The sequence below is a fragment of the Paenibacillus sp. 1-8 genome, assembly GCF_056316205.1.
The window spans coordinates 230,343-425,000 of sequence record NZ_CM149995.1 but is presented as its reverse complement, the minus strand read 5'-3'; the positions used below and the strand labels follow the sequence as shown (position 1 = coordinate 425,000).

The 194,658-nt window shown below is 45.6% G+C and carries 160 protein-coding genes, 1 other RNA gene, 8 pseudogenes and 1 CRISPR repeat array (1 of these 170 cut by a window edge); of the genes and pseudogenes, 74 read left to right on the top strand and 95 right to left on the bottom strand.

Annotated features, from left to right (window positions below):
• Nucleotides 1-85 precede the first annotated feature (85 nt).
• The 11 genes from AC0WRU_RS01870 to AC0WRU_RS01820 all read right to left on the bottom strand — a co-directional run bounded on the left by AC0WRU_RS01870 (nucleotide 86) and on the right by AC0WRU_RS01820 (nucleotide 12,344).
• Nucleotides 86-1,696 carry an FAD-dependent oxidoreductase gene (locus tag AC0WRU_RS01870; protein ID WP_476127000.1) on the bottom strand — a complete coding sequence of 537 codons (1,611 nt, stop codon included), beginning with the start codon at nucleotides 1,694-1,696 and terminating at the stop codon, nucleotides 86-88.
• Nucleotides 1,697-1,721: 25 nt separating this feature from the next.
• Nucleotides 1,722-2,657 (bottom strand): ROK family protein, encoded by a 936-nt coding sequence (locus AC0WRU_RS01865; protein ID WP_476126998.1) that lies wholly within the window; start codon nucleotides 2,655-2,657, stop codon nucleotides 1,722-1,724.
• A 138-nt stretch (nucleotides 2,658-2,795) separates the two neighbouring features.
• Complete coding sequence (locus tag AC0WRU_RS01860; protein WP_476126997.1) at nucleotides 2,796-3,635, bottom strand: MurR/RpiR family transcriptional regulator; 840 nt, start codon at nucleotides 3,633-3,635, stop codon at nucleotides 2,796-2,798.
• Nucleotides 3,613-4,332, bottom strand: a complete 720-nt coding sequence (locus AC0WRU_RS01855; protein ID WP_476126996.1) for an N-acetylmannosamine-6-phosphate 2-epimerase — start codon at nucleotides 4,330-4,332, stop codon at nucleotides 3,613-3,615. Before AC0WRU_RS01855 ends, AC0WRU_RS01860 begins: the two co-directional genes overlap by 23 nt.
• Nucleotides 4,333-4,337: 5 nt before the next feature.
• Nucleotides 4,338-5,879: a DUF4127 family protein gene (locus AC0WRU_RS01850; RefSeq protein WP_476126995.1), complete on the bottom strand. Its 1,542-nt coding sequence runs from the start codon at nucleotides 5,877-5,879 to the stop codon at nucleotides 4,338-4,340.
• Nucleotides 5,880-6,030: 151 nt separating this feature from the next.
• Nucleotides 6,031-7,860, bottom strand: a complete 1,830-nt coding sequence (locus AC0WRU_RS01845) for a protein O-GlcNAcase (RefSeq protein ID WP_476128536.1) — start codon at nucleotides 7,858-7,860, stop codon at nucleotides 6,031-6,033.
• Between the two features lie 52 nt (nucleotides 7,861-7,912).
• Nucleotides 7,913-8,803 carry a carbohydrate ABC transporter permease gene (locus AC0WRU_RS01840; RefSeq protein WP_476128535.1) on the bottom strand — a complete coding sequence of 297 codons (891 nt, stop codon included), beginning with the start codon at nucleotides 8,801-8,803 and terminating at the stop codon, nucleotides 7,913-7,915.
• On the bottom strand, nucleotides 8,803-9,684 hold the full coding sequence (locus AC0WRU_RS01835) for a carbohydrate ABC transporter permease (RefSeq protein WP_476126994.1): 882 nt from the start codon (nucleotides 9,682-9,684) through the stop codon (nucleotides 8,803-8,805). The genes AC0WRU_RS01840 and AC0WRU_RS01835 overlap by 1 nt, the downstream gene beginning before the upstream one ends.
• A 64-nt stretch (nucleotides 9,685-9,748) precedes the next feature.
• Nucleotides 9,749-11,023, bottom strand: a complete 1,275-nt coding sequence (locus AC0WRU_RS01830) for an ABC transporter substrate-binding protein (protein ID WP_025684668.1) — start codon at nucleotides 11,021-11,023, stop codon at nucleotides 9,749-9,751.
• 186 nt (nucleotides 11,024-11,209) lie between these two features.
• A complete protein-coding gene (locus AC0WRU_RS01825) occupies nucleotides 11,210-11,773 on the bottom strand; it encodes a DUF420 domain-containing protein (RefSeq protein WP_025684669.1) in 564 nt (187 codons plus the stop codon).
• Between the two features lie 295 nt (nucleotides 11,774-12,068).
• Nucleotides 12,069-12,344, bottom strand: coding sequence for a GNAT family N-acetyltransferase (locus tag AC0WRU_RS01820; protein ID WP_476126993.1), 276 nt, complete (start codon nucleotides 12,342-12,344; stop codon nucleotides 12,069-12,071).
• A 139-nt stretch (nucleotides 12,345-12,483) separates the two neighbouring features.
• On the opposite strand from AC0WRU_RS01820, the gene AC0WRU_RS01815 reads away from it, so the two are divergent.
• From AC0WRU_RS01815 to AC0WRU_RS01805, 3 genes are all read left to right on the top strand, one after another.
• Nucleotides 12,484-13,443, top strand: coding sequence for an ATP-dependent DNA ligase (locus AC0WRU_RS01815; RefSeq protein WP_476126992.1), 960 nt, complete (start codon nucleotides 12,484-12,486; stop codon nucleotides 13,441-13,443).
• A gap of 111 nt (nucleotides 13,444-13,554) precedes the next feature.
• On the top strand, nucleotides 13,555-14,097 hold the full coding sequence (locus tag AC0WRU_RS01810) for a MarR family winged helix-turn-helix transcriptional regulator (RefSeq protein ID WP_025684672.1): 543 nt from the start codon (nucleotides 13,555-13,557) through the stop codon (nucleotides 14,095-14,097).
• Nucleotides 14,082-15,005 carry an alpha/beta hydrolase gene (locus tag AC0WRU_RS01805; RefSeq protein WP_476126991.1) on the top strand — a complete coding sequence of 308 codons (924 nt, stop codon included), beginning with the start codon at nucleotides 14,082-14,084 and terminating at the stop codon, nucleotides 15,003-15,005. The genes AC0WRU_RS01810 and AC0WRU_RS01805 overlap by 16 nt, the downstream gene beginning before the upstream one ends.
• 80 nt (nucleotides 15,006-15,085) lie before the next feature.
• On the opposite strand, the gene AC0WRU_RS01800 is transcribed toward AC0WRU_RS01805, so the two are convergent.
• Nucleotides 15,086-16,021 carry a manganese-dependent inorganic pyrophosphatase gene (locus tag AC0WRU_RS01800; protein ID WP_476126990.1) on the bottom strand — a complete coding sequence of 312 codons (936 nt, stop codon included), beginning with the start codon at nucleotides 16,019-16,021 and terminating at the stop codon, nucleotides 15,086-15,088.
• Between the two features lie 361 nt (nucleotides 16,022-16,382).
• Between AC0WRU_RS01800 and AC0WRU_RS01795 the strand changes: the two genes are divergently transcribed.
• Nucleotides 16,383-20,669 (top strand): S8 family serine peptidase, encoded by a 4,287-nt coding sequence (locus tag AC0WRU_RS01795; protein ID WP_476126989.1) that lies wholly within the window; start codon nucleotides 16,383-16,385, stop codon nucleotides 20,667-20,669.
• A gap of 81 nt (nucleotides 20,670-20,750) precedes the next feature.
• On the opposite strand, the gene AC0WRU_RS01790 is transcribed toward AC0WRU_RS01795, so the two are convergent.
• Nucleotides 20,751-22,241: a sensor histidine kinase gene (locus AC0WRU_RS01790; RefSeq protein ID WP_476126988.1), complete on the bottom strand. Its 1,491-nt coding sequence runs from the start codon at nucleotides 22,239-22,241 to the stop codon at nucleotides 20,751-20,753.
• Nucleotides 22,238-22,924: a response regulator transcription factor gene (locus AC0WRU_RS01785; RefSeq protein WP_192511729.1), complete on the bottom strand. Its 687-nt coding sequence runs from the start codon at nucleotides 22,922-22,924 to the stop codon at nucleotides 22,238-22,240. Before AC0WRU_RS01785 ends, AC0WRU_RS01790 begins: the two co-directional genes overlap by 4 nt.
• Nucleotides 22,925-23,213: 289 nt before the next feature.
• Here AC0WRU_RS01785 and AC0WRU_RS01780 point away from each other — a divergent pair, with 289 nt between their 5' ends.
• The 5 genes and pseudogenes from AC0WRU_RS01780 (at nucleotide 23,214) to AC0WRU_RS01760 (ending at nucleotide 28,931) form a co-directional block, all read left to right on the top strand.
• Complete coding sequence (locus tag AC0WRU_RS01780; protein WP_476126987.1) at nucleotides 23,214-25,523, top strand: glycosyltransferase family 39 protein; 2,310 nt, start codon at nucleotides 23,214-23,216, stop codon at nucleotides 25,521-25,523.
• 17 nt (nucleotides 25,524-25,540) lie between these two features.
• Complete coding sequence (locus AC0WRU_RS01775) at nucleotides 25,541-26,632, top strand: glycosyltransferase family 2 protein (RefSeq protein ID WP_476126986.1); 1,092 nt, start codon at nucleotides 25,541-25,543, stop codon at nucleotides 26,630-26,632.
• Nucleotides 26,633-26,635: 3 nt separating this feature from the next.
• Nucleotides 26,636-27,058 carry a GtrA family protein gene (locus AC0WRU_RS01770; RefSeq protein ID WP_476126985.1) on the top strand — a complete coding sequence of 141 codons (423 nt, stop codon included), beginning with the start codon at nucleotides 26,636-26,638 and terminating at the stop codon, nucleotides 27,056-27,058.
• Nucleotides 27,055-27,929 (top strand): annotated as a pseudogene (gene galU / locus AC0WRU_RS01765) (UTP--glucose-1-phosphate uridylyltransferase GalU). The gene AC0WRU_RS01770 and the pseudogene galU overlap by 4 nt, the downstream one beginning before the upstream one ends.
• A 174-nt stretch (nucleotides 27,930-28,103) precedes the next feature.
• The gene (locus AC0WRU_RS01760; protein WP_476126984.1) at nucleotides 28,104-28,931 is read left to right on the top strand and encodes a class I SAM-dependent methyltransferase; all 828 of its coding nucleotides are present in this window, start codon (nucleotides 28,104-28,106) and stop codon (nucleotides 28,929-28,931) included.
• 165 nt (nucleotides 28,932-29,096) lie between these two features.
• Here AC0WRU_RS01760 and AC0WRU_RS01755 read toward each other — a convergent pair whose 3' ends face one another.
• The 5 genes and pseudogenes from AC0WRU_RS01755 to AC0WRU_RS01735 all read right to left on the bottom strand — a co-directional run bounded on the left by AC0WRU_RS01755 (nucleotide 29,097) and on the right by AC0WRU_RS01735 (nucleotide 36,631).
• Nucleotides 29,097-29,843: a glycerophosphodiester phosphodiesterase gene (locus tag AC0WRU_RS01755; RefSeq protein ID WP_476126983.1), complete on the bottom strand. Its 747-nt coding sequence runs from the start codon at nucleotides 29,841-29,843 to the stop codon at nucleotides 29,097-29,099.
• An 88-nt stretch (nucleotides 29,844-29,931) separates the two neighbouring features.
• Nucleotides 29,932-30,993, bottom strand: a complete 1,062-nt coding sequence (locus AC0WRU_RS01750) for a hypothetical protein (protein ID WP_476126982.1) — start codon at nucleotides 30,991-30,993, stop codon at nucleotides 29,932-29,934.
• Between the two features lie 26 nt (nucleotides 30,994-31,019).
• Nucleotides 31,020-32,915: an HSP90 family protein gene (locus AC0WRU_RS01745; protein WP_476126981.1), complete on the bottom strand. Its 1,896-nt coding sequence runs from the start codon at nucleotides 32,913-32,915 to the stop codon at nucleotides 31,020-31,022.
• A 420-nt stretch (nucleotides 32,916-33,335) separates the two neighbouring features.
• Complete coding sequence (arfA, locus tag AC0WRU_RS01740) at nucleotides 33,336-34,850, bottom strand: arabinosylfuranosidase ArfA (RefSeq protein ID WP_476126980.1); 1,515 nt, start codon at nucleotides 34,848-34,850, stop codon at nucleotides 33,336-33,338.
• A 216-nt stretch (nucleotides 34,851-35,066) separates the two neighbouring features.
• Nucleotides 35,067-36,631 (bottom strand): annotated as a pseudogene (locus AC0WRU_RS01735) (sulfatase family protein).
• Between the two features lie 135 nt (nucleotides 36,632-36,766).
• Between AC0WRU_RS01735 and AC0WRU_RS01730 the strand changes: the two are divergent.
• The 3 genes from AC0WRU_RS01730 (at nucleotide 36,767) to AC0WRU_RS01720 (ending at nucleotide 40,468) form a co-directional block, all read left to right on the top strand.
• On the top strand, nucleotides 36,767-37,636 hold the full coding sequence (locus tag AC0WRU_RS01730; protein ID WP_476128534.1) for an Rpn family recombination-promoting nuclease/putative transposase: 870 nt from the start codon (nucleotides 36,767-36,769) through the stop codon (nucleotides 37,634-37,636).
• 220 nt (nucleotides 37,637-37,856) lie between these two features.
• Nucleotides 37,857-39,539, top strand: a complete 1,683-nt coding sequence (locus tag AC0WRU_RS01725) for a ParB N-terminal domain-containing protein (RefSeq protein ID WP_476126979.1) — start codon at nucleotides 37,857-37,859, stop codon at nucleotides 39,537-39,539.
• A gap of 5 nt (nucleotides 39,540-39,544) precedes the next feature.
• Nucleotides 39,545-40,468 (top strand): ParB/RepB/Spo0J family partition protein, encoded by a 924-nt coding sequence (locus AC0WRU_RS01720; protein ID WP_476126978.1) that lies wholly within the window; start codon nucleotides 39,545-39,547, stop codon nucleotides 40,466-40,468.
• Nucleotides 40,469-40,702: 234 nt separating this feature from the next.
• Here the strand turns inward: AC0WRU_RS01720 and AC0WRU_RS01715 are convergent, their stop codons facing one another.
• Genes AC0WRU_RS01715 through AC0WRU_RS01705 form a run of 3 tightly spaced genes read right to left on the bottom strand, consistent with a single transcriptional unit; the run spans nucleotide 40,703 to nucleotide 43,750 of the window.
• Complete coding sequence (locus tag AC0WRU_RS01715; RefSeq protein ID WP_476126977.1) at nucleotides 40,703-41,563, bottom strand: carbohydrate ABC transporter permease; 861 nt, start codon at nucleotides 41,561-41,563, stop codon at nucleotides 40,703-40,705.
• Between the two features lie 12 nt (nucleotides 41,564-41,575).
• A complete protein-coding gene (locus AC0WRU_RS01710) occupies nucleotides 41,576-42,460 on the bottom strand; it encodes a carbohydrate ABC transporter permease (RefSeq protein ID WP_025684426.1) in 885 nt (294 codons plus the stop codon).
• Nucleotides 42,461-42,496: 36 nt separating this feature from the next.
• Nucleotides 42,497-43,750 carry an extracellular solute-binding protein gene (locus AC0WRU_RS01705; protein WP_476126976.1) on the bottom strand — a complete coding sequence of 418 codons (1,254 nt, stop codon included), beginning with the start codon at nucleotides 43,748-43,750 and terminating at the stop codon, nucleotides 42,497-42,499.
• A 489-nt stretch (nucleotides 43,751-44,239) separates the two neighbouring features.
• Between AC0WRU_RS01705 and bglX the strand changes: the two genes are divergently transcribed.
• The 3 genes from bglX to AC0WRU_RS01690 all read left to right on the top strand — a co-directional run bounded on the left by bglX (nucleotide 44,240) and on the right by AC0WRU_RS01690 (nucleotide 50,957).
• On the top strand, nucleotides 44,240-46,414 hold the full coding sequence (gene bglX, locus AC0WRU_RS01700; RefSeq protein ID WP_476126975.1) for a beta-glucosidase BglX: 2,175 nt from the start codon (nucleotides 44,240-44,242) through the stop codon (nucleotides 46,412-46,414).
• 13 nt (nucleotides 46,415-46,427) lie between these two features.
• Complete coding sequence (locus AC0WRU_RS01695; RefSeq protein ID WP_476126974.1) at nucleotides 46,428-49,868, top strand: GH36-type glycosyl hydrolase domain-containing protein; 3,441 nt, start codon at nucleotides 46,428-46,430, stop codon at nucleotides 49,866-49,868.
• Between the two features lie 81 nt (nucleotides 49,869-49,949).
• Nucleotides 49,950-50,957 (top strand): LacI family DNA-binding transcriptional regulator, encoded by a 1,008-nt coding sequence (locus tag AC0WRU_RS01690; RefSeq protein WP_476128533.1) that lies wholly within the window; start codon nucleotides 49,950-49,952, stop codon nucleotides 50,955-50,957.
• Between the two features lie 100 nt (nucleotides 50,958-51,057).
• Here the strand turns inward: AC0WRU_RS01690 and AC0WRU_RS01685 are convergent, their stop codons facing one another.
• From AC0WRU_RS01685 to AC0WRU_RS01640, 10 genes and pseudogenes are all read right to left on the bottom strand, one after another.
• Nucleotides 51,058-51,735 (bottom strand): hypothetical protein, encoded by a 678-nt coding sequence (locus tag AC0WRU_RS01685; RefSeq protein ID WP_476128532.1) that lies wholly within the window; start codon nucleotides 51,733-51,735, stop codon nucleotides 51,058-51,060.
• Between the two features lie 95 nt (nucleotides 51,736-51,830).
• A complete protein-coding gene (locus tag AC0WRU_RS01680; RefSeq protein WP_476126973.1) occupies nucleotides 51,831-53,054 on the bottom strand; it encodes a stalk domain-containing protein in 1,224 nt (407 codons plus the stop codon).
• A 353-nt stretch (nucleotides 53,055-53,407) separates the two neighbouring features.
• On the bottom strand, nucleotides 53,408-53,893 hold the full coding sequence (locus tag AC0WRU_RS01675) for a cytochrome c biogenesis protein CcdC (RefSeq protein ID WP_476126972.1): 486 nt from the start codon (nucleotides 53,891-53,893) through the stop codon (nucleotides 53,408-53,410).
• Between the two features lie 37 nt (nucleotides 53,894-53,930).
• Nucleotides 53,931-54,698, bottom strand: a complete 768-nt coding sequence (locus AC0WRU_RS01670; protein ID WP_476126971.1) for an ABC transporter permease subunit — start codon at nucleotides 54,696-54,698, stop codon at nucleotides 53,931-53,933.
• Nucleotides 54,695-55,407 (bottom strand): annotated as a pseudogene (locus tag AC0WRU_RS01665) (ABC transporter ATP-binding protein). Before AC0WRU_RS01665 ends, AC0WRU_RS01670 begins: the two are co-directional and overlap by 4 nt.
• Entirely contained in the window at nucleotides 55,404-55,817 is a 414-nt protein-coding gene (locus AC0WRU_RS01660) for a GntR family transcriptional regulator (RefSeq protein ID WP_354454782.1), read from the bottom strand. The pseudogene AC0WRU_RS01665 and the gene AC0WRU_RS01660 overlap by 4 nt, the downstream one beginning before the upstream one ends.
• 306 nt (nucleotides 55,818-56,123) lie before the next feature.
• Nucleotides 56,124-56,450: a hypothetical protein gene (locus tag AC0WRU_RS01655; protein WP_025684437.1), complete on the bottom strand. Its 327-nt coding sequence runs from the start codon at nucleotides 56,448-56,450 to the stop codon at nucleotides 56,124-56,126.
• Nucleotides 56,451-56,880: 430 nt separating this feature from the next.
• Entirely contained in the window at nucleotides 56,881-57,096 is a 216-nt protein-coding gene (locus AC0WRU_RS01650) for a cold-shock protein (RefSeq protein ID WP_430041587.1), read from the bottom strand.
• 131 nt (nucleotides 57,097-57,227) lie between these two features.
• Complete coding sequence (gene cspD / locus AC0WRU_RS01645) at nucleotides 57,228-57,428, bottom strand: cold-shock protein CspD (protein WP_013308356.1); 201 nt, start codon at nucleotides 57,426-57,428, stop codon at nucleotides 57,228-57,230.
• Between the two features lie 398 nt (nucleotides 57,429-57,826).
• Nucleotides 57,827-60,265 carry a LamG-like jellyroll fold domain-containing protein gene (locus tag AC0WRU_RS01640; protein ID WP_476126969.1) on the bottom strand — a complete coding sequence of 813 codons (2,439 nt, stop codon included), beginning with the start codon at nucleotides 60,263-60,265 and terminating at the stop codon, nucleotides 57,827-57,829.
• A 396-nt stretch (nucleotides 60,266-60,661) separates the two neighbouring features.
• On the opposite strand from AC0WRU_RS01640, the gene AC0WRU_RS01635 reads away from it, so the two are divergent.
• From AC0WRU_RS01635 to AC0WRU_RS01610, 6 genes are all read left to right on the top strand, one after another.
• Nucleotides 60,662-62,257, top strand: coding sequence for a spore germination protein (locus AC0WRU_RS01635; protein ID WP_476126968.1), 1,596 nt, complete (start codon nucleotides 60,662-60,664; stop codon nucleotides 62,255-62,257).
• 40 nt (nucleotides 62,258-62,297) lie between these two features.
• Nucleotides 62,298-63,500 (top strand): Ger(x)C family spore germination protein, encoded by a 1,203-nt coding sequence (locus AC0WRU_RS01630; protein ID WP_476126967.1) that lies wholly within the window; start codon nucleotides 62,298-62,300, stop codon nucleotides 63,498-63,500.
• Between the two features lie 23 nt (nucleotides 63,501-63,523).
• Nucleotides 63,524-63,775, top strand: a complete 252-nt coding sequence (locus AC0WRU_RS01625; protein WP_476126966.1) for a hypothetical protein — start codon at nucleotides 63,524-63,526, stop codon at nucleotides 63,773-63,775.
• Nucleotides 63,776-63,790: 15 nt separating this feature from the next.
• Complete coding sequence (locus AC0WRU_RS01620; RefSeq protein WP_476126965.1) at nucleotides 63,791-64,942, top strand: GerAB/ArcD/ProY family transporter; 1,152 nt, start codon at nucleotides 63,791-63,793, stop codon at nucleotides 64,940-64,942.
• Nucleotides 64,932-66,053, top strand: a complete 1,122-nt coding sequence (locus AC0WRU_RS01615) for a GerAB/ArcD/ProY family transporter (protein WP_476126964.1) — start codon at nucleotides 64,932-64,934, stop codon at nucleotides 66,051-66,053. Before AC0WRU_RS01620 ends, AC0WRU_RS01615 begins: the two co-directional genes overlap by 11 nt.
• A 257-nt stretch (nucleotides 66,054-66,310) precedes the next feature.
• Complete coding sequence (locus AC0WRU_RS01610) at nucleotides 66,311-66,712, top strand: hypothetical protein (RefSeq protein WP_476126963.1); 402 nt, start codon at nucleotides 66,311-66,313, stop codon at nucleotides 66,710-66,712.
• Between the two features lie 69 nt (nucleotides 66,713-66,781).
• On the opposite strand, the gene pyk is transcribed toward AC0WRU_RS01610, so the two are convergent.
• Nucleotides 66,782-68,197 carry a pyruvate kinase gene (pyk, locus tag AC0WRU_RS01605; protein ID WP_476126962.1) on the bottom strand — a complete coding sequence of 472 codons (1,416 nt, stop codon included), beginning with the start codon at nucleotides 68,195-68,197 and terminating at the stop codon, nucleotides 66,782-66,784.
• Between the two features lie 176 nt (nucleotides 68,198-68,373).
• Here pyk and AC0WRU_RS01600 point away from each other — a divergent pair, with 176 nt between their 5' ends.
• The 3 genes from AC0WRU_RS01600 to AC0WRU_RS01590 all read left to right on the top strand — a co-directional run bounded on the left by AC0WRU_RS01600 (nucleotide 68,374) and on the right by AC0WRU_RS01590 (nucleotide 72,961).
• Nucleotides 68,374-69,162, top strand: coding sequence for a helix-turn-helix domain-containing protein (locus tag AC0WRU_RS01600; RefSeq protein ID WP_476126961.1), 789 nt, complete (start codon nucleotides 68,374-68,376; stop codon nucleotides 69,160-69,162).
• Nucleotides 69,163-69,448: 286 nt separating this feature from the next.
• A CRISPR array of direct repeats spans nucleotides 69,449-69,951; the repeat unit is 32 nt; unit sequence GTCGCACTCCATGTGAGTGCGTGGATTGAAAT.
• Nucleotides 69,952-70,049: 98 nt separating this feature from the next.
• Nucleotides 70,050-71,176 (top strand): IS3 family transposase gene (locus tag AC0WRU_RS01595; RefSeq protein WP_476126960.1). Its coding sequence is split into 2 segments (ribosomal slippage): nucleotides 70,050-70,299 and nucleotides 70,299-71,176, totalling 1,128 coding nucleotides; the frame shifts between segments, so codons are not numbered across the junction.
• Nucleotides 71,177-71,542: 366 nt separating this feature from the next.
• Complete coding sequence (locus AC0WRU_RS01590) at nucleotides 71,543-72,961, top strand: transcriptional regulator (RefSeq protein ID WP_476126959.1); 1,419 nt, start codon at nucleotides 71,543-71,545, stop codon at nucleotides 72,959-72,961.
• A gap of 346 nt (nucleotides 72,962-73,307) precedes the next feature.
• On the opposite strand, the pseudogene AC0WRU_RS01585 reads toward AC0WRU_RS01590, so the two are convergent.
• From AC0WRU_RS01585 to AC0WRU_RS01550, 8 genes and pseudogenes are all read right to left on the bottom strand, one after another.
• A pseudogene (locus AC0WRU_RS01585) lies at nucleotides 73,308-73,572 on the bottom strand (PTS transporter subunit EIIC); the annotation flags it as partial.
• Between the two features lie 139 nt (nucleotides 73,573-73,711).
• The gene (locus tag AC0WRU_RS01580) at nucleotides 73,712-74,068 is read right to left on the bottom strand and encodes a hypothetical protein (RefSeq protein WP_476126958.1); all 357 of its coding nucleotides are present in this window, start codon (nucleotides 74,066-74,068) and stop codon (nucleotides 73,712-73,714) included.
• A 107-nt stretch (nucleotides 74,069-74,175) separates the two neighbouring features.
• On the bottom strand, nucleotides 74,176-74,694 hold the full coding sequence (locus tag AC0WRU_RS01575; protein WP_476126956.1) for a hypothetical protein: 519 nt from the start codon (nucleotides 74,692-74,694) through the stop codon (nucleotides 74,176-74,178).
• A gap of 423 nt (nucleotides 74,695-75,117) precedes the next feature.
• Entirely contained in the window at nucleotides 75,118-76,536 is a 1,419-nt protein-coding gene (locus AC0WRU_RS01570) for a sucrose-specific PTS transporter subunit IIBC (RefSeq protein ID WP_476126955.1), read from the bottom strand.
• Nucleotides 76,537-76,605: 69 nt separating this feature from the next.
• Nucleotides 76,606-78,081: a glycoside hydrolase family 32 protein gene (locus AC0WRU_RS01565; RefSeq protein WP_476126954.1), complete on the bottom strand. Its 1,476-nt coding sequence runs from the start codon at nucleotides 78,079-78,081 to the stop codon at nucleotides 76,606-76,608.
• A gap of 183 nt (nucleotides 78,082-78,264) precedes the next feature.
• A complete protein-coding gene (locus AC0WRU_RS01560) occupies nucleotides 78,265-79,296 on the bottom strand; it encodes a LacI family DNA-binding transcriptional regulator (RefSeq protein ID WP_476126953.1) in 1,032 nt (343 codons plus the stop codon).
• Nucleotides 79,297-79,466: 170 nt separating this feature from the next.
• Nucleotides 79,467-80,309 carry an aldo/keto reductase gene (locus AC0WRU_RS01555; protein WP_476126952.1) on the bottom strand — a complete coding sequence of 281 codons (843 nt, stop codon included), beginning with the start codon at nucleotides 80,307-80,309 and terminating at the stop codon, nucleotides 79,467-79,469.
• A gap of 24 nt (nucleotides 80,310-80,333) precedes the next feature.
• Nucleotides 80,334-81,539 (bottom strand): MFS transporter, encoded by a 1,206-nt coding sequence (locus AC0WRU_RS01550; protein ID WP_025683669.1) that lies wholly within the window; start codon nucleotides 81,537-81,539, stop codon nucleotides 80,334-80,336.
• 145 nt (nucleotides 81,540-81,684) lie between these two features.
• Between AC0WRU_RS01550 and AC0WRU_RS01545 the strand changes: the two genes are divergently transcribed.
• Nucleotides 81,685-82,050, top strand: coding sequence for a winged helix-turn-helix transcriptional regulator (locus tag AC0WRU_RS01545; RefSeq protein ID WP_025683668.1), 366 nt, complete (start codon nucleotides 81,685-81,687; stop codon nucleotides 82,048-82,050).
• Nucleotides 82,051-82,167: 117 nt separating this feature from the next.
• Nucleotides 82,168-83,004: a carbonic anhydrase gene (locus tag AC0WRU_RS01540; RefSeq protein WP_476126951.1), complete on the top strand. Its 837-nt coding sequence runs from the start codon at nucleotides 82,168-82,170 to the stop codon at nucleotides 83,002-83,004.
• Nucleotides 83,005-83,117: 113 nt separating this feature from the next.
• On the opposite strand, the gene AC0WRU_RS01535 is transcribed toward AC0WRU_RS01540, so the two are convergent.
• Nucleotides 83,118-84,404, bottom strand: coding sequence for a Gfo/Idh/MocA family protein (locus tag AC0WRU_RS01535; protein ID WP_476126950.1), 1,287 nt, complete (start codon nucleotides 84,402-84,404; stop codon nucleotides 83,118-83,120).
• A 138-nt stretch (nucleotides 84,405-84,542) separates the two neighbouring features.
• Between AC0WRU_RS01535 and AC0WRU_RS01530 the strand changes: the two genes are divergently transcribed.
• From AC0WRU_RS01530 to AC0WRU_RS01505, 6 genes are all read left to right on the top strand, one after another.
• On the top strand, nucleotides 84,543-85,379 hold the full coding sequence (locus AC0WRU_RS01530) for a helix-turn-helix transcriptional regulator (protein WP_476126949.1): 837 nt from the start codon (nucleotides 84,543-84,545) through the stop codon (nucleotides 85,377-85,379).
• A 578-nt stretch (nucleotides 85,380-85,957) separates the two neighbouring features.
• Nucleotides 85,958-86,113 carry a hypothetical protein gene (locus tag AC0WRU_RS01525; RefSeq protein WP_431091101.1) on the top strand — a complete coding sequence of 52 codons (156 nt, stop codon included), beginning with the start codon at nucleotides 85,958-85,960 and terminating at the stop codon, nucleotides 86,111-86,113.
• A 2-nt stretch (nucleotides 86,114-86,115) separates the two neighbouring features.
• A complete protein-coding gene (locus AC0WRU_RS01520; RefSeq protein ID WP_476126948.1) occupies nucleotides 86,116-86,589 on the top strand; it encodes a recombinase family protein in 474 nt (157 codons plus the stop codon).
• Nucleotides 86,590-87,189: 600 nt separating this feature from the next.
• Entirely contained in the window at nucleotides 87,190-87,885 is a 696-nt protein-coding gene (locus tag AC0WRU_RS01515) for a response regulator transcription factor (RefSeq protein WP_476126947.1), read from the top strand.
• A 1-nt stretch (nucleotide 87,886) separates the two neighbouring features.
• Nucleotides 87,887-88,942, top strand: a complete 1,056-nt coding sequence (locus AC0WRU_RS01510; RefSeq protein WP_476126946.1) for a HAMP domain-containing sensor histidine kinase — start codon at nucleotides 87,887-87,889, stop codon at nucleotides 88,940-88,942.
• A 221-nt stretch (nucleotides 88,943-89,163) separates the two neighbouring features.
• Nucleotides 89,164-90,324 carry an alpha/beta hydrolase family protein gene (locus tag AC0WRU_RS01505; protein ID WP_165149242.1) on the top strand — a complete coding sequence of 387 codons (1,161 nt, stop codon included), beginning with the start codon at nucleotides 89,164-89,166 and terminating at the stop codon, nucleotides 90,322-90,324.
• Nucleotides 90,325-90,606: 282 nt separating this feature from the next.
• Here AC0WRU_RS01505 and AC0WRU_RS01500 read toward each other — a convergent pair whose 3' ends face one another.
• The 5 genes from AC0WRU_RS01500 to AC0WRU_RS01480 form a co-directional block, all read right to left on the bottom strand.
• Nucleotides 90,607-90,777, bottom strand: coding sequence for a hypothetical protein (locus AC0WRU_RS01500; protein WP_476128530.1), 171 nt, complete (start codon nucleotides 90,775-90,777; stop codon nucleotides 90,607-90,609).
• Between the two features lie 60 nt (nucleotides 90,778-90,837).
• Nucleotides 90,838-91,245, bottom strand: coding sequence for a LytR/AlgR family response regulator transcription factor (locus AC0WRU_RS01495; protein WP_476126945.1), 408 nt, complete (start codon nucleotides 91,243-91,245; stop codon nucleotides 90,838-90,840).
• A gap of 413 nt (nucleotides 91,246-91,658) precedes the next feature.
• Nucleotides 91,659-92,957: an ABC transporter substrate-binding protein gene (locus AC0WRU_RS01490; RefSeq protein ID WP_476126944.1), complete on the bottom strand. Its 1,299-nt coding sequence runs from the start codon at nucleotides 92,955-92,957 to the stop codon at nucleotides 91,659-91,661.
• 238 nt (nucleotides 92,958-93,195) lie between these two features.
• Nucleotides 93,196-95,868, bottom strand: coding sequence for a pyruvate, phosphate dikinase (gene ppdK, locus AC0WRU_RS01485; RefSeq protein WP_476126943.1), 2,673 nt, complete (start codon nucleotides 95,866-95,868; stop codon nucleotides 93,196-93,198).
• Between the two features lie 270 nt (nucleotides 95,869-96,138).
• On the bottom strand, nucleotides 96,139-96,696 hold the full coding sequence (locus AC0WRU_RS01480; protein WP_476126942.1) for a GNAT family N-acetyltransferase: 558 nt from the start codon (nucleotides 96,694-96,696) through the stop codon (nucleotides 96,139-96,141).
• Nucleotides 96,697-97,180: 484 nt separating this feature from the next.
• Here AC0WRU_RS01480 and AC0WRU_RS01475 point away from each other — a divergent pair, with 484 nt between their 5' ends.
• From AC0WRU_RS01475 to AC0WRU_RS01465, 3 genes are all read left to right on the top strand, one after another.
• Complete coding sequence (locus AC0WRU_RS01475) at nucleotides 97,181-97,513, top strand: sigma-70 family RNA polymerase sigma factor (protein ID WP_476126941.1); 333 nt, start codon at nucleotides 97,181-97,183, stop codon at nucleotides 97,511-97,513.
• Nucleotides 97,465-97,680 carry a helix-turn-helix domain-containing protein gene (locus AC0WRU_RS01470; protein ID WP_476126940.1) on the top strand — a complete coding sequence of 72 codons (216 nt, stop codon included), beginning with the start codon at nucleotides 97,465-97,467 and terminating at the stop codon, nucleotides 97,678-97,680. Before AC0WRU_RS01475 ends, AC0WRU_RS01470 begins: the two co-directional genes overlap by 49 nt.
• 375 nt (nucleotides 97,681-98,055) lie before the next feature.
• Nucleotides 98,056-98,520 carry a hypothetical protein gene (locus tag AC0WRU_RS01465; protein WP_476126939.1) on the top strand — a complete coding sequence of 155 codons (465 nt, stop codon included), beginning with the start codon at nucleotides 98,056-98,058 and terminating at the stop codon, nucleotides 98,518-98,520.
• A gap of 73 nt (nucleotides 98,521-98,593) precedes the next feature.
• Here AC0WRU_RS01465 and AC0WRU_RS01460 read toward each other — a convergent pair whose 3' ends face one another.
• Nucleotides 98,594-99,088 carry a hypothetical protein gene (locus tag AC0WRU_RS01460; RefSeq protein ID WP_476126938.1) on the bottom strand — a complete coding sequence of 165 codons (495 nt, stop codon included), beginning with the start codon at nucleotides 99,086-99,088 and terminating at the stop codon, nucleotides 98,594-98,596.
• Between the two features lie 647 nt (nucleotides 99,089-99,735).
• On the opposite strand from AC0WRU_RS01460, the gene AC0WRU_RS01455 reads away from it, so the two are divergent.
• The gene (locus AC0WRU_RS01455; RefSeq protein WP_476126937.1) at nucleotides 99,736-100,623 is read left to right on the top strand and encodes a copper amine oxidase N-terminal domain-containing protein; all 888 of its coding nucleotides are present in this window, start codon (nucleotides 99,736-99,738) and stop codon (nucleotides 100,621-100,623) included.
• Between the two features lie 575 nt (nucleotides 100,624-101,198).
• Here AC0WRU_RS01455 and AC0WRU_RS01450 read toward each other — a convergent pair.
• From AC0WRU_RS01450 to AC0WRU_RS01410, 9 genes are all read right to left on the bottom strand, one after another.
• Nucleotides 101,199-101,657 carry a hypothetical protein gene (locus tag AC0WRU_RS01450; protein WP_476126936.1) on the bottom strand — a complete coding sequence of 153 codons (459 nt, stop codon included), beginning with the start codon at nucleotides 101,655-101,657 and terminating at the stop codon, nucleotides 101,199-101,201.
• Between the two features lie 43 nt (nucleotides 101,658-101,700).
• Nucleotides 101,701-102,687, bottom strand: a complete 987-nt coding sequence (locus AC0WRU_RS01445) for an ABC transporter ATP-binding protein (protein ID WP_476126935.1) — start codon at nucleotides 102,685-102,687, stop codon at nucleotides 101,701-101,703.
• Nucleotides 102,659-103,696 carry an ABC transporter ATP-binding protein gene (locus tag AC0WRU_RS01440; RefSeq protein WP_476126934.1) on the bottom strand — a complete coding sequence of 346 codons (1,038 nt, stop codon included), beginning with the start codon at nucleotides 103,694-103,696 and terminating at the stop codon, nucleotides 102,659-102,661. The genes AC0WRU_RS01445 and AC0WRU_RS01440 overlap by 29 nt, the downstream gene beginning before the upstream one ends.
• A 61-nt stretch (nucleotides 103,697-103,757) precedes the next feature.
• Entirely contained in the window at nucleotides 103,758-104,603 is an 846-nt protein-coding gene (locus AC0WRU_RS01435) for an ABC transporter permease (RefSeq protein ID WP_476126933.1), read from the bottom strand.
• Nucleotides 104,604-104,607: 4 nt separating this feature from the next.
• Nucleotides 104,608-105,558 carry an ABC transporter permease gene (locus AC0WRU_RS01430; protein WP_149095462.1) on the bottom strand — a complete coding sequence of 317 codons (951 nt, stop codon included), beginning with the start codon at nucleotides 105,556-105,558 and terminating at the stop codon, nucleotides 104,608-104,610.
• A gap of 73 nt (nucleotides 105,559-105,631) precedes the next feature.
• A complete protein-coding gene (locus AC0WRU_RS01425; protein ID WP_476126932.1) occupies nucleotides 105,632-107,251 on the bottom strand; it encodes an ABC transporter substrate-binding protein in 1,620 nt (539 codons plus the stop codon).
• Between the two features lie 160 nt (nucleotides 107,252-107,411).
• Complete coding sequence (locus AC0WRU_RS01420; RefSeq protein WP_476126931.1) at nucleotides 107,412-107,774, bottom strand: DUF1304 domain-containing protein; 363 nt, start codon at nucleotides 107,772-107,774, stop codon at nucleotides 107,412-107,414.
• A 131-nt stretch (nucleotides 107,775-107,905) separates the two neighbouring features.
• Entirely contained in the window at nucleotides 107,906-109,417 is a 1,512-nt protein-coding gene (locus AC0WRU_RS01415; protein ID WP_476126930.1) for a methyl-accepting chemotaxis protein, read from the bottom strand.
• Nucleotides 109,418-109,676: 259 nt separating this feature from the next.
• Nucleotides 109,677-110,930, bottom strand: a complete 1,254-nt coding sequence (locus AC0WRU_RS01410; RefSeq protein ID WP_476126929.1) for a cation:dicarboxylate symporter family transporter — start codon at nucleotides 110,928-110,930, stop codon at nucleotides 109,677-109,679.
• 212 nt (nucleotides 110,931-111,142) lie between these two features.
• Between AC0WRU_RS01410 and AC0WRU_RS01405 the strand changes: the two genes are divergently transcribed.
• Entirely contained in the window at nucleotides 111,143-112,447 is a 1,305-nt protein-coding gene (locus AC0WRU_RS01405) for a sensor histidine kinase (protein ID WP_476126928.1), read from the top strand.
• 5 nt (nucleotides 112,448-112,452) lie between these two features.
• Entirely contained in the window at nucleotides 112,453-113,382 is a 930-nt protein-coding gene (locus AC0WRU_RS01400; RefSeq protein WP_025686352.1) for a response regulator, read from the top strand.
• Nucleotides 113,383-113,468: 86 nt separating this feature from the next.
• Here AC0WRU_RS01400 and AC0WRU_RS01395 read toward each other — a convergent pair whose 3' ends face one another.
• The gene (locus AC0WRU_RS01395; protein ID WP_476126927.1) at nucleotides 113,469-113,981 is read right to left on the bottom strand and encodes a MarR family transcriptional regulator; all 513 of its coding nucleotides are present in this window, start codon (nucleotides 113,979-113,981) and stop codon (nucleotides 113,469-113,471) included.
• Nucleotides 113,982-114,057: 76 nt separating this feature from the next.
• Nucleotides 114,058-115,578 (bottom strand): monooxygenase, encoded by a 1,521-nt coding sequence (locus AC0WRU_RS01390; protein ID WP_476126926.1) that lies wholly within the window; start codon nucleotides 115,576-115,578, stop codon nucleotides 114,058-114,060.
• Between the two features lie 440 nt (nucleotides 115,579-116,018).
• Between AC0WRU_RS01390 and AC0WRU_RS01385 the strand changes: the two genes are divergently transcribed.
• Entirely contained in the window at nucleotides 116,019-116,516 is a 498-nt protein-coding gene (locus AC0WRU_RS01385; protein ID WP_476126925.1) for a DinB family protein, read from the top strand.
• Nucleotides 116,517-116,753: 237 nt separating this feature from the next.
• Here the strand turns inward: AC0WRU_RS01385 and AC0WRU_RS01380 are convergent, their stop codons facing one another.
• Nucleotides 116,754-117,575, bottom strand: a complete 822-nt coding sequence (locus AC0WRU_RS01380) for an endonuclease/exonuclease/phosphatase family protein (RefSeq protein ID WP_476126924.1) — start codon at nucleotides 117,573-117,575, stop codon at nucleotides 116,754-116,756.
• 5 nt (nucleotides 117,576-117,580) lie between these two features.
• Nucleotides 117,581-119,245 (bottom strand): PTS transporter subunit IIBC, encoded by a 1,665-nt coding sequence (locus AC0WRU_RS01375; protein ID WP_476126922.1) that lies wholly within the window; start codon nucleotides 119,243-119,245, stop codon nucleotides 117,581-117,583.
• 242 nt (nucleotides 119,246-119,487) lie between these two features.
• On the opposite strand from AC0WRU_RS01375, the gene AC0WRU_RS01370 reads away from it, so the two are divergent.
• The 3 genes from AC0WRU_RS01370 (at nucleotide 119,488) to pgmB (ending at nucleotide 123,631) form a co-directional block, all read left to right on the top strand.
• Nucleotides 119,488-120,510, top strand: a complete 1,023-nt coding sequence (locus AC0WRU_RS01370) for a LacI family DNA-binding transcriptional regulator (protein WP_476126921.1) — start codon at nucleotides 119,488-119,490, stop codon at nucleotides 120,508-120,510.
• Between the two features lie 139 nt (nucleotides 120,511-120,649).
• Complete coding sequence (locus AC0WRU_RS01365; RefSeq protein WP_476126920.1) at nucleotides 120,650-122,932, top strand: glycoside hydrolase family 65 protein; 2,283 nt, start codon at nucleotides 120,650-120,652, stop codon at nucleotides 122,930-122,932.
• A gap of 24 nt (nucleotides 122,933-122,956) precedes the next feature.
• Nucleotides 122,957-123,631 (top strand): beta-phosphoglucomutase, encoded by a 675-nt coding sequence (pgmB, locus tag AC0WRU_RS01360; protein WP_476126919.1) that lies wholly within the window; start codon nucleotides 122,957-122,959, stop codon nucleotides 123,629-123,631.
• A 306-nt stretch (nucleotides 123,632-123,937) separates the two neighbouring features.
• Here pgmB and AC0WRU_RS01355 read toward each other — a convergent pair whose 3' ends face one another.
• Nucleotides 123,938-124,195 carry a hypothetical protein gene (locus AC0WRU_RS01355; protein WP_025686343.1) on the bottom strand — a complete coding sequence of 86 codons (258 nt, stop codon included), beginning with the start codon at nucleotides 124,193-124,195 and terminating at the stop codon, nucleotides 123,938-123,940.
• Between the two features lie 546 nt (nucleotides 124,196-124,741).
• Nucleotides 124,742-124,921 (bottom strand): hypothetical protein, encoded by a 180-nt coding sequence (locus AC0WRU_RS01350; protein WP_025686342.1) that lies wholly within the window; start codon nucleotides 124,919-124,921, stop codon nucleotides 124,742-124,744.
• A gap of 749 nt (nucleotides 124,922-125,670) precedes the next feature.
• Here AC0WRU_RS01350 and AC0WRU_RS01345 point away from each other — a divergent pair.
• The 3 genes from AC0WRU_RS01345 to AC0WRU_RS01335 all read left to right on the top strand — a co-directional run bounded on the left by AC0WRU_RS01345 (nucleotide 125,671) and on the right by AC0WRU_RS01335 (nucleotide 130,807).
• Entirely contained in the window at nucleotides 125,671-127,347 is a 1,677-nt protein-coding gene (locus tag AC0WRU_RS01345; RefSeq protein ID WP_476126918.1) for an SWIM zinc finger family protein, read from the top strand.
• On the top strand, nucleotides 127,344-130,361 hold the full coding sequence (locus tag AC0WRU_RS01340; RefSeq protein ID WP_476126917.1) for a DEAD/DEAH box helicase: 3,018 nt from the start codon (nucleotides 127,344-127,346) through the stop codon (nucleotides 130,359-130,361). The genes AC0WRU_RS01345 and AC0WRU_RS01340 overlap by 4 nt, the downstream gene beginning before the upstream one ends.
• A gap of 101 nt (nucleotides 130,362-130,462) precedes the next feature.
• Nucleotides 130,463-130,807 (top strand): hypothetical protein, encoded by a 345-nt coding sequence (locus AC0WRU_RS01335; RefSeq protein ID WP_476126916.1) that lies wholly within the window; start codon nucleotides 130,463-130,465, stop codon nucleotides 130,805-130,807.
• 105 nt (nucleotides 130,808-130,912) lie between these two features.
• Here the strand turns inward: AC0WRU_RS01335 and AC0WRU_RS01330 are convergent, their stop codons facing one another.
• Complete coding sequence (locus AC0WRU_RS01330) at nucleotides 130,913-133,006, bottom strand: pectate lyase family protein (RefSeq protein ID WP_476126915.1); 2,094 nt, start codon at nucleotides 133,004-133,006, stop codon at nucleotides 130,913-130,915.
• Between the two features lie 277 nt (nucleotides 133,007-133,283).
• Here AC0WRU_RS01330 and AC0WRU_RS01325 point away from each other — a divergent pair, with 277 nt between their 5' ends.
• The 9 genes from AC0WRU_RS01325 (at nucleotide 133,284) to AC0WRU_RS01285 (ending at nucleotide 146,428) form a co-directional block, all read left to right on the top strand.
• Nucleotides 133,284-133,805, top strand: a complete 522-nt coding sequence (locus AC0WRU_RS01325; RefSeq protein ID WP_476126914.1) for a ClbS/DfsB family four-helix bundle protein — start codon at nucleotides 133,284-133,286, stop codon at nucleotides 133,803-133,805.
• A 75-nt stretch (nucleotides 133,806-133,880) separates the two neighbouring features.
• Nucleotides 133,881-134,516 (top strand): uridine kinase, encoded by a 636-nt coding sequence (udk, locus tag AC0WRU_RS01320; protein WP_476126913.1) that lies wholly within the window; start codon nucleotides 133,881-133,883, stop codon nucleotides 134,514-134,516.
• Nucleotides 134,517-134,757: 241 nt separating this feature from the next.
• Nucleotides 134,758-136,317: a response regulator transcription factor gene (locus AC0WRU_RS01315; RefSeq protein ID WP_476126912.1), complete on the top strand. Its 1,560-nt coding sequence runs from the start codon at nucleotides 134,758-134,760 to the stop codon at nucleotides 136,315-136,317.
• A gap of 39 nt (nucleotides 136,318-136,356) precedes the next feature.
• Nucleotides 136,357-138,168, top strand: coding sequence for a sensor histidine kinase (locus tag AC0WRU_RS01310; RefSeq protein ID WP_476126911.1), 1,812 nt, complete (start codon nucleotides 136,357-136,359; stop codon nucleotides 138,166-138,168).
• Between the two features lie 401 nt (nucleotides 138,169-138,569).
• On the top strand, nucleotides 138,570-139,859 hold the full coding sequence (locus tag AC0WRU_RS01305) for an ABC transporter substrate-binding protein (RefSeq protein ID WP_476126910.1): 1,290 nt from the start codon (nucleotides 138,570-138,572) through the stop codon (nucleotides 139,857-139,859).
• Between the two features lie 101 nt (nucleotides 139,860-139,960).
• A complete protein-coding gene (locus tag AC0WRU_RS01300) occupies nucleotides 139,961-140,857 on the top strand; it encodes a carbohydrate ABC transporter permease (protein ID WP_025686098.1) in 897 nt (298 codons plus the stop codon).
• A complete protein-coding gene (locus tag AC0WRU_RS01295; protein WP_134911599.1) occupies nucleotides 140,854-141,678 on the top strand; it encodes a carbohydrate ABC transporter permease in 825 nt (274 codons plus the stop codon). The genes AC0WRU_RS01300 and AC0WRU_RS01295 overlap by 4 nt, the downstream gene beginning before the upstream one ends.
• Before the next feature lie 54 nt (nucleotides 141,679-141,732).
• Nucleotides 141,733-144,783 carry a beta-galactosidase, LacZ type gene (gene lacZ, locus AC0WRU_RS01290; protein ID WP_476126909.1) on the top strand — a complete coding sequence of 1,017 codons (3,051 nt, stop codon included), beginning with the start codon at nucleotides 141,733-141,735 and terminating at the stop codon, nucleotides 144,781-144,783.
• 421 nt (nucleotides 144,784-145,204) lie between these two features.
• Nucleotides 145,205-146,428: an IS110 family RNA-guided transposase gene (locus AC0WRU_RS01285; RefSeq protein ID WP_025684813.1), complete on the top strand. Its 1,224-nt coding sequence runs from the start codon at nucleotides 145,205-145,207 to the stop codon at nucleotides 146,426-146,428.
• A gap of 159 nt (nucleotides 146,429-146,587) precedes the next feature.
• Here AC0WRU_RS01285 and AC0WRU_RS01280 read toward each other — a convergent pair whose 3' ends face one another.
• The 3 genes from AC0WRU_RS01280 to hxlB form a co-directional block, all read right to left on the bottom strand.
• Complete coding sequence (locus AC0WRU_RS01280) at nucleotides 146,588-147,130, bottom strand: GNAT family N-acetyltransferase (protein ID WP_476126908.1); 543 nt, start codon at nucleotides 147,128-147,130, stop codon at nucleotides 146,588-146,590.
• 763 nt (nucleotides 147,131-147,893) lie between these two features.
• Nucleotides 147,894-148,649: a DeoR/GlpR family DNA-binding transcription regulator gene (locus AC0WRU_RS01275; RefSeq protein ID WP_476126907.1), complete on the bottom strand. Its 756-nt coding sequence runs from the start codon at nucleotides 148,647-148,649 to the stop codon at nucleotides 147,894-147,896.
• 34 nt (nucleotides 148,650-148,683) lie between these two features.
• The gene (hxlB, locus tag AC0WRU_RS01270) at nucleotides 148,684-149,241 is read right to left on the bottom strand and encodes a 6-phospho-3-hexuloisomerase (protein ID WP_476126906.1); all 558 of its coding nucleotides are present in this window, start codon (nucleotides 149,239-149,241) and stop codon (nucleotides 148,684-148,686) included.
• Nucleotides 149,242-149,419: 178 nt separating this feature from the next.
• Between hxlB and AC0WRU_RS01265 the strand changes: the two genes are divergently transcribed.
• Genes AC0WRU_RS01265 through AC0WRU_RS01250 form a run of 4 tightly spaced genes read left to right on the top strand, consistent with a single transcriptional unit; the run spans nucleotide 149,420 to nucleotide 152,159 of the window.
• Entirely contained in the window at nucleotides 149,420-149,941 is a 522-nt protein-coding gene (locus AC0WRU_RS01265; protein WP_476126905.1) for an RpiB/LacA/LacB family sugar-phosphate isomerase, read from the top strand.
• Between the two features lie 59 nt (nucleotides 149,942-150,000).
• Nucleotides 150,001-151,362, top strand: coding sequence for a PTS galactitol transporter subunit IIC (locus tag AC0WRU_RS01260; protein ID WP_476126904.1), 1,362 nt, complete (start codon nucleotides 150,001-150,003; stop codon nucleotides 151,360-151,362).
• A gap of 24 nt (nucleotides 151,363-151,386) precedes the next feature.
• Nucleotides 151,387-151,683, top strand: a complete 297-nt coding sequence (locus tag AC0WRU_RS01255) for a PTS sugar transporter subunit IIB (RefSeq protein ID WP_025686081.1) — start codon at nucleotides 151,387-151,389, stop codon at nucleotides 151,681-151,683.
• Between the two features lie 20 nt (nucleotides 151,684-151,703).
• Complete coding sequence (locus AC0WRU_RS01250; protein WP_476126903.1) at nucleotides 151,704-152,159, top strand: PTS sugar transporter subunit IIA; 456 nt, start codon at nucleotides 151,704-151,706, stop codon at nucleotides 152,157-152,159.
• 179 nt (nucleotides 152,160-152,338) lie between these two features.
• On the opposite strand, the pseudogene AC0WRU_RS01245 reads toward AC0WRU_RS01250, so the two are convergent.
• The 3 genes and pseudogenes from AC0WRU_RS01245 to AC0WRU_RS01235 form a co-directional block, all read right to left on the bottom strand.
• Nucleotides 152,339-152,758 (bottom strand): annotated as a pseudogene (locus tag AC0WRU_RS01245) (reverse transcriptase domain-containing protein); the annotation flags it as partial.
• A gap of 649 nt (nucleotides 152,759-153,407) precedes the next feature.
• The gene (locus tag AC0WRU_RS01240; protein WP_476128529.1) at nucleotides 153,408-154,490 is read right to left on the bottom strand and encodes an RDD family protein; all 1,083 of its coding nucleotides are present in this window, start codon (nucleotides 154,488-154,490) and stop codon (nucleotides 153,408-153,410) included.
• A gap of 35 nt (nucleotides 154,491-154,525) precedes the next feature.
• Nucleotides 154,526-155,404, bottom strand: coding sequence for a LysR family transcriptional regulator (locus AC0WRU_RS01235; RefSeq protein WP_476126902.1), 879 nt, complete (start codon nucleotides 155,402-155,404; stop codon nucleotides 154,526-154,528).
• A 135-nt stretch (nucleotides 155,405-155,539) separates the two neighbouring features.
• Here AC0WRU_RS01235 and AC0WRU_RS01230 point away from each other — a divergent pair, with 135 nt between their 5' ends.
• Entirely contained in the window at nucleotides 155,540-156,529 is a 990-nt protein-coding gene (locus AC0WRU_RS01230) for a zinc-binding dehydrogenase (RefSeq protein ID WP_476126901.1), read from the top strand.
• A gap of 86 nt (nucleotides 156,530-156,615) precedes the next feature.
• On the opposite strand, the gene AC0WRU_RS01225 is transcribed toward AC0WRU_RS01230, so the two are convergent.
• Complete coding sequence (locus AC0WRU_RS01225) at nucleotides 156,616-158,007, bottom strand: MATE family efflux transporter (protein ID WP_476126900.1); 1,392 nt, start codon at nucleotides 158,005-158,007, stop codon at nucleotides 156,616-156,618.
• Between the two features lie 163 nt (nucleotides 158,008-158,170).
• Nucleotides 158,171-158,419, bottom strand: a pseudogene (locus AC0WRU_RS01220) (MFS transporter); the annotation flags it as partial.
• A 134-nt stretch (nucleotides 158,420-158,553) separates the two neighbouring features.
• On the opposite strand from AC0WRU_RS01220, the pseudogene AC0WRU_RS01215 reads away from it, so the two are divergent.
• Nucleotides 158,554-158,721: pseudogene (locus tag AC0WRU_RS01215) on the top strand (helix-turn-helix domain-containing protein); the annotation flags it as partial.
• 113 nt (nucleotides 158,722-158,834) lie between these two features.
• Nucleotides 158,835-160,235, top strand: a complete 1,401-nt coding sequence (locus AC0WRU_RS01210) for a phytase (protein ID WP_476126899.1) — start codon at nucleotides 158,835-158,837, stop codon at nucleotides 160,233-160,235.
• Between the two features lie 435 nt (nucleotides 160,236-160,670).
• Here the strand turns inward: AC0WRU_RS01210 and AC0WRU_RS01205 are convergent, their stop codons facing one another.
• The 7 genes and pseudogenes from AC0WRU_RS01205 to AC0WRU_RS01175 all read right to left on the bottom strand — a co-directional run bounded on the left by AC0WRU_RS01205 (nucleotide 160,671) and on the right by AC0WRU_RS01175 (nucleotide 165,402).
• Nucleotides 160,671-160,802 (bottom strand): hypothetical protein, encoded by a 132-nt coding sequence (locus AC0WRU_RS01205; protein WP_476128528.1) that lies wholly within the window; start codon nucleotides 160,800-160,802, stop codon nucleotides 160,671-160,673.
• 138 nt (nucleotides 160,803-160,940) lie between these two features.
• The gene (locus AC0WRU_RS01200; RefSeq protein WP_476128527.1) at nucleotides 160,941-161,933 is read right to left on the bottom strand and encodes an SPFH domain-containing protein; all 993 of its coding nucleotides are present in this window, start codon (nucleotides 161,931-161,933) and stop codon (nucleotides 160,941-160,943) included.
• A 19-nt stretch (nucleotides 161,934-161,952) separates the two neighbouring features.
• Nucleotides 161,953-162,744, bottom strand: coding sequence for a TPM domain-containing protein (locus AC0WRU_RS01195; protein WP_476126898.1), 792 nt, complete (start codon nucleotides 162,742-162,744; stop codon nucleotides 161,953-161,955).
• The gene (locus AC0WRU_RS01190; RefSeq protein WP_476126896.1) at nucleotides 162,741-163,775 is read right to left on the bottom strand and encodes a TFIIB-type zinc ribbon-containing protein; all 1,035 of its coding nucleotides are present in this window, start codon (nucleotides 163,773-163,775) and stop codon (nucleotides 162,741-162,743) included. The genes AC0WRU_RS01195 and AC0WRU_RS01190 overlap by 4 nt, the downstream gene beginning before the upstream one ends.
• Before the next feature lie 26 nt (nucleotides 163,776-163,801).
• Nucleotides 163,802-164,458 (bottom strand): PspA/IM30 family protein, encoded by a 657-nt coding sequence (locus AC0WRU_RS01185; RefSeq protein WP_476128526.1) that lies wholly within the window; start codon nucleotides 164,456-164,458, stop codon nucleotides 163,802-163,804.
• Between the two features lie 220 nt (nucleotides 164,459-164,678).
• Nucleotides 164,679-164,828, bottom strand: a pseudogene (locus AC0WRU_RS01180) (aldo/keto reductase); the annotation flags it as partial.
• On the bottom strand, nucleotides 164,824-165,402 hold the full coding sequence (locus AC0WRU_RS01175; protein WP_476126895.1) for a TetR/AcrR family transcriptional regulator: 579 nt from the start codon (nucleotides 165,400-165,402) through the stop codon (nucleotides 164,824-164,826). The pseudogene AC0WRU_RS01180 and the gene AC0WRU_RS01175, both read right to left, overlap by 5 nt.
• A 229-nt stretch (nucleotides 165,403-165,631) precedes the next feature.
• Here AC0WRU_RS01175 and AC0WRU_RS01170 point away from each other — a divergent pair, with 229 nt between their 5' ends.
• Nucleotides 165,632-166,858, top strand: a complete 1,227-nt coding sequence (locus AC0WRU_RS01170) for an MFS transporter (RefSeq protein ID WP_476126894.1) — start codon at nucleotides 165,632-165,634, stop codon at nucleotides 166,856-166,858.
• Between the two features lie 434 nt (nucleotides 166,859-167,292).
• Here the strand turns inward: AC0WRU_RS01170 and AC0WRU_RS01165 are convergent, their stop codons facing one another.
• The gene (locus tag AC0WRU_RS01165) at nucleotides 167,293-167,691 is read right to left on the bottom strand and encodes a DoxX family protein (RefSeq protein ID WP_025686067.1); all 399 of its coding nucleotides are present in this window, start codon (nucleotides 167,689-167,691) and stop codon (nucleotides 167,293-167,295) included.
• A gap of 66 nt (nucleotides 167,692-167,757) precedes the next feature.
• Nucleotides 167,758-167,985: a DUF896 domain-containing protein gene (locus AC0WRU_RS01160; protein ID WP_476126893.1), complete on the bottom strand. Its 228-nt coding sequence runs from the start codon at nucleotides 167,983-167,985 to the stop codon at nucleotides 167,758-167,760.
• Nucleotides 167,986-168,115: 130 nt separating this feature from the next.
• Here AC0WRU_RS01160 and AC0WRU_RS01155 point away from each other — a divergent pair, with 130 nt between their 5' ends.
• Nucleotides 168,116-168,388, top strand: a complete 273-nt coding sequence (locus AC0WRU_RS01155) for a hypothetical protein (protein WP_476126892.1) — start codon at nucleotides 168,116-168,118, stop codon at nucleotides 168,386-168,388.
• Between the two features lie 54 nt (nucleotides 168,389-168,442).
• Here AC0WRU_RS01155 and AC0WRU_RS01150 read toward each other — a convergent pair whose 3' ends face one another.
• The 4 genes from AC0WRU_RS01150 to AC0WRU_RS01135 all read right to left on the bottom strand — a co-directional run bounded on the left by AC0WRU_RS01150 (nucleotide 168,443) and on the right by AC0WRU_RS01135 (nucleotide 173,395).
• Complete coding sequence (locus AC0WRU_RS01150) at nucleotides 168,443-169,207, bottom strand: hypothetical protein (RefSeq protein WP_476126891.1); 765 nt, start codon at nucleotides 169,205-169,207, stop codon at nucleotides 168,443-168,445.
• A gap of 383 nt (nucleotides 169,208-169,590) precedes the next feature.
• Complete coding sequence (locus AC0WRU_RS01145; protein ID WP_476126890.1) at nucleotides 169,591-171,606, bottom strand: hypothetical protein; 2,016 nt, start codon at nucleotides 171,604-171,606, stop codon at nucleotides 169,591-169,593.
• Between the two features lie 399 nt (nucleotides 171,607-172,005).
• Complete coding sequence (locus AC0WRU_RS01140; protein ID WP_476126889.1) at nucleotides 172,006-173,004, bottom strand: restriction endonuclease; 999 nt, start codon at nucleotides 173,002-173,004, stop codon at nucleotides 172,006-172,008.
• 64 nt (nucleotides 173,005-173,068) lie between these two features.
• The gene (locus tag AC0WRU_RS01135) at nucleotides 173,069-173,395 is read right to left on the bottom strand and encodes a hypothetical protein (RefSeq protein WP_476126888.1); all 327 of its coding nucleotides are present in this window, start codon (nucleotides 173,393-173,395) and stop codon (nucleotides 173,069-173,071) included.
• A gap of 236 nt (nucleotides 173,396-173,631) precedes the next feature.
• On the opposite strand from AC0WRU_RS01135, the gene AC0WRU_RS01130 reads away from it, so the two are divergent.
• Nucleotides 173,632-174,525, top strand: coding sequence for a DNA cytosine methyltransferase (locus tag AC0WRU_RS01130; protein WP_404520870.1), 894 nt, complete (start codon nucleotides 173,632-173,634; stop codon nucleotides 174,523-174,525).
• An 11-nt stretch (nucleotides 174,526-174,536) separates the two neighbouring features.
• On the opposite strand, the gene AC0WRU_RS01125 is transcribed toward AC0WRU_RS01130, so the two are convergent.
• The 5 genes from AC0WRU_RS01125 to AC0WRU_RS01105 form a co-directional block, all read right to left on the bottom strand.
• On the bottom strand, nucleotides 174,537-175,475 hold the full coding sequence (locus AC0WRU_RS01125; RefSeq protein ID WP_476126887.1) for a hypothetical protein: 939 nt from the start codon (nucleotides 175,473-175,475) through the stop codon (nucleotides 174,537-174,539).
• A 284-nt stretch (nucleotides 175,476-175,759) separates the two neighbouring features.
• On the bottom strand, nucleotides 175,760-177,322 hold the full coding sequence (locus AC0WRU_RS01120) for a DUF6119 family protein (protein ID WP_476126886.1): 1,563 nt from the start codon (nucleotides 177,320-177,322) through the stop codon (nucleotides 175,760-175,762).
• Between the two features lie 862 nt (nucleotides 177,323-178,184).
• Entirely contained in the window at nucleotides 178,185-179,390 is a 1,206-nt protein-coding gene (locus tag AC0WRU_RS01115) for an MFS transporter (RefSeq protein ID WP_476126885.1), read from the bottom strand.
• Entirely contained in the window at nucleotides 179,365-180,447 is a 1,083-nt protein-coding gene (locus tag AC0WRU_RS01110) for an AAA family ATPase (protein WP_476126884.1), read from the bottom strand. The genes AC0WRU_RS01115 and AC0WRU_RS01110 overlap by 26 nt, the downstream gene beginning before the upstream one ends.
• A complete protein-coding gene (locus AC0WRU_RS01105) occupies nucleotides 180,434-181,528 on the bottom strand; it encodes a ThiF family adenylyltransferase (RefSeq protein WP_476126883.1) in 1,095 nt (364 codons plus the stop codon). Before AC0WRU_RS01105 ends, AC0WRU_RS01110 begins: the two co-directional genes overlap by 14 nt.
• Nucleotides 181,529-181,979: 451 nt before the next feature.
• Here AC0WRU_RS01105 and AC0WRU_RS01100 point away from each other — a divergent pair, with 451 nt between their 5' ends.
• The 3 genes from AC0WRU_RS01100 (at nucleotide 181,980) to AC0WRU_RS01090 (ending at nucleotide 183,977) form a co-directional block, all read left to right on the top strand.
• Nucleotides 181,980-182,375 carry a hypothetical protein gene (locus AC0WRU_RS01100; RefSeq protein WP_476126882.1) on the top strand — a complete coding sequence of 132 codons (396 nt, stop codon included), beginning with the start codon at nucleotides 181,980-181,982 and terminating at the stop codon, nucleotides 182,373-182,375.
• Nucleotides 182,348-182,863, top strand: coding sequence for a hypothetical protein (locus AC0WRU_RS01095; protein WP_476126881.1), 516 nt, complete (start codon nucleotides 182,348-182,350; stop codon nucleotides 182,861-182,863). Before AC0WRU_RS01100 ends, AC0WRU_RS01095 begins: the two co-directional genes overlap by 28 nt.
• 85 nt (nucleotides 182,864-182,948) lie before the next feature.
• Complete coding sequence (locus tag AC0WRU_RS01090; RefSeq protein WP_476126880.1) at nucleotides 182,949-183,977, top strand: hypothetical protein; 1,029 nt, start codon at nucleotides 182,949-182,951, stop codon at nucleotides 183,975-183,977.
• 48 nt (nucleotides 183,978-184,025) lie between these two features.
• On the opposite strand, the gene AC0WRU_RS01085 is transcribed toward AC0WRU_RS01090, so the two are convergent.
• Nucleotides 184,026-184,355: a helix-turn-helix domain-containing protein gene (locus tag AC0WRU_RS01085; RefSeq protein WP_476126879.1), complete on the bottom strand. Its 330-nt coding sequence runs from the start codon at nucleotides 184,353-184,355 to the stop codon at nucleotides 184,026-184,028.
• 243 nt (nucleotides 184,356-184,598) lie between these two features.
• On the opposite strand from AC0WRU_RS01085, the gene AC0WRU_RS01080 reads away from it, so the two are divergent.
• Entirely contained in the window at nucleotides 184,599-185,012 is a 414-nt protein-coding gene (locus AC0WRU_RS01080) for a hypothetical protein (RefSeq protein WP_476126878.1), read from the top strand.
• A gap of 111 nt (nucleotides 185,013-185,123) precedes the next feature.
• Nucleotides 185,124-185,423, top strand: a complete 300-nt coding sequence (locus AC0WRU_RS01075) for a hypothetical protein (protein WP_476126877.1) — start codon at nucleotides 185,124-185,126, stop codon at nucleotides 185,421-185,423.
• A gap of 110 nt (nucleotides 185,424-185,533) precedes the next feature.
• Here AC0WRU_RS01075 and AC0WRU_RS01070 read toward each other — a convergent pair whose 3' ends face one another.
• Nucleotides 185,534-185,974, bottom strand: a complete 441-nt coding sequence (locus AC0WRU_RS01070) for an arginine repressor (RefSeq protein WP_476126876.1) — start codon at nucleotides 185,972-185,974, stop codon at nucleotides 185,534-185,536.
• A gap of 609 nt (nucleotides 185,975-186,583) precedes the next feature.
• Between AC0WRU_RS01070 and AC0WRU_RS01065 the strand changes: the two genes are divergently transcribed.
• The 5 genes from AC0WRU_RS01065 to AC0WRU_RS01045 all read left to right on the top strand — a co-directional run bounded on the left by AC0WRU_RS01065 (nucleotide 186,584) and on the right by AC0WRU_RS01045 (nucleotide 191,904).
• Nucleotides 186,584-187,132 carry a bifunctional DNA primase/polymerase gene (locus AC0WRU_RS01065; RefSeq protein WP_476126874.1) on the top strand — a complete coding sequence of 183 codons (549 nt, stop codon included), beginning with the start codon at nucleotides 186,584-186,586 and terminating at the stop codon, nucleotides 187,130-187,132.
• A gap of 11 nt (nucleotides 187,133-187,143) precedes the next feature.
• Nucleotides 187,144-189,015: a DNA primase family protein gene (locus tag AC0WRU_RS01060; protein ID WP_476126873.1), complete on the top strand. Its 1,872-nt coding sequence runs from the start codon at nucleotides 187,144-187,146 to the stop codon at nucleotides 189,013-189,015.
• 401 nt (nucleotides 189,016-189,416) lie between these two features.
• Nucleotides 189,417-189,866: a JAB domain-containing protein gene (locus AC0WRU_RS01055; RefSeq protein ID WP_476126872.1), complete on the top strand. Its 450-nt coding sequence runs from the start codon at nucleotides 189,417-189,419 to the stop codon at nucleotides 189,864-189,866.
• 100 nt (nucleotides 189,867-189,966) lie between these two features.
• Nucleotides 189,967-190,134 (top strand): hypothetical protein, encoded by a 168-nt coding sequence (locus AC0WRU_RS01050; protein ID WP_192512699.1) that lies wholly within the window; start codon nucleotides 189,967-189,969, stop codon nucleotides 190,132-190,134.
• Nucleotides 190,135-190,344: 210 nt separating this feature from the next.
• Nucleotides 190,345-191,904 carry a recombinase family protein gene (locus AC0WRU_RS01045; protein WP_476126871.1) on the top strand — a complete coding sequence of 520 codons (1,560 nt, stop codon included), beginning with the start codon at nucleotides 190,345-190,347 and terminating at the stop codon, nucleotides 191,902-191,904.
• On the opposite strand, the gene ssrA is transcribed toward AC0WRU_RS01045, so the two are convergent.
• The 3 genes from ssrA to rnr all read right to left on the bottom strand — a co-directional run.
• Nucleotides 191,865-192,229, bottom strand: a transfer-messenger RNA (tmRNA) gene (gene ssrA, locus AC0WRU_RS01040). The genes AC0WRU_RS01045 and ssrA overlap by 40 nt on opposite strands.
• A 339-nt stretch (nucleotides 192,230-192,568) precedes the next feature.
• Nucleotides 192,569-193,048: an SsrA-binding protein SmpB gene (gene smpB, locus AC0WRU_RS01035; RefSeq protein WP_014279183.1), complete on the bottom strand. Its 480-nt coding sequence runs from the start codon at nucleotides 193,046-193,048 to the stop codon at nucleotides 192,569-192,571.
• Nucleotides 193,049-193,314: 266 nt separating this feature from the next.
• On the bottom strand, nucleotides 193,315-194,658 hold the 3' portion of the coding sequence (gene rnr / locus AC0WRU_RS01030) for a ribonuclease R (RefSeq protein WP_476126870.1). 1,284 nt of this gene lie beyond the right edge of the window; only the last 1,344 of its 2,628 coding nucleotides appear in the window; the start codon falls outside the window, past its right edge; its stop codon occupies nucleotides 193,315-193,317.

Here is a 194,658-nt window from a genome sequence, read left to right as displayed (position 1 = left end):
CTTAGCAAGTACTTTTTTTTATTAATTATTAAAATCATCTTTTGACCTTATCAAAGTCAGCCAAGGGGCAGTAGCCCCTCACGTTTTAGCTGGTGACTCCTTCGGGTTCAAATACTTCCGCAGGCCAGTGTAACTCCACACCTTGGCAAAGAAGCCTGCTCTGAAAACGCCCCAGATGCTCTGCCGATTCGCTGACTTCTATCGGAAATACTCCGTTAGAGACACAATAAGCCGCGAGACTACCCGCTGATTCACCTATATTCCACTCCGTGGGGTGCAGCCGATAGCAACCATTTGCGATTTGAGTCATCCCTATATTTTTACAGGCGGGAAGCAGATTACGCACTCTTACCGGAATAAGGGAGCCTAACGGAATTTCATAAGGGTAATTAGGAATGTAAAATGTCCGCTGAGATACAGTGGTCGGATGGAGGTCCAAATGATAGCTGCCTACACCTACGCTGTCCGCGTATCGTTTGGGCCCATCCGTTCCACGAAGCTCACGACTTACATCGAATTCTGATATCGTATACTTCGCTTGAATTCGACGCGATTCGCGAATATAGGGGGCTTTAGCCAGACCATCTGAGGTACCAAGGAAATCTCCACGGGGCCGAATGCCCGGATAACCGAATCCTCCATCTAACCGGGGTGCTTCGGTCTGGAGCCAATAGATTAAAGAACGGGTCAATTCACGGGCTCCTTCCCTATGTCTTTCCTGCTCCTGAGCGGTGACACCGATCAACGGACCGAGGTAATAATCATTTTGCGCCCAATTTAAAAGAGTTACCTCTCCATCATTTAATGGTTTGCTCCATATAGAAGGGTCCACAATGCGACGGTAATCCCATAGTGATACAATGCCCTGATCGTTAGGAAACAAAGTGAACTGTTTTAGTTTGCTGGTATCATCCGCATCCGTAGCAAACCAGCTCAAAATCGGGAACCGGGAAAAGGAAGGAATATAATTTCTCCAAAAATCGTATTGTTGCGGCCGCACTATAATGAAGCTTCCATGCGGAATGTAATCTACGGCTGCTACATGTGTGATGGATTGCATATCCATAGGGTCAGCGCACTCCAAAGCATGAGGCTCACCTGTATCATCCCGCGACTCTGCTCCACTCGTATGCTCCACCCCCGCCATCGGAAGAAGATCCCCGCACTCTGTGGCATCCAAATAAAACGTTCCGCGCAGCACCATAACCCGACACCCATCATCAAGGCTATCCGAGGTACGAACAGTTACGGAAGAAATGCAGTCTCCATCCGTTTGAGCAGCTACGGGCACGGTGTGGTAATATACGCGAACACGCCCCGTATTCAAATAGGGAGCAAGCATATCCTCAAGCACCCGCAAAGCTACTCGTGGTTCATGAGCCAGACGGCTTACCCAACCATTGCCGGGATTAAGAATCGGGTCATTTTGGGCTTCTTCCGTTAAAGGATAGTTCTGACGGTAATAGTCACGTACACGATTACGGAACTCACGGTATGTTGCTGTGCAGCCAAACTGTTCGATCCATCGATGCTCATCCGGGGGGACGGCCTGTGAAGTCAACTGTCCTCCCAACCAGTCCGTCTCCTCCGTTACGATGACTCTCATGCCAGCCTTCGCTGCCGCAAGAGCTGCCGATGTTCCTCCCAGACCTCCGCCAATCACTACAATGTCGGTATCAAGCCGATTTTGCGTCATGGTTCGTTCCCCTTTCATGCTTGTTCTAGGAATCTACTAGTTCAAAAGCAAGCCGTCCCGCACCGATGATTCCAGCGCGATTACCCAATAACGCCCGACTTACTTCCGTTTGTACTCCCAGCTGTTGTAGATGCTTTTCTAGCAAGGGCCACCAAACTTCTCCCGCCTCTGCTACCCCTCCGCCTACGATAATAGCCTCGGGATCAAGGGTGACCGAGATATTGGCCAGAAGTACGGCTAAATCTGCGGTGTAATCGTCCAGTACCTGAAGCGCCTCCGGGTGACTGTGAGCGGCCTCCTTCATGATCTCGACTCCCGAGCGATACTGTATACCTGTGTATTCTCTGCCCCGGCGTAACAGTGCGCTACCTGATACATACTGCTCGGCGCAGCCCTTTTTTCCACAATTGCAAGGAAGGCCTCTTGGGAATAAAATACTATGCCCCCAATCGCCGCCGCTCCAATGAGCCCCTCGGCACAACAAACCATCTTCCATATATGCGCCACCGACGCCTGTTCCCAAGGTGAGCATGACCAAGCGTCGCTTGCCCCTCCCCGCTCCCTGCCATGCTTCTCCTAGCAAAGCGGCGTTCGCATCATTGTCAGCAACAGCACGTAAGGCGAGATTCTCCCTCGCCCATGTTACCAAGTGTGTACCTTGCCAGCCGGGGAGATTATCCGTGGCATACACGACTTCACCGCTCTCCACGTTTACTCTGCCAGCCGTAGCAATCCCTAGAGCGCCGATGTCGTTATTGCCAATGGTGCTGATGTCTCTCAAGGAGCGTTTCAGTCCTTCCACAGCTTCGGATACCCGTGAGAGTACCCAATCACGCCCGCGAGAAGCATCCGTATCCAGCCGGATTTCATCCAGCACCGCACCATCCCGTGCCACTACGGCTGCCTTCACCGATGTACCTCCAATATCGATCCCTATGACTCTGTTCACAGCATCTGCCACTACAGCGTCCTCCTTGTTGCCAAACGATATCTACAAACACGCTCTTTTACGTAAAGCTTCAATAATAGCAAGTCATATACCACAACAATAACTAACGATAGGACACAGCCTAATAGACCAGTTCTCCGCTTTAAAACCTCAATAGCTTCGTTCAATGACCGCCCTCGCTGTTTTTTCCTTCATCACTTTGGTATGACTCGTGTGCTTGCGAGCAAGCCCTTCGCAGATGAGGTCAATGACGAATAGCTGCGAGATTTTGGCTCCAATCGAACCGCCCTCGATCGGAGCTTCCTTACCTGCGGTGAGCAGCACGATATCCGCAATGGAGGTGATGGGCGATTTTGCATAATTGGTGATCGCGATAATGGTCGCGCCGTTTTGCTTGGCTTTGTGCAGCATGTCGTTCGTATCCAGCGTACTTCCCGAAACACTGATACCAATAGCCACATCTCCGGGCTTCATGGACACCGCCATCATCGACTGAATATGTCCGTCTGCCACGGCTTCGGCACGCCGCCCGATTCGTAAGAAACGGTTTTTGGCATCCTGCGCGGAAATTCCCGAAGCACCTACACCAAAAAATTGAACATAGCCTGCCTGTTCGAGACACGCTATCGCACGCCCAAGCTCTGAACGGTCCAGCAGTCCCATACTAGAGTGCAAAATATCGAGCATATTGTGATACACCATGCGAGTAATATCATGTTCGTTCTCCGGGTCGGTGTTTTCCCCACCCGTATCGGTTTTGCGATAAGTCTGGTTTTGCGCCAGGGACAGTCGGAAATCCTGATAACCTTTAAAACCGATTTTCCGGCAAAAGCGCATGACGGTCGTCTCGCCTGTACCTGCAAAATCAGCTAACTCCGTCACGGAGAAATATATGATATCTGCCGGGCGCTCCAGTACGCACAATGCGACCTTTTGTTCCGATTTTGTTAATGAAGGAAAGTACGTATTAATTCGGTCGTTCATCTCCATAGATGTATTTCACTGCCTTCCTTGCGGCATCGGCAAACCGCTGCGTAATCAATTGGGGTCTGGTAATCGCCGAGCCTACAACCACTGCATATGCGCCCTGCCGGAATGCTTCCTCCACCTGCGCCGGCTCATGAATTTTGCCCTCCGCAATTAAAGGCACAGGAACCAGCTCTGACGCTCTCCGAACCAGCTCCAGATCGGGTCCATCGATCTGAGCAGAGTATGGCGTATAACCGGATAACGTTGTGGATACGCAGCTTATACCGAGGGAAGCGGCATGAAGCGCCTCCTCCAGTGTGGATATATCCGCCATGGAAACCACTCCATGTTCATGGGCGTAATCTATAAGCTGCTTCAGCTTGCATCCTCCCGGGCGCGGACGTGATGTAGCATCCAGGGCGATGATATCCGCGCCCGCGTCCACCAGTTCCTCCATCTCACGGAGGGTGGGCGTAATGTAAATATCGGAATCAACATAATCCCGCTTGATCAGACCAATGACTGGCAGGGAAAGCGCCTGTTTGATCGCACGCACATCTGCTGCGCCATTGGCGCGAATGGCCACGGCTCCGCCCTGCTGAGCGGCGCGTGCCATTTTGACCATGGAATCCGATCCGTGCAGCGGTTCATCGGGTAGCGCCTGACAGGATACGATCAGGCCGTGCTGAACTTTTGATAATACAGCTTCCATTCCCATTGGGATCACCCTCTCTCTTCGACATGATGCCGTACGGTCAATCCAACTTCAAAGGTGCGGTTCCACGGCATATAGCAATCTGTAATTTCCACATGGCCCTCCGGTCCGTTTACATATTCGTCGAGCGCCTGCTCCAGTCGTCCGCGAATGACCGCAGCAACCGAACCTCTCTGTCCATCGAGCATAAACTTATCGAAACCCATTTGTTCCACAATTCCATTATTCATGGCGGTACGCACCACGGCGCAATAACATGCATCTTCGGCGTAACGCAACGCCAGAAAATCCAGATGCTCTGTTGTAGGCCCGTAGTGGCTATACAGCATAGACTGGGCAATGACGGTTCCCAGCGTATTGGAGCTGGTGTTCCAGCCTGCATAACCTGCCAGCTCAAAAAGCAACCCTTTTTGCTTTAATAGTCTAAGCAGCTTAAGATCAGCTCCGTTGGCATAGCCTACATCAGCCACTGCAATGTTTTTACCTGTATGTCGCAGCATATGGACGCCGTATTCGACCAGCTCCACCACGTTTCGGTATACATCATATCCGGCCATTGCACGCTGTTGAGATGATGCTTCTGCCATCGTGTCTCCGGGCGTGTTAGCCAACAAAATCAAATCAGCCTCTGCCGCTGAAGACGCGATCAATCCGCCTGCCGCCATAATCTGATATTTTAATGTTTCATAAAAATAACGATCCTCAAAAAGCGGAATCACGAATGCTCCCTGCAAAGCGGACAGCCTTGGATAGACAAGCGGCACAGCATTCTTCACCTGGTTCACCCACCGCGCCAGCAGCGTACAGCCCACTTCGTCTGCCCCCGGGTACATGTACACACTCAAATCCAGCCCAAGATCGGAAATACGATTTCTTAGCCGCTGCTGATCCTTGGCGGTATAGCCGTAGGGAGCAGAATCATCTTGTGGAATGATCATAAAATCAATGATACCCTCTGCTACCAGCTCCAGTGCGGCTTCATTAGCTTCCAGATTCACACGGCGACGTCCCAGGTAATCCTCCAGTATCTCTACAGGCAGACGTTCGTTGATGTCGGATAATTCAAGAAGCTCCTCTGCCGTGGCAATACCCAGCTCCTGACGATGCTCAATAAAGCCCTTCCTGAATATCTCGCGCCCCCAATCGGCGTAGTAATCCGGTTCTTCGTCAGCCAAAGAATATTGCGGACAACGCATAATCAGTTGAAAAGCATATAAGGTCATCTGCGGATAAAGCCGCTTGAGCCTGCGAAGTCGATTCACCTTGTCACCGACCTGCTCACTTGTCATTCCATGCAGCCGGGACGGTACGATTCCGCCGTACAGCAGCGTATCCATCGCAATAATGGCTCCATCGGCTCCCGCTGCACGTTCTTCTAGCCAAGCCCACAGTTGGGTCGTATCACCGGGAATTTTCTTTTGTCCCATCCATTCCATAGGGGGACGCTCGATTTCCAAATCTGTGCCTTGCGCCAGCAAATAAGGAAATTCATAATTACAGGGCCTTTCATCCAGCGGTACAAAAAGCACACGAGTGTTTGTCTTCACCACACGCATCCACCTCTCCTGAAAATACCGTTATCCTAACGGCAAATGGTTATTTTCAGGGCAGCTAGGCTGCCGTTTTTCCGTTAACTCAAAGACATATCATTATTTTCAGGGCAGCTAGGCTGCCTTGGTTTCTTGATCCATCAGCAAATGCTCACAAGATCAGTCGATACTTGCCTTGTTCATCCTGACCGACGTAGCCCCACCGCTCGGCTGCACGGATCGCCGGATCACTCCCGAGCCGAGCCTCCGTCTCCAGACAGGCAGTGATACAGCGCCGGAGCTCCACCACGACTTCGTCCGTCAGGAGCACAGGTCCTTGCCCGCCGACCACTTCCTGCGGCGTACTGCTCTCCTCGACCTGCTGCGCACCGCTCTGCCGCTTGCTGCTGACCACAGCTTGGCGCAGCGTACGCCACAGATCAGCGTCCAGTTCGGCGCGTTCCAGCCACGGCGCGGCCTGTGCTACGAAGCCTGCCGCCAGATCATCGGCGGGTACTTGCCGCAGGACGCTCACAGCTTGGAGCAGCCGCTCAAAGTACATATCGAGCGCCAGGATATCGCGCAATTGCAAAGCAAGGTCCACGTCCTCATACGTGCTGCCGCCCAGTCGGCTGTTCCTGTTTTGACGGCAGAAAAACATCAGTTCCTCCGCGCGCGCTCCCGCTAACTCCCGCACAGCCCAAGCCCAAGAGAGTTCAGGCATGTACCGCTCACTGTTCCACATATAGTGGGACATCGTAATGAGCGTCACTTTGGAGCATTCCCACTGATTCATCGGGTTGGCTACCATACCGGTATGTCCGCAGTCTGGAAGCCCGGAATACCGCCCGCGCAGCGGATCGAGGAATAAGCGGTCACGGTCACAATCATTCACTGGAATGTTATCCCACAGCCACAGCTCATGCCCAAAGAACGCATGATTATCGGCAGCGTGCTTCCGACCGATATGCGGAGCAAACACAAAGTATCCGGTCCAGAACACCTTAATCTCCGGGTGCAGCCGCTCACGGAAATCCTTTTTGTATTCGGTATCCCAGTACGACCAATATTCCGAAGGACAGACTGTCAGCGTAAATTCAGGCAACCGCTCCGCCAGCCATGCATGCACCTTGTTCGTCAAAAAGACATGAGCGTGGCCCGAGCGGCCCAGCAAATGTCGATTTTCTCCTTTTAGCACATAATCAATATCATCCATTAATATGGAAAAATGGCGTACGCCAATGGCAATCACAGCTGCCAGCTTTTCCGTCAAACTGAGGAAATCCTCATCGCTGCCAAAGCTCAGGTCGTTCCCCGGACTGATGCAGTAATGAAAATCCACCTCATGCTGATCGCAGGTTTCCTTTAATTCGCTAATCTGCTCAAACGTGTCTTCCGGGTACGGCTCCCGCCATAATTCACGATGATACGGATCATCCTTGGGAGCATACATGAATGTGTTCATCCGATGCGCAGCCATAAAACGGACGGCATCCAGCCGATCCGCCAGGCTCCACGGTTCTCCGTAAAAGCCTTCAATAATCCCTCTGACCGGAAAAGAAGGCTCATCGCGAATGGACACTACAGGCAGTGTACATCGCTCCTGTTCGACTAGAAGCAGCAAATGCAGGGCATCCATGCCGTACTTGAGCCCTCTTTTATTAGCAGCATGGATTTCAATTCGACCTTCCTTGTGAATCTCCAAACGGTAGCCGTCTGCAACGAGCGCTCCATCGTACTCCAGTACCAGTTGCACGCTTCCCCGTGTTTCGGTCGGTACACCCGGTCCCGAAGGCAAGATCAGCTTGATCGGCCCGTCAGGGTCCAGAACGCCTTCATATTCCTGATTCATCCCGAAGCGGGAGGACAGCTCGCAAATCAAACGCGGTTCGGGTATAACCAGCTTTTCTCCACTGTCATACACATCACGAAAATAATATTGAGTCTCCTGCGTTGTTAGCCCCACACGGGAATGGGGCCGCGTTCCTTTCGCCAGCACCATGGTAACCGTCTCCCCTTCATTCACGGATCGTCCGTATCCGATATTTTCCGGTCTATCCTTTGACTGCACCCGCCAAGCCTTCCATATAGTAGCGCTGTGTGAACAGGAACAAGATAATGATCGGCAGTACCGAAATCATCGTGCCCGCTGCAATCCAGCCGAAGTTATAGGCAAATTGACCATTGAGATACGTCAGCGCAGCCGCCAGCGGGTATAGCTCCGTGTCGTTCAGAATAACGATAGGCCACAGGAAGCTGTTCCAGAACGACATGGCCTCCAGCAAAGAAATAACGGCGAGCGCCGGCTTCACCAGCGGTAGCACCAGCTGCCACCAGATTCGGAATTCCGAAGCGCCGTCCATTTTACCGGAATCACGCACATCGGTAGGAATATGGATAAACGTCTGACGCATAAGAAAAATGTTGAATACGGAGACAGCTCCAGGCAGCACCACACCCAAATACGTATTGCCCAGATGAAGCCCTTGAATGGTCAGGTAATGTACGATGAACGACGTATATGAAGGAATAATCATGGTGGCAATCAGTAGCGTGAACACCAGATTTTTACCCTTAAAACGAAATACAGCCAAGGGATATCCCGTCAGACTGGCGAGCACCACATTGAAAATAACGCCAAGCGTCGTAATGATCACCGTGTTCAGCATATACTTCGGAAAGTTCATAAACTGCCACACCTGAACATAATTATCAAAATTAATAAAGGTCGGGAAAATGGCGGGCGGCGATGAAAAAATGTTGCGGCCCGGCATGAGTGATACGCTGAGCAGCCAGAGGAACGGTCCCATTAAAAAGAGAGCGAGTAGCACTAGAAGCACATAGATTACCGTCATCCTGAGCATTCGACCAAGACTGCGCATGATGCGGCTGCTTTCCTTTTTAGGAAGAGACGAGCGTAGCACTTTGTCATCCTGTAGATTCATCAATAGGGATTGACACCGCCTTTCCTATTGAATCGGAATACGATAATACTGAGCACCGCAATCATTGCACCGACAATTAAGCCAAGCGCCGAGGCATAACCAAAGTTAAACTGCTCCATCCCCTTTTGGAAAATATACAAGCTGGAGGTCAGCGTGGCTGTTCCCGGCCCTCCCTTGGTCAGTACATATACCTCATCGAACACGCGAATAGCCGCCATGAGCGAAATGAGTGTGCAGAACAGAATGTAGGGTCTTAATAACGGGAGGGTAATATGGATGATCAGCCGCCAGCGGCTTGCTCCATCCACTCTGGCGGCTTCGTACAGGTCTTGTGGAATGTTCTGCAAACCAGCCAGATAGAGCATCATATAATACCCGAGTCCCTTCCACATCGTGATAAACATGAGTACATACAGGGCCAAAGAACTGTCCGATAGCCAGTGAATGTCCTTACTGATCAAGCCTGCCTGCATAAGCAAATAGTTTACAACACTGTTATTGCCAAGCAACCAGCTCCAAATCAAGGCCACGGCTACCATAGAAGTTACGACCGGGATGTAGTAGGTCGTACGAAATATTTTAATTCCCGGTATACGGCTGTTCACCAGCACAGCCATCAGGATGGAGAAAATTTGGAGAAAGGGAACAATGAGCACGTACACTAATGAGTTCCAGATCGAAATGAGAAAGTTGCGGTCCTTAAACGCTGCCTCGAAATTATCCAGACCGACATAATGGGTATCCGATATGACCGAGTAGTCCGTCAATGCCAGCGGAATGCTGTAAATAATAGGCCAAAATACAAAGACGGCAAGTAATAACAGTCCCGGCGTCATAAAGGCCCAGGCCGTAAAGGATTCCGACCTCAACCATTTGATCATGCTGCATCACCACCCGATTTTGATAAATGAACAGGAGAGTCTTGATATGACTCCCCTGCTGTACCTATTGCTTTAAAATATCATTCACTTCCTGCTCCAAGGTAGTAAGCGTCTGTTTCGTGTCCGTTCCGTTCAATAAAATATTTTGAAAAGCACGCGTGATAGCACTGTTCACGTCCTTGGCATTTGGCACACCGACCATGTAGTCTGTCGCCTTATCCAAACTTTGCGCGGATACCACTTTCGCTTGTGCTTCCAGCGATTTGTCCGACTGTGTGAAGTACGGATCTTTAATGGAATCCTTCGTGGAAGGCAGTGTATTAGCCGCTTTGGAAAAAGCCGTCTGGCTCTCTGCATTCGTCAGGAAAACAGCAAACTTCACCGCTTCATTCACATGTGCAGACTTGGTCGGTACGACCAGATCCATGGAGTTGGATAGCCGTACATCGGCTTTACCTGTAGGTACAGGAACGGCGATGGTGTTCTTGTATACGTCCGGCGCAGCCGTTTTGATAAAGTTGATGAACGTCGGGCCTGCCAGCTCGAAAGCAACCTGTTCACCCGCGTAATATTTCACTTGCTGTGAAAAATCAGCGTCCTCTTTGAGCACGACACCATCTTCCATCTGCTTTTTGAGATTATCAATCATGGTGACTGCTTCCGGTGTATTGAACGCCGCTGCTGTCTTTTCTTTATTCAAAATCGGAATCCCGTCTATGGCAAAAAGCTTGGATACAAGCTGCTGCACATAGCCTGCTTTGCCAATTTTTCTATTGATCTGGCGGCCCCACTCAGACAGTTCCGCCCGCGTTTTGGGCGGATGGGCAGGGTCTAATCCGGCAGCCTTTACCAGCTTCGTATTCATGTAGAGCACTTCCGTGCCGGTATACCAGGGTAGTGCGTAAGCCTTGCCATTAATAACGGTAGAATTATAAATACCCTCGAAATATGCAGCCTTTTCCTCCGGAGACAAATGCTCATTCATATCCACCACAGCACCCTTGGAGCCCATTTGGCTGGCAAATTCCGTATTGAGATTCACCACATCCGGACTGCTGCCGCTGGCGATACTCGTCAACAGCTTGTTGGTCACTGCGTCATAAGGGTAATCCTTCCAGTCAATTTTGACATTGGGATTCTTCTCCTCATAATCGGCAATCACCCGATTGAAATATGGGGTGAATGTAGGCTGTAGCGCAATGGTCCAAAATTGCAGTGTCACTTTTCCTCCGTTTACGTTGTTCGGGTTTGAGCCTCCGCCTCCGCAACTGCTTAGCAGCACAACCAGCGCGAGCATGGAAACAAGCAACCGTAACCTGCCTTTCGCTTTCTTCGTCACATGGTGACCCCCTTATTCTTAGTTGATTAAGGCAAATTATAGCAGAAATACCGTTAGAGAAGGAACGTTTTTTCAATAAAATAAATTTGGAAGGAATAATTTTTCTTTTATTAGGCATAAAAAAGACGTCTCTGTTAGAAGAGACGCCTTCTTTCCTCATTGAACCTGCTGAGGGTTCAAGTCTATTTAATAATACGGGGCCATGAATACGTACACGAGTACCCCAGTTAAGCTGACATACAACCAGATCGGCATGGTCCAGCGTGCAATTTTACGGTGTTTCGCTACCTGCATCGTCCATCCCCATACAACTGTGAACAGGGCTAGTGGTACGATAATGGCAGCCAGTATGCTGTGTGAAATCAGCAACGTAAAGTAAATCGGCCGAATTATACCCACCCCGCCAAATTTTGCAGTGTCCGGCGAAATATAGTGGAAGGTCAGGTAAGAAAACAAAAATAAAACGGTACTGGCGAAGGCCAGCAAAACAAAAGTTTTATGCACCTTAACATTCTTCTTGAAAATAGCAACCAGCGCCGCCACCAGGAAAATAAACGTGAAGCTGTTAAAAATCGCATTCAACCTCGGGAAGATGGTGATATCGAAGCTAACACTACCCTGGTATCCAATCGGCGAAAAGAACAGGAGTAAAATAATCACGTTGGCTATGATGGAAACGGTGATAATCAAGGCTGTGAAATTACGCTTGCTCGTTGGAACGTACTGCTTGTCCTCACTCGCTTTATTCATAATGAGCGTCTCCTTCGTTTAAATTCAAACTTTTCATTTTCGGTTGTGGTAATAACCATACTATATTATATAGAACCTAAGGACGGCCTGTGAAGTGACAACAGTATGAACAATTTCACAGCCAAGGATTTGAAAATGTGCTTTAGCATCTTGGAAAAACCATTTTCTTAACATATCAATAATAGAATACGGCCATTTCAGAGGCTTTATACACGCAAAAAAACACCGGGAAGGCCTGAATACCTGTCCCGATGTTGTGGTGTTTATGCACTTGTGGCGCGAGCGTTCCCCTTGTTTACTGCTGCCAGACGTCACTATATTCTTGATGACGCTTGAACAGGGCCAGTGCGTACGAGCAAGCGGGAACGACCTTTTTATGCTGATCCCTCGCCATTTGCACGACTTTGTCAATCAGCTCCTTGCCGATCTTTTGCCCCCGCAGCTTTTCGGATACAAATGTATGGTCAATGACCAACGAATGGTCATCTATGGTTTTATAGCCTACTTCCGCAACCACCTGTCCATCATCCACCATGACTACCGCATGGTCCTCCTCGAGAATTTGTCTCATGAAACCGAGCCCCTTTCTGCCGACGATTAGATATCCTCATCATTCCCCGATTTGAGGTCCAACGAAACATCTCATACATAAAAAGAAGCCTGTCGTCGACACTATCCTTATTCCAAAAAGGCGAGGCGAGGTGTTGTATTTGCGTTCGGAAATGAAACCCGTTATCCCGTTTGAACCTGTGCAAAGTGAACGAATCCCTACGGAGGGCCTGTGGCGGTACGAAATAAAATGGGATGGCACGAGAATTTTGACATATCACAATCAGGGTAGCACACGCCTGTTTAACCGGAAGCAGCATGAACGAACGCTTTTATATCCTGAACTCGCTTCATTCCCCTCATATTGCCAGGCTGAATCGATAATTCTGGACGGGGAAATGATCGCACTGGGAGCCGATGGGAAGCCCTCGTTCCATGAGATTATGCGACGCGACCTGATTCGCAGAACGGATCGGATTCAAGCGGCTTATAAAGCTGTGCCCGCTACATATATGCTATTTGATATCGTGTATCTGAATGGCGTATGGGTTCATCGCAAACCGCTGGCAGAAAGGCTCGAATTATTGCATCAGGTCATCCTTCCGAATGAACGGGTTCAACTGGCTCCTGCTCATCCTGATGGACAGACTCTGTTTCAGGTGATGCGCAGCCAAGGAATGGAAGGTATGGTATGCAAACGTTTGGACAGTCCTTACACATTTGGCGGGAAGGATGGGCGATGGGTCAAGGTCAAGAATTACGGCGATAGCATCGCTGTCATTGGAGGCTACACTTTAAACGGAGGCGTCATCAATGCTGTGTTGCTGGGGCTGTACGACAAGCAAGGAAGGCTGCGCTACATTGGACATGCAGGCACAGGGAAGCTTACGCGAGAGGACTGGCGTCAGCTTACGGAGCGACTGAGACCGCATACCATTTCAGCGCGGCCTTTTGTCAATGAGCCGGAACGTCATCGGGATGCAATATGGGTACAACCTATGTATACCGCCAAGGTTCAATACAGTGAGTGGCGATGGCAGGAAGGGCGTACCCTCCGCCAGCCCTCTATACAGGCTTTTGTAAATCAGGACGCAGGGCAGTGCATTGGACCTTGGTCATGATAAGTTGTGCAAATATATTTTAAAAAAAGCGGAATAAAGTTTGTATAAATCATTGCAACCAGTGGTTAATTAAATTACAGTTAACTAATTAACTACATCGAGGTGGATCGCATGTTCTTTTTCTTGGACTCCGAAATTCGTCAACTGGCCTATAATCTGTTCCCAGGTGGCAATAAACCAATTGGTGTTTTGGTAGAGCTATTTTCTATAACGTATGAAATTCGTAAAGGCATGGAGAAACGTTCACGTGAATTCGGGCTCTCCTATGGGCAATATATAGCGCTTTGTGTGCTTTCTGCGCAGAGAGACGAAATGTCATCCCCTTCTGCATTGGCTGAGAAGATGGGTGTGAGCCGGGCAGCGATCAGTTCCATGGTCATTTCCCTTGAACAAGATGGCTACATTAACAAATACGATGATCCGAATGACAAGCGTGGCGTCTTTGTTTCTCTGAACGATAAAGGAAGAGGCAAGATCAATCAAATGGACCCTTTTTTCATAGGACTGGCCTCACGCCTGATGTCGGACTTTAGCGAATCGGAAATCTGCGAGTTTCAAACCTATCTGTCACGCGTACGGTCTGCATTTGAAGATGTGAAGGGTTCGCGTCTAACTGATCCCAGGGAGGGAGAAGAAAAATGGTGCGAAGACTGAAACAAAGGCTGTTCGTCAAGCTTGCTCGTATATCCGCTGGCAGAATGGTGGCGGCGTCTGATTTCAAACCATCTCATTCTCCGAAGGTACACCGGGAAGAACGAATCATCCCCACTTCTGTAGGTGACTCCAGGGTACTTGTATATGAGCCCGCCAACCGGACTGGCGATCCACTGCCTGTATTCGTCAATTTTCATGGTAGCGGCTTTGTGATGGGCAGTGCAGAAATGGATGATGCCTGGTGCCCGGTCATTGCCGAACGTGCCAATTGTGTCGTCGTTAATGTCGATTACCGCTTGGCACCGGAGTATAAATTCCCCATTCCGTTACAGGAGAGCTATGATGTTACCAAATGGTTGTACAAGCATCCTGATGTACTGAACGTCAATCCCCAACTCATTGCCGTCGGAGGACATAGTGCGGGCGGAAACCTTGCCGCAGCGATTTGTCTAATGGCCCGGGATCGCAAGGAATTTCCCATCGTATATCAGGTGCTGGATTATCCTCCTCTGGATATCGCCACCGATCCGAAGCTGAAGCCTCAATTCAAGCAGGCGATTCCGCCGCGTATCGCAAAAATTTTTAATGACAGCTATTTGCACACGCCGGATGAGGCACGAAACCCGTTGGTTTCGCCTGTTTATGCAGAATCACTACATAATCTTCCACCTGCACTGATTATAACCGCCGAGTTGGACTCCTTGGCCGACGAAGCCGAGTTATACGCCAAACGGCTGATTGAAGCGGATGTACCCGTGACCTATAAAAAATATATGGGCGCTGCCCATGCCTTTACACATAGCGGTGATCTCGCCCTAGCCGAGAGCGCCTGGCATTTGATGAGCGATCAGTTGAAAATGGCCTTTGAATTTCGCATCGGAGATGTACTGTCGGAACTAAAGAAATAAAAAAAGAAGCCCCTGCCTCCGCTGCTATAATGCAGTGCTGGATTCAGGTGGCTTCTTTTGTATCGTAGCCTGCTTCCGAATTACAGACTGTTAAAAGCGTCTGTCAATACAGGTACGATCTGCGATTTGCGGGATACGACACCTTTCAGAACCGCTTTATTGTCGTCGAGCTGCACATTGTAGGCTTTTTCGACCGCTTGTGCTTGGCTTCCCAGCGCAATACCAATGGAATCACTGTTCACAATATCTGTAACGACGAACAGGAACAGGTCCAGGTTTTTAGCTGCAATTGTTTGGGACAGCGCTACTTCCAGCTCGGACTGACGGGACAGCACGTCGTTCACGTCTACCGCGTTCACTTGTGCAATTTCCACTTTGCGTCCGTTCATCTGGAATTCCTTCGCATCCAGACTCACTAACTGCTCAATCGAGTGACCGCTTAGATCAGCTCCTGCTTTCAGCAGATCAAAACCGTAGCCATCTGCATCCACACCAGCGATTTCAGCCAGTTCACGGGCAGCAGCTACGTCTTGGTCGGTGCAGGTTGGGGATTTGAACAACAGAGAATCGGAAATGATCGCGGACAGCATCAGACCTGCGATTTCTTTCGGAATCGCTATCCCGTTTTCCTTGTACAGCTTGTTCAAAATTGTGGCTGTGCAGCCTACAGGCTCGGCGCGGAAGTACAACGGCTGGCTTGTTTCAAAGTTAGCGATCCGGTGATGGTCGATGACTTCAGTTACACGCACTTTGTCAATGTCAACCGCGCTTTGCTGGCGTTCATTATGATCGACCAGAATAACGCTGTCTGTTTCCGCAGCAACCTGTTCAACCAGACGCGGCGCACTCACTTTGAAATAATCCAGTGCATACTGCGTTTCCCCGTTTACCTCGCCCAAACGAACTGGCTCCACGTCCGCACCCAGTTTGGTTTTCAAGTCTGCATAAGCAATAGCTGAGCAAATCGTATCCGTATCCGGATTTTTATGCCCGAAAATCAATGTTTTTGCCAACATAATCGACTCCTTTGCACTAAGCATTTTACATCCTCATAAAATATCAACAATTCCAATGCAGATTATATCATTAAATCTCGTATTCTCCCATTCCCCTTTAAATGATTTCAAAAAAAATCTAGTAAATTCATAACATTTCCATGGAATATGTGCGTGAAGTTAACCTTATTTTTTCTAAAAATATAAAAAACATATAGTAATATATCCCACCAATATGGTAAGATATTCCTCAAAACTAGCAAGTTAGCCACCAGTGGTCAATTCTATCATTTGAATCTTGAGGGAGGCGTGAGAACTTCGACAGTGGCTTCAAATCCTAGTATGTAGACAAATCATATTTTGATTGAAAAGAGGGAAATCTTTGAAAAAGCCGATCATTTCGAGAAAAATTCCTGTCGTAACACTCGCTCTTGCCTTGACGGTAAGCTTGTCTCTTCCATCTGTCAGTTCTGCTGCTACCGTAGACCTGCAAACCCGTTCATTTTTAGAAGCACAGGAAGCTTTGACTTCCGAAGCAACACCGGCGTTCATTTCGCCAGAGCTGAGTACCACTTCCTCCCAGCAGGTCAGAGTCATCGTACAGCTTGATGGTGAACCGCTAGCCGTGGACAAATATGCGGCACGATCGGTCAATCAGTCTTTCACAGCTCGATCCGAACAAAAAGCGGAAGCCGCTATCGTCAATGAGCAAACAACGTTCGTGGATAGAGCGGCAGAGCACAGCATTCCCCTTCAGGTGAATTACCAGTACAACACGGTACTTAATGGCTTGGAGGTTACGCTGCCAGCCAATAAAATTCCGGAACTGGCAAAGCTGCCAGGCGTAAAATCCATCCACGAAAACAAAACGTACTATTCCATCCCCGTACAGGACCCGCCGACACTCACCGCCAGCGAAGCAACGTATGATAACGCACCGCTGGATCAAATTGGCGTTCCTGAAGCCTGGGCTAAAGGTTGGACAGGCGAAGGGATTAAGGTTGGGGTTATTGATACCGGGATCGATTATGAGCACCCGGATTTGAAAGCAGCTTACAAGGGTGGATATGACTCTTTTGAGCAGGACAACGATCCATACGAGGAGCCTTTCCTTGAAAAAGAGAATGACCCGTACGGCACAGGTTTTGCCGGAACAACTCACGGTACGCACGTGTCCGGTACGATTGCTGGCCAGGCCGCTAATAAAACGGCAGATATTGTACAAAAGGGTATTGCCTATAAATCGGACTTATACGTGTATAAAGTACTTGGACGTAATACCAAGACGGGGCGTTCCTCCGGTTCCTCCGCACAGGTCATTGACGGTATTGAACGCGCTGTCAAGGATGGCATGAACGTGATTAACCTGTCCCTCGGCTCAGACTCCGAGAAGGACCCGAACTCTCCGGACTCCATTGCGATCAATAATGCGGTGCTTTCCGGTGTAGTTGCTGTCATTGCGAATGGCAATGCGGCACAAGACGGGAATTATTATTATTCGATGGGTTCCCCTGCATCATCCCAGCTGGCGATTTCTGTCGGTGCTGCCACTTCGCCGAGCAAAAGCTTCTCAGGCACAGCTTCAGTTACCCGTGATTCCTATTGGGAAGCGAATGGTGAATTGAAGAAAACAGTGACCGCAGATGCTTATGCACATTACGCGTTTAATCTGATGGGCTGGGGGACAGGCCAAGAGGATTTTGCTTCAATTCTGGGAACTGCCCCTTATGAGCTGGTATATGCAAATTTGGGGCAGCCTGATGATTTTGAAGGAAAAGATGTAGCCGGAAAAATTGTCCTCGTGTCACGTGGAAACCTGGCATTCGTGGATAAAATTGAAAATGCCAAGGAAAGTGGCGCAAAGGCTGTAATCATTTTTAACGGGAATACAAAAGCAGGCGACATCACGAAAGCTGATTTGGGCGTCAGCATTCCGGATCGAGATGACTATGTAAACGCTAACCAGGGCGACAGCTTTGATTTTATTCCGACCTTTGATATGAAAGGTAAGGAAGGTCGCGCGCTGGCTAAACAACTCGTCGACAACGCCGGAGAAAAGTTCTCTGTCTCCTTCGGAGAGAAGTTTATTCGCACAGATAATGCAGGCAATACGATGGCTGGATTCAGCTCCCGTGGGCCGAACGGCGACGAGCTGCTCAGCATCAAGCCTGATGTGAGCGCGCCAGGAGTTAGTATTATGTCAACCTATCCTGCCTTCGCCAAGTTCTATCCGGATGCCTCTTATGATCATGCTTACAAACGTAGCAACGGAACCAGTATGGCTTCTCCGCATGTAGCCGGACTTGCTGTATTGCTGAAGCAGCAGCATCCAAACTGGACGCCGTTCGATATCCGTGCTGCTCTGGCGAACACGTCGGATACGCTTTACGATGAGGATCAAATCCAATACGATGTGTATTCCCAAGGTGCAGGACTTGTCAACATCGCCAATGCGATTCAGACACCAGCCCTGCTGGAAACTGTTGAAAAGATTACGATTCTCGATAAGAACTTCAATCGGCAGGAGGTCGTGAACTACAATCCTTCCGCCAGCTTCGGGGTGTTAAAACCAGGCAGTGATGCAAAGCAAATTCAATTGCAGCTTAAAAATCTGTCCGCAAACAGCGTACAGTATGAAGCCAGCTACATTTTGCATGATCATGTAACCTCTGATCCTGCCAAGCCCGTTGCCACGCCTGACGTGAGCAATATCGCTGTTCAGTTGCAAGGTGTCGGCACGAATGGGGCAATCTCGGCAGAAGCGGGTAAATCCCAACCGTTCTTTCTGTCCGTACAGCCAAGCTCAAGTGCAGCTACAGGTGTATATGAAGGAGAAGTCATCCTGAAAAGCGCCGGACTGCCTACATTGCATCTGCCATTCGTCGTTCATGTCGGCAAGGAAAATCCGACCACAGGTTTCGGCTTGCAGGATCTGAGTATAACCAACTCGATTATTTATCCAAACCGTACAGGCGCTCAACGTTCAACAGATCTTGCTTTCCGTCTGACCACGGATAAAACCAACCAAATTGCACTCTATGTATACGGCATAGATGATAAGCTAATTGGTCTTATTAATGGAATTACGATTTCCAAGGAGCAAGGGGTTAACGCTCGTCTCAAGCAAGGCGCATACTCCTTCAAAGGCATTGACGGAAGCTATGTCGAATACGATGCCAACGGAAAGCCTGTTCTGGATGCCAGCGGTCAGCCCGTTATTCAGCATTTGAAGGACGGTGTGTATAAGCTGGAGGTTAATTCGCCGGAACTGAATGCGAAAGGCGAAGTCGAGACCAATACTGACGGCCCTAAATTCTTCACCGCTATGAAGGCCATTCGCATCGACAATAGTGCCGCTTCCGGTAGCGGTGGAGGCAGTGGTGGAGGTGGCGGCAGAAGTAATACTACACCTTCCGCTTCAACCACCACATCCACCCCTGTCGCTACATCTGCACCTTCACTTCAATCCGTGGTGAAGCAAGGACAGGCGGTAAAAGCGGTAGCCACAACCGTCGTGGTTAACAATAATGTACAGTCGCTGACTGTAAGCGATACAGACTTGCAGACAGCTATCACAGCAGCGGGCTCCAGCCCAGCAGCCATTGTCCTGTCGGCCAGCAGCCAAGCAGGTCAAACGACCAAAGCAGCGCTGACTTCCGCCCAACTGACAACGCTGGGCAAGGCTCCGGCAGGAAGCAGCCTGATAGTGAGTAACACAGGAGCTTCCCTGGCTTTGCCGATATCTGCTCTGAAAAATGCCCCTGCAGGTGCAGGCATTGAAGTTGTAATCAGTAGCCAGGCACAGGAAAGCAACACATTTACGAGCAAGCTGAAAGGGTCGACTGTGATTGGCACCCCTGTAGGGTTTGAAGCTAATGTTGTCACTGGGGGCAAGAGCGAACCACTTAAGGTTGCTCCGGGACAGTTCATTAGCCGTTCCTTTACTGTACCTGGCCAAATTGAGTCGAATACGGCCGGTGTTCTCTATACAGCTAACGGAAATGTCTACCCGGTTCCGTCCGTCTTTACCAAGCAGGCAGATGGATCAACAGTCGTTAAGGTAAGCCGTCCGGGCTTCTCGACGTATGCAGCGGCGACTCGTCAGGTTAGCTTTGAAGATATTTCATCGTCGTATGCTCAATCCGAGATTCAGTCGCTAGCGAACAAGCTACTGATCAACGGCACCACAGACACGGCCTTCTCACCGAAAAAGAACGTGACACGCGCAGAATTTGCAGCCTTGGTAACCCGGGCCCTTGGCCTGACACCGGGTACTGCCGCACCATTCGGGGATATTCCAGCAGGTAGCTGGTATTCTGGCGATGTGGCAGCCGCTTATGAGGCCGGATTGATCACAGGTCGCAGCGGCGACAAGTTCGATCCGAACGCTAACATCAGTCGTCAGGAAATTGCAGTCGTGCTGAGCAAGGCAGTAGACCTGCTCCAGATCAAAGCGTCTGTCGATGGCCCTGCGCGCACACCGTATCATGATGCTGCATCCTTTGCAGGCTATGCCAAGGATAGCATTGAAAAAGTGAGCGCAGCCGGCATTATCAACGGGGCAACCATCAAGGGCTCCTCCTACTTCCAGCCGAATGCGCCTACAACGCGTGAAGCATCTGCCAAGGTGCTGCATGTGCTTTTACAAAAGGCTGCATTAATTAACTAATTCAAAAAGCCTCCCGAGCCGCGTTATAAATAACGTTGCCGTTCGGGGGGCTGTTTTTATGTTATACCATAATTTACAATGTTATACGGCCCTCGCTAACGGCAGCGTAACCTTGAATACACTACCTTCTCCCTGCGTACTTGCAGCGGTGATTTTTCCGCCGTGTGCTTCCACAATGGACTGTGTAATCGCCAGACCGAGACCGGCTCCGCCCGAGCTGCGTGTACGTGACTCATCTCCACGGTAAAAGCGTTCAAAAATCCGCTCCAACTGCTCTTTGCTCATACCTGGCCCGTTATCACGAATCTGAATATCCGCCAGCTTTTTCCCGGCAGACAAGTTTACATGGATCACACCTCTTTCCATATCCGTATGCTGAACAGCATTATGGAGCAGGTTGAGCAAGACCTGCTTGATTTTATCCCCTTCCGCCAGCACTCGCACACCCGCCGTCATATCAAAAATCACTCTTCGCTTACCCGCCAACATCAGAAGCTGCGGCTTCATTTCCAGCAGCAACGCATCCAGCAACATATCTTCCAGCTTCAGTTCCGGCGTCCGGTCCAGCTTAGCCAGCAACAGTAAATCGGAGACAAGCTTATTCATCCGCTTGGATTCACCATACATACTCTCTAGCGCAGATTGAAGCTGCTTTGGATTAGATGCCGCTCCACGAAGCAGCACCTCCAAGAACCCGTGAATTGACGTGAGCGGGGTGCGCAGTTCATGGGAAGCATCCGCGATAAACCGTCTCATCTGCATCTGCAGCTCACGCTCGGCAGCAAAAGAATGCTCTAACCGTTCCAGCATCCCGTTAAAGGATACCGCCAAGCGGTCTATCTCATACTGCCCCTGCTCTGCGTCAAAGCGCTCGGCCAGATTGCCCGCATCAATGCGTTTGACCGCCTCGACCATCCTCGAAAGGGGCACCAACGTTCGCCGCAGCACAGGAAGCATTAGCGCCAGACCAATCGCAAGCGCAATCAGAGACAGTAAAATAAAGGTGCGTAGCTGGTTAATCAGCTGCTCTTGCAAGGAAGTTGTGGAAACGCCCATTTGAAGTAAACCTGACGAACGGTCAGGTGGACCGAGCGGACGGAATACGACCAGTTGCTCGTTCCCTTGTGCATCCGTGAGCAATTGATAGTCATGACGCATGCGCCTGTTCTGCTGCATCGAATTATACTGCTGAGTGGTGAGACGCGGTGGCGTAAGTCCATTTTCGCTGGACAAGCTCAAGAAGGTTCCGTCTTTACCTATGGAAGCGAGCGACATATCCGGCCAAAATAGAAACGGCCCCGGTCGATCATCCCTCCGATTGGTTCCTTCTTGGGGAGTGGAGCCTCCGCTCTTCTCTTGCGAATTCTTAATCAATAAATCGGCAGGAATTGAACCTAATTGCGTTCCCATCGCATCCGCCCGACTGCGGTACAGAAAATCTTTCATCAGGAAATATTGCAGAAAGCCGATCAATACGAGCAGCAGAGCCAAAATGAGTAACGTTCTGGCTAAAAGCTGGGACCGGAGAGAACGGAACGCAGTTCTTCTCCGGCTTTTCCCCCTCGCCTTCATAGCAAATCCACCCGGTATCCGACACCGCGTAGCGTACGAATGACCCGATGCTCCTTATCTTTGAGCTTTTCACGCAAGGAGCGGATATACACCTCGACAATATTGTCCTCGCCCCCAAAATCGTACCCCCATACTCGATCCAGGATGCGACTTTTACTAAGAACAATCCCGTTATTCAATACCAGAAATTTCAATAGTTCATATTCGGTAGGCGACAGTTCCAGCACCTGATTTTGGTAGCGAATTTCCTTGCGGCGATCATCCACCTGAAAGGGCCCGTGAACCACTTCTCCAAGCAGATCGGGAAACTGATTCCGCAGACGCGCTTCAATGCGAGCCAGCAGTTCATTAAAACTGAAGGGCTTCACGATGTAATCGTCCGCGCCGATTTTCAATCCCTTCACCCGATCATCTACATCATCCTTGGCCGTCAGCATAATGACCGCGATGTTATCCTCCGTCTCCTTGAGACTCTGGCATACCTCAAATCCGTTCATTTCAGGCATCATGACATCCAATACCGCAACATGAGGGCGAAACTCTCTCGCTAAATCCAACGCATCACTGCCGTTCTCGGCTGTTTTGACCTCATACCCTTCATTAATCAGCCCAAGCTCCAAAAATTGCAAAATGTGCGGCTCATCATCCGCCAGCATAATTTTAACTCCATGTATCGGATTCATCGGTTATCTTTCCTTTCATGACACCATTTTTTTTCTTAATAAAAGATCGATTCATTTTCGCCTGTATCTAATATACCTGAATATTTCCGTAAAAAAGCATCCATATCCAGCTTTCAGCTAACATTCAGGGAGCGCTCATAACCATTTCAGCTACGTCAGGCATGATAATAGCAAGCCGGTAGTTCACCGGGCCCAAGATCGGAAGTGGCTGATCATTCCGCAGTCCTGAAGATAGCGGCTGGAACAAACGGAATAAATACAAAGAATTTTCACAGGGAGTGGAATGTACATGATTAAGAAATGGTTTAAGAGCAGGGCAGACGTCCCCCTCATCATCATCATGCTGATATCTGCGATTTTGAACGGATACAACATCTGGCAAGACAAATATGTTAACACCTATTACACGACGGCCGTAGCGAGCATGCTACAAAGTTTTCACAACTTCTTCTTCGCATCACTCGATTCGGCAGGGTCGGTAACGGTAGACAAACCGCCTGTGGTGTTCTGGATTCAAACGGTCAGCGCCTACATTTTCGGACTTCACGGCTGGAGCGTTATCCTGCCGCAAGCGCTGGCGCAAGTCGGATCGGTATTGCTCATTTACCTGCTCGTCAAGCCGAGATTCGGTACGATGGCCGCTCGATTGGCTGCCTTCGCAATGGCAATCACGCCGGTAGCAGTAGCCGTAAGCCGCACGAACAACATCGACGCGATGCTGGTTTTCACACTGCTGCTCGCAACATGGTTGCTGTTCAGAGGGATTAGAAACCACAAATGGGGGCCGATCCTCTGGGCTTTTACAGTCGTAGGTATCGCCTTTAACGAAAAAATGCTTCAAGCCTATATGGTTGTTCCCGCTTTGGGACTCTTCTACCTGCTGGCCTCCAAGTTTAACTGGAAGCGAAAAGCGATAACACTGGCAGCATCGGCAGTCGTGCTCATGGCTGTGTCGCTCTCCTGGGCAGTCGTGGTGGACTCCACTCCGGCAGACCAACGCCCTTATATGGGAAGCAGTGGTACGAACTCCGTGCTGAATTTGGCCTTTGGCTATAACGGCCTCTCCCGTCTGACGGGAGACCGAGGAACAGGCGGCGGCGCTGGTGGTGGTCAACGCTCGGAGTGGAGACAAAATGCTTCAACCAACAGCGATACCAATTCGGATCAAGCTCAAAAAGCTACCTCATCGGATAGCACTGCAACAACAGGTGGCAACGCCACGGGGGGTCAAATGCCACCGGGCGGATTCGGCGGTAACGGTCAGGGTGGCCCTGGTGGTGGACCGGGTGGAAATTCCGGTGGCGGCATGTTCGGCACTGGTGAAAAGGGACCTCTACGGTTGTTCCAATCTGCACTGTCAGGCCAAGCCAGTTGGTTGCTTCCATTCGCATTGATTGCTTCGATCGGCCTGCTTGCAGGCATTCGACGTCGTAATATCACGCAAAAACACAAAGAGGCCATCTTCTGGCTGGCCTGGCTGATTCCCGTAGCTGCATTTTTCAGCGTAGCAGGTTTCTTCCATCAGTATTACCTGATTATGCTCGCACCACCGATTGCAGCGCTCTTCGGAGCCGGATTCGTGGAATTGTGGGAGCAATATCGCGAGCGTTCCGGCCGGCTCTCCTGGCTGTTACCCGCAGCGGTACTGGCAACCTCGGTATTTAGCTGGTTCGTCCTGCAAAATTACAACGACACTATCGGCAGTGGCTGGTCCATCGCCGTATTGATCCTCGGCATCATCGGCACGGCGCTACTGGTAGTAGCACGATTGAAATCTGAGAAGTTAACGAGATATGCCATCATTGCAAGCGTACTCGCTATGTTCATCGGCCCTGTGTACTGGACATTGACACCAATCACCTACGGGGGGAACAGCATGATCCCGCAAGCCGGACCGACACAATTTGGCGGCGGCGGTGGTGGCGGAATGCCAGGAGGTAATTTTGGCAACCGAGGCCAGGGTGCAAATGGTCAAGCAAATGGACAACAACCTGAAGGAACTCAAACGAATAACCAATCCAATAATGCAGAGCAATCCAGCTCTGATGGTATTACTTCAAGCACAGGAACAAGCACAGACAGGGAACAGAGATCTTCTACCCGCTCCAGAGGAATGGGTGGACCAAACGGTGGTCAAAGCTTAGACCAAAAAACGTTGAGCTATTTGCAAAAGCATAACACAGGTGAAACCTACCTTTTCGCAGCAAGCAATTATTCAACAGCCGCTCCTTACATGATTGAAGCTGGACAAAAAGTGATTATTATGAACGGCTTTGTATCCTCCGATCCGGTGTATACCGTCGATAAGATCAAGGCACTGGTAGAAAGCGGTCAAGTGAAGTACTTCATGATCTCTGGTGGAGGCGGCGGTGGACCGGAAAGCGATAACTCCGAAGTCACAGCATGGATCAAAGAACATGGCAAAGTGATTCCTACAGATGAATGGAAAACAACAACTGGCGAAACCAGTACCAATGCTGAAGCATCCAACAGCGGAAGCGACACCACGAACAGCAACTCGAACGCTCAGGATGGTCAAGGCGGACCGGGCGGAGACGAACGTGGCGGAAGCGGTACATTATACGAAATCACATTATAAATGAGGAGGAGCTACCAATGAGTGAACAAATCCGTTTTTCCATAGTTATTCCGATGTACAACGAGGAAGCCGTCATTACCGAAACCTATCGGCGGCTAAAACAAGTGATGGGCTCGATGGGCGAGCTCTACGAGCTGATATTCGTAAATGACGGCAGTTCGGACCGCAGCGTCCAGTTAATCAAGGAATTCAGTCTCAGAGACGATACCATTGTATTGATTGATTTCTCCCGTAATTTCGGTCATCAGCTAGCGATTACCGCCGGGATGGATTATGCGGTGGGAGAGGCGGTCGTCGTTATTGACGCCGACCTCCAGGACCCGCCGGAGCTGATCGTAGAGATGGCCAACAAGTGGAAGGAAGGCTATGAGGTAGTCTACGCCAAGCGGTTGAAACGCAATGGCGAAACTCGCTTCAAAAAGTGGTCTGCCAGCCTCTTCTACCGTGTACTGAAAGCATCAACGGATATTAATATCCCGGTAGACACCGGCGATTTCCGCCTGATGGACCGCAAGGTAATAGACGAATTGAAACGGCTGCCGGAAAATAATCGGTTTGTCCGTGGACTCGTTAGCTGGATCGGCTTCAAGCAGACGGCTGTTGAATATGAGCGCGATGAGCGGCTCGCAGGCGAAACCAAGTATCCGCTGAAACGCATGATCAAGCTCAGTCTGGACGGAATCACATCCTTTTCCATTAAACCGCTCAAGCTGGCAGGTTATATCGGCGCACTTCTATCCATGTCCGGCTTCCTGTATCTGATGTACGTATTGTTTCTCAACTTTTTCACCGATTCCTATGTCATGAAGGGCTGGTCTTCCATGATTAGCATCAGCCTGATCTTTGACGGAGTGATCCTGATCATTCTCGGTATTATCGGTGAATATATCGGACGGATTTATGACGAAACCAAAGCCCGCCCGCTCTACATTGTCCGTGAACATCTGGGTGGACAATACGAAAACGGCCCAACACATGCCATGAAGGCCCCTGAACAACGCGAATCCCTGTACATGCAAGGTTCCCGTAACAGCCTGATATCCGCCAGCCGCACCGTACGCGGCAACAGCGCGGCATATACCGGACCTAAATCCGGTCACGGAGCATAACCCATGAAAAGCCGCATGGCCCAGATACTCCCTATGATCCGTTTTGGCATGGTAGGACTGGTGAATACGGGCGTAGATTATATCATTTTCATGCTGCTGGCTTGGGCCGGAGTTCCGATTGTGCTGTCGCAGATCATTTCATATAGCTGCGGCACAGCCAACAGTTACATTTTGAACAGCAAATGGACATTCAATAAACAACCAGCACCCGATACTCACAAACGTCAATTGCCTAAATTTATCGTCGTCAACCTGATTGTATTGGGACTGACCTCCTTATTATTACAAATGCTTCACAGTGGAACCGAGCTGCCGCTTGCCGTATGCAAGCTGATCGCCACCGCAGCCGGAATGATTATCAACTATATCGGGAGCCGATACTGGGTATTCGGTTCCCCATCTCGAAAGGGAAGTGAATCTCCATGAGAAAAATTACAAAAGCCGTTATCCCAGCCGCCGGATTAGAAACTCGTTTTTTACCTGCTACTAAAGCTTTACCTAAAGAGATGCTTCCGATTGTCGACAAACCAGCTATTCAATATATTGTCGAAGAAGCCACCAAATCCGGGATTGAAAGCATCATTATCGTGACTGGACGTAATAAAAAAGCCATCGAGGATCATTTCGACAAGTCCGTGGAATTGGAACAAGTGCTGGAGAGCAAAGGCAAGTATGATCTTCTGCGCGAGGTTCAAAGCATCGGGGGCAAAGCGGTCATTCACTATATCCGCCAAAAAGAACCCCTCGGTTTGGGACATGCGGTACGTTGTGCCCGTCAGTTTATTGGGGATGAGCCATTCGCAGTGTTGCTGGGCGATGATATTATGAATTCCTACACTCCGGCGATTCGCCAAATGATGGATGTCTACGAAGCGACTGGCAAGCAAGTGGTCGGCGTACGCACAGTGGAAGAACAGGATGTAAGTAAATACGGCATTATTGACTCCATCCATCAGAACGGTCTTATTCATGAAGTCGGCGGACTTGTTGAAAAACCATCCCCTGCGGAGGCCCCTTCACGGCAGGCAGTCATTGGGCGGTATGTATTGGAGCCTTCCATTTTCTCGATATTGGAGAACCTGTCCACAGGTGCGGGCGGCGAATATCAACTGACTGACGCCCTTCATCAGGTAGCATGCAGAACCAACTTCTGGCACTAGAACTGGAAGGCACACGTTATGATATCGGTGATAAAGCAGGATACCTGGAAGCCGTACTCCACATGGGTATGCAGCGCGAGGATCTTCGTCCAATGCTTGATTCCATGATGCGCGAGTGGGCACTGGCTTCACGATAAAATAGGCACACAGGGTTGCACCTATTCCCTCTTCCTGTGCATATTCTGATATCTGATCCATGTTGTGGAACCACAAGAGTAGATGGATAAACACATAAACCTGTACAATGTAAAAGTACAGTACCATGGGAATATGCTCGGCTGTCCGCCGAAATCAGGGAGGAAAAAGTCCATATGATACCTGAGGGGAATTTGCAAAGTAATGTAGACCGTTTCAACGGCTTTGCCGATGACTACGACCAACACCGGCCAGAAGCACCGTCGCTCGTTGTCGAGATCATTACCCGCTATCTGGAACGAAAAGTGGAGCTTGTGGCCGATATTGGCTGTGGAACAGGGCTTTCGACTTTCATTTGGAAAGACGCGGCCCGGCAAATTGTCGGCATCGAACCCAACCCGGACATGAGAGGAAAAGCACAGCGCAAGCTGGAGACAGCAGGAGCAACAACGGCAGACACCATCTCCTTCAAAAGCGGATTCTCCAACAACCTGCCCTTTGAGGATGGAACTGTAGACGTCATCACCTGCTCTCAATCCTTTCACTGGATGGACCCCGACAGCACGCTTAGGGAAGCGGGAAGAGTCTTGGCTCAAGACGGGGTATTCGCCGCCTTTGACTGCGATTGGCCTCCGGTGCTGCAATGGGAGATAGACCAAGCTTATGTACAGCTGATCGCCAAAGCAGATGAGATTCTGAATCGGGAAGCACCTGTAGAGCAGCAAGCCCATAAATGGAGCAAGGAACAGCATTTGCCTAATCTACAGCGCAGCGGACAATTCCGATATACTCGGGAGATTGTCTTCCATAACCATGAGCAGTGTGACGCAGCTCGTTATATAGGGCTTGTTCTTAGTCAAGGCGGTATACAAACGCTATTCAAACTCGGCAATCGAGCGCTTGATGAGGATTTGGCCCGCTTTGTGAAGCTCGTAGGAGATCATTTTCAGGACAGAACATTGGATATCCTGTTCAGCTATCGTATGCGGCTTGGCGTCAAATAGAAAGGATTATCGTGACGATATATTCTTCAGCTCAAGCCCAAAAAAGACTCTCCTTCGCCTCGTAAAAACGATTGCGTACAGGAGAGTCTTTTGGCTTCAAAAAAATAGCCACACTCATGTCCCAGCGAATCTTAGTCGCAGTTCCGTGGTATCTTCGGCTTCGGCTTAGGAAGAGCGGACAGCCAATAGAGATGCCAAGCGATCAGGGTAGTCGGTGATAATACCGCTCACCCCCGCCTCCAGCAGCCGCTTCATTTCTTCCGGCTCATTCACTGTCCACGGGTGATAGACTACACCTGCAGCCAGTGCCTCAGATACTCCCTCCGGTGTGACGGAATGCTTGTAAGCATGCAGTGCTGTGACCCCGAATCGACTTGCATACTCCGCCGGGCGAACCATAATCTCGATATACAGCGCCCCCGTCCTAATCTCAGGGGCCAATTGCGCACAGAGCGCCAGGGATTCATGATTGAAGCTGGAGATAATCACCCGCTGTTCTAATCTGAAACGCCGTACAGCGGCGATTACCTCTTCTTCCATACCGGGATAGAGGTAAATGCTATTTTTTAATTCCAGATTAATGATTGCATCCGAAGACTGTGCCAGTTCCAGCAGCTCATCCAGCAGCGGCACACGCTCACCCCGGAATTTCTCATCAAACCAGCCGCCTGCATCTAACCCATTCAGTTCTTCTAGTGTAATATCACGTACATCCAGCGGGGAACCTGTCGTGCGTTCCAGTGATTCATCGTGAATGAGCACCAAATGCCCATCCCGGGTACGCTGCACATCCGTCTCTATGCCGGTTGCCCCCAGCTCCAAAGCGTGGCGGAACGCCGCCATCGTATTTTCAGGGCATACACCCGAAGCACCGCGATGTGCAAAATTAATCACTTTCTCGGTTACAGTCACTACATAACCCCTCCTGTCATTTCACAGGAACATTATACCGCCTCATTGTTTGGGCTGTATAAAATGTTCGTTACTGGTGCGTCTTCTTCTATGCCGTTTGAACAATCTTCCCGATCCAGTCGGTATAAAATGTATTCCCGTTCCGTCGATCAAACGCATCCGCCGCCGACTCTGCCAGTGGTCTGAAATACCCAATGATTTCTGTTAACGTACGCTCCTCTTTGCCCCACTCCAAAGAAGCAGGCAGACGGATCAGCCGATTTTCTCCCGAAGTATCCAGCTTTTGCAGCAGACCCACCATTGCAGCGTAGAAATACATTTGCTCCAGCCCGCTCTCATAGTCCAACGCCATGTGCAAATGACGCTCCACCACTTCGATTCCCTGCACCGGGTCCACAACCGCCAAATACTCGATATGCTCGGCTATCGTTTTCAGAAAATCGCGGTCATCCCGAATCAGACGATATCCTTTACGATGATTTTCCTTCGCCTTGTCCACTTCTCCCTGACGATAAAGTGGCAATAGCACCTGCGAGAGCGTCACATGCGGTACTTCTGCACATTTCATGCGCCCCGACAAAATCGGTTTGGCCACGGCAAGCGCCTGCTCGTCCTCTCCGGTCAAATAATAAAACCGCACGATCTGGCTCTGCTCGCAGGCTTCACAATCACTCATGCTATCCCGCTCAATCGAACGGAAGGTATCGAGATGCTGACGTGCTTCCTCCAGCTTTCCCATATCCATCGCGATACGGAACTTGTAATAATGATATGGGCGCTCATTATACCCGTATTCGGCATAACGTTTGCGCATATCCTCTACAAGATCCTCCACCTGGATTTTCGGTATATTAGGAAAGCTGCACACTTTGCCGAGTATCCATTTATAATTCCACAGCAGCTCATCCGGCTCATACTCCTCCGGGTTTTGATCAAATTGACCCAGTTGCCACGAAAAAGCGATCAGCGCCTTCAACGGATATCCATTAAAAATAGCGCAGTCCACAATCTCTCCACGGACTTCGTAAGCGAGTTCCTTCAACCCGGAAGCATCCGCCAAACGGGCAGCCTCCTCCAAAATCGCCAGCTTTGCCGCCCCTCCGGGTAGATCCTGCGCCTGTTCCATCAAATCATATATCGTATCTTCCATTCGGCTAGCCTCCTGTAATTACGCAATTACGTATTTTGTCCGTTCCCTAATCCCCAATTGATAAAATGCAGTACACTCCGATTCATCAGCCCCAACTCATTGCGATTCATCGGATAATGGCCCATCATAAGTGCGTTCACATACATCATTTCCGTTGCAGCCGTAATCATCTGCGTATCGGTAGCTTCAAAAATACGCGCCACCACCGGATTGTTCAGATTAAAATATAAGGTCGAGTAGCCCGCATTTTGCTGGACCCCCGCTTTCAGACTATCGAGTACATTGGAAAAAAGCGCGGTTGTTTCCTCGACGGTGTTTTCCATCGAGCGCAAGGTTAGCGCATCCTGCGAAATGGTATACAGCACAGGCAAGCTCGCAGGCTCAAAACGCTTCAACTCCGTACGGCAGCGCATCGGTTGCAAAGCAGCATCCATCACACGTAGCACGCTGTAATACTGCTCACGTTCTTCCTGCGTCAGTCCGGTAAACGACATAGATACATCCTCGGGACTAAGCCGCTCGGTTTGCAGAGCAGGGTCGATCCAATGCAGCCTTTCCAAAATTTCCGTATCGTAAATATAGCCGCCATTGATCACCAGCATGGATTGTGCCGCCGCCACATGGGTAATCTGGCGATACTCATCAACCGTCGATGTGTAATGGAGCGGACGCCCGCCCGCCTCGCGGATCAGTTCACTCAGCTCCCGTCGCCCAAATGTGCTTTCAAAGGAAAACCAGCGGTGCATAATTCGCAGAAATTCATCATCCTCCACCGCGAGCGCCTTCATAGACAACTCATGCAAACGAATCCAGTGCTGCAAGCGGTCCGGCTCATACTCCGCCATGCGTAGCAGCTCTTGCCGAATACAGGTTCCCAATTCAGAGCGAACACCGTCAAGCTGCTCATTTTCATAAAAATATTCACGTGATGCCGTCGGCTGCAATTCATCTGTCCAGATCAGACTTTTAATGAAAAAAGCCCACTCCGGCAATACATTTTCCGCTTTGTCCGACACTAGCATATGCTTCAGATACACCCGATGCAGCCGCTTGCTGTTCAGATTAATGCTGCGTGGCAAAATGAACGCAATCCCGCCTGTTCTGCCCGATGCCGTCCGCAGTGGAATAAAATCGCCAAAGCGTTCACCCATCAGGCGATAGCCCAAGTCCAGCACCTCAGCCCGGCGACTGCGCAATTGTTCCGGGTCCTGCATCCAGCTAGTCGATGGAAGATTGACGCGCTTGGTCTCCCCGTCTACAGACAGCATGACCGGATACGGCAGCAACGCCCCATAATAAAATAGAGACTCCTCCACCTGCGCTGGCTCATAATAAAACTCGCTCCCCGGCTTGCAGCGCAAATAAATTTGCGTACCTACGGGCAGTTCCGTCTCCAATCGACGGATCGTATACGTTCCGTCCGGTTTCCCTCTCCATTCCATGGAGACGCCTTCCTTTACCGAGCGGGTTAGCACCACGATTTCGTCGCTCACCATAAAGCAAGACAGCAAGCCAATCCCAAATCGCCCGATAAATGATGTCTCCGAGGTCAGTAAATCCGTCCCCTTCTTCGAAGACTGGCCAATGATCGACAGAAAGCGGTGAATATCCTCTTCCGTCAGTCCAATGCCGTTATCCTGAATCATCAATACCTGTTGTTCCCCGAAACCAGATAACTCCACGATGACTTTACCTTCATAGTCGTTACTCTCAGAAGCTGTATCTTCATGGGCCTTGTCTTTTTTTAATACTTTACTTTCAGCAGCAACCTTCCGCAGCTCCTTGCGAGCCGTAATTGCGTCTGTTGCATTTTGCAGAACCTCACGTATAAACACGCGTGGACTGCTATATAAATGATTGGCCAAAATATCAATCATACCGCCCAGGTTCACTTGAAAACGATGTTGGTCTGTCTGACTCATACAAATCATTCCTTTCTCGAAATGCTACAACCATCACCTGGTTTTAAATAGACTGTCTTTTAAAGTATAACGTGGATTTAAGTTGGATTGCACACTCTGCATTTCAGGTATCAGTACGTTGACAACGATATAATAGGGTCTTTTTTCACCTGGGAAGTCTGAAACTGGGTCTAATTAACTTCATAAAAATGTACGGAGTACGAGCACTTAGTGAATAAGGATCATCTTTGTCTAGTTAAATTTAGTAATAAACATAATATTTATTTAAAATCCATCCTTCTCTTAGAACCCTATATCTATGGAGGGACAAATGGCTCATTTTATACTAAAAGCCCGCATTGCTACTCCTGTATACCCATACAAGAGAGAATGCGGGCTTTTTCAGGTACAGCCGGGGCTGTACCTTTTGCAGAAAAAGGATTAATGAGACTTGGCGAGACGGATTACGTTCCACGAGGCTTTGCCTAAATGAGCTTTGACGATGCCATCGTCGAGCTTGGCATTACCGCCGTTGTGAGGCGTAACCTTTTCTCCTGCCGGGCTGTTGGTCGCTTTGAGATCGTCATGCTCCAGCACCGTATGCTCCACAATGCGATAGCCCTCGAAGCTACGCACATCCATCGTCAGCTCCAGCGACTCGGACAAGTGGCGGTTTACCGCAAAGACAGTCAGAGCGTCTCCCTCTTCATCATAAACCACAGCGCTATCCAGATAAGGAATGTCTGTGAAATCCTTGGAATCGTATTTTTCCGAGTCTACTACCGGCATCAACGATACACCGCGGCCATAACGGGATGCATGCAGATACGGATAGAAAATAGTCTGTTTCCACGCTTTTCCGTTATTTTCAGTCATGATTGGCGCAATAACGTTGACCAATTGGGCAAGGCAAGCCATTTTCACACGGTCAGCATGACGCAGGAACGTAATGAGCATGCTTCCCACCAGCAGCGCATCCTCGAAGTTGTAAATATCCTCAAGCTGCGGCGGCGCCACAGACCACGGATCAATTTTGCTGTCCGCATCGTTGGAGTGGTACCATACATTCCATTCGTCGAAGCTGAGCATCATTTTTTTCTTGCTGCGTTTCTTTGCTTTGATATAGTCACAGGTCGAAATAACCGTATGAATAAAATGATCCATATCCATGGAACGTGCCAAATAATTGGCCGTATCATTGTCGTGGTTGCCATAGTATTGATGCAGAGAAATATAGTCGGCTACCTCATAGGTATGATCCAGCGTCGTCGCTTCCCATTCAGGGAACGTCGGCATTGTCGAACTGGAACTGCCGCAGGTTACAAGCTCAATGTCAGGGTCAATCAACTTCATCGCTTTTGCGGACTCTACCGCGAGACGACCATACTCTTCCGCTGTCTTGTGTCCGATCTGCCACGGGCCATCCATTTCGTTGCCGAGACACCAGGTTTTAATCTTGTGCGGTTGCTCTACACCGTGACTGCGACGCAGATCACTCCAGTAGGAGCCGCCCGGATGGTTGCAATATTCCACCAGATTACGTGCCGCATCAATACCGCGTGTACCCAGGTTAACCGCCATCATGACCTCTGAGCCGATATCTTTTGCCCATTTGAAAAATTCGTTCGTACCCACTTCATTCGGCTCGACCGTTCTCCACGCCAGCTCTAGCTGTCTAGGTCTGGACGCGACAGGGCCAACTCCGTCTTCCCAATTGTAACCGGACACAAAGTTACCTCCCGGATAGCGTATAATAGGAACGTCAAGCTGCTTCACCAGCTCTTTTACATCATTACGGAAACCGCTTTCATCACTGGTTGAATGAGTAGGTTCATAAATACCGCCATATACGGCACGCCCCAGATGCTCTACAAAAGAACCATAAATGCGTTTATCGACTTCAGCAATACGGAAAGACTTGTCTACGATCATCTTTGCTTTTATAGCTGCTGCCACCTAAACCATCCTCCCTGAATACGAAAATGTTGTCTGCTTCATATAAGGATTACGAAATCGTGGTTGTTCACAATCCGACTATACCATAAAAAAAGAATTATAGTCAATAATAATATTAAATACTTAATATAAATATTAATCACAGAACGGTGAATCCCCCTTTTTTTAGAAACCAATCCTTTTTCGATGACCCGGAAGGGGGGAAACGCTTGTTTTTCACCACATGCCTGATTGAGCGGGATATAAACGTTTTTGTTTACGTTGTTCCTCCAGTACATGCATCATCCGTTGTTGAACGCTTCTGGTCTGCTGCGTTGCAAATGCGGGATGAGCAAGGTTACATGTTTCCAAAGGGTCGTAATTACAGTCTCGACATGATTGGGCTGAATAACCGATGGATATGCCTCTCCCAGTACATTGATCTGCCGCTGTCCTCGGGTCACATCATCGTCGGTCATAAAATAAACGGGCTGGTCAGCTATCTCCCCGTGGTTCTGTCCGCGAATAACAGGGGTAAGATCACGTCCGACCAAGGGACGGGCTTCGCTGAAGCTGTTTTGCAGGCGGCTCTGGATCGCAGTAATATCAACATTCGCTAGTCCAAGCATGGTAGGCAGGAGATCCACGTGGTTTGTCAGGGTATGTTCGCTTTTATATTGAGGAAACAGATGTTTGTTATGGATAACTAAAGGTACATGCACAATCTCTTCGTAGGAACAGTAAAATTTTTGATGAAGATTGCCGGGGGCGCCTAGCAGGTCTCCATGATCAGATGTAAAAATCACAATGGTATTATCGTAAAAGGAAGAACGAGTCAGTGCTTCAAATACCTTCAGCATCTGACGGTCTGCATTTTTTTGCAACTGGTAGTACAGCTTGCGGTAAAAGGGCTGATCAATAATGGGCTGGAGCGCTCTAGGGTAAATATCTCGAAAGCTTGCCTGACAGCGCGGCTTTGTAGCCAGCCATTCGTTAATTGTCGGAGGGGGAGTGATATCTGGCATCGGTTCCACCTCAAATCGAAACATGGGCAACCGCGCAGTAATAGCACCATATAAAACAATATCATGCGGATTCACAAATGAAGCTACGACTAACCAGGGCTTTGCTCGGTTGTCATGTTCCTTCCGGCGGTCAAGCGCTTCGATCAGATCAACGGTTTCCGCAGCATATACCTCGTCTCTCCCACTTAAACCAAAAGCGGCAGAGGAAGCGGAATTTCGCGGATTTTTCCCATGAGGCTCCGGACCGATCCACCCGGAAAAGCCGAAGTTGTCCAAGCGGTCAGCTCGATCATATATGTCTTCCCGTCTTCTGTCGGGTACACCCGTCAGAGGATGATAGCTAGGGAGGGCTTTGTGCGTGCCTGGGATGATAATATCCTCATCGGATATATGCCATTTTCCTTTATAATAAGTTTGGTATCCGGCTGCGCGAAAATAATCTCCCATCGTAGGCACTGTGTTTCTATCCAGCCAGAACATATCGGAGTCGAATGCTCCCTTGGCCACCCCATCTGTCTGAGTGACACCATGGAGTGACGGGTAATGGCCGGTAAACAAGGTTGTCCTGCCGGGGCTACATGCAGCACTTCCAATATAATGCCTGTGAAACTCCAGCCCGTGAGACCTCAAGAGTCCTTGCGTAACCAGATTTTGTCTGCTCCATTCTTTGATTTCCGGGTTTTCATAAACCGCAGGATACCGTTCCTCATCCACAAGGAGTATCAGAAAATTAGGTTTTTCAAAGGGGCGGGGTGAAAAAAATGAGATATCGTTCATTTATACACATCCTAGGTTGGTTTTTACCCTAAGATTATGTTGTGAAGCCCAAAAACAGTATCATTCGGAAAAGAAGTTCAGACATTCTGATATCTTAAAAAAGATGATATAATTAATACTAAACGGGAGCTGGTCATCATGGAGTTGCTTGATCCGCGAGTAGACTTTGTGTTTAAAAGGATTTTCGGTAGTGAGAATAATAAAGACGTTTTGCTGGCATTTCTCAATCGTATATTCATGGAAGCTGGAGAAGCTCAATTAACCGAAATTATTTTAATGAATCCCTATACGGATAAGGACGATCCGCTCGACAAGCAGTCTATTTTTGATGTCTATGCCAAGACCGCAGAGGGCAAACTAATTGATATCGAAATGCAGCTTTTCAACAAATATGATATTGAGAAGCGAACGTTATTCTATTGGAGTAAACGGTATGCAGGGCAACTTCATGAGGGCGAAAAATATCAGGAATTAAAGAAATGTGTGACCATTAACATCTTGAACTATTCTTTCTTATCTAACGATGAATATCACAATGTATTCCATTTACGTGAGGACCGCACAGGGATATCACTTATTGATGATATTGAAGTACACTTTTTGGAACTGCTGAAGCTGGATGAGCAAACCGCATCCTTCGAAGAAGGAGGGCTTGTCAACTGGCTGTTGTTTCTCAAAGGCGCAGATCCATCCAAATGGGAGGTTTTAAAAATGAACGAGCCAGGACTGGAAAAAGCCATGGACACACTGCAATTCTTAAGTCAGGATTCAGAAGCAAGACGTCTGTATGAAGCTCGGCAGAAATACCTGCACGATGAAGCTTCCATGCTCGATAGAGCAGAGTCTGTCGGTATGGCGAAAGGTTTGGAGAAAGGTTTGGAGAAAGGTAAAGAAGAGGGCAAACAGGCCGTAGCCAAAAACATGCTTTCCATGGGTCTGGACATAGCTACCATTGCAAAGGCTACCGGATTAACTGAACAAGAAATTAAAACGATTCAAGTATAAATTTTTTTTCCATACACTTAAAATGTACTCTACGAAGAGCACCATTAAAACGGTGCTCTTTTTGTTCACCTTTCATTAAATATTGGCATTATTATTAACATATTAGAGAATTAGTATCTGTGAAGTTATGCATTAAGTAATTTAGGAACCTTTGTCGAATGAAAAAAAGAAGCAGGAAAAAGGTTATGAATAGCGAATCAAAACTGAGGACAAGAAAATTTTGAATAAACATGAAGGAAGGGATCTTTATTTGAAGCGCTATTGTAATAAATTAGAAATCTCTGATGAAGTTATAATAGCTTACTCCAAACATATAGAAAAAATCGCCCATACATTCATTAAACAAAGCAGGAATCGAAAAGAACTAAAAAATGATTTAGTCCAACAAGGATACCTTGGACTACTAGAAGCTCGTAAGAGGTACGATGCTAGTATAAATACGTATGGCTTTTGGCCATATGCCAGCAAATTTGTATATGGAAAAATGAAGGATTTCACAATACATTATACTAATCAGATACGTCCAAGTAAAAGTTTAAACTCTATAACGCTTAAAATATATAGGAATAATTTGATCACTCACTCTCCTGAATATATAGCTGATTTTTTAGAATGCACAATTGGTATGGCAAAACATGCAATTGATTTCATTAATCTTCGTAATATTAAATCCCTATATCAACCACTACCTTCCCCAGAACCTTCAGATAACTCAGAACTGATTGACTCCATACAAATAAACGAAGATCCTGATACTATATTCCAAATTGAAGTGATGAATTCTTTGTCTTCTTTAGAACAAAGTATCGCACTAATGTTAATAGATGGATACAGTGTCATTGATGTTTTAAGGCATTACAAAATGTCAAAACGTAGTTTAAAAGAAATACTAAAGAAGATATTGAGTAGTTGCGGACGCGATTGTACAACTAAAGGGCATGGAAATGAGGGATGGTTAATGGAATTGGATAGATTGGATTTAGAACCTAATGAATTTGAAAATTCAACAAGAGCGAAGCTTGAGTTGGTTCATATAGATCGTGTATTACCTAACCCCAAAAATCCCAGAAAGGACCCCGCTATTAATACAAAACAAATGCAAGAAATTATAAAAACTAATGGCTGGGAAGAACCCATCACTTGTTACCAATCTGGTCACAACTATATTATTTTATCAGGTCACCGTAGATGGTATGCTGCAAAACAGATAGGGGAAACAATGATTCCTTTATATATCGTGGAAGCTCCAAAAAGCGACTCAGAAGAACTAGATCGTATAGGATCAGTGCAAGGAGGGCAAGTTGAATGGAGTCAATATGAATTAGTTAAATACACCTATGATAGATGGATTTCATCGGGGAAGAAGCCTATTAATATTCTCTGTAAAGAACTTAGGATTACTGAAGGATTAGCAAAATCGCAAATTCGTGTATATCAATATTATCCCCAGGGCGAGATTGAAGAAAAGCTTACAAATCGTATGTATTCCTTAACAATGCTGGACTATATACTTACGTGGATTAAACGATTAAAGAAATACCATCCTGATATTGTGGATTCTTTGGGGGAACATTACATTAGACGATTGATGTTAAAAAAATACGAGAACCGTTGCTTTAACAGCCAATTAACACATGATAGAACGTTTGTTGTACACGCTTCCTCACAAGCCATTACTGAGTTCCTGACAGATGCAAATAAAAAACTTTATGATTGCCAGATTGAACTAGCTTATATAAATGCAGAGAACTGCAATCCCACTCAGATTATTTCTGATATACAAGCTATCCAAGTTGAAGTAAAAGTTGATGCTGTAGAACTATTACACGAACTGGAAAAATTGATGATTCGTATTGAAGAAAAGAAGATGTATTTAGATAACAATTATAAGTTAGTGAGGTAAATATTATGGATAACATAAAAATGATTTGGGCTAAAATTAACGATGTTGTACCAAACCCTAGAAACCCTAGGAGAGACCTCTCTGTAAAGTCAGAAGAAATGCAACAAATCATTAAAAATAAAGGTTGGGAAACGGGAATTACATGTTACGAGAAAGATTCCAAATATATAATTCTTTCTGGACACCGAAGATGGTTCTCTGCAAAAAAACTTCACATAAAAGAATTGCCTGTTATTTTGGTAAGAGCGCCTGCATCTGTAGATGAGGAATTGAAACGTTTAGGTAGTGTCCAAGGCGGTAAAGATGATTGGAGTACCTATGAGTGGGCTAAATACGCATATGAAATGTGGATAGTTTGGAAAAATTGCTCATTTAAAGAATTATCCCAAAAAATGAGAAGAAGAAGCAGATGGGTTGCGGAAAGAGTAAAGGTATTTCAATATTACCCCCACGATGAAATACAAGAGAGTTTCGTCGACGGAACTTTTAGTTTAACTGCATTGTATCATTTGATCGGATGGTTGGAAAAGTTAGAACATTATAAATCTGAGATTGTGGAGTCCTTTTCAAAAGATTTAATTAGAACAACCATGCTAAAAAAAATCGAAAATAAATTAGTTAAAGTCTCGGATTTGAAAAACGAATCATTCATTCGAACATCTAGTAATGAACAACTGAAAACCTTCTTACTAGATCCTAAAATGAAACTATCAGGAGTCCTCTCCGAAGTAGAAGGGAATAACACCCGATCCAAAAAGAAAGAACTAGAATTGCACCAACGTCACATTAAAGACACAATAATATACTTGAACAATTTGAATATAGAAAACATAGAAGATCGTAAGAAATCATTAATGAATATTGATAATATTAGAAATGAAGTTTTGAAAAAACAGCTTGAATTAAAAACCTTTATAGAAGCTAACTAAAGAAATCATATTATCACTCCCTTTTCTACCATTATTTTCTTTTATCATTTAACTTCATTTATATTACCAAACTTCTGGGCTCTACTAAAATGTTTCTTCTTTGACTATCCTAATCATGTTTCTTTCGATTGAATAACCCCTAGCATAAATTCATGAGTTAAAACGGCGGAGTTCCTCGGTATTAAACCAAGAAACTCCGCCGTTGCTATGTGTAGCCTATAACCCGCTACATCACTACTTAATACCCGAAATCGTATAATTTTCGATAATATACTTTTGGAAAACAATGAATATGATCATGATCGGTACGACCATGAAGGTCGAGCCTGCCATTTGAAGCGCGAATTGGCTCGCATTCTGGCCCTTGAGTAGCGACAGTCCGACGGATAACGTATACAGCTTCTCATCGTTTGCAATAATGAGCGGCCACAGGAAGCTGTTCCAACCGCCGATAAAGGTCAGAATGGCCTGTACTGCCAAAACCGGTGTTGAGATCGGCAATACGATTTGCAGGAAAGTACGAAACTCTCCTGCTCCATCAAGACGTGTCGCCTCCAGCAGCTCTTCCGGAATATCGGACATGAACTGCCGAAACAGGAAAATGGCGAAGGCTCCAACCAAGCCAGGAAGTACAATCCCCATCATGGTATTAGTCAATCCCATTTGATTCAAAATTAGATACACGGGAATCATCGTTACCTGTCCTGGAATCATCATCGTGGCCAGCACCAGATAGAACAGGAACCCTTTGCCCTTAAACTTGAACTTGGCAAATCCATAGCCTGCCATCGCATTCAGGAACAAACCGAAAAAGGAAGTCAAAACGATGACCAGGGTATTAGCCAAGTACGTACCAAAAGCCATGCTATCGAACAGTGCTTTAAAATTGTCCAGTGTGAAATGCTGCGGCCAGAGGGTTGGAGGAATTTGCATGACCTCTACCTCGGTCTTAAAGGAGGATAAAATCATCCACGCAAAAGGCAGCACCATCAACAGACCTCCTACGGTTAGGAGAATCGCCACGAACCACTGAAATGTTTTTTCACCGTTGCGCGAATTGGCGCGGACTTGCTGAACAGCTGTTTTCACGTTCATCACCTCTCTCTATCAGGACTCCGCTTTATTCTGCAAACGGAACTGAATCAGCGTCACCGCGATGATCGCGAAGAACAGAATGAATGATCCCGCTGCGGCATAACCGAATTTACTAAATTGGAAGCCGTTATTATAAATGAACAGGGATGCCGACAACGTGCCGTCGAGCGGCTGCCCTTTGGTCATCACGAACGGTTCCTCGAAAAATTGCAGCCAGCCAATCATCGTCGTGATGGATACGAAGAAAATAGCGTACCGGAGCTGCGGAAGTGTAATATAACGAATTTGTTGCCATGTGTTGGCCCCGTCAAGCTGAGCCGCTTCATAGTAAGAGCCTGGAATCCCTTTAATGGCAGCAATAAAAATGATCATGTTCAAGCCTATGCCCCGCCATACCGCCAGCACAATCAACGATATTTTCGCAATCGTAGGATCGGTCAGCCATGGAACGGGACCCAGATTCATCAAACCGAGTACATAGTTGAATAACCCGAGCGTCGGATTGTACAGATAGCTCCAAACGACTGCAACTGCGACCACGTTCGTTACAGACGGCAGATAGAACACGACGCGAAATACTTTGAAAGCACGTGATTTTCCCATATTAATGAGAATCGCGATACTAAGTGAAAAGAGCAGCACCAGCGGAACACCGATGATGACGAAGAACAGGGTATTCCCAATGGATTTTAGAAAGGACGGGTCTACCAGCACGTTCTTGTAATTTTCCAGCCCTATAAACTGAATGCTATGATAATTAACCAGTCCCGACAGATCCATATCCGTGAAGCTGATTACGAGTGCCAGTATAATCGGCAGCAGCGAAAACAGCGTCAGCAGGATGATGGAGGGACCGATAAACAAGTATGGCGCAAGCTTCTGCGAGCTCCCTTTCATGCCTTCACTCCCTTTGACAAAGACGGATATGGATCATTATTTCTTCATAATACTTGCAGCCTGTTGGTTAAAGCTGTCCAATTCCTTTTGTACGTCGGCTTGACCACGGTAAATGCGCTCGAAGCTCTTGATGAATTGCTGAGAAACCTCTTCCCATGCTGCCAGTTGCGGTAATGATGCAGAGTGCTCGAGCTGTTTGCGAATCGTTTGAAGCATTGGATCACTCTTCAGCTTGGCATCGTCCCATGGCTTGGTAGCAGCAGGCAAGGTACTGGATAATTCCGTCCATTTCAGCTGCGTTTCCGGTTTACTCATGAAAGCCAGGAATTTGGCCGATTCCTCTGGGTGCTTGCTAAACTGCATAATCGAAAGGTTCGACCCTCCCAAAACAGACAGGTTGTTTACTTTGCCAGGAACCTCAGCTATATTCCATTTTCCATCCAGCTCAGGTGCTTTGCTCTTGATTTCTCTAATCATATAAGGACCGCTGATAAACATAGGAACGATACCATCACCTTGCAATCCCTGAACGGAATCTATCCCAAGATCGAGGGCATTGGAGCCATTTTGGAAAAAGGTGTTCAAATACTTCACAGCTTCTACAAACGGTGGCTGGTTGAACAGTGGATTGCCCTGCTCATCGACCAGCTTGGAGCCGTTCTGAAGAGCAAACATAAAGCCCAGAGACTGTTCTTTGGTATTAATGGCAATTCCGTATTTCCCTTTGCCACGAGCTGCCAGCTTTTGAGCAGCGTCGGAAAGCTCCTCCCACGTTTTAGGTGCTTCATTATATCCGACCTGCTTCAATAGATCTGAACGGTAGAACAAAATTTTCGTTTCAGTATACCAAGGAACACCTACAGGTTTCCCCTCAAATTTCGCCGTATCCACAGCACCCTTGAAGAAATTATCCGGTGCCAGCTCAGAATGCTTGCTGACATAAGGAGTAATATCCATCAACGCACCCGCAGCTGCAAGCTCCGGTACCCATGACGTGCCCAACTGAACTACATCCGGGCCAGATTTGGAGGCAACTGCTGTTAACAGCTTATCGTGAGCGTTATCCCAAGGCAGCGCCTGCACATCGACATGAATATCGGGATTTTCCTTCTCAAAGTCCTTTACAATCTCAGGCAGCAGCTTTCCTTCCGCCCCCATGCCCCATAGTGTAATCGTCGTTTTGCCATTCGCATCCTTACCGGATGATTCGTCCTTGGATGAACAGCCTGCCAACGCGCCCCCCAGTAATAAGGTGCTTGCCAAAATGATCCCTAACGTTCTTTTCATCATAGAAATTCCTCCCGAGATGACCGGCTTACCGATCATGCAAATATGATAGCGGATCCAATTACACACATTAAAGCATACAGTGTTTAAAGCCAATTAAAGCCTGCCGTTATAGAAAATATGTGGAAGAATAAGGACCATACTCATCAATAGAAACGTTTCGATAGTCATTATAAAACAAATTGAAACCGTATTCAATAGGGATATTATTTTTTATTCGTCCAGAATCATGCCTCATTTTCTTTCATTTCATCTATAAATCGTTGTTTTTCAGGTAAAATAACCCCCCATTTCGATTTGACTCTCTATTTGAAAGCGTATATAATCCAACTGAGTTCAACAATAGAAACGTTTCGATTAATAATACAACAGGATATTAAGCTTCTATGTAAAGTATTAGCCTGTTCGTCGCTTCTTTGAATCAGTCTCAACAAAAAATCTCATGGATCTGAAAAAGAAAGCTGCTATCAAAGCAGCCTACGGAGGATTATAATGGAACAACAACTGAATTCCTACCTGCAAAATATGACACTTGAAGAAAAAGTCGATCAACTGCTCCAACTCGTGGGAGCCTTTTTTGAAGATGCAGAAACGGACGGCCAAATTACCGGACCGATGGCATCTCTAGGGATCACAGAAGAAACGGTCCGTAACGTCGGATCGGTGCTAGGCATCGCAGGAGCCGAGGAAGCTATCCGTGTTCAACAAGCACATCTGAGCAAAAACCGTCTGGGCATTCCGCTTCTCATTATGGCAGACATTGTACACGGCTTCAAAACCATTTTTCCCATACCGCTGGCTATTGGCTGTTCATGGAATGTGCAGCTCGCAGAAGAGAGCGCTACCATTGCTGCCAAAGAAGCTTCTGTGTCCGGTGTTCATGTCACCTTTGCCCCGATGGTGGACCTGGTGCGTGACCCGCGCTGGGGCCGTGTAATGGAATCTACAGGGGAAGACCCTTACCTCAACAGTGTATTTGCCCGTGCTTTCGTACGCGGCTTTCAAGGCAAAGACCTGACGAACGATACGGACCGGGTGGCGGCGTGCGTGAAGCATTTTGCCGCATATGGCGCAGGCGAAGGCGGAAGGGATTACAATACCGTCGATCTGTCTGCATGGCAGTTGCGCGAGTATTATCTCCCCTCCTACAAAGCTGCGCTAGATGAAGGCTGCGAAATGGTAATGACCTCCTTCAACACCGTAGAGGGTGTAGCTGCGACGGGCAACAAGCGCCTGATGCGCGATTTGCTTCGCGACGAGTGGGGCTTTGACGGTGTGCTCATCTCGGATTGGGCCGCTATCAAGGAGCTTATTCCCCACGGCATTGCCGAGGATGAGCGCGAGGCAGCACAGAAGGCACTGCTGGCAGGCGTAGACATTGAAATGATGACCTCCTGCTATAACGGGCATCTGCCTGAGCTGGTTCGCAGCGGGCAGCTGGATGAAGCGCTCGTCGATGAAGCGGTCATGCGCATATTGAAGCTTAAGCAAAAGCTGGGCTTGTTCGACAATCCGCTGCGCGGTGCAGACCCTGAGCGGGAACGTGAAATCGTGTTCTGCGAAGCTCACCGGGCGGTTGCCAAGGAATTGGCGATCAAATCATGCGTGCTGCTCAAAAACGATTCCGTTCTTCCATTGAATCGCAGTCAGCATATCGCGCTGATCGGGCCTTTTGCAGAGATCGGTGATATTCTTGGCTCCTGGTCGTGGAGCGGTTCGCAAGAAGAGGCTATTCAAGTCATTGACGGATTCAAATCGAAAATATCCTCCTCGCTGCTCTCAGTAGCGACTGGATGCTCTATAGATGAAATATCCGAAGAACAATATGCAGAAGCGCTGCAAGCTGCCAGCCAGGCAGAGGTCATCGTACTGGCGCTCGGCGAGCGTTCGGATATGAGTGGCGAAGCGGGTAGCCGCTCGGATATTCGCCTGCCACAAGCCCAACTGGAGCTGGTGAAACGCCTGAAGACACTGAACAAGCCTATGGTAGCCGTGCTGTTCAATGGTCGTCCACTGGATCTGCATGGTGTCATTGAAGAAGCAGACGCCGTACTGGAAGCCTGGTTCCCCGGCGGTGAAGGCGGCGCGGCTATTGCCGATCTTCTGTACGGCGATGCCGAACCAACGGGTCGTCTGACGATGTCCTTCCCGCAATCGGTGGGGCAGGTGCCTGTGTACTACAATCACTTTAATACAGGACGTCCACAGTTGGACCCGAATACAAAGGAACGCTACGTGTCCCAGTACCTTGACGTACCGAACGAACCTTTATTCCCGTTTGGCTATGGCTTGAGCTATACAAAAGTAGCCTATGATAGCGTACAGCTTTCCAGCGACACCCTCACTCCCGGTCAAGCACTGACCGTGAAGGTACGGGTAACGAACACAGGAACACGTCCTGTCGAGGAAACGGTTCAGTTCTATGTCCGTGATATCAGCGGAGATACGGTTCGCCCGATGAAAGAGCTGAAAGATTTCCGCAAGGTTCTTCTTGCCCCGGGCGAAAGCCGGGAAGTGGAATTTGCATTGACCGAGCCTCAGTTGCGCTATCACCATGCAGACCTGAGCTTTGATAGTGACAGCGGTGAATTCGCCGTCTTTACAGGACCTAACAGCCGAGATACTACCGAAGGACGTTTTCGTTTAGTGAAAGAAACAGGAAAGTGAGGCGTAACCTTTGATGAATACAAGTCTGGATCAAAATATTTTGCTACGGGTTGGAGACCTGTCCTTCACCTTCTTGAGCAGCGGTGATGTATACAAAATCGCCCACGGCTCAACCATGATCAATCAACTGCTGACCAATTCCGTCGACGGTTCCCTGAACAACCTGTACTTACGACTGTACCGTCCGTCCGGCGTCAGCATCACTCCCCTGCTTGGAGTCCGTTCACCCGGAGTAGTACGACAAACGGATCAACAGATTATTTGGGAAGGCATTACGTCAGGTGTCGGCTATCAGGTGACATTCACGCTAAGCCGTCTCGGGGTATGGTTCTGGGATGTAACTCTACAGGGCGATGACGTGGAAGCTGATATCGTGTACGGTCAGGATATCGGCATTGCGGATACAGCGGCTGTACGCAGTAATGAAGCTTATCTGTCTCAATATATCGACCATACCGTCTACCAGGACGAACAAAGAGGCTATACGGTTTGCTCCCGTCAAAACCAGCCGCAAAGTCAGGCGTTCCCTTACATCCAGCAAGGCTCGTTGACTCGCACCGTCGGTTATTCGACGGACGGATTTCAGTTCTTTGGGCTTTCGTACAAAGAAACGAACGAACCGGAAGCACTGCGCCGTGATTCGCTCGCCAATGAAGTGTACCAGTACGAATTCGCCTATACGGCGCTGCAATCCGAGCGGGTAAAGCTCGCCGGGGAAGCACGCTTTACCTTTTACGGCCTGTTCCAGCCCAATCATCCGACTGCCGTTACAAAGCTGGAGTACCAGGAACTGGTGACGAAAGCACGCGAAGAAGTAGCAACTATTATGGAGACTGCTTCCGAGACCGCTATCCCGGCACACGCCACAAGGAATCTCCAAACTGGGCGTGTGGCCCCAGCCCGGAACATCGGGGAGCCACTACGCACGCTGGATATGACCGCAGCCGAGTTGGATCAGCTCTTCCCGAAACGACAGGAAGAAGAGCATGACGGCAACACGTTGCTCTCCTTTTTCACGGACAGCTATGAACATGTCGTACTCAAATCCAAAGAGCTTCGTGTAGAGCGTCCCCACGGGCATATTTTAATGGGCGGGCATTACGCGGGAGGTAAGGAAGAAACCATTACAACCACCTCCTATATGTACGGGGTGTTCAACTCCCAGCTTGTGATCGGCAACACAAATTTCAATAAAATGATCACAAACGCGCGTAATGCGCTCAATATTCCAAAAACATCCGGTCAGCGTATCTATGTCGGAATCGGTGGGAAATACCGTTTGCTCACGATGCCTTCCCTGTTCGAGATTGGCTTTAACTATGTGCGCTGGTATTACAAAACCGCTGACGATACGCTCATCATTACAAACCATACCAACGCCGATACGCCAGAAGTACGGCTTCACGTACGCTCGGCAAGCGGCAAAGCCTATCCGTTCCTCGTGACTCAGCAAATGTCCATGCATGTGAACGAATATGAGCTTCCGTTCCATATGGAACGGGATGGCGAGGCCCTGCTCTTCCGCGCAGATCCATCCTCCCTGAGCGCCGAAGCCTATCCGGACCTGTTGTACCAAATGCAGGTACAAGGCGCTCCGTTACAGCAAGTGAGCGACGCTCACACACTGCTACAGGGTACAGCCTTCCCCGATGCATCTCTGGTCGTACTGGAGCTGGGCCACAGCAGCGAATGGACCTGCACCGTGCAAGGCTGGCTGCATGGGCATTCGGCCGGAAAGGGCCAAGCACACGTGGAACGCGATGCCTCTTTCGAGGCTGAGCGTGAGCGCTATCGGCAATATTTTGCCGAGCTGATGAACGGCTTCCATCTGACGCGTAGCGGACATGAAACGAGCGAGCTGTTCCGTGTGAATGCGGTGGCCTGGTGGTATACCCACAATATGCTTGTTCACTATTCCGTGCCTCATGGTCTGGAGCAATACGGTGGTGCAGCTTGGGGAACACGCGATGTATGTCAGGGCCCGGTGGAATATTTTTCGGCCGTACAAAAGTTTGACGAAGTCCGTTCCATTCTGCTGACCGTGTTCAGTCATCAGTACGAGGATAGCGGAAACTGGCCGCAATGGTTTATGTTCGACAACTATACTCGCGTTCAACAAGAAGAGAGCCACGGTGATATTATCGTCTGGCCGCTCAAGGTGCTGGGAGATTATTTGACCGCTACCCGGGATTACAGTATTCTGGAAGAAAATGTACCCTACACCAACCGGCATAGTTTTGATTATACAAAACAGACCGCGACCCTCATGGAACACGCGATGAAGGAAATCAAATATATTCGAGCGAATTTCCTTCATGATACACATTTGTCGGCCTACGGCGACGGCGATTGGGATGACACGCTCCAGCCAGCCAACACCCAACTGAAGCAGTACATGGCGAGCAGTTGGACCGTTGCACTCACCTATCAGGTGGTTAGCAACTTTGCTGCTGCGCTGGAACAGGCCCCGGCAGGCGTCGTAAGCGGAGCCGCCGGGATCGCACAGGAGCTGCACCAGATGGCCGAAGGCATCCGCAAGGACTTTAACCGCTACATGCTGGAGAGCGGTATTATCCCGGGCTTCGTGTATATGGAAGAGCCCGGTCAGCCCAAGCTGATGCTCCATCCGTCCGATACGGAGACGGGGATTCACTACCGCTTGCTGCCGATGACACGCAGCATGATCAGCCAACTGCTCACGCCGGAGCAAGCATTGGCTCATGAGCAGCTCATCCGTGAGCAGTTCCTGTGCCCGGATGGCGTGCGTCTGATGAACCGCCCTGCACAGTACGATGGCGGTGTGAGTTCGCACTTCAAGCGCGCAGAGCAAGCGGCCAACTTCGGACGCGAGGTCGGGCTGCAATATGTGCATGCCCATATCCGCTTCGCGGAAGCAATGGCCAAGCTCGGTCGCAAAGATGACGCCTGGCACAGCCTGAAGCTCATCAACCCGGTCGGCATTCGAGCGTCCGTACCAAACGCCGAATGGCGCCAGAGCAACGCGTATTTCAGCAGCTCGGACGGCAAATTTAATACCCGCTACGAAGCACAAGAGCGGTTTGGTGAACTGCGTGAAGGAGCCGTTCCTGTCAAAGGCGGCTGGAGAATCTATTCCAGCGGTCCAGGGATTTATATGAATCAGCTCATTTCGAATGTCCTTGGTATCCGTCAGTCGGGCGAAGACCTGATCCTGGACCCTGTACTTCCGGATGATCTTGACGGACTGGAATTTGAATTTTCTTTTGCCGGGAAACCCGTTACCTTCGTTTACCGCCTGCTGCAAGAGCATAACAGCGGTGAGCAAGGCCGCGCGGTATTGAACGGAACACCGCTGGAGAGCGAGCCAGCCGACGACAATCGCTACCGTTCGGGTGCCCTGCGCATCAAGCGCAAGACCTTCGAGCAGGCGCTAGCAGAACATGACGGTGTACACCGTCTGGAGATTATTTTATAAATCAGGCATAGAGGCAACAAAGCGATGGCGATCTTGCGGGATCGCCCTTTGCTGCTTGCCCGTCAAGAAGGAGGAAACGATGTGGTCAGCATTAAAGATATCGCCAAACAGGCGGGCGTTTCCATATCTACCGTTTCATACGCTTTGAACGGCAGTGATAAGGTAACAGAAGAGACCTGCGCACGTATTTTAGCCATTGCCAAAGAGCTTAACTATGTGCCGAATGCCGCCGCACGTAATCTCAAAAAAAGGGAAACCAAAATTATCGGCGTCTTCCTAACCGATTTCCGCGGAGACGTTTATGGAGATTTGCTGTATGGCATCAAGGAGATTTTGAACCGAAAAGACTATGACCTCATCGTATGCAGCGGCAAGCAATCCCACCGAATGCTGCCGGAGCGCATGATCGATGGAGCCATCATACTGGATCAGACGTTCGATAGTCAGGAACTGCTGAACTACGCCGAGCGTGGGCATAAAATTGTCGTACTTGACCGCGAGTTAAATCATCCCAACATTAACCAGGTGCTGCTGGATAACAAAGCAGGTGCCGCTCTCGCGGTGGAGCATCTGCTGGAAATGGGACACCGCAAGCTGTATGTTGTCACTGGACCAGACGGCTCTTATGATTCATGGCAGCGTATGCAGGCGGTCAAACAGACGATCGAGCGCAGCGGCACCGCCGAAATGATCGAAATTGGCGGCGATTTTGAGAAATCGGGCGGCGAACAGGCGGCCGAGATCATTTTGCAGCAACATGCCAGCCCGGATTCGGGACCCGTCGCGGTATTCTGTCTCAATGATGAGATGGCAGTAGGCTTTTACAATCGAATGGCTCAGTCGGAGCTTACCATCGGCAAGGACATTCATATCGTCGGCTTTGATAATATCGAGCTGGCACAATATATTCAGCCCCGTCTGACGACCATTGACTATTCCAAGCGCAAATGGGGCGCTGTAGCTGCCGAGCAGGTTCTCAAAATCATTGCCGGGGAAGACGACGTGGAGCATGAACGGCTGTACGTTACACTCGTCCAAAGGGAATCCGCAGGCGCAGCATTCAGCAATCCAGATCAACAGAATGCCTGATGAACACAGCAGAAGCCTCCAATTACACGCTATCCTGCAAAAAAAGAACTTCCACTGCCCCGGAACACGGGTTGGAAGTTCTTTTAGTCATGCTTATTTTTCAACCTAACCAATCCTCAAGCAAATTCATCAACGACCGTAAGGGATTGCCAATCGCCTGACCCGTCTCCAGTTCCACCTGCAATGCAGCATCAACCATAGATAACTGCGCCACAGCCAGGGTTCTGTCTGGATCAGCCTCTCTCAGTTCATGCAATGCACGAACCAGCACTTCCATATATTCGTCTTTGCGACCTTGCATAATCAGTTCAAAAGCGTGCTCCACCACCTTGACCTCTATCAACGAAGAGATATCTGGCTTGCCTAACAGGGCCGCTATATGATAAAGACGCTTCATCGTTCCCTCTACAGTAGCCGGATTCGTAAATACCAAGGTCCGTGGCAACAGATCATCGCATATCTCATGGAAAAAGGGCTCATCCAGCGTTATCACGGGTGTAGGTATTGTCAATTGAACCTTTTCCGCCAAGACTATATAATTCGTGCACGTAATCAAAATTACATCTACGCCGCTTTGGCCCATCCATTCTAGCTGCTCTTCTACCTTCCGACTGGCATCCGCTGCCGAAAAGTCTGGATCAGATGAAACTCTGTACATGAGTGCAGGGTCCACAAAATGCTCCAGTTCTACCTCATAAGGAGCAAAAGCCCGTTCCACATAGGCAATATTCGAGTGATGCGCATGCAGGCAGCCTACCCTCTGTTTAAAACTTCCCATCATCCCATCCCCACTCATCATGTTTCCATCATTTTAGCAGGGATAGGGTAGTTAGGGAATCACCTTAAGTATCAGTCATGCCGTGAATGTCGTTTTTAAAATTTTCCGTTCGTATTTTTCCACTCTGCTTTAGCCGGAATGTCCTGAACTACATCCCAATGCTCTGCCACTTTGCCGTCCTCTACACGCCACATATCATAGACAGCAGTCGTGTTCCCCTCAGGCGATTTGGTCTCGCTCACAGCCAGTACGAAGTTTCCTTCTCCAATGACCATATGCACCTTATCGTATCCAGAGGAATTCCCCTGGTTTCCATTTGCTGCGGGGAATAGTTGCTTCAGAACGGAAACACCGTCGCCAAAAAAGGGATTATGCTGAATGTAATGATCACCATTATAATAGCTTTCCAGTGCGGCGCGGTTCTTGCCAACCAGAATATCATCGACAAACTTGCGGATCAACGCTTTGTTCGTCTCGGTTTTATTGCGATCTGTGATTTGAGTTGCTCCGTCAATCATCGTACGTCCACTTGGATTGGCTGGAGCCGAATCTTGAATGTTGTCCCAATGCTCAACGATTTTACCATTGCTATCGAAGCGGAAAATATCAAAAACAATGCTTGATTTCCCTGCAATTGTCGTTTTATAATGAACCGCTACAAAATTCCCATCCTGAAGCACACGGTGGATTTCAATCTTTGTATTAGCTTCCTTTAATTGACTTATTCCTTTCAGCAAGGCATCTCTCCCGCTGGCAAAGCTCAGATTGTGCTGAATGTACTGATCCTTGCTGATCCAAGTCTCGGCCGCTTTCGTGTCTCCGGTTTCAAAGCTTTTCAGGATTTCAACGACCTTATCCTTATTGCTCACCCCGATTTGCACCGTTTGGCTGGCCGGGTCCCAAATCACTTGCTTGCCCCACGCTTCTTTGACGACATCAACCGGAACATAGGTTACCCCTTGTTTCGTCAAGATGGTCGAGGTGGACAGCGGTACCTTAATCCCGTTGATTTGCGCTTCCGGACTGCCTGACACCAGTACAACCGTCGCCTGATCATACCGAATGGTCGTGCTTTGACGCGCCGTATTGAACGTAATATGCTTGGAATCCAGCGGGATCCCCAAACTGGAGGCCAGTTGTCTCAAAGGAATTAAGACCTGCTTATTTCTCACGATAGGAGCGATCTTGTAAGCCTCTTTCTTGCCATCTACCCAAACCTGGATACCTGTAGCGGGTTTTACCTCGGCAGCTAAAGCAGGCACAGCAGAAGACAGCACGAGCAAGCCAGCGAGTGCAGCGGTAACCGTATGTTTTTTCATGAATGTAAGCCCCTCTCATCTTGTAAAATAATATAGAAAACGATTTCCTTATATGTAACTACTTAGGTTACACCTTACCACGAAAAAGAAGAATTTACAACATCCTACCCTATCCTTTAAACCCCGATGGATTCTTTTGAAACTTCAATGCCCCCTCCTTTCAAACTTTTATATTTGCAGCCGGTAAAACAGCAAGCTACAACCTTAGAATAAAGGATACCGTGGTTAATAACAATGTATGTTTATGGGCTAACAGATGAATTTATGATAAAGCCACAAATAAGCGGGTTCTATCACCAAGCGAATGAACGCTTTTGAACAGAAAACCCGCTTCTTTACACGACATATACCCTTTAGACCGATAACGTTCTCCGAAACTTAATGAAGCTCCCAATTCGCCAGATGGAGATATAGACGAGTGCCATCGTAATCGCCAATACACTAATCTCGGTCGTACCCAAGCTGCTGAGATATTGGGTCAAAATAATGCGAATTAAGATAATGGCAATAATAATGTATTTAAAATATTTGTTCGGTTTGGGATAGATATGGCCGTCGTCCCGTCTCTCATATGCCGTATGCAGCAGAATGACGTAACCAAACACCGCACCTAACAGCCCGGCAGCCAATAGCTCCCAAAAGGCGGGAAGCACATGCGTTTGACCGGGAATATGCATCAATTGGTACACAGACATCATCATGAGTGGGAATGCGATAAATAAGGGGAGCAAAAGACGGACTCCGTTTCCTTTTACCGGTCCCCCTCGTCTTTTGGCTCTCAACCAGATCATCAGCCCCACCAAAACAGCCAACAATGCATAGATGAATATCGTCGTCATGGTGAAACTCCTTTCCTATATATCTTTTGAGACGATGCTAAATCGACAGTTTCTTCTCCAGCAAATAAGCGTTCAGCCGGATTATTGCATATGCAGCCAACCAACTGATCAACACAGCAACCGGGAAGTGCCATGTAAAGGGAAGCCATTGCCCCGCATAGGCATGGTCAAACTGCTTATAAATCCCTTGCTCGCTTGACCAATAAAAGACGCTCCCTCCACCCATCAACACAATCCAGAGAATCGGGCTGATCGGTCTCCATGTGCTGAATTTTGTACTAACTGTAAGCAGACCAAGCGCAATAACAAACGGGGTGAACGCGATAATCACCACAAACCAGTTAAATCCGGCAATGACAAAGGACGCTGCATCCGCAAACGTGTAAGGCTGTATGGTCGATGAGATGAACAGCGCGTACAGGGAACCCACCACAAACAGGAGCAATATCACGACAATAGTTTGTAAAATAGTAGCAACCCATTTGGCGCTAATCAGCCACATGCGCGGATAAGGAAGGGTCAGCCACCATCCGTAGGTGTCATTTTCCCATTCTCTTCTCAGACTTCCCACACCCATAAAAATGATCATGTACGGCAAGCCCAGGGTGACATACCACAGCCTTGTCAATTCGAGTTGGTTGTGAAGCGCGAAATACAAGGAAATAACGAACGCCGCAATTAGAAATAGCGAGAAATAAACAAGTCTCCATGATCTGGGCAGTCGATTCCGGCTCTGCTTTCTCCAGCTACCTTTATTTCGAAATTCATGGCGTATCAATTCTTTGAACAGCCCTGATGAATTCACACCTTCCACTCCTTTTTGTACAAATTGCGGAACACCTGATTCAGTGATCCATGCTCTCCACGCAGATCATCCGAATCACCGGACCATATCACCCGCCCGCGGTCCATCATGACCGTGTAGTCAAACAAGCCTTCCACTTCCTGAATATCATGCGTACTCATGAGTATGGATTGCTGCCGATCCTCCAAATAATCAATAATACCAGCTACGATTGCTTCTCTGGAAAGGACATCAATACCCGCAAACGGTTCATCCAGGATCATGAGCGGAACCTCACGCGCCAGACACAGAATCAGCAGCACACGTGCCTCCTGCCGCGGCTCAACCCGGCCATTTTCAACTCCAGCTCCACGTCCATATGATCAGCCAGCTTATGCGCATCCTTCATATTAAAGCCAGGCAAAAAGGACTGTCCCCACTCCAGTGTCTGCTGAACCGTATGATTGGGGTACCAGCGAGCCCGGTCAGGCAGGTAGGATATGCCACGGTTGGTTTCCCAGCCGGGTCTTTGCCCCAGCACCTCAAGACTGCCTCCGTCCGGCTGAATCAATCCGGTGATCGCCCGAAAAAAGCTGGACTTACCGCAGCCATTAGGCCCAAGCACCCCTACAATGCGGCCTGCAGGAATGACGACATCCAATTGATCCAGCGCCTTTTTACTGCCATATTGCTTCGTGATATGGTTCGCAACCACAATAGATTCCGTCATGCCCCTTCGCCTCCTTCCTCATCATTCCCGTTCTGTTTGCTTGCTATATACCGCTGTACATCCTCCCATGACAGCCCCAGACTGCTCATCTGTCCCAGGAACTGATCTATATACGTCAGGGCCAGTTGTTCCCGAAAGTTGTCTACCCGCTCACTGGACGACGTAACATAGGTTCCCAAGCCGCGCCGCTTCTCGGTCAGTCCGTCCCGCTCCAGCTCCTGATAAGCCCGCATCACTGTATTCGGATTCATACGCAATTCCTGTGCCAGATCACGAACGGACGGCATTTTGCTTCCCATTTCAATCTCCCCTTTGGCAATGGAGCTTCGTACCTGATTTAATATCTGTTCATATAATGGCTGGCTAAAATCAATTAGAAACCGAAGCGAGCCAACCCTTTGCTCTTCCATGGGTGTTTCCCCCTAATCCGCTGCATCTATCGTGCATATAGTGTATTGTATCACTTAATACACGTAATACAAGTATATTTTTAGTTGAGATTTTAGTCATACCGTTCAAAAACCTATTCAGCAAATGTTCAGCTTGCGCTCAGACAGCATTGTACTCCACTGGCGCAGCCCATACTGCTTCAACTACACCTAAGAAGGCTCCAATTGTAGACAAAACTCAGGCACCTAAATAATGGGAAGATTTAAGGGGTGAAAAAAAAGACCCTGTATTATCAGGATCTTTCATCATTTCATGCCGTGTATAACTTAGTAGCGATAATCATCATAGGAGTTACGATCTTGATAACGCGGCTGTTGAGCTGCTGTAACCATCAAAAATATACCTGAAAGCAAATGCATCAACCAACCCACGAACGGAATCCATCCAACAACAGAGGTCACGATGCCCAAGATAGATCCATAATAGGCCTCCTTGTTTACCACAGATAGCACTAATGTAACAATATGGAGAATCATCATAAAGAACAACACGGTATACACGGAGTTTACGACGATGAGTCCGCCCAAAACAGGAATAGCTAAAAATAGCTCTAAACCGCCTGTAATCCATTTTAAAGTTTTTGATGGTGCCATTGTTCCACTCTCCCGGTGCTATTTCATCCCATCATTATATCTTATCGCTATGCTGGATGACATACATTTTTTAACAATCAATATGTTTAAATCGTGACTGCTGCTATCCCTTTTTCGTATGAGCTAAGCCCTAACTACATACATGTGAGAAAGAACGAATTTTTGTGACTCCAAAGGGGTGAACGCATTGGGATATTATATCGAGGTGGAACGCAGCGGTCATGCTGTATTCTACGATGCGCCTCCCCGAATTTAATTCCACCTTACTGAGCATACTATCTCAACCTTCCCCCATGCCATAATCGGAGAACTAGGACATTCATATGTGCAAAAAAAATAGCACCTTGCGGTGCGTTCTCCAAAAAACAAAAAAGACGCCTCAGCGCCGTAAGCGGCTATGGGGCATCCTTCACTACAAACATATATCCCATTAGGATTGTTTGGTATGATTAAAGCTCGTATTATTCAAAATGGCCAGCTTTTTCTCGCCCTTCACCATGGCAGAACCGCAAATGGGGCATGTCGGCTCGACAGAAAAAGCGAAGTTATCCCGCATCCATCCATTGCACGTATCGCTGGCGCAATTCCAGACAGTTGTAATTTCCTCAGGAATCTCATCCATTGGCTTTTTCCGTGAATTGTACATAAACATCCCTCTTTCTTCATGATTTATAAAGCGATAAGATGTAATCAGTTCAAAAACGGCCTTGTGAACAGATAAAAACAAATGCCCCAAACGCTATGTTCGGGGCATCTGAAGTAGGCTGTAATTTTAAATTACAGTTTTACAACGTTCTCAGCTTGTGGTCCACGGTTTCCTTCAACTACGTTGAATTCTACGCGTTGGCCTTCGTCCAAAGATTTGAAGCCGTCGCCTTGGATTGCGGAGAAGTGAACGAATACGTCGCTTCCACCTTCAACCTCGATGAAACCAAAACCTTTTTCTGCGTTAAACCATTTTACTGTACCTGTTTGCATGGAATTACCTCCAAAATGTATTTATATGACCTTTATTTTTTACAAATAAAAATTCACATATTGTACAAGGTTATTTCAACCTAAAACAATAGCCCTCTACAATATGCGAATCTCAGGTCACAATTTCAATATACTCATATTACCATAAGTGTATTGAAAACGCAAGCACTGGTGAAATTTAAATTATGCGGATTGCTCTTGTCCTCTATTTATGTGTTCAAGCTGTATTCATCAGGCGATAGTCAATCATCAACGCCTACTTAAAACAGTATATCCGCAACTGCTTTTTATTATACCAGCAAATGAAAAATAAATATACAAAACATTATGCAGAAGACGAACTTTTTCAAAATAGCCGTCTTCTGCATCCACTCTGTTGCGTTACCTTTTAACCAGCATCAAAGACCTGCCAATGCCTTAATTTCATCTGTTGTCAGCGCTTTGTTATACAATTGAACCTCATCCAGACTTCCATTAAAGTTAGCATCGGCGGCAAAGCGGCTTTTACCGAGATAAGCCTCGCTCGTCAGGAGTTCTCTCGGGTTAAAGGTAACGCTGTCATTAACAGCTACCTCTTCACCGTTTACATACAGCTTCCCTGTATTCCCCTCCAGTGTAACCGCTACATGCGTCCACTGGTTCAAGGGCAGCGGTGCTTTGGAAAGCAAGCTTTGATCCGTACCTTCATAAATCGTAAACTGTAGCACACCGCTTCCTTGGGATGGGGTCAGGAACATATGGCGGCTCTGCCCATTTCCGAAGTCAAAAATTCGCTGCCAGGCTGCGCCGCCCTTCCAGTTTACCCAAGCAGAAAAAGTAAAGTCCTCCGCATCTGTTACCGTACCCGGCAGCTGCACATAGCCATCCTTGCCGTTTAAAGCAAGAGCTCCACCGGATTTGCCTTCCTTGTCCCATGTGGCTCCCCCGAATGCCTTGCCATCATAGTTGTTGTATGTGCTGTCCACGACCGTTGTCCCTTGATCCTCACTCCATGAATAGTGCGCGAGCTGCGGACCTTGAGCCTGTTCGGGAACAATGGCCTGGAAGCTTTTCTTCGCCGTTGCTTTGTCTTTTTTAATGGTCGCGGTCAATGTGACCGTTGCAGGCTGGGAGCCCGCTTCTGGACGGTACACTTCACCTGTCACGGAAATGTTCTCAGGACGTGAGGACTCCCACGAAATGGTGGTATCTTGTGTAGCTTGAGTAGGCAGCGTCAGATTATAAAAAACGTTGCTCAAATCGCCCAGACTCAGATCCTTCTGCACAGCAGCCACAATCTTGCTGGCCTTCAGTTCAGGCTTTAGCGTACCCCATACCGCAACACCCTTGGAGGATAGCGCAGTGAAAGCAAGCGTCTTGGTGCCCGTATCTGGATCAAAGTGCCGCAGGAACACGCCTTTGTACTTTGTACCATCCGCTGTAATCTCCAACTGGTTACCTGTGCCAAGCTTCCATGTACCGTTCGCTCCGCCGGACAGTTTGCCGCCGCTATCCAAATTGACGGTCAGAGCTTGCTTAATATTGGCCGAAATTTCTTTTCCGTGATTTACATACGAGTAATGACCAAGGACATCCTTTTCCGACAACTTTTTAAGAGAATCCTCATCTCCCGAATAACGATAAGGATTAACTACGGGCCAACCGTCAGCGTTCATGAACATTTCATGCACGCGTACCTCAAATTCCTCGCCCCGTCCCGGAAAACGGGAATGGAAGATCAGAAAATGCTTCTTGGTCTTGGGATCGTAATAAGCCGAGTTATGTCCGGGAGAAACATAGCCTGTACCCAGTCCTGTACCCGGATCACCGACTTCCCTTGGAATCAGGTAATTCCCTATCAGCTTGACACCGTACGGCTCAATGGAAGCGTCATCAAAAAGAGGTTTGTCAGGGTTCGCCTTGACCTTGATCATGTCGTTGCCCTCAGCATCGTAAAAAGGACCATCCGGTGTTTTGGAGCGAGCCACACGTAGGTTGTATCCGCCATCTGCCGACAAGCCGCCATAAGACAGGAACAAGTAATAATAGTCTGTTTGCGGACTATATTGTATGTACGGCCCTTCCATACGGGCATGGTTACCGCCTGTCAGCTTTTTTCCATATCCTTGTCCGGGCAGCGGCTTCCCTGTTTTCTCATCCATTTTCAGAATAAAGATGCCTCCTGAATAGGACCCGTATACCATCCACAGCTTGCCGTTCTTATCATAAAAAGTATCCGGGTCCACGACATTTGGATGCTTGGTCGCATCATAGACGGTTCCGTCCTCACTCGGTTGTCCCCACATGCCGGATTTCAGGAAAATCCCTTTGTTCTTGTAGGGTCCTTCGATTTTGTCAGCCACCGCTACACCCATCGCAGAGCGCGGAGAGTCACCTTTGCAGGCATTATAGTACATATAAAACTTGCCGTCCGCCAGTTGAATGACATCGGCTGCCCACAACGTATCAGTCTGCGCCCATTCTAGCACTTCTTTTAATTCCTCTTTGACGTTCGGAATCAATACGTTGCCATTTGCTACTCCTGTAGCAATCGTATCCCAATTCATGAGATCCTTGGACTTGGCAGCCGCCAAATGAGAGCCAAAAATATAAAAGGTATCTTTCACCTTCAGAATGGAAGGATCATGCACGGAGGTTTCCTTGAAAGAGGCCGCCACCTTTTTGCTCTGAATTGTAACGTTCTCCTGACTCTGATCTTGAAGTGTAATCTGTCCCGCATTCTGAATCCCATCTGTATTCGGGTTGAGCGTTTGCTCCGCGCCTGCAAAAGAGGCAGGTAACAGCAAAGCACCTGCCAGAGAAGCTGCCGTTACTTTGCGGAAAAATAATCGTTTCATTAACTAATCTCCTCTCGATTTGAACAAACCTGGTTAATCAGCGGTCAGGCTTCTATTGTATTTTGATTCGTTTATTTCCCTCTTGAAATAGATACTCATCATCACCCCCGGCAGGTATTAAAGCGCTTTCAATTTGTTTAAAAATGAAAACCCTTCTCTCTAAGAAGGGCGGCTCAAACCTGACTGTGAACCGTACCTCTATATTATGCAAACAATATGGAAAATTCAATATTTAATTTTATATTTATATGAATTGTTTAATAAAATTATTAATTACAAAAACTCAGTTTGCTATCTTTCCTGCCGATACCATCGAAATTCGAATAGTAAGTTTATCAGAAGCCCAATGCGTCCATACTGGATTAAAAAGCATCCGCAAGGAGAGGGCGAACATTCATGCGTTTTCGGAAAAGAAGCAGCCACAACAAGTTTAAAAAGCCACCTGTCCAGCACACCGAGAGTAAGCCTGCACATTCAGAGGCGCAGCTCAGTGCAAATATCGGGTCAAATCTTCAGCGGATCAGACAAACACTCGGTAACAGCACCGACATCATCATAAGAGAAGTTCGTATCGGCAAGGATGGTGAACAAAACATTGCTATTCTCTATACTGACGGCTTGGCGGATACGAATGTAGTCTCCGACTTCATCATGGAGTCGATGATGCTGGATAGCGGCTTGTCCGGGGACGTGGAGCACAAGATTCAAACCTCCTCTAATGTCATGCAAATTTTGAAAGATTACGCTCTGACCATCGGAGATATCCGGAATGTTACTGACTTTGAAACCTTATATACCGCTCTGTTATCCGGAGATGCAATCATTTTGGTTGACGGTGAGACTCAGGGAATCGTGGCCAGCGCACGAGGATGGAAAGATCGCGGGGTCACCGAACCTGCCTCAGAAAATGTCGTCCGTGGGCCGCGGGAAGGATTTTCTGAAGCACTACGCACGAATACGGCCTTGATCCGGCGTAAGATCAAAGATCCGAATCTGTGGCTGGAAACAAAACAAATCGGCCGCGTGACCAAGACCGATGTCGCTGTCATGTACATTAAGGGAATCGTGAACAACAAATTGGTCGAAGAAGTGCATGAGCGGCTGAATCGCATTGATGTAGACAGCATTCTTGAAAGCGGGTATATCGAGGAGTTAATCCAGGACGAAACATTTACCCCTTTTCCGACAGTATACAATTCCGAACGCCCGGACGTCATCGCCGCCGAGCTGCTGGAAGGCAAGATCGCGATCCTGGTGGATGGAACCCCGTTTGTGCTTGTCGTACCCGCGCTGTTTGTTTCCTTCCTGCATGCGGCGGAGGATTATTATCAGCGTGCCGATATCAGCAGCTTCATCCGGCTTCTTCGTTACACCGGGGTCTTTATTTCCCTGCTTGGTCCGTCCTTATATGTTGCCATCACTACGTTTCATCAGGAAATGCTGCCAACCTCACTGCTGATCGGTCTGGCGGCACAGCGGGAGGCCGTTCCTTTTCCCGCCTTTATCGAAGCGCTCATGATGGAATTGACTTTTGAAATATTACGAGAAGCCGGCGTCCGCATGCCAAAGTATATCGGGGCAGCCGTCTCCATCGTAGGCACGCTCGTCATCGGACAAGCGGCTGTCGAGGCGGGCATCATATCTGCTGCGATGGTTATTGTCGTATCCATTACAGCGATTTCCAGCTTCGTTCTGCCTGCCTATAATATGTCCATCGCTTTTCGTATGCTGCGCTTTCCCTTGATGGGGCTTGCCGCTTCATTTGGACTATTCGGGATTATCGTCGGCGGCATTGCCCTCATCCTGCATATGTGCAGCCTTCGTTCGTTTGGCGTTCCCTATATGTCTCCTTTTGCCCCTCTAATACCGTCGGACACCAAGGATACCATCTTTCGGCTTCCTCACTGGATGATGATTACACGTCCCCGGCTCGTTGATCAGAAGAATGTGAATCGCCGAAACAGCACCCCGCCCCGGAAACCACGGGAATAAAGTGGAGAAGACAGGAGCAGACGGAAAGGAGTAGACAATCATGAAACGGAAGACGGCATTTCTATTCCTGATGCTTACACTTGTCTTGCTTCTGACGGGCTGTTGGAACCGCAAGGAGCTGAATGAGCTTGCTATCGCTGTCGGTATGGGGATCGATAAACATGGAGATCAATTCCGTGTCTCCGTCCAGGTTGTGGACCCCGGAGAAGCAGCCAAAAAAGGAGCAAGCGGTGGGGCTCCAGCCACGTTGTACATAGCGGAAGCTGATACCGTGTTTGAAGCCATCCGGAAAATAACGACGCTTAGTCCCCGAAAAGTGTATTTTGCTCACCTGCGCATATGCGTAATCGGTGAGTCGATAGCGACCGAAGGGATGGCAAAAGCTCTGGATTTACTCTCCAGGGATCATGAGTTCCGCACCGATTTTTATATTGTGGTGTCAAAGGGCGCCCGGGCGGAGGACACATTGAAAATTATGACGCCCTTGGACCCGATTCCGGCGAATGACCTTTTCGCCTCCCTGGAGTCATCGGAGAAAAATTGGTCGCCCAGTATGACGGTAACCTTGGATGAATTGATTGCAGCTCTCACGAGCGAAGGAATGCAGCCTATCTTGACAGGACTTCGGATCGTTGGCAATACAGAAATGGGAGAATCGAACAGCAATATCCAAAAGATCGACCCACCTGCCCGTTTACAGTATTCGGGACTTGCAGTGTTCAGAAAAGACAAATTAATCGGATGGTTAAACGAAACGGAAAGCAGGGGCTACAACTTCATTCTCGGCAAAGTGCAAAGCTCTGTTGGCTTTGTGACCTGCCCCGCAGGCGGAAAAGTCGTTACGGAGATCATTCGAACCCAAACTGCCATAAAAGGAAGCGTGCATAAGGGAGAGCCCCGGATCAATGTTAAAGTGCATGTTGAGGCCAACGTGGGAGAAGTTGAGTGTCAGGCCCTGGATTTAACCAAAGTGAGCACGATTTATGAGCTGGAGAAGAAATTGGAAGAAAGGATCGAAGAGATTATGAAATCAGCCGTCAGAAAAGCTCAAAAATCGTACAAATCTGACATTTTCGGATTCGGTGAAGCCATTCACCGCGCTGATCCGAAGACCTGGAATGCACTGAAAAAGAATTGGGATCATGAGTATTTTGCAGAATTACCTGTAGATATCAAGGTCGATTTCAAGATTCGGCGCTTGGGCACGATTGGCAGCTCATTCCTGAATGAGATTAAAGAGTAACCTACCAAAGAAGGTGTTAAAAGATGCTGCCTAAAATAGTGAACGTTCTGGGCATATTGCTGGTTGCTGCTGCAATATGCATGTTTGAGGTCCCGTACATGTGGAAAAAGGGGTTAAAAAAAGAGCTTTGGCTGTTTTCCATCCTGCTCCTTCTTGGGGTCGGAATCAGCAGCGCCAGGGCATTAAGTGGGTTTATTCCTACTCCTCTGGATTGGATCACAGCCGTGTATAGACCATTCACCGATTTCCTAACCCATATCGGTCTAATAAAATAAGACGAGGTGAAATTGGTGCCCGGACAGATTAAAATCTCAGCACGTCAACTTATGATCTTGACGACTTTATATACGGTTGGGAGCGCAATTCTCATCATCCCATCAGGCATGGCGCTGGTAGCCAAACAGGATGCGTGGATTGCCGCGTTTGTCGGGGTCGGGGCCGGGCTTCTCATCTTGTATTTGTACATCAAGCTTGCGGCGCTGTATCCACAGATGACCCTGATTGGAATAATGGAAGCCCTGCTCGGAAAGTGGCTAGGTAAAACCGTTGGTCTTCTGTTTTTCGCCACATTTTTCATCAATGCTCCTGTTACCGTTTTGTTTTACCTGGGGAATTTTATGACCACTCAAATGATCCCGGAAACACCAATACAAGCGGTAAACATCCTTTTTGCGCTTATTATATTGTTGGCTGTCCGGCTGGGACTGGAAGTGCTGGCTCGTTCAGCCGAACTGATGTTTCCATTATTTATCCTGCTTTACATTTCTTTTACGGGTTTGGTGGTGTCCAATATTAAATTGGAAAACGTTCAACCTGTACTGGAAGCGGGAGTGGGGCCTATTGGGTCTGCTGCCCTGTCCTTTGTCAGCACAGCGTTTCTTCCTCATCTCGTTCTGCTCATGATCTTCCCGACTTCTGTCAATCGTTTCGATCAAGCCCGTAAAGCCATTTTCACAGGAGGCCTGATTGGGGGATTGATGTTGGTCGTGGTCGTTACATTGGCTATTTTGGTATTAGGTCCTGATCTAACAGCAAGAAATATGTATCCAAGCTATGCATTAGCCAAAAAAATTAGCATCGGCAATTTTCTACAGCGCATCGAAGCGATCATGGCTACCATGTGGTTTATTTCGCTCTTTTTCAGGATCACGTTGTATATGCACTCCATTGTGACAGCAATAGCCCAAATCTTTTGCTTGAAAAACGACCGACAGTTAGTGCTTCCTCTCGGCATTCTTTTAGTCGTCATGTCAATCATCGTATATCCCAATGTTCCTTATCAACAAGCCTATGATACAAAGACGTGGATTCCTTATACATTATCGTTCGGGTTGTTTTTTCCCTTACTGCTGCTCAGTATACATGCCCTGAAAAGGTTGGAGACAAACAAAAATAACATGCCGAATGTTAAACGTGAAGATAGAGGTGAAGATGATGCCTAAGCAAGTCAAAATCTCCGGACGTCAATTTATGATCTTAACGACTTTATTTACGATCGGCAGCGCAATCTTAGTCATTCCCTCAGGCATGACCTTCGTGGCCAAACAGGATGCGTGGATCGCCGCGCTCGTTGGGGTGGGAGCCGGTTTTTTCCTTGTATGGATTTACAATACGCTAGCGACCCTTTATCCACGGATGACATTGGCTGAGATCATTGAAACCCTTCTCGGAAAATGGTTGGGCAAAACCATTTCTCTTCTGTTTATCTTTACTCTTTTCTTGAGTGGTCCTGCCTCAGTGTTGTATGATGTAGGAAATTTCCTGACCACCCAAATCATGCCGGAAACGCCGGCTCAATCCCTGAATATTCTTTTTGCGGTCATTGTAATCATGGGGGTACGGCTTGGAATTGAAACGTTCGCCCGTTCTGCCGAACTATTGTTCCCCTTATTTATCCTCCTTTATATTTCTGGGACTATTTTAATTGCGCCTGAGATCAAACTGGAAAATATCCAGCCCGTGTTTGAGGCAGGGATAGGACCAATCTGGCCTGCTGCGCTATCCTTTATTAGTGTTTTATTTCTACCCCATATCGTTTTGTTAATGATTTTTCCGGCTGTGAATCGTACCGATAAAGCCCGTAAAGCTTTTTTCAACGGAAGCATGCTTGGCGGGATGATGATGTTCCTGGTCGTTGCATTCTCGATTTTGATTTTAGGACCTGATTTAACGGCAAGAAGTATATTTCCAAGCTATTCGTTAGCCAAAAAAATCAGCATCGGCAATTTTCTACAGCGCATCGAAGCGATCATGGCCATCATATGGTTTATTTCGCTCTATTTTAGGATCACTATATATTTATATGCAATTGTGGTGGGCATAGCTCAAATCTTCAATTTGAAAGATTATCGGCCTCTAATTTTACCTCTCGGGATGATCTTGGTCGTCATGTCGGTCGTCATATATCCGAATGTCCCTTACCAACATACGTGGGATGGGACGGTATGGATATCTTATACGTTATCTATAGGGCTTCTTTTGCCTCTGCTGCTGCTCTGTATTCACGGGATACGAAAACTCTGGTCAAAGAAAAAAACAGGGTCCAAAGGATAGATCACATCCATCGTACGATCCATCCTACGAGCATCGGTGAAATTTTTTTGCTGTTACCTGTTTACAATGTGCTCTTTTAGTTTATTTTAAACGAGTATTAAGCTGGCGCTAAGATTGGGCGTGTATGATGTATTTAAGAATCTGGTAACTACATAAAAACCGGATGTGCTAAAGGCATAAATATTATTCCCGTTGGATATCCATATACCGTTCCACCCTGTCAGAATTTTAAAGAAAACAAAGGAGACTTTACACTTATGAATCGAAAACGAATCTTGGTCATCTGCACCTTGTTGCTGGCGTTGTCTATTGGGCAGTCCTCTACATGGGGGGGAAGTCGGGCCAATGCTTCTGCACTGGCTCCAGAGAGAGCCCTTCAGCTACAGGACAGTGAGGCTTCCAAGGATGATGAGTTGCTGGAAACACTGGGTGTATCCTCGGATGAGCAATTGTATGATGCGTTATATAACGGTCAAACCTTGGCAGATATTGCACAATATAATGAACGGGACGCTCAAGCTATCGTTGATTTGCAGGTGGCTCAGTTGACGGAGCAGTTAGATCAACGGCTGGCCAACAAGAGTATTACGCCTGAACAGTACCAAGCCCATAAGGCAGAATTGACGCAGGTCGTTGCCAAGAGTGTGTTTGGACTGTAAAAATAAGTCCATGTAAAAAGGCGCTGAGCCTGTTGGGGATCAGCGCCTTTCTGCTGTCTGTATCTACACTTACACTTGATGTACTCGAATCAGGTTGGTGGCACCGGCCTCGGCGACAGGAACGCCTGCCGACACGACAACGGTGTCTCCTTTTTGAATATACCCTGCATTCAGGGCGTTGCGGATGGAGGATTCGAACATTTCATCCGTCGTCACTACCTTATCGCCTTTGACCGGGAATACCCCGGATAACAGACAAATTTTAGCGAACACCGTATTGTTTGGGGTAACTGCAATAATTGGAGCCTTCGGACGATATTTGGACACCATACGGGCCGTGAAGCCGCTGGCCGTAGACGTAATAATCGCTTTGGCATCCAGCTCCAGGGACGAACTAACCGCACCTTGACTAATAACCTCGGTAATGTTCGTGCTTTGGCGTGCTCTGCGCTTATCGAACTGCTCCTGATAATCAAATTGAGATTCAGCTCTGGCAGCTACGGCAGCCATCGTCCGCACGGACTCGACAGGGTATTTACCCGCAGCGGATTCGCCCGACAGCATAACCACATCGGCTCCTTGCATAACAGCGTTAAACACGTCACTGACTTCAGCTCTCGTCGGACGCGGGTTTACCTGCATAGATTCCAGCATGTGTGTAGCCACGATCACCGGCTTGCCGACCAGATTACACTTGTCGATCATTTCCTTTTGCATCACAGGTACGTCCTGAATCGGCACTTCAACACCCAGATCACCACGGGCTACCATAATACCGTCCGAAGCCTTGATAATATCATCGAGGTTTTCCATACCTTCGGCATTTTCAATTTTAGAATAAATTTGTACATGCTCGGCGTTATGTCCCTTCAAAATCTCACGGATCTCACGAATATCATCGCCTTTACGCACAAAAGAAGCCGCAATAAGCTCGATACGCTGCTCCACTCCGAATTGGATGTGCTTCACATCGCGCTCTGTTACGCCCGGAAGGGTCGTATGAATCCCTGGCAGGTTCACACCTTTTCTCGGTTTCAAAATACCGCCGCTTACAATGGTACAGATCATTTCGGTTCCCTTAATAGAGGCTACAGTCAGATCGACCAAGCCATCATCAATGAGAATACGGTCGCCAGCTTTGATATCCTTCGGCATATCCGGGTAGTTGACCGAAATACGATGCTCGTCCCCCAAAATTTCTTCCGTGGTCAAAATAAGCTGGCTACCTGGCTTCAGCAGACAGGATGCTTCTTTCAGCTTGCCAATCCGTATTTCCGGTCCCTTGATATCCATCATGACAGGAATAAAGGTGTTCAGTTCCTTCGCGGCCTGCCGCACATTTTCAATACGTTTAACGTGATCTTCCAGCTCCCCGTGAGCCATGTTCAAGCGGGCTACTGTCATACCAGCCTGGATCATTTCTTTTAACAAATGAATGGAGTCGCAGGCAGGTCCCATAGTACAGATAATTTTCGTTTTAAGCATAGTAATGTCATCCTCCTGAATGTCTTTACTGTTTGGTTTCTATCCACTTTCACTTCTCTATCTATTAAACTTCTATGGTTCTATTTTACTTGCACTCGTGCGCCAAGACTATGAACTATAGTATGATGAATGTACTACAGTACAATACATTTTTAAGACATCGGAGAGTGGGCCTCGTGATTACAATGACGGACATGCGACAGGACCATGGTATAGACTGGTACGAAAAGGCTGGCCCGAATAACAGCGACGATGACTTACTGTTCATTTTGGTTACCTTTGGAAAATGTGTATATTGGGTGAACGGTTGCAAGTTTATTCTCGGCAAGGGAGAAGCGCTGATCCTACCCGGACATTTGCCTTACTACGGCAAGAGTATTCCAACGCTTTTTCATACCAAGTATGTGATACATTGCCGCAAAACATGTACGAACCACGCACTCCCCCTACTGAATACAGACCAGCCGTTGCAGATCAAGCTCGGATGCTACGATATGCTGCATGAACGGATCAAGTCGGTGTACTACCAATGGACTGAGCGCCCGAGCTACTATGCAATGATGGCTGACTGCTTGCTGACCGAGGCGATGATTTATATCAATCAGGAACGGGACAAGGGTGCCGCTTCTTGCGATAAAGAGAAGCACGTAGAGCATATGAAGCAGTATATTCAGAATCATTATCGGGAAAAGGTGACGAAAGAGGAGCTTGGCGACGCCATCCGTAAAACGCCCAACTACGCAGCCACACTGCTACGCGAGGTAACACGCCAAACGATCAGCGAGCATGTACATACGCAGCGCATTAAAACCGCCATCTACATGTTGACTGAGTCCCGGCTGACGATTCGTGAAATTTCAGAGTATGTGGGGTATAGTGATGTTTCCTATTTTCATCGGATATTCAAACGTCTTACAGGCTGCTCCCCATCCGAGTTTCTGGATGAACGTTCTTCGATTGTCTAGGCGTTTCTTGTACAGTGGAAATAGAAGGCGGAAAAGGTTGCGAAACTCCGTATTTAAATGTATGTTGGATTCAACTGGATAGACAACAAATACCTCATTTTATAAGGTGCGAATGTGAAGCTCACATAAAAACCCCGGTTCCTTCGCACCTCGAAATTTGTCGAAAAAGGCTTGGATGGGTGGTACTGGGTGAATGTCAATGCTTGATTCAAGCCTTTTCGGCATCGTTTATTGCGAAAATGTATGATATTGATACCATTAGGGTATAGATCACTGCATTTTCGCTGTCGCACTCCATGTGAGTGCGTGGATTGAAATCCAACTTCGCTGCAGAAACTCGTCAAGGTCTGAGTCGCACTCCATGTGAGTGCGTGGATTGAAATTTGATGCGGTTTATGGTGACCCTAGCTAGGTTCCGTCGCACTCCATGTGAGTGCGTGGATTGAAATTGGAAACTCGTATGTTAGTCGTTTACTGCGGTAGTAATGTCGCACTCCATGTGAGTGCGTGGATTGAAATACACTTACGGCGATTACGTAACCCTCGAACCGACGGAGTCGCACTCCATGTGAGTGCGTGGATTGAAATAAAAGTTTTGTAATGAGCCGTGTAATCAAATCGTTCGTCGCACTCCATGTGAGTGCGTGGATTGAAATGTATTCTGTCACTAACAGACGAAGCCTTTAAATCTCGTCGCACTCCATGTGAGTGCGTGGATTGAAATCATCAACATAATAAACAGCGTTTACGGCTACTTGTCGCACTCCATGTGAGTGCGTGGATTGAAATCGGGCGAAGTCGCAGTGGATCGGCTACACTCTTCTAGACAGAAAAATTGTGGTCTAATATAGTAGACTACAGACCAACCTAGGAGGAGCAAACGGATCATGACAAAAAAAGAAAGACGTACCTTTAGCGCTGAATTTAAAGCGCAGATGGTTCAGCTCTATCAAAGTGGCAAACCACGCAAGGATATCATTCAAGAATATGATTTGAATCCTTCATCGTTAGATAAATGGGTGAAACAGAGTTCCACATCGGGATCCTTCAAAGAGAAAGACAACCGAACTCCAGAGGAATTAGAACTCATCGAACTTCGAAAACAGAACAAGCAACTGCTCATGGAGAATGATATTTTAAAGCAAGCCGCGCTGATCATAGGACGAAAGTAAATGTCATTCGCCAGAATAAACATAAATACTCGGTATCAGCAATGTGCGACGTCCTAAAACTCCCTAGAAGCACGTATTATTATGAAGAAAACAAAGTGGAAGTGACATCGGAGGATGAGCTTCCCACGCTGATTATGGACATTTTTCAAAGCAGCCGCCAAAACTACGGTACGCGTAAGATTAAAAAAGAGCTGTACCAGCAAGGTCTTACGGTATCCAGGCGGAGAATTGGGCGAAACATGAAGGAACTCGGGTTGGTTTCCTCGTATACAGTCGCCCAGTACAAGCCTCGTCCCACGAGCTGCAATGAAGCCAAGCAAGCGAATGTATTGGACCGAAAATTTGAACAAGAGCAGGCGCTATCTGTCGTCGTAAGCGATCTGACGTACGTCCGAGTGGGTTCATATTGGAACTACGTATGCTTCTTTGTAGATCTGTTTAACCGCGAGATTATCGGCTACAGTGCAGGCCCCCATAAGGATGCCAAGCTGGTTTACCGTGCTTTGGCTTCAATTAAGGGCAACCTGAATGACATTCAGCTCTTCCACACCGACCGAGGAAATGAATTCAAGAATAAACTCATTGACGATGCGCTGGAGGCTTTTCAGATTGAACGTTCTTTGAGCATGAAAGGCTGTCCCTATGACAATGCCGTTGCGGAAGCCACTTTTAAAATTTTCAAAACGGAGTTTGTAAAGAAACGTCATTTTGAAAGTCTTGCTGAGCTAACCACAGAATTACATGACTATGTACACTGGTTTAACCATATTCGGATTCACGGTTCTCTGGATTACTTGAATCCAGCCGAGTTCAAGCAGAGGCACCACAAAAAAATTGTCTAGTTTAGTGTTGACAATCCACAGTGCCGCTTTAATCAAGCGATGTCGCACTCCATGTGAGTGCGTGGATTGAAATATTACTTTCCACGCGCTCTCACCACCGCCTTAACGTCGCACTCCATGTGAGTGCGTGGATTGAAATCAATTACCCATGCTCTAGCGCTTCGCTCACAAAACTCACTCTGTATGGAGTGCGTTTTTCCCCCTTACTCTCCACTTCCATCGCTCGTCCTTTCCATATGCATTAATTTCCAAACTTCAACTTTATACATTAGTTGCATAATATATTGACAGATGGTTAATTTTGGACAATAATAGAATGCAATAATATAAAAATTTTGTAATTTTTATGTGAAGGGTGGATATGACATGAAGCATACACCTACGATACGAACAGAATTAGACAGATACTTAAAACAAGAGGGCTTGAGTCTAACGAAATTCGGGCATATTGCTGGCATGAATAGGGGAATAGTAAGTGCTATTGTGACGGGGAATAAGTCTATGTCTGTTAACCAGCTTGACCTAATTACTAAGGCTATGGGTTTACCGGAGGGCTACTTTTACGACTTATTTATAGAAAACTACATCATCGACACCCCCCCGAATATGCGTCGAATTGAGCGGTTGCTATATCGTTGTGCAGAGCTGGACAAGCTGGATGCGATCCGTCGAATCGTTGGACAAATCATGGACAATCTACTCTATTCACCTAAACTATTTGACATTGCAGAAGCGCTATTAGCACAAGGACGACATGCTGCTGCGCTGCTGCTCTATGAGAATGTAGCAGAAGTGGAGAAGTACCAACATTCTGAACGCTTGGCAATCTGTCAATATCGTATATTCACGATTCAGATTGGAGACGATCAAAAACGCAATCTCAAAGCAGCTACGATATTTGAAGCTTTTGTTGAACGGCTAGATGAAATAGACCAGCTTGACGCATTGAAGGACTTGGCGAACGTGTACAGGTCTTCGCGTCAATGGGATATGCTTGATGAAATAGCTCGAAAAATGAAGGTGATAGCGGAAATTCAATATTCGATGAAACATCAACAGAAGAAGCGAGAGTGCAATGAGTCTACTAAGAAGCTAAGTCGTCCCTTGTTTGTGTACATCACCTATGCCGATTTGTTGTGTGCAAGTGTCTGTGAAGCCCAAGGCGATTTTCTACAAGCTCTAGATTATACATATGCCTACGCTAATTTAGATTGGGTCAAAGAGACGGACGAAGATACCCAACACTGGATTGGTTTGTTTCAACATTGGGCGGAAGGTAATACTTACGCATATAAGTTGTTGTCAGGAGATACAGGTGTGCTTCCGGATTATGTTGAATACATTGCCGCAACACCACTTACTATCGAAAATGAAAAACTTTCAAAGCTGTTGAACGTTATAATAGCGGCTAATCGATATCAACTGAATGTAGATGATATACTTCAGCGGTTCAGATTAGAAATTAATTCTTTTGATCTGTTGCCAGCATCTAATGATATGTATTCTAAACAAGTGATGCCGGATTATTTCGCATGGTTTGGTTACGAACTGGCTTACTATTATTTAAACCAGGGGATGTACAGTGATGGCTTTAAACATTTGATGAACGCATCGCTAAAAGCGAATATACTAAATAATGAGACTTATTTTATAAACTGTACAGGGCTTTTTGCACATTTCCAAGCATATGCGCTTCCTGAGACCAGAGAAGAGTATTTCAAACTATTAGAAAAGGTGTGGATGAACAATGTTAAAAAAAATGGTACTGCTGATCATCGCGGCTAGCTTTTTGTTTATTGTTACTGTGCCGGATCAAGCCCTTAACCACCACCATAGTATTCAGCCTTACGTTACCATTGGAGGTGCTTAAACGGATAGGAACAACAATCCCCGCTAACCTTAACTGGTCGGCGGGGATTTCTTTTGTCATTATTCTACATTTTTTATGTTTAATAGTCCAAAAGGCTTGAGTTACGAGAAATGATAGTTCTCAATTTATTTGTTCTATTGGTCTTATAGTTAGAATTTTATAGAGTTTTACAACGGGACTTTCTTACTGTTTATTCCATTTTTATAAATCCCCCTTACATGCAAAGACTTCAACAGTTGATGCTACATATGGAGCTTCGCCAACAGTAGATGCCAATACTGTAGCCGCCAAATGGAAGATCGAAGCGATAAACCCGGCGACTGCCCCACCGATCAGCCCCATGACAAAAGGCTTCATATATCTCAAGTTGACCCCGAAAATAGCTGGCTCCGTATCCCAGAAAAGCGAACAACGAGGAAGGAAGCGCTAGCGCCTTCAGCTTGCTGTTCTTCGTTTTCAGCCCAACTGCCAGACAAGCCGCACCTTGGGCAGCCATAGCGCAAGTAATGCCAGCTTCCTTCGGATTCCGCCTCACGGCGGACACCCTTGCTCTTGGCTAATGGTTGGCAACTGTCAGCCCCCATAGCGGACTTTCACCGCCTAGTTACGCGCCATGCATGGCGCACAAAAAAGAACGCTCATTTTTACAAGCGTTCCGGAAAAAATTAGTTTTTTTTCTCTTTTTTTTCGTAAACAAAATTATTATAGATAATTTGCTTTGTCTGTGCTGTTATCTGCTCTTGATTGTCCCAATTTGCGACTTGATCGCTTGGATACTTATTCGGAACTTCAACAGGGAAAAAATCTCCATATTTTGAGTGTATAATTTCTGCTTGTGAAGATAACACTTTCTCGTTTATCTCCTTCTTTTTCTCAGGTGTGAGCCAGTCAGGATCATTGGTAGTTTGGGTTTGAGGCTTACTGCTGTTCGCAAAGGTCTGACTTTTGATAACAGCCACCGCCCCTCCGACAACGACAATTAGACTTAAAATAATAACAACTGTTCTGAGTCGCTTATTCACACTCACTTCCTCCCTTCCAAAAGTAATCCATTTAAAAAGATTTAATAACCCATGAATCCATTCCCGGAAATGGTATAGTCATTTAAATTATTTACTAACATTTGGTATTACCCGGCTTCTGGTACCTTGATTTCAAATTTTGTATTCGTGCCTGTATATCTTCCGGAAACCATGCGAACCTTACCCAAATAATCTCTACTCACGAGTGTATAACCAACATCGGGTTGAGACCAAGAACTATCATCTCCCCACTGCACCACACTTACAGGCACATACCCTGCATAACCAATTGAAAACTTATCTGACCAAAATCTATCGTTACGACTTAGGTGGCTAAATGACCAAGATGGCACAGCCATAGGGGAAATTTTTTCAATGGATTGAGTTTTATCGCTTTTTACAATTACTGACTCCAGTGGAACTGCATTGGCTATAGCTTCATTATACTCTTCAAGCGTCAAACCGCTCAAGAGCGTATCCGAATTAACAATTGAGGAGTAGGGTGGGAATAGGGACTGGTTAGAAGGGGCTTTAGCCGATGAAGATGAATCTGCATAAGAGCTTGCAGGATTCAGCCCAATGGCCACTAACATAATAACTAGCATTGTTACAAGAAGTTTTTTCACAGATAATTGCCTCCAAATACTAAATTTTAACAACTTATATACAATAACACACAAAATAACCATCGTATATATATTTTTTTAATTTTTAACTCATTGACATAAAATTTTGTTTTTCGGGATTTGATAAAAATTGCTACAGTTTGTCAAGGAATACCGCATTAAAGGAAGGAAACTATTCTACTACCCAAGTCCATGCCATTGTAAATACTCTGGCAACCCGTTGCGCTCCGAACTAACTGGCGGCCAAAGTCATGATGCGTAACCGGATACGAAATGCTAAAGTTTAAAGAAAAACGGCCGCCCCACTTGGATGCTTTCTCTAGCAGCCCTTTTACAACAAGGGCCAAGAGCGCTCCAAAGTAGGGCGACCGTTACAGTTCATTAATACACGTATGCGTACTTATTCGTGCCACCTGGGCGGTTTTAATTGGAGGAACCTGCTGTTTTGACTTCCTCCAGCATTTTATCGTTATAGCCAAACATCCAAGTCAGGACAAAAGCTACTGCCATAGCAGCCACGTTCGCCAAAATATAAAGCGGAAGCTGATGATTCATGTAGAGCAATGTACCCGGAATGACAGTAATGGCCATACCCGTAGCCGCCAAATGGAAGACCGAAGCGATAAAACCGCCAACCGCCCCGCCGATCAGCCCCATGACAAAAGGCTTCATGTATCTCAGGTTAACCCCGAAAATAGCCGGCTCTGTAATCCCCAGAAAAGCGGATAACGAGGAAGGAAGCGCTAACGCTTTCAGCTTGCCGTTCTTCGTTTTGAGTCCAACCGCCAGACAAGCCGCACCTTGGGCAGCCATAGCGCAAGTAATGATCGCATTGAAGGCGTTTACGCCATTCTTTTCAAGCAGTTGAATTTCCAGAAAATTAAATATATGGTGCACACCCGTAACGACGACAATTTGATGCAGAAAACCGATAACAATCCCTGCAATACCGAAAGGCAAATCCAGTACAAACGTCGTTCCTTGCAGTACCCACTCTTCAAGAGAATGGAAAACCGGACCGATGGCAAACAGCCCCAGTATAATCATGATCAACAGTGTTAAAAATGGCGTAAGAATCAGATCCAGCGCTTCAGGTACCCGTTTGCGCAGTCCCCGTTCCAGCTTGGCTCCGATCAAACCCACGAAGAAGGCTGGCAATACCGAGCCCTGATAACCCACCACAGGGATGAAGCCGAACATCGTCAAGGGATGAGCTGAGCCGTCCGCAACACCATAGGCGTTGGGCAAGGCCGGGTTCACCAGCATCAGACCGAGAACGATACCGAGCACCGGGCTACCGCCGAATACTCTAAAGGCTGACCACGCGACCAGCGCAGGTAGAAAAGCAAAAGCCGTATCCGTCAATACTTGGGTAAACAATAGGAAATTCGGTGAAATATCCTGTGGCGTCATGCCGAACAGGGCCAGAATTTGCGGCTGGGTAAGCAAGCCCCGCAAGCCCATGAACAGCCCCGTAGCAACCAGCACCGGAATGATCGGTACAAATACGTCGCCAAAGGTACGAATGGAGCGTTGGAAGACATTGCCTTCCTTTTTCGCCTGACTCTTCACTTCTTCTTTAGATGTACCGGTCACTCCGAGCTTCTCGACCTCTTCAAAAATCCGATTGACCGTACCTGTACCAAAAATAACCTGATACTGACCCGAGTTGAAAAAAGCTCCTTTGACCTTGTCGATTTCTTCGACCTTTTTCTGATCAATCTTCTCCTTGTCATGCACCATAATCCGCAGGCGTGTCGCGCAGTGAGCAAAGGACGCAATATTATCCTTCCCACCGATTGCCTCGATCACTTCTTTGGCTATTTCCCGGTTCTCCGCCATGATGTTCATCCTCTCGTTCATTCCGTTATGTTATTGATGATTAACGATCCACTTGATGATGTTGAATATTCATGTAAAATCCCATTTTACCGCTTGGAAGAGAGTCTCTCCCTTGTCGGCAAAAAAGCGTATTTCGTCACTCTCTGGGTGCGGAAAAATACGACTGGTGAACACCTCTTCCCCATCATTGACAAAAATTTCTACCGAAGACGTATCCACGAACAGATGAAGCTTGATACGGTCCCCATTCATGGCGCACTGTCTTATCTCACCATACGAATCAGCGACAGACTCACCCGATTGCGAACGGTCCAGCACAAGCTTGCGGCTGACGGCATCATATCGGATTACCGTTTTCTCGGTCGCACTTGCGCGGAATTCAATACCGCAAGCCTTGGCGCTCAAAAGATCATACTCACAAATCAGCTCATAAGCCGTACCCTTGAAGCCCGTATAGGTTTTGCTCTCCGACGTTAATGTGTCGGCTACCCGCTCCTCACGCTTTCTACGCAGCGTAGTCAGCTCAGGTATCGGCGTTTGTATAAGTTTACCCTCATGAAGCATAAGCTCCCTCGGCAGCGTCAGGCAATGCGCCCATCCGTTCGGATCTGTCGGATAGTCGATATCCGGTAATCCCATCCACGCCACCATAATACGCCGCCCCTGCGGGTCGATCATCGTCTGCGGTGCATAAAAGTCAAAGCCACGGTCCAGCTCGCGGAATACGCCGTGCTCCAATATTCTGGTTTGGGTATCCAGCGGTTTGCCGATCACATAGCCCGACTGATAAATGTTGTGGTACTCATCCCCGGAAGGCTCCAGTCCCTGAGGAGAAAATACCAATACACCCGAGCCGTCCAGTTCAAAATAATCCGGGCATTCCCACATGTAGCCAAACGTCTCCAGCCCTGTCCGCAGTTCCCCCTCAAACTGCCACGTATGAAGGTCGGTTGACCGATAAAGGACGGCGCAGCCTGTTGCATTCGCTCTCTGGGCACCGATCACACAATAAAAGCTGTCCCCGTCCTTCCACAGCTTGGGATCACGAAAATGATCCGTATATCCTTCCGGCACGTTCGGAATAACGGGATGCTCCCATTTTGTAATGAGACCGCTCTCATCCATAACGGCCATACATTGATAAGGATGTCTGATCCAGTCCCCGTCACGTGTATTTCCCGTATATAGCATATACAGCTTGCCCTCATGCTCCATCGCGCTACCTGAATAAGCACCATGTGAATCAAAATAATCTCCCGGTGCGATACCGATGCCTGCGTCGTCCCATGTGACCAAATCTCTGGACTTCAAATGATACCAGTATTTCATTCCATGATCGGTTCCAAGTGGGAACCACTGATAGAACAAATGATATTCACCCTGATAATAAGAAAAGCCATTGGGATCATTGAGCAAGCCTGTCGGTGGCTGAATATGAAACTCCTGCCGCCAGTGACATTGCTCCACCTTTTTCTCCAAGCTGGCTATTTCACCAGGCTCTGCCTGCTCAATCAGTCGATACTTTTGTTCTTTTGTCATTTTCATAGGTGTACCTCATTCTGTATTAAAACTTTCGTCTCAGGAACCGGTTCCAATTTGACGAAAAATAATATATAGGAACCGGTTCCTGTACGATTAAAAAAATACACTTATCCATAGATTTGCAACCGATTCCACTTGTGCCCGAGTGCGGTGGAACCGGTTTCGAAGAAATTATAATCCACCTGTTCAGCGTTTGTCAACGCTTTCTCTCTCTATCAGAGAATAATTCATAACGGTCACTTTCTCTACCGGTTTGTGTTCTACCAGCCTTACAATATTTTGCGCCGCTACGCGTCCTGCTTCCATGTACGGATATTGCACGGTTGTCAGCGCAGGATGAATCACCTCTGTAATATCGTATCCCCCGAAGCCAGTCACCGACAATTCCGATGGAATGGTAATCCCTCTGGAATACGCCGCGTTGATCACGCCAAGCGCAATATTATCCGTAGCACACACCATTAAGGATGGCTTGAATCCATCTAAAATCGCAGACGCAGCCACCCGTGCATCAGACATTTTAAATCCAGTTTCATAGTATCTGATATCGTACCCAGCGGATCGCTCCAGTTGCTTCACATCGTCCATATGAGCTTGATCGGTCAATGCATCCCGAACAGCCTGCTTAAAGCCCTCCTTGCGCCGCACGCCGACAGCGACATCCCTTTCCGTAACGCCGACGTAGGCAATCTCACGGTGGCCCTGTGACAGAACATATGCGCCGATATCATATCCCGCCCGGTAGTCATCATGGATAAGGCTGTGAAGCTGCGTGTGCTGCTGCCCTACCAGCAAAACCGGAATCGCAATGTCGCGGATCGCGGTCAGATGCTCATCGGTAATTTCAGCAGCCAGTAAAATAATACCGGAAATCTTTTGCCGACCCAGCTCGTAAATGGCTTCGATTTCACGTTTCACATCCTGGCTTGTATTCGAGATCAGCATCTGATAATGCTGGGCCCGCAGCTCTTGATCTATACCCATCAGCGTATGGGATGTCGCGAAGGAATCCAGACGTGGCACAACGGTTCCGATAATGTTAGTCCGCTTCGCTTTCAGGCTCTGGGCGAAGGTATTAGGGACATAACCCGTGGCCTTGACCACCTTTTCAATTTTACGTCTAGTATCCACACTGACAGCCCCGCCGTTCAAAAAACGGGATACCGTGCTCTTGGATACGCCAGCCATTTGGGCTATATCTGCAATCGTCTTATTCATGAGTTCCCCCGGATTGTCTTCATTTTCACAAGCTTTCAAAACGTCTTTTTTTTCATCCCCCTATAATAACATATGGCGGGGTTGGAATGCTGTGGCTCCAGACCCATAATGGACAAAAAAACGCCGCTCCCTTCAATGAAGAAAGGAACGGCGTATCTTGCAAATAGAGTTTAAAAATCAAAATTATCCGGATCGGGGCCTACCCGATGATTCGCATTTAACGCCTGAATTCGGTCCATATCCTCTTGCGTCAATTCAAAATCAAAAATGTCGGCATTTTCGACAATCCGATGCGCCTTGGTAGACTTGGGAATCGTGACAACTCCCTGTTGCACATCCCAGCGTAAAATCACTTGCGCCACCGATTTGCCATACTTGGTCGCTATGTCTTGCAGTACCGCATGATCGAGCAGTTGGCCTTGCATTAACGGGGACCAGGCTTCCATTTGAATATTGTTCTTTTGACAGAATTGCAGCAGCTCGACTTGTGTTAATTGTGGATGAAACTCCACCTGATTCACCATTGGTGCGATCTCTGCATCCTTCATAACGTCTTCCAAATGATGAATCTGGAAGTTGCTGACTCCGATAGCCTTGATCCGCCCTTCTTTATATAAGGACTCCAAAGCTCTCCAGGCTTCTTTATACTTCCCTTGAACCGGCCAATGAATCAGATACAGATCCAGATAGTCCAGACCCAGCTTGTCCAGACTTACTTCATAGGCTGCCCGTGTCTCTTCATACCCCAGATCGGCATTCCACACTTTGGACGTTACGAAAAGGTCTTCTCTGGACAGGTTATTTTCCTGAAGAGCCTCGCGGATGGCTTGTCCTACACTGTTTTCGTTAGCATAAGCTGCGGCAGTATCTATACTGCGATAACCATGCTTCACAGCCGTTTTGATGGCATCGACCAGCTCTGAGCCTTCCTCCACTTTAAATACCCCGATTCCGAACCAAGGCATGTGAACTCCATTGTGCAATGTTGTTGTGCTTTGTAAGTTTTGAGTCATTGTTTATCTTCCTCTCTGCATTTATTAAGATTGTGAACCTATTGCGGTGATTGTATCCCTTTTTTCTAGCGTGCGACTCCAGCCTGTGAGTAGAACCGCAGCGAAAACCATAATCGCCCCGATCCAGGTCGTATGAATGAGACCCAGAGCATCCGTCACCATTCCACCTACATAAGCTCCAATCGCAATCCCCGCGTTGAAAGCAGCGATATTGACGGCAGAAGCGACATCTACGGCTTTGGGGGCAAAACGTTCAGCCAACATCACCACATATACCTGTAGGCCGGGCACGTTCATGAACGCAAGCAATCCCATGAAGAAAATCGTAATCAGTCCGGCGGTTTTAAAAGGAGCGGTGAACAGCAGGACGAGCAGGACGACAGCTTGAATCAGGAACATGTAAAATAAAGCTGAAAGCGGCTTGCGGTTCGCAGCTTTTCCACCAATGACATTCCCTATGGCAATCGCGATTCCATACAGCAAAAGAATGAACGTTACCGTACTTTGCTTAAATCCGGTTATGTCGTGAAGTAATGGAGATAAATAAGTAAACACGACAAACGTGCCTCCATACCCCAATGCTGTAATGATAAAGGCGAGTAGCAAGCGACCATTGGTAACCAGTTTGACCTGCTCGCGGAAGGGGGTTCTGTTCCCTTTGCGCAGATTGGATGGCAGCAAAATCAGATTCGCGATGAGTGCCACCACACCGACGATCACAATCGCCATGAATGCCGCTCGCCAGCCCCATTGCTGCCCGATAAAGGTTCCCAAGGGTACACCCGTGACCGTGGCTACGGTCAGCCCGGAGAACATAATGGAAATGGCACTGGCTCGGCGGTCATTGGGTACAAGATCGGCTGCGATGGTGGAGCCGATGGACATAAACACCCCATGGGAGAACGCCGAGACCACACGTGCAATCAGCAGCATGACAATTCCACTGGAGAACGCAGCGAGGCTGTTGCCTGCAATAAATACAATCATGATCCACAGCAGCAGCGTTTTACGGGGAACACTGGATGTTAACGAGGTCAAAACGGGAGCCCCGATGGTTACCCCTAATGCGTACAACGTGACGGTTAAGGCGGACATGGTTACGGATATGTGCAGGTCCTCAGCGATCAAGGGAAGTAGTCCCACACTGATGAACTCAGTTGTTCCAATGGCAAAGGCGCTTACGGCTAAAGCCAGTAATGGCCAAATACTTCGTTTTGAGTCTGACGACATGTCTTTCACTCCTATCTATAGAAATCTTCGACCAGCAGATGTTATTATGAGTTATTCAAGCAATTATGAACAGTACGTACTTTTTAGTGATATAGGTACCAAAAAGTACCCTAAACAAAAAGTGAACCATACGGAGGGATCGACATTGGGTCAGAAAAAATACAACATCTCGGTTGAGGCGACTTTAGAGGTTATCGGTGGGAAGTGGAAGTGTGTGATCCTGTGTCATTTGAAACATGGAAAAATGCGGACAAGCGAATTGAAACGCATCATGCCTTCGATTACACAAAAAATGCTGACGCAGCAGCTTCGGGAATTAGAGGAAGACGGCATCGTCAATCGAATTAGCTACAATCAGGTGCCTCCCAAAGTGGAGTACGAGCTTAGTGAATATGGTTGCAGTCTGACGGGCATTTTGGATTCTCTGTGCGCCTGGGGAGAAAAGCATATTATTAAAGAGTACGGGGATAAATCCGCTGTACTGGAGGATAACATTCTAAATAAGCTGTAAAAAAAGAGTGCACCCTTTCCTTCTTTCTAAGTCCTTGTACCCTTGATAGAACTTTGTACAATAATTTACAATGTAAAAAGTTTCACATACTCTACTTTGGAAGAAGGATCATGCACAATGAAAAAAAACTGGAGAGGTTGCTTGTCCAGCATGTTTGCTATTTTCTTGGTTGTGTCGGCAACCGGATGTAATTCTCAGCCCGCCACCTCTAAAACCACCAACACTTCGTCTTCAACGATCAGCAACGCCCATGCAGTTGTTCAGAAAAGTCCACACTGGTCCTATGAAGGAGATCAGGGACCGGGACATTGGGGAGAGCTGGAAAAAGATTTTGTTGCCTGTGGTAACGGCCACGAACAATCTCCTGTCAATATAGAGCATACCCATCTGGAAGCATCGCAAACGCAGCAACCGCTGCAAGTTCATTACACCAATACGAAAGCATCCATTTTGAATAATGGGCATACTGTGCAAATCAATGTTGTCGATGCCAGCAATAACATCATGCTGGACGGTACTAAATTCACTTTAAAGCAGTTTCATTTTCATCACCCGAGCGAACATCAAATCGATGGTAAAAACGCTGAAATGGAGCTTCATTTTGTCCATCAAAGCGACAACGGAAGCACAGCTGTCTTAGGGGTCCTTATTCAAAGTGGCCAAGAAAACAAGGCTTTCAACCGCATTTGGTCCAAACTGCCGAAAGATATTTCCCAAGAAGCAGCTCTGGATGCAGAAATAAATCTCGCTGCGCTGCTGCCAAAAGACCTGCACTCCGTTCGCTACAACGGATCGCTGACTACCCCGCCATGCACAGAACATGTAAATTGGACAGTGCTGGAGCAGCCTATTGAAATGTCCGCAGACCAAATCAACCGGTTTGCTGCCATTTTCCCCGATAACCATCGTCCTGTACAACAACTGGGAACCCGGGAACTGACTGCCGATAAATAATAAAATAAAGTGCCGTAAGATGTAAGGTGCCTTCTATTATATAAATACAACCCAAAAGACCCCTCTGTTCAAACTAGTTAGAGGGGTCTTCTGGATATGAAATTTACTGCTCATTACAAACGCACCAGTTCCTCCACCTTCACTGGCTGGCCCGTACGGATGGAGCGATTGGCGGCGATGCCTGTTAAAATGGACCATGCACCGTCGATATGTGAGGCCGCACGATGAAACCGATCCTCTGCCGGCTTATCGAAAATATCACGCAGCATAACTGGATCTCCTCCGCCATGACCACCTACGCCTTCTTCTACCTCAACCTCATAAGGTGCTGCAAAGTGGGGATAGATGGTGATGGTCTTCTCTTTTAACGCACCCTCATCTGCCTTGCTGCCACCGGAATTAACATAGGATTGCTCGGATACCCGAACCTCCATCCGTCCTTTCGTGCCGTTAAATACGATGATAAATCCCTCCCAAGGCATGTAAGCATTCAGCGAATAGTTCATCACCGTCTTGTTCTGATACTTCACCATGACACTCAGCGTATCTTCAATGCTGATATTGTCGCCAAATACGCTTTGATCCCGCACATAGCCATCCTCATGCTCAGCATCCAGATACATGCTTTTTAGATGTTCGTTACGGTCCAGGTGTAGCGCAAAAGGGTCATTTTCCGCTGCCTTGCTGCCGTAAGCCCGTTGATAAAACTCCGTCACGCCACGCTGCTCCGCATTTTCCCGGCCATAAAATTTCAGATCCCCCATCGCATACACCATCTCCGGTTTCGAGCCGAGCCAGAAGTTCATTAGATCAAAATGATGCGTCGATTTATGCACCAGCAGACCGCCGCTATTGCGCTTGTCCCGGTGCCACCGACGGAAATAATCCGCGCCATGCTGTGTATTCAGCAGCCATTCAAAATTGACTGACAGCACCTCTCCGAGCGTTCCGTCCATAATAATCTCGCGGATTTTCGTATTATGCGGCGCATAACGATAGTTAAAGGTGACGCGCAGCTTTCGTCCCGTGCGTTCTATGACATCCAGAATGTCTTGGCATTTGTCCTCATCCACCGTCATCGGCTTCTCGGAAATGACATCACAGCCCAACTCCATCGCCCGGATAATATACCGATGATGCACCCGGTCAATGGTCGTGACAATGACGATATCCGGCTTCGTCTCCGCGATCATCCGATCAAACTCGTGAGCTTTATAGGTCGCAATCGGCTCATGCTCGTATTTCTCCTGCAACAGCTGATTGGCATAATCCATTCTCGTCTGATTGACGTCACAGAACGCGATCAGCTCCGAGGTATCTTTGAAAACGGTAACAACTTCACCGTAAAAAAATTCGGCTCTTCCTCCGGTACCCACAAGTGCATATTTGATTTTAGCCAATTGGTTCACACCCTTTACATGAATTGCTTTTATTTTATAGTATAAGAAAGAGCGAAATCTTCGCTTTTATTATGATTTTTCCCAAAAAGTATACATATATTATCCTTATGTATTTTTTCATTAAAGGAGACTATCGCTATGATCGCTACACCCCGTTTTGCCATCGAGCAAACGCTACGGACGGTGCCATTCAGCATGTCCGCCGACCATGTCCACCAAGCGCACGAAATCTATTATTTGCTGGCAGGAGAGCGCTACTACTACATTAATCAGCGGGTATACGCGCTTCAGAAGGGCGATCTGATTTGGATCAGCAAACATGATTTTCACCGTACGAGTAACAAGGGTAGCGGTAGCCATAAACGGATTTTGATTAACTTTGATGAAGAATTTGCAGCCTCGTCAATGGCTGTCTCTCCCTCCAACGATCAGAACCAGCTTCTTCTGCCAGAAAAAAGCTTTCTGCTTCGCCCCTCCGCGGAAGAACAATGCGAGCTGGAGCATCTATTCCAGCAAATGCTGGATGAATACCACCAAGAACATGCCTACCGCCAACTATATCTCCAAAGCTTGCTACTCCAGCTCCTTATCCGCATCCGGCGCATACAATCGGCCACTGCCGATACCATTGCACCGGAACGTAGCGAAAAGCAGCAGCGCGTGTACTCGGTCATTGCATACCTGCATGCTCATTATGCCGAGAGCCTGTCGCTAGATCAGCTGGCTGAGCATTTTTATATTAGCAGCACGTATTTGTGCCGTATTTTCAAGCAGACAACAGGTTTTACCTTAGTAGAATATCTTCAAGATGTGCGGGTCCAGCAGGCTCGTGCGTATTTGAGAGAAACAAACTGGAAAGTGACTTCCATTGCTGAAAAAACGGGTTTTGACAGCATCGCTCACTTTGGTCGTGTATTCAAACATCTTACCGGGCACACCCCGCTACAGTACCGAAAAAAATACAAAAAGGAGTAGAGAAATGCCCCTACCCCTTAATTCCCTATCCCTGCATAAGATTCCATGACATATAACCAGTAAAACCCGAGAACCTCATATTTAGGGGATGACTTTGCTATTCCTTTTGAAACACGTTGCCAAATTTCTGGATGACGGTTGGGTTGTAAAGCAACACGGTAACGAACTAAGATATTACGCAATTCATCTAAACCCCGTTCGGATACAATTTCGGGATTAAATCCCCATCTTGAATCATTATCGAGATATGCTTGTGCAATCGACTCCCATAGTGAATATGAGTTCCTTTGATAGTTTAGGGACATTCCAAGAGTCAATGTATTTGGTAATTCCTCTTTTGGGACAATTCCAATTAAGAGCATCTTCAGGCATTACATCGCCACCAAGTTGTCCCTGAGAATGCATTTGAATAAGACTATTTACATTTCTTAAAAAGGTATCTCTTGACATGTACTTCCTCCATTTTGAGTTAGTAGGATTTCCTAATTACATCATCTTTCATGAATATTCTGGAAATTAAATACCATCGCACCTTTTTTCCTACATAAAACGACTACTAAGAGTAGGGGCGATGCAATATGAAAATTGAAAGAACCTACATAGGTAAAGATTCTTTCCTAACACTTTTTATGCCGTTGATTGATGCTGAGATTGACAGAATTATGGAACATCAGGAAGGCTTAATATATAATGATGGCAACGCCAATACATCTCATAGTGAAGAGGTGGCGTAACTATGAGATGTGCAGTATATATTCGTGTTTCGACAGATAAAGAAGAACAAAAATCGTCATTAGAGAATCAGAGAAGTTTTTTCTACCAGTACCTAGAGGATAGGGGTTGGGGTGTATTTGACTTCTATGTAGATGTTGAGAGCGGGACAACTGGTAAGAGAGAACATCTGCAACGCTTGATAGAGGATGCAAAGGCTCGGAAATTTGATGTAATTCTTGCAAAAGAACTTTCACGCCTTGCTCGTAACGGCGGGCTATCCTATCAGATCAGGGATATGGCTACGGATAATGGTATTGGCATAGTAACGCTGGACAATGCCATCAATACCATTAAACGCAAAAATGATATGTTCGGGCTTTATGCTTGGATTTACGAACAGGAGTCACAGCGCACGTCAACAAGAATAAAAGCCGCGCTCAGCAGTAAGGCAAAAAAAGGCGAGTTCAAAGGCGACACAAGCAAGGAGGCAAGCTGAGAAGCAATTGCAAACATTGCAAAAGCGTATTGATAAGCTGAAGGAACAAAAGACAGGCAAGTAGTAGCACAGGAGAAAGTATCATTCGATTGAAGAAGGAACTCAAGCGGTTCATGAAGTTGGATGAACCGACTTCTGAGATGGTACATCGTTTAGTCGATAAGATTGAAGTTCAAGCGGATGGCTCGGTAAACATTCATTACAACCGCCACCGCTCTTCTTACGGCTTAAATTACAGTGACCGACACTCAAGTCATGTGGAGTGCGTAGCTCGGATGGACTTTATCGGAAAAGGCTGAAAACCAAAACTTGTGATGGTTTTCAGCCTTTTCACACTGTCTTTTGATTAGACACACTCCCGGACATTACGTCAAAAGCTATGTGCAGGCCTTCAAGCTGGAATATGTGCATAGCTCGACCGCTATTGAAGAGCATGCCAGTTTGTTAAAGCCAGCATTGCCCAGGTCGTTGCTCAAGCTCTTTTTCCAGCTTATCCGGGACTGGAGAGACGCTTTGAGCGCGACTTTTTTCAATGCGAGAAGTCCATGCGGCTCTTGTTTTATAAATTCAGTCCATTTAAAGCGGCTGGGAGGTATAAATATGCTAAAAACGATATTAGTTGTAGACGACGATGAAGAAATCGTAAAACTCATCACAAAGAGTTTAAGGTACGAGCAATTTGCAATATTTTCGGCATATTCTGGGAAAGAAGCCTTATCTGCATTGGAAGAAAATCACATTGATTTCGTCGTTCTTGATATAGTGATGCCTGATATGGATGGACTTGATGTCTGCAGAAGTATCCGAAATTCTTATAATGTTCCAATTCTGTTTTTAAGTGCGCGTGATAAGGACATTGATAAAATCGTCGGGCTCGAAATAGGAGCAGACGATTACATGACCAAACCTTTCAGTATTCAGGAGCTTGTCTCCAGGATAAAGGCTCACTTCAGAAAAGTGGACAGGCTTTTTAAAGAGTGGGATGAACTTAGTCCCAGTAACGAAAAGGCGGATTCTCGGCTCATTTTGAACGATAAGACGTTTGAAGCATTCCTGAATAGCAGGAAGCTCGACTTATCAACGAAGGAATTTCAGATTCTGTCTATCCTCATGCGCCACCCCAATAATGTATTGACTCGTGAGCAGATATATGAAAACGTCTGGGGAGACGAATACGGAGAAATAAATACCGTAACGGTTCATATAAAAAATATCCGTAAGAAACTTGGTCCTGAATATGACTTTATTAAAACAATATGGGGCATAGGATATAAATACACGGAAAGAGAGCAATAGTATGAAACTGAAAATAAAGCTTCCTCTTTTGTTCCTGCTGATGTTTATAATATTCATGTTTTCGATTGGAATGTACCTGAAGCTTGTCTTTGCAGTATATTCCCCTATACGCAGTTCATTGCTGGACTCGCGATATATAGCATTGCTCCTGCCCATATTTGCAATTGCCTGTTTCATATTTATTATTCTGATTATCTATATTCATTTTTGCATAGAGAAACCCATTCAGCTTCTGAATACCAGGCTTGAAGAAGTAAATATTGTACATCCACTGCCTCCGCTAGCTCTGAGAAGTAATGACGAGATCGGAGAACTTTATAAACACTTCAATAAGATGGAGCATCGGCTTCAACTCGCGCACAAAGAGCAGATCGATATGATCGCGGCAATTGCCCACGACTTGAAAACACCCTTGACATCTATTAATGGTTTTACTGAACTGCTGGCTACGCACAAGGATTTACCAGAAACTGAAAAGCAGGAATATTATGATTTGATTCAAAAGAAGTCAGGATATATGGTCGAACTCATCAATGATTTCTCCAGCTTCACCAAAGAAAAACTGGAGTTGGAATCTATGGTAGCTAAACCTGTAAAAGCATCAAAATTATTTGAAAACATTGCCCTTGAATATGAGTATGAGTTGGCGGGACTTGACAACGAGCTTACTTGCCGCCATTCATTCACGGAAAATATATTGCTGATGGTCAATGAACCGATGATGCGTCGGGTTTTCGGCAACCTCTTTAGCAATGCTGTAAGATATGGAGGGAAAAATAAGCTGAAAGTGTATATGACCGGATACCCGCTAGGACAGTATGCCTTTTTTCAAATCGAGGATAATGGAATTGGAGTGCCGGATAAGGATATATCTTCTCTGTTCCTCAAATTTTTCACTGTGGATAAATCGCGGCAAATCCAAAAGGGCGGGCTGGGGCTGGGTCTTGCAAGCTGTAAATCCATTATTGAACATCATAGGGGCGAAATTGGCGCCTACCCTTCCGAATATGGCGGTTTGGGGATAAGATTCAGCCTTCCCTTGGCCGCACAACACTGATTTTATTTTTGCGCATTTTCTTTTACTACAGGAGTTAAAGGCTGCTGCCAGCTGTGAACACCCAGGCAGCAGCCATTTTTATTTTTTCAGTGTTTTATAATTTTTTATATTCTCTTTACAAACATTTATTTTTCTTTTAAAGAAGCTTTATCTTTGTGCTGTAAAAATTACTTGTAGTAAAAAAACTACAATAACTAGAACTGGAAAAGGAGGATGTTACAATGTCAATTGAGTTCAGCCGTTGGCCCAATCACTACATGATGTCATACCAAGTCACCAAAGCTTTAGGTATGGCAAGCCTCGGTGCTACGGACGTCACCGAGATCTACGAGGCCTGCAAAAAAATCGACCCCGACGACAAGGACACGTGGCACAGGGAATGGCTCATAACGGCTCAGGCATTGGAAAGACACGGCAAGGAGGCCGAAACGGCTGGAAACTGGTATACAGCACGAAACTGCTACATTCGTGCCTGCAATTACTACAGAATTGCGGAATATGCGGTGATGGATGATGACACCGAGAAAATCCGTGTATTTAAGAAAGTAAATGAACTCTTCGAAGCTGCCGGAAAGTACTTCGATGTCCAACCGGAGAAGATCCAAGTCGATTACGAAGATGTCAAGCTGGATGGTTACTTCTTCTCCCCTTCCTGGATAAAAGGTCCGAAGCCGACCCTTTTTGCTCTCAACGGTGGCGATGAGTGGTCAATTGAAAACTATTTCTGGCTAGGTCCCGCTTTTATTTCGTGTGGATATAACTTTCTGGTCTATGACCAGCCTGGCACCGGCCTCTCGCTGTACGAAAAGGGAAAAGGAAGACGAGCGGACAGTGAGGCTTTCCATTCCCGAGCAATCGACTTTCTTCTAACGCGGCCGGAAGTCGATCCTGATAAGATTATCGTGCACGGTGAGAGTTTTGCGGCTTACGACTCTTTGCGATTCGCTTCGTTCGATCACAGGATTGCTGCCGTCATCTCCGACGGCGGTACGCACGCCTTTGATTGGGATGCAATGCTTAAATGGATGCCACCGAGTCTGGCCGCACATGGCATGAGAATTCTGGGGGCAAAAAGCTTGGAGGACTTTGCGGGTAATCCGCGTTTTGCCTATGATCTTGAGGGCGTGCTCCACCAGATAGAATGTCCGCTTCTTGTAATGCACGGAGCGGAAGAGATATTGGTTCAGCCAAATCCGCTGACACAAGCCTTGAAAAATTATGAGCAAGCGGGTTCGAAAAACAAGACGTTCTTCCCGATAGAGGATAGACGACTTGGCGGATTAGAACACTGTCAGGTAGACAACATCAACGTGCTGCATGAGGTAGCGCTGAATTGGCTCTGCTCAATTGGGCTTGGGCCAGCCGCACCTCGCCCTGAGTGATTGCCAAGACGTTATAACGTAAAAGTCTATTTCACTCGCATTCTCCTTTCGTAGTTTTGAATATGAGTCAATCGTTTCTTCTGTTGTGTCTAGATTATCAAATAGTACAGAAGAAATTTCAATGGACTGGCGTAGATAGTATGTTGATGACGTAAACAGCATGAAATACGAGTACATTTCCGTCCGGACAACTAAAAGAGGGTGTCGCAAATCAGCTGTAAATTAGCTGTTTCGCGGCACCCTCCATTAATATGGTCATGCCTTTCTGGTGATTCATAATATTCACGGCAATACATCACCTGAGTATACCTCAAGCAGATTATTAATATAATTTCTGCTCACGGGAAGATTGGTAATCTCATGACCATTAAAAATATCGACGGAATATGGATAAGTTATTTTTACTCTGTAGATTTTAGATTTTGCAATCACATATGACCTATTTATCTGGATAAAATTGTAACAACCTAATAACTAAATCACTTTGACGAACACAATTTGTCATGGACTCTGCTATGATAGTAAACACTCGCTCCGGTTTTTTTGCTTCACTATTCTATCCAAAAATAGCGAAAGTCGCTTCTCGTCAATAGGTTTTTTCAAGAAACCCATTGCTTCCACTAAATATCCGTCAATAGCACGAGCAGAATCAACGGTAACAAAAATGATAGGTACCCGATTCCCCATTTTCCGGATATACTTTGGTGTAGTCATCCCATCAATATCTTCTTCACTACTTAGCGAAATATCGAGCAAAACTACGTCTATATCTATGTGAGCATTAAGATATTGAATTAATTTCTGGGACGAATAAAAATGAGCACATTGCAGCTCTATATTTTTATTTAAAGCCCACCGAGATATAGACGCTTTTAACGCATCGCGCCAAAAACATCCGTCTTCACAAATTACGACTTTCACGGCATACCACTTCCTTCATTTGTACAGTTAAGCTACAAGTGTTGAAAATTTACGGTCGGTGGCTACAGCCTGCGGTACTTTGCCGAATTGCTTGATATGTGATTCTATGACGGGGACGGGCAATTCATCTTCAGACGGGTTTCCTTCATAATACGGCGTAGCGGGAGACGACCTATTTGGAAGCTTTTTTTCCTCGACAACAACAACTTCTACATGGACGACTCGAATTCCTTGCTTGTTTTTAAGGCGAAATTCTGACCTTTAAGGGGTAACTAATCAGAACCTGGAAGACAATTTTTAGCAATAGCATAACAGACCAAGAAGCTGGGGGCCAATGAAAAGGCAGCCCCACAGCGCTTGATGCTTTTTCTGCATCTGGTCACCTTCCTCCCCGGTCACGGGTCATCCCGTGCTTACTTGACCGCCTTGGAAATGATCTGATTCAGCTTCTCAATCGTTGCCGCAGCATCCTGCTTGCCGAGGAACATCAGGTCAATCGTCTCCGTGATATCCGAGTTTAATCCCGGTACCTGAGCATCATAGGCCAGTGTAGATCCATGAGCATGCCCTATGTCACGTCCCTCGGTCAAATAGCTTGAATGCTCAATTGTCGCCTTTTTCATAATGCTCTCATCTGCGGCGGCAAGCGTACCCATGGCGTTCCCACCTTCAACCAGCCGCGCCTCCTGCCCCTTCACAGAGACGTAGAATGCTGCCAGCTTCATGGCCTCTTGCACATGCGGACTATTTTTGTTCACAGCTACGTAGGCAACCGGTATGGCGACAGGTTCATTTTTGCCCGTGTTGGAAGGCCAGTAGATATAATCGAAGTCGAGACTTTTATTTTGACTAAACAAGGGCTCCAGCCATCTTCCCGCCGCCAGCATACCGACTTGATTGGACATGAACATCGCGTCAGCCCCTTGCCCTTTGGGAAGCGAGCCGAGATATACCGCATTTCCCTTTTTCACCATATCGTACATAAAACCGAAGGCTTCCTTGCCCTTTTCATTGTGGTTCAGCACATACTTGCCTTGTTCATCAAAGATCCGTCCGCCATTCGACCACACCCATGAATACCAGTGAGCCCACCAGTTTTCTGCAATATAGCCCTGCTTTCCGGCAGCCTTCAGCTTCGATGTAACCTCCTCAAAGGCATCCCAATTCCATTTGCCTTCGTCATAGTATTCCTGCGGTGTCTTCACACCGGCATCCTTAAAGACCTTCTTGTTGTAGTACATCACCATGGGATTCGAGTCAGGAGTGACCCCGTAAATTTCCCCATCACGTTGGGCTGGGCCCCACAATCCCTCCGGAAAATCTTCGGCCTTCACATCACTGGCATCACTTTTTAAAAATTCACCCAACGGCTGTACCTGCTTCGCCCCGATCAAACGCGCAATCGTGGGCTCATACGAATAAAACACATCCGGTCCGCGACTTCCCTGAAGCTGTGTCAACAGCTTTTGCTCATATTGGTCTCCCGGTACAGGCACCAGCTTAACCTCAATATTTGGGTTTTCCTTTTCAAATGCATCCAGCGCCCGCTGATACACCTTCACCTCCGCAGGATTCCCCCAGACTTGCATGGTCAGCCGAACTTTTTTCCCTTCCGTGTTATCTATTTTGGGAGAGGTACTGCATGCCGCTGCAAGTAAAAACAGAACGCTGAGAAAAAAACCAATTTTTATCCAGCTCATGTAATTGTCCATCTTAACCGCCTCCTGTAGCTTTGCATGGTTGTATGTCATTCTTTTATTAAAGCGCTTACAAAAACTTTCCCTATCATCATATGTAGGAGGAGGGAACACGATATCACCATTTTCAATTTTATATAATTTTTTTCTTCTCAACGAGATATATGTATGTAAAACGTGGTGCAAAACGAACAAGGCAGCCTTTGGATCAAGGCTGCCTTAAAGGTGTTATTGAAATGTAGAGACTACTCAGCTACAAAACGGACAACGCTCCCTCAGGTTGCTCCGCTCTGACAAGCAAAGCAGCTTGGGCGGCGGCAATGCGGGCAAACGGCACCCGGTACGGTGAGCAACTGACATAGTCCAGTCCGCTGCGGTGACAAAAGAGAATAGACTCTCTATCCCCGCCATGCTCACCACAGATACCTGTCTCCAGAAAAGGCTTTTTTGCCTTACCCTTGATAACAGCCCATTCGATCAATTTGCCTACGCCATCCTGATCCAACACCTGAAAAGGGTTCGTTTCCAGAATATTCTTTTCCATATAGGAGCCGAGGAATTTACCTTCGGCATCATCCCGACTGTAACCAAAGGTCATTTGTGTCAGATCATTGGTTCCAAAGGAGAAAAAGTCGGCGTACTGTGCCACGCTGTCTGCAAGCAGGGCGGCTCTTGGAACCTCAATCATGGTGCCCACCCGATACTTGAACCACTTGAATTCCTCGCTAAGCACCTGAACGGCTACCTCATCAATCAGTTCCCTCATTTGCTTGAGTTCATTAGAGTGACCAACCAGCGGAATCATAATCCCCGGTCTCACATCCACGCCCCTGCGCAGTGCCGCTTCCGCAGCCTTAAAAATCGCTTCAATCTGCATGTCGTAGATCTCTGGAAACAGAATGCCCAGCCGAACACCGCGCAGACCCAGCATAGGGTTAATTTCTCGAAGGTCGTGCACCTTGGAGATGGTACTTTTAAGACGTTGAAGCTCCTCTACATGGCCCCCCAAAAGCTCAAGCTCCCGCTGCTGCTCCTGAAGCTGTTCCAGATTCGGCAGGAACTCATGTAACGGCGGGTCCAGCAGGCGAATCGTCATCGGCAAACCGTCCATCGCACTGAACATAGCCTCAAAGTCAAACTGTTGCATTTGGAGCAGACGCTTCAAATGAAGAACCCGCTCCTCCTGATCATCAGCCAAAATCATCGCCTGAACGATAGGCAGGCGATTGCCCGAGAAAAACATATGCTCTGTACGACAAAGCCCGATGCCTTCGGCTCCAAATTCCCGGGCTTTGACTGCGTCGAGTGGCGTATCCGCATTGGTGTAGACCTTCAACGTCCGAATTCCGTCCGCAATCTCCAGCAGCTTCAGTAACTCTGGTGTAATGACCGGCTCGCTCAGCGACAGACTGCCTTGGTACACCTGTCCGGAGGTCGAATCGAGCGAAATATCCTCCCCTTCCTGAAAGGTCAGGGTACCGATGCTGACGCTTCGACTGTCCAGATCAATGCTCAGCGCGTCGCAGCCGCAAATGCAGGGTTTACCCATGCCTCTCGCAACCACAGCAGCATGGCTGGTCATCCCACCTCGACTTGTCAGCACGCCTTCGGCGGCAATGATCCCGTGAACATCGTCAGGTGAGGTCTCCACACTGACCAGGATGACCTTCTGCCCATCCTTCGTCCAGTTCTCCGCCGTATCGGCGTCGAATACAATGCGCCCACTCGCTGCGCCGGGCGAAGCTGGCAGACCTTGGGCAATCGCCACCAGCGGTGTGGAAGTATCAATGGAGCGATGCAGCAGTTGATCCATGTGGGACGGCTCGATCCGTTGGATCGCCTCCTCTTGGCTGATAATCCCTTCCTCCACCAAATCTACAGCTATTTTTACAGCCGCTTGCGCCGTTCTTTTGCCGCTGCGCGTCTGCAGCAGATACAAATTTCCTTTTTCAATCGTAAATTCGATATCCTGCATATCCCGGTAATGACGCTCCAGCAAGGAAGCCAGCTCTTCCAGACGATCATAGACTAGCGGCTGCTCTTCCAAAAGCTGAGGAATAGGGTTAGGCGTTCTTATTCCAGCCACGACGTCCTCTCCCTGAGCATTTACCATATACTCACCGTACAGCTCCTTTACACCTGTGGAGGGATTGCGGGTGAAGAGCACCCCGGTTCCACTGTCGTTGCCGAGATTGCCAAACACCATGGCCTGAATGTTCACTGCTGTTCCTTGTTCATCTGGAATACCGTAAGCTTTGCGGTAAACCTTGGCACGCATATTGTTCCAGCTACGGAATACAGCCTCTACCGCCAGTTGCAATTGCTGATACACATCCTGTGGAAACGGCTGTCCGCTCTGCTCTGCGACAAGATCTTTATAATTTGCGATCAGTTCCTTCCATTCTTTCGCGCTAACCTCCTGGTCACTGGCACGCCCGTTGGTTTGCTTGCTCTGTTCCTGAAGCTGGTCAAAATGAATGGAGTCTATACCCAGCACTACATCGCCAAACATTTGAATAAATCTGCGGTAACAGTCATAGGCGAAGGTTTCATTTCCCGCCTGCACGGCCAATCCGCGCACGGTTTCATCATTAAGACCCAGGTTCAGGATCGTATCCATCATACCGGGCATCGAGGTCACTGATCCTGAACGAACAGATACCAGCAGGGGGCGCTCCGTATCTCCGAATATAGCCGACTGGGCTTCCTCAATGTCGTGCAGGGCGATTACGATTTCCCCCAATAAGCCCTCCGGAAGCTTGCCCCCGGAAGTAAAGTAGGCCCGGCACGCCTCAGTGGTCACTGTAAAGCCGGGAGGGATCGGGAGACCCAGTGTCGTCATTTCCGCGAGGTTTGCGCCTTTTCCACCTAACAGCGCTTTCATCCCCAACCTGCCTTCATTAAATGAATACACTCTTTTCAGCATTGAATTCATTCCCTCCGCTTGTTGAGATGCATGCCTGAATTAGTCAGTATGTCTATCTAAAGTTGTAACACAAAGCAGAAGGTTATTTCAACATATATGACGTAATATATATTTATAACATTTATTTATGACGTTTTAATTAATGAATAAACTTATTTATAAAACCCTTTAATTCGTGGTTAGCCGTATATCGGGATAGAATGACACGACTCAAAAAGCAAAAAGGACGTCTGTTTAGACGTCCCTTTGCTCAGCTCAGATTTTATTTTCCTACATCTCTGTTAGCATCTTTTCAAAAATATTATAGCCGTTCGTTTCGCCTATATACGTATAGCCGCATTGTCTGTAAAACTCGCTAAGCTTGTCATTCCCCGCAATACAGTCTAATCGGATTCGATCCTTACCTGTGAAACGGATGCCTTGTTCAATCCATTGCATCAGTTCACGGCCTAGCCCCTTCCCGGTGCTATCGCGATCGACAACCAAGCGATGCAGATATACTGAGGTTCCAGGCTCGGAATCCGCTTCATTTAATCCCCACAACTTACGATCCCATGCACTGGGCTGCTGCTGCAGAATCATAGAGCCTGCCAAGGAATGCCCCTCTGACTTTCGGAAAATGATCACTTCGCCGCGCGAAATAGCGCCGCCCAGGTTGTGATCATCTTTTCCTTTGAGTAGGTTGCCCCATTGCGTGGAGCCTTTGCTGTGCAGCCATCTGGCCGTCTTTAAAATTAATTCCTGAACCTCAGCCTGATCTTCAGTACTTGCCTGAAATGCCATTAATCCTGGTTTGACGGATGATTCGACAATAGTCATTGATGCCATGCTGCACCTCAACTCTCTGATTTTCCTTATGTATAAAATATAGCATAAAGACTCGTTTTGCTCATACCTAGTTCACGTATAGCTTCGGCTGCGGTAATCTCTCTGGATTTCCACTTATCGTACGTTCACATAAATCCCGGCCCCGATTATCTGTCTCTTAGGCCTTCCAAACTTCACCCATTCTTTTTTAGCAACAGCGATCCCTTACGCTTGCCGGACACGGTTTTTTTTCCGTTCCTCTGTTCGGCTCCCCATGCCAGCATACTAAGGAATGGATCCTCCAACAGCTTCCCCATATCGCCTAGATCCTTCACGGAATTTCAGTGGCTTCTTCAAGTCAATTTCAAATAGTTCCAAAATAATTCAACATTATATTATATTTGCTAAAAAAAGAAAGTTGATTCTATAAATTGGTTGTTATATTGATTTTGATAACTCCTACCTTGTATGTACGTATATGAATATAAGGGAGGAAATATTTCCGATGGGTGCTATTGAAGATTATCGACGTGAGCTTTATAGAATTGCTTGGCGAATGCAGTATCGTACAAAACGCAATTGGAAACGTGAAATTTCTTTAGAATCCAAGCCTAATCTCTTTCAATGCTCTTTTTCCGAAGAGTCTGATAACAAAATAACAATGCAATCATATATTAATAGACTAAGGTCTGAGGTAGGCAAAAAGGTCATCTATGAAATTTACATAAACGATAAAACGGAAGTCCAAGTTGCCAAGGAACTCCATATTACACAACAGGCGGCGAACAAATGGAAAAAGAAGGAACTTCACGATTTATGTCAGATGATGAGTTTATGAAATTAGTAGTACTTGCCCAAACCAAATCCGATGTAGAGGCCATGAATGCAATTTTTCAATATTTCGATCCAGATATTAAGAGATTAAGTAAATTCATCCGTATGTCAGAAGAGGATGCCGTCCAGAGTATGAAAATCGAACTTCTTGAGTTTATCATGAAAAAATAAAGAGTCCTTGGCGATAAACTGCTTCCGGTTCCCTACCGAAGCAGCTTATTTAGTTTTGCTGTGGTCGAGGTTGGGATATATTCCTCAACTCTTCTTGCATGGAGGGGAATTTTCTTGATCCAAAAAAAATTCATGTTCAGGTTGTGTAGTTACAGCCCCCAACTCCTATATAAGTGTAGGGGATAATCGAGCAAAGTACATGAATTAGAGAAAATTTATGTCTTCGTAATTTTCACGATTTGGTTGTAATTTACAGCCTTAAATCACCTACATAAGTGAAAGAGAATTGAAGACTGATATCAAGAAAATGTGGAGCCATTTAGATGTCAGCGACTCCATCAGTTCTCTCACAAAAAATCAGGAGGTTGATATAGTATGGCGAGATCACGGGAGTATACAGCAACAGTAACGGTAAGTCCGTTTCAATTGCAGAAAATGAGTGAAGCGCAACGTGTCGCGTTAGAGAGCGGGAATTTTAGCGGTGGTTCTGCCAACAAAGCTGCAATCATAGCAGGGTTAACAGGAATTGGAGCCACGGTTCTGGGCCTAGTCTTCGTTGCAAGTACACCAGTAGGGGTGGCAGTAGGAATTACTTCCCTCGTAACTGCTCTATTTTCCGCAGGCACGGGTTCAACAGTCGCAAACGTCATTGATAACGGTGTTAGAGGCATGGATAAAATCAACAATCAAATTTCCATTTACGGTGGCAAATACGATCTGTATCAGATTAAATTCCCGTTCCTTGAGTACACTCTACAAGACGGTACTGTTCTCCGCTTTATTTCGGGTAATGGCATCGTGCAAAAAGCACACTCTGGCAATGGATGGGAAGTCTTCTAAGAGAGATTCAATAAAATAACTAAGAAAAAGGTCGGTTGAGTTTTACAACCGACCTTTTTCTCATACGAATTAACTACCTCTTTTGAAAGAGTTTATCGATCGAAGTTTTAAACGAATCGTAGTCGAATTCATTTGTTATCGTATATTCCTGTCTATGATTTTTGTTTCCCTGACCAAAGATAGATACTGATTTATTATTCCTAATTGTAATTTCATACTCTAGTGTTGAATCCTGATCGCTCTTCGGGCGAATGATAATACTATAGTAATAAGGGACTTTATTCTCGTTATTTATTCCACTCGTTTTTTTTAGCTCAATGCTAGATAATTCATCCAATATTGCTTTAACTCCATTCTTATCCATCACTTGCACGTCATTATCGACTGGTTCATTAGTAATTTCAGAGTGCGTCCGGATAATCTGGAGATAGACATTATCGATATCGACATGATCCAGCACAGCTTTTTGAATAGATGTATTTAAATTCAGCAAATAATAAGTGCCATAAATGCCCCATGCTAGTACGAAAACAATAGCAACAGCAATACTAATAGTGCGTTTCTTCATCAATTCACTTCCTCAATTTATTTATTTTTTATTTAGTGAATTTATCCTTTTCTCTAGTAAATCATACTATAAAAAGGATAAGTGACACAAATTGCAGTTTTCATCTTGTCTGATCCTGTTATCTGGATTCAATCTACTGACGTTCTAATTCGCTTTTAATTGCACGTATATTCCAAGCTTCTCAAGTTGATTTACTCGAAAATTTTGGAGGTGTTACAGAGATCGATTAAGAACTTCTTCAAGTTGCTCAAAATTTTCGAGTTGTTCCGCTACAATCCATAATTCATCAAAGTTTTTAACACCTCGTTTTAATACATAATGATGCCACAGTTTTAATTGTTGTTGAGTCATATTAAATTTTAATCGAAGCTTGTTTGCGAACTCCCTATAGTTCATTCTTGAATTTCGCTTAATAGAAGTAACACTAAAAGATGTTGCTGCTCGTGTGTTTGGTTGTTTAACTTGATTTAAACTAAACTCAGATACATTTTTTATATCTCTATCTTCTCTTTTTTGTTTTCGCTCATAATATTCCTGTAGGAGAGGAAATCGTAGTATCGGATTTTATGTAATAAATCTGAAATATATGCAACGTTTCTCTTTTTTTATTCGTCTATAACAACAAATACATTACGGAGGTACAAACAATGAACTTCATCTCAAAAATTGCATGTATATCTGTTTTGAGCCTTACTTTAGGTGCGGGAGCAGCGCGGGCTTCTTCGGTACATATTATCGTAAATAATTCAAGTATATCCTCTGATGATGCTTATCAATCTCACGGGACTACGATGGTCCCGTTAAATGCTGTTCAAAATTTACCTGGGGTATCCATTACATGGAATAACACTACTAAAACAGTAGTATTAGACCGTAGCGGTGAAAAAACAATTTTGAAAATTGGACAAAAAAATACAACGATTGGTTCAAAAAAAATAACATTGCCTGTTGCCACAACTTTGAGAAACGGACGGGTTATGGTCCCTCTGCGATTTATAGCCGATTCATCCGGTGCGTATGTCTCCTGGAATCCAAAATCCCAGACGGCCTATGTAGCAAAGGCAAGCAATGAAATAAAAAAAAAATATACATCTGATAAGCTTAATGTATCCAGAGGAGCAGCAATCAAACTTCCTAAAGTTAGTAACTTGAAAGAATTTACACCCAAAGGGTACGAAAATCTGAACACAGACTATTATTTTCCTGAAGGCAAATCAGATTCGTTTTTCATTCAGGAAATGGATGTAATTTCTTGCTATAAAATTAACAACGATCATGTTGAATTAATATGGACGGCACGCTTTGACTCAACCAAAAAAGAAAGCAGTGGTCTATCGTTTTTGCCTTATAAATTGTTAGAACAAGATGGTCAGAAACCTACGATTCAAAATCGAGTAGCCCATTTTAACTTCATGGCCGCCATTGGAGAAATCAGTTACAGTCTCATTGACAATAATGGGAAGGAAATAAACCTAGGACAAAAACCAGTTGATCCAACAAATTTCTTTATCGATATCCCAGATGAACAAAAATAAATCAAAACTAGCTATGCCTTTCTAGATTACCGCACATAGATGTTATGAATAGCGTAGTGCTCACAATCCCTCATACCTTCTAAATCCGGTCCTCAGCCTTTAACCTTCGCTCCGTAGGTGGGTAAGCGCGAGAGTGCCTAAATCGTGGCACCTAAATCGGCTTAGACACTCTCGTATCGGCCCAATTATATACCCTGTCGTTACCCAGTAAACGTGGCAGAACCTGGTGAAAAAATTCAAACATACTGGCTCAGCCTATAGAAAGAATATTCATACAATTATCAGATCCCAATAGCAGCTATGAGATCATGCACTCCCTGCATGGTCAAATTATTCGTCTTTACGCCCTCTCTTATCCATTCGATGATATAATCGCCAGTTAGAAGAACCCTTCACACGTCTAAATAAGATACATTAGTCACGAATGAGTTTTTGTTCCATATTTCGTAGGGATTTTGAATTCTCGAACACTTACCGTTATATAAAATAGCAAAATCTTTTAATTCAACGTCAATCCCAAATTATTTCTCGGGCACTGTTTCCGTATTTGTTTCTAATAAAAACGAAATAAAGTATTATCCAACCGTCTGGACAGCAGGCACAATTCGGTACAATCCCGCAGCATCTCCAGTCGCGGGCCGATCTTCCTGTATCGACCAGCCGAATGACAGCACCTGCTCCATCCGAGCATACTCAACCTTCGTCAGCTCGGAAGTAACGGCTTCGCTTCCTTCCTCCAGCGACAGCTCAGGCTCCCGCCCGAACGCAACGGCAATCCACGAACGAATGCCCCGTATCGTATTGTACTTGATCTGATATCCCTCCGTTACCGCGCTGACAAACACCTCCGGCTCTTTGGACGCCAGCCCGGTGGCAAGCTCCGCATAATCAAAACCGGACTGTCCGTCCGTTGGCAGTTCATTGTACTGCACCCGATGGATTAATTCCTCATCGGACCAGCCTAATCTGCGTAAAGATTCCAGCATGAGCGCGTCCCATTGGGAAATACGTACTCTTTTCGTCGATTCAGTCATTGTTTCTCGCCTCCTTGTTGATCACGTACATCGTACACCAACCTTAACCTAACGTAACCGGATACGCTACATAATGGCTGGGACTGATTTCACGCAGCTCAGTGGCACTCTCACCGTCCTTGTCCCATGCCAAAGAACTGTCTGGTTGGGCAAAACTCGCCCCTAAATCGTCCCGCTCTCCGGCTGCTCTCGGATCAGGCACCGGGATAGAGGACAGCAACGACTGCGTATACGGATGGGCTGGCTGCTCATATAGCTCATCTGCATCGGCTACCTCCACCAATCGTCCATGGTACATCACACCGATCCGGTCTGAAATATGCCGCACCATCGACAAATCATGGGCGATGAACAGATACGTCAGCCCGAATTCCTGCTGGAGATCCTCCAGCGTATTAATCACCTGCGCCTGAATGGACACATCCAGTGCCGAAATCGGCTCGTCACAGACAATGAACTCCGGATTCACAGATAAGGCACGCGCGATAGAAATCCGTTGGCGCTGCCCGCCGCTGAACTCATGCGAGTAGCGGTACAAATGCTCCCGCTTCAGCCCGACCTTTTCAAGTAAAGCCACGACGGCATCCTTACGCTCACTGCCCTGATGCAATCTGTGAATGTCCATCGGCTCGCCAATCAGATCAAGCACATTCATACCGGGGTTAAGCGAGGAATACGGGTCCTGAAAAATGCTCTGAATACGCCGACGCAGCGGCTTGAGCTGCTTATCGTTCAGCTTGGAAATATCCTGACCGTCGAAGCGCACCGTGCCTTCCGTATAATCGTATAACCGCGTCAGGCAGCGTCCAACCGTCGATTTACCGCTGCCCGACTCGCCAACCAATCCGAACGTCTCACCACGCTTGATCTGGAAACTCACGCCATCAACCGCCTTGAGCACCTCAGAGCTACGCCCTAACAAATTCTTTGCGGTCACAAAATGCTTCTTAAGCTGGTGTACCTCCACCAAGGGCTGATGCTCACCCAATACATCGTTTGCCTCACTCACCGTTATTCCCCCCTTCCACATAACCCGCTTCGGGCGTCTCGTAGACTCCGGCAGGCACAGCGTCCGGCTCGTTCAGCCAGCAGGCCGCCCGCTGATCCGGGCGAAGCTCCACCATCGGCGGCCGCTCTACACAGCGGGCAAAGGCGTGCGGGCACCGTTCCATGAACGGACAGCCGGACGGCGGGTCCAGCAAATCTGGCGGCGTGCCCTCAATCGGCACCAGCCGCTCGCGGAAGCCGTTCGTACGCTGCGGCACAGAGCGCAGCAGGCCCTGCGTATACGGGTGGGCCGGACGATAAAAGATATCGTCCACGCGGCCCTCCTCCATCACCATGCCGCCGTACATCACGATGACACGGCTGCACACCTGGGCGACAACGCCCAGATCATGGGTGATCAGGGCAATCGCCATGTCGGATTGCTGCTTCAACGTCTTGAGCAGCTCCAGAATTTGCGCCTGGATCGTCACGTCCAGCGCCGTGGTCGGCTCGTCAGCAATCAGCAGCTCCGGGCTGCACGAGAGCGCCATCGCGATCATCACCCGCTGACGCATCCCCCCGCTGAATTGATGCGGGTATTGGTTCATCCGGCGTTCCGGCTCGGTAATCCCCACCTGTCGCAGCAGCTCCACAGCAGCTTTCGTGGCCGCTTCCTTGCTCAGTCCCCGGTGTCTGCGAATCACCTCGACCAGATGATAGCCGACCTTCTTGACCGGGTTCAACGAGGTCATCGGGTCCTGAAAGACCATCGCAATCTGGTTCCCGCGTATTTTACGCCATTGCTTTTCCGTTAGAGCCGTCAGACTTTCTCCCCGGTAACGAATGTCGCCATTCAGCCGTTTGCCCGGCGGGGCAATCATGGACATGATCGCTTTAGCTGTAACGCTTTTACCGCTACCGGATTCTCCTACAATTCCTACCGTTTCTCCAGCATCAATATGAAAGCTAACCCCTCGAACTGCCTGATTCTCCCCCTCACGAGTGAAAAAGGAAACCTCCAGCTGTTCGACAGACAGCAGATGTTCAGTCATTGTGTTGTCGCTCCTTTCTGTCGCTCCTGGAGCCATTGGTAATGGATCTTATAGCTGCGAATCATCGTTTCACCAGCTTGGGTTCAAAGCCTACACGCAGCACGTCCCCCAAGACATTAAAGCTCAGCACAGTCAGTAAAATAAGCAGCCCAGGGAATAAGGCCATATATGGAGCCTGTGCAATATACCCTTGGGCATTATTCAGCATACTTCCCCATGTCGCGTTCGGCAGTTGCACACCAAAGCCGAGGAAGCTCAGTGACGATTCCATCATAATCGCCGAAGCGATATTGTTCGTCGCCCCCACGATAATTACCGGAATCAGGCTCGGAACGATGTGCTTCAAAATGATCCCGAACGTGCTTTGTCCCGAAGCTTTGGCATACAGCACATATTCCCGTTCCCGCAGCGTCATCGTCTCTGCCCGGACCACCCGGGCAATATTCATCCACATCAGCAGGGCGATAATGACAATAATATTGCCGACACCCGGCTTCAAAAACACACTCAACAGCAAAATAACCAAAAAAGACGGAATCGACATGATCAGCTCCAAAATCCGCATAAGCAAATTATCGATCCATCCGCCGAAATAGCCGCTCACAATGCCTACTATCGCGCCAATACTGGTCGCAATAATCATAGACGCAAAGCCCACCAGCAACGATACCCGACCGCCGTACAGCGCCCTTGTAAAATAATCCCGGCCGTAATCGTCCGTGCCAAACCAGTGTGCCGCTCCCGGCGGTTGGAGTCGTTCCAGCACGTTCAGCTTGTTCGGGTCCTGCGGCGACAGAAAGGCGAAGATTGCCCCCAGCGAGAATACGATCAATAGTATGAGGGCGGTGGCGCCCATTTTGCTCGTCATCAGCTCGATCCCGATGTTGCGCCATTTGCTCCGATTCATGAGTTCACCTCGTTGATTTAATTCTCGGGTCCGCGATGCTGTATAAAATATCCGCAAGCAGATTGCCCAGGATCAGCAGCAGGGCGGAAAACAGTGTAATGCCCATGATAACGGGATAATCCATCCCTTTTACCGCCGTCATGCCCAGCGAGCCAATACCCGGCCAGGAAAATACCGTCTCGGTTACGATGGCTCCGGCTACCAGATCCGCAACCGACATACCAAGCAGCGTAATGATAGGCAGCAGCACATGCTTGAGCACATGCCGAAATAAAACCAGTCGTTTGCCAGACCCGAACGCATATTGAATCTGCACGTATTCTTCCTTGAGCTGCGTAATTGTACTGGAACGGATATACCTCACATACACAGATAAAAACCCGAAGGCCAGCACAAAACACGGTAAAATCCCATGCTTGATCACATCCAGCGCCGAGTCCGTTCCAATGGTACGCATCCCTGTACTCGGAAGCCAATGCAGATAAATCGCAAACAAATAAATAAGTAAAATGCCAAGCCAAAACAACGGCACAGAAATTCCGATGTATGACATCAGATTAATGAGCTTGTCGATCCAGCGGTTCCGATTGGCGGCAGCCGTCAAGCCGAGTGGAATCGCAATCAGGACAGCCAGTACAATGGATGCACCCATTAATCCGGCGGTAGCCGGGAGGCGATCCAGAATCTGATCCAGTACCGGCTGGTGATTAATGAGCGAATAGCCCAGATCACCCGTCAGGCTTTTTTTGAGCCACAACATGTACTGCACATAAGCAGGCTGATCCAGCCCCAAGCTGTGCCTCATACGCTCGATATCTTCCAGATGCATATTCGGTGTAACAAAAGAGAGAACCGGATCACCTGGAGCCAGCTTGATCAAGCCGAAGCAGACGATGGATACAAAAAATAGCATCGGTATAACTTGCAGCAATCTTCTGGCGATGAGTTGTCTCATACGTTTCTCTTCCCCTTGCTGTTCTCGAAAAAAATAAGCTGGTTCTCCCAGCTTATTTTTTGAAAACCCTGTCTTATTTGTGATATATTTTGGACAAATCTTCGAAAATCACGACCGGTTTCAGCACAGCCTGATCAATACCGCCATACTGCTTGTCGAACGCCACTATCGTTTTGGTGTAAGCAATCGGGTAGATGACGGCATCATCAGCCAAAAGCTCCTGTACCTTTTTATAGATTTCTCCACGTTTGGTCGTATCCGACTCTCCCGCGCCCTCTTCCAGCAGCTTATCCACTTCCTTGTTGGAATAATGCGAATAGTTGGAGGAAGATCCGGTGTTGTACAAAATACGGTACGCGTCCGGGTCATAGCCCATAATGTAGCCGCTGATTGCCAGATCGAAGTCCTTGGCATTCGTATCAACAAATTTTTGCGACCAAGCCGAGGAATCCATGCTGTTTACATCCAACTGCACGCCGATATCCTTGAACTTCTGTTGAATGTACAGCGCCTGTGCCTCTTGTACCTTATTACCACCCGGAATAATAATGCGCAGTTTCAGTCCTTCAGCTCCAGCCGATTTCAACAGTTCTTTCGCCTTATTCACATCATTATTGAAAAATGGAACATCGTTCGTGTGATACAGCACGTCCTGTGTCAAAGCAGACTTCGCGGAATCAGCATAATCCTTGGAGCCATAAGATACTTGAATCAACTCATCCTGATTCAGCGCATATGAAAGCGCCTGACGCACTTCTTTTTTGTTCAACTGCTTTGTGTCGCTGTTCTCATTAAACATCAGATAAGCCAAACGGCCTTCGCTGTATGGGAAAATGTCGAACTTCCCGGTTGCCTTAATCGTCTCCACATTTTGCGGGTCTACATAGTTAACATTGATTTCGCCATTCTGGAGCGCCAAACTCGCAGCATTCGCATCCTTCACAATACGGTACGTGACAGAGTCCAGATGCGGCTTGCCGCCAAAATAGTTATCGAACCGTTCCAGCGAAACGTACTCGCCGGTTTTGTATTCCTTGAATTTGAAAGGACCCGATCCGACAGGAGTGTTGTTTTTGGTGCTTTTCTCAATATCCGCTTCGTTCTCGAAAATATGCTTCGGAATCGGGGATACCTGTACCAGTGCCGCCTCAAAAGCAGGAGCTGCCTGCGGAAGCTTGAAATCCACCGTGGTATCATCAACCTTGCTCACCTGAACCGGCTTGCCGTTGATCATGAAATTACTTCTCAAAAAGCTGTGCTGCTTCTCGTCCAAGATTTTATTGATCGTGAACACAACATCGTCAGCCGTCAGCTTTTCGCCATCATGCCAGGTCAGATTCTTTTTCAGCTTCAGCGTGTACGTCAGCTTGTCTGCCGAAGGAGTCAGGCTATCTGCCAGATAGAATGTCTTCTTGCCGTTGTTCACCTGAAACAAAGGTGCGAATATCGCCTGGTCTATCGTCAGACTCACCCGGTCACCCGCATAGTTCGGGTTCAGCACCACCGGATCGGCTTGTACACCGATGATCAGGCTACCGCCATCTTTGGGCTGCCCGTTATCAGCTGTCGTAGCATTTGTATTCGCTGCACTATCATTTGTCGCAGACGAAGAACCGGAATTCCCGCCAGAGCAGGCACTTACCACCAACATTAATATGATCAATACAAATACACCAGTCCAATTACGCCGCATGTCTCTAGCCTCCGAGTTCTCTAAGTGTGTAATAAAAAATATTATAAATCGGAATAATCGGATTTACAATCAATTAAAAACTACCTATTCCCCTTTTCATTAGAAGTTCAGACATTATGTGATCGAATTCAGCAAAAAAGACACCCGTTAAGAGTGTCTTTTAGAAGACCAGCAAACTGATTAATGCCAGCAACGCAGGTAAACCTTGTTTCAGTAAAATGGATTTATTGGCCGTCAGGGCACCATAAATCGCAGCCACCAGAACACAAATGACAAAGAACAGCTGAATCTGTTGCCCTACCGCAGCATCCGGGTACAGTAGCCCCCATACCAGCCCGGCAGCCAGAAACCCGTTGTACAACCCTTGATTCGCAGCCAGTGACTTGGTCACTCCCGCCAGCTCCTTGGAGGTGCCGAACGTGTGAATCGCCCGTGGAGTCGTCCACAAAAACATTTCCAAAATTAAAATGTACACATGCTCCAGAGCAACAATTCCCACCAATATTGAACTGATCAAGCTCAAGTATATTCCTCTTTTCCACACAAGTTATGATGAGGTAACTTTTTAAAATCTATCTCCGAAAAGTATAATGGTTCTTCCAAAAACAGTAAAGAGGCCGAGCCTAATGCCCGACCTTATTCCTGTATAAACCCTTACATCGTTCTCGCAAAATCAAGCAATGCTTTGGACATGCTGTTAATCTCGTCCGTAGATGCATTCACCTGCTGCGTGAGCGCGGCCTGTGTCTGCGTCAACGTAGACATGTTGCCGATGTTATGCAAAATCCGCTCGATGAGCGTCTTCATTTCGTCCAGACTGGTCTCAATATTTCCGGTCGCATCGGCGCTGTGAATGGCAAGCTTCCTTACTTCATCCGCAACTACAGCAAAACCGCGTCCCTGTTCACCCGCACGGGATGCCTCGATCGCCGCATTCAGCCCAAGCAGATTCGTTTGATTGGCAATCTCTTTAATGAAGTTGGAAATGTTTTGTGTCTCTTCCGCGCTGACTTTGGCCTGATTAGCCGCCTCAGTCGATTGCTCTTGAGCCGTAGCCAGCTCCTGCGCCTGATTACTAACCGAGTTGACACCATTCACCATTTCCGCGATGGAATCGGAGAGATGTTGTATTTTGAGCGTGAGCTCGTCTGCAACAGCCTGCTTTTGCTTCTCCATCGTTACATCACGGATAGTACCTGCCATACGAATTGGTACTCCCTTACTGTCACGTATGCTTCTCCCACTATTATAATACCAGCGGTATTCGCCATTTTTATTCTGCAAGCGGCAAGTTACTTCATAGGGAGTGCGATCTGAAAAATCATTCAAATGGTCGTTCAACGCTTTAAACGCTATTTCAACGTCATCTGGATGCAAGCGTGAACTCCAACTGCTAAGCTTACTCGGAAAGTCTTTCTCATCACTAAAGCCCATCGTTTTGCGAAATTGCGGTGACCACCAAAATTCACTATTTGGATTTTCTATATCTCCTTCAACCAGGATGATGTCGTATGGAGCTTCGATTAATACACGGTTAACAAGGTCATACCTTGTAACCATGGCTTCCAGTACCTCGGACTTAATCTTCTGATCGTGCACATCCAGCAAAGCACCAGCAATCCGAAGCGGTACTCCCTGATGATCGCGAATCGTTGTTCCAGTCGCACGGAACCAACGGTATTCGCCATGCTTCAGCTTTAAGCGATACTGAATGTCATAAGGAGTCTTACCCGTATGATCCAGCAAATGATCAGCCAGCGCTGCCAATACCCAGTCATAATCCTCCGAATGTAACCGGGATGCCCAGCTATCCAATACATTTGGGAAATCTTTTTCGCTCTGATACCCCAACATGGAACGGAATTCATCTGTCCACGTGAACGTATTGTTTGGATTCACAGGATCACCTGCAATGACCTCCATATCCCATAAGCCGACTTTAATCGCCTTGGTGACGAGTTTCAGACGAATGTCGGTGTTTCGAGCTTCATTTTTGATGGATTCAAGCGCTTGGTTGACATTGTTTGCGATTTCCTGAACCTCGGTAGATGCAGTGGATAGTTGTATTGCGGCAGAATAGTCCTTCTGCTGTATTTTTTGCAACAATTTGCGGCTTTCTTCCACTAAAGGAGCAAATGATTGAGCCTCGTTTTTTTTGAAAAACATGATATGATCTTCCCTTCTGAACCAATGTTTGAAACGGTATATTTTATATCGGAATATTATCAATAATCATTATAAATAGAATTGAAATTAATTAGGTAATAAGAACCATTTTTTAAGACTATACACCCAAATATACATAAATAAATTATCTAAAAATGTCGAATAAGGGAGAACCCTCACAGGTCTGGAAACGAAAAGAACACCCTCGCACTTACTCTGCAAGAGTGTTCTTTTCGGCAAATATTCGGTTTATTTGATTTTATTTCAAAGAAGCAGCATATTCCTCGCCTTTTTCCTTATCGTATTCGCCTTCCCATTTGGACATGACCACGGCGGCAAGCGAGTTGCCTAATACATTGACTACCGTACGCGCCATATCCAGAATACGATCAATACCAGCGATAAAGGCCAAGCCTTCCAGCGGAAGGTTCACTGATCCCAGTGTAGCGAGCAAAACTACAAAGGAAGCGCCCGGCACACCTGCCATACCTTTGGAAGAAATAATCAGCACCAGCACCAGCGTGATCTGTGTAGTGATCGGCAGATCAATACCATACATCTGGGCGATGAAGATCGCAGCCAGCGCCTGATACAAGGTGGAACCGTCCTGATTAAAGGAATATCCTATCGGAATGACAAAGGAAGTAATTCCTTTCGGACATCCGAACTTCTCCATCTTCTCCATGATCTTGGGCAGGACACTCTCCGAACTGGCGGTCGAGTAAGCCAGCAGCAACTCGCTTTTCAAAATTTTAATCATAGTCCAGAGACGAGTACCACAAAGCTTAGCGATAATTCCAAAAACAATCACAATGAATAAGAACATGGAGCCGTATATAGACAAAACAAGCTTCAATAACGGCCACAACGAAGCCAGTCCAAACTTGGCCACTGTCGTTCCGATCAGCGCAAATACACCAAAAGGAGCCAAGCGCATAACCTGATTGGTTACCCAGAACATGGCGTCGGCTACACCTTCGAAGAAGCCCAGCACAGGCTTGCCCTTGTCACCAATCGCCGCTACCCCTAGTCCGAACAATACGGAGAAGAAAATGATGGCCAGCATATCCCCTTCGCCCAGCGCTTGAAAAATATTAGTAGGCACAATATGCACAATCGTATCCATAAAGCTGTGGCCTGACTTTTCTGCTGTCTCCACATAGCTATGGATATCGCTCTTGGCCAGATGGGACATATCCACGCCATCTCCGGGCCGAACCAGATTGGCAACGAGCAGTCCGAAAAGGATGGCAATTGTCGTTACGATTTCAAAGTAGATAATAGACTTCCCGCCGAGTTTACCCAATTTTTTTATATCCCCGACGCCAGCTACGCCGATAATGAGAGTTGAGATCACAATAGGCACGACAATCATCTTAATCAACCGGATAAAAATATCGCCGATCGGCTTTAAGTAGACTTCCACCCCTGAATTGCCGTAAAATAAGGCACCAATAATAATACCTAAAGCCAGTCCGATAAAGATTTGGATCGTCAAATTAATCTTTTTCACTTCGTGTCTCCCCCCTGGCCGATTTGTATATTTTTTCAGTATACTGTTCTTAATATTCAAATGATGTTATTTATACTACAATCCGAACTATAAAAACCGACAATTATCTACACCTGTATTTGTTTTTTTTCAATAAATTCACCACTTTAATGTTGAATTGTGAATTTATCTCACATTGTCTTTCGGATCGAATACACAGGAGGTGAATAATTATGAAGCTGAATATCCTCCTTTTCCTGCTTATGCTTGTGTTCGTACCGCTGGCGGGCGAGCTAAATATTCACCCGTTCTCTAATACATTTCGTCTCAGCTTCGGCACACCAGTATTTTTTTTCTTTCTGCTATCTATTCGTCATATTCCGCCCGCTGTATCGGGACTGCTTACTGGCTTAGCCGTGGTGGCCTTTCGCATCTCACTCAGTTATTTCACACATCCCGGTCCTGCCTTCGAAGAGCTGGTAACCCTGCACGGGCCTACCTTTTTTTATTACATGGTCTACGGCCTGCTATTTCAGGTCCTTAACATTAATGCCGAGCCTTACCGCGCTCTCCGGGTGGGCATCCTCTCCGTGGGTATTGAGGTTGTGGCAAGCGTGGCGGAACTTAGCGTCCGGCGGAGCATTGACGGGGAATTCTGGGACATCATCAAGATGGGCAAGGTGGTGCTTATCGCCATGATCCGCAGCTTCTTCGTGCTCGGGTTCTATAATATCATTCGCCTGAAGCAGTCCGTTCAGCATGAAGAAGCGCAAAGAGAGCAGACCGAACGGATTCTGCTTCTGGTTTCGGATCTGTACGAGGAGTCTGTCCAGCTCGGCAAGACCCTGTCGGATACTGAGCAGATCACCCGTGAAAGCTACGAGCTATACCGGGAGTTGCAGCAGGCTGAATCCTTGGAAGACAGGGACCACTACGCCAGACAGGCGCTGCGTATTTCCGGACAGGTTCATGAGATCAAAAAAGACAGTCAGCGGATTTATGCCGGGCTGTCCAAGCTGATTGATGCGGAAAGCGGAGTGCATTACATGCCTTCTCGGGAGCTTGGGGAGCTGATCGTCCGAACGAACCGCAAATATGCCCACGCGCTGGACAAGCCCATTTATTTCACCCTGCATGTTGACTCTTTACTGCCGAAGTTGCATGTTTATACGGTTTTGACACTCATTAATAATCTGACAGCCAATGCGGTTGAAGCGATGAAGGACAACGGAAGGATTGACGTTTCCATTCGGTTTCTACCGGGAAAAGAGGACACCGTAACCTTTAGCGTCACGGACAACGGTCCGGGGATTCCTCAGCGCAAACGGGAAATGGTCTTCACACCGGGGTATACAACCAAGTATGATGATGAAGGACAGCCTTCGACCGGTATGGGATTGTTTTATGTGCGCGAGGTCGCGGAGAGCCTCGAAGGAACGATTGTGCTGCAACAGCATGAAGAAGAACACACAGACAGGGTACGGACCACTTTTACAGTCACATTGCCTTTACGGAAACTGACGGAGAAAGGAAGATAGCCCGGATGCGTTTTTATATTGTGGATGACGATCAGGGAATTCGTTCTATGCTGGCAGACATTATTGAAGATGAAGGTTTAGGTGAGGTTATCGGGGAAGCGGAGGACGGTTCCTATGTGAACAGCGATCTACTGGAGCTTAACCGGATTGATATATTACTCATTGACCTGCTGATGCCGATTCGTGATGGCATTCAGACGGTACGCGCGCTCGGTGATCAATTCAGCGGCAAAATCATTATGATTTCCCGCATTGAATCCAAAAATATGATCGGCGAGGCCTACTCACTCGGTATTGAATACTACATTGCCAAGCCCTTGAATCGGCTGGAAATTATTGCGGTGATTCATAAGGTGTCCGAGCGTTTGCGTATGCAGCAATCGATCACAGATATCCAGCGCACGCTACAGGGACTATCGATGTTCGCATCGACAGGACCATCGACAACCGCCGAACCTACCAAAAAAATCACAACCTCCGGACAATTTCTGCTCTCCGAAATGGGAATGATCGGCGAAGCGGGGAGTATGGATCTGCTGGACATGCTGGAATATCTGGATCAGTATGAGGAGGAAACGGGTAACCTGTCCCCCTGCATGTTCCCGCCGCTGAAGGATATCTTCGCGAATGTAGCCTTGAAACGGCTGGGAAACTCGGCTTCTGCGGCAGAGCTGAGCAAGGAAATCAAGGCATCTGAGCAGCGCGTCCGCCGCGCTATTTTCCAGACACTAAGCCATATCGTGTCGCTCGGATTGACGGATTACACTCACCCTAAATTTGAAAATTATGCGTCCAAATTTTTTGATTTTACAGAAATCCGCAAAAAAATGCTGGAGCTGCAAAACAATGTGGAGCCCTCGCTGTCTCAAGCCCGTATTAATACGAAGAAATTTGTACAGGTGTTCTATATGGAGGCCAAAAGGCTATTGCATTAGAAAAGCACCTGCATATCCCCTAATGTGTCCACCACATGAGAAGGGTTACGCAGATGCCATTTTGTTAAAAAAATGCCGATCATCTTCTAGTCTTTTGGTTCCACACTCTTGTCCTGGCGTTCCATTGCACCCAAAAAACCGACACCATCGGACAACAAGCGTTTCAAGACATTTAATTCCTCCGTACTGTAACGATCTAAAAATTGAAGCAACTGATGCTGTACTTTATTGTGAAGCCGCTCATGCACAAGAAAGAGCTTTTTACCCAACGGGGTTAGACGAAAATAAATCTCTTTTTTGTTGTCGTTAAGCTGGGTTCTGCGAATCCAGCCTTCCTTGAGCAGCTTGGTGCTGACTTTCGAAACTGTACCTTTGCTCAGCTCAATCCGATCCGCTAATGTCGTAACATTAATCGGCTCATGCCTTCCGATACAGTCAATAACGTGAATATCGGTCAAATTGAGCGAAGCTACCCCGTCAAAATGCTCGTGGACTTCTTCGAGAAAAGACATACTCTCTCTCTGATGATACTGTTCAAGCTGATGGTTAGTTTTGATAAGCAGGTCATAGACGTGCTGGATGGTTGTGGCTTTTTCCATACAAACGGATGGTCACTCCTTTGGGGTACTCCTCCCTTCATTATAGCTTAAATTTGTTTCGCAAGAAACAATATGGTTATAGCAATACGGGTTCTCCGCTACACCAGCTCGCGATACCTTCCCCGATGGTTCTCAGCACGTCCGTCTGTTCCAAGGAAATAGCCCATGCAATATAACCGTCTGGACGAATCAGAACCGTATGCACATCACTCCATCCCACAGGCGCTTCTTCGGCTACAGCCTCTACATATGAGATATGCGAAAGTGCAATTTTGTGAAGCTCATTCGCTATCTTGGCATCCTGAGCAAGATGAAGCAGCACAAAACGGCCCTCATGAAAAAGATCGTATGCATACGGTTTCGTTCCGTCAGACAGCCGTAGTTGGAAATCGGCAAACCGCTTCCCGTTCAGAGGATGCTGCGGCATACCCTCAGCCGCCGGATAACCTACATCCAACGCACTAATTTGCTCCGCCATAGAACGGTTGATTTCCGTATGACGGAACCATTTCTCTTGCAACTGACGGTGAGCCAGTACAGCAGTCGTAAAATCCAACAGGCTGGTCTGAATCTCCGTATTCCGCAAGAACTGTGTATTAATAGGGTAGCGTTCGCCATGGTAGCTATCCAGCAGCGTGTCCGCAGCCCAGCCGTGAATCACTCCTGCCAGTTTCCATCCCAAATTCGTCGCCTCCTGCAAACCCACATTCATGCCCTGTCCACCTGCCGGGAAATGAATATGTGCAGCATCGCCAGCCAGCAGGATTCTGCCCTTTCGATATGTTTCGGCCTGCCGCGTAGCATTCCCGAATCGGGACAACCAGCGGGGATTAGACGCTCCAAGGTCTGTACCGAGAAGATAGCGCAGTTCTGTCTGAATCTCTTCCAGCGTTACAGGTACGTCTTTCGGGACATGCATCAGATGGGGGGTAGTCAAAATAACCCGGTAAATATCCGGAGAAACGGGGGCAATCATCACCCCACCCCGCTCTGTGTATTCGGAACGCATTCCATTTTCAGGAGGAACGGCCAGCTCTACATCCGCTAATACAGCGGTCAGAGTAGTATCCGTGCCGGGAAAAGCAATACCTGCCTGCTTGCGCACGGTACTTCCCGCCCCATCGGCTCCTACGACATAAGCCGCTGTCATCACCGACACATTCGCATGCGAACCGGATGCACGGACACTGACGACCTCTACACCCTGATCCTGTTCCCGCACAGACACCACTTCTTCACCACGTCGGATCACAACCCCCAGCTTTGTCGCATGTTCCTCCAGTACCTGCTCGGTGATCTCCTGCGGGATAAACAAGGTATAATTCGAGGAGCTGTCAAGCACCGAAAAGTCCAGACGTGTATCCAGCATGGCAAAATGTCCCGTACTTATGGGCTTGCCGTGCTCCATGAATCGCTCTTTCAATCCACGCATATCAAACATCTCCAGCGTCCGAGGATGTAACGTAAGTGCGCGCGAGTAGGGACTTGCTTCCTCTAATCGCTCAATCACACAAACACTCACCTTTGCCAATGCCAGCTCAGCAGCCAGCCACATCCCGACAGGACCGCCACCCGCTATAATCACTTCATAATCCATGTCTCACGCTCCTTTGTATGAAAGTATAATCCCACCACCATTTTGTTTCAAAGGAAACAATATAAAGATGCGAAAAGCTCCCCTTTAACATTTTCGTATCTAAATAAAAATCATAATCGTTCATGATATTTTGTTTCTTGTGAAACAATTTTATTGTAGCTACATTGAGAATAATTATCAACTACTTTTTTCGAAAAAAGGTGGAACAAGAACGAAGTGGGCGGAATGGTGCTGTACAAGCGCTAGCGGTCGCCTTAAAAGCTTTCCATAGGAAAGCTCGCTTCGGAAGCATTACTTACCCGGATTTCAACCTTTATAAATTGAATAAAGAAATCTGGGTCGTATGCATCTTTAGTGCAGCTTATAGAATTTCCATTTCCAAAAATTTAATTGTATAATCGTAAAATGAGAACAAGCTTTTATGAAAGGGATGATCTTACATGTCGGATGCAAACCAATTATTCGGTCAAGCACTGGTTAAATCGCTGGTCGGTGAACGTGGACATATTCGAGTGGCTCGGGCTTTGCCGGATATCGACGCTGAACTGGCAGGGAAGAAAAATGCAGAAATGCCCTACAGTATTTATCAACTGTTGAAGCATATGAGCTACTGGCAGCAATTTATGCTGGAGCATTTGGAAGGCCGGAAGCCCCAGCTTCCGGGCAATGTAATGGAAAGCTGGCCTGAAGAAACCGAACCGCAAAGTGAAGAAGCATGGCAAGCTGTCATTAACGAATTTTTACAGGGCGTAGATCAGGCTGTAAAGATTGCAGAAACTGCACAACTGGATGATTCACTCCCCCATTTCCCCGGTGAAACCAAGGCAGGGCTGCTGCGGAATATCGCTTCCCACAACTCATATCATTTGGGCGAAATCGTGTTGCTGCGCCGTATCTATGGAGCTTGGCCGCCGCCAGGAGGGGGATTCCCCGCTTAAAGGGTACAGAATTAGGCACAGCAAGGGACACATCTGCGTATCCTATGAGAGAACTCACTCCCCTTATGCCCTGCTTACTTCATATTCATCCTACCTTGATTTGAAGCCCTTTCATGCGTAATCAGGAGCAATCAGAAAAACGGTTCTATCGTTATCCAATACTTCATTCGGTTAAAGTCGAAATCCTCAAGAAAAAGGCCACTTGCATAAGCAGGTAGCCTGTTCCTTTACCTATAATTACAGCTCCAATTCAACTGCAACCCCGAAATGATCGGATACGACTGATCCCGTTTTTCCGTTCAGCACGACGGTTGAAGATTGAACCTGTACGGGCTTGTTGGAAAAAATATAGTCAATCCGCAGTGGTTTGGCGTTACTTTCCCAGCCTGCAATGGCTTTGATGACTGTATGACCTTCATCACGTACCGTTGCGTTCGGATAGGTATCCGACCAGCCGGATTGCAGCACATAGTCATACCCTTCCTCGCGCACTTCAGCAGCATTGTTGAAATCACCCATCATAAAAACAGGCGTCGGTGCAAAAGGATTCAACACCTCCGTTGTACGGTCCCATAGTCCACGGAAGGATTCCTCATCATTCCACCAGTTGTAGTGCCCGCTCACAAACCATGCCGATACTCCATCTACCACTGCTTGCACGCCCACAATTTTGCGGGATCGGTAGTTGTCATATTCCCGTAGCGAGGAAACATATTCGTTCACCGTGTTTGCAATCGGTGTTTTGGACAAAATCGCCAAGCCCTCATCGTATTTGGCAAAGCCAATATGTGCGGGGGCCCACGTCCAATAATAGGTATCGGACAATAATCCGTTCAGCACATAAGCGTAATTATCACGCTTAATGACAACTTCAGGATCAGCACTATAGTAAGCTCCCAAATCGTCCGGCGATAAAGGAGCCTCGTCTATGGACTGGTTCACTTCCTGCAAAGCAATGACATCGAACTGCTGCTCATGAATAAAAGCGGCCAGTTGTTTTAGCTTTTCAAGCTGATTTTCTTCCATCCAAGCATGTGCATTTAAGGTTAACAATTTCAAAGTAATCACCTGTTGAGTATGTCTTGTATATCTGATTTAAGCACATCGGCCTTCGGTCCGTAAACCGCCTGCACCCCATTGTCTACTTTTATCAAGCCCAAGGCACCGAGCGCTTTCCACGTCTTTTCGTCCCCAACGGCATCTGTATCCTTCACCGTCACACGCAGACGGGTCATGCAGGCATCGACCTCGACAATGTTCTGCTCCCCCCCAAGCGTCTTGATGATATCCGTAGCCAGTTGATTTTGAGTGGAAACAGCTTCCACACCATCTGCCTTCGTACTCCCTACCTCGGAAGTCCCCTGAGGCTCCTCATCCGTATAGTTCCCTAGTCTTCCCGGCGTAGCCATTTGAAATTTACCGATCATAAAATAAGCGATAAAGTAGGTTGCTACCGCAAACACCACACAAGTCAGCACGAAGTTAATAATATCCTGCACCAAACCCGCATTTATAGACAACGGCAATCGGGTCAGCAGTTCAATCATACCAAACGAATGTAAACGCAAATGTATGATGTCGGCCATTCCGAACGCAATACCGGTAAGAATAGCATAAACCACATACAGTACAGGCGCTACGAACATAAACATAAATTCCAGCGGCTCCGTTACCCCTGTCAAAAAGACAGCAGCGGCGGCTGAAAAAATCATCGACTTGTACTTATTGCGTTTATCCTTGTCTACACGGCGATACATAGCCACCGCTAGTCCCATAAGGATTCCCGCTCCACCGATCATTTGTCCTACCTTGAAGCGGGCAGGCGTCACGCCTTCCAACAAACTATTGTAGGCTGCCGGATCGGTACCACGAAGCGCACTCAGGTCACTTGCCCAAGCCAGCCACAGCGGGTCTTGTCCGGCAACAACGCTACCTGCCCCGGAACCCGTAAGTGTCGTGTAAACGCCACCAAGTTGAGTATAGGTAATAGGAACGGTCAGCATATGGTGAAGCCCGAAGGGAATTAACAGTCTTTCCAGTGTACCATAGACAAATGGCGCTACAAAAGGAGCCGATTCCCCCGAGGTCGCCAACCAAATGCCGAACTGATTAATCCCCCCTTGGACAAATGGCCAGATGGCAGACATGACCAAACTTACGATGACAGACCATAAAATCACGACAAAAGGAACAAAACGTTTACCGTTAAAAAAGGCTAAAGCGTCTGGCAGCTTGCGGTAATTGTAGTACTTGTTAAATACCACGGCCCCGACAAATCCGGAGATGATACCGACAAACACACCCATATTAAGTGCAGGCGCCCCTAAGACAGAGGTAAAATAGCCACTAACCGGAATGGATGCACCAAAAAGAGTGTGCGTGGTGGCTCCCTCCTGGGTTAGCATTTTCGAGGACACACCCAAAATCGTTCCTGTTGAAATATTAATGAGAATAAAGGCAATTAAGGCAGCAAAAGCTCCGCCCGCCCGCTCCTTAGCCCAGGAACCACCAATCGCCACTGCAAATAGAATGTGTAAATTATTGATAATACCCCAACCCAAATTCTCCATGACCCCGCCGACAGTCAACCAGAAATGAACATCGCCAGCCAACATCGCCACTACTTTACCGAGCGAAATCATAATTCCGGCCGCTGGCATGACGGCGACTACCACAAGCAGTGCTTTCCCAAGCTTTTGCCAAAAGTCAAATGATAGAAGTTTTTTCATGCTCCTTCAATCTCCATCCCTTATAGTATGTATAGCGTTGTTCGTACCCTATAAATATTATGCAATCGGTTGCACAATTATTATAATGATATCGCTTTCTATTGGCAATACCCTAATTGTAAGTATCTTGGTTAATGATGATGTAAAAACTCGAAAAAGCCGCGAATTTGTTGATTTTCGAGCAATATCGTATGATAGAACATAATATTTCCTGCTTGAGATAGCAAAAGGAGACGAAGACGATGGCAGTAACCATCAAAGATGTCGCAAAACGTGCTAATGTTGCTACTTCCACCGTATCCCGTGTCATTCAAGACAGCCCCAAAATCAGCGAAGCCACCAAGGCACGTGTCCGTAAAGAAATGAAGGCGCTTGGCTATGAGCCCAACTATTCAGCTCAGAGTCTGGCTAACCGTGTCACACAGTCGATTGGCATTATTATGCCTGAATCGGATGTGGCAATCTTTCAAAATCCGTTCTTTCCGGAAAGCCTCCGCGGGATCAGCGAATGGGTAAATGAGCACAACTATACACTGTCAATTGTCACAGGAAAAACGAGCGATGAATTGCTATCCCGCGTGAAGCTGATGACCCGGACCGGACGTGTTGACGGCTATATTGTTCTGTACTCCAAGCAAAAAGATAGCATCGTGGAGTATCTTCATAAAGAAAAAATACCTTACGCCGTAATCGGTAAGCCTCAGCAATTTGTCAGTGAAACCACCCATGTAGACAACGATAACTACCAAGCTGCCAAAGATGTGGTCACTTATTTGACTGGGCTGAATCATCAGCGCATTGCTTATGTTGGCGGTGATCATGAACACATCGTGAATATTGAAAGACTCCGAGGCTACCAGGATGCGCTGCGAGAGGCGGGCTTGCCTCTATCAAAGGAATACGTGGTCAGGGAGTCATTTAATCTGGAGGACATGCGCACGTTATTGCAGGCTACCCCGCCGCCTACCGCGATGATCGTTAGCGACGACCTTGTAGCCATGGCAGTACAGAAAATGCTTTCTCAGCTAGGTGTGTCCATGCCGGAACAGCTTTCCATGGTGAGCTTCAACAATCTGATGCTGGCTGAGCTGATGAATCCCCCTCTTACTTCCGTAGATATTGATATCTTCACCCTGGGTTATCAGGCAGCCAAAAGTCTGATCGAAAAAATCGAAGACCCCAAGGAGCTAACCAAGCATATCATTGTTCCCCACCGGATCGTAGAACGCAAATCCAGTCAGGCGCTGTTATCTTCCAAGGAATGAACAAAAACTGATTTTGTGGACATCCATAAAATCAGTTTTTTTGCGTTGACAGGGCAAACGGTTGCACTATATACTGAACTCGCTCATATACTGGTTTCGTTAAAGCAACGATCTCATTTTCCGAGAGGGGTACGCAATCATGGTTTACAACCGATTATTTGACGTAGATAACTGGAAACTGACAACCCACACTCTACATACACCACACATGCGATTACAAGAAAGCATAATGTCCATAGGCAACGGTTATATGGGCATGCGCGGCAATTTTGAAGAAGCCTATTCAGGTGATCATCATCAGGGAACTTACATCTCTGGTGTCTGGTTCCCCGACAAAACAAAGGTCGGCTGGTGGAAAAACGGCTATCCCGAGTATTTTGGCAAGGTCATCAATGCCATGAACTTCATCGGCATCGGTCTGATCGTGAACCAGCAGGAAGTAGATTTATTCACAGCAGACATCCGTGATTTTGTGCAGGAACTGGACATGAAGCAAGGTATTCTGCGGCGTGCCTGTACCGTGAACGGTCAGGTTCGTATCACCACGGAACGTTTTCTAAGCATCACCACTCGTGAACTATGCCTGATTGATTACCAAGCAACCAATCTAAGCGAGCAGCCTCTAACGATTGAGCTTGTTCCTTATCTGGACGGTAATACGAGAAATGAGGACACCAACTATCATGAGGTGTTCTGGCTGGAGGAAGCGCGCGAGGTTCAGGAGCAATTCATCAGCCTATCCACAACGACGATAGATAATCCATTTGGTGTTCCGCGTTTTACCGTAAACGCTACCATGGGTATTGTGACCGCAGGACAGGATCAGCAAACGACGGAAGAAGGCTTTTTGTATGCTGCACGCCACTATCAATACAGCGTCGCTCCAGGCGACAGTATCCAACTGCAAAAAATTGTGGCCGTTACCACCTCACGGGATATGGAAAAGGATGCACTGATTCCACAAGCTGAACGCATCGCCGTAGAGGCTGTAAACAAAGGCTACACCTCCCTTAAGCAGGAGCATATCGCAGCTTGGGCCAGACGTTGGGACAAAGCGGATGTAGAAATCGAAGGGGATACGGAGGCCCAGCAGGGAATACGTTTTAACATTTTCCAGCTATTCTCTACGTACTACGGTGAAGACGCCCGCCTGAACATCGGACCGAAAGGCTTTACGGGTGAAAAATATGGCGGTGCCACGTATTGGGATACGGAAGCATATGCCGTACCTATGTACTTGGCGCTTGCGGACCCGGATGTAACCCGAAATCTGCTGCTGTACCGCTACCAACAACTTGAGGGTGCCAAGCATAACGCGACGCAGCAAGGTCTTCGTGGAGCACTGTATCCTATGGTCACCTTTACGGGTGTGGAGTGTCACAACGAATGGGAAATTACCTTCGAGGAAATTCACCGTAACGGGGCCATTGCATATGCCATTTACAACTACACCAACTATACGGGCAACTTGACCTATTTACGGGAATATGGAATAGATGTACTGGTCGAAATTAGCCGCTTCTGGGCGGATCGAGTTCATTTTTCCCATCGCCATCAGCAGTATATGATCCACGGGGTTACCGGGCCTAACGAATACGAAAACAACGTCAATAACAACTGGTATACCAATACACTTGCTGCATGGGTTTTAAAATATACGTTATCGGTTTTGCCGCAAATTTCTTCAGAGAAATCGGAGAGGCTGGCTGTTACTGAGGATGAGCTTGCGCATTGGCAGGATATCATCAACCGCATGTATTATCCTTACGATGAGGAACGGGGCATATTCGTACAGCATGATACCTTTCTGGATAAGGATTTGCGGCCTGTATCCTCCCTTGATCCAAGTCATCTGCCACTAAATCAGAAATGGTCATGGGATAAAATCCTCCGTTCTTGCTTCATCAAGCAGGCGGATGTGCTGCAAGGTCTGTATTTCTTCGGAGATCAGTTCACACTAGAGGAAAAAGCGCGCAATTTTGCATTTTATGAGCCGATGACCGTTCATGAATCCAGTCTGTCCCCATCCATTCACGCTGTGCTGGCTGCCGAGCTCAAAATGGAGGAGAAAGCAGTCGAGATGTATAAACGGACGGCTCGCCTGGATCTGGATAATTATAATAACGACACCGAGGACGGACTGCATATTACCTCCATGACGGGAAGCTGGCTGGCGATTGTGCAAGGCTTTGCCGGAATGAGAACATATAACGAAACGTTGAGCTTTTCCCCCTTCCTGCCTCAGGGCTGGAGCAAATATACGTTTAAAATCAATTATCGCGGTCGCCTGCTAAGTATTCTCGTACAGGAAAATGAAGTAATCATTACGCTGTTGGACGGAGAACCCCTGACGCTGGAGCTGTATGGACAGCCAACGCACATTACCCATGGGCAGCCGTTACTGACAAACAGTGTTTCATAAATCGGGCAGACAGGGGGAAACCAAATGAAGGCAGTGATTTTTGACTTGGACGGAGTCATTACAGATACCGCCGAATATCATTTTCAGGCATGGGGCAGCTTGGCGGCAACGTTGGGTATTCCTTTCGACCGGGAATTTAATGAGCAGTTAAAAGGAATCAGCCGTACAGAGTCACTCGACAAAATACTGGCGCGTGGTGATCGGGCCAATGCGTATTCAGCCGATGACAAGCAGGAACTGGCCGCACAGAAAAATACCGAATATCAGCGGCTCATCTCGGCCTTGACCCCGGCAGATGTATTACCGGGAATCCGCGCGCTCCTAACGGAGCTACGTGACGCCAGGATCAGGATCGTGCTGGCCTCTGCGAGCAAAAATGCAGCGTTTATACTGGATAGGCTGGAGTTGACGCACTATTTTGACAGTGTGGTGGATGTCACAGCCATTCGGCATGGCAAACCCGACCCGGAAATCTTCCTCACCGGAGCCGCCAATCTGGGCGTTCAGCCTGCCGACTGTATCGGTATAGAGGACGCGCAGGCCGGAATCCAGGCGATCAAGAGTGCAGGAATGTTCGCGGTCGGCGTAGGAACGCCCTCGCAAATGCAGGGTGCCGATATCGTAGTGGCCACTACAGCCGAGCTGTCTTTGAGGATGCTGGAGGATTATTTTAGTAAGTTGAACTGGAAATGTACATGAGGTACCACTGCGCAGGCGGATGGTGCTTCCCATCGCTGTTGCCCCCGGATTTCCTGAATGATCGCACAATGTTTGAAATCCGGGGGCAAAGGCGACCGCTCCGCTTGTACAGCACCATTCCGCCTACTCCGTTTTCCATGTGAATTTTTCGATTTCATCTTATATAATAAGTTTTAAAAAGGGGAATGTCCTATAGAAGTGAATTTGATTGGCCGGTGGACCCGTTCCACCAGTTTTTTATTAACTCTTCTCCCCTAAATGTTACGTTGACCTTGACAAAGGGAAGCTCATATACTTCTGTAATGTTCATCTAGGCCCCCTGATCCCCACATAGCGTTCTTTTGCCATAACCTTGGCACGAGAGGTGTGAAAAAAACAATACTCACGCTGAGGATCTACTCTGTGCAGCTCATTATACCGTTTAAAAGCATCAGTCGAATCATCGAATGTATCAATTACGGTCATTTCTTCAATGAAACGCTGACCATCCTTGGAATAGGCTTTGGTCGCCTCAAGTACGACCCATTCATTGGGAAAACGTTCTTTAACTTCTTCCCATCGCATTTCAGACACCTCCCATATTTTGAGAAGAACATAATGTATATAACTCGATATTTTATAATGTTATTCGACATTATTATACCATCTCGAAGTACTTTATATTGCAAAAAGACCACAACTTCCGATTTGAAGTTATGGGCCAAAGTTTATTTTTATATAGAAGATCAGACATTCTTAAATTGGTGTCTCGTCATTAATGTAGGCTCGTAAATCTTCTTTTAGTCTTAATATCTTATGATTATATTCATTTCCATATTCCTCCCTCCTAAAAAGGTACCATTTCCACAAGTATATTCTAAATTCCTTTGGAAATCTGTCGTTCGTCAAAGGTTCTATTTATCTGATAATAAGGTGCTATTTTAGATAAATAGTTGAATAATAAGACAGGTTTATGTGTAGTTGCAGAGGCTTTTTAATTGTGAATGAGATGTACAAATGATTATAATAATCCAACCGGCTCAAAAAAATAAGGCCCTCTAATAGAGAGCCTTCAAAAGTATTTATATCTATTATTCAAGAGATGCCTCTCTGGCAAAGTCTTGTGACAGGTCATTTCAGCGTTTTTATGACTTGAAGGACTTTCTCTTTGGTGTCTGGGTGATTATTCGCATATTCTGTGAAGGCTTCTTGCAAAATGGTTCTTTGATCCTTTTCGGTAACAAATGACCAGGTACGCAGCATCGCAGCGAACTCTTCCGGAAATCTAAAAGATAGCGCATTCCTTGCCAAAGCGATTACCTCCTATTCTTAATAGCTTGCGATAGAGCAGCCAGTGAAATAACCAGACCGACCAAAGCGATGATAAGGGTAACAGTTTGCATACTGATGCCTCCTTTATGGTTTCTCGAATTTGTAAAATATATTTTACAACAGAGAATGAAGAGGGTAAGATAAGCATAAGATGATAGGGTGCAGGAAGGGGATTGCTCCCCAACCTTGCTGATGATTCAAGCCTTCTTACGCTGCAACGTAAGGGGCTTTTTACTTTACCCGGCGGTTGTTTTTCTTGGCTGTTTGGAAATTCATCCAAGCGGCTGCGAGATTAACCAGTGCCGTGAGTAGAAGTACAATCGCGGTCCCCATCGTCTTAGGTTCTCCTTTCCGGAGTGCTTACTACACCCTCTCAGAATATAGTACTATATGTATATACTGCTATCAATACAAAAGTGGAGGATTTTGGAGATTGCCAAGTAGCTCCAAGTTCACCTATATCGTGCGTATATCAGTTGCTATATTCGTTAAATAAAACATATTGTTTTCCTCCTCATACAATCCCTAAACAGGATCATCAACACTAATATATTAGTAATATTTATTTTATATTTATAATAGTGATTTAATCTCTAAAAGAAAACATCCCCACCCGCATGGAAACTTTCCATCTGCTCCCTTCACCTCAATTTACGGTCATGAACTGATATAATGGAAGAGTTAAGCTTTCATCGGATTGACTATTCTCTCTTAGGAGACTAATGCATATGAAACCAACCTATCTTATGGATGATATACAGTGGCAGCAGCTTATCCAAAACGTAGCTGACCATTTTAATGACGTGACAATCAAACGTGGCTTTCAATATTTTAAGCAAGGAAAGGTAAAAGAATTTACAATGCCTGACGCCGACCATATCGCGGCTGTCGTAGATGGGAACGAGCTTTACGAGGTGGATCTCCACTTGAGCGCTTTTGCTGCCAGTCGATGTACATGTCCGGTTCATAAGAACTGCAAGCACATGATCGCCACACTGCTGAATTATGCGAATGTGCAGGAACGTTCCGTACATGCGTTGGTGAACGCCCATTCAGCGGGTTTGACCCGGTTGGCTGCAAAAATTGACGTGCGCACCACCGCGCCTACTTCCCGGTCGACTCCTTCACCGGATCGCAAGGAGGCTGCAAGGAACACGCTCAGCAAAACAGCAAGTCGCATAGCAGATATGCCCATCTCAGAATGGCATGACCTGTTCGATCAGTGCATCGCCCTCAACCATGTGAATACGCAAAATTCCCAATATGTCCAAAGCGCTCTAGCCTCGATATATGCTGTGAAGCCGCCGCTTTCACCCGGCATGCAACAGTTGTACGGACTGCACGCTCATCTGCGTGTGCTGGAAAAGCTGGTGCCTCAGTCACCTATGCCGGGCTATCCCACCCATTCCTATATGGGGTATTACATGCAAATCGCCGCCGATGAGCTTAAAGAAGCTATCGAGCGTGATTTTGAGAGCCAGCTTGTCCTAACACCTGCCCTAACCAATGAATCGATTCAAGAAGCACGCATGGCAGAGACCTTGGCCTATTTACGCCGAAAAATGCTGACAGAATCGCGTAACGGCACTTATTTTTCAGACGCGTACTACCGATTTTGGCTAAACTGGATGCGTCCCCAGCAGAAAGATTCCACTTCCAGCATATATGCGGAGGAATTACTACATTTGCAGACGGCTGAGGATGAGCTTGGGACAGCTTTGGCCCGGCTTCCCTGGATGCTGGCCCAAAGCTGGATGTATTTTTACCAGTCACAGGATGATCAAGCCTGGTCGCTGCTTCAGGAGGCCGAAAAAGCTTTTCCGCTAAAAATCTCTTCGAGTCAGTTGCTTTTGTTCTTACATGCCTTACGTGAAGCCGAGGAATGGTCGCGCCTCAAGGACGGACTACGGCATATCGGTCCCTTGCTCCACAGCCATCGGGACGATCATTTGCACGATTATATGAAGAATTGGGATATGGTTTTGCAGCATCTTCCAGAAACAGAGCAGGAAATGTGGGATACACTGGTTGGAATGCTTCCTTTTGCCGGCGGAATGTATGAAGAAGCACTGCTTGCCCACGACAAATGGCGGCAATGGATTGACTATCAGCTAAGTATACGCAGCGAGCCTTTGAGTTTTCGGGTGAGCGTGTTGCAGCCCATTGAAAAGAACGCGCCGGAGCTGCTGCTGCCCTTTTACCATCAGGCGGTGGAACGATATGTGTTGGAAAAAAACAGATCCAGCTATAAAGCAGCGGTCAAGCTGTTGAAGCGGCTGTTCAAGCTATACAAAAAAATGAAGCAAGAGCCGCGCTGGGAGCTGTTCTTCGCGACCTTCACCAGCCGTCATAGCCGCCTGCGGGCGCTACAGGAGGAATTGCGGAAAGGGAAATTGTTATCATGAACCAATATACGGAGACGATTACGATACACATCCAGTTAACCACCTATGGAGACGCGCTGATTTATGGCGATTCGTCTATGAACTACAGCATTTCCGGCCAGATCCTGAAGCAGCGTTTATTTGCTTGGCACGAGGCTTCTTTCTATGGCACCGAGCTGGAGATTCAACACGTTCAGGACACGGATATTATCCTCCTCCCCTCGGAGCAGGTGATTCCCTTTCTGACGGAGCGCAAATTGCTGGAGCATATCGAATGGATCTGGGACGAGGACAATGCCCCGTGGCTTCGGCTGATCCCTCTACTTGCCCATTGCATTGAAGCGAAAGCCTACGCGCCTAGCTTCACAGCATTTCAGACAGGGAAGCTACAATGGATTTGGGATGCGGAAGTACTGGAGGCGGCGGAGGCGCGAGAGACGTTAGAGGCGTTAGAATCGGGGAAAACGCTGGAAAGCACCAAACCGGCAGAGCTTGCTCTGCTTGACAGCCTGGAGAAGGACGAGCGCGAAGGGCTGGTAGCGGCGTTCTCGGCCGCCGTGTTTCAGCGCTGGTACGGCACGGAAGCGGAAGCCGCCGATTTGCGAAGAGAATATCCAATTCTCTTCGCCCAAAACCGCCCGGCCGCGGCGGGTCTGGATGCGCGCGCATGGCTTATCGCTATTGGCTGGAAGGCCGATACCGCGCCCTTCCGCCCGCTTCTGCAACTGCTGGAGCCAGAGCTGGAGAACGACGATCCGTCGTGGCAGCTCAAGCTTGTGTTGCAGGACAAGCAGGACCCGGCACTGCTGGTGTCTGTACAGCTCGCCGATGATGGGCATGCGTCCGGTCCATGGCCTGATGCATGGACAACCCATGTGCGTGAGCGCTCAGCCGGATGGCTGGAGCGCTTGACCGCGATTTTGCCCGCCGGGCAGCGTACCGGAAGCCGCGATGACGTGCTGGATCGCCCGCTCTCCGACGAGGCGGCGTGGCAATTCCTGACGACCGACAGCCAACGCTTGCTGGAGGGCGGTTGGCAGGTGCTGCTGCCCGCTTGGTGGGAAGCAGCCACCCGCAAGAAGCCGAAGCTGCGAGCCAAGGTTCGCCCGGGCGAAGGCGGGGGTGAGCGCGCAAAGGGCAGCTCGCTGTTCGGACTGGACTCGATTGTCCAGTTCGATTGGCGTGTTGCCATTGGCGATGCCGATCTGAGCGAGTCCGAGTTCGCCGAGCTGGTGGCCCGCAACGAGCGGCTGGTACGCTTCCGCGGGCAATGGATCGCGCTCGATCCCGCGCTGCTGGCGCAAATCCGCCGAGCAATGGCCGGGATCGACAGTGCTCAGGGATTGTCCTTTCAGGACATCCTGCAGCTGCACCTGCTCGGCAACGACGATGAGGCAGAGGGCGACGCTACGGGAGAGCAGCCGGAGGATGCGGCACGCTTCCGGCTGGAGGTCGAGCTGAACGGGCATCTGCTGAAGCTGATCAGCCAGCTCGGGCGACAGTCGGAATGGCCCGCACTGGACGTGCCGGATGGACTGCAAGCCGAGCTGCGGACGTATCAACGGGACGGATACGCGTGGCTTGCCTTTTTACGGCGCTTTGGACTGGGCGCCTGCCTTGCCGATGATATGGGGCTTGGCAAAACGGTGCAGTTTATTGCCTATTTGCTACATCTGCAGGACATCGCCGCAGAGACAGGCGTCCGCTCCAGTTCGCTGCTGATTTGCCCGACTTCGGTGCTAGGCAACTGGCAAAAGGAACTCAGCCGATTCGCCCCTTCATTGAAGGTCATGCTCCACTATGGAAGCAAGCGGGATCAGGGAGACTTGTTTCGCGAGGAAGTCGAGCAAGCTGATGTCATCCTGACCTCCTTTGCTACAGCAACCCTCGATCAGGAGCTGTTACAAAGCATAACCTGGGACTCGGTTTGCCTGGATGAAGCGCAGAATATTAAAAATGCGCAAACCAAGCAATCCACCGCCGTTCGCAGCTTCCCTGCACGGCATCGTATTGCGCTGACCGGGACGCCTATTGAAAATCGGCTGTCCGAGCTATGGTCGATTTACGATTTTATCAATCCCGGTTATCTGGGCAGCACACGCGCCTTCAGCAATCGGTTCATCAATGCTATCGAGAAAGAACATAACGAGCAGCGAACAATAGACCTGCAAAAGCTGGTTCAGCCCTTCATGCTGCGACGCAAGAAGAAGGACCCGGCTATACAGCTTGATTTGCCCGAGAAAAATGAGATGAAAACGTACATTCACCTCACTTCCGAGCAAGGTGCGCTCTATGACCAAATTGTTAAAGAACTCATGGAACGGATGCAGAAGCTGGAGGGAATTGAGCGAAAGGGAGCCATTTTATCCGCCCTGACCCAGTTAAAGCAGCTTTGTGACCATCCTGCGCTCTTAACCAAGGAGGCGGCCCCGGATGCCACAGCTTCCGGTTATAGTCAGCCTGATTTTGAAGCTGTCATCAGCCGTTCATCCAAGCTGGAGCGCATTCTGGCCATGGTCAAGGAGCTACGGGAGGAAGGCGAGCGCTGCCTTATTTTCACACAGTATATTGGCATGGGTCGAATGCTCCAACAGGTGCTCGCTCAAGAGCTACAAGAGCCGGTGCTCTACCTCAATGGCAGTACGTCCAAAACGGCCCGTGACCGGATGATTGATCAGTTCCAATCTCACGCACTGCCGCCTGACGAGCAGCCGTCCGTATTTATTTTGTCGCTCAAGGCTGGGGGGGTGGGTCTGAATCTGACAGCCGCCAACCACGTCTTTCACTTCGACCGCTGGTGGAATCCGGCTGTTGAAAATCAGGCCACAGACCGCGCCTACCGGATGGGACAAACGAAAGATGTACAGGTGCACAAGTTCATCTCACTGGGCACGCTGGAGGAACGCATTGACGAAATGCTGGAGAGCAAGCAGCAGCTTAGTGACCAGATCATTTCCAGCACCGAGGGCTGGATTACTGAGCTGTCGACGGATGCGTTGAAAGAACTCTTTACGCTACGGCGCGATTGGGCATGATGAGGTATATAAACTTAATTTTTAAAAAGTAGTTTATAGCACAGTCCCAAACTCCTTTGTGTGCATCTACTATCACATCACAACAAAGGAGTTGATATGAAGTGGCCATTCGTCCTCCTCAAACCTTGAAGTCTACGGGCAGAAAGGTTCCTGTTACGAAATTTCGTAATGTAAGTCCTACGCAAACCCTTCGTCGGTTCACAGTCATCTGGGCCCGTAATGATGGAGTACCTTTTATTACAACGGGATTTTTTGCAGTGCTCCGGCGTACAAATGGAAGCTTTGTGCAAGCCGTGAATTTCGACGGTTTCGGCACAGCCCGATTCAGCAGGGTCCGCACACCTACGAACCAGCCTTATATTTTGCGTACCTTTAGAGACGATGGAACGTTGTTCCGGGTCAGATCGGTACCCGCTGGTGTGTCCTCGTTTGTCGTTATCGGTTAAGCGCTTGCCGAACGCGTCCTGAAAGTGTATACGAAAAAAAGCAGCCAGGAACAGAGTATATCTGTCCCGGCTGCTTTTTATTCCAATGCTATTTTTCCAATATACTTATTCGGAATCTTCCACCGTTTCTGTAGCCTTCGAAGCGGCTGCTTTGTATACGGTTTTAAGCCAGTTTTCACTCGACCAGTTCAGCTTGCCTGCACCTGCTCCGTCCTTGGCCTGCAATTGAGCAACCAGGTTTTCAGGATCTTCGGCTGTGTAGCTGTATGGCAACGTCGTGAATCCATTCCAAGAGAAGGCCTTGTCCTTTACAGGATACGGAGCTAACGGGCTATTTGCATCGTCGCTGCCTCCTCTGAATACGGTGCCGTTATCCGATAAGATGACGTCCTCTGCTTTGATTTTACCTGTGTAATCTGCAGCGTTTGGATCCTTTTGGTTATTACGAACAGGAGAAAATACATCTATTAAATATGATTTTTCAAGCAGTACCGCGCCATTTTCTGTTGAAATCGCACCGTTACCTATTACGTCAAAATGGTATCCCTTGGCAGCAATCGCTTTTTCCATGTCAGGCGTAATTCTTTTTTTGGCTCTGGCCAATCCGGCATCGTCCATAACGATGTTATAGGCATGGGCATTACCACCACGCAGACGAGGCATGCGGTCCTGAATATCCAGATAGTAATTATGATGCAGCGTCACTTCCAAATCTGCATTGTCGCCAGCCATCTCCGTAGCACCAACCAGATGCGCTTTCTTTTGTCCTGCTGCAATATCAATGATATCTTCTTTACTCATTCCTACTGCACTGCTTCTCAGATAAGCATACATAGGGTAGGAAGATTTGTCTGCTTCCATAGCGTCAACCTGTTGGGTCACCCAGCTGTTGGAGCTGCGGTCATCTCCTTTGAATAAGGACCAGGAAATGGTAACTCCGTTACTGCCTTTTTTCACATCCACCAAGCCATCATACGCTTTGTTGAATGTACAATGGTCAATCCATACTTTGGAGCTTTGGCCTTCAACCGTGATATAATCCCAGTCATTCTTGTCATAGTTCCCTTTGGTTGCTTCATCCCATTCCCAAAGCTCGTCAAATTCGAGGTTACGGAAAATCAAATTAGAGCTTCTTTTGATAACAAAGCCAGCATGTTTGATTTTAGCACCATTTGCCGAGAAAATCGTGATTCCATTCAAGTTTTCTATATAGATTTTGCTCACACCTGTTTTTTTCAAAACGGGATTTGTCAGCACAGGGTTGTTTGCGCTAAAAGGCATGACCTTCGCAGCAGCAGGCATTTCGTTCCATCCCAAATCAAGATCATTCATGATCTCAATAACTTTGACTTTAGTACCCTTTTTAAGTGCTTCGTTGAGATCTACAGCGTTGTAAACCTTTTTGTAGTTGGCATCTGTATCCGCAATGTTGCCACCACCTGTATTACCATACGAAAAGCCAGTCAAATTATAGTTATTTTTGGAGGTTACATCAGGGTTCACCCCAGGAGTAGGGTTATCTGTACCTGGTGTTGGATTCACAGGTGTTGTACCTGGATCTGCTTCAGAAGAAGCACCGGATACGATAACATTATCGAACTGGGCAACCGCCTTGGAGGTTACCAAACCAATGGCTCCGGAAGCAAGGCTGGAATCTGTTGCGGCCAGCTCCAGCTGATTATTGACATACATCTTAATTTCCGAACCGGACAGCTCCAGCTTCACTGTGTACCATGTATTGGTGTCCAGTTTGTAGTTCATGTTGGTAGCCAGTGTCTTCATAGAGCCGTTTACCTTTTTACGAATTTCAAGTGCTCCGCCCTTCTTGTTGTACAACGAAGCCGCGTAGAAGTTATCGGCATCTGTATATCTGCCTGCAACATATACCCGGTTGGAGCCGTTAAAATCATCTACATACACATCTGCTTGCACACTGTAGTTCGTCCATGAGGCATTACCTTTAACGGATTGGCTTTCACTTCGACTAGATTGTTGGTATGCAAAGCCATTTCCATCCTTGACCACAGACCAGTTCCCCGAGCCTACTGTCCAGCCCTGAGCTTCACCTTGTTCAAAATTGTCATTTACCTGTAAATTCCCATCTGCATACGCATGACCTAGTAACGGTAACGATAAAGACAGCGCCAACGAACTGCTCAGCATTACACTTGCACATTTCTTCAACAAACTCGGCTTCATGTAACAATCTCCTTCTTAAATGGATTAATGAATATCAAAACAACTACCTCCAATAATTATAGACACATAAAGAAATATTAAAATATGCCTAATTACTTATCTTTTGTCTTAAATTCTCTATTAACTTTGCATCTTTTTTTCGTGAACACACCAAATGCCTTTGCATAAAATCACAAAAATCACTTTTTTTATTTTTAAATAAGACATAAGGTTGTCATATTGAGAGTGGTACATATAAAGGGTTAATATCATGATTACAATGTAAAGGAGCGATCAGATGTCCAGCTACCAGTACGCCTCCAAAACGGAGTTAAAGGAAGCCATCCATGCCTCCTACCTGCTATTCGACAGTGAATTCAAGGAGGTAGCCGAGGAACAAAAGGATATTCGAATTCCCGAGGTAGATAAAACCCCTACTGAAATGATTGCCTACCAGCTCGGATGGCTACAGCTTGTCATGTCATGGGACAGAGACGAAAAGGAAGGAAAAACCGTCATCATGCCTGCACCAAATTATAAATGGAATAGGCTAGGCGAACTTTACCAATCCTTTTACAAGACCTACTCCCATCACTCTTTAAGTGAATTACGCCATTTATTCAAGTTGACCGAGCAAAAATGGCTGGACTGGATTGACACACTCAGTCATGAAGAACTCTTCATACAGGGCATTCACAAGTGGACTGGCAGTAACCCGAACTGGCCCATGGCCAGATGGATTCATATCAACTCTGCGGCACCGTTTAAAACATTCCGGGCCAGGATACGAAAATGGAAGAAATACAACGTTCAGCATTGATGAAAAAAAGTGCGCATTGTGCTACAATACTTGAGTTGTATCGGGATACATTCAGGGAAGGGTAAGTGAAACGCCATGCTTATTATTGGTATTGCCGGCGGTACGGGTTCCGGTAAATCGACGGTAGCACGCGCTGTCGTTGAACGTCTGGGATCTAATAAAGTGACTTTCATATCTCAGGATAACTACTATAAAGACCATTCACATCTGAGCTATGACGAACGTGCTTTGGTCAATTATGATCATCCGTTTGCCTTTGACAACGAATTGCTTATTGAGCATCTCCATTGTCTGAAAAAAGGACAAGCGACCCACGCGCCAGTATATGACTTCACGGTTCATGCTCGTTCTACAGACGAGACGGTAGAGCTTCTGCCGAATCATATCGTCATGCTAGAAGGACTGCACGTACTGTCTGACGAAAAGCTCCGTCAACTACTCGACATCAAGGTATTTGTCGACACCGATCCGGATGTGCGTATACTTCGCCGGGTACTTCGAGATATTGAGGAGCGAGGCCGCACCATTCAGTCGATCCACGATCACTATTTGAGTACGGTTAAGCCTATGCACGAGGCATTTATTGAGCCTTCCAAGAAATACGCTGACCTGATCCTTCCTGAGGGAGGACACAATGAGGTTGGTATTCAACTGCTGTCTATTTTGACTGAAAAATATTTGGCAGGAGATCGGACATGGGGTACCGTTTAAGGTAAAGGTAGCCCGGTTTACTCAGGCTGTCGAGATCTTCTCGGCGGCCTTTTTTGTCGTTTTACATGCCATTTGAACTAAATTACCTTTGGATTAGACAGAGGTTTATGTTAGCATGTAAGGATTAAATGCTTTATATTTAAGCTAAGTTGGAAGCGTTATCAACTATGTGTCTCAATGATGTGACGTCCGCCTTATGGAGGTCTTTTTTTGAATAGGTATAATTACGGAGAGTGCTGCCATGAAAGAGCTATGCAATATTTTGATTGTAGATGATGAGATATTGGTACGGCAAGGGATCAAGCATCATTTATCGTGGGAACAGTATGGATTTCGCATTGTAGGCGAGGCTTCTAATGGAAAAGAAGCGTTAGCGCTGATTGAGACTTTGCGCCCGCATATTGTCATTACGGATATCGTGATGCCTATCATGGACGGTGAAGAACTGACGCGCATTGTCAGACAGAATTATCCTGATATTGAGGTCATTGTGCTCAGTAGCTACGGCGAGTTTAACTACGTGCGATCCACCTTCCAGCAAGGTGTTGCTGACTATATTTTGAAGCCCAAGCTGGACACGGATGAGCTGCTTCAAGTGCTCCAGAGAACAGCCCGCAAAATTCCGTCCATTCAGTATCAGGCGGATGCCGGGAATAACCGAATTACGATGGATCATGTGATAGAAAAGCTCGTTTCCGGCTATAGCATCGACTATGACGCGGAACTGCTGAAGCAGGAATTTCCGTATGCCCGTTTTGCACTCATAGGCGTGGGGCAGGCGGAACCACAGGGGAAAGTCCACTCCCACCCTGCCTCGGACCTATTTTCCAAACTCACCGATCGAGTGACATCTACCTGTGAACATATCGTGTTGCGACAACTGCCATCTGATGCACACGCGGCTGTTTTTTTAGCTAATCTTGATCCGCGTGAATTACACTCCTGGATGGCTACGGTCCGAGAAGTAGCTCAGGAGACGAAGCAAGTCGAGCCACAGACAGGCTGGGCGATCAGCCGTTTGTTTGATGATTTTAATCAAATGAGCGAGGTCTATCAGGATGAACTGCCCAAACTGCTCAGCTATCGCTTTTACTTCCCAGGAACCGCGCTGCTGATGGAAGACGAACTCCCCAAGCCTGTTCAGGTGAACAGCTCGTTTAACTTAAAACAGTTCACGGAAGAAATGAAGCGTGAGCATTTTGATACGGCTTTTCAGGATTTGAGGTCTTATGTAGCCGCTATGTCCGGCAACTATACCTCCACCGCTTTTGAATTCAAATCCCTTCTCGGGAACATCGTATTCAACATTACGATTTTGCTCGGGAATCAGGGGTATGATATGAAGGAACTGGATGCGGCGAAATACTCCTATTTCAAAACAATTAACGATGCCCCTCACGTACATGAGGCAGTGCGATTGTTGGAGACCTTTTTAGAAGAAGCGAACATGCAGATTCTGGCCAAAACACAGCAAGGAAGCAGTACGAGCATGAAGAAGCTGCTGGAATATATCGAGGAACATCACGCGGAAACGCTCAATTTGAGGACACTCGGTCAATATTTTCATTTTAATCCCTCTTACTTGTCCAGTTATTTTACAGCTCACCATACAGAGGGCTTCAGCGAGTATCTGAACAAAATTCGGGTTGAAAAGGCTGCTGAGCTGCTGCGGTCGGGGACGATGTCCATTTCGGATATTAGCAGCACCGTTGGCTATTCGGACCCCAGCTATTTTACCAAAGTGTTCAAAAAGGTTACGGGTTACTCACCCAGCCAATATCGCCGGGAGCCTCTCCATTAGAGAGCAAGAGCATATCTGCCAGCAGAAAAGAGATTGAATATGAAAAGGTATATCCATAAAATCAAATATCAAGGTCTGTTCTTTAAAATATTTGTCGTTATGGTGGTCAGCATCACTGCGGTGTCCTTGCTGACCTCTTTGGTGACGATTCGGATGTCTGAACGACTGTTCGCCGAAACATTCAGTATTACGAATGCCAAGGTACTCAGTCAGATTGAATCCAGCTTTGAGTCCTTCAATGATTCTATCGTGAATGCCGTAACCCATGCTTCGGAAAATGGAACGGTCAAAAACTACCTGACAGGAGGGCAATCCGACTCCATTAACTCGGCGCGTATCTACTTCGGTATGGCACAGCAGATGAAGCAGATTAAATCAAATGTCGACGCCTATGATGTTAGTGTCGCCATAACGGGCATGAACGGTCGAAGCTTCTTTTCCGACTCCTCCTACTGGCCGGTAACTGCGGAGGAGCTCAAGAGCAGTTTGATTACAGCCCGAAGCGCGGCACAGCCGACACGGCTTATGTATCAGCTGGATACGGATCTATTTCGTCAGCAAATGAATACTACCGCACAGAAACCCACGCCCTATATTATCGCCTCCAAGGCATTTATGGAGCGAACTAGCGGTACGTTGTATGGCATGATCTACATTGCCATTCGCGAGCCGGAGCTCCGCCGCTTCTATAACAACTTCACAAGCAACGGCAATGATGTGCTTATTTTGGACAAATCGGGACTCATTGTGTCGAGCAACCGTCAGGACTTGATCGGACAACGTTCCAATGAGCTGCTAGGCTATGCCACAAAAATTAATGAACAGGGACTTAACTACATCAATGCCGATGTGATGAACAAGGAAAGCATCCTTCTTTCCAACTACATTCCTTCTTATGATTTTTATCTGGTGAACATGATCGACAGACAAACCGCGATCGGACAGATTATTGACGTCAAATCCGTTGTACTGATCTGCATTGGCATCGTATTGATTGCTTTGTTAATTGTTTTTCTGATTTCCCGTCGCCTGATTCGTTCTCTGACCCGGCTGGTCAAGCAAATGTCGACCGTCCGCGAGAAAAATTTTGATAACTATATCCCGGTAACGGGCAGCTATGAGGTCAGACAGTTGAGTCATGCCTACAACTACATGCTGGATGAACTGAATGACTATATCCAGAAGCTTCTAAAGACGCAAAAAGGACAACGAAATGCAGAATTGGCTGCCCTGCAGCGGCAGATCAATCCGCATTTTCTGTACAATACACTGGCTTCGATCAAAATGCTGGTGCTTAAAGGAAACAAGGAGACCGCCGCCGAGACAATCAACGCGCTCATTTCCCTACTGCAAAATACGATCAGCAATGTAAGTGAAACGATCACCATCGAGCAGGAAATGGCCAACATGCAAAATTACGTGTTCATTAACCACGTGCGCTATGGGCAGCGGGTACAGGTGAATTATTTTGTGTCGCCGGATTGTCTGGAGTACCATGTGCCCAAGCTGATTATCCAGCCTTTTATCGAAAACTCGTTTTTCCATGCATTTAATGAAAAAAATACAGGACACATCTATATATTGGTGTCCAAAACGGACGACACTCTCATCTGCGAAGTAGTCGACGACGGGGACGGTATGGATATGGACGGACATGCTGTGCAGGACGGATTGCCGAATCCCAAGAGCAAGCGCCAACTGTTCACGGGCATCGGCATTCAGAACGTACACAACCGCATTACCCTTTTATATGGAGAAGAATATGGCGTGACCATCTCCAGCAAAAAAGGCGAGGGTACCAAAGTGAGATTGACACTGCCATTGATCGTAAAACCCACCCCTCTTATCTAATAAATATAGGCTGAACTTAAAAAATGCGCATGTAAAACGGAGTGGGTGGAATGGTGCTGTACAAGCGAAGCGGTCGCTTTTGTCCCCGGATTTCTACCTTATGAAAGACTTTATTCAAGAAATCCGGGGGCGGTGGCGATGGGAAGCACCATCCACCTGCGTAGTAGCACGCCATCTAATTTCAGGCTCAATCTAAAAAAAATACCTAAACCAAAATAAAATACAAATGTAAGCGGTACCTTTTTTGATAATTCATAATAATAAGACCAATCGGTATAAAGATATTCCTAACGCCTGCAAAACAAGGATGATAAACTAGATTTATAAACAAAGTAACCGCTTTCACTCAAAAGGTTTAGCACGAATAAGCAACATATAAAAAAGAGTAGGGGTTGAACGAAATGAAAAAAATGACTTTCCTTCTGCTGATCGCAAGCTTGATCTTGCTGTCCGCATGTTCCAGCAATTCCGAGAAAGCCGCGACTACCACGGATTCCGGCAAGAAAGAAATCACGGTCTGGGCTTGGGACCCGAACTTCAATATCGCGGCACTGAAGCTGGCGAAAGATCGCTACGTTGCCAAACATCCTGATGTAACCGTAAACATTGTAGAATATGCTCAAAATGATATCGTACAAAAAATGAATGCCGGTCTCAACTCCGGTTCCACCAAAGGATTGCCTAACGTGGTTCTGATCGAGGATTACCGGGCACAGAACTTCCTGCAAGCCTATCCCGATTCCTTCCATGATATGAGCAGCTCGATCAAAGCATCCGACTTCGCGGATTACAAAATCGGACCAACCAGCTACAACGGCAAGCAATACGGTGTTCCATTCGACTCCGGTGTTATGGGTCTGTATGTAAGAACGGATTATTTGGAACAAGCCGGCTACAAAGTAGCTGACCTGACCAACATTGATTGGGACAAATTCATTGAAATTGGTAAAGCTGTGAAGCAAAAAACAGGTAAAGAAATGCTCACTCAAGATCCGAATGATCTCGGTCTGATCCGCGGTATGATCCAATCCGCAGGTTCATGGTACCTGAAAGAAGACGGTAAAACGCCAAACCTGGCTGGTAACGCAGCTCTGAAAGAAGCGCTCTTGACGTACAAATCCTTGTTCGATGCGAACATTGTTAAAATGAATGCCGACTGGAGTCAATTCCTGGCAGCCTTTAATAGCGGTGCAGTTGCTTCCGTACCAACAGGTAACTGGATTACGCCTTCAATCAAAGCAGAAGCTTCGCAATCGGGTAAATGGGCCGTTGTTCCTTTCCCTAAATTGAAAAATGTACCTGAATCCGTGAATGCTTCCAGCCTCGGCGGCAGCTCCTGGTATGTCCTGAACACAGACGGTCAAGATACCGCTGCTGATTTCCTGAAAGAAACATTCGGTTCAGATCAAGAGCTATATCAAGATATGCTGAGCAAGATTGGAATTGTCGGTTCATTAAACGCAGCTTCCAGCGGTAAAGCTTATGACGAGGCAGATCCGTACTTCGGTGGCGATAAAGTCTACAAAAAATTCGCAGAATGGACCAAACAGGTTCCAAAAGTCAATTATGGCATGCACACTTATGCAATTGAGGACATCATGACAGTTGAAATTCAAAACTACTTGAATGGCAAAGATGTAGATGCAGTTCTGAAAGATGCTCAAGGACAGGCAGAAGCACAGCTTAAATAAAACAGTCCATCTAGCCAAGGCTAAACAATAAAACGATAAGCACTTAAAACCTTGGGCTTTCGAGTTCAAGGTTTTATTGCTGCATGGGGAGTTGACATGGTATGAAGACAGCCGCGCCCAAAATGACGACATCACGTTTCAAGGCAGGTATGACAGGATGGTTGTTCATATCCATCGCAGTGATCATGATTGTGGCTTTTTATTTCTATCCGATGATCCAGGCGCTCATCTTGTCCTTCAAGACAGGTACAGGGTCTAATCTGACCTTCAACGGCATTGATAACTACAAACGTCTGTTCACCGACAGCATGTTTATAACCGCCGTGAAGAACACGTTTATCTATTTGATTTTCCAGGTGCCATTGATGGTGATTCTGGCCCTGTTCATTTCCGTACTGCTGAATGATAAAAACCTGAAATTCAAAGGCTTTTTCCGCACAGCGATCTTCTTACCTTGTATTACATCCCTTGTAGCCTATTCGGTTGTATTCAAATATCTGTTCTCGGCTGATGGTCTGGTAAACTCCTTATTGCTAAATCTGCACGTGATCGGCACGCCGATTCAATGGATTACAGATCCCTTCTGGGCCAAGGTTACGATTATTATTGCGATCACATGGCGCTGGACCGGCTACAATATGATCTTTTACTTGTCCGGTCTCCAGAACATCGACAACTCGATCTACGAAGCGGCCCGTATTGATGGAGCTTCCTCCATTCGACAATTTTTCAGCATAACCGTTCCACTGCTCAAGCCGATTATCCTGTTCACCTCCATCACATCGACGATTGGTACACTCCAGCTCTTCGATGAGATTATGAACATTACCAAAGGCGGACCGGGGAACGCGACTTCTTCCATTTCGCAATATATTTATAACCTGTCCTTCAAATATTCATCCGACTTTGGTTATGCGGCGACCGTATCCTACTCCATCGTCATTATGATCATTATCTTGTCGATCATCCAGTTCAAAGTGGCAGGTGAGAAGAAATGATGAAAACGAAAAGATTATTTACGTATGCCTTTCTGATTATTATATCGTTCGTTTCGATATTCCCGTTCCTGTGGATGCTATCCAGCGCCACCAACCTGTCGGTTGATGTGACGAAAGGCAAGCTGCTGCCCGGCTCTCATCTGATGGATAATATGCACAATCTGCTGGAAAAAGTGGACATCGTTACCGCACTGAGTAATTCGGCGAAAATCTCGATTTCCACGACACTGCTGGCAATGCTGATTGCCTCACTGGCAGGCTATGGGTTTGAAATTTACAGAAGCAAAGCCAAGGACGTAGTCTTCAATATCCTGCTAATGTCTATGATGATTCCGTTTGCGGCGATCATGATCCCGCTCTATCGGATGTTCGGCAGTATCTCCAATACGTTGCCTTGGATCGGCATTGATACCCTTTCGTCTGTCGTCATTCCGACGGTTACCACGGCGTTTCTGATCTTCTTTTTCCGTCAAAGCACCAAGATGTTTCCGAAGGACTTGCTGGAAGCCGGTCGTATGGACGGATTGTCCGAGCTGGGTCTGTTCTTCCGGGTGTATATGCCTACGATGAAAACAACCTATGCCGCTGCCGCCATCATCACGTTCATGTCGAGCTGGAATAACTACCTCTGGCCTCTGATCGTGTTGCAAACGCCGGAAAATCAAACGATTCCGTTGCTGATCTCGAACCTCGGCTCCGGCTATGCACCGGATTACGGCGTGATTATGATTGCCATCGTCCTGTCCACGTTGCCGACTGCACTGGTATTTTTCCTGATGCAGAAGCATTTTGTAGCAGGTATGGTAGGCTCGGTAAAATAACAGACTTGCTGTGAAATACCTTCATTTTATTTTTAAAAATAAGGAGTGTTCGCCTTGACCATCCACACCCCCAGCCTGGATTGGCTGACCGACGTAACCAAGTTTGCAGTACATCGTCTGCCCGCCTATTCCGATCATAAATATTACGCTACACTTCAGGAAGCGGAGCGCCAAGGCGATATGGTCTGGCGTCATAGCCTGAATGGTAGCTGGAAGTTCAACTATGCTACGAACCCATCCAGCCGTCCGGCGGAGTTCTATGCCCCTGATTTTGAATACGGCGGCTGGAGCGACATTCAGGTACCGGGTCATATTCAGACGCAAGGCTTCGGCCAAATGCAGTACGTGAATACGATGTATCCGTGGGACGGACATTCGGATGTTCGCCCACCACATATTCCAGAAGATCACAACCCGGTCGGGAGCTATATCAAAGGCTTTGTTTTGCCGGAACATATGGCTTCTGACGCGCAGCCTGTGTTTATTTCTTTTCAAGGCGTCGAATCGGCTTTCTATGTATGGTTGAATGGACACTTTGTCGGCTACAGCGAGGACAGCTTTACACCGTCCGATTTTGAACTGACACCGTTCCTGCAAGCAGGCGAAAACAAGCTGGCGGTTGAGGTATATCAGAGAAGTACAGGAGCATGGCTAGAGGATCAGGATTTCTGGCGTTTTTCCGGTATTTTCAGAGACGTATATCTGTACACCATCCCGTCTGTTCACGTACGTGATCTGCATGCCAAGGCCGATCTGGATGCCACGTACACGCAGGGCCTTCTGGAGCTGGAGCTGACCTTGGAAAAAGCAGTAGCCGCCTATGCGACCGTCAATGTCAAAGATGCTGGAGGCCAGATTATCGCTTCTTTGAAGGCGGATTTTACAGATGGCAAGGCTTCTCTGTCGGCAACACTGGATCAAGTCCAGCGCTGGAGCGCCGAAAAGCCTTACCTATACACGTTGTTCATCCAAATCTACGAACCGGATGGAACGCTGATCGAGGTCATTCCGCAAAAGATCGGCTTCCGCAAGTTTGAGCTAATCAACAAGGTGATGCATCTGAACGGCAAGCGGATTGTCTTCAAGGGCGTGAACCGCCATGAATTCAACGCTCGCACTGGACGTGCGATTTCGCGTGAAGATATGCTATGGGATATTCGCACCCTCAAGCAAAACAACATGAACGCGGTCCGCACCTCTCACTATCCTAACCAGACTCTGTGGTATGAGCTGTGCGATGAGTACGGGGTGTATGTGATTGACGAAATGAATCTGGAAACACACGGCTCCTGGCAAAAGCTTGGCGCAGTCGAGCCTTCGTGGAACATTCCCGGCAATCTGCCGGAGTGGCAGGATATCGTTATGGACCGCGCCATTTCCATGCTGGAGCGGGACAAAAACCATGCGTCCATTCTAATCTGGTCCTGCGGTAATGAGTCCTATGCGGGTGAAGTGCTGCGGAATGTAGCCAACTATTTCCGAGCCACCGACCCGAGCCGTCTGGTGCACTACGAAGGCGTGTTCCACAACCGTATGTACGATGATACCAGCGATATGGAGAGCCGGATGTACGCCAAACCCGCAGATATTGAGCAGTATTTGAACGACAATCCGCAAAAGCCGTATATTAGCTGTGAGTACATGCATGCGATGGGTAATTCCATAGGCGGCATGCACAAGTATACAGAGCTGGAGAACAAATACGAGCTGTATCAGGGCGGTTTTATTTGGGACTACATTGATCAGGCGGTTATGAAAAAAGATCGCTACGGACGCGAGTACCTCGCGATCGGCGGCGATTTTGACGACCGTGCGACAGACTATGGCTTCTGTACGGACGGAATTGTCTATGCGGACCGGAAGGTTTCACCGAAGATGCAGGAGGTCAAATTCCTGTATCAAAATCTGAAGCTCACGCCGGATCGCACAGGCGTGACGATTCGCAATGAAAATCTGTTCGAGGGAACAGAAGACTACGAGCTGGTATACAGCCTCCTTCATGAAGGCTATGAAATCGCACGGAACGTGATTCAAGTGGATGTAGCCGCACAGACAGAAGCTCATATTCCGTTGACGCTGGTAGATACGGTTGGAGTAGACGCGCCTGGTGAATACGTCATTCACACGTCTTTGGTCTTGAAAAAAGCTACGCTGTGGGCGGAGGCTGGATATGAAGTAGCCTTTGGGCAGTATATTTTCATCGTGGAAGATACCCGTCCGCAAAAGGCTCCTACGGGCGGTGCCTTTCGAGTCGCGCATGGAGATGTTAACATCGGCGTCCATGGTGCAGATTTCAGCGCCATGTTCTCCAAAGGAGCAGGCAGCCTGACTTCATTGCGCTACGCGGGACGCGAGATGATCGCTATTCCTCCCGCACCGTTGTTCTGGCGTGCAACCACAGACAATGACAGGGGTGTAGCGCTTGGGTTTGAAGCGGGCGGTTGGTTTGCTGCGAGTCTGACACGCAAATGCGTGGAGATTGAAGTCACGGAAGAACAAACAGACCGTGTAACCGTTACGTTCCGCTATACATTGAGCATTCATGCAGACGTACGGGTAGCAGTGGCATATACCGTCTTTGCCGATGGCAGCCTGAAAGTGAAATCCACTTATGAAGGCGTCTCGGGGCTGCCTAACCTGCCGATCTTTGCGCTCTCGTTCAAGGTTCCGGCAGACTACCGCCATCTGGACTGGTACGCCATGGGACCGGAGGAAAACTATATCGACCGTGCCTTCGGGGCAAGACTCGGTGTATTCCGCAACGAAGCAGCGGATAACGTATCCGGTTATGTCGTGCCACAGGAATCCGGTAACCGTACAGGCGTACGCCGTGTCGATATTACCGACGATTCTCAGCGAGGTATTCGCATTACTGCACCGGCAACCGCGCCTGTGGAATGCAACATTTCACCGTATACGGCATTTGAACTGGAAAATGCATACCATCAGTATGAGCTGCCAAACGTCTACTACACCGTCGTCACGGTGGCTGGCAAGCAAATGGGTGTCGGCGGCGACGATAGCTGGGGTGCTCCGGTACACGAGGAATACCAAATTGCAGCCGATCAAAAGCTGGAATTTGAGTTTACCGTGCAAAGGGTATAAATAAGTTCACCGCATAGATATCAGGATCATCATTATGCAACAAGCTAAGCCCTTCCGGCTTCCCACGAGAGGAGCATCGGAAGGGCTTTTGTAATTCAAATAGCTGTCCAGTGAAAATAAAGTCTTAGACTGCCACTGTTGTCATTCAACTAACGTATCCCGTTAGCCAATCATGTAGCGCAAAATCAGCGCTGCACCACAGAGAATGAAAATTTTTGCTTGGTATTTTATACTGGAAGTACGGCTGGGAGAGGAAGGTCGATGAACTATGGTGCGATTAGAGCCCATCCGTTAGTCTGACTCCAACGACCACGGTGCACCACTGAATGTTGCTCCCACTGGGAAGCACTCATAGTAGATTAATCCTATTCTGGTTGTTGCACCAGTCTCCAATCATGATGCCGTAGGAAGGTTGAATGGCATGGATGTAATTATTGAACGGGCGTGCGGTATGGATGTCCATAAAGACAATATTACTGCATGCATCATGACACCTGAAGGAAAGGAGATTCAAACATTTTCAACTAAAACTGTATTTCTTCTTAAGTTAGTGGACTGGATTAAGGAGCACAGCTGTACTCATGTCGCCATGGAAAGCACAAGTGTTTATTGGAAACCTATTGTAAATTTAATTGAGGCTGAAGAGATCGAATTTCTGGTTGTTAATGCCCAGCATATGAAAGCTGTGCCTGGACGCAAAACCGATGTTAAAGATGCAGAATGGATTTGCCAACTCCTTCGCCACGGACTGATTAAAGCCAGTTTCATTCCAGACCGTAATCAACGTGAGTTAAGAGAGCTTGTTCGTTATCGCCGGAGTATCATCGAAGAACGTGCCAGACAGCATAATCGAATCCAAAAAGTATTAGAGGGAGCTAATATTAAGCTTGGTTCCGTTGTCTCAGATATTATGGGAGTTTCCTCTAAAAAAATGCTTTATGCGATTGCTGAAGGTATAGATGATCCTGGGCAACTGGCCAACATGGCCCTTCGAACACTAAAACGAAAAAAAGATGAACTCGAACTTGCCCTCCAAGGATACGTAAGTCCCCACCAACGCCTAATGATAAAAACCATTCTAACTCACATCGACTTTCTAACTCAACAAATTGATATGCTGGATCAAGAAGTTGCACGGCGAGTAAATCCTTACCAAGAAGATATCGAACGATTAGACTCAATTCCAGGCATATCAATACGAATGGCCGAACAAATCCTGGCTGAAATCGGTACAGATATTAAAAACCAGTTTCCAAGCGCAGCTCATATGTGTTCCTGGGCAGGACTTGTTCCTGGCCATAACGAAAGTGCGGGCAAAAGGAAATCGGCTAAAACCAAAAAGGGCAATAAATATTTGAGATCAGGCTTAACCGAAGCTGCTCATTCCGTAAAAGGATCTAAGAATTACCTTGGCGCACTGTATAGGCGTACAGCAGCGCGAAAAGGAAGGAAACGAGCAGGAATTGTAGTCGCTCATGCCATGTTGAGAATCTCCTATTACCTTCTAACTCGTAAAGAAATGTATGTTGATCTAGGGGAAGACTACTTCAATAAGCAAAGGGAACAGTCCATTGTGCGACATGCTTTACGCAGACTTGAAGGGCTAGGCTACTCCATTACCATCACTAAACCAGAAGGCTCCTGATCTATATAAGCTACAATAAAAAGCTATTCAGGCGCTCTCCCCTTTTAAAAAAAACGAACGAGCTGCGTCTTCTTTAATGCTGCCTTTTTCCACACTTTGGTGCAATAAATTTTCATAGTAGTTGAGCCATAAATCATAGATTATTTTCACTTTGGGAAACTAGATATCCTCTGACGGATTTATAATCGCCAGAACCTGATGATCCTCCCACTCTCCGTTGATCTTTACGTTGCTTCGAGAGATGCCTTCTTTGTGAAAGCCAGCCTTCTCAAGCACATGGATTGATCCTGGATTCCGAGGAGAGGCTTCCCCGACGATCCGGTGAAACTTTAGCTCATCGAAAGCGTAACGCACCACCTGCTTTACCGCCTCCGTCATATAGCCCTTGCCGTTATAAGCTTGGTCTAGGTCGAATCCGATCATACAGCTCTGAAGCGGTCCCCTCACCACAAAAGATAGCCCTATGCTGCCTATAATCCGGTCGTCCTCCTTGTGGCATACCACGAAGGAATATCTCCGATCCTCCATCATGTCGGCCTTGCTCGTAATAATCTTCTGGATCTGGTGCTCCTCCGTATAGTACTCCTCTAGATTGCTTGGCGAAAACTTCTCAAACAACTCCCGATTGCGCTTGTACATTGTTGTTAATTCTGCGGCGTCCGCCTCCTCAGAGAACCGGACGTATACACGCTGCTCCGACATCTGCACCATCCTTCATTACTATGATATTGAGAGAATCCCCGCCATTAGCCTCCAAATAAGCATGAGTCTGCCGTGACCGATTAGCTCGTAGCAAGATTGACATATGTTCGTGTAAAATCAAGGTTTTGCAAGTCTCTTTTATCTATCAAAAATATACAGCTTTCTCCCTTTCAAACTCTTACATAAGATTACAGAATTACAGGCTGACAAGCTATTTCTCTAGCAAAATATAAGGATGTACATGAAAAAGAGACCCTTTGGGGGAGCATATTAATACTTTCTTAACGTTGTGAATCCGCATTTTCCTGATGGTACCCCAGAAAGACAAATGGATATATTAAATACACTTATTGATACACTAAATAAGGATACCCTTATTTAGTGCCAAAATTAAAATCGAAGACAAAAAGCAATCTATCTCGTAAGAGAAGTAAATGAAATTAAAACTGAAAAAGAAGGATTTGCGTTAAAATAAATAAATTGGATATTGGAAGAGGAACATATTTCAATATTGGCTGCTAGCAAAATGGAAGTACCACTCTTTAATTGGATAGAATAAAAAGGAGGATTACACTATATGACAACGCACGAAGAAAGATTTCAAGAAGTTTTAAGGAAAGATAACACTGAGGAGTTATTCTCTAAGATCAATTATATTTAACCAGATATATAACATCACACTAGCTGAGTCAATCGTGCATATAAATAGTGAAACTTTCCTTTGATTTTGATGTAAGTTTGTCCACTCCCCTTTTTATTCTAGTTATGAAAGAAAAACATTAGTTGAATGTTTAACTTTCTCGATTTCTTGTTCATTTGCACCATTATTTGTTACTAAAGCAGTTATCTCAGACCAATCACATATTTTATACAAACTACTTCTGTTAAATTTAGTATAATCCCCTAATACATATCTTTTTTTTGAATGCCTAATTATTTCTTTATCTACAAAAGCATCTGAAGATGATGGGCTTGAAGGTCCACTTAGATTACTAAATCCATCAGTCCCCAAAAAGCACATGTCTACTTGTATTTGCTTGATAGCTTCAATTGTCCACCCACCATAAACGGAAGAACTTTTTTCTCTTAATTGACCACCAAATAAAAAAACTTGATTTCTTGATTTTATCAAAACACTAGCTACAGGAAGCGAATCAGTAAAAATCTTATATCCTGATTTTAAAGATAATAGTTTTGCTAATTCAAGTGTTGTACTTCCTGTTCCAATAATTAATGAAGAGTTTTCTTGAATTAAGGATAATGCTTTTTTAGAAATCCTTTTTTTTAATTCTATATTTTCTTCTTGTCGAGTTTGAAAAGAATGCTCGATAGCATTATGTTTCAATGTTGCACCGCCATGGCTTTTTACAAGCAATCCTTTCTTTTCTAAATAAGTTAAATCTTTTCTAATGGTTTCATATGAAACAGAGTGTTTATTTGCAAGCTCGCTGACGTATACAGTTTCATTACTAACTAATTCTTCTAATATTAGATTTCTTCTTTCATCCATCAATAACATTAGCACATTCCTTTCTATCTTTTTAATTCACTTGTTACTCTAAATCAGCATGATTCTGACTCATATATTGTGATCCTACATTTAATAAATTCATTAATTCTATAACAATTACATCATACATTAGAAGACTTTTTTGTTCAAATAAAGTACCTAAAGGCTGGAATGAAACGCTCTTATCGTCAAGTGATTTATTTGGTGCAGAAATATTAATTGAGTAGTCTGCTAAATTTGCAAGTTTAGAATTTATGTTAGTTGTAAACAAGGCAAGTTTTAAATTATTTCTTTTTGCTGAGTTAGCTATAGAAATCAAGCAACTAGTTTCCCCAGATCCAGAAGCTATAACTAATAAATCACCTGGTTTACTATGAGGTGTTGTAGTATCTCCAACAACATATGCGTTTAATCCTAGTTGCATCAATCTCATAGCAAATGCTCGAATCATTAACTGAGATCTACCTGCACCGCATAAAAAAATTTTTTTTGATTTCAAAAGATCTTCCAATAAAGTATCTAACTTAATTTCATTATTTCGGGAATTATTTTCTTTCAATTCACTCATAATAATATCTAGATTTTCTTTAATTTTATTCATTTTAGCCACTCCATGTTTATATTTTTTTCTTAAAGTAAGAATACAATTGGTTTTAGTTGGTGTCAATAAGCCTTATTTATAAATATTTTATACATAAATAAATATTGACAACCAACCAAAACCAATTATATTATTGGTATGCAAAGTAAAGCGCATACAAAACGAGGGGGTTTTAAAGGTGTCTACTAAAATTGCTATTGCTTGTGATGATATAGGTTTCAACAGAAAGGAGGAAATTAAGGAGTATTTATTGACCGAAAAAAATGCAGAGATTGTCTTTGACCCTGTAAAGACGAAAGAGCAAGGAATGAATACCTTTGCGGAATTAGCTGATGAAATGGCAACACTATTACAAAAAGATCATTTTAGATTGGGAATTTATATTTGTGGTACAGGAATTGGATTCACTTGCCAAGCCAACAAGCATTGGGGCATTAGAGCCGTCGCAGTTACAAATCCTTATTCGGCAAAAAGAGCAAGATTGAGTAATAATGCTCAGATTATTGGACTTGGTTGTAACGTCAACAGTTTAGAGTATACTAAGATGATTTTAGATGCTTGGTATGATAACGCTTTCGATTTTTCTACGGCAAAAGAAAATTCAAAAAAAAATCTGCAAGCAGCCGAAATAAATGATAATAAACTTTTGCAAAAACCAAATTATGTTGCTTGGAATATGGGATTCAGACCAGATAACTAATTATGAGAATAAAAATAAAAGGAGGAAAACTAGATATTTGAATCTAGTAAACCACTACTATGGATATCATCACTCACTTTATAAATGATCTTGGTAACTTTATCTTTATTCCATTCGTATTTTTAATAGTAATGTTATTGTTCGGAAGACCTCTCTCTGAATGCATAGCGTCAGCTATGAAAGTTGGTATTGGATTTATTGGCTTAACAATGACAATCAATTTAATGTTAGACAAAATGCAGCCAGCTATTAAAGGATTAGCTGAAAATACTGGTTCATCATTAAATACGATTGATGTAGGTGGGGCTGCTACTGCAGTTATGGGGTTTGGCTCTGATTTGGGTGCTATAGTAATCCCATTATGTTTCGCGATTAACATAATAATGTTATTCTTACGTTTAATTGATTGTGTGAATGTTGATTTATTTAATTTACATCAGAATGCTTCTATGGGAGCTATTGTTGCTGCATTTTCCGGCAGCCTTTTATATGGCATACTGACTGCAGGTCTATTTCATGTATGGGCACTTATTGCTGCCGACTTAGGAGCAAAAAATAATGAGGAATATTTCGATTTACCAGAAGGCGTTTCCATTTCTCATCCAGTAGCGAATACCTATCTTATTTTTGCTTATCCATTTAATTGGTTGTTTGATCGAATTCCTGGATTTAATAAACTTAATGTTACTTCAGAAACTATTCAGAAGAGATTTGGTATTCTAGGAGATCCAACTATTGTAGGCTTTTTTATCGGTGTTGTACTTGGTCTATTTGGATTTGGGTGGAGCGATCCATACAAAACAATTATTTCAAGCTTACAATTAGGAATGTATATTGCCGCAGTAATGCTTTTACTTCCAAAAATGACATCTATCATGATGGAGGGCTTAGTACCGTTATCAAAAGCAGCCCGTAAAAAGTTAGTCAAAAAATTTCCAGATAGAAAAATTACAGTGGGGATGGATACTGCTTTAATTATTGGACATCCCTCGGTAATTGCACCAGCATTATTATTAATTCCAACTATGCTTATTTTAGCAGTTATTTTACCTGGTAATACAGTAATGCCACTGGGTGATTTATCACAATTCGTTTTTTTCATAGCATGTATGGTTCCAGTTTTTAAAGGGAATATTATCCGTACATGGCTTGCTGCTACTATTTGTTTTGGTGGAGGACTATATATTTCAACATGGATGGCTAAGCCAACTACAGAAGTATTTCTGAAGTTCGGAGCAGGTGGACATGATGGAGTTATGTACTCATCATTAAATCCTTCTGCTAATCCTTTTACAGGTCTATTCGCCGCAACAACAAATGTAGGTGTAATTGGATTCATCCTAATAGGATTACTTCTTATTTCGATTGGTTACCTATTAAAAAGAAAAAGAAATAAAACTAATGCAGTAAAATCCGTATAATACTATAAGGAAAAGGTGATTTTTATGCGTAAGAAAGTACTAGTAGTATGTGGAAATGGAATTGCATCTTCATCAATTATGGTTTCTATGCTGGAGGACTATTTTAAAGAAGTAAATATTGACGCTGAAATTGAAAAGGCTTCCCTTATTGACCTACGTGGAGACGCTTCAGCTGAGAAGATAAACAGTAAAGATTTAGTTGTATCATCCACAAAAATTGACAATGAAAATATCACTACAAAAGTAATCATTGGTATTGGACTTTTGACAGGAATAGGTGAAGATGAAGTTTTAGAAGCAATAAGAAAAGAGCTATCGTAAGGAAGAGGTGGGTGTAATACATGGAACTGGAATTGGAAATATACTTTACAGAGCAAGACGCTTTTAACGATATTGATGCTATAAAAAAGGCTGGAGAAGTTTTAGTAACGCATAATGCTGTAAAAACAGATTTTATTAAAGCATGTGTAGACAGGGAAAAATTATTTCCAACCGGACTTTCTTTACCTAACGGATCTACTATAGCAATGCCCCATAGTAATTCTGAAAACGTATTATTTAATAGTATTAGTATTGTTCGAACAAAAACCCCAGTATCTTTTGGTAAAATGGAAGATCCTGACGAAAAAATCTCTTGTAATTTAATTTTTAATATGGCTCTTTCTTCAGGAAAAATACATGTGAGAATGTTAAAAAAATTAATCTCATTATTTCAGGAGAAAGAATTTATTGATAATTGTTTAACATTAGATCAAGCATCCGTCCCTCAATATGTACTAAAAAAACTTAACGAATAACTTTGCTTTTGATGAACTTTCTAACTTTAAAAATGTATGAGTAATATTCAAAAGCTTCAAAGGATGTTTTTAATCTTTTGAAGCTTTTTTTATACGGTCTTTAAAAAATTAAATTGAATAAAAATTCTATTACGGAAATTAGAAAAGTAACCTGTATTCCAAAGTAAATCAATTAACAACACCCCGTCAAAGAATTTTTCAAGGTCTATATCCACGACCCATCTTAGGCCGGTTTGGATATGAGGTTGCGCTTGCTTCACCGCGTCGTGTGCTCGTTTTCCCGGTCTGAAGCCGTAGCTGTATCCGGAGAAATAAGGATCGAAGATCGGGTTCATCACTTGCAGAAGCGCTTGCTGGAGAAATCGGTCCATTACGGTCGGGATGTCCAGCAGCCTCACGCCGCCTCTGGATTTGGGGATTTCCACTCGTTTGACAGGCATAGGTCTGTAGGTTCCTTCGAGGAGTTCGGACTTCACCGTTTCCCAGTGTGTTTTCAGGTAAGCTTGTAGCTCGGCTACGGTTACACCATCCACACCAGGGACTCCTCCGTTCTGGACGACTCGCTTATACCCGAGTCGAGGGTTCTTTCCTTCGAGCATTCGCTCCAGCAGGTCGCTCTGGTCTTCGCGAGAGGAAGGGGCGATTTGTGCCGACGAAGAACTCGGCGCTCCGGCATACTCTTCCAGCTTCACCGTATCCCTTTGCCGTGAGCTCCCTTTCGGGATATTCTGCTGTCGTTGCTCTTCGTGCAAACGCTTCGGTTTCCTCTCTCCTTTCGGTTCGGCCCTTCCGCTTTCCGGCGTCCCGTACTCACATACTATGGCCTCTGCTGACTCCTGCGGATTCAACAGAGCCTTTCGACTCTGGTTACGAAGTTACTTCGCGTATTCCGCAGGCCTCCCCAGATAAGATCGTCATCTTTCTGCCTGCAGCCACTGGAGTTTACAAAGGTAGCCCTTGGCGACTTTGGATTTCGTTGTGTGTTGGCAACTCATCCGGCTAACCCTCCCTCAGATCCAGTTCGTGTACCTTGGCTCGTGCATTTGCCCCCAGCTTCCTTCAGATTCCACCTCGCGATGGACACCCTTGCTCTTGGCTAACGGTAGGCGTTCGCCAGCCCCCGTTCGGGACTTTCACCCTAGAGATGACGCCCATGCTGGGCGTACTACAAGAAAAGCAGACGCTCCTGTGAGCAGTCTGCTTTTTCTGCTTACTGCGCGCTGTATAGCTTAACATCATAGGTAAAGCCTAATGCTTAACTTCACGAAAACTGTTTCTAATCTTGCGCAACTCTTGCTGTGATCGACCATATCGGGAAGCGTACGTCCAGGCAAGCACTTGGTGATAATGCGAAGGAGTTTCTATCGTAGTCACGTTATACATAACTGGAGTATCTTCCACTTCTCCTTTTAATGTAAATTCAATAGCAGGATAGCCGTTTACCACGATGTTGGAAGCCTTTCCCGATTCAGGGGTTGTAAGCCCTGATTCTATATGGCCCTGAATGATCTGTTTATACTCTTGAAGAGTCATACTGCTGTCGAAATCGCTTTTCGGTTCAGACAATACAATCAAGTATCTTTCTGTAAATTCATTTTTAATGGAGATATCCGCATCCTCATTAATCGTATAATCCCGTGACCAGCTCCACGGAGCCGTAACTTCAAACTGATTGTCCTTACTGACAAAAACGTCGGGCTTGGTTACTTGTGTGATGAGAGAAGAAATAAGGGATACAGCAAAGATGGCCGAAATGATCGTCATCAGGATGATTGCCCCTGCAAAAATCCCGGTTTTCTTTCTTCCCACAGCTCTCAGATCCCGTACCTTTACAACATATGTACCCGCAGCCATATCACCCAGCCGTTGTTTTTTGGGTGTCGCCAGCACACATATACCTGCAGGTAATCCCCAGAAAAGCAGCGGATTCGTATCCACCAGATGTATGGCGGTGCGGATCAACGATTTAACCATGCCCGGCGAGCTTCCTTCCCCATTCACAACTTGAATACGAAGAAGATATTTGCCCAGCGTGTAGCCTGTAAGTCCTTCCAGTAAGAGATAATAGCAGAAGGAGCCGATCAGGAAGATACCCACAACCATAACGATATTGGGACTTTCGGCAGCAGCTAACTTTTTCGCTGCAAAATAAACCAGTCCTCCATATCCAAAAACGATAAGGATGAAGTCAATCATCCAGGCAGCCCATCTTCTGAAAAAAATAGAAGCTCCGTATGTTGCTGATAACACAGCCATCCTGTCCGGCTCGGGTCGAATATAGCTCCCATTGACTACATGCTCATCCGGTACTACGGTGGATGGATGTTTCATTAAATCATGTTCTTCCAAATCATACACCTCTAATGTCAAATTAAATCCTCATTCAGTATAGCATTCCTTTTCATCCAGTGAAGCAAGCCTGACAGTGCACTGGAGCAAACGGAATCCCGCCGATGAACAAACCACACCTCCAATTTCTGATATTTTTCAGGCAGACGATGTGAAGCAATACTTCCCGTTTCCTCCGCCTTCGCAATCGAGGATTGTGGCAGCATGGACACTCCCAGACCAGAAGCTACACCACCCAGAATCACTTCCAATGTTCCAAATTCCATAATCTGATAGGCATTAATACCTGTTTCGCTCAAAAAACTTTCCGCTCTTGCCCGATGTGTGCAGCCCACGTCGAAAAACAGCATAGGCTTGGCAAGCAGCTCGCCCATGTTCTTGTTCCCAGGTTCCGAGATAAGCACCAATTCCTCCTCATAGGCCGCAACATGGTCTATATGCGGATCATCGACAGGCCCATAGACGAAGGCTCCATCTAATTCATAATTCAATACCTTTTGTACGAGATCATGCGTGCCGCCTGTCAAAAGGGATAGTTGGACATCCGGGTATTGTGAGTGGTATTCCCCCAATAATGAAGTCAAATGCGTGACCGCCGCTGTCTCAATCGAGCCCAATCGCAAAGGTCCCGTAGGATGGTCCGAATATTGAGTGGACTTTACAGCCTCGTCCAGCAAGGTCAGGATTGTATCCGCATATCCCAACAGATTCTCTCCTGCCGGCGTTAGCGTCATTCCGCGATTAGATCGACGAAAAAGCGGTACGTTCAATTGTGCCTCAAGCTGCTGAATCCGGGAGGTCACATTGGACTGTACATAGTTCAATACCTGCGCAGCCTTCGTGATACTGCCTTCGCGAGCAACAGCCTGAAATATTTTTAAATCACTGCTTTCCATATATACGTCACCTGCTTGGTATGATCATTTATGATACTCACGTTCGATTTTGTTCATTTTACCGGATGCTTATCGCTCTGTACAATTCAATATACATGCAAATGCATCTCAATTCGAACCACGGGAGGTTTTACAATGAAAGCCATGATACATGCCAGCAAAAAAAGCATTGAGGGCCTTATGTATAAAGAAGTTACGGACAGACAGCCGGGGCACGACGAAGTGAAGGTAAGGCTCCAAGCCGCAGGATTGAATCATCGAGATCTATTCCTCATGGCGGATCGAACCGCCAACGATGCTCCACTCATTCTCGGGTCGGATGGCGCAGGCGTGATCGAGGCTGTGGGCGATGGCGTCCCAATCTCGCTGGTAGGCACCGATGTAATCATTAATCCATGTATCGGATGGGAGCATACACACCACATTCCCTTGGTTCCAGCCATTCTGGGCGGACCTTCAGACGGGACATTCGCTGAATCGGTTATCATCCCCGTCCAAAATGCCGTCCGCAAGCCAGCTTACCTATCTTGGGACGAAGCAGGGGTGCTACCTTTGTCTGCCTTGACCGCTTACCGCGCTCTCTTTACCAGAGGCCAATTACAGCAGGGTGAGCATGTCCTCATTCCCGGTATTGGCGGCGGTGTAGCCACGTATGCCATGCTTATGGCTTTAGCGGCGGGCGCACGGGTCAGCGTCACATCACGTAGCGAAGCGAAAAGACAAGCTGCCCTCGCCCATGGCGCAAATCATGCATTTGACAGCCATGGCGATTGGAAAGAAAGTGTAAACGGAGACGCCGTGGATCTGATCCTTGACAGTATCGGCCCTGCTACGTTCGACAAATACATGGAAATCCTCAAACCGAACGGTCGAATCGTTACATTTGGCGCAAGCTCAGGAGATCGAATAGAGATTCCGCTGCGGTCTATATTTTTCCCTCAAATCAGCATCATCGGCACCTCCATGGGCAGCGGCGAGGAATTCGCAGATATGCTTCAATTCATGGAGCGCCATGCACTCCATCCAATTATAGATAGCGTATTCCCTTTACAAGACACGGCACAAGCCTTCCACCGTATGCAGCAGGGAGCACAGTTAGGTAATATAGGGATCAGGATGAAGTAAGAGCCTGAACGAAGTACAGGAAGAAAAAAAATCCACTACTATAAAATGCCTTCATCCAGAAGTCAATTTTATGGTAGTGGACCTATTCAGTCGATCAAACGATGCTGGACCCATTTGTTGCCACGGAAGCGCCAAAGGAAAACGATCCCCCGCACGCCCCATTCAATATCCATAGCCAGCCAGACACCAACAATCCCCAGATTGAACACAATGCCCAAAATATACCCAAGCACCACCCTGCACAACCACATGGACAGCATCGAGGTGAGGGACGTAAATTTCGAATCACCTGCTGCCCTAAGCGCAGAGGGTGTAATAAAGGCAATGGACCAGAGCGGAATCTGGGCCAACGTATTAATCAATATGACAATGAAAATGTCATCTACGATTTCAGCAGGCGGATGAAACAGACCCACCATTGGCTTGAACAAAGGCATCAGAATTAATCCCATTACAATAAAAGAAGAAGATGCTAGCCAAATAAACGATTTGGTAAACTTGCGGGCATCCTCGACATTTCGACGACCCATACATTGACCGACTACAGTCACAATCGTAAGAGCCAAGGCATTCGCAGGAATTTGGAACACGTTAGCCAGTGATGAGCAGATGGCATTCGTCGCCAACGCATTTGTTCCCAGGCTCACAATGAAAATTTGGGTTAAAATTTTACCCCCATTGAAAAACATCTGTTCCGCTGCAAAAGGAAGTCCGATGAACAGAATCTTTTTAAGCATGGCTAGATTAAAATAAAGCATATCTCTAAGCTGAACACGCAAGTCGTCATCTACCCTGACCAAATAGATCAACGCGCAGACTGCCCCTGCATATCTGGACACATTTACGGCAATCGTCATGCCCAGCACACCCATGTCCAATACATTAATGAATATTACATTTAAAAGCACGTACGAGAGGTTCATGATGAGAGAAAGAGCCAGCGATGCCCTCGTCTTCCCGATCCCCCTCAGCGCTCCACACACCGCCTCAACGATCGCAATCCCCACGAAAGACATACAGCTTCCCAGCAGATACACCTTACCGTTAGCTAATACATCAGCCGAGGCGGAGCCAAACAGAACACTTAAGATCGGATTGTACAACACGATCATAAACAGACTGATAGCCAAGGCCAGCAAGGAAACGGAGGAAATGGTGCCGGATGCGGCTTTAGAGACCATAAGGTCGTTACCGCTCCCCTTATACTGTGCCACGACAACCGTTCCCCCGGTAGACACAGCGACAAATACATTAATCAAGAAAATATTCAGGGAATCAATCATATTCACCGCGCTGACCGCCGCCATACCCGATGAACTGATCATTGCCGTATTCACCAAATTAAGACCCACAATAAAAGCCTGATCGATCAATAGAGGAATAAATAAAGCAATAATCTGTCGATAATCAATAGACTCTCCCGAAAAATGCCTATTCAGAAAGCCATGTGTTCTCATCCTTACACTCAGTTGACTCATATCATCACATTCTTTTTATCAAATTGAAAAAAACCCTTCAACAGAAGAGCTTCCATGGCGAAAAAATGTATAAAGTTGCAAGGCTAGATGTATCTAGTTCTTGATTCTGTACACTTTTCTCTACATAGAAGTATCCCTCCAAAAGAAAATCCTGTCAATGGTTTTACTCACATTTTAAATCCTGTTGAATGGATGCTTCATTCTTTTCGAATTTTTTATTCAAAAACATAGGAATGATGCCGCTCAGGAAGATGATAAACGGTAGCCAGATAAAGCTGAACTGAATGCCAGACAACGCAGTAGGGGAGCATGCAAAGCCTGATCCTAAAACACCAATAATCCAACCGATAATAATGAGGGTTAAGTCCGTACTTCCCATTAAAATCACGACCTGACCCAGTGCAGCCAAAATACATGAATCAAAAAGGTCAGGTCCGCAGGCGCAGAAGAACCATTTTTGCCGTTCTGTTTTTACATGCTCCTGATCTTTTCTGGATTTTTGAAAAGGATTAACCTCCAGTGGATTCACGTAGAAAAACCGTTTCCCGTCTGGATCAAGGACGCAGTCTCCTACTGCAAACCGACTGGTCCGTCCAACAAATCACAGTAGAAACAGGATTCTCCCAAGCAAGCTATTTCTCCAAATGCTTTAAACAAAAATTCGGTATGTCCCCGAAAAACTATAGGCAACAATATTGGAAGCCGGCTCATTGAATCGAAAAATGTACAGGCATTACATCTCCTTTACATTTTTAACATACTCCCGTTATATTGCCCCTTTATACTGAGTCAGCTATAGATTTTACATCGTGAAAAGGGGTATACATATGAAGACAACCAAACTAGCCCTGTTGACAGTCTTGGCCGGGGCTTTGATATCACCTGCTGAAATAACCAAGGCGGCAGACGTTCAGTCATCCGGGTATGCACCGCTGCGAACACAGGCGGAAAAAATGGGAGCGGTCATTACATGGGAGAGTGACGACAAGTCTGCTGCGGTCAAGCTGAAAAATGGCATTGTCGGCACCTTTACCGTCGGTGAGAAGACCTATCGTCTGGCAGGCCAAACCGGAGAAGCAGATCGGGAAATCAAGATGGTCGGCGGGAATTTATATCTTCCGGCAAAGCTGCTTGCCACGCTTGAGACAGAAAACAGCAAATATACTGATCCCAAAGATGCAGTTCCTACCTACAAGGTTACCCCTACTGCTGAGACAGAAGCAGTGGAGGATGGAGATGACGCGGCCGACGACCCTGCTATCTGGCTCAATCCGGCGGACCCGGAGAAAAGCAGACTTATAGCGACCAATAAAGGCGGCGGAATTCTGGTCTATGATCTGCAAGGCAAGCAATTACAGAACTATAAAGTCGGCAAAATGAACAACGTGGATATCCGTTACGGTTTTACACTGGGCGGCAAAAAGATTGATATTGCAGGAGCAACCAATCGCACCAACAACACCGTTGATATCTTTGCCATTGACGGAGTATCAGGAACGTTAACAAACGTGGTTGACCAGCCTATTAAATCATCTATGAAAGAAGTATATGGGTTCAGCCTGTACCATAGCCTCAAGACAGACAAGTTTTATGCGCTCGTTTTGGGCAAGGAGGGTGAATTTGAACAATATGAGCTGACTGACAACGGAAATGGCAAAATAGCTGGTAAGCTTGTCCGCCAGTTCAAGCTTGCTACGCAATCTGAAGGAATGGTGGCTGATGATGAATATGGCACGGTTTACATCGCCGAAGAGGATCACGCCATTTGGAAATATGATGCCGAGCCAGACGGTTCTTCCGAGCCGCTACGACGTGTGGATGTTGCAGACGGACGCAGACTTCAAGATGATATAGAGGGGCTTACATTGTATTACGGCAAAGACGGCAAGGGGTATCTCATCGCCTCCAGTCAGGGAAACAGCAGTTACGCACTCTATGAACGACAAGGCGACAACGCTTATATTAGCAACTTTACGATCAACGCCAGCCCTACAGTCGACGGGACCTCTGTTACAGACGGCATTGATGTTCTTGGCTATGGATTAGGCAAGAACTTCCCTCATGGTATCTTCGTTGCACAAGATGACGAAAATCTTCAAAACGGCAAAAAGCTGAATCAGAATTTTAAAATGGTGCCTTGGGAGCAGATCGCCAAGGGTGCGCGCACACCGCTAACGATAGACGACGGCATCAACCCGCGTGAATTGGTGAACAGAAGCACGAAGTAATGCCTGTCGGGGAAATCAACTCAACATTCTGACTCTATTTATAGAAAAAAGGGAGTGCCCCATAAGCCATAAAACGGCTGCTTGGGACACCCCTTTTTTTGTTTTTAAGCAGGAAAAGGTTCCACCATCATTACCCTACTAAGCTGTATATACGATGTACCATTAGGACCTCCTGCAAGCGTCAAAGCCGCTCTGCCGCTAGCATTGGAGATTGTTGGTGTTATCGCGCCGGAAGCAACCCCGTCTAGTGACAAAAAAACCGCTCAATGAGCGGCTTCTCAGATGGATCAATCCTTGTTAGGGTGAATTTTCACTCAATTGATGAACTGCTTTCTTTAATTCCAAAGCCAATCCACCGACCATCTACATCCTCAATAACAAATTCTTTATTGTTATAATCTGTATTCGACAAAGAGCGTACAATTTTTACCCTGGCTACCTCAAAGATTTAGTCAATATAATTTCCGTATCATCACGATACAAACAAATATGTGGCTCTTCTGCTTCCAAATATGACACAGCCCTAAACCCTAAATATCGGCTGTAAAACTCAGATGTCTTCTCCATATCATTCGTTGGGAATATGCTATGGGACTGCATGAGTCTTTTACCCACAATAAATTCGCTCCTTGGACTAATCACTTATTCAGTATTAAACAAATTTATGTTCAGCTAGTCAATAAACCGACCTCAGGGGTTACACGTTCAAAGTTTCTGACCACAATTCGGACAGAAGTTAGCTCCTTCGTTTTTCACGCCGCAGTTAGGACAGAAATTGGGCTTTTTATGGTCTCCAGTAGGAGAAGGAGCAGCAGATTCAGATTCCGGTTGAGTCTCGGCAGGAGGCTTTTGGTTGGGGTTCAAATTTTTCATCATTTCATTTGCTATATTCATCCCCATCATCATACTCGCCATGTCCGAAGCAGCACCGCCGCCTTTTACGTTGCCAGATGCAATACCGTCCGTCATCGTGACCTGTTGATACTTTTGCAAATTACCGATCATTTCATGAGAAGCCGTCTTCGTAATCATATCCTGAATTTCTTGAGGATAATTGAAGCTCATCACGTGAAAGCCTGTAATCGTCATCCCGTTGTCCATCACTTGCATATCCAGATCTTCTTGAATGCCTTTGGAAATATCGGAAGCATTCGCTTGCAGATTAAACATGTCCTTCCCTTCTCTGCTGATCCACTTCATTAACAACTGATCCAGCACAGAAGTAATCCGGATTTTAACATCCTCCACCAGATAGCTGTCTTTCATCCCGGCAACCTTATCTATGAGCGTAACATAATCGTCCACCTTAAAATTAAACGTGCCATTCGCACGAATAGGCATACCGCCCGGAAGCTGGGGAGTCGGGATCAAAACCGGATTTTGTGTCCCCCATTTGACGGTAAACTCCTTCGTATTGACGAATAAAACTTCCACCCTCATACCACTGTTAAAGCCGAATTTAAACCCTTTTAGCGTGGACAGAAACGGGATAATCTCAGAATCTATATTGTAAGATCCTTCATTCTCGAAAATCCCTTCAATCTTGCCGTTATTAACGAAAACCGCGTCTTGACCGGAGCGGATCATTAATTTGCTTCCTTTTTTAATCTCCCGGTTGCTCCATTTCCAAAAAATCATATCATCTCTAAATTCTTCCCACTCTACCACATTCGCAAATTGGTTTCTGAAGAATCCCATTCTGCATCCATCCCTTCCGTTAAAATGATCCTCTGCTGCCACTATGCGAATGACCGCCGCTGGTGGTTCCGCCCCCGCTTGAGCCGCTACTGCTGCTGCTCTTTTCAATCTTCCGTTTCGTTGTCGTGGTGTGAAGGTACTGGTCCCGATGCTCCAGAATCCCTGAATTGCCCGCATCCTCGTAGGTTTGCCGATTTACCGTAACTCGGCCACCGGAATTGGAAACCATCTTGCCCACGATAATCGCCGCCAATCCCAGTGCAACCGCCAAATGAAGCCAGCCTTTAAAAAATATACTGTCTGGATTCACCCCTGGACGGATTGCCAAATATCTGTGCGCGCTCAGAATATACTTTTGAAATGCCAGCCCATAGTTGCCGTTCGTCAAATCCGGGCTAATCTCGTCACGTATTTTATCTAGTCTGTCATCATCCAGATACCGTTCTGCCTTATAAAATCCGGCCAAGTACACCTCTCTATTTCTCATATCCATCGTTAAAATGACCGCGTTCCCATGAGATCTGTCATACCCAGGCCCATGATCATCATAAAAGTCCTGCGTCATTTTCATAACATCCATATTGTCGGGATTGAGGGTAGTATAAATAATAATGTCCGTTTCTCTTTCCGCTCCATATTGATTAGCCATAGCGTTCAACACATTATACTCTTCTTGATTGAGCAGACCCGCTTCATCATAAATCAAGGGCTTCATTTCTGACGTTGCTGGTTCGCCCTTCATTTCCATAGGAACCGCCACAAAAACAGCAAAGAACAACAAAACGGCTATAATGGCTCTATATTTTCTCAATAGAATCCCCCTCCCATCATCAACCAAGTGATTAACCTCAATGAAAAGAGAGTAATGCCGAAAATGCCTGCAAACCAGGCAGTCACTTTGACCTTGCTAATCGGAGGCTTGCCGACTACCTTGCCCGTCTGACCGTTCATGGCAAACGTATGCTCCAATCTATTGTAGTCATAGTGTATTACCCATACTGGGAGCAGGACATAGTCGGCATTTTTTCGTGTTGTGTCTATTTGCTTATCCGTATAGTCCACAGCAGTATATTCTGACACCGAAGACTGAATGTAAGCATCAATATATTCCTTCACTTTTTCTTTTACTCGCGGGAAGAGTTCCTCGTCATTATAACTGTATTTCTCCGCAATGTAGCCGGCGAGATACGGGGTTTTAAAGCTTTTTAGCTGTTCGTAGGGGAAAGGCTCCAATTTATCCATCAGCTCGTCATTCATTTTCTCCGCGGCATCAATCGGAACCTTTACATAATTCAGACGGATTTTCCGATATACATCAAAATGCTGCGTTTCCGTATACTCATAGTCGCCGCTCGTATAGGTTCTTACCTTGGTACCCTGACCATGAACTTCAATTTTATTATGTAGATCATATAACCAGAAGGGCACATACATCCCGGTGATTCCCTTGATTCGGTCTGCTGTCATGAACCGATTTGGCGTCAGACGGCCATTCTTGCACCATTTTCGGAATGCTTGTATTGCTTCTTCCTTACTGATCGAAAAAGGAATGACCTGCGCCGGAGCCAACTCCCCGGTCAGTCGTTCGCCGAGCACAACCGCTGATCCGCAAAAGCTGCAAACCGTCGCGCTTGTCTCCACTTCGGTCATAATAACTGCTCCGCAGCTGGTACAATGGTACTCCTGAGCCTCGTCTTCTAGAAAAACATGATTCGTCAGAGGATCTGGAAAATACTCGATATTGTCCTTTCTTCCGCAACTATGACAGGATAACATTCCTGTTTCACTGTCAAAGACCATGCCACTGCCGCAGTTTGGGCATTTATATTCGATAACCGGCATCTGCTCACCTCTATCATAAAGAACTGTTATTTCTGATCGTTCAGTTTTTCTTTGATCGCAGCCAATTCATCTTCTGCATTCGTGCTTTTCTCATATTGTACGAATAAATCATCCAGATCGTCCTGCGTCCCTGCTCTAAGCTCGGCTATAGCCATTGCTTCATCATATGCCCTGTTAACCTTCTCTTCCATAGCTTCGAATACGGAATCCTGGCCGCTCATGGCGTTCAATGATTGCTGTACTTTGGCAACCGCCATTTTCCCTTTTAGTTTGATGCGCCGTGCTTCCAATTGGTCCATATCGGACACCAGTTTATCCTGCATTTGTTTCATATTTTCGGCGTTTGATGAAGCCAAGTCATAAGCGGTTTCGAATTGTTCCAGTTTCTCCACCTGCGTTGCCTTTCTCTTCAGAAACTTTCGAGCGTTCTCGTCATTGCCAGCTTCCACTGCCTTCATAGCATAATTCTGAAGCTTTTTGATCTCGGCTCTGCATTCATCCAAAGCTCTTTTCGCTCTTCGCTCATCCGCCAACACTGAAGCTGTCTCCGCCTTCACCCTGCCCAGGTCGATGTTCAGGTTCCGCATATAATCATCAATCGTCTTCTCCGGATCCTCCACCTTATCCAATAAGGCGTTAACATTCATTTTCATAATATCCCTAAATCTCGACAGAATCCCCATCATGGTCTCCCTTCGAAAAGATTACATTCCACCATATAATACATCAAATCTGGAAAAAAGGGTTCATTTCCTTGACATTTGAGTGTTTGGCCTACAATCCATCTACAATCTAACTCATGAAACATAAAAAGCCCGCTCGCTGAGTGGGCTCATCAAATGGAGAAGAGTCTATCCTTCCGCTTTATAATTCTTCATAGTTTTGGGGTCCTGCCCCTATATCAGATGCCTTCGGGATTGGGATCGCGCCCAGTTGGATATGCCAACGTAAAATCGTTTGTGTAATGGTTTTTCTATGGGCGGCAGCAATTTTCCCAATCTCTTCATTCTCTAGCATGCTATGACCACGGCCCAGAGGACTCCGCGATTCAGTCCGAGCGAATTCCTTCGAACGCATTCATGACTAATTGTTGCACATAGGAATCGTCTAATGGATAACCGGTTACCAGCAATCGATAAAAAATCGGTCCGTAAATGAGATCTATACTTAATTCAATATCGAGATTTTTCTTCAATTCCCCGCGCTCCATCCCCCGCTCCAAAAGGAGCCTGGCCTCGAGCCGCCGAGGATGAAAATATCGGGTCCGGTATGCCTCCGATAATCCTGAATCAAGCTGCCCTTCACCTATTAACTCCGTAATGATTTTACCTTCTCGACTTATTAAGAACCGTACTAAATTCGTGGCATGAATGAGAATATCATCTAATACACAACCCGTGTTCGGCACAGGCAATCTCGCTATGGTAGCTGACAGAAAGCCGTCCATCACCACGGCAGCCTTGTTAGGCCACCATTTATAAATGGTCGCTTTGCTAACTTTAGCTCGTTCAGCAATTTTTTCTACCGTAACCGCTCCAAAGCCATGCTCCAACAGTAAATCATATGAAGCGTTAAGGATAGACTTTTGCGTCTCGACATTACGCGGGCGTCCTCGTTTACTCTGCACTGGAATGCCACCTTCCTGATAGGTATAAATAACTATAAAATAAACTGTACGTTCAGTATATCAAATGACAAGTAAAAATAAAACGAATTTACCTATTTACAAAACCAAACGTTCAGTATATTATTTAATTATCGAATTAATGAACTATACGTTCAGTATTTATTTTCCGGTAGCATTGAATGAAGAAGTGTTGTTGCACAATCACCAAACAATCATAAGGAGGATTATCATGCAAAGAGAACAACAAGCAATAGGAAGTAACCGTATTTCAAATGGGATGATGTTTCTGTTGGCAGCCGCATGCGGCCTGATCGTTGCCAATCTTTATTATGCTCAAACCCTGGTAGGACCGATCCATGTTGCTATGGGCCTTTCTTCCACAGCAGCGGGATTCATTGTTACTTTAACTCAAATCGGTTATGTCGTGGGATTGCTGTTTATCGTACCGCTCAGTGACATTATTGAAAATCGACGCCTCATGGTCGTATCGCTAATCATTACAGTCGGTGCATTGCTCGCAGCAGCATTCGCCCCCAATGCGTCGTTGTTCCTGACCGCATCTCTGTTCATTGGAATCGGATCTGTGGTAGCCCAAATCCTGGTGCCGTATGCCACCTATTTAGCGTCTGAAGAGCAGCGAGGCCGGGTTGTTGGGAATGTAATGAGCGGACTGTTGCTAGGAATTATGTTCGCACGACCGGTGGCAAGCTTTATAACCAGCATCTGGGGGTGGCAGGCCGTATTTATTTTGTCAGCAATTGTTGTGACGCTGTTGACGGTTCTGCTCTCGCGTGCTCTTCCTGAACGTAAGCCTGCGCCTACGGTATCTTACGGCAAATTAATTTTCTCTCTAGGCACTCTTTTAAAACAAACGCCCGTATTGCGCCGCCGTGCCCTATATCAAGCCTGTCTATTTGGAGCCTTTAGCCTATTTTGGACTGTTGTTCCTCTACGATTGGCGGACGATTTCGGAATGTCCCAGCAAGGTATTGCATTGTTTGCTTTAGTTGGCGTGGGCGGCGCAGTAGCAGCTCCAATTGCCGGGAGATTGGCTGATAAAGGCTGGAGTAAATTCTTAACCGGGCTTGCCATGATCATTGCCGCCTTGTCTTTTTTGCTAATCTATCTTTTTCAAAACCATTCAACCGTAGCTCTCGTACTGCTCTTTGTTTCAGCGATTACACTGGATATGGCCGTATCGGGAAATCTTGTACTTGGGCAGCGTGTGATTTATTCCTTGGGAAGTGAGGCGAGGGGGCGTCTGAACGGACTCTTCATGTCTATTTTTTTCGTAGGCGGTGCCATTGGATCATCATTAGGCGGTTGGTCTTATGCGCAAGGAGGTTGGAATTTCAGTGCTCTCATTGGAGTCGCGCTGCCGTTGCTAGCTTTGCTTTACTTTTTCACTGAAAAAGAAACGAATGGAGACGTACAAAAGAAACCTTCGGCAGAATAACCATACAACAAAAAATTACCCCTATTCGTCTAAGTAGTTAGAGATACACACGACGAATAGGGGATTATGGTGATCGAAGACGTGTGAAATAAACTTAGCCAGGAGCAGAACGTACCGTTTTTCTAAACCTGGCGGTTCCCATCCACGTGACCTTTGCCATTTAGGTAGAGAAGTTGTATATGAAGTCCACTTCAAAACAAATGATTTGAACTTTGGCCTCCTTCATACTAGGTACAATGATCGCTTTACTGGCTTCTGTGTATAAGCAACTTCATCTTTCTATGGGATAAAACAGCAGCCGTTTCGTTCACTTTTGTATCTGTTAATGTTCTCACTTCAATAGGATGCAGGTTTGTTTCAAATGAGCCCGTTGCGGTTCAAACCACTCTGGTGCATTAGTTTCTGACCCAAAGATTCAGCAGGTTCATAGTGTTTTATTTAAGTATTGCATCGATGGAATATGAACCCGCCCCTGTCAATGCGATACCGACTACGACTGCAATCAGAACTAGCGGATATTCATAGCCATTAGCTGTTGCCCAAATCCCGTTTTGGCCATGTACTTTGAAAATCGCTCCGAGCATAGTCACCGTAATGAACAATGCTGCCAATGGAGTGAGTAGTCCCAAAGCAAATAGTGCTCCTCCCAGCAATTCCATCAAGCCAGCGGACACGGCCATGAATACTCCCGGTTTAATTCCGACCGATTCCATCCAAGCGCCGGTACCTTTTGGACCATAACCGCCAAACCAGCCAAAAAGTTTCTGAGCTCCGTGCCCAACCAACAACAATCCAACCACCAAACGTAACAGTAACAATCCACTTGCCAACATAAAAATCACTCTCCATATCATATTATTTTAAGATTATTAAATTAAAGATATTTGGCAAAATTAAGTTCATTGCTGTACTATTTGTGCCTGTTCTTTTTTTAATTTTTCAGGAGTAATATCGTCTCCATGCGGATCATAAATAGTAGCATTCAGGAGAATGCTTTTTATAGAACCCCGAAATATTTGAAGGTATTCTTTGCGAAGATCATTTTGTTCATTTTTTTCAATTTCACTTAACCCAACTTCTTTTTCTTTTTTTGCAAGCTGATTAATTCTTTTTAAAATTGTAAGCATGTGTATACCCTCCATATTTATAATTTTCTTGATCGGTTATATCTTAAATTTATTTATCTTGATATAAAGATATAATACTTTTCTATCCGTGTCAATACTTATTCGAAAGAAAAGAAGATCAACCCTTGGGTTGCTTTCAGAGATAAAAGAAAAAGCAGCCATCACAGAGGATGCTCTGCGACAACTGCTTTCTGGCTTTCAGGACCACATCACCAGCCGGAACCTTCCTGAGATCAAGAAGTTCATCGGCAGCTATGTAGAAAAGGTGATCGTCTACAAAGAACACGTAGAAGTCATCTTTAAGCTACAAGTTGTGGATTTGATCGATGGAGGCGAACCGTGGCACGGTAAATCCACAATTCGACGTGTTGTGATGTTGAGGATGTTTGGGGCAGTGGCATAAGATAATAGCCACATACAAGTGTGGTAAAAAAACTGCATCATGAATATCAGTTGGCTAAATTTTGTTATTTTCAATTGCTTGTCTAGTAATTAAGGAAAGTACATCAACAAATCTATCAATCTCTTCAAGAATTTCTTCGAAACTGTAGCTTCTTCCCCTAATTATATAAGACTCCTGGGTATGCCCAACTGCATTTCTAAGCCAAGAATAAATTGTTTCGTTGAAGTTTGCTCTTTCTCTTGTAGTAATACGATCTAAAGTAGAATCATACCAAGTTGTTATCCTAATAAAATCGTCTACTTCTTTTTGATTATCAGCTTCTAAAGCAAGTTGCATTAAACTGTATAGAAGCATAAATCGGGCTATAGGATCTGATATTTGGAGAACGTTTCGGTATAAGCGCTTATATACGTGACTACTTCGGTTTTGAACAGCCTCGCATATTTTGTTGAGTAATGATTCTTCATCAGACTTTGATAACGTTACCGATGCAATAATTATTCCCTGATGTGTAGCAGGTTGTCTGTTTCCATCTAAATATAATCCTAAAAAATGTGGGTGATGTAGCTTTATTCCGTATGAAAATGATAGCTCATCCTCAATAATAGCAAGTAGCATATTGCATTTTTGCTTAAGTTGGGCCTGACTTTGATTAATTGCATTATCCCTCAATTCAAATCTAAGGTTAAAATGAAACTGTCCCGGCATGCTACTTATATTTATCTTTTCAATCCATTCATCATTAGGATCAAACTCAATACTTGAAGCCATAAGAAGGTTAGTAGGGATTAGGGAATATTCAAGATAGTTAGTATTCATATTTCCTCCTCATGTCAAAATAACTTTGCTGACGTAATTAGTAATCGTGATGAGAAACGCATTGCCCCCTGTCCAACACCTTTTATTGTAGTTGTGCATGGACATGATTCATAAATGCGAACCGTGGCTTGGCAAATCCATAATTCGCCGCGGCGTGATGATTCGGAAGTTCGGTGAGGAATCGTAGCTATTCTTTGGTCAATACAGTCAATCGCTTAGAATTATTTTACACTCCAGTAAATCGGATTAGGTAGACCCGTATATGAAGTCTTTTTTCATACTTTAATACAAGCTCCTCAGTTTCTACATCAAAAGCTGTCAATAGCACCTTTCATATTATCATTAGAATCAGGCAATTTCTATAAGTCAGATTATAATAAAAGTTATTTTGTTAAAATGCTATATACTTTTTGTAATGCTTCTTCAATTATATGAAATAATCTGAAATAAGCTTCTTTGAACAGGTCTATCTTAGAGTCCAGTGCCGTTATGTCATTATCTTGAATTTCATTTAATTCTATTGCTTCAAGTTCATGAAATAGGCCGAGCACCTTGTTATAATCGCGAGCTAAATTATCGACACTCATACCCAAGGAAGAAATCGTCTTATACCCTTCTTCCTCCATAAGTTTTAATACATCACGGAAATATTGATCTGTTCTTTTGAATAACTTTTTCGTATATTTAAGTCGGCTCATTATTATCTCTTTATCATGTCTTTCAAGAAAATCATCAAGTCTTCTCTCTGTTATGTGATGCCAATCAGTTGTTCGCGATGTTTCCTCTTGGTAACGTGCTAACTCTATGTCAATTTCTTTCATCTCACCTTTAATTGAATGAATACCTGCTAAAACGGCACGAGCCAATCCTTCTTTGTTACCTAAAACATATCTATTTAACAAAACATTTTTACCTGTTTTCAACAAAGTTGAAAGTATACCGATTATTATGTAAAGCACAAATATTTTACTGTCGATCACTTTACTCGCCATAATTGAAGAAAGCATTCGCTTAAAGGCATCCTTACTCCCATCAAGAAGTTCATCTGCTAGTATATTACCGATATTAGCAATGCCAACATCGGTGGTGTCGAATGGAGATTCAGAAGACTCGATCAGATATCCACATCTCCACTTTTCATATAAAATTTTCTGATTACTTTCATCAAGGCACGTAAATGTGCCATCTAAAATTACCCTTCCCAATCCATAGCGATAGGTACCATTAAGGTTAATTTCACCATCGTAATTTCTGTAGATTCTATTAGCTAATCCCTTTGTAAGAACACATAAGTCTCCTTGACCCAACATTTGATGCACGTCTTCAGGTATATAAATAACATCCGTAAGAGTAGAATGATTTAGATAGCCCTCAAAAGTAACCTGATTGGAACATATTATTTCTGGGTTAAAACCAAAAATACTGTTGCCCATAAAACTAATTTCTTTTACTTCTTCTAAAAATGGTCTTTCATCGTTCTCTGTCACATAAGAACAACCTTTTAGATGAATAGTTACATCAAAATCCTTATCACATATTTTCTCATTTCCATTCACTCCGAATGGCAAGCCTTTTTGAAATTCTCCAGAATACTCACATTCCATTCGTTCATGGCTATAGTGTCCACCGCCTAAGTTATATTGGAGCTTACCATTACCATGAGGAATACCATATAAGAATGAACCATGATATTTCGCATACTTACTAGATAAATCTTCGTATCCAAGATAGGGACCCTCATAATCACCATAAATTATAGATCCGTTTTTAAATTTCCCCTTAAATAAAATATTTCCAGTCTCGTAATAATTTCTTCTGATATAATCTTCACGATAAAATAACTTAAGTTCCCCATTATTTCCGTGGAATAGCAGATCCTTATTAAATGAACCTTTATAAGAAATTTCTAAATTGACTGTACGCTTCCCTGGATTACTAAGCGCATACATGATGCCATTAATAAAGAATTCATATAGCGAGCTATTTACGAAGGCAGTATTCACTTTTAATAGTCCGCTAGATGAAGTGTATGTTCCATTAACTATAACTCCATTTCGCCACTCACCATCATAACGCTCAATTGTGTTGTATTGAATTTCCTCAGGATATCCCTTATCGTGCGATAAAGAAATAGCCAGCAGAGAACCTTTGAAGTTGGGATAACGTTGTTGATTGACTTGACCTATATACAGCAAGTAAACCCCGTCCCAAACAAGATCGAAGGTTTTGTGATAATAGTCAATGTATCGCTCACGTATATCCTCATCAAACAAAATAATGGAAGTATATCCAAGGCTGTTTTTTCCAATATAAAATCTGTTTGGGTACACATCATCACTCGGAATAATTTCACCTTCAAACCGAGCCTTCTTGTATGCTAATATTTCAGAATCATTCATTTTAATCCCCCTCGTATACACCCATCAATCCTATACTGAAATATTTGTGAATGTAAGTGTCTCAAATAGATAAAGCAAATGCACTAACTTTTTACCTGATATTAACCAATTTTGTTTTTAATTGAGGTGTGAATCTGTCCCCCACTATTCCATCGACCAATAATCTATGATGCTATGGAATTCGACAATTTTATTGAAAATCCACCCAAGAAATTAATAAAGCTATCCGTCTAAAGGAACGAGTAGAGCCCCTGTCCAACATTAACCATTGTGGTTTTAATTGGACAAGGGTTCTAACATCTGAACCGTGGCACGGTAAATCCACAATTCGACGTGTCGTGATGTTGAGATTGTTTGGGGAGGTAGCTTAACTTCATTACCTATTTCGCTACATTATTATTATACATTCGGGATATAAACCTTTTTTAAAGGTAATAAAGACTGCCTCTCTAGTGACATTTTTTCATACCACTCCCCAACCAACTCAACTAATTCAGATAGGTCTACAAGTTTTACACCATGCTGCTTGGCAACATTCTTGGCTTGCGAGGTAAAACCACCGGTAGATACAAACAAACTGCTGGCCCCCATAGGGTTAGAACCTAGTAGTTGTTGAATTTCCGGACTACCAGCAGATGCCTTACGATGCTTCACCTGAACTTTTATTATCGGTTTTTCAAATCCAAATGCATCCCGGTGCGCAATAATATCAACACCACCGTCGCGTCCCTTGGGACTAATTCGGACTTGATAACCCATACCTTCAAGTAAACCTCCAAACAAATCTTGCATTTGCCATTCATCAAGTCTATCTATTGCATCTTCTAGCAATGTTATTGCTTGCTGGATAAAATCCGAATTATCAATGTACTCATCATTTACTACATTAGGTAACCCCGTTGGAAAAGATGAGACTGCTGAATCTCCCGACAGTAAACGCTCAAACTCATCTCCCCAGGTATCAACACGAAACACAGTGGATATTCCCCCAAGAGAGTTTTTAGCTCCTTGAGATAATTGATCACGCGAAATACGTTTGGATTCCCACTTAACTCCAATCACATTTGGATAGTAATCATTGACCATCACTGGATCATACAGGTAAGGCTTGTTTACTTTCCCTATTATGTATTCCCGCTTTTCTTTTGAATAGGTAATTATGTTATCGTTAACGGATATTTCTCTACTAAACTTCCATACTTGGTGTCCCCACCCAATACGTGCTTTAGGCTTCTCCTTGGAATATACATCATGCGCCTTTTCAATCAGCTTATCTCTATTTAAGAATTGCATTGGGTTACCAAGAGAACTCCAGCCAATTGTTGCAACCTGCTTTTCAAGCCACTCAGGTACCAACTCATTGTTATCTCCTGCCCTTACCATCCACCATTTCTCCATTAAGTCCCCTCCTAAAGTATTTACAATTTGATAGTGATTCTACGATAATTGAATTTTGCCAGGTTTATTGATTTAGTAATCTTATTAACTCTTGTGCTCTATTCCTTATTTCTTCTGTAATTTCTGAATGGTTAGACTCAATTACGGCCTGTAGCATGTCTTTTTCCCACTTGTTCTTAAAAATTTCGACCGCATAACCAACTCTAGTCTTCTGGGCACCCAAAGATCTAGCTCTTGGGTTATTGTCTAATAACTTCTGGGCAAGTTTTCTTGTATCTTTAGTATTAGATGATATATGCTGCTTATAAAAGTCTTGATAGTCGTCAAAAAATAGCACAAAATTAGATAGACCCACAGAAGTCTTAGCACGATCAAATTGTATTGAAGACACAGACTAACCCCCTCATTGATCAGATATTTTAATTATACCAACTAAAAATAGTATTGATTCTTTCTACCGTTAACTTATTTGAAACCAAATACTAACTATCTACACTTTTTGCTGGCCATAAAAAAAGTCATGTGATATACTTACAACACACAAAAAAATGTCGAAGCAGGATTTTTACTTTCTTGCGTAGAATAAATAGATAAGAACAAATGTTCTTGTTTTAGGAGGTGCTCCCAATGCTAAAAGTAGCGTCATTTTTTAGTGGTATTGGTGGTTTCGATCTAGGTTTTGAACGCGCAGGTATGGAAGTTGTTTTTCAGTGTGAATGGAATGCTTTTTGTCAAAAAGTACTCCGCAAACGCTGGCCAAATGTTAAATTAGTGGGTGATATTAATGACGTTTCAATCGACGAAGTTCCACAAGCAGAAGTCTGGTGCGGAGGATTCCCTTGCCAAGACGTCTCTCTCGCCAATCAAGGAAAACGCAAAGGTCTTGAAGGAGACCGAAGCGGACATTTCTACAAATATGCAGAGCTTATTGAACAAGGAAGACCTAAATGGGTTATTATCGAGAATGTTCCAGGACTCCTTAATAGCAATCACGGGAACGATTTCAGAGTCGTCATCAACACACTGGATGAACTCGGGTATAGCGTCGCATGGCGAGTACTGGATGCAAAATACTTTGGAACACCCCAACGACGTAGAAGAGTCTACATTATCGCAAGTTATCGAAGCCAGCGCGCCGCTGAAGTACTTTTTGAACAGGGACCAATTGCAATCGCTCCTCGACAGGGCCTGGGAGCGTCGAAAGCCTCTCCCCTTAGCATTAGCGAGAGCAATAAGTCTGCAAATCTCTATTCTATCCAGCATGCCGGAATTGGACGAAAGGCTTCAGCAGGACCCCAAGCTAAAGGATACCGAAATGATGGTGAAACCTATACACTTGACTCCCGAGGAAGCTCAGATGCTGTCTGTCAGACGGATGCTCCCTTCGGAATACGAGAAGTTACAGGGGTTTCCAGTAGGCTGGACGGAAATCGATTCAGAAGCTTAGGTAATGCTGTTGCTGTTCCAGTAATTGAATGGATCGGACACAGGATATTAGAAGTTGAAAAGAGATATAACTAAAAGAAGGGCGGCTAAATCCGCCCTTCAACTACTCCATCACGCGGTATCTGGACTAACCCTCCATCCAAGGTCATAAATGTCCCTGAGAAAGCGTCTAGACTGGGTTCTCCCTGATTAATGAGAGCCTGTACAAAGGTTTGGTAATTAGTAAACAATAATCTCTCACGGTCTACCTTATAAGGCACTGGTCCTGATTGTTGCTCTCCATCATTGACTTCAGAAAAGCCAACTAATGCTAAAGTCCAGTTATACGAGCGCAAATCAGGCAGTTTTGCATCTACTAACTTATTTTTCAAATAGTCAAATAGCGGTGCGCCTACGCAAAATACAATACCGTAACCCTTCCACGTCTTCATAGAAATATTTCCTTTAACGATAAACTGTTCTTGTTGCCTTCGCCAAGCATTAGTTTCAATAGTTCCAGCGGGAACAGGCTGCCTCAACAATTCATTTGTTCTTAATGGCGCCTTCTCCCATAACGCAATATGAGCGGTAATTTTCCCCGTTTGTGATGTTTCACCACCACCCTGCATTTCTAGAACAAATCTGTCCGGACCTGGATATGGGCTTCTTCCTGAGGATAACGTCATTATATAGTCAGCGTTATAATCTGTACCGTCATTCACTGCCATTCTAACCTCACGCCGAACGCATACTTCATGCGTTTTCACTGAAGTATGAAAGACTGTACGTGCTATATCAAGTAGTACCCCTGACTGATAGTTGGTCAGTGGCCCCTTCATTGTGGCACAAAGCCTATGTTGGCAAGTAATCCATACCGTACCATCTGTTTTCCGTACGGAACAGACAGGCTTTAACTTCTTTTTAACTTTGCTACAATATCCAGCCATGAATGGACACTGAACCTCCGAACCCTCTTCAACAGGTTGGATCTCAACTTCATCAACATCTGTTCGCTGTCCTAAATATTCTGCAACTACAACTGGCATCGTATTGACCCCTCACATTCATACTGGAATTCATTATTTCTATGAGGCATTAATTTATCATTACTACATATACTCTCTCTGGTTTCTATTCAGAAAACCTTACACCAAAATATAGCTAATTCTATATCATATTTTTTATTCTACAGTATGGGTAAGATTTTTCCTAACCAAATTTTAGGGAATTTATTAGCCCTTTAAATAGTGAGCCACGTTTTCTTATATGTTGCCAGTTCAATTTTTGTGTAAAGACCTCAAAAAAGCAACAGACGCAAAATGCTCAGAAATTAACTATCATATTCCACTTTACAAAGAGCCACATCGTACCCGACTTCTTTTATGGAACGTGCATGATCAACAAGATTTATTAAGCTGAAAAAAAACAAACAGTCACTAATCGCGCCTTCTTTTAGAGTCGGAATAACATATACAAATTGGGGAATACCTTGTAAAGGATATCCAGTCCCCTGCCATTGTTGGGAACAAACTGATTTAATTTTTTCACTTACTCTAGAATCTCCTCGTAACAATCTAGCTGACACGCTTCCTTGTGCGAAAAGATGACTAAGTGTTGCTGAGCTGCTCATTTTTTTCACGCATAAAAACCGATTATCTAGTGTTAAAAGATCACAAATTTCATATTTCTCAGTAGCACTAAAATACATGAGTTCTTTATCAAACAAAGCCCAATCATTTAATTCGCCGACTCTTTTATTAAACTCTCCTTCACTTTCCCCCTTGCGTATAGGAGGTATGTTGAGTTGTGTTGTTACGTCAGGAATCGAATCCACCAAGTCTTTAATTTTAGCAACATAGTTGTTATCTGCCTTGAACCAGTTCCCCAGCGAAAGAACAAATGTTTCGACTTCGTTACGAATTTCAGCTACTATAAACTCGTAGAGCTTAAACTTAGCAGTTACCGGCTTATCCTCACTATCCATTCCCACGATAAAGACTTTCTGAAAAAACTCCTCATTATTGACCTTTTCTAAAAAGTCATAAATAGCTTCTAGAGTAACCTCTTCTAAATAATCGTTTTGATAACCACAAAAGATCTTATAACGATCTACATTGCTTTCTGGAATTTCAGGCAGAGCCACAGTTACTTTGTCCGTTTTTCTTTCTTCTATAATTTGGTTTAATTTCATATCTAGCTCTATTACCTTAGGGTCAGATCGTTTAAGTGGTCGAAGATAGTCGACAAATTCAAATTGCTTTTTATATTCGTCTAATTGAAATTTTTGCAATAAGTCCTCACATAGACTACCTAAATCCCCCAAATTTACATCAGTTGTTATGGACAATGGATCAGAACCCGACAACTTAGTTGCAAAATCTTTAGATACAGGTTTGCCACTTACAAATCTTACCCAATCTATATTTTGATTTAATCCCAATTCAGATACTGTGCTTCCTACGGTTACATGTGTTCTCCTCTGTTTGGTAACTAAATCAATATTTCTAGTATCCAAAGTTTCGATACGCTGTGGGTCTATGACATTCAGGGTTACCTTTAATCCAAAACTAGGTTCTATTTTTGATCGATCAAGAACACTATAGCCATAACCAAATGGAACTCCAAAAATTCGATTTCTAACTCGCAATAACAATATAAAAGAGTTAGAAGCATTCATTAAGCCCAAAGAGTTCACATCAAAATGCCCATCTATAAACGAAACCCATTTAGGCACTCTAGATTTGTTTTTTTGCACATATGCAACACATTCAAAATCCAAATCAACAGGGCTTTCTACTTCTGAAAATGCATCATCACCAGATAAATACTTAAGTTGCAAAGCCTGTCTAAATAGTTTTACATCCTCATTCATTAAATAGATGGATAGTTTCACCTATGTATCACACCCTCATTAAGGAATTAATACCCAAATTCTATCAGGATAATTTAGACTTTCCGGTATTTTTGTTACTTCATATCCATACTCTAAAAGCGAAGCATACCAATTATTTATAGAGCTAATTGATAAATTATACCTACTTTAGTATTACTCATTGACATGAAGGGAGGTACAAAAGTAATAATACCATTTACCCAATGAAAAATTTGTCGTTTTATGTCGGTATATTTGTTTTTTTCAAAGGAAGATAATAAATTCAAAATTGAATGAATATAAAATAGGCTCAACTTAAAATCACATAGACAAAATCCAAACTGGATCAGCTAAAAAAAAGCGGCGGTCAAGACAGAATGACTTCTGCTTCAACCGCCGCTTTTATTTGAATCAGCGTATCAATCAGTTAAATTTGTTTCGCTTACAATGAAAACAGACAAACTACTCTCTGTTCTCCACACATATTAAAATTACTAACCCTCTATCAAAAAGTTACTTTTCCTTCCTAACTCCCTTAAAAGGAGTGTTATCAGACGTTTTAGCTTCTAGGAATCTTCCGTTACTTGCATCCCTTTTAACCCACGTGTCATTTTTAGGATTGTAAGTTTGAGATCTATCTCTTACAGCTCCTTTTCTGTAGTCGTTGCCAGTATTTTTCGCCATGCTAGTCCAATCCCTTCCGTTTTAATATTGTCAATTATATGTACTTATCCAATATCTATCAATAACGTTTAGCAACGATACCGACAAAGGCTTACTATACACCATAGTCGCTATCGTCGCTATTTTATGTCTTCAGCAGGTATTGCAATTCATATTACAATCCACCGTATCCAAAATATCCAATGGAATAAGAGTCAGTTTAGCTAACTTTGAGATTAGAAGATAAATTAATTTTTTTGTAAAGCAAAAAAAGAGAGGGGATTAATAAAATATAAATAACTCCAGTATAATGGAACATAGATATCATACTCGTTTTTTCCAATAATAAAGGGTTATACCACAAAAACACTATATTAAACACTTGTGTAATTATACTTACCGATTGAAACATAAACGATTTATTAATAAAAAGAAATGCCATGTCATTTCCAATTTTAATAATAAAACTAAACATCATGCCTCTCCCAATTTGAGAAAGAGTGAAAAGGAAAAGAGAAGTAATAGTAAAATTGGTATTCATGAACACCAACGGCAATAATAATAATAGACATGTTATGGTTATAGAAACGAATATACTTTTCTTCGGAAGAAGCCTAGCGAAAATAATACCTCCTATTATTGATGAAGCGGTAGTACATGCGTAAGCTAAATTTGAATCAAAACCATTCTGAGCTATAAAAAAAACGGACCAATACTGATATATGAATTGTGACCCACCTGAAAAAATTATAGAGATTAGTAAATATATAAAAAACTCACGACGTTTTAATTCTGAATACCCATTAGACTTACTCTTTATGGTTGAATTTCTAATTTCAACTTTATTATCCTTCAGACTAAAAATTCTCATCAAAATAACTATTATAAATGGATAGGATAACATGCCAATAAAACTTACCATAAAAGGTATCTCTATATCATATTTATAAAAAAATGCACCAATACTCCCACTTGCGAATGACATAAGACTGGAGAGGGAAATGGTATATCCCATTATACTAGATTTAATTCTGACATTTTGCTCTTCTTGATACTGATTTATATATGAAAGTAAGGTACCTGAGGAAAATGCAAATCCCATTCCATATATAAATTCAGATACAGCAAAATTTAAATAGCTTTCCGATTTAGCTAACAATAAGAAACTAATCGACATCGTAATTGCTGAAAGCATTAAAATCTTCATACGTCCGAATTTATCCGACAAATAGCCTGCTGGTAAAGCAAATATTAAAAGAGCAATGATTTGAAATGATTTTACTGAACTCACATCACCAATAGATAAGCCTCTATCTAAATAGTAAATAGAGTAAATAGCTTGAAAAAAGCTTCTGAACAATTCGAATAGAACATAAAGTGTAATAAAAAAAACAGAAATTTTAAACTCGCTCTTCTGACTTTTCATTAGCTCCTCCGTTTAAATAAATAGATAAAATATGGTTAATATGGTCCCTAGAAGCATCAAGATTTTTTTTTGTTAAGTAAGTATAGTAAAAATCAAAAAAATCTATCAATTTATCTGGAAAACTTCTGTGGTTTAATTGTTTATTTAGAATATCATACACAAAATTAATTGTACTCTCTTCTTCAAAAGGGAAATTAAACTCTTCACTTAAATTATTAACTATTATAGTCATTTTGTCTTTTTCCAATGGTTTTAAATAGAAAATATTGAATCTTCTTTCAAGTGCTCTATCATGTATGAAATTTTCAAATTCTTCAGTCGTTGTAGCACCAATTACTTGTAAATTTGGATTCGTAAGATACGGCTTCAAGATATTTGACGCTGAAATTCCACCTTCAGTCATACCAGCACCTAATAAAATATGGATCTCATCGATAAATAAAATGGCTCCAAATTTAATTGCCTCATCAAGTATAAAAGTCATTTTTTTCTCGAATTCGCCTCGATATTTAGTGTCTGAAATAATACGCGGTAAATCTATACACCATATTTCCTTATCAGTGTTAATAGCATAATGATTAACAAAAGCGGTCTTTCCAATCCCCGGATCGCCTATTATAATAGAATTATTTTTATATTTCCTACTCATAAGTATATCAAAGTACTCTAATTCATTATCTCTACCCACACATAGTTTCTGATTAATAGGTAACTTATATCCAACATTATGAATAAAGTTTATTTTTTGTATATCAATATTTTTTTCTAATTCAGTAAGATCTATATTTTCAAATATTTTATGAAAGTCAGAATCTATTTCTTTCAAATAGGTTCCAAAATTCTTTAAATTATATATATTATTAGAAGCAAAAAAATTCTCCAATATACTCTTATAACTTTTCCCTTTATAATTTTCTATGCGTTTTAGATCGAATCTATTTTTTAACATTAAATGGTTATCATTCATGAATTCAAAAAAACCATATAACGTGAAGTTATCATTTTTTACATTTTTTTTATATAGTTCAACAATTTCTTTTACATCAAATGAGTTCATCGTTGTTATCTCCAGTTCTATAATTCTGAACTTTCCAATTATCAGTATCAATAATTAGACGATTATTAATAATTCTGCATTCACTATAACCAGTAATGAACTTTATAATTTCTATTGATGCGACTTTCGCAGCTAATCCATTAAACGGATCCATAATATTTGATTCAATTCGGTTGTTGATTTCATCTATTTTATTATTAGAAATTACATCCTTTTTCGGAAAAAGGCTTTGAAAGCTTTCTGTTCTATTAGGTATAATTAAGGGGCCGCAGAAAATTTTGTGGAAATGGAACGGGCCATAGGTCATCCAAGGCGTATCTAATAAATGAGCCAATTCGTCAACAATATATTGAATTTCACCTCTTGGAATATCCGCACAACAAATAATCATATCACTACCACTCAGGAACTCACTTAGTTCATTTTTAGTTTGATGATTGACAAAAATATTTTTCTTCTTAATTATAGTTTTAGGATTTACCTTTTTTAATTTTTCTTCTGCAACATCAATTTTTAGCCTTCCAATGTCATTTTCATCGTAAAGCATCTGCCGAGAAGTATTACTTAATTCAATTTCATCTTTGTCAATTAAACGTATCTCACCAATACCCATGGCAACTAAGGAATAAGACAAGTAGGTACCAATCCCTCCTACTCCAATAACACTTATTACAGAATTTTTGAGTTTTTTCTGATATCTAATACCGTCGTCCACATTACTATCAACTAAAGAAGCATAATTTTTTATTTGTCTATCATATTTCATAATTTCATGCTGGGAGAGAAACTCTTTTGCTAGTTCTGCCATATCCAAGTTTGGCTTAATTATATTCTTTCGAGAAAGATCCTCTAAAATTAGATTTAAATTTTCAATTTCTAATTCATAATTCAATTCCTTTAAATTCACAAAAATATCGCTCACCGAATTTTTTCCATTAACTAAGTGTAACAAATCTACAAAAAAATCACTGTTTTCTCGGCACTCTAAACTCCCTAATTGTGGGATATGTAAAATTAAGATGTTATTTTTATCCAGCTCACAACGAAAACTCGGATTCAGTTTATAATATATATTTTCCATAATTATATCTCTCCTATATTATTGGTTTAGTCATTGAAGGAGGCCTTTACGGCCTTCCTCAATGGCTTTGTTTGGTTTTAAGGCATCATTTGACTAACTACAGCTGATTGGCTTACAGCCTCACTTGCTTGAACTAAAGAGATATTTTTTACCTTAATAGTAGTTTTCAAGATATTTCACCTCCTTTTGTATATAATTGTACTTACATTTTATTTATAGCATTATTTTCTTTTTGATGCAACAGTTTATTCCAAATAAAAGGAACATTTCCTTATCGCCTCTTCTTTGATTTATTTCGATTTATTAACTTATTTGATTTCTCTCTATATAATTTCCTTCTAACAAAAACAATTATTAAAATAAATCGTCTCTACTATGAAAAAAAATAGATATTATTAATTTGAAAAGCCCTATATAAGTGAGGCTTTATTTTCTTTTAGGAGGTTACATTGTGCGCATCATTCAAACCCAGCAAGACATCGACTCATTACAATACTCTCCGTTCCCCCCCACTTTCTTAAAACACATCCAGGATTACTTCACCCAGCTTCGCGACTCATTCCATGACAAAGATGATCCGTATTTCTCCCTCCAGCCTTACGGCCCCATCATCATCCTTGAAACAGGGGATAACCTACACGATCTTAGCCTCATAGGTTTTAGACGAGAAGACGACGGGCTTTTCGGTAGTTGCCCTGAATACGTCGAGTTGTACGACCTCGGCAATACCCAAATCTACAAAATCGCCGTCATGAACACCAATGACTACATCATTACCCTGTTCACACAAGTCGGAATTCACCCCAAGGAGGCCGAACAATGGCTAAAAGAACAAGCAGAAGTTTAAAGGCAAATGAGGACAACGTACTGAACAAGCTAAAAGAGGTCATTGAATACAACGGGGATATTATCAATGATCCAGAATCGTACGGAAATACCTGGATCATGGCGGTGTCACTTAGATCATTCATTCACAATCAAAATCAGTTCCTACCCGCCTGTTTGGAAGAGCATGAAGTGCTCCATCCCGAACAGGCCTTTTTTGTGCGTGTGATCGTCAGAACAACCGATCAGAGTGGAACAAACAGATACGTGGATGGTACGAACTTGTTTGTGACGATAGACCAGGATACTGGAATTGTAGGTATTGTAAAAGAGGATGAAGTATTGTCAGACAGCCCTGTATTTCATGGCGGCGAAATTGCAGATGCCTTGCGTTGGGTGAATGAGTTAGCCGATCCTTATTACATCGCGCTAGAAGACCCGTTCCTTACACCGGAGCAACGCATTCTGTTCATACAGAGTGCAAAAGAAGATGATCCGTTCTCCTTGTAAATTAATCTTACCAACCAAAAAACGACAGTACGGGCATGTGAATGTCCATGCTGTCGCTATTTCATGTAGAAATGGAGCGAAAACCATGTCAACGTTAACCTTCACGGAAAAAGAAAAACGCGCCCTCGTTGCTCTCATTCAAGAGCAGATAGATACACATCTCTCACGCTTCCCATATGCCAGATATCCCGTATATCCTTTGGAAGAATGGAAGCGTCTTTTGTGTGATCCAGCTAATGTGACACCAACAGTGTTAAAGCAAATAGTTGGTTGGACATTCGGTGGCTGGCAACGGAAAGACCTGCCCTCTGCACAAAGTAGTGTGGTTAGAAACATCATCAAGCTGTGGTCGGAGTTCACAGAAAAGATGCCATCAGAATCCGCTGGCATCCTTCAATTTTGGGAAGATCGGCTGACAGACTGGACGAATGGATTTCAGGCTGTTTCCTTCCTTTTACACCTCATGCGTCCTGACGAATACGAAATCACGGACTCCCATCGCCTTCAAGCCATGTACGAATTGCTTCAAACGATCAATCACCAGGAAAACGACCGTAGCTTGTCACGTTCGTTACTTGACCTTGAAAACTACTCCAGCTTCTTCCGCGCCATTTTACCCAAGCTTCCCTTTGGTGATCACAACCGCATACAACTCGACCGCTTTCTAAAAGCCTACGGCAATCGTCATGCTTACAAAAATGTAGACAGCAGCTACACCACCAGTGAGCCTCACATCTGGCAATTCTCTTGGAGTGACGCTAAAACAGAACACTATGACCTGGAGAAAATCACTTTACGCTCCAATGCAGACGTCCTGTTTGCTTGCCTACTCTCATTGTTGGACGAGCAGCCAGAGGTGGGGCAAAAACTTACCATTGGACAAGTCGTTGAGCTGCTCCCTATGGGTACTGGAGGCATTTGTAATCCCGCCAGCTTTAAATACGCGCTCATTTCCTTGTTTGGTAAACAGAAAGGAAGGGATTACTTCACTACAGGGGATTCCTCAATCCAACAGGCTTTTACAGACCAAGCCAACCAATCAACTCGTGACATGAAGTTCTACAGTAAACACGATAGCGAACAAATAAAGGTTAATCCGAAATATTTAAAATGAATATAATCTTGGAAAAAGGAATCTGTACAAATCGTTTTGAGGAAACAATTAAATTTCTTCAAGTAGTACGTCAATCATTTTTAATACTTTTTTCTGTTCTGAAACCGAGCATCCTCGCAATCTGTTCACTACTAATTCCAAAATGGTGATCTCTTGGTTTCCGTCTTTGCTTGTAGGCTCAATATAGCGAAAAAATTCACTTAAGGAGACTTCAAGGGCATCTGTCAATTTAGATAACATTTCAATTGAGCAAACTTTCTCTGCTCTTTCCAATTTACCAATGTAGCTTTCATTTATACGCGCCAAATGTGCCAGTTCTTCCTGACTCAAGCCACGTTCCTTACGATAATGACGTATGCCTTCTCCAACTTTTTTCATTACTATGCTCACAGTTATCACCCTAAGCCAAACATAAGTGAGGTCATAAAACTGACCAAGGGACTTTAGGGATTTATTACTTAAAATAGTCTCTATAGTGACTTTTTATGGTACAATAGTACCAATTACTTAGGTTTTATTTTCCACATATTCAAGTGGGCTATCCAAAGGAGGTTAGGACGTTGTCACACTAAATGCACGATGTGACTCTTTAAACAATAAGAAAGGATGCAAACAGACTTTATGAAATCTATACAAAGGAACGCTGGCCCTTATTTCCGTTCAGCAACTTTTCTGTTTCTGTGTATGTTACTACTATTTCTTATCTTGTTAACAGGTTGTTCAAAAGAGGAAAAGAACGAGGAGGATAAAGCTTATTACGATGTTACCTTGATCATCAACAGAGAAGGAGCCTGGGGTGGCGCTTTTCTTGACTATTCGATTTACCTGGATGATGAAGAAATATCAAGTGTTTCTAATGGCTCCACTAAACAATATGTCCTCTCGCTTGCAGAAGGAAAACATACCATTTATCTGAAATGGGGAATATTTTCGAGTGACAAAATTGAATTTAATGTGAGCAAGGAATCACTCAGATTTTTCTTTTCTGCCAAAACCAAAAGCACATGGGGAATCGACCTTTGGAGAAATGACTAAGCACCTAACAATAAGTAGCGCTATTCAGTTAACTTGAAAAGCCTTTACTTTAATAAACGTCAGATTACTAATTCTACTTGCTAAATACTAAAAAAGGATGGTTCGTACACAATGGAAGATTTCATACTCATCGGAGCGCTCATTCTCGGCTTTATTATTTTTCGAATCATGAATCGAATCTTCACGATTGGATATTGGGGATTCAAAGGAGTTTTAATGTTTTACGGGGGTTGCTGTGTCGCTGCTTACATCATCCTCATGGCAGGTGCTGCTCTCTTTTCAAACTATTACGTTTGGATCATTGCGTTAATTGTAGTCGCACTCATTTTTTGGCTGGTGAAACGGAACCGTGTAAAAAAAGATCAAGATAACGCTGTAGAGTCTGAACGCAGTAATAACAATCAATACTAACTAATATTAATTTTATTCAGACCGTCCTCTTTAGGTCGGTCTTTTCAACTTGCACATCTAACTTGGTCCTATGTCTTTGTTTATTTAAGAAATAGGCTCAAAATGAAGGTTTAGTCAGCACTATTTATTAAGTTCTGAAGGTGTTCCTTTATTGTAGTTCTCCGTGCACTATTTTTCACGACTACTTGTAATATATTTTCTCCGGGTATACACCCCAATACGCTACTCGGATATTTTGCCTCAATCATTTTACCTAGTAAAGCTGCCGATCCGGGCTCCGTTTGGACATAAAAGCTAACATGATTTTTAGGGACATCCGCAATAAGGCCCTTCCAAAGCGTTTCATAAAAAGCCTCACTTTCTCGCTCTTCTTCACTCTGCCCCGTGTAATAACCATCTTCTTTAGTAATACCCAAGTTTTGTAGCTCCCTACTAAGAGTAGCCTGAGATATTTTAATTTTTTTTTCAGATGCCAGTTTGTCTTTCAATTCTGTTTGGGTCTGGATTTTATTATTGTTAATAATGTCTTCAATTGCTTCTTCGATTTTCATTTTCATAGTACACCTCAATTTTTTTATTTGAAATAAATAAGTATAATGGTAGATTATGCATGGATATTCTGGATTCTAAATCCAGCAAGTGAATGCTTTTATAGGTTTTTATGGGCTTTTACGCAACAAAAATGCTCTTAAAATACTGAATAACATTCATAGCCCCGAAACCGTTGTCCTACCTGGGAAAATTCTCAGGAAACTCTTCTCCTCTCTATCCTTCCTTTTTATATATTCATAATACGAATAAAATACTTTATTTTCAAGAATAACTATGAATATTTTTTCTGGAAATCGGAAATCCCATATCCCTTTATTTACGAATATCTCTTGATTAACTGCCTCTTTACAAGCAAAAATCCTTGTTATATGATCACTTGGCAGCTCTTTGAAAGTTGAATATTACTTGATTTTTATATTACGAGATCAACTTCGAAATATTATCACGCATCATTTTACTTTCCTATTGTTTGTATTTCCTTATCTCTAGTTGCTATGTTCACCAGATAAGTTTACATCCCGCCCTACATGTTCCGCCTTTTTAGGAAAGTCTTTTGAGAAGAGAGCAACACTGATGCGTATTTTCACCTGCTTTGAGGAGGAAACAGTATGAACACTGCAAAAGGTCAAAACCAACACGCTCAGGAAATTCGAAAGTACTTTTACAAGTATGCCGATATGGGCTTACCTGTCATTCCGCTTTGCCCTCACGATCACGAAGGAATGTCTGAGAGGCATAAAGAAACGTGCAGTCATCCTGGAAAAGCCCCTTTTTTCAAGGAATGGCAAGAGGCTGAACCACCATCCAAAGCCAAAATTGACTCTTGGCTATCCAAATATACGTCATGTAACATCGGATTGGTGCTAGGTGAGAACAGTGGCATCCTCGGCATTGACGTGGATGGAGAGAAGGGTTTTGACATCCTAGAGCGCCTTTCCCAAGGGGATGTACCCTCTACATGGCAATTCAGTACCCCAGGCGGAGGAATGAGGTACTTGTACAAAATCCCTGAAGGATCGTCGTTCACTAGTTGGGTAAAGCGACACCCGACGGAGTCACATTGCGAAGTAAACGTGTTGGGAAGTGGACGTCAGACCGTTCTTCCCCCGTCCATTCATACTAACGGAGGTCAATACCAATGGATCATCGAACCCTAAAGGCCAGTGCAGTGCTGGCAGAAGCACCTTCTTGGATTTTTCAGTGTCCTACTCGGGTGCCGACCAACAAAAACACGTTTGCATCTGTACAAACCAACGTACAAGGGAGCCTGAAAACCTTGCACGATCGTTGCCCCCGTTTTGCCCAGGATTACGTCACCCAGCAACAACAGGGCCTGGATGAAGAAACCTGGTTTAAGTGGGTACAGTTACTCCCAGAGGAATTAGCATTGGAGTTTTCGGCGCTTTCGGATAAACACGATAAACATAGCCAGAATCGTATTCACCAATTACAGCAGAACAAGAAGCCGCCTACGCGCTGCCGCACGTTTGGCTGTGATGAACAACAAATCGCCACTTGCTTTCAACACCGTGTACATAAAAATGAGGAGGGAATCATTGTGAATAGTCCTGCTAAAATGTTAAGCCAACCCAAAACTAAAACCCCTAACCCCTTTACGTCCATAACAGCCAAGCTAAAGTCTACACAGAATCTAGGTTTGAAAGACGCCGGGTTTACCTTAGATAACACCAATCAGCCGAAACGCTTAAACTCTAACAAATTTGCAGAATTCATTCTTCATCATTACCTCAACACTATTTTTGTGGCCCCTGAGCAACGCTACTATGTTTACAAAGCTGGTGTGTGGGAGGATCAACTTCCTGATGTACTCAAAACCAATGTACGAAACATTCTTCATACTTGGGCTCCCTACTTTTGGAGCACTAAGCTTGAAGTAGAGTACATGACCGCCTTGCAACGGGATTGCACATTAAAAGATACGATGGACAGCAAGCGAGACTACATTAACCTGAAAAACGGGATGCTTGACCTACGCAACTTTAAGTTAGAGGAGCATGATCCTACGTTCTATTCCAGTGTACAGGTTCCCATTGACTATAAACCTCAAGCTCCCTGTCCGAATTTTGAAGCCTTTTTGAAGGACATTTTTGATCACGACCAGGAACGTATTGACCTCATTGCAGAAATCTTTGGCTACTGTCTTACCACATCCACCCAAGCTGAACAAGTCTTTCTTTTTTACGGAAAAGGGTCTAACGGGAAGTCCGTGCTCGTTCATGTGCTAAAAAGCCTGATTGGAGAACGTAATACATCGGCTCTCTCTTTAAATGACCTAGAAAAACCTTTTGCCCGTTCCGAGATGATCAACAAACTGGTCAATATTACGACGGAAAATGAAGTTGGCAGTAAAGGGATTGAAACAAGCTACCTAAAGGCCATTGCTTCCGGTGATCCCGTTCGTATTGAAGAAAAATTTAAACAAGGGTACATGCAGGAACTATTTTGTAAGCTTATTTTCGCAACGAACAACCTGCCCTACTCCAAGGACAAAAGCTACGGACTAATCCGTAAAATGACCATGGTTCCCTTTGAAAAAACGTACACGGACGCTCAGAAAGATCCGGATTTGAAAGTAAAACTGATGAAGGAAGGCTCAGGTATTTTGAACTTTGCGTTAGAAGGATTGAAGCGTTTACGTAAACACTCATACCTTTTTACAAAGTCGAAAAAGGTACAGCAACTGGCTAACCAGTACAGCCAAATGATTAATCCAATTCAAGTGTTTATTGAGGATATGATTGAAGCTAAACCTGAGAGTAAGCTGCTTAACAAGGATTTAAAAGTTGGTTTTGTAAGCTGGTGTCACCGTGAAGGCCATAACGGTCTGTCCAACATCAGTAATCAGCAACTGACGGGTAAAGTGAAAGAAGTTTTGAAGGAACAAGGAATTGTATTTGAACCGGATAAGTCTGGCGGGGAACGCTTAATCAGAGGCATTTGCCTGAAAACCGCCCCTAAGCCTTCTTGGATGAATAGCACTCAGATCCAAGTCGTTGATAGCATTGAAGACCTGGATTAAACGGTAGCAAGAGGCGTTGTGGGACAGTCAGGGGCGAGGGTGTGACAGGTACATCGAAGGCACGCCACATCTCAATTCCTTGCCCGGTAAGGATTTTGGAGAAAGTGGGGCGCTTGTGGCTTCTTTTTCCTCCCCCTGACAAATTTTTTAATCCTTCAATATCTAAAAATAAAAAGAGTAGTTTCCCAGAAAAAGGGTCACAAACGCCACGACACCTAAAAAAGCCATGCCCTGCAAAGAAAGAGGCTAGTGGCACAGCTTTCACAAACGTCCCTTTCGGGTCGCTCTAGCGCCACCACCTAAACAGGTAATCCGTTTCAACTCTTTTTTCAAACAGACATTATATCTTTGTAGTCCTGACCACAAGACTACATCACAACCTGTTTGAAGGAGGAGCATTAATGAAGCAAGCCGCTAAACGTGTACAAGTTCTGCACTTGCACACCATTCGAGAAAAATCCCTGCTCTTTGCAGATCGGGTGGTTCACAGGCCCGAGGATACCGTTTGCCTTTTCCGGGAGTTCATCGGGGACTGTGACCGGGAGGCCTTTTGTGTCCTAACCCTGAACACCAAGAACCAGCCCATGGCCTTACAGTTGGTTTCACTGGGTACACTCAGCTCGTCCTTGTTACACCCGAGGGAGACATTTAAACTAGCGGTGCTGTCCAACGCTGCGTCCATCATTGCCTGTCATAATCATCCTTCTGGCAAGCCAGATCCTTCTACGGAAGATCTGGACATGACCAAGCGGCTTCAACAAAGCGGTGTTATTTTAGGCATTGAACTGCTGGATCACATCATTTTGGGCGATGACTCGTTTGTCAGCCTCAAGCAAAGGGGGCTCATGTAATGAATCAAGCCATACTCACGTTGATCGTCGCTGCTGCTCAGTTGGCATTCGAGATCATCGCCCAATCTAAAAAAAGATAAGTAAAGGGGTTTTTGTCCTCATGCCAAGACATTATTTAACTCGTATTTCCAGACACAAGCTAAAGCAGTTCTGTACAGATCCCGATGCTTCATCCTGGATGTCCGCCGATCAGGTACGGGAAACGACAACTTCATACTACCAACCCGCTGTTGAAATGCTAGATATCATTTTAAAGCGAAAACGATAGGCTCACAGTTACGTTCCTGAAGATACCTGAGCGGTAGACTTTTCAGAACGCAAACACATTCACACACTTTAATGATTTAACGCTTTTATGTATTTCATATTTCTGTGGCCTCTCCTTTTACAGAGGGGCTGCTTTTTCCCTCAGATTCACCTTCTTTTATAAATTCATCACCATCATCATTCGCCTACATCGAAAGGGGTAACTATACTAATGACCATTCAACGCGCCGTAGCTTACGCTCGCTTTTCCAGTGATAATCAACGGGATGAATCCATTGACGCTCAGGTTCGAGCCATTGAAGCCTACTGCAAACAAAAAGGCTTTGAACTCGTTAAAATCTATATCGACCGCGCCAAAAGTGCGACCTCCGACAAACGACCACAGTTTCAGCAGATGATTGCCGACAGTGAAAAAGGATTATTTGATGTACTGATTGTTCATAAACTGGATCGGTTCAGCCGTGACAAGTACGACAGTGCTAAATACAAACGCAAATTGAAATTGAACGGTATCAAACTGTACAGCGTCACCGAAAACCTAGATGGCTCCCCCGAAAGTGTCATTCTGGAATCTTTGCTGGAGGGTATGGCCGAATACTATTCCAAAAACTTGGCCCGTGAGGTCATGAAGGGGATGAAAGAAACAGCCTACCAGTGCAAGCATACAGGCGGCTTGCCTCCCATCGGCTATGCTGTTGATCCTGTAACAAAAAAGTACATCATCAATGAAGAGGAACGCGGTATCGTTGAAACTGTTTTTTCGATGTTCCTCGCTGGTCACGGCTACAACCAAATCATTAGGGAACTGACGGAGCAAGGTTACAAATCTCGTTATGGCAAACCTATTAGCAAGGGCACCTTGGGTACCATTCTTCGCAATGAAAAGTACAAAGGCACCTACATTTTCAACCTCACCGACAGCAAGGATGCGGCTGGTAAGCGTAATGGCAATCGACATAAAAATAGTGAAGATGTGATTCGTGTCGAAGGTGGTATGCCACAACTTGTAACCAAGGAAGATTTCCAGAAGGCACAGGAAAAGATGGATCAAAACAAACGTCAGCCTGGTGCTTACAAGGCAAAAGAAATGTACCTGCTTAGCGGACTCATTGTTTGCGGGGAATGTTTAAAAAACGTAGGTATTCAGTATGCCATGATGGGCAATACCAAATATAGCGGTAGAAGCAAACTGAAATATGTCACCTACCGTTGCGGCAACCGTGACCGAACAAAGGCATGCAAGAACCCTGAGCTGCGTCGGGAGTACATTGAAGCCTATGTACTAGCCCAACTCCAAGAGAAGATTTTTAACGATGAAGCTATCCCTGTTCTGGCTAAACAACTTAATGATTACCAGAAATCCAAGCAAACAAATGTGAAAGCCGATCAACAACGCCTGACCAAGAGTCTGGAAGGTGTGGAGCGCCAGATTGATAACATTGTAAATGCGGTGGCTGGCGGTCTGAACAATCCTACCATTCTTGAAAAGTTGTCCTCACTGGAACAGCAAAAGATTGAGCTAGAAACGAAACTTCTTGAGGCTCAGCAAGTAAAAGAAAAAGCAGCCATCACAGAGGATGCTCTGCGACAACTGCTTTCTGGCTTTCAGGACCACATCACCAGCCGGAACCTTCCTGAGATCAAGAAGTTCATCGGCAGCTATGTAGAAAAGGTGATCGTCTACAAAGAACACGTAGAAGTCATCTTTAAGCTACAAGTTGTGGATTTGATCGATGGAGGCGAGGGGAGTCGAACCCCTGTCCGAAGATAACGACACATAAGCTTCTACGGGTGTAGTGACAGTTTTGATGTCACCCTAGAAACTCCCTGTCACCGGATTCCCTTCGGGTCAGCCTGATTATCTTCTTCAGCTCACCGCAGGCGGAGATGAGACAGCGTATTCCACTATTTGTTAGCCCCTATCCCAGTCACATGGACGATGCTGGGTAGAAGCACGCACACAGTTTCTTAGGCTGCGAAAGCGTAGTTGTTTTGTTGTTTGCCGTTTAATAGGCTTTAGCGTTGATGAAGCGGACGCGTCCCCACTACCCGCTACCCATGCTCGAACTATCCCCGTCGAATCCATAAACGCCCCCTTATTATAAAAGGGCTCCACGGATAAATCCGGAAATACCGGAGCATAAGCATGCATGATACTATATCGGAAGCTGAATCCTGAGACTCAACAGTCGAACAAACTCAGAAGTACAAAAACATGAAAACTTACTACTTCATTAGTATACCATATTACACTTCATAACGAAACGGAATGAAGCCATTTAAGCTCTATAAAATAGCACCATTACAGGAACAAGTAGCTTATTCACGTAATTTGTACCATGCCTAATAGTTCAAGTAACAACGAAGTAGTTCCTAAAAAATAGCTCCAGCCTAATCACACGCTGGCTTCACCTCGTCTGCCGACTCAAGTCACGTTATCTCGCAATTTTCTGCTTCTCACGCAAAGCGCGTTGGATATCACGCTGTGCATCACGTTTGGCCGCAGCATCACGTTTGTCGTACTGCTTTTTACCTCTACCCAGTCCAAGCAACAACTTGGCATAGCCATTGCGAACATAAATCTTTAACGGCACAATCGTGTAGCCTTCCTGTTTGGATAGACCAATAAGCTTGCGAATCTGCTCTTTGTGCAGCAGCAGCTTACGAGTACGCGTCGGATCGGTCGGATTGTTACGATTGCCTTGTTCAAAAGGACTAATATGCATGTTGTGGATGTGAATTTCAGCATTACGAATGGTAGCAAACGCATCACTGATATTAGAGCGACCATTACGCAAAGACTTAATTTCCGTTCCCGTTAATACCATGCCCGCCTCGTAGGTATCCTCGATAAAATAGTCATGGGAAGCTTTTTTGTTCTGGGCGAGCACTTTCCCGTCTGCCTTCTTACCCATGAATACCACTCCTTGTTCCTAATGTAATCTATTCCGTAAAAAGAAAGCTCCAGCCCGTTCACTAAATAACTGCAATGAGCGGCTTAGAACTATATTGTAACAAAATCCAGACGGTAAAAGCAAGAAAGGTCAAGTCTTTAAAACGAAACGGCCTCCGTCCAAAACATCAGACAGAAACCGCCGTAATCTAAACCAAAGATCAGCTTAATACACTGATTCCAAAGATTCATCTATCTAACAAGAAAGTAAGCTACTATCAACATCACTCACTTTTTCTTTTTCCGTACAAACCCAGCGGTGCTGTTACCGCCACCACCGCTACCCTTGCTCTTGCGCTTACGACGTACAGCACCGTCACCGCTTGGGCTGACATCACTGCCTGGTGTAGCTGCTCCGCCGATAAAAATACCGCTGGCTGACGTCTTCTTCTTACGTTTACCCGCACCTGATGCTGGCGAGTTGTAACCGCCCTTGCCGCTGCCAAAACCGAAGCCGCTGGCTGAGCCAGCTCCTGCTCCGTTACCACCGCTTCGGCCCGTGCGACCTGCGGTACTAATACCTCCGCCGCCTACGCCTGAACCAGCTTCTTTAGGCTTCCCGGCAGCATCACGACCGCCTTTACGCTCTCTGCCAGCCTTGTCCTTACCACCCTTACGATCGCGCCCTTCATTGGGCTTGCCTTTACCTCGGCCCTCACCGCCACGCGTAAAGCCAACGCCTGGTTTTGAACCACCCGTGCGCTCACGGCGTTGCCGCTGCTTCATATCGACGAGTTCAAAATCAATCGTGTAATCTTCCATATTCACGCGCGCGACGCGAACCTTAACCTCATCTCCGATGCGGAACACCTTGGAGGTACGTTCACCGATCAACGCCATATGCTGCTCGTCAAAATGATAATAATCGTCCGTAAGCGCACTCAGACGCGTCAGGCCTTCCACCGTATTGTCCAGCTCAATGAACATACCAAAGCTGGTTACGCTGCTGATGATTCCCTCGAATTCCTCGCCGACCTTGTCCAGCATGTATTCAGCCTTTTTCATCTGCTCCGTATCACGCTCTGCATCCACAGCCACACGTTCCCGCTCGGAAGATTGCTGCGCAATATCTGGCATCCGTGCAGTCAAATACTCCTGGCGCTCGGCTGTTAAAGCCCCGCCATTTTCCAATACCTCACGAATAACACGGTGAATCACCAAGTCAGGGTAACGACGAATCGGCGATGTAAAATGAGAATAATACTCCGCAGCCAGTCCAAAATGTCCTGTCGACTCCGCATCATACTTCGCCTGCTTCATCGAACGCAGCATCATTGTGCTAAGCACCGTTTGCTCCTTCGTGCCCTGAATATCTTCCAGCAACGTTTGCAGCGCACGCGGGTGAATAGAATTCCCCCGTCCTTTGATCTGGTGTCCAAAATTGGCGGCAAAAGCCATAAAGTTTTGCAGCTTTTCCGGGTCCGGGTCCTCATGAATCCGATACAGGAACGGCACTTTGAGCCAATGAAAATGCTCGGCTACCGTCTCATTGGCTGCCAGCATGAATTCCTCGATAATCTGCTCGGCAATGGTACGCTCTCTTTTAACAATATCCACGGCCTTGCCTTCATC

What these genes read in the sequence shown, in the direction of transcription:
- AC0WRU_RS01870 (WP_476127000.1), bottom strand. Translation starts at nt 1,696, where the DNA reads ATGACGCAAAATCGGCTTGATACCGACATTGTAGTGATTGGCGGAGGT.
- AC0WRU_RS01860 (WP_476126997.1), bottom strand. Translation starts at nt 3,635, where the DNA reads ATGGAGATGAACGACCGAATTAATACGTACTTTCCTTCATTAACAAAA.
- AC0WRU_RS01855 (WP_476126996.1), bottom strand. Translation starts at nt 4,332, where the DNA reads ATGGGAATGGAAGCTGTATTATCAAAAGTTCAGCACGGCCTGATCGTA.
- AC0WRU_RS01845 (WP_476128536.1), bottom strand. Translation starts at nt 7,860, where the DNA reads ATGGTGCTGGCGAAAGGAACGCGGCCCCATTCCCGTGTGGGGCTAACA.
- AC0WRU_RS01840 (WP_476128535.1), bottom strand. Translation starts at nt 8,803, where the DNA reads ATGAATCTACAGGATGACAAAGTGCTACGCTCGTCTCTTCCTAAAAAG.
- AC0WRU_RS01835 (WP_476126994.1), bottom strand. Translation starts at nt 9,684, where the DNA reads ATGATCAAATGGTTGAGGTCGGAATCCTTTACGGCCTGGGCCTTTATG.
- AC0WRU_RS01825 (WP_025684669.1), bottom strand. Translation starts at nt 11,773, where the DNA reads ATGAATAAAGCGAGTGAGGACAAGCAGTACGTTCCAACGAGCAAGCGT.
- AC0WRU_RS01820 (WP_476126993.1), bottom strand. Translation starts at nt 12,344, where the DNA reads ATGAGACAAATTCTCGAGGAGGACCATGCGGTAGTCATGGTGGATGAT.
- AC0WRU_RS01810 (WP_025684672.1), top strand. Translation starts at nt 13,555, where the DNA reads ATGTTCTTTTTCTTGGACTCCGAAATTCGTCAACTGGCCTATAATCTG.
- AC0WRU_RS01805 (WP_476126991.1), top strand. Translation starts at nt 14,082, where the DNA reads ATGGTGCGAAGACTGAAACAAAGGCTGTTCGTCAAGCTTGCTCGTATA.
- AC0WRU_RS01800 (WP_476126990.1), bottom strand. Translation starts at nt 16,021, where the DNA reads ATGTTGGCAAAAACATTGATTTTCGGGCATAAAAATCCGGATACGGAT.
- AC0WRU_RS01790 (WP_476126988.1), bottom strand. Translation starts at nt 22,241, where the DNA reads ATGAAGGCGAGGGGGAAAAGCCGGAGAAGAACTGCGTTCCGTTCTCTC.
- AC0WRU_RS01785 (WP_192511729.1), bottom strand. Translation starts at nt 22,924, where the DNA reads ATGAATCCGATACATGGAGTTAAAATTATGCTGGCGGATGATGAGCCG.
- AC0WRU_RS01780 (WP_476126987.1), top strand. Translation starts at nt 23,214, where the DNA reads ATGATTAAGAAATGGTTTAAGAGCAGGGCAGACGTCCCCCTCATCATC.
- AC0WRU_RS01775 (WP_476126986.1), top strand. Translation starts at nt 25,541, where the DNA reads ATGAGTGAACAAATCCGTTTTTCCATAGTTATTCCGATGTACAACGAG.
- AC0WRU_RS01770 (WP_476126985.1), top strand. Translation starts at nt 26,636, where the DNA reads ATGAAAAGCCGCATGGCCCAGATACTCCCTATGATCCGTTTTGGCATG.
- AC0WRU_RS01760 (WP_476126984.1), top strand. Translation starts at nt 28,104, where the DNA reads ATGATACCTGAGGGGAATTTGCAAAGTAATGTAGACCGTTTCAACGGC.
- AC0WRU_RS01750 (WP_476126982.1), bottom strand. Translation starts at nt 30,993, where the DNA reads ATGGAAGATACGATATATGATTTGATGGAACAGGCGCAGGATCTACCC.
- AC0WRU_RS01745 (WP_476126981.1), bottom strand. Translation starts at nt 32,915, where the DNA reads ATGAGTCAGACAGACCAACATCGTTTTCAAGTGAACCTGGGCGGTATG.
- AC0WRU_RS01720 (WP_476126978.1), top strand. Translation starts at nt 39,545, where the DNA reads ATGGATAACATAAAAATGATTTGGGCTAAAATTAACGATGTTGTACCA.
- AC0WRU_RS01715 (WP_476126977.1), bottom strand. Translation starts at nt 41,563, where the DNA reads ATGAACGTGAAAACAGCTGTTCAGCAAGTCCGCGCCAATTCGCGCAAC.
- AC0WRU_RS01710 (WP_025684426.1), bottom strand. Translation starts at nt 42,460, where the DNA reads ATGAAAGGGAGCTCGCAGAAGCTTGCGCCATACTTGTTTATCGGTCCC.
- AC0WRU_RS01705 (WP_476126976.1), bottom strand. Translation starts at nt 43,750, where the DNA reads ATGATGAAAAGAACGTTAGGGATCATTTTGGCAAGCACCTTATTACTG.
- bglX (WP_476126975.1), top strand. Translation starts at nt 44,240, where the DNA reads ATGGAACAACAACTGAATTCCTACCTGCAAAATATGACACTTGAAGAA.
- AC0WRU_RS01695 (WP_476126974.1), top strand. Translation starts at nt 46,428, where the DNA reads ATGAATACAAGTCTGGATCAAAATATTTTGCTACGGGTTGGAGACCTG.
- AC0WRU_RS01685 (WP_476128532.1), bottom strand. Translation starts at nt 51,735, where the DNA reads ATGGGAAGTTTTAAACAGAGGGTAGGCTGCCTGCATGCGCATCACTCG.
- AC0WRU_RS01680 (WP_476126973.1), bottom strand. Translation starts at nt 53,054, where the DNA reads ATGAAAAAACATACGGTTACCGCTGCACTCGCTGGCTTGCTCGTGCTG.
- AC0WRU_RS01675 (WP_476126972.1), bottom strand. Translation starts at nt 53,893, where the DNA reads ATGACGACGATATTCATCTATGCATTGTTGGCTGTTTTGGTGGGGCTG.
- AC0WRU_RS01660 (WP_354454782.1), bottom strand. Translation starts at nt 55,817, where the DNA reads ATGGAAGAGCAAAGGGTTGGCTCGCTTCGGTTTCTAATTGATTTTAGC.
- AC0WRU_RS01655 (WP_025684437.1), bottom strand. Translation starts at nt 56,450, where the DNA reads ATGGCACCATCAAAAACTTTAAAATGGATTACAGGCGGTTTAGAGCTA.
- AC0WRU_RS01650 (WP_430041587.1), bottom strand. Translation starts at nt 57,096, where the DNA reads ATGTACAATTCACGGAAAAAGCCAATGGATGAGATTCCTGAGGAAATT.
- cspD (WP_013308356.1), bottom strand. Translation starts at nt 57,428, where the DNA reads ATGCAAACAGGTACAGTAAAATGGTTTAACGCAGAAAAAGGTTTTGGT.
- AC0WRU_RS01640 (WP_476126969.1), bottom strand. Translation starts at nt 60,265, where the DNA reads ATGAAACGATTATTTTTCCGCAAAGTAACGGCAGCTTCTCTGGCAGGT.
- AC0WRU_RS01635 (WP_476126968.1), top strand. Translation starts at nt 60,662, where the DNA reads ATGCGTTTTCGGAAAAGAAGCAGCCACAACAAGTTTAAAAAGCCACCT.
- AC0WRU_RS01630 (WP_476126967.1), top strand. Translation starts at nt 62,298, where the DNA reads ATGAAACGGAAGACGGCATTTCTATTCCTGATGCTTACACTTGTCTTG.
- AC0WRU_RS01625 (WP_476126966.1), top strand. Translation starts at nt 63,524, where the DNA reads ATGCTGCCTAAAATAGTGAACGTTCTGGGCATATTGCTGGTTGCTGCT.
- AC0WRU_RS01615 (WP_476126964.1), top strand. Translation starts at nt 64,932, where the DNA reads ATGATGCCTAAGCAAGTCAAAATCTCCGGACGTCAATTTATGATCTTA.
- AC0WRU_RS01610 (WP_476126963.1), top strand. Translation starts at nt 66,311, where the DNA reads ATGAATCGAAAACGAATCTTGGTCATCTGCACCTTGTTGCTGGCGTTG.
- pyk (WP_476126962.1), bottom strand. Translation starts at nt 68,197, where the DNA reads ATGCTTAAAACGAAAATTATCTGTACTATGGGACCTGCCTGCGACTCC.
- AC0WRU_RS01590 (WP_476126959.1), top strand. Translation starts at nt 71,543, where the DNA reads ATGAAGCATACACCTACGATACGAACAGAATTAGACAGATACTTAAAA.
- AC0WRU_RS01570 (WP_476126955.1), bottom strand. Translation starts at nt 76,536, where the DNA reads ATGGCGGAGAACCGGGAAATAGCCAAAGAAGTGATCGAGGCAATCGGT.
- AC0WRU_RS01565 (WP_476126954.1), bottom strand. Translation starts at nt 78,081, where the DNA reads ATGAAAATGACAAAAGAACAAAAGTATCGACTGATTGAGCAGGCAGAG.
- AC0WRU_RS01560 (WP_476126953.1), bottom strand. Translation starts at nt 79,296, where the DNA reads ATGAATAAGACGATTGCAGATATAGCCCAAATGGCTGGCGTATCCAAG.
- AC0WRU_RS01555 (WP_476126952.1), bottom strand. Translation starts at nt 80,309, where the DNA reads ATGACTCAAAACTTACAAAGCACAACAACATTGCACAATGGAGTTCAC.
- AC0WRU_RS01550 (WP_025683669.1), bottom strand. Translation starts at nt 81,539, where the DNA reads ATGTCGTCAGACTCAAAACGAAGTATTTGGCCATTACTGGCTTTAGCC.
- AC0WRU_RS01540 (WP_476126951.1), top strand. Translation starts at nt 82,168, where the DNA reads ATGAAAAAAAACTGGAGAGGTTGCTTGTCCAGCATGTTTGCTATTTTC.
- AC0WRU_RS01530 (WP_476126949.1), top strand. Translation starts at nt 84,543, where the DNA reads ATGATCGCTACACCCCGTTTTGCCATCGAGCAAACGCTACGGACGGTG.
- AC0WRU_RS01525 (WP_431091101.1), top strand. Translation starts at nt 85,958, where the DNA reads ATGAAAATTGAAAGAACCTACATAGGTAAAGATTCTTTCCTAACACTT.
- AC0WRU_RS01520 (WP_476126948.1), top strand. Translation starts at nt 86,116, where the DNA reads ATGAGATGTGCAGTATATATTCGTGTTTCGACAGATAAAGAAGAACAA.
- AC0WRU_RS01515 (WP_476126947.1), top strand. Translation starts at nt 87,190, where the DNA reads ATGCTAAAAACGATATTAGTTGTAGACGACGATGAAGAAATCGTAAAA.
- AC0WRU_RS01510 (WP_476126946.1), top strand. Translation starts at nt 87,887, where the DNA reads ATGAAACTGAAAATAAAGCTTCCTCTTTTGTTCCTGCTGATGTTTATA.
- AC0WRU_RS01505 (WP_165149242.1), top strand. Translation starts at nt 89,164, where the DNA reads ATGTCAATTGAGTTCAGCCGTTGGCCCAATCACTACATGATGTCATAC.
- AC0WRU_RS01490 (WP_476126944.1), bottom strand. Translation starts at nt 92,957, where the DNA reads ATGGACAATTACATGAGCTGGATAAAAATTGGTTTTTTTCTCAGCGTT.
- ppdK (WP_476126943.1), bottom strand. Translation starts at nt 95,868, where the DNA reads ATGCTGAAAAGAGTGTATTCATTTAATGAAGGCAGGTTGGGGATGAAA.
- AC0WRU_RS01480 (WP_476126942.1), bottom strand. Translation starts at nt 96,696, where the DNA reads ATGGCATCAATGACTATTGTCGAATCATCCGTCAAACCAGGATTAATG.
- AC0WRU_RS01475 (WP_476126941.1), top strand. Translation starts at nt 97,181, where the DNA reads ATGGGTGCTATTGAAGATTATCGACGTGAGCTTTATAGAATTGCTTGG.
- AC0WRU_RS01470 (WP_476126940.1), top strand. Translation starts at nt 97,465, where the DNA reads ATGGAAAAAGAAGGAACTTCACGATTTATGTCAGATGATGAGTTTATG.
- AC0WRU_RS01465 (WP_476126939.1), top strand. Translation starts at nt 98,056, where the DNA reads ATGGCGAGATCACGGGAGTATACAGCAACAGTAACGGTAAGTCCGTTT.
- AC0WRU_RS01460 (WP_476126938.1), bottom strand. Translation starts at nt 99,088, where the DNA reads ATGAAGAAACGCACTATTAGTATTGCTGTTGCTATTGTTTTCGTACTA.
- AC0WRU_RS01455 (WP_476126937.1), top strand. Translation starts at nt 99,736, where the DNA reads ATGAACTTCATCTCAAAAATTGCATGTATATCTGTTTTGAGCCTTACT.
- AC0WRU_RS01450 (WP_476126936.1), bottom strand. Translation starts at nt 101,657, where the DNA reads ATGACTGAATCGACGAAAAGAGTACGTATTTCCCAATGGGACGCGCTC.
- AC0WRU_RS01445 (WP_476126935.1), bottom strand. Translation starts at nt 102,687, where the DNA reads ATGTGGAAGGGGGGAATAACGGTGAGTGAGGCAAACGATGTATTGGGT.
- AC0WRU_RS01440 (WP_476126934.1), bottom strand. Translation starts at nt 103,696, where the DNA reads ATGACTGAACATCTGCTGTCTGTCGAACAGCTGGAGGTTTCCTTTTTC.
- AC0WRU_RS01435 (WP_476126933.1), bottom strand. Translation starts at nt 104,603, where the DNA reads ATGAATCGGAGCAAATGGCGCAACATCGGGATCGAGCTGATGACGAGC.
- AC0WRU_RS01430 (WP_149095462.1), bottom strand. Translation starts at nt 105,558, where the DNA reads ATGAGACAACTCATCGCCAGAAGATTGCTGCAAGTTATACCGATGCTA.
- AC0WRU_RS01425 (WP_476126932.1), bottom strand. Translation starts at nt 107,251, where the DNA reads ATGCGGCGTAATTGGACTGGTGTATTTGTATTGATCATATTAATGTTG.
- AC0WRU_RS01415 (WP_476126930.1), bottom strand. Translation starts at nt 109,417, where the DNA reads ATGTTTTTCAAAAAAAACGAGGCTCAATCATTTGCTCCTTTAGTGGAA.
- AC0WRU_RS01405 (WP_476126928.1), top strand. Translation starts at nt 111,143, where the DNA reads ATGAAGCTGAATATCCTCCTTTTCCTGCTTATGCTTGTGTTCGTACCG.
- AC0WRU_RS01400 (WP_025686352.1), top strand. Translation starts at nt 112,453, where the DNA reads ATGCGTTTTTATATTGTGGATGACGATCAGGGAATTCGTTCTATGCTG.
- AC0WRU_RS01395 (WP_476126927.1), bottom strand. Translation starts at nt 113,981, where the DNA reads ATGGAAAAAGCCACAACCATCCAGCACGTCTATGACCTGCTTATCAAA.
- AC0WRU_RS01390 (WP_476126926.1), bottom strand. Translation starts at nt 115,578, where the DNA reads ATGGATTATGAAGTGATTATAGCGGGTGGCGGTCCTGTCGGGATGTGG.
- AC0WRU_RS01385 (WP_476126925.1), top strand. Translation starts at nt 116,019, where the DNA reads ATGTCGGATGCAAACCAATTATTCGGTCAAGCACTGGTTAAATCGCTG.
- AC0WRU_RS01375 (WP_476126922.1), bottom strand. Translation starts at nt 119,245, where the DNA reads ATGAAAAAACTTCTATCATTTGACTTTTGGCAAAAGCTTGGGAAAGCA.
- AC0WRU_RS01370 (WP_476126921.1), top strand. Translation starts at nt 119,488, where the DNA reads ATGGCAGTAACCATCAAAGATGTCGCAAAACGTGCTAATGTTGCTACT.
- AC0WRU_RS01365 (WP_476126920.1), top strand. Translation starts at nt 120,650, where the DNA reads ATGGTTTACAACCGATTATTTGACGTAGATAACTGGAAACTGACAACC.
- pgmB (WP_476126919.1), top strand. Translation starts at nt 122,957, where the DNA reads ATGAAGGCAGTGATTTTTGACTTGGACGGAGTCATTACAGATACCGCC.
- AC0WRU_RS01355 (WP_025686343.1), bottom strand. Translation starts at nt 124,195, where the DNA reads ATGCGATGGGAAGAAGTTAAAGAACGTTTTCCCAATGAATGGGTCGTA.
- AC0WRU_RS01345 (WP_476126918.1), top strand. Translation starts at nt 125,671, where the DNA reads ATGAAACCAACCTATCTTATGGATGATATACAGTGGCAGCAGCTTATC.
- AC0WRU_RS01340 (WP_476126917.1), top strand. Translation starts at nt 127,344, where the DNA reads ATGAACCAATATACGGAGACGATTACGATACACATCCAGTTAACCACC.
- AC0WRU_RS01330 (WP_476126915.1), bottom strand. Translation starts at nt 133,006, where the DNA reads ATGAAGCCGAGTTTGTTGAAGAAATGTGCAAGTGTAATGCTGAGCAGT.
- AC0WRU_RS01325 (WP_476126914.1), top strand. Translation starts at nt 133,284, where the DNA reads ATGTCCAGCTACCAGTACGCCTCCAAAACGGAGTTAAAGGAAGCCATC.
- udk (WP_476126913.1), top strand. Translation starts at nt 133,881, where the DNA reads ATGCTTATTATTGGTATTGCCGGCGGTACGGGTTCCGGTAAATCGACG.
- AC0WRU_RS01315 (WP_476126912.1), top strand. Translation starts at nt 134,758, where the DNA reads ATGAAAGAGCTATGCAATATTTTGATTGTAGATGATGAGATATTGGTA.
- AC0WRU_RS01310 (WP_476126911.1), top strand. Translation starts at nt 136,357, where the DNA reads ATGAAAAGGTATATCCATAAAATCAAATATCAAGGTCTGTTCTTTAAA.
- AC0WRU_RS01305 (WP_476126910.1), top strand. Translation starts at nt 138,570, where the DNA reads ATGAAAAAAATGACTTTCCTTCTGCTGATCGCAAGCTTGATCTTGCTG.
- AC0WRU_RS01300 (WP_025686098.1), top strand. Translation starts at nt 139,961, where the DNA reads ATGAAGACAGCCGCGCCCAAAATGACGACATCACGTTTCAAGGCAGGT.
- AC0WRU_RS01295 (WP_134911599.1), top strand. Translation starts at nt 140,854, where the DNA reads ATGATGAAAACGAAAAGATTATTTACGTATGCCTTTCTGATTATTATA.
- AC0WRU_RS01285 (WP_025684813.1), top strand. Translation starts at nt 145,205, where the DNA reads ATGGATGTAATTATTGAACGGGCGTGCGGTATGGATGTCCATAAAGAC.
- AC0WRU_RS01280 (WP_476126908.1), bottom strand. Translation starts at nt 147,130, where the DNA reads ATGTCGGAGCAGCGTGTATACGTCCGGTTCTCTGAGGAGGCGGACGCC.
- AC0WRU_RS01275 (WP_476126907.1), bottom strand. Translation starts at nt 148,649, where the DNA reads ATGTTATTGATGGATGAAAGAAGAAATCTAATATTAGAAGAATTAGTT.
- hxlB (WP_476126906.1), bottom strand. Translation starts at nt 149,241, where the DNA reads ATGAATAAAATTAAAGAAAATCTAGATATTATTATGAGTGAATTGAAA.
- AC0WRU_RS01260 (WP_476126904.1), top strand. Translation starts at nt 150,001, where the DNA reads ATGGATATCATCACTCACTTTATAAATGATCTTGGTAACTTTATCTTT.
- AC0WRU_RS01255 (WP_025686081.1), top strand. Translation starts at nt 151,387, where the DNA reads ATGCGTAAGAAAGTACTAGTAGTATGTGGAAATGGAATTGCATCTTCA.
- AC0WRU_RS01250 (WP_476126903.1), top strand. Translation starts at nt 151,704, where the DNA reads ATGGAACTGGAATTGGAAATATACTTTACAGAGCAAGACGCTTTTAAC.
- AC0WRU_RS01240 (WP_476128529.1), bottom strand. Translation starts at nt 154,490, where the DNA reads ATGAAACATCCATCCACCGTAGTACCGGATGAGCATGTAGTCAATGGG.
- AC0WRU_RS01235 (WP_476126902.1), bottom strand. Translation starts at nt 155,404, where the DNA reads ATGGAAAGCAGTGATTTAAAAATATTTCAGGCTGTTGCTCGCGAAGGC.
- AC0WRU_RS01230 (WP_476126901.1), top strand. Translation starts at nt 155,540, where the DNA reads ATGAAAGCCATGATACATGCCAGCAAAAAAAGCATTGAGGGCCTTATG.
- AC0WRU_RS01225 (WP_476126900.1), bottom strand. Translation starts at nt 158,007, where the DNA reads ATGAGTCAACTGAGTGTAAGGATGAGAACACATGGCTTTCTGAATAGG.
- AC0WRU_RS01210 (WP_476126899.1), top strand. Translation starts at nt 158,835, where the DNA reads ATGAAGACAACCAAACTAGCCCTGTTGACAGTCTTGGCCGGGGCTTTG.
- AC0WRU_RS01205 (WP_476128528.1), bottom strand. Translation starts at nt 160,802, where the DNA reads ATGGAGAAGACATCTGAGTTTTACAGCCGATATTTAGGGTTTAGGGCT.
- AC0WRU_RS01200 (WP_476128527.1), bottom strand. Translation starts at nt 161,933, where the DNA reads ATGGGATTCTTCAGAAACCAATTTGCGAATGTGGTAGAGTGGGAAGAA.
- AC0WRU_RS01190 (WP_476126896.1), bottom strand. Translation starts at nt 163,775, where the DNA reads ATGCCGGTTATCGAATATAAATGCCCAAACTGCGGCAGTGGCATGGTC.
- AC0WRU_RS01185 (WP_476128526.1), bottom strand. Translation starts at nt 164,458, where the DNA reads ATGGGGATTCTGTCGAGATTTAGGGATATTATGAAAATGAATGTTAAC.
- AC0WRU_RS01170 (WP_476126894.1), top strand. Translation starts at nt 165,632, where the DNA reads ATGCAAAGAGAACAACAAGCAATAGGAAGTAACCGTATTTCAAATGGG.
- AC0WRU_RS01165 (WP_025686067.1), bottom strand. Translation starts at nt 167,691, where the DNA reads ATGTTGGCAAGTGGATTGTTACTGTTACGTTTGGTGGTTGGATTGTTG.
- AC0WRU_RS01160 (WP_476126893.1), bottom strand. Translation starts at nt 167,985, where the DNA reads ATGCTTACAATTTTAAAAAGAATTAATCAGCTTGCAAAAAAAGAAAAA.
- AC0WRU_RS01150 (WP_476126891.1), bottom strand. Translation starts at nt 169,207, where the DNA reads ATGAATACTAACTATCTTGAATATTCCCTAATCCCTACTAACCTTCTT.
- AC0WRU_RS01145 (WP_476126890.1), bottom strand. Translation starts at nt 171,606, where the DNA reads ATGAATGATTCTGAAATATTAGCATACAAGAAGGCTCGGTTTGAAGGT.
- AC0WRU_RS01140 (WP_476126889.1), bottom strand. Translation starts at nt 173,004, where the DNA reads ATGGAGAAATGGTGGATGGTAAGGGCAGGAGATAACAATGAGTTGGTA.
- AC0WRU_RS01130 (WP_404520870.1), top strand. Translation starts at nt 173,632, where the DNA reads ATGCTAAAAGTAGCGTCATTTTTTAGTGGTATTGGTGGTTTCGATCTA.
- AC0WRU_RS01125 (WP_476126887.1), bottom strand. Translation starts at nt 175,475, where the DNA reads ATGCCAGTTGTAGTTGCAGAATATTTAGGACAGCGAACAGATGTTGAT.
- AC0WRU_RS01115 (WP_476126885.1), bottom strand. Translation starts at nt 179,390, where the DNA reads ATGAAAAGTCAGAAGAGCGAGTTTAAAATTTCTGTTTTTTTTATTACA.
- AC0WRU_RS01110 (WP_476126884.1), bottom strand. Translation starts at nt 180,447, where the DNA reads ATGAACTCATTTGATGTAAAAGAAATTGTTGAACTATATAAAAAAAAT.
- AC0WRU_RS01105 (WP_476126883.1), bottom strand. Translation starts at nt 181,528, where the DNA reads ATGGAAAATATATATTATAAACTGAATCCGAGTTTTCGTTGTGAGCTG.
- AC0WRU_RS01095 (WP_476126881.1), top strand. Translation starts at nt 182,348, where the DNA reads ATGGCTAAAAGAACAAGCAGAAGTTTAAAGGCAAATGAGGACAACGTA.
- AC0WRU_RS01090 (WP_476126880.1), top strand. Translation starts at nt 182,949, where the DNA reads ATGTCAACGTTAACCTTCACGGAAAAAGAAAAACGCGCCCTCGTTGCT.
- AC0WRU_RS01085 (WP_476126879.1), bottom strand. Translation starts at nt 184,355, where the DNA reads ATGAAAAAAGTTGGAGAAGGCATACGTCATTATCGTAAGGAACGTGGC.
- AC0WRU_RS01080 (WP_476126878.1), top strand. Translation starts at nt 184,599, where the DNA reads ATGAAATCTATACAAAGGAACGCTGGCCCTTATTTCCGTTCAGCAACT.
- AC0WRU_RS01075 (WP_476126877.1), top strand. Translation starts at nt 185,124, where the DNA reads ATGGAAGATTTCATACTCATCGGAGCGCTCATTCTCGGCTTTATTATT.
- AC0WRU_RS01070 (WP_476126876.1), bottom strand. Translation starts at nt 185,974, where the DNA reads ATGAAAATCGAAGAAGCAATTGAAGACATTATTAACAATAATAAAATC.
- AC0WRU_RS01065 (WP_476126874.1), top strand. Translation starts at nt 186,584, where the DNA reads ATGAACACTGCAAAAGGTCAAAACCAACACGCTCAGGAAATTCGAAAG.
- AC0WRU_RS01055 (WP_476126872.1), top strand. Translation starts at nt 189,417, where the DNA reads ATGAAGCAAGCCGCTAAACGTGTACAAGTTCTGCACTTGCACACCATT.
- AC0WRU_RS01050 (WP_192512699.1), top strand. Translation starts at nt 189,967, where the DNA reads ATGCCAAGACATTATTTAACTCGTATTTCCAGACACAAGCTAAAGCAG.
- AC0WRU_RS01045 (WP_476126871.1), top strand. Translation starts at nt 190,345, where the DNA reads ATGACCATTCAACGCGCCGTAGCTTACGCTCGCTTTTCCAGTGATAAT.
- smpB (WP_014279183.1), bottom strand. Translation starts at nt 193,048, where the DNA reads ATGGGTAAGAAGGCAGACGGGAAAGTGCTCGCCCAGAACAAAAAAGCT.